A 230,686-nucleotide genomic window follows, 5' to 3' on the forward strand; every position below is an offset into this window, starting at 1 on the left:
ACAGGTTTTGAAGGGGTCTGGCGGAGATCCACGCCGTGCGTCACCTTCGGATCATGACTCAGCACACCGCATCTCCGCGTCCCTCGGACGACCCGAAGGTCACCCTGCGCAGCCCGGCCGAACTCGCCGCGGCACTTCCCTACCTCTGCGGCTTCCATCCGGACGACAGTATTTTGATGATGGCCCTGCACGGCGAACGCGGCCGCTTCGGAGGCCGTGCCCGGCTGGGCATCCCCCGCAACCCCGGCGAATGGCCGGACGCGGCGGCGCAGTTGGCCGAGTGCCTCATCACCGGCAGCGCCCAGCGCGGCGCCCGCCCGGACGCGATCGTGCTCTTCCTCGTCCAGGACCCTGCCCCGGGGGAGACCCCCGGGCAGGTCATGGAGCGGCTCCGGCCGCTGGCACAGGGCCTGCGGGTGGCCTGCGGCAGCCTCGACGTGCCCGTGGTGGAGGCGCTGTGCGTCTCCGCCGGCCGCTGGTGGTCCTACTCCTGCCCGGCCACCGAGTGCGGGCCTCCCGAGGGCGTACCGGTCCCACCCACCGGTGACTCGGTGATCGCGGCCGCGGCGGCCTACGCGGGCGTCCGGGCACGCGGCTCCCGCAAGGAGCTGGAGGACCGACTCGCCCCGCCCCCGACGGGATCGACGGCGAGCATCGCGCGGGAGGAGGCGCTGGACACTGCGGCCGCCGGGCTCGTACCGCGCATGCTCGAGCGCGACGACTCCGAGGAAGTACGGCGCACCACGCTGCGGCTGCTCAAGCAGGCCCTCGACCGGTTCAGGGCCGCCACTCCCGAGGACGACGGCCCGATCGGCGACCGCCGTGACGACGCCCTGCTCGGTGACGACGAGGCCGCCGCGATGATCCTCGGGCTGCAGGACCGCGACACCCGTGACCGGGCCGCGGAGTGGATGGACCCGCCGCACACCGATTCCGCCCTGCGCCTGTGGCGGGCGCTCGCCCGCCGCTGCGTCGAGCCCTACCACGAGCACGCCGCGGCACCTCTGACACTGGCCGGCTGGGTCGCCTGGTCGGCGGGGGACGAGACCACCGCGCGGGTGGCCTTCGGCCGCGCGCTGCACCTCGCCCCCGACTACACCTTCGCCCGGCTGCTGTACGCCGCGGTCAACAACGGGATCTCCCCCGAGCCGCTGCGCCGCTACCTGCGCCGGCGGCGCGGCGGGCAGGCCCGCCGCGCCGCCATCCTCACAGCTCGCCGCGGGCCAGCCGGATCAGCCGGTCGAGGACCCGGCCGCCGCTCACTCGGAGCCCGTCGTGCTCGTACTCGTCGGTGACCCACGTCCGCAGGCCGCGCACCGACCGGGCGGTGGCCAAGGAGTCGGCCGTGTCGACGTACATGTCGTCGTGGTACACCGCCGCGGCCACCGGCACCTCGTTCACCGCCAGTTGGCGCGGGTCGTACAGGTCGGGCCAGTCCTCGCGCCGGGCCAGCAGCTCCGCGGTCTCGCGGAGCGGGGCGAGTGCCGGGTCGGTGGAGAACATCCAGGGGTAGATCATCTCCCCGGTCAGCAGCACCGGCGCGTCGTCCGCCAGCCGCTTGTCCACGTCGAACTGCGGGAATTCGGCGCGTACCGAATCGGCCGCCCAGCCGGTGCCCCGCGGCGACACGGACCGCTGCCCGTAGATCGACTCGTGCAGCACCGCGTAGAGCGGATTGCCGGCGAACGACAGGTGACCCTGCGCCTCGGCCAGGAAGGAGTCGGACAGCTGCGGACGTGCGGCCCCCGGCAGGAACGCGTCCTCCAGCAGGTAGTGCAGTGTGTGCGAGCCGGTGCCCGTGCCCAGCATCAGGCCGAGGGACTGGAGCGCCTCGGCGGTCAGCAGCCCGCCGTCCGGCAGCGTCACCTCGTGCTCCCGAAGGTGCCGCGCCACGGCGCGGACCGTCTCCGCGTCCTCCGGATAGCGCGCGTAGTGGGCCTCGACCTTGCGCTCCACCCGCGGATAGGCGGCCCGGTAGACGTCGTCCGCGCTGCTGCGGAGCCCCGCGAGACCGCCGGTCACGAGGGCCTCACGAATCCCCTCGGGGGCGAGGGACAGATACGTCAGGATGCAGAAACCGCCGTAGCTCTGCCCCAGCAGGCTCCACTGGACACCCTGGCCCAGCAGCTCACGGCGGATCAGCTCGCAGTCGCGGACGATCGAGTCGGCCCGGAAGTGCTCCAGATACCGGGCCTGGGTGGCGGCGTCGCCGCGCAGCGGCAGGGTCTGCCGGTTCGCGGGGGTGGAACGGCCGGTGCCGCGCTGGTCGAGGAGCAGCACCCGGTAGTCGTCCAGCGCCCGGGTGAGCCAGCCGTCACGGCCCAGCGGTCGCGGTGACCTGCCCCCCGGGCCGCCCTGGAGGAACAACAACCAGGGCAATGGCTCCCGTTCCTTGCCGACCGCCACGACCTCGCGGGCGTACACCTCGATCTGCTCACCACGTGGATCCGCGTGGTCGAGCGGTACCTGGAAGGTGCGGTCGGTGATGACGGTCCCTGGCTGGCGGTAGACGGCCATGGCTCTCTTTCCGCTGATACGAACGGTTTCCCGATCAGGAACGGTAGACGGCGCGTGACCCGAGTGCCCACACGGGCGTTCACCGGGGTAGTGGCGGCACCGCCCGCCCGAGCCGACGAGGAGATGGCATGGGCCCGCATCAGGCCAATCGGTCGTCCTCCCGCGCCGACCGGGGGCCGCAGGCGGTGCACGACGCGGTGATCTGCGTCGCGGCCCCGTCGCTCGCGGTCTCGGGGCGGGACGGGCAGCTGCGCGGTGACGGCTTGGACGGCTTCTACCAAGCCGGGCGGCGTGTGCTGACCCGCTGCGAGCTCCGGCTCGCGGGGGCGGCGCCGGTGCCCGTGCAGGGCCTGCCCGTGTCGGCCGGGGAGGCGCGGTTCACCGCGGTCGCGCGGGTGCCCGGTGACACGGCCCCGGACCCGGCCCTCACCGTGGAGCGGCTGCGCTCCGCGGGCGGCACCGAACGCATCACCGTGCACAACACCGGGCCCCGCGAGGTGCACATCCCGTGCGAGATCTCCCTCGCCTGCGATCTCGCCGAGCTGCCGGCGATCGCCGCCGGAACGTCCGGCCCGGAGCTGCCGGCCAGTGTCTGCGACGCGGGACTGCTGTGGACGGGCGAGGGCGGACGGGTCCGGGTCCTCGCGGCGCCGGGGCCCGACAACGCGATGGCCTCGGCCGGCCTGCTGAGCTGGGACCTCGTGCTGGCGCCGGGGGCGTCCCGCACGATCGAGCTGCGCGTGGTCCTGGAGCCCGCCGGGGCGCAGCCGCCCGGCCCGGGGTCCGGACCGCCCACGGCGCCGTGGTCCGCGGCGCGGATCGACTGCGAGGACGGCGGGGCGGCGGCGCTGCTCCGCACCGCTCTCGACGACCTCGGTGGGCTGCTGCTGCGGGACCCCGGGCATCCGCTGGACGCCCACGTGGCGGCGGGGGCTCCCTGGCGGCTCGGTCTGGCCCCGGCCGACGCGGCCTGGGCGGCGCGCATGCTGCTGCCGCTGGGCACCCGGCTGGCGGCCGGCACGCTGCGCACCCTGGCCCGCCGGCAGGACCCGGAGACCGGCCGGGTGCCCGGACCGCTGCGGCACGCCGGGCCGCACCTGCCGCCCACGTGCTCGGGCGTGGAGGCCGGGCTGCTCTTCGTCACCGTGCTCGCCGAGGCACGCCGCTGGGGGATGTACGAGCGGGACGCCGAGCAGTTGCTGCCCCCGGCGGAGCGCTCACTGCGGTGGCTGAGGTCGTCCCTGACCCCCGCCGGGTACATGCCCGACCCCGCGCCAGGCGGGCCGGTGCGCTGCGACGTGCAGGCGCACGCCCACCGCGCCATGCTGCACGGCGCGGATCTGCTGGACGCATACGGACGCCCCGGGGCCGAGGAGTGGCGCGAGCGGGCGGAGGCGCTGCGCCGCCGCTTCCGTGAGGACTTCTGGCTGGACGACCGTGCGGGGGGCCGCCCGGCCGCCGCCCTGACCCCGGACGGAAGACCGGTACCGCACCTCGGCTCGGCGGCGGCGCACCTGCTGGACACCGGGCTGGCCGCTGGCGGCGAGGTCGCCCCCGGACTGCTGGACAAGGTGCAGACCGAGCAGCTCGCCCGCCTGCTGGCCGCGCCGGAGCTGGACTCGGGGTGGGGGCTGCGCACCCTGTCGGCCGCGGCGCCCGGCCACAACCCCTTCGGGCACCGTGGGGGAGCCGTGCGCGTCCACGACACCGCCGTCTCGGTCGCCGGGCTCGCCGCCCACGGCTACGCGAGGGAGGCCGCCGCACTGCTGCGCGGTGTGCTCGACGCGGCCGCCGTCTTCGGCCACCGGCTCCCCGAGATGTACGCGGGCGAGCAGCGTGCCCCCGACCGGGTACCCGCGCCGCATCCCACCGCGTCCCGCCCCGCCGCCGTGGCGGCCGCCGGAGCGGTGCAGCTGCTGACCACCCTGGCCGGGATCCGCCCGGACGTCCCCGAGCGCGTCGTCGTCGTCCGCCCCTTGGGCTGCGCGCCCCTCGGCGAGCTGCGGCTGACGGGGCTGACGGTCGCGGGCGAGCCGTTCGCGGTGCGCGTCGGCCGACTCGGGACGGCCGTCGTCGAGGAGGCGGCGGCGGGACTCCAGCTCGGTTCCTGAGCCGGAGGGCACCCCTGCTTCACGATCCCGCCCCGCCCCGGCAACCCGCGCTCCCTCCCGGCTTCGCCGCGGCTACGCCCCGCCTCACCAGCACGTCGAACGACCGGCCGAGAGCAGGCCCCGTCATCCCTCCAACCTGCTGCTTATCGTCAGGCAGACGACTATGATCGCGGACATGTCGCCCTACGACCCGTCAGCTTTCCCGCCGTTCGCCGTCACCGTCGACCTCGTCGTGCTCACGGTGCGCAGCAATGCCCTGAGCGCCCTCGCGGTCCGTCGTGGCGAGCCCCCGTACCAGGGCCGGTGGGCGCTGCCCGGCGGCTTCGTGCGCGGCGACGAGGACCTGGCCGAGGCCGCCGCCCGTGAACTGGAGGAGGAGACCGGACTCCGGGCCGGCAAGGGGGTGCATCTGGAACAGCTGGCCACGTACGGCGATCCCCAGCGCGACCCGCGCATGCGCGTGGTGAGCGTCGCCCACCTGGTGCTCGCCCCCGACCTGCCCGCCCCCCGCGCCGGGGGCGACGCGCGCAGCGCCCGCTGGGCCCCGGTCGGGGAGTTGCTGCGCAACGGCGAGGACGGCGCCCTCGCCTTCGACCACGCGCGGATCCTCGGCGACGGCGTCGAACGCGCCCGCTCCAAGCTCGAGTACTCCGCCCTGGCCACCGCCTTCTGCCCGCCGGAGTTCACCGTCGGCGAACTGCGCCGGGTCTACGAGGTCGTGTGGGGCGTCGTCCTCGATCCGCGCAACTTCCACCGCAAGGTGACGGGCACGGTGGGATTCCTCGTTCCGACCGGCGGTACGACGACCCGTCAGGGCGGCCGTCCCGCACAGTTGTTCCGCGCGGGTGGCGCAACCATCCTCAATCCGCCCATGTTGCGGCCAGAGATGTAAATTTCGGACCTTTCGCACGTTATCGTGCAAGGGTGATCCAGGCCATCGGACTGACCAGCGCGTCCCGCGGCGACGAAGCACCCGCCGTGGACGACCTCACCTTTGACGCCCGCCCCGGGGAGATCACCGCGCTGCTCGGCGACAGCGGCGCGGGCAAGTCGACCGCCCTGCGGCTGATGCTCGAACTCGAACCCGGCCGCGGCATCACGCTCTTCGGCGGCCGGCCCCTGCACCGTCACGCCCACCCGGCGAACATCGTCGGCGTGCTCCTCGGCGACGTTCCCGGACATCCCTCCCGCACCGCCCGCGGCCACCTGCGGATGCTTGCCGCCGCTGCCGGCGCACCGGCCGAACGCGCCGATCAGGTCCTGGAGATCGTGGGCCTGCGTGACGCGGCCGACCGCCGTCTCGGCGAGTTCTCGCTCGGCATGGACCGCCGCCTCGGCGTGGCCGCCGCCCTCCTCGGCGACCCTCCCGCCCTCCTGCTCGACGACCCCGCGCAGGACTTGTCGCCCCGCGACACCGCCTGGCTGTACGGACTGCTCAAGACTTATGCGGCGCGCGGCGGCACGGTCGTCGTGACCGTGAGCGATCCTCGAACGGCCGGACGCCTCGCGGACCGCATCGTCACGCTCGACGCGGGACGGCTCGTCGCCGACCAGTCCGCCCAGGAGTTCGGCCGCGGACGGCTGCGGCCCTACGTCGCCGTGCAGTCGCCGCAGGCCGAACGCCTGGCGCTGCTGCTCGCCGGCGACGAGACCGAGATCACCCACGAGAGCGGCAGCCGCATCTGCGTCTACGGCACGACCACCGCCCGCATTGGGGAGACCGCCTTCCGGCACGGCATCCTGCTGCACCGCCTCGCGGACGAGGTGGGCGACACCGGCGTCCCGGAGTCGCCGCACGGCGACCGCGCCCCCGGCGCCGTCTCCCTGGCGCCCGTGCGCGAGGCCCGCCCGCCCGCCGGGCCCGCCCGTCCGGTCCGCTACGAACTGCGCCGTCTCGCGGGCATCCGCGGCCCGTGGCTGATCGCCCTCGCGGGCGTGCTCGCCTCCGCCCTGTCCACCCTCGTGCTGCTGCGCACCGGCCACCACGCGGTCTCTCTGCGCCTGCTGACCGGCTGGGCGCACTCCCTGCCGCTTCCCCCGGCCGCTCTCGGGGGCGGACTCCTCGGGGCCCTCTCGTACGGCCAGGAGTTCCGGTACCCGGCGCTGGCGCCCGCCAACGCGCCCGTGCCGCGCCAACTGCGCCTGCTGCTGGCCAAGCTCGTCGTGAACGGCGGCGCGGCGCTGGCGATCGCCGGCGGTGCGGCCGCGGCGGGAGTGGTGGAGGCGCACTTCCTCGGCGGTCACGGACTGCCGCGGCTCCTGGTCCTGGCCCGTATCGCGGTGACGTGGGGGGTGCTGGCGCTGGTGTGCTGCTGGGCCGGTGTGCTGGCGGCCGGGGTGTTCCGCACCACCGCGCTGGGTCTGGCCGGGGTGTTGGCGGTGCCCCTGCTGGTGGCGCCGGTGGTGCGCCGGGCGGCGACGGCGCCGGCGATCGACGCGGTACGGCTGGCGACCCAACCCGTCCGGTATTCCTTCGTCTTGTCGCTCTTCGCTCTGTTGTGTGCCTATGTGGCAACGGTCTTGCGCCGGAGAAACCCCATTTCCTTCCGATAAAGCGTCAATTATCAGGTGATGAGTGCTCACCCTTTCGTGTGCTTTTCAGCAAAGCCCTCAAGGCGCCGGTCGTCATCGCCGACAAATGATGCGTGAGTACCCTTGCGCACACCATGATGACCGCCGCCCGCTCCGTCGACCCCAGCCTCGTCGGCGGTGGCGAGCTCGACCGCTATCCGTACGCCGACGTCTCCGCCGGTTCCTCGCTGGACCGGCCGGGCGGTGCACCCTCCTCCTGGGAGGGCGGTGACACCGACATGGGCCGGGTGGGCCGCCGGGCGGGCGGCAGCCGTGGCCGCGGGCTCCACGGCCAACTCGTCCAGCAGCTCGGCCAGATGATCGTCTCCGGCGATCTGGGTGCCGACCGCCCGCTCGTCCCCGAGGAGATCGGCCAGCGTTTCGAGGTCTCCCGCACCGTCGTCCGCGAATCGCTGCGTGTACTGGAGGCCAAGGGTCTGGTCAGCGCCCGGCCCAACGTCGGCACCCGGGTCCGCCCCGTCAGCGACTGGAACCTGCTCGACCCCGACATCATCGAGTGGCGGGCCTTCGGTCCCCAGCGGGACGACCAGCGCCGCGAGCTGTTCGAGCTGCGCTGGACGATCGAGCCGCTCGCGGCCCGCCTGGCCGCCGGCCACGGGCGGGAGGACATCCAGCAGCGGCTGGTGGACATGACCGAGATCATGGCCCACGCCGTCGGTCAGGGCGACGGGCTGACCTTCTCCCGCGCCGACGCCGAGTTCCACGGCCTGCTCCTGCAGATCGCGGGCAACCGCATGCTGGAGCACCTGTCGGGCATCGTCTCCGCCGCTCTCCAGGTCTCCGGCGGCCCCGTCACCGGCTGCGAGCGCCCCGGCGATCACTCCGTCGCCCTCCACGCGCGGGTGGTCGAGGCGCTGGCCGCCTCCGACGGTGCCGAGGCGGAGGCCGTCATGCGCCAGCTGCTGGCCGTGCACACCGAACCGGCTCCCGCCGCCGGGACCCCCGACCATGTCGTCCCCGCGCCGCGCGAGCACTGATCGCCCAAAGCGAGCCGGAGACGGCACCGACTTCCGCCGCCGGCCCACACCCTCCGGGTCCGGCGGCGGAGCCGTCCGCCGCACCCGGCGGGCGGACGCATGTGGCGGTCCGGTTCACGGTGAGTGTCCGGCTATCGACTGGTTGGTGCCGTTCCGGGGTGTGACTCGGACCACGTGGGGCCGGGCGTAACGCTCTGGCGAGCAGCGCGATGAGGTAAGAGGTGGCGGCCGCGCGAGGAATATCCGCGACGAACATGACGCTGAGTTGCTGAGCGGTTCCACCCTAGTCGTTTTCCATCGTTCCGAGAGGTTGTTCGTGTCGGCCAGCACATCCCGTACGCTCCCGCCGGAGATCGCCGAGTCCGAGTCTCTGATGGCGCTCATCGAGCGGGGTAAGGCTCAGGGTCAGATCGCCGGCGACGACGTGCGCCGAGCCTTCGAAGCGGACCAGATCCCGGCAACCCAGTGGAAGAACGTTCTGCGCAGCCTCAACCAGGTCCTCGACGAGGAGGGTGTGACGCTGATGGTGAGTGCCGCTGAGGCGCCCAAGCGCACCCGTAAGAGCGTCGCAGCCAAGAGCCCGGCGAAGCGTACTGCCACCAAGACCGTCGAGACCAAGGCCGCGCCGGTGAAGAAGACCGTGGCGGCCAAGGCCGCCGCGGCACCCGCGTCCGCCGTCGAGGCGGAAGCGGTGGCGGACGTGACCGACGAGGGCGTGGCGCCCGCCAAGAAGGCCGTGGCGAAGAAGGCCGCGGCCAAGAAGACCACCGCCGCCAAGAAGACGACGGCCAAGAAGACCGCCGCCGAGACCAAGACCAAGAAGGACGACGAGCTCGCCGAGGGCGAGGAGCTCCTCGAGGAGGTCACGCCCGGCAAGGACGAGGACGTGCCGGCCGCCGAGACCGAGGCGGAGAGCTTTGTGCTCTCCGACGACGACGAGGACGACGCGCCCGCGCAGCAGGTCGCCGCGGCCGGCGCCACCGCCGACCCGGTCAAGGACTACCTGAAGCAGATCGGCAAGGTCCCCCTCCTCAACGCCGAGCAGGAGGTGGAGCTCGCCAAGCGCATCGAGGCCGGTCTGTTCGCCGAGGACAAGCTGGCCCAGGCGGACAAGCTCGCCCCCAAGCTCAAGCGCGAGCTGGAGATCATCGCCGAGGACGGCCGCTGGGCCAAGAACCACCTGCTGGAGGCCAACCTCCGTCTGGTGGTCTCGCTCGCCAAGCGCTACACCGGTCGCGGCATGCTCTTCCTGGACCTGATCCAGGAGGGCAACCTGGGCCTGATCCGTGCGGTCGAGAAGTTCGACTACACCAAGGGCTTCAAGTTCTCGACGTACGCGACGTGGTGGATCCGCCAGGCGATCACCCGCGCGATGGCCGACCAGGCCCGCACCATCCGTATCCCGGTGCACATGGTCGAGGTCATCAACAAGCTGGCCCGCGTCCAGCGTCAGATGCTCCAGGACCTGGGCCGCGAGCCCACCCCGGAGGAACTGGCCAAGGAACTCGACATGACCCCCGAGAAGGTCATCGAGGTCCAGAAGTACGGCCGCGAGCCGATCTCCCTGCACACCCCGCTGGGCGAGGACGGCGACAGCGAGTTCGGTGACCTGATCGAGGACTCCGAGGCTGTCGTCCCGGCCGACGCGGTCAGCTTCACCCTCCTCCAGGAGCAGCTGCACTCCGTCCTCGACACGCTCAGTGAGCGTGAGGCCGGCGTGGTCTCGATGCGCTTCGGCCTGACCGACGGCCAGCCGAAGACGCTCGACGAGATCGGCAAGGTGTACGGGGTCACCCGTGAGCGCATCCGCCAGATCGAGTCGAAGACGATGTCCAAGCTGCGTCACCCGTCCCGTTCCCAGGTGCTGCGCGACTACCTGGACTGATCGGACCGGCTCCTCGACGGGCCCGCGACCGCCATTGGCGGCGCGGGCCCGCCGGCGTTTTCCGGAGCCCTCTCCGGATGCGGGGGTGAGTCACTCAGGTAACGCTGAGTGCACTTATTGTTCCGGAGGGTGAGGAGAGTGCATGCGTTCCTCGATCCGCTCGATGATCGGCGGACTGACGCTGGCATCAGCGCTCGCGATGCCGCTGGTGGCCCCCGCGTACACCGCGTACGCCGCCAGTTTTGAGCCTGCCGCGCCGGGCGTGGAACCCGTGGCCCAGGAGGCGGGGAGCGCCGCCGTGCCCGAGGCCGTGTCGGAGGAGGGGGAGGGGGCCTCGTACGCGGCGCAGACTCAGGGGGCCTCGGCCGCCGAGCCGGGGCAGGAGTCCATAGCCCGGGGCGCGGAGTCCTCCGCGCAGTTCAGCCGGGTGACGGCGCCCGCGGCGCCTGAAGTGCCACGCGACGTGGCGCGTCCGCAGTCGCCGGCGCAGGGTGCCACCGGCGCTGTCATAGGCGGTGCGCCCGTGTCGACCCAGCAGTACCCCTGGGCCGTGGCGATCTCCAGTCGCTCCCGGTACGGGGCGACCCGCTCCGGGCAGTTCTGCGCCGGTGCCCTCGTGGGGCCGGCCACCGTGGTGAGCGCGGCACACTGCTTCACCCCCGCCGCACTCGGCGGGGACTGGAGGCAGGTGCCCGACCTGCGGGTGATCGGCGGGCGCACGGATCTGAGCGGCGCGGGGGGCAGGGAGGTGCCGGTCCGCAAGGTCTGGGTGAACCCGGCCTACGATCCGGCGACCAACAACGGGGACGTCGCCGTGGTCACCCTCGCCGAGCGGCTTCCGGCGGCGGCCGCTATTCCGATGGCGAAGCCCGGTGACAGCACCGTCTACCGCTCCGGCACCCCGGCGAAGGTCCTGGGCTGGGGCGACACGACGGGGCTCGGCACCTACTCGAACACCCTGCGGGCGGCCCCGGTGGAGGTGCTCCCCGACTCGGTGTGCCGGAAGGCCTATCCGGGGAGCATCGACGGCAAGTACCTGTCCGGCTCCATGGTGTGCGCGGGTGAGCTCACCGGTGGGCGGGATTCCTGCCAGGGGGACAGCGGTGGCCCGCTCGTGGCGGGGCACCGGCTGATCGGTCTGGTGTCGTGGGGCTCGGGCTGCGCCGAGGCGGGCCGTCCCGGGGTCTACACCAGGGTCTCGTCGGTCTCCGGGCTGGTCGGGCAGCACTCGTGACCGGATGATGGATCATCGTGCACCGTGACGCGTCCAGGCGTCACGGATGCGCGGTGCGGACGGGACGAGCAAGCGGACAAGCCGACGGGCGGCCCTCCACGCGGGGGGCCGCCCGTCGCTGAAAGCTCGTCGCAGTACTACGCGTCAGCGTTCGTCATCGACCGCGACGGTCGTCGTGGCCGTGAGGCGGCCGGTCTCGTCCTGTATTTCCACAGCGATCTTCTTCAGTTCGGGCTCGAACTTACGCCCATGGTGCGCGCAGAAGAGCAGCTCACCGCCGCTGATCAGTACGACGCGCAGGTAGGCCTGGGCGCCGCAACGGTCGCAGCGATCCGCCGCCGTCAGCGGGCTCGCGGGGGTCAGAACTGTAGTCACGTCGCCTCTTCTCTAGCTCGACGAGCTGTCGTACCAGGGTCAACATCCAACCAGGCCGAAACTGTTCCCGCTCGTGCCTTTTTCCTGGAAACCGTTGTTGTAGCGGCTGGATGCTACCGATTGGCGGCGAATGATCCTCTGGTGTGGTTATTTGTCGTATTCAGGGCAATCAGGCGGAACTGGTCAGATTCTTCAGTTATGTCCCGCCGGCTGGCTTGCCGGTTGTTGATGAGGACGTGCCCGCAGCCTAAATGGTTCATGCCTCCAGGGGAACGTGACATGTGTATCACTCAAACGAGGGATCGAACACGTCTTCGATAGCGGGCTAGCATGGACCGCATACCGGGTCGCGGCGAAACGGCCGCGCGCGGCCTCGGTACCCTCTGACCGATACGGCTGTAGAACTTCATCGAGGAGACGTCCCGCGTGACCGCCGAAACATCCGTGCCGTCCACCGCGTTGCTGACCGGTGCAGATCGTGACGGCTCCAACTACACCGCGCGGCATCTGCTGGTACTCGAGGGCCTTGAGGCGGTGCGCAAACGCCCGGGCATGTACATCGGTTCCACCGACAGTCGCGGCCTCATGCACTGTCTCTGGGAGATCATCGACAACTCCGTCGACGAGGCCCTCGGCGGCCACTGCGACCACATCGACGTCATCCTCCACAAGGACAACTCGGTGGAAGTGCGCGACAACGGCCGTGGCATCCCCGTCGACATCGAGCCCAAGACCGGCCTGTCCGGCGTCGAGGTCGTCATGACCAAGCTGCACGCGGGCGGCAAGTTCGGCGGCGGGTCGTACGCGGCCTCCGGCGGTCTGCACGGTGTGGGCGCCTCGGTCGTCAACGCCCTGTCCGCCCGGCTCGACGTCGAGGTCGACCGCGGTGGGCACACCCACGCCATCAGCTTCCGGCGCGGCGTCCCCGGCCGGTTCGCCAAGCCCGGCCCGGAGGCGAACTTCGAGCCGGAGAGCGGGCTCGACAAGTCCAAGAAGGTGCCGCGGACCCGGACGGGCACCCGCGTGCGCTACTGGGCTGACCGCCAGATCTTCCTGAAGGACGCCAAGCTCTCCCTGGACAACCTCCACCAGCGTGCCCGCCAGACCGCTTTCCTGGTGCCCGGCCTGACGATCGTCGTCCGCGACGAGCGCACGGACAACGGCAACGAGGACGGCAAGCCGGTCGAGGACACCTTCCACTTCGACGGCGGCATCAGCGAGTTCGCCGAGTACCTCACCCCGGACAAGCCGATCTGCGACGTGCTGCGGCTGTCCGGCAGCGGCACCTTCAAGGAGACCGTCCCGGTCCTGGACGACCGCGGCCACATGAGCCCCACCGAGGTCACCCGCGAGCTCGGTGTCGACGTGGCGCTGCGCTGGGGCACGGGGTACGACACCACGCTGCGCTCCTTCGTGAACATCATCGCGACGCCCAAGGGCGGCACCCACGTCCGCGGTTTCGAGGGGGCGATCACCCGGACGGTCAACGAGGTGCTGCGAGCCAACAAGCTGCTGCGCGTCGCCGAGGACGACATCGTCAAGGACGACGCCCTGGAGGGCATGACCGCGGTCGTGACGGTCCGGCTCGCCGAGCCGCAGTTCGAGGGCCAGACCAAGGAGGTGCTGGGCACCTCGGCGGCCAACCGCATCGTCTCCAACGTCATCTCCCGCGAGCTGAAGGCCTTCCTGACCTCCACCAAGCGGGACGACAAGCAGCAGGCCCGCGCCGTGCTGGAGAAGGCCGTCGCGGCGGCCCGGACCCGGATCGCCGCCCGGCAGCACAAGGAGGCGCAGCGCCGCAAGACCGCGCTGGAGTCCTCGTCGCTGCCGGCGAAGCTCGCCGACTGCCGCAGCGACGACGTGGACCGCAGCGAACTGTTCATCGTCGAGGGCGACTCGGCGCTCGGCACCGCGAAGCTCGCGCGCAACTCCGAGTTCCAGGCGCTGCTGCCGATTCGCGGCAAGATCCTCAACGTCCAGAAGTCCTCGGTCTCGGACATGCTCAAGAACACCGAGTGCGGCGCGATCATCCAGGTCATAGGAGCCGGCTCCGGCCGCACCTTCGACATCGACCAGGCGCGCTACGGCAAGATCATCATGATGACCGACGCCGATGTCGACGGCAGCCACATCCGGTGCCTGCTGCTGACGCTCTTCCAGCGCTACATGCGGCCCATGGTCGAGGCCGGCCGGGTCTTCGCCGCTGTCCCGCCGCTGCACCGCGTGGAGCTCACCAACCCCCGCAAGGGGCAGGAGAAGTACGTGTACACGTACTCCGACCGCGAGCTGCGCGACACGCTGCTGGAGTTCGAGCGCAAGGGCATCCGCTTCAAGGACAGCATCCAGCGGTACAAGGGTCTGGGCGAGATGGACGCCGACCAGCTGGCCGAGACGACGATGGACCCGCGGCACCGGACGCTGCGCCGGATCAACATCAGCGACCTGGACGGCGCCGAGCTGGCGTTCGACCTGCTGATGGGCAACGACGTGGCGCCGCGCCGCGAGTTCATCACCAACTCGGCGTCGACCTTGGACCGATCCAAGATCGACGTCTGACCCGCGGCGAACGGATCGGACCGCCCCGGCGGTCCGATCCGGCCACGCTGAGCCGCGCCGGTCCCCTTCGTGTCCGCCGCTTCCCCATCGCGATGACCGCTGCCGTGACGGCACCCACCGCGCACCCGTGCAGCGGGAGCCGGCGCGACGCGTCCGGACCGCCCCCGCCAGGCCCTTTAGGCGACCTCGCCGTCGCCCACCCCCCGGGGCGGGGGATCGTCACCTGATGGGGTGAAGGTTTCTGCTTGGGGCCTCCCGGATCTTCCCGCAATGTCCATGCTTGGGCGCACGGCCGAACGGTCCGTGAAGCGAGGAGAGTCCGTGAAAGAGCACGACGGGGCGGAGCCCAGCGGGCTGCGGGTGGACGACCCCTGGTACGACGCCCTGGCCGCCGGGGACTGGGAAGGACCGGAACCGCCGCCGGCGCCCGCATCCCCACCGGCCGCGCCGTCCGGTCCCGCCGCCGTGTACCGGGAGGTGCAGCGCAGCGGCCCGTTCCAGGAAGTCCGCGGCCGCTACCGGCGGTTCGTCTTCCCGGCGACGGTGGCCTTCCTCGCCTGGTACCTGCTCTACGTCGTGCTCGCGACCACGGCCCCCCGCCTGATGGCCCGGCCGGTCGCCGGCGAGCTCAATGTCGCCATGGCCCTGGGGCTCGCCCAGTTCGCCTCGACCTTTCTGCTGACCTGGGCCTACGCCCGGCACGCCCGGCTGCGCCGGGACCGGGCCGCCCTGGAACTGCGCTGGGACACCCAGGAGCGGATGCGGTGACCGGCAACCACCAGGGACTCGCACTGGTCCTCTTCACCGTCTTCGTCTCCGTCACCCTCGCCATCACCGCCTGGGCCGGGCGGCGGCGCAGCTCCTCGGTCGAGTTCTTCGCGGGCGGCCGGCTCTTCTCCCCCCTGGAGAACGGATTCGCCATCGCGGGCGACTACCTGTCCGCCGCGACCTTCCTCGGCATCTCGGGCCTCATCGCCCTGTTCGGGTACGACGGAATGCTCTACTCGGTGGGCTTCCTGGTCGCCTGGCTGGTGGTCCTCTTCCTCGTCGCCGAACTCGTCCGCAACTGCGGCCGCTACACCCTCGCCGACGTGCTCAGCGCCCGGATGAAGCAGCGGCCGGTGCGGATCGCCGCGGGGACCGCCTCGGTGGTGGTCTCCGTGCTCTACCTGGTCGCGCAGATGGTGGGCGCCGGGAGTTTGGTCGCGCTGCTGCTCGGCGGTCAGGGCTCGGCCGCCCGCACCTGGACCGTGGTCGGGGTGGGCGCGCTCATGGTCTTCTACGTCACCTTCGGCGGCATGCGGGCCACCACATGGATCCAGATCGTCAAGGCGGTGCTGCTGATGGGCGGCACGCTCGCCCTCACGGTGCTGGTCCTGATCCGCTTCCACGGCGACCTCGGCGGTCTGCTGCGCGCGGCGGCCGACGGCAGCGGCCACGGACGCGCCTACCTCGCCCCGGGCCTGAAGTACGGCGGGAACTGGACCTCGCGGCTGGACTTCATGAGCCTCGGCCTCGCCCTGGTGCTGGGCACGGCCGGGCTGCCGCACATCCTGTCCCGCTTCTACACCGTGCCGACCGCCCGTTCGGCCCGGCGCTCGGTGGTCTGGGCGATCGGGCTCATCGGCAGCTGCTACCTGATGATCATCGTGCTCGGGGTGGCCGCGGCCGCCGTCGTCGGCTCGGACGCCGTCCGGACGTCCAACGCGGCCGGGAACACCGCGGTCCCGCTGCTCGCCCTCGACCTGGGCGGGGGAGCGGGCTCCGCGGGCGGGACCGTGCTCTTCGCCGTCGTCGGCGCCATCGCCTTCGCCACGATCCTCGCGGTCGTCGCGGGCATCACGCTGGCGTCCTCCGCCTCCGTGGCGCACGACCTGTACGCGACGCTGCGCCGCCCGCGCCCGGGCGCCCCCCGCCGCGAGCACGAGGACGTGCGCGTGGCCCGGCTGGCGGCCGTCGGGATCGGCGGCGTGGCGATCGGGCTGAGCCTCTTCGCACAGGGGCAGAACGTGGCGTTCCTGGTGGGACTGGCGTTCGCGGTGGCGGCCTCGGCGAACCTGCCGGTGCTGCTCTTCACGCTGTTCTGGCGCAGGTTCACCACCCGCGGCGCGGTGTGGTCGGTGTACGGCGGCCTGGTCCCGGCGGTGGCGCTGGTGGTGCTGTCGCCGGTGGTGTCCGGCAGCCCGGACTCCCTCTTCCCGGGCATGGACTTCGCCTACTTCCCGCTCCAGAACCCGGGGCTGGTGTCGATCCCCCTGGGCTTCCTGGCCGGCTGGGTCGGGACGCTGCTCACCCGTGAGCCCGCCGACGCCGACGCGTACGCGGAAGTGGAGGTCCGGGCCCTCACGGGCGCCGGAGCGGCGTAGGAGGCCCTGCACGGCCTCTGTAGGCCTGTCGCCGCCCCTCCCGGGCCCCGCCGGGCCCGGGAGGGCGCACGGGCCCTCAACGGCCCTCCCAGGCAGGGCCGTTACGGGTGGTGGAACGCTCTGCCCAGGCGTAACGGTGCTCCGGACGTCCGGTGTCGCCGTACTTAAGGGTCAGGCTGATCCGGCCCTCGCGTTCCAGGAATTTCAGGTAGCGCTGGGCGGTGGAGCGGCTGATCCCCGCACGAGCGGCGACCTCGTGCGCCGACAGCGGTTGCGCCGCCTCGGTGAGGACCTTGCGGACGAGGTCGGCGGTAGGAGCCGAGTGCCCCTTGGGGAGCCCCGCCGGGGCCGCGACCGCCGTGCGCAGCGCGCCGAAGATCCGGTCGACCTGCTCCTGGCCCGCCTCCCCGCCCCCGCCGCCGACGCCGTCGAGGGTCCGGCGCAGCGCCGCGTACCCCTCGAGCTTCACCCGCAGTCCGGCGAAGCTGAACGGCTTGACCAGGTACTGCAGGGCGCCGAAACGCATCGCGGCCTGCACCGTCGCCACGTCACGCGCGGCGGTGACCATGATGACGTCCGCGTGGTGACCGAGCTGGCGCATGCGTCGCACCAGGGTGAGGCCGGTCTCGTCCGGCAGGTAGTGGTCCAGCAGCACCAGGTCGACGTGCGTGCGCTCCAGCGTGGCCAGCGCCTGCGCGGCGGTGTGGGCCCGCGCGGTGACCCGGAAGCCGGGGACCTTGCCGACGTAGGCGGAATTGATCTCGGCGACGCGGAAGTCGTCGTCCACGACCAGGACGTCGATCATCGTGCTCTCCCTGCGGATACGGGTGCCGTCGCGGTCGGTTCCGCCGCGGCCAGTGCCTCCGGCAGTACGACGGTGAAGACCGCGCCGCCCCCGGCGCGGGCGGTGACCCGGGCCATGCCGCCGTACCGCCCGGCGAGCCGGCGCACGAGCGCCAGCCCGAGCCCGCGGCCGCGGTGCGCGGGGGAGGCCTTGGTCGTCCACCCCTCGGCGAAGATCCGCTCGCGGGCCTCGGGCGGCACGCCCGGCCCGTCGTCGGACACCCGCAGCACCGCGGTCGTGCCCTCGACGCGCAGTTCGACCTCGACGGTGGAGGCCGCCGCGTCCAGCGCGTTGTCGATGAGGTTGCCCAGCACGGTGACCAGGTCCCGCGGGTCGACGACGCGGTCGGGCAGCAGCGTCGCGGGCGAGACCGACAGGGCCACGCCCCGTTCGGCGGCGATCGCCGACTTGCCGACCAGCAGTGCCGACAGCAGCGGGTCGTGGACGCGTTCCGCGACCTGCTCGGCGGAGGCCCGCCGGCCGTCGGCCACTTCGGCGACGAACTCCACCGCCGCGTCGTACAGGCCGAGTTCGAGCAGCCCGAGCAGGGTGTGCAGGCGGTTGGCATGCTCGTGGTCCTGGGCGCGCAGCGCGTCCAGCAGCCCGTGGGTGCTGTCGAGTTCGCGGCCCAGGCGCTCCAGTTCGGTGCGGTCGCGCAGGGTGGCGACGGCGCCGCCGTCCCCGGTCGGCATCCGGTTGGCGACCAGCACCCGGGCACCGCTGACGGTCAGCAGGTCGGTGCCCGCGACCCGGCCGGCCAGCACGTCGGTCGTGCGGCCCGCGGGCAGCACGTCGTCCAGGGCGCGGCCGGTGGCGTCCGGGCCGAGGCCGAGAAGCCGTTGCGCCTCGTCGTTGAGCAGCCGGATCCTGCCCGTGCCGTCGAGGGCGACGACTCCCTCGCGGATGCCGTGCAGCATCGCCTCGCGCTCGTCGAGCAGCGCGGAGATGTCGGCGAACGCCAGCCCGTGCGTCCGCCGTTGCAGCCGCCGGGACACCAGCAGCGCCGCGAGCACTCCGACGCCCAGGGCGGCGCCCGCGTACAGCAGCAGCACCGGGACGGTCGCCAGGAGCCGTTCGCGCACACTGTCGTACGCGATGCCCACCGACACCGCGCCCACGATGCGGCCGCCGTCGTCGCGCAGCGGCACCTTGGCGCGGGCGGAGCGGCCGAGGGTTCCCCGGTCGATCTGCATGATCTCCTGGCCGCCGAGCGCCACGCTGGGGTCGGTGGACACGTGCCGTCCGATCTGCGCCACGTCGGTGTGCGACCAGCGCACGCCGTGGGTGTCCATCACGACGATGTAGAGCGCCCCGGTGGCGCGGCGGATGCGTTCGGCCTCCTGCTGCACCGGGCCGGTGACGACGGGGCGGGTGCCGAGCAGGTCGCGGGCGAGGCCGGGGGTGGCGGCGGTGGTCTGGGCGATCGACAGGGCCTGGCGCATCGCCTGCTGGTCGAGCTGCGAGCTGAGCGGGGCGAGGAACAGGCCGGTGGCCAGGGTGATCACGCCGGTGGTGAGGACCAGCTGGACGAGTAGGACCTGCGCGAAGACGCGGCGGGGCCAGCGGATGCGCATGACGTCACCGTGTCCTCTCCGGCGGTCCGCGCCCATGCGGAAGTCGCTCGTCCGTTTGCCTGGCTGTGAACGCAACGTAAACGGCACCGGGGCCCGCTGCCCAGCCCCTGTGGCCCTTTCGTTGTTGTAGCGCGAGCAGAACGAGCAGAACAGGGGGTTGTGGGCACAAGGCGGAGTTGTGACCGCAAGGCTGCCGCTGTGGCCCGGGCCACATCTAGCGTCCCGGCGCATGAGCACACACACCAGCCCCGCCATCGAACTGCGGGGTGCGAGCAAGGCGTTCCGGACCCCGTCCGGGGCCCTCCACACCGCTGTGCGCGATCTGGACCTGACCGTCGGGCGCGGCGAGTTCGTGGCCGTCGTCGGCCCGACCGGCTGCGGCAAGTCCACGACGCTGACCCTCGTCAGCGGGCTGGAGGAGCCCACCGAGGGCGAGGTGCTGGTCGCCGGCGAGCCGGTGCGCGGCATCGGCGGCAAGGTCGGCTTCGTCTTCCAGCAGGACGCCGTCTTCCCCTGGCGCACCGTGCTGTCCAACGTGATGGCCGGTCCCCGTTTCCGCGGCGTGCCCAGGGCGGAGGCCAGGGAGCGGGCCCGCGAATGGCTCGCCAGGGTCGGCCTCACCGCCTTCGAGGACCGCTACCCGCACCAGCTGTCCGGCGGTCAGCGCAAGCGCGTCGCGCTCGCGGCCACCTTCGTCAACGACCCCGAGATCCTGCTCATGGACGAGCCGTTCTCGGCCCTGGACGTGCAGACGCGCGCGCTGATGTCGGACGAGCTGCTGGAGCTGTGGTCCGGCACGGGCGCCTCGGTCGTCTTCGTCACCCACGATCTGGAGGAGTCCATCGCGCTCGCGGACAAGGTCGTCGTCATGACCGCCGGGCCGGCCACGGTCAAGGAGGTCTTCGAGATCGACCTGCCGCGTCCGCGCAAGGTCGAGACGGTGCGGCTGGAGCCGCGGTTCATCGAGATCTACCGGGAGATCTGGGCCTCGCTCGGCGAAGAGGTCCGCATCACCCGCGAGAGGGGTGCGGCGCATGTCGCCTGAGACCGTGGCGGCCCCGGCGGCCGCCGCCACCAAGGACACCGGCGGGGACTCCGACCGGGCGCGGTCCCGGGCCCGCGCCGCCCGCAACCGCCTGTACCTCGTGCACGGCAGCCGGGTCCTGCTGCTGATCGCCGTGCTCGGACTGTGGGAGTGGCTGGCCCGCGCCGAGGTCATCGACCCGTTCCACTTCTCGATGCCGTCGCGGATCTGGGAGCAGATGCGCACCTGGGCGGTGGACGGCACCGCGCAGGGCTCGTTGTGGGAGCAGGTCTGGTACACGCTCTACGAGGCCCTGCTCGGCTGGATGATCGGCGTCGTCGCCGGTGTGGTGCTCGGGATCGTGCTCGGGCGGATCCGCTTCCTGGCCGATGTGCTGGGGCCGTACATCAAGGTGCTCAACGCGCTGCCGCGCATCGTGCTGGCGCCGATCTTCCTCATCTGGTTCGGCCTCGGCCCGGCGTCGAAGATCGCCTCCGCGGTGGTGCTGGTCTTCTTCCCGGTCTTCTTCAACGCCTTCCAGGGCGCCCGCGAGGTGGACCGCAACCTGGTCGCCAACTCCCGCATCCTGGGCGCCGGCAACCGACAGGTCACCTTGCAGGTCGTCATCCCCTCCGCGACCTCCTGGATCTTCACCAGCCTCCACGTGAGCTTCGGCTTCGCCCTCATCGGTGCGATCGTCGGCGAGTACATCGGCGCCACCAAGGGCCTGGGCCTGCTCGTCGCCGCCTCGCAGGGCACCTTCAACTCCGCCGGTGTGTACGCCGCCATGGCGATCCTCGCGGTCGTCGCGCTGCTCGCCGAGGGCCTGCTGACCTTCCTGGAGAAGCGGCTCTTCCGCTGGAAGCCGGCCGAGGCCGGCTCCGACCGCTGACCTTCCCACCCCCCCTTCGCAAGGACGTGAACCAGATGCGCGCATCCCTCAGGGTCCCCGCCGCCGTCGCCGCCTCGGCCGTCGCCCTCACCCTGCTCACCGCCTGCGGCGGCGACTCCTCGGCCGCCGGGTCCGGCGGCAAGGGCGACAAGGTCAAGATCATGGTCGGCGGCCTGGACAAGGTCATCTACCTCCCCGCGATGCTCACCGAGCGGCTCGGCTACTTCAAGGCCGAGGGCGTGGACGTCGAACTGCTCACCGAACCGGCCGGTGTGCAGGCCGAGACCGCGCTGGTCTCCGGCGACGTCCAGGGCACGGTGGGCTTCTACGACCACACGCTCGACCTGCAGGTCAAGGGCAAGGAGGTGGAGTCGGTGGTGCAGTTCTCGCAGGCCCCCGGCGAGGTGGAGATCGTCTCCAGCAAGGCCGCCTCCGACATCACCGGTCCCGCGGACTTCAAGGGCAGGCAGCTCGGTGTGACCGGCATCGGCTCGTCCACGGACTTCCTGACGAAGTACCTCGCCGTCAGCAACGGTGTGAAGACCAGCGAGTTCACCCCGGTCGCGGTCGGCGCGGGCCAGACCTTCGTCTCCGCGCTGGAACAGGGCTCGATCCAGGGCGGCATGACCACCGATCCGACGGTGGCGACGGTCCTGGACAAGAAGCTCGGCAAGGTGCTGATCGACATGCGCACCCCCGAGGGCTCCCGGCAGGCGCTCGGCGGGCTCTACCCCTCCTCCAGCCTGTACATGCAGACGGAGTGGGTGAACGGCCACAAGGAGACCGTCCAGAAGCTCGCCAACGCCTTCGTGAAGACGCTCGCGTGGATGTCCACGCACAGTGCCGCCGAGATCGCGGCGAAGATGCCGGCCGACTACGCGCAGGGCGGCGGCCAGGAGCTCTACACGCAGTCCATCGAGAGCACGCTGCCGATGTTCACCAAGGACGGCGTGATGCCCGAGGGCGGTCCCGAGACCGTGGAGCGCGTCCTCAAGGCGTTCAACCCGAACCTGCAGAACGCGAAGGTGGACCTGAGCAGGACCTACACCACGGAGTTCGTCAAGAGCGCCGGCTGAATGCCGCTGATCTCCATGCGCAGCGGTGCCCCCAGGGCCGCCCCGCAGCTCTCGGGCCGGGGCGGCTCCGCCGCGACCGCGGTCACCCCGACGTCCCAGACCCGGCCGTCGACGTGCCGCACGCGCGTGCCGTCCACGCTCAGCGCCCCGGCGCCGACCTCGCCGGTCAGCCGGCGCACGGCGAGCTCGGCCGCCTGGCCCGGGCGCTCCCACGCGGAGCGCCCCCGGCAGCCCTCCAGTACGACGCGGCCCTCGCGGGCGGCCTCCAGCACCTGCCGCGCCAGCGCGAGGTTCACACGGCCGTAGGCGTAGCCGTACGGCAGCACCAGCATGGTCGGCGAGAAGCGGTGGCCGCCCAGGTGGGTCACCTCCCACACGTGACCGAGCCGGGAGGCGGCGAGCTCGGCCGCCAGCGGGCGGCCGTTGAGCGCGCAGCAGCGGTCGCGCCTGCCGTTGGTGCACACCAGGGCGAGCGGGTCGCCCTCGTACGGCACTCCGAAGCCGCGGTGGTCTCCGTGCCCGAGCGCCCCGAAGTCCAGCCCCAGCAGGGTCTCCGGGTCCTCCAGCACCGCCTCCCGCACCCAGGAGCGTCCCGGCATCGTGTGCGCCACGTAGGCCGTGCGCCGGGGGATGTCGCGGCGCCGGTCCGCGTGCGGCCCGGGCCGCCGGATCAGCCCCACGCGCACGCCGGTCCCCGCGGCGGCCCGTTCCAGCGCCCGCCCCACCCGCGGGTCCAGATGGCTCCCGGTCAGCGCCTTGGGCCCCCACGGCCCCGGCTGCTCCAGCAGCAGCCACGTGCGCGCGGTGGCCGCGGTCGCGGCGACGGGCTCCGCCAGCGAGCTGGACGCGGTCGTGCAGGTGCTCATGAAGGTAAGCCTAACCTTCTGAATTACCCGCGGCGCGCCGGCCCCTCCTGTCCGGGCGCGGGGTGTCGGCGCCTCAGGGTGACGGATGCGGTCCCACCCGTCGGGGCCTGAACGCCCGGACGCGGTGGCTAGGCTCGGGAGCATGCTCGTGGCCGCGGTCGTCTGTCCCTGCCTGCCGTCCCTCACGTTCGCCACGGACATGGGCGTACCGGCCGCGCCGGAGCGGCTGCGCGAGGCGTGCGCGGAAGCGGTGGCGGCCCTACTGGCCGAAGATCCTGAGATCGTGGGCGTGGTCGGCCCCGGTCCGCGCTCCTTTCTCCACGAGAAGGGAACACCGGCGAGCAGGCTGCCGGTGGCGCTCGGCGTCGGCGCGTGGCTGCTCCAACAGGCGGGCTGGACCGGTCCGGTGCGCGCCTACGAGTTGGACGACAACCGGACGTGGCCCATGAACGGCGAGGACGGCGTCCACCTGGCGCGATGGGCGGACCGCGTAGGGCTGCTGGTGCTGGGGAACGGTCCGACCCACGCGGGAGCGGACGGAGCCCCCCGTCCCGACCCACGGGTCGAGGAGATCGACGCGGGCATTGCTGTCGCGCTGGCCAACGGTGACGTGGACGGATTCTTCCCCACCATGGACGCGGGCCTCGCCCGCGAGCTGGAAGTGTCGGGTCGATCGCCCTGGCAGCTACTGGACGGGGCCGACGCCGACGAAGACCTGACCACTCACCGTCTCCTGTACGCCGAGACCGTGGACAGCGTCAGCTGTTTCGTGGCGACCTGGTCACCCTGACGCGTCGACCTCAGTATTGGCGGGGCGGCTGAGGCGGGAGTCACTTCACTCACGGCCTGGGGCAATACACGGGTCACGTGTCCTGAATAGCGCGCTTCACTGTTCGACGCAGCGGGTACCACCCCTTCGACGGCGGATGCCGGGCCCGCGCGTCGCTGCGTGCTACTCACCTCTCCGAGCAGTCGGCCAGAGCCGTTCGTATCTGCCCGGAGCATCGTTTCTTCGGGCTGCGGCCGTCGTGGCGGGCGGTTGTGCGCGGATCGGGGGGTCACATGGCGCGTACCAGAGACGTGGGCGGAATCGCTGCCCTGCTGGTGGCCGGGGTCACGGGCATCCTGGTGATCACAGCGACTGTCGCCGTGGCCCTCGGCAAACTCATGGTCGCGCTGGCATCGCCCTCGGGCTCGGACTCCGCTGCCTCGACCTTCATGGCCGCGAACGCCGCGTTCTCCGGCCTGGCGCTGGCCGCGGTGCTCGTGACGTTCGGCGTGCAGCAGCGGAAGGCTCAGCTGCAACGCAAGGAACTCGTCGCGCAGCGCAAGGAGTTGAGTGGAACCCACAGTCAGCTCTATCGCAGTGCGGAGACGGAGCTGCGCACGCTGCACGTCGAACTCCTCAAGATCGGCATCGAGAATCCGGAACTGGCGTCCGTCTGGCCGGAGCTCGAGGCAGTGCCGGCCGAGCAGGCCCGCGAGCTCCTTTACGCCAACATGATCTTCACTCACCACCTCTTCGTGATGCGTTTGGGCAGCCTGTCCACCGTCGAGTTCCACGGAGTGCTGCGAGACCTGGCCCGGGGCCGCAAGTTCCGCGAGTACTGGGCGTGGTCCCGTCCGTACCGCCAGGCACGTCTCGACCCGGCCGGAGACGAGGCGCGCCTCGGTGCCCTGGTGGATTCGTTCATTCAAGAAATCGAACGCAATGGCGGATGATCCCGCCAATGGATGAAGTTTCATCACGGCTGAGCGAAACCCGCCCGCAACACCCGCCTCGTGAGCTACATGTGACACGTCATCTTCTATGTGTCACGGGAGGAGAGGGGCACCAACAAACGGCGCATGGCCTCCCGTCATTGGAAAGGTTCAGTGCGTGGAGATCGTGCGCAGGATCGGTGCTTCCCCTCGTGAGCGCGGCAGCACCGCCGCAGCGACCTGCCCGGACATCTTCGAGTTGTCCAATGGCGACTTCGCGGTGATCGGCACCGAAGCCACGGCTGATCTGGACGGAAAGCTTCCCCCCGACGCCGCCCGAGCGGACTATGAACGCATCGTTGTGATCAGTCGCGAGACGCTGGTGCGTGCGAAGCGGGACATCCCCGACCTCTGACCCCAGAAGCATGTCGCTGACGGCCTCCCCGAACCGTTGGGCAGGGGAGGCCGCGGCATGTGGGCCGAGCCGTCGACAGGCCCGCCCCGATCGCCCCGGTGGGATGCCCCCGTACCCTCGGCCCCAGCGGTCTTGCGCAAGAGCGCAAACCACTTGCATGCCGTGTCGTATGCTTGCAGGCATGACGCGACGGCTTGCCGAAGTAGCGAAGAAGGTCGGGGTCAGCGAGGCCACCGTCAGCCGGGTGCTGAACGGGAAGCCGGGGGTGTCGGAGGGGACCCGGCAGGCGGTGCTGACGGCTCTGGACGTGCTGGGGTACGAGCGGCCCACGCAGTTGCGGGGGAACCGGGCGCGGTTGGTGGGGCTCGTGCTGCCCGAGCTGCAGAACCCGATCTTCCCGGCGTTCGCCGACATCGTCGGCGCGGCGCTGGCGCAGCAGGGGCTCACGCCCGTGCTGTGCACGCAGACCGCGGGCGGGGTGTCGGAGGCGGACTATGTGTCGCTGCTGCTGCAACAGCACGTCTCGGGCGTGGTGTTCGCCGGTGGTCTGTACGCCCAGGCGGACGCGCCGCACGATCACTACCGGTTGCTGGCGGAACGCAATCTGCCGGTTGTGCTGATCAACGCGGCGATAGAGCACCTGGGCTTCCCGCGGGTCTCGTGCGACGACTCGGTGGCGGTGGAGCAGGCGTGGCGGCATCTGTCCTCGCTCGGCCACGAGCGGATCGGCCTGCTGCTGGGGCCCTCCGACCACGTGCCCTCGCGGCGCAAGCTGGTGGCGGCCCGCGGTGTGGCCGCGGCGACCGGGACGTCGCTGCCCGACGAGCACGTGGGGCGGGCGATGTTCACCCTTGAGGGCGGCCAGGCGGCGGCCGCGAAGCTGTGGGAGCGCGGGGTCACCGGGATCATCTGCGCCAACGACCCGATGGCGCTGGGCGCGGTGCGCGCGGCACGCCGGATGGGGCTGTCGGTGCCGGGGGACGTCTCGGTGATCGGCTACGACGATTCGGCGTTCATGACCTGCACGGACCCGCCGCTGACCACCGTGCGCCAGCCGATCGAGGCGATGGGCCGCACCGCGGTCGAACTGCTCGCGCTGAAGATCGCGGGCAAGCAGGTCGCCTCCGACGAGCTGCTGTACGAGCCCGAGTTGGTCGTCCGCGGCACGACGGGACCGGTGCGCGGCTGAGCCTCCGCGCCGCGCGACGGCGTACCCCCCCAGAGCCCGCGGTGCCCGGCACCGCGGGCTCCTGTGCGTCCTGGCCGCCGTGATGCCGCCCCGACGTCGCCCCAGCCCGTCAGGCCGCAGCCGGCGACGCCGGTCAGCCCGGTCGATGGCTGTTGAAACGGTTCGCAGCCCACCTGCGCAAGCTCGTCAGTCTTTTGCGAAAACTGCGCGACATCTTGCGGACATCTGTGGGGAGTGCTTGAGTGTGCGACGCCCCCGCTGTGCGTAGCCGGGGGCTTCCACGCTCATGCCCGAAGGGGACCCGATGAGAAGCTCCTGGTTCCGCCCCGCCCGCCGTGCCTCCGCGGCCACGCTCGTGTCCGCGCTGGCCCTGGTCGCCCTCACCGCCTGCGGCACCAGCAGCAGCGCGGACAACGACGACAACGCCGGCGGCGGATCATCGTCCGACCCGACCGCCCCGCTGGACCCGAAGGCCAAGGTCACGCTCACCATCGACTGCATGCCGCCGGCCGCCAAGAAGGCGGAGCTCAAGGAGTGGAAGGAGGACGTCGCCACCTTCAACAAGCAGTACCCGAACGTGACCATCGACGGTAAGTCGACGCCCGGTCAGTGCGAGGAGCCGGCCCGCTTCACCGCGGCGCTGAAGGCGAAGTCCCAGCCGGACGTGTTCTACACGTACTTCACCGACCTGCAGCAGGTGCTGGACAACGACGGGGCCGCGGACATCTCCGCGTACGTCACGGACAAGACCGTCCCCGCCCTTCAGGACATCGACCCCAACGTGCTGGGCGTCCTGAAGAAGGACGGCAAGCTCTACGGCGTGCCCACCAGCAACTACACCATGGGCCTGCTCATCAACCGCAAGCTCTTCACGCAGGCCGGCCTCGACCCGAACAAGCCGCCGACCACGTGGGAGGAGGTCCGCACCGCGGCCAAGGCCATCGCGGGCCTCGGCAAGGGCATCGCCGGGTACGGCGACTACAGCGCCCAGAACACGGGCGGCTGGCACTTCACCGCCGCGATGTACGGCCTGGGCGGCGACGTCGTCTCCGAGGACGGCAGCAAGGCGGCGTTCAACTCCGACCTCGGCAAGCAGATCGTGCAGAACCTGCACGACATGCGCTGGACCGACAACAGCATGGGCCAGACCCAGCTGCTCAAGTGGGGCGACCTGCAGAAGCAGATGGCGACGGACAAGCTCGGCATGTTCCTGGCCGCGCCCGACGACATCACGTACATGGTCCAGCAGCTCGGCGCCGACTACGCCAACTTCGGCATGGGCCCGATCCCCGGCGGCAAGGCCACCCTCTTCGGCGGCAACGACTACATGATCAAGAAGGGCAGCTCGCCCGACAAGATCAAGGCCGCCATCGCCTGGCTCAACTTCAAGACCCTCAGCCCGGGCAAGGGCCAGTTCGAGTACGCCCGCTCCAAGACGGACGGCCTGCCCGTCGGCCTGCCCCAGCCGGCCTTCTTCACCGGCGCCAGCAAGACCAAGGACGACCAGCTGAAGGCGGCCAGTGCCACCATGCCGGTGGAGAACTTCCGTGCCTTCATGGACAACCCGATCCCCGGCAAGGCCGAGCCCGCGAAGGCCCAGGAGATCTACAAGGTCCTGGACAACGTGATGTCCGGCGTCCTGACCAACAAGAACGCCGACGCCGCCAAGCTGCTGTCCACCGCGGAGACCCAGGTCAACCAGGTCCTCGCCAACCAGTAGCAGCTCCGGTCCCCCGGCACCCCGGCACTCAGGAGTAACGATGTCGGCCCCCAGCGCCCCCACCCTGCCCGCCAGCACTCCCGCGAAGAGCCGGTCGCGCCGCTCGGCACGCCGCCCTGCCCCGGATCCCCACCGTCCGGGGCGGGCCGGCCGCTCCCTGCGCCGCAACCTCACCGCGTACGGCTTCCTCATCGGCGCCGTGCTGTGCTTCGCGTTCTTCTCCTGGTACCCGATGGTCCGGGAGTTCGTACTGGCCTTCCAGAAGACCAAGGACGGGCACACCACCTGGGCCGGCTGGTCCAACCTGAACTACGTCTTCCACGATCCCGCGTTCTGGCAGGCCTGGCGCAACACCCTGCTCTTCACCGGCCTCGCGCTGGTGCTCGGCTTCGCGGTGCCGTTCCTCGTCGCGCTGCTGCTGAACGAACTGCGGCACGCACAGGGCTACCTGCGGCTGCTGGTGTACCTGCCGGTGATGCTGCCGCCGGTCGCCTCGGTGCTGCTCTTCAAGAACTTCTACAACCCCGAGTACGGCCTGTTCAACCGCATCCTCGAGGTGCTGCACCTACCGGCCCAGCAATGGCTGCAGTCCACGGACACCGCGATGCTGTCGGTGGTCATCGCGTCCACCTGGATGAACATGGGCGGCGCCACCCTGATCTACCTGGCCGCCCTGCAGGGCATCCCGGGCGAGCTGTACGAGGCGGCCGAGCTCGACGGGGCCGGACTCCTGCGCAAGATCTGGCACGTGACGATCCCGCAGACCCGGCTCATCCTCTCGCTGATGCTGCTGATGCAGATCATCGCCACGATGCAGGTCTTCACCGAGCCCTTCCTGCTGACCGGCGGCTCGGGCCCGGAGGGATCCACCACCACCGTCGTCTACCTGATCTACCAGTACGCGTTCAACTTCAACAACTACGGCGGCGCCGCGGCGCTCGGCCTGGTCCTGCTCGTGCTGCTGGCGGTCTTCTCCGCCGGGTACGTGCGGCTGAGCCGTGCCGCGGACGAGTAGGGCGGGGACCCACCGATGAGCAGCACGAGAACGCTGATATCGCCGACGCAGCTGGCGAGCCGGCGCGGCAAGATCCTCTACCGGACGGTCTTCCTCCTGGTGGTCGTGGTCTTCACGCTGGTCTTCCTCGGACCCCTGTACTGGATGGCCGCCAACGGCCTCAAATCCACTCAGGAGTTCGCGCAGATCCCGCCGACCGCCTTCCCGCACGCCCTCCACCCAGGGAACTACAAGAGCGCCTGGGACGTGATGGACCTGTCCCACCTGCTGCTCAACACCCTCTGGTACGCCTTCGGGGCGCTCGCCTTCCAGCTGGTCCTCGACGTGGCCGCGGCCTACTCGCTGTCCAAGCTGCGCCCGGTGCTCGGCAACGTGATCCTCGGCATGATGCTGGCGACGCTGATGATCCCGGCGACCGTGCTGGTGGTGCCGCAGTACCTGACCGTGCTGGACGTTCCGATCTTCCAGCGCAACCTGCTCGACTCGCCCTGGGTGATCTGGCTGCCGTCGGTCACCAACGCCTTCAACATCTTCCTGCTGAAGCGGTTCTTCGACTCGGTGCCCCAGGAACTGCTGGACGCCTCCGCGATCGACGGGGCCTCCCAGGTGCGCACCCTGTGGTCGGTGGTCCTGCCGATCTCCCGCCCGATCCTCGGAGTGGTCTCCATCTTCGCGATCGTCGGGGTCTGGAAGGACTTCCTCTGGCCGATGCTCACCCTGCCGGATCCGACGAAGCAGACGCTCAACGTCGGCATCTACTCGCTCGCCAGCGGAGTCCCGGAGAACTGGCTCCTGGCGGCGATCGCCATGGCCTCCGTGCCGACCCTGCTGATCTTCCTCGTCTTCCAGCGCAACATCATGAGCGGCCTGACCGCCGGCGGTCTGAAGGGCTGAGGCCCGCACCCGTCCACCGCCACGCCGCATCCCACCAGCACCACGCCGCCCGCCGTAAGGGCCGGCGGCGTGGTCCCAGCTGCCCGAAAGGACCAGTCACGTGGCAGACACCCAGCCGACCGAGGCCACCGACGAGTGGTGGCGCGGCGCCGCCATCTACCAGGTGTACGTACGCAGCTTCGCCGACGGCGACGCGGACGGCACCGGCGACCTCGCCGGGGTGCGGTCCAGACTGCCGTACCTGGCGGCGCTGGGCGTCGACGCCCTCTGGTTCAGCCCCTGGTACCCCTCGCCCCTGGCCGACGGCGGCTACGACGTCGCCGACTACCGGGCCATCGACCCGGCCTTCGGGACCCTGGCCGAGGCGGAGAAGCTCATCGCGGAGGCCCGCGGTGTCGGTATCCGCACCATCATCGACATCGTCCCCAACCACGTCTCGGACCGGCACGTCTGGTTCCGGGCCGCGCTGGCCGCCGGGCCGGGCAGCGTGGAGCGCGAACTGTTCCACTTCCGCTCCGGCCGCGGTGAGAACGGCGAACTGCCGCCGAACGGCTGGCGGTCCCAGTTCGGCGGCCCCGCCTGGACCCGGCTGCCCGACGGCGACTGGTACCTGCACCTGTTCGCGCCCGAGCAGCCCGACCTCAACTGGCAGCACCCCGCGGTCCGCCAGGAGCACGAGGACGTCCTGCGCTTCTGGTTCGACCGCGGTGTGGCCGGGGTGCGCATCGACTCGGCGGCCATGGTCGCCAAGGACCCGGCGCTGCCCGACTTCGAGGAGGGGCGCGACCCGCACCCCTACATCGACCGCGACGAACTGCACGAGATCTACCGCTCCTGGCGCACCCTCGCGGACTCCTACGGCGGGGTCCTGATCGGCGAGGTGTGGCTGCCGGACGCCGAGCGCTTCGTGAGGTACCTGCGGCCCGACGAACTGCACACCGCCTTCAACTTCGACTTCCTGTCCTGCCCCTGGGACGCGGAGCGGCTGCGCGCCTCGATCGACCTGACGCTGGCCGTGCACGCGCCCGTCGGTGCCCCGGCGACCTGGGTGCTCGCCAACCACGACGTGACCCGCACGGCCACCCGCTACGGCCGGGCCGACACCGCCTTCGACTTCAAGACCAAGGCCCACGGGATCCCCACCGACCTGGCGCTCGGCACGCGCCGCGCCCGCGCCGCCGCCCTGCTCACGCTCGCCCTGCCCGGCTCGGTCTACCTGTACCAGGGCGAGGAGCTGGGCCTGCCCGAGGTCGAGGACATCCCGGCCGACCGGCTGCAGGACCCGATGTACTTCCGCTCCGGCGGCACCGACCCGGGCCGTGACGGTTGCCGGGTGCCGCTGCCCTGGTCCGGGGACGCGCCGCCGTACGGCTTCGGCGGCGAGCAGCTCTGGCTGCCCCAGCCGGCGGGCTGGGCGCCCTACACGGCCGAGTCCGAGGAGGCCGACCCCGGTTCCATGCTCACCCTGTACCGCACGGCGCTGGACCTCCGCCGTGCCGAACCCGGCCTCGGCGAAGGGCCGATGAGCTGGCTCGACAGCGCCGGCGAGGTGCTCGCCTTCCGCCGCGACGGCGGCTTCGCCTGCGTGGTCAACCTGTCCGGGACCCCGGTGGACCTTCCCCGCCACCGGCAGCTCCTGCTCGCCAGCGGACCGCTCGGCGAGGACGGCCGGCTGCCCCGGGACACGGCGGTGTGGCTGCGCCTGGACGAGTAGTCGCCGGCGCCGCACCGCATCCCCCGTCCCTCCGTACCCGTCCCCCACGCAGGAGTGCTGCCGCCGGACAGCGTTGTCCACGGCAGCACCGACGGCTCCGCGGCAACGGCCCCGCGTCCGCCACCCGTGCGTCACCGGCGCTCCCTTCGCCGGGACGCGCCCGGCCTCCCCGGGCCACACCGGCCGGCCCGCCGCCCCCGACTCGGCGGGCCGAAGCCGTACGCGTCCTGACCGCGTACGCCGAGGGGCGCGGCACCGCACCGGTGCCGCGCCCCTCGCTGTTTGTCACGCGGCCCCTCAGACCGGGCCGGCCACCACCGCGACCCGCTTGGTCAGCGCCACACCCGAGCCGTCCCGGCGCGGGTCCTTGGGCGGAAGGTCGGCGGGGGCACCGGCGGAGGTGGCGGCGCGGGCGGGCGCGACGCCGGCCCAGGCCAGCAGCAGCACGTCCTCGCCCTTGAGGAACCGCTGGCAGCGCACGCCGCCGGTCGCCCGGCCCTTGCGCGGGTACTGGTCGAACGGGGTGAGCTTGGCCGTGCTCTCCTCGGCCCCGTCCAGCACTTCGCGGGCGCCGGCCAGGGTGAAGACCACGGCGTCGGCCGACGGGTCCACCACCGTGAAGGAGATCACCTTGGCGCCCTCGGTGAGCTTGATGCCGGCCATGCCGCCCGCCGGGCGGCCCTGCGGACGCACCTGGCCCGCCGGGTAGCGCAGCAGCTGGGCGTCGTCGGTGATGAAGACCAGGTCCTCCTCGCCGGTGCGCAGCTCGACGGCGCCGACGATCCGGTCCCCCTCCTTGAGGGTGATGACCTCCAAGTCGTCCTTGTTCGCCGGGTAGTCCGGCACGACGCGTTTGACGACGCCCTGCTCCGTGCCGAGCGCCAGTCCCGGCGAGGACTCGTCGAGCGTGGTCAGGCAGACCACCTGCTCGTCCGGCTCCAGCGACAGGAACTCCGCGAGCGGCGCGCCGCCCGACAGGTTCGGCGGGCCCGACATCTCCGGGAGGATCGGCAGGTCGATCACCGCCAGCCGCAGCAGCCGCCCGGTCGAGGTGACCGCCCCGATGTCCGCCCGCGCGGTCGTCGGCACGGCGGAGACGATCACGTCGTGCTTGACCCGCTTGCCGTCGCCCGGCGCCAGGGCCTCGCCGTTCGCCGTGCGCGCCAGCAGGCCGGTGGAGGACAGCAGCACGCGGCAGGGGTCGTCGGCGACCTCCAGCGGCACGGCGGCGATCGGCGCCGCCGCCGTCGAGTCCAGCAGGACCGTACGGCGCTCGGTGGCGTACTTCTTGGCCACCGCCGCCAGCTCGGTGCCGACCAGCTTGCGCAGTTCGGCGTCGGACTCCAGGATCCGGGTCAGTTCCTCGATCTCCGCGGTGAGCCGGTCCCGCTCGGACTCCAGTTCAATACGGTCGAAACGGGTCAGACGGCGCAGCGGGGTGTCGAGGATGTACTGGGTCTGGATCTCCGACAGCGAGAAGTGCTCGATGAGCCGCTCCTTGGCCTGGGCGGCGTTGTCGCTGGAGCGGATGATCGAGATGACCTCGTCGATGTCGACGAGCGCGACCAGCAGGCCCTCGACGAGGTGGAGGCGGTCGCGGCGCTTGCCGCGGCGGAACTCGCTGCGCCTGCGGACCACCTCGAAGCGGTGGTCGAGGTAGACCTCCAGCAGTTCCTTCAGGCCCAGCGTGAGCGGCTGGCCGTCGACCAGGGCCACGTTGTTGATGCCGAAGGACTCCTCCATCGGCGTCAGCTTGTACAGCTGCTCCAGGACGGCCTCCGGGTGGAAGCCGTTCTTGACCTCGATGACCAGCCGCAGTCCGTGCTCGCGGTCCGTGAGGTCCTTGACGTCGGCGACGCCCTGCAGCCGCTTGGCGCCGACCAGATCCTTGATCTTGGAGATGACCTTCTCCGGGCCGACCGTGAACGGCAGCTCGGTCACGACCAGGCCCTTGCGGCGGGCGGTGACGTCCTCCACCGAGACCGTCGCGCGGATCTTGAAGGTGCCGCGCCCGCTCTCGTACGCGTCCCGGATGCCGTCCATGCCGACGATGCGGCCGCCGGTCGGCAGGTCGGGGCCCGGCACGTGGCGCATCAGCGTCTCGAGGTCCGCGTTCGGGTACCGGATCAGGTGGCGGGCGGCCGAGATCACCTCGCCCAGGTTGTGCGGGGGCATGTTGGTCGCCATACCGACCGCGATCCCGGAGGCGCCGTTGACCAGCAGGTTCGGATACGCGGCGGGCAGGGCGACCGGCTCCTGCTCCTGGCCGTCGTAGTTCGGCGCGAAGTCGACGGTGTCCTCGTCGATCGACTCGACCATCAGCATCGCGGCCGGGGCCGTGCGGCACTCGGTGTACCGCATGGCGGCCGGCGGGTCGTCGTTGCCGAGCGAGCCGAAGTTGCCGTGGCCGTCGACCAGCGGCACCCGCATCGAGAACGGCTGCGCCATGCGCACCAGGGCGTCGTAGATCGAGGCGTCGCCGTGCGGATGGAGCTTGCCCATCACCTCGCCGACGACGCGGGCGCACTTCACGAAGCCGCGTTCGGGACGCAGCCCCATCTCGTTCATCTGGTACACGATGCGGCGGTGCACCGGCTTGAGCCCGTCGCGGGCGTCGGGGAGCGCGCGCGAGTAGATGACCGAGTAGGCGTACTCGAGGAAGGACCCCTGCATCTCGTCGACGACGTCGATGTCGAGGATCCGCTCCTCGAAATCGTCCGGCGGCGGGGTCTTCGTGGTGCGGCGGGCCATCAGGGCGCTGCTCCTTCGGCTGGACCTCATCGGGTGTGGACACGTGACTGACGCGGACCATTGTGGACCGCCCCGCCGACAGCCCGGACCACCCCCCGGCTCCTGCGCGCCGGTGACGGGAACTTCGCAGGCTGTTTGTCCGCTGCCTAGAGTGGCAGGTCTAGGCACGAAACAACGAGTACGCGACGGGAAGGACAGCTTGCCCATGGGTCACACGGCCACGCCGGAGGCAGAATCCGGCGGCCTCACCGCGACCGAGCACCGCCTGGCCAACGGCCTGCGAGTGGTGCTCTCCGAGGACCACCTCACCCCGGTCGCCGCGGTCTGCCTCTGGTACGACGTCGGTTCCCGTCACGAGGTGAAGGGCCGTACCGGACTCGCCCACCTCTTCGAGCACTTGATGTTCCAGGGATCGGCGAACGTCAAGGGCAACGGCCACTTCGAACTGGTCCAGGCCGCAGGCGGCTCGCTCAACGGCACCACGAGCTTCGAGCGGACCAACTACTTCGAGACCATGCCGGCCCACCAGTTGGAGCTGGCGCTGTGGCTCGAGGCCGACCGCATGGGCAGCCTGCTGTCCGCGCTGGACCTGGAGAGCCTGGACAACCAGCGCGACGTGGTGAAGAACGAGCGCCGTCAGCGGTACGACAATGTGCCCTACGGCACGGCGTTCGAGCGGCTGACCGCCATGGCGTACCCGGACGGGCACCCGTACCACCACACGCCCATCGGCTCGATGGCCGACCTGGACGCCGCCTCCCTGGAGGACGCGCGCGCCTTCTTCCGGACGTACTACGCCCCGAACAACGCCGTCCTCGCGGTGGTCGGCGACATCGACACGGAGCAGACGCTAGCCTGGGTCGAGAAGTACTTCGGCACCATCGAGTCCCACGACGGCAAGCCGGCGCCGCGCGACGGTTCACTCCCTGGAGTGATCGGCGGGCAACTCCGCGAGGTCGTCGAGGAGGACGTACCCTCCCGTGCCCTCATGGCCGCCTACCGGCTGCCGAAGGACGGCAGCCGCGAGGCCGACGCCGCCGACCTGGCGCTGACGATCCTCGGCGGCGGGGAGTCCTCCCGGCTCCACAACCGGCTGGTCCGCCGGGACCGCAGCGCGGTCGCGGCCGGCTTCGGCCTGCTGCGGCTGGCCGGGGCGCCGTCGCTCGGCTGGCTGGACGTCAAGACCTCCAGCGGGGTCGAGGTGCCCGACATCGAGGCCGCCGTCGACGAGGAGCTGGCCCGCTTCGCCGAAGAGGGCCCGACGCCTGAGGAGATGGAGCGGGCCCAGGCCCAGCTGGAGCGCGAGTGGCTGGACCGGCTGGCCACGGTCGGCGGCCGGGCCGACGAACTGTGCCGCTACAGCGTGCTGTTCGGCAGCCCGCAGCTGGCGCTGACCGCGGTCAAGCGGGTGCTGGAGGTCACCGCCGACGAGGTGCGCGAGATCGCCGCGGCCACGCTGCGGCCGGACAACCGCGCCGTGCTCGTCTACGAGCCCACGGGCTCCGCGGCGGCCTCCGGCGAGGACTTCGACGAGGACGAGGAGGGCGAGGACCAGTGACCGACGTCCACAGCACCATGACGTTCCACCCGCAGCCCCGGCCCGGGGAGCCCAAGCCCTGGGACTTCCCGGCCCCCGAGCGGTCCCAGCTGCCCAACGGGCTGACCGTGCTGCGCCGCCACCGCCCCGGCCAGAAGGTCGTCGCCGTCGAGGTGCTGCTCGCGGCGCCGCTCGACGCCGAGCCCGAGGGCCTGGACGGTGTGGCCACGATCATGGCCCGCGCACTGTCCGAGGGGACCGACAAGCTCACCGCCGAGGAGTTCGCCGCCGAGATGGAGCGCTGCGGCGCCACCCTCGACGCGCACGCCGACCACCCCGGCGTCCGGGTCTCGCTGGAGGTCCCCGCCTCGCGCCTCGACAAGGCCCTCGGCCTGATCGCCGACGCGCTGCGCGCCCCGGCGTTCCCGGAGAGCGAGATCGAGCGCCTGGTCGGCAACCGCCTCGACGAGATCCCCCACGAGCTCGCCAACCCGGCGCGGCGCGCCGCCATGGCGCTGTCCAAGGAGCTCTTCCCCGCCGAAATGCGGTGCTCCCGGCCGCGCCAGGGCTCGGAGGAGACCGTCGCCCGCATCGACGCCCCGTCCGTCCGCGCCTTCTACGACGCGCACGTACGGCCGTCCACCGCGACCGCGGTCGTGGTCGGCGACCTCACCGGGATCGACCTCGACGCGCTGCTCGGCAGCACCCTGGGGGAGTGGAGCGGCAAGCCCGCCGAGCGCCGCCCGCTGCCGGCGATCACCGCGGACGACACGGCCCGCGTGATCATCGTCGACCGGCCCGGCTCGGTCCAGACGCAGGTGCTCATCGGCCGCACGGGCTCGGACCGCCACGACCCGGTCTGGCCGGCCCAGGTGCTCGGCACGTACTGCCTCGGCGGCACGCTGACCTCGCGCCTGGACCGCGTGCTGCGGGAGGAGAAGGGCTACACCTACGGCGTCCGCGCCTTCGGTCAGGTCCTGCTCTCCACACCGGAGGGCACCGGCATCTCGCTGCTCGGCATCAGCGGCTCGGTGGCGACCGACGTCACCGCGCCCGCCCTGGCCGACACCTGGCAGGTGCTGCGCACCCTGGCGGCCGAGGGGCTCACCGACGAGGAGCGGGACGTCGCCGTCCAGAACCTCGTGGGCGTCGCGCCGCTGCGCTACGAGACGGCCTCGGCCGTCGCGGGCACCTTCGCCGACCAGGTCGAGCAGTCCCTGCCCGACGACTTCCAGGCGCGGCTGTACGAGCGCCTGGCGGCCACCGGCACCGTCGAGGCCACGGCCGCGGCCGTCGCCGCGTTCCCGCTCGACCGGCTCGTGGTCGTGCTGGTCGGTGACGCCACCGCGATCGCCGACCCGGTCCGCGAGCTCGGCATCGGCCCCGTGACGGTCGTCACGGGCGCCTGACGCCACCCGCCCGCAGCGCGGCCCCGGACGCACCAGCGGCGCCCGGGGCCGCGTGCTGTCGCCCGGCGGGCGCGGGCTCAGGGCTGGAGCCGTGTGGCGCCCATGGTGACCCTCATGCCGCTCGGGAGCCGCCCGTCGGGGCCCGCCAGGGCGGCCGCGCGACCGAGGAACTCGGCGCGCAGATCCGCGGTCCGCTCCTCGTCGAGGACTTCCATGTCGTAGTAGGTCGAGGAGAGGGCGGACCAGACCTCCGAGGGTGTGCCGTCCATGCCGATGACCACGGTCCGCCAGGACAGCGGTGCGAACCCGAGGGGTCCCAGCAGAGCGTCCAGCCCCTCCCGCCCGCGTGTCCTGCGGTCGCCGAGCCGCGGCAGGCGGCGCTCGGGCGCGGCGGCCTCGAAGTGCGGTACGGCCAGCGTGAGGAAGAGGTCCACTCCCTCGCCGGGGACGGGCCCGCCGCCGACGGCGACGGCCAGTGCGCCGCCCGGGACGAGCACCCTCGCGGCCTCGGCGCAGACCTGGTCGGGGTCGGACATGAGCATGAGCGCCATGTGCGACACCACGGCGTCGAAGGAGCCGTCGGCGAACGGCAGCTCCTGAGCGCGCCCCCGCCGCAGATCGGCGCCGGCCAGCGCGGGCCGCCGACGGGCGAGGGCCAGCTCGCCCTCCGACAGGTCGATGCCGGCCAGGACCCCGGCCCCCCGCCCGGCGAGCAGTTCCAGCAGGGCGCCGTCCGCGCAGCCCAGGTCCAGGACGCGGCGGGCGCCGGGGACGTGCTCGGCCAGCACCTCGTAGGTCGTGCGCCCGTCACGGGTGAGGGCCTCCTCGACCCCCGCCGACTGGAGGCCGGGACTCCGGTCGTGAAAGGTGCGCAGGAAATCCTCGGCGGCACGGGCCGCGGGCGTCGTCGCCCCTGATGTCGTGGTCACGCGGGGACCCTACGCACGGTGCCGAGCGCCCCGGCGTCCCTACGGCGGACCCGGAAGGTGACTCCGGTCACGTGTCCCGGGGCGCGGACCGGGCCGGTGGCCAGGGGCCGTCAGGGGGCGTGCGGGGCATGCGGGGAACTGCGGTTTTGTCGCTCGGGGGGCGGTTGGGACCGGTTGGGGGCCGGTGTGGCATCCCGCACAAAAGGCCGGATTTTTTTGGAACGGCCGCGGGGGCGCGGTTAGCGTCCTCGGGTTGTCCGGCGGAATCAGCCGCCTCCCGCGGCACCGGAGCAACGATCGCCGAGTCCCCGTCGGGCGTGAGCCTGGGGAGCCGGGGACCCATGTGAGTCGTCCCCTGGGGTGAATCGGGCCCGCCCTCACCGGGGCGCCCGTAGGAGACCTTCCTGCTCCGAACCCGTCAGCTAACCCGGTAGGCGAGAAGGAAGGAAAGGATCTCCGCCTGCCCATGGCGTTCACCATACGTACCACCGTCGCCTGCGCCGCCGCGCTCACCGCCGTCACCACCGGCACGCTCACCGCCTCCGCGCAGGCCGCGGAAGCCGAGCGTTCCGCGTTCGCCAAGTGCGCCGCCGTCAGCGGCGACATGGCGGCCCACCTCGCCGAGCAGGCGGAAGCCCAGCACAGGGCGGCGGTCTCCGCGGCGAAGAAGCAGCACGCGGCACACGTCGCGCACGTGACGAAGGTGCGGGCCGCCAAGAAGGCCGCGGCCGCCAGGGCCGCGAAGGAGGCCGAGGCGGCCGCCAAGTCGCGCGTCCAGGCCGGGGCCGCGGCCCGCGGCGGCGCCGCACATGCCTCGCGCTCCCAGGCCCGTACGTCCCTGACCTCCTGGATGCTGCCCGTGCACGGCGGCATCGGCACCCCGTACCACGCGACCAGCAGCCTGTGGTCGTCCGGCTACCACACGGGCGTGGACTTCCAGGCGGCCATCGGCACCCCGGTGCACGCCGCCGGCGCCGGCACGGTCGTCGAGGCCGGCTGGGGCGGCAGCTACGGCAACAACGTCGTGATCCGGCACGCGGACGGCATGTACACCCAGTACGGCCACCTGTCCTCGATCGGCGTCGCGGTCGGCCAGACGGTCTCCGCGGGCACGCGGATCGGCCTGTCGGGCGCCACGGGCAACGTGACCGGCCCGCACCTGCACTTCGAGGCCAGGACCACCCCGGCGTACGGCTCCGACGTCGACCCGGTGGCGTACCTGCGCTCCCACGGCGTTCTGTTCTGACCTTTCCGGCCCTCCGGCCTTTCCGGCCTCCCGGTCCATCTCCCTCCCCCCACCCGAAGGCCCCGGCTCCCCCCCGCCGGGGCCTTCGGCACACCGGGAGCCGTGTCCAAAAACGTTCCATGAATTCACGACCGCCGCCGGAATCGGCCGCGTGCTGGAATAGAGTCGCCACGGAAACGCCGGCATCTGCGTTACGCGGTGATTAAACGGCAGCCGCCGGCAGGCAAGGGAAGGAAACCGGCGATGTGGGACCGGACGTGAACGGGACGGGCGGCGCGGGGCGCCGTATTTCCGCCCAGGCGGTGTGCACGGCGATCCGTGACGACATCATCAGCGGGCACTTCGCGCCGGGCACCCGGCTGACCGAGGAGCAGCTCGCCAAGCGCTACGGGGTGTCACGGGTCCCGGTCCGCGAGGCGCTGCGGACCCTGGAGTCCGAGGGCTTCGTCCGCACCCGCAGGCACGCCGGCGCGTCCGTGGCCGAGCCCACCGACCAGGAGGCCGCGGACCTGCTGGAGATCCGCGGCCTGCTGGAGCCGCTCGGTGCCGCCCGCGCCGCCCAGCGGCGCACGGAGGCACACGTCAAGGTGTTGCGCGGGCTGGTGCGGCTCGGGCAGGAGCGTTCCGCGCGCGGGCAGTTGTCCGATCTGCCGGCGCTGGACGGCTGGTTCCACGAGACGCTGGCGCAGGCCTCCGGGAGTCCCACGCTGGTGGCGCTGCTGACGCAACTGCGGCACAAGATCGCCTGGGTGTACGCGGTGGACTCGCCGGGCCGCGCCGCGGAGTCCTGGGAGGAGCACGGATCGGTCGTGGACGCCGTCGCCCGCGGTGACGCGGAGCGTGCCCGCGCGGCGATGGCCGGCCACGTGGAGCGCGCCGGCTCGGTGCACCGGCTGCGCCGTCCGGAGCGCGCGGGCCGCGGCGCGCCCCCTCGGTGAGGAATCGGAAACATGCCGTACACGAACCGAGCGATCACGTTTAACAATGGTGCCGTATACAGCTGAGAGAATAGGGGCGCACTGTATTTTGCGTCCCTTATTCCGTCGCGTGCGGCGTCGAATTCAGCAGGTGCCGAAAAGGCCGGGGACGCGAAATCCGGACGGATTTCGCGTCCCCGGCCCACAGGTCCGGCGACCGGGTCAGACGGTCTCGGGAAGCTCTTCCAGTCCCTCGGACACGAGCTTGGCCAGGCTGTCGAGCGCGGCGTCGGCGCCCTCGGTGTCGGAAGCCAGCACGACCTCCTCGCCGCCCGCGGCGCCCAGGCTCAGCACGGCGAGCATCGAGGCGGCGTTGACGGGGGCACCGTCGGCCTTGGCGATGGTGACGGGGACGCCGACGGCGGTCGCGGCGCGGACGAAGATCGCTGCGGGGCGTGCGTGGAGGCCCTCGGCCCAGCCGACGGTGACGCGGCGCTCAGCCATGGTGTTGTCCTTCGGGTCGTTCCAGGGTGGTCTAGACCACCAGTCTGCCACGTCGGGCGCACCGGTCGGTCCCTTCCGTCCCTGACATCGTCGCACCGATCCCGTGCCCCCCGATGGCCGTACCCTGGCCCCATGACGACCCCGCCGCCCACGGAAGAGCGTGAGTACCCGGTCCACTGGGAGGCGGACGTCGTCCTGCGCGACGGCGGGATCGCCCATGTCCGGCCGATCAGGCCCGACGACGCGGGCCGGCTGGTCAGCTTCTACGAGCAGGTCTCGGACGAGTCGAAGTACTACCGCTTCTTCGCGCCCTACCCGCGGCTGTCCGACCGGGACGTGCACCGCTTCACCCACCACGACTACCGCGACCGGGTGGGGCTGGCGGCCCTCGTCGGCGGCGAGTTCATCGCGACCGTCCGCTACGACCGTACGGAGACCGACGAGGCCGAGGTCGCCTTCCTCGTCCAGGACGCCCACCAGGGCCGCGGCGTCGCCTCCGCGCTGCTGGAGCACATCGCGGCCGTGGCCCGTGAGCGCGACATCCGGCGCTTCATCGCCGAGGTGCTGCCCGCCAACCGCAAGATGATCAAGGTCTTCACGGACGCCGGCTACACCCAGCAGCGCAGCTTCACCGACGGCGTGGTCCGGCTCGAGTTCGACCTCGAACCCACCGAGCAGTCCGTCGCCGTCATGCGCGCCCGCGAGCAGCGCGCCGAGGCGCGGTCCGTACGGCGGCTGCTCAGCCCGTCCTCGATCGCCGTGATCGGCACCGGGCGGCGGCCCGGAGGCGTCGGCCGCAGCGTGCTGCGGCACATCACCGAGGGCGGCTTCGCCGGCCGGGTGCACGCGGTGAACCGTTCCTTCGACGCCGGCCTGCCGGTCCTGGAGCCCGAGGGCGTCCCGGCCCACCGCTCCGTCGCGGAGATCCCCGGACAGGTCGACCTCGCCGTGATCGCGGTCCCCGCGGAGAATGTCGCCGAGGTGGTCGACGAGTGCGGCTCGCACGGCGTCCTCGGCCTGCTCGTCCTGTCCTCCGGCTACGCCGAGTCCGGCCCGGAGGGCAACCGCAGGCAGCGCGCCCTGGTCCGCCAGGCCCGTTCGTACGGCATGCGCGTCATCGGGCCCAACGCCTTCGGCGTCCTCAACTCCGCCGCCGACGTCCGGCTCAACGCCTCACTGGCCCCCGAGATGCCGCAGGCCGGGCGGCTCGGACTGTTCACCCAGTCCGGGGCCATCGGCATCGCCATGCTGTCCGGACTGCACCGGCGCGGCGCCGGGCTGTCGTCCTTCGTCTCCGCGGGCAACCGCGCGGACGTCTCCGGCAACGACATCCTCCAGTACTGGCACGACGACCCGGCCACCGACGTCGCGCTGCTCTACCTCGAAACCCTCGGCAACCCGCGGAAGTTCTACCGCCTCGCCCGCCGCACCGCCGCCGTCAAACCGGTCGTGGTGGTCAAGGGGGCCCGCCACTACGCGGCCACCCCGCCCGGTCACACCGTGCCGGTCACCCGCATCCCCGACAGCACCGTCTCCGCGCTGCTGCGCCAGGCGGGCGTCATCCGCACCGACACCGTCACCGAGCTCCTGGACACCGGGCTGCTGCTGTCCTGCCAGCCGCTGCCGTCCGGACCCCGCGTCGCCGTCCTCGGCAACTCGGAGTCGCTCGGCCTGCTCACCTACGACGCGTGCCTCACCGCCGGGCTGGAACCGGGGCGCCCCACGGACCTCACGACCTCCGCGGCGCCGGAGGACTTCCACGCCGCGCTCGGCGCCGCGCTGCGCGATCCCGCCCACGACGCCGTCGTCGTCACGGCCATCCCGCGCGTCGGCGACGAACTGCAGGGGCACCCCGAGGCCGGTGACGACCCCGACCTCGCCGCCGCCCTGGAGCGCGCCGTCGCCGAGACAGGCGGCGGCAAACCCGTGGCGGTCGTCCACACCGCGCTGGAGGCCATGGGCACCCGCCTCGCCGCCGCCGGCATCCCCGCCTACGCCGCCGCCGAGCGCGCCGTGAAGGCCCTCGCCCAGGCGGCCGGCTACGCCCAGTGGCGCCGGGACGCCGGGACCCCCGGCAGGGTGCCCGAGCTCGACGACGTGGACGAGGCCCAGGCCCGCCTGGACGTGGCACGACTGCTGAAGGACACCGGGGAACGGGCTGCGGACGGCGCCCCCGGCGTCACCCTGGACGAGGCCTCCGCCGCGGCGCTGCTGGCCCGCTACGGGATCGCCGTGCGCGCCGCGCTGCCCGCGCCCGATGTCGCCGCCGCCCTGGACGCCGCCCGCCGCCTGGGCTATCCCGTGGCGCTGAAGACCACCGCCCCGCACCTGCGCCACCGCGCCGACCTCGGCGCCGTCCGTCTCGACCTCGCCGACCCCGACGACCTGCGCCGGGCGTACGAGGAGCTGACCGCGCGCCTGGGCAAGCCCGAGGAGCTGCACCTGGTCGTGCAGGCCATGGCGCCGCGCGGGGTGGACACCGTCGTCCGCGCCACCGTCGACCCGGGCGCCGGCGCAGTGCTGTCCTTCGGCCTGGCAGGTGCGGCCTCGGAACTGCTCGGCGACACCGCGCACCGCCTCGTCCCCGCGACCGACCGGGACGCCGCCCAGCTGGTGCGCTCCATCAAGGCCGCGCCGCTGCTCTTCGGCTGGCACGGCGCCGAGCCGGTCGACACCGCCGCCCTGGAGGAGCTGCTGCTGCGGGTCTCGCTCCTGGTCGACGACCTGCCCGAAGTCGTCTCCGTCGACCTCGAACCGGTCGTCGTCGCCGCCGAGGGTCTGACGGTGCTCGGCGCGTCCGTGCGGCTCGCGCGCCCCCCCGCTCGAACGGACCTCGGACCACGCGCACTGTCGTCCTTCTGAACACATGCGCCGCACTAGGATGGTGCGCATGGCGAAGACCGGTACGACCACTCAGGGGCTGCGCGCGGCGATCGAGCGCAGCGGCTACTACCCGACCCTCGTGGCCGAGGCCGTGGAGGCCTCCGTCGGCGGGGAGCCGGTCCACTCGTACCTGGTCCACCAGGAGACCACCTTCGACGCCAACGAGGTCCGCCGGCACGTCACCGTGCTCGTGCTGACCAGCACGCGCTTCATCGTCAGCCACACCGACGAGCAGGGCGCCGACGACACGTCCCCGACGCCGTACGCCACCACCTCCACCGAATCGGTGAAGCTGGAGCGGATCTCCTCGGTCGTGCTCAGCCGGGTGGTCGCCAACCCCGAGTCCTACACCGCGGGCACCCTGCCCCGCGAGGTCGTGCTCACCATCGGCTGGGGCGCGGTCAGCCGCATCGACCTGGAGCCCGCCGCCTGCGGCGACCCCAACTGCGAGGCCGACCACGGCTACACCGGCTCCTCCACCGCCGACGACCTGAGCCTGCGGGTCAGCGAGGCGGGCGACGGCCCCGAGACCGTGCGCCAGACCCTGGCCTTCGCGCAGGCCCTCTCCGAGGCGACCGCGAGCACGGCCGCCTGATGGTCCATCCCGTCCCCCCGTACGAGTCCGCACCGCTGGACCCCGCGAGCGCGCCCGCCCCGCGCTACGGCACCGCCGCGCTCAGCGACCTGCTGCCCGCGGTGGCCGGGGGCCTCGGTGTGGCCGGCCTCCCGCCGACCGCGCTGCGCCTCGCACCGGCCGACCGGGTCTGCGTCTTCCTCGTGGACGGCATGGGGTGGGAACTGATCCAGCGGCACCCGGACGAGGCGCCCTTCCTCACCTCGCTGCTGGGCACGTCGACCGGCGGCACCGGGCAGCCGCTCACCGCGGGCTTCCCCTCGACCACCGCGACCTCGCTCGCCTCGGTCGGTACGGGTCTGCCGCCCGGCGCGCACGGGCTGGCCGGCTACACCGTCCTCAACCCGGACTCCGGCCAGCTGATGAACCAGCTGCGCTGGCAGCCGTGGACGTCCCCGCAGGACTGGCAGCCGCACCCCACCGTCTTCCAGCTCGTGCAGGACGCCGGTGTCGAGACCTGCCAGGTCACCTCGCCCACCTTCCAGCACACCCCGCTGACGAAGATCGCCCTGAGCGGCGGCACGTTCCACGGGCGGCTCACCGGCGACGAGCGCATGGACTTCACCGCCGAGCGGCTCGCCGCGTCCGACCGGGCGCTGGTCTACACGTACTACAGCGAGCTGGACTCCATGGGCCACCGGCACGGCGTCGACTCCGACGCCTGGCGCGGCCAGCTCATGATGGCCGACCGCCTGGTGCAGCGGCTCGCGGAGCAGTTGCCGCCGCGCACCGCGCTCTACATCACCGCGGACCACGGCATGATCGACATCCCCTTCGACCCGGAGTCGCGGATCGACTTCGACGAGGACTGGGAACTGGGCGCCGGTGTCGCCGTCCTCGGCGGCGAGGCCCGGGCCCGGCACGTGTACGCCGTCCCCGGCGCGGCCGCCGACGTCCACACCGTGTGGAGCGAGGTACTCGGCGAGCAGATGTGGGTCGCCACCCGTGACGAGGCCATCGGGATGGGGTGGTTCGGCCCGCACGTGGAGGACAGGGTGCGCGGCCGCATCGGCGACGTCGTGGCCGTCGCCCGGGACGACGTCGCCGTCGTCGCCACCCGCGCCGAGCCGGGGGAGTCCTCGATGGTGGGTCTGCACGGTTCGATGACCCCCGTCGAGCAGTTGGTGCCCCTGCTCGAAGTACGCTCCTGAGTCCCGCACCCACCCACCGCCCACCACCACCCGCCGCCCCGAAAGGCCGTCGCCCCCTCATGCCTGAGCTTGTGTTCTTCTCCGGAACGATGGACTGCGGAAAGAGCACACTGGCGCTGCAGATCGGGCACAACCGCTCCGCCCGCGGGCTCCAGGGCGTGATCTTCACGCGGGACGACCGGGCGGGGGAGGGGAAGCTGTCGTCGCGGCTGGGCCTGGTCACGGAGGCGGTGGAGGCCGCCGAGGGGATGGACCTGTACGGGTACGTCGTGGACCTGCTGTCCAGGGGCGGCAGGGTGGACTACGTGATCGTGGACGAGGCGCAGTTCCTCGCGCCGGAGCAGATCGACCAGCTGGCCCGGGTGGTGGACGACCTGGGCAAGGACGTCTTCGCCTTCGGCATCACCACCGACTTCCGCACGAGGCTGTTCCCGGGCTCGCAGCGCCTGGTCGAGCTGGCCGACCGCCTGGAGCAGCTGCAGGTCGAGGCGCTGTGCTGGTGCGGGGCGCGGGCCACGCACAACGCCCGCACCGTGGGCGGCGAGATGGTCGTCGCGGGCGCCCAGGTCGTGGTCGGCGATGTGAACGGTCCGGGCGACGAGGTCGGATACGAGGTCCTGTGCCGCCGGCACCACCGCCGCCGGGTGACAGCCGCCACGGCCGGCGCCTCCGCCCTCTCGCCGGACGTCCTGCCGGTGGCCTCCGACTGAGAAACGCCGGCCGGAGCGCACAGCGGTCCCGCGCCTAACGTCCGCCGTGCGCACAGAGGTTGACAACGGTTCAGGTGGGGTTCAATCGTGCCGGGACGCGAACTCACCCGTGCGCGCTAGGTTCTTGACCGCGACGCAGTTCATGACCGCCGGTCGGGAGAGGGGCCCTCATGGCAGAGATCCAGATTCCGGGTGACGAGTTGGAGGATCTGAGCGGGCTGCTGGGCCGGGTGATGGAACTCATCGACACCAAGCCGACCGGCTTCGACGAGACGGCGGTCGGCGCGCCGCTGGCCTCCTCCGGGGGCCACTTCGAGAGCGCGTGGAGCGACGGCCGTACGCAGCTCAAGCGCCAGGGGAACCAGTTGAAGGACGCCTGCGACCAGATCGTCAAGGCGTTCACCGACTACGACAACCAGAGCGCGGACTCCCTGACCGCGAAGTAGCCAACCCACCCGACCGGTTCACCCGGCGATGACTGAGGAGCGCGCGGCGATGGCCCTTGACGGAACCCTGGCGTTCGGCCTGCGGATACCGGACGGCTGGGTGGAGTACGACCTGTCCGGCGAGGCACTGGCCGGCATCCGGGCCGCGCTGATGAGGGAGACGCCCGACAAGGCGGAGCGGGACCGGATCAACGAGACGTTCCGCAGTGTGCGGCGGATCGCGCAGGGCGCGCAGCGGCGCGGCGCGGTGTACGCGGCGGGCACGTTCACGATGTACGAGGACGGCCTGCTGATGGCGAACGTGATGATCTTCAAGGTCACGCCACCGCCGGGACGGAGCTTCTCGCTGCACGATCTGAGCAAGGAGTTCTCGGCGGCCGGAGGCCGTCAGGGCGAGGGCACGGCCCGGACGTTCAGCACCGTGGAACTGCCGGGGATCGGCCCGGTGGGACGGGTGAAGGGCGTCGAGGAGGCCGAGGTCTCCCACGGGATCAGGACCCAACTGCTGATCATGCACACGGTGGTTCCGTTCCCGGACGAGAGCGGTCAGGTGCTGGTCATCACCTGCTCCAGCCCCAACCTCCCGCTGGCGGAGCCGCTGTACGACGTGTTCGACGCGATCACCTCGACGTTCAGTTTCGGCGTGATCACCCCGTCCTGACCGTGGACGGCACCGCGACGGGCCCGGTCCTCCCGCGGGAGGACCGGGCCCGTCGCGGTGCCGCGGGGTTCAGCGCGTGCCGCCCGGCTCGGGGACGCGGACGGTCACGTACTTGCCGTCCCCGAGGTGCAGGTACGCCTTGCCGGGTTCGGGATCGGCCCCCAGCAGGCCGTGCGGGAGGCGGGCGCCGACGGGTTCGCCGTCGCTGAGGTTGCGCGGGGCGAGGATCGCACCGCAGCGGTTGCGGCGGAGCGCGACCTGCCAGCCGCTCATGCTGCTCAGGAACGCCTCGTTGTTGCCGGCCGCGATCAGGCCCCAGCCGTCCCCGGCGGCGCCGCGGGCGAAGGTGGTGAGGTCGGAGTCGATCTCGGAGTGGGCCAGCATGTCGGCGTCGTCCAGCAGGATGGCGCCGGTCGGGCTGTCGACGCCGTGCAGGGCCTTGCGGAAGTCGGCGAGGGCCACATCGGGATCGGTGAGGACGTCGACGACACCCGGCCGGCCGGCCAGGGACCGCAGCGGGGACGGCCGGGGGGCGACGACGACCAGCTTGTTGCCGCGGGCGAGCAGCGACCGGGCCATGGTGAGCAGGACCGTGCTGCGCCCGGAGCGGGGCGGGCCGGCGATGACGAAGGTCGGGACGGCGGCCAGGTCGGTGCCCACGGCGGAGAGTTCGTCGCCGCCCACACCGACCATCGCCCACAGCGGGGAGGCGCCCTCGGGGACCCGGGCCAGGGCGTCCTCGAAGGAGAACCGGTCCGGGAGCACGTCCACCCGGAAGGGGCGGAGCTGGGCCGGCACCGCGCGGTCGCGTTCGGCGGTCAGTTTGGCGATCCGGTCCAGGGCGGCCGCCTGCGCGGCGCCACTGGGGTCGGGGTCGATGAGCGCGATCTGGACGCTGCAGGTGTCCTTGAGCCGGATGGCGCGGCCGGCGGGCAGCTCGGCGGGTATCTCCCGGTAGGGCACGCCGACGGCGGAGTAGTCGTTGCGGTCGTTGAGCCGCAGCACGAGCTTGTCCTCGGTGGTGGAGACGAACCGGGACGAGGTCAGGATCCGGTCGCCGGTGAGCACGAGGTGGATGCCGACGGCGGCGCCCTCGCGGAGCAGCAGCAGCATCTTCTCCATGACGCTGCCCTGGTCGTAGGTACCGAAGTCGCGCTCGAACGCCTCGAAGCGGTCCACCAGGAGCAGCAGGTGGGGCGGGCGCCGGATCGGGCTGCGGCGACGGCGCAGCTCGGTGAGGTCGGCGAGCCCGCCGCGGCCGAGCTGGGCGCGGCGGCTGTTGAGTTCGGCGACCAACCGGTTGAGCAGCCGGACCACCCGCTCGATCTGACCGCGGTCCACGACGGCGCCGCAGTGCGGCAGTTCGGCCAGCGCCTGCAGAGCGCCGTTGCCGCAGTCCAGCCCGTAGATGTGGACGTCGGCGGTGCTGTGGTCGCGGGCGACGGCGGCGGCCAGGGTGCGCAGTGCCTGGGAACGGCCGCTGCGCGGGGCGCCGATGAGGTGGAGGTGGCCCATCTCGTCGAAGTCGAAGACGAGGTCGGTGCGGGCCTGTTCCGCGGGTACGTCGACCTGCCCGAACGTGACCGGGGTGAGACGCCCCTCGGCGTCGTAGGACGGGCCGCTGCCCTCGGGGAGGGCGTACGAGTCCGGCAGGGGCGGCAGCCAGGGGCGGCGGGGCTCGGGGATGGCGAGCAGTTCGGCGGCGGCGCCGATGCCCTGCACCAGGACGGCCAGGTCGGTGACGGTCTGCACGGCGCGCTGCTCGCCGTCCTTGCGGCGGGCGGGCGGCGGGTCGCCGAGTTCCTCCCAGTGGAGTTCGGTGAGGAGGGGGGCCGGGTGGTCGTCCTCGGCGGTGGTGGTGAGGTCGGGGCGGCGGCCGCCGATCCGGCCGGTCTGGAAGGGCAGCAGGACGGCGTGGCCCAGGCGGGCGTAGGCGCGGCCGGGGGTGCGGGGGGAGAGCTGGCCGGCGTCGGGGGCGTCGATGATGTCGCGGCTCTCGGACGGGTCGGTGGTGCGCAGGGCGATCCGCAGGTTGGTGTTGGCGCGGATGTCGGCGGTGACGGCGCCGGAGGGGCGCTGGGTGGCGAGGATCAGATGGATGCCGAGCGACCGGCCGCGCTGGGCGATGTTGACCAGTCCTGAGACGAAGTCGGGCAGTTCGCGGACCATGGAGGCGAACTCGTCGATGACCAGGACGAGTCGTGGCATCGGGCCGAGTTCGGGGCGGCGGGCGCGCTTGTCCGTGTAGTCGTCGATGTCCTTGGCCCCGGCGTCGGCGAGGATGTGCTCGCGGCGGCGGAGTTCCGCGCCGAGGGAGGTCAGGGCGCGCTCGACGAGGTGGGTGTCGAGGTCGGTGACCATGCCGACGGTGTGCGGCAGGTCCTCGCACTCGGCGAAGGCGCTGCCGCCCTTGTAGTCGACGAGGACGAAGTTCAGCTCGTCCGGCCGGTTGGCGACGGCCAGCGAGGCCACGAGCGACTGCAGCAGCTCGGACTTGCCGGAGCCGGTGGTGCCGGCGATCAGGCCGTGCGGCCCGTCGGCCTTGAGGTCGACGGCGAACGGCCCGTCGACGCCCTCCCCGAGGACGGCCCTGGTGCTGCGCGCGGACACCGCCCACGCGGCGGCGACGGCCTCGGCGGTGGGCGGTTCCAGACCGAGCACGTCCAGCAGCCGCGCCGACGTGGGCAGCAGGCCCTCCTCGGCGTCGTCGCCGACGTCCCGTACGGGGGCCAGCGCGCGGGCCACCCCGGTGAACCAGGCCGGCTCGGGGGCGTCCATGAGGACGCCGGTCACCGGCTCCACGCCGGCCTGACGGATCCACAGACCGCCGACCCCGGCGACGGCGACGGCCTGGCACTCCTCGGGCAGCAGCCGTTCCTCGTCGTCCAGGCAGAGCGCGTACACCCCGACCTCGGGGCCGTCGCGGAGGATCTGGATGACGCCGGGCAGCGCGCGCAGCCGGCGGGCGCCGTCCAGGACCACCAGCACGTCGGGCTCACCGGCCGCGCCGCCGCGCGGGGCGCCGCGGCCCGCGGTCTTGCGGGCGGCGATCAGGGCGCTGAGCTCGGCGACGCGGCGGCCCAGCGACTCGGCGCCGGAACCGACGAGGCTCACCGTGTCCTCGCCCTGCGGGGCGCAGTGCGGCAGCCAGTGGACCCAGGACCAGCGGTCCGCGCCGGCCGAGCCGGACAGGACGTAGATGCGCAGGTCGGAGGGGCTGTGCAGGACGGCGGCCTGGGCCACGAGCCAGCGTGCCAGGGACGCCATGACGTCGGCGCCACTGCCCTCGGCGGGCGCGCCCCCGACCCGGAGCGCCGCGTCGGAGGCGCGTACGTCGGCGGCCAGGCCCACGACGCCCGCCTCGCGGAGCGAGACCGCGACGGGTACGGCGTGCGTGGTGCGGGTGACCCGGCGGCGGTGCTCGGCCTCGGCGGGGTCCTCCAGTTCGACCCAGGCGGGGCGGTCGGCCACCCCGAGCCGCAGCAGCAGGAAGTCGTCGTCCCGCCAGCGGCGTTCCCACAGGCGGCGGCGCGGGCCGGCGGCGATGAGCAAAGCGGTGGCCGGGTCGGGGCAGGCGGCCCGGCGGGCGGCCTGCTCGGCGAGGACCGCTTCCTCGACCTCCTGGTCGAGCTCGGCCTTGGTCTCCTTGTACACGGCGAGTTGCTCCGCGTACGTCTCCTTGCCGCGCCGCTTGGCGGTGAGCTGGTTGACCAGGGCCATGACCGGGGAGAGCAGTCCGAACAGGAGCATGCGGGAGTTGCCGGTGAGGGCCGTCATGGCGCCGGACATGACGAGAGGCGCGAAGATCATCGGCAGCTGGAGCCTGTTGCGGGCCTGCTTGCTGGGCGGTCGCGGCAGCCGGAAACGATTCTTCGGGGTCGGCGGGAGCAGCCGGGGCGGCCGGTTGTAGTCGAGCCCGGTCCCGTCGGCCGAGGGGACCACGGCGGCGTCGGGGGCGGTGGGCGCGGTCCGTTCCAGCAGGACGGGCCCGCAGGTCAGCACGCCGGCGACGGGCCAGTCCCGCCACTCGCCGTCGCCGGTCAGCTCGGTGTCGTCCAGGCGCAGGCTCTCGCCGTGCGCGGCGCGCACCAGGACGCTGCCGTTCACGGCGATGACGAGGTGGGCGGCGGACTCCGGGAGGTCGCCGGCGGGCAGCCGGACGCGGGCTGTCGCGGCGGAACCGATGTCGAAGTTGCCCGGCGGCAGCCGGAACACCGATCCGGCACCGGTGCCGCCGATGGCGCGCAACTCCACCACGCCTTCGGGCTCCTGGCCGGCGCGCGGCACGTCGAGCGGCGTCCCGAGGGCGAGCAGGCCGCCCGAGCGCAGTCCGGCGGCGGCCACGGCCTGCTCCGCGGGGAGCGGGTCGGCGCCCGCGTACAGCACGGGCGGGTCGTCGGCGGGTGCGGCGCCGCGCACGGCCCGGCTGAGTTCTCCGGCGAGTTCGCCGACCGGGACACCGGGGTCGGTGTCGATCACGATGTCGGCCGCCCGGCCCGTCCGGGGATCGGGGTCGACGACGGTGACGGTCAGGCGCATGGGGCTGCTCCTCGGTTCCTTCCGAAGCGAACGGAGGCGGTACGGGCCGGACAGGTCCGCGGTCGTCCGGCCCGTCCGCCGTCGGGTACTAGTGGGGGAGGCTGTTGCCGAGCTGGGTGTCGGTCTCGGTGAAGCCCTCGCCGACGCTCTTGACGTACTGGGAGATGCCCGGCAGGCCCTCGATGACATCGTTGTAGCCCTTGTGGAAGGACTCGAAGAACGGCCGGAACTTGGTCTCCGCCGCGGGGGTGCGGTAGCCGTCCGCGAGCAGGTTGTCGATGTCGGTCTTGATCTTGCGGAGCTGGGCGATGGCCTGGTCGTACTCGTTGGTCACGGTCGCCGACGTGGAGTCGGTGATCTCGGTCTTGACGTCGAACTGGGGCATGAGGGCGGTTCCTCTCCTGTGGAGCGGGCTGGTCGGACGGTGGGTCGGTCGGGCGGACGGGCTGTCGTGGGCCGGAGGCCGGTCAGTGGCCCGGGGTCTGCTCGTTCTGCTCGGCCTGGATCCAGGCCAGCTCCTCCGGGGTGAGCGACACCGGGCCCTCCGGCTGCGGGGGGTTGAGCAGTTCCCGGTTCTGGTTGTCGTTGGCCGTGTTGATGAACTTCACCGGGATGTCGGTGTAGAGGACCTCGGGGCCCTTGGTGTTGAAGATGTGGCTGTTCTCCAACTGCTTGTTGGTGACGCCGTTGGCGACCGAGGTGCCCACCCCGAGGGCGGCGTTCTCCAGGGCGGTCGTGGGGTCCGCGCCCAGACCGATCTGGACACCGGCGACCGAGAAGTTCTGGATGACGCCCTTGAGCGCGCCGCGGGCGGCCTCCCAGGCGAACTCCCGGTAGTCGTCCGGTTTGAGGGTGCTGCCCACGTTGAACGCGTAGTCGTCCACCGGCGAGTGCTGTTCGGTGAAGCCACCGGCGCCGTCGATGCCGGCGACCTTGGTGCCGTCCGCGTCCCGGACCGTGACGGCGCTGCTGTCGCCCGCGGTGAAGGTGTGCGTGGTGCCGTTGCTGTCCACCGACCCGGTCACTCCGCTGTGACCGACGTGCAGCGTGGTGGTCTCGCCGTTGCCGTTGTACTGGAAGTCGGCCGAGCCGTGCGGGTTCTGCGTGATGGTCACGCCGTTGCCGGGATCGGTGGTCGTGGCGGTGCCGTGGTCGACGGTGGTGCCCGGGGCGCCGCCGGGCGGGGTGAACGTGGCGGGGCCGCCCAGGTTGGTGACCGTGGTGCCGTCGCTGAGTGTGGCCGTCTGGTGGGCGGGGACCGAGGGCCCCTGCCCGCCCGGCGGCGGTGTGACGGCGGGGTGGTCGGTGACGTGGACGCCGGGGCCCCCGGTGAGGCTGTTGTCCGGCCGCACGGTGACGGAGTCGCCCGCGCCGCCCGGGCCGCCGACCTGGAAGGTACCGCTGCCGCTGTGGCCGATGTGCAGGCCGCCGCTGGTGACGCTGGAGCCGCCGCCCCAGACCGGCACCTGGACGCTGGGGCCGCCCGGGTGGTTCGCGCCGACGGTGAAGGTCGCGGGCGGGCCCTGCGGGGCGAAGGGGCTGTCCTTGCCGGGCAGCACCCCGGACTTCTCGGCCGGGGTGGTCGCGTTGGCGTAGCCGCTGTCGGACTTGGTGACCGTGACGTTGCCGGTGTCCACCGTGGACCGGCCGCCGAAGCCGCCGGTGTGGTGGATGGTGGGTCCGTTGCCCGGCGTCCGCACGGTGATGCCGCCCTGGCCGTCGCCGGTCACGGTGGACACGTGGGTCTCGCCCGGCCCGTAGCCGATCGGATTGCCGCCCGTGTCGACGGGTCGGCCCTGGGCGTCGACCGGGCCGTTCGGGTTGGGGCCCAGGTGCGTGACGCCGCCGGGGCCGAAGCTCCCGGTCCCCGCGCCGTGTTCGACGGTCACGTGGCCGTCGCCGTTGTGGCTGACGGTACTGCCGGGTGCGGCGAAGGGATGGTCGCCGTGGGTGGTGACCGTGGTGCCGCCCGTTCCGTTGGTCAGGGTGTTGTCGCCGCCGACGAGCGGGGGGCTGCCGACGTAGGCGGGGCCCTTGCCGGGCGGGGTCCGGACCGTCCCGCCGTCCCGCGTCGCCGTGATGTTCGCCCCGCTGGGCGAGTTCTCCACGTTCAGATGCCCGTTGGGGCCGACGGTGTGGCCGACGCCGGACCGGTCGTCGACCGTCCGCGTGCCGAATCCGCCGTGGCCGTCCGGGGTGAGCGTGGTGGTGTGGCCGTTGCCCGCCGCCGTGATCGTGCCGTGCGTGGTGCTGACGCTCTGCCCCGCGGTGTTGGTGACGGTGACCGACTGCCCGCCGACCTGGACGCTGCCGTCGGGGCCGGTGACGTTCACGGTGCCGTCGGCGCCGGAGGTGGTGGTCGTGGTCGCGTGGGTGCCCTGCTGGCTGAAGCTGACGCCGTTGCGGCCCGGGGTGCTCTGGACGGTGACGCCCTGTGAGCTGATCCCGTTCGCGCCCACCTGGGCCCGGACCGGATGGCCCTGGGCGTCCGGGTGGGTGATGTCGGCGGTCGGTCGGTGGGCGCCGTCGGTACCGGGGCGCACGGTGAACGCTCCGCCCTGCCCGTCGTTCACGGTGGCGGTGGCGCCGCCCGCGCCGCTGTCCACGGTGGTGCCCTGCCCGACCGGCGCGCTGGAGACCGTGCCGTTCCCGGTGGCCACCACGCCACCGCCCACGTGCGTCGTGGCCCCGCCCGGGCCGAGCGTCGTCGTGCTGCCGCCGACGGCGACCGTGGCCCCGCCGTTCTGGCCGAGCGTGACCGACACGGCGGGCGGGCCGCCCGGCGCGCCCGCGGTGATGCCGCCGGGGCCGCTGTGGGCGGTGAAACCCGCGCCGGTCGCGGTCGTGCCGTTCGGGCCGGTGGTCACATGGAAACCGCCGGAGTCCAGGGTCGTGGCGCCGCCCGACACCGAGGCCGTCGTGGTCACCACGTGCCCGCCGCCGTCCACCGTGCTCGTCCCCTGCACGCCGACCGCCGGCGTTCCGTGGCCGTCCACGGAGACCGTGAGGTTGCCGTGGGACACCGGGTGGCCGGGGGCCGCCTGCGCCAGCGGCGGAGGCTGGGTCGGGACGCCGTCGGGCCCCGGGGGGCCGTGCTGGCCGGGGGCGGGTGTGATGACGCCGTCCGCGCCGACGTGGTACTGGAATCCGTTGTGCGTGAAGTCCGCGGTGCCGTCGGCGTGGACGGTGCTGCCGCCGGCGGTGAGGTCGCCGTTCCCGCTGTGGCTGATGCCGCCCACGGTGAAGGCGCCGTTCTGGCCGACCGTGAACTGCGCGCCGTTGTCGCCGGTCAGCGTGACGCCGCCCGGAGTGAAGTACGCCGTGCCCCCGTGGGCGCCCGGGCCGGCCTGCACGGTCACGATGCCGTCGCTGTCGGCGCTGACGGACGGGCCGCCCTGCGTCGTCACGTTGACCGCGGAATCGAGTCCGTAGTGCCCGGCGTTGCTGTCGAACTGCACGGTGGTGCCGGGGTGGTGGGGGTCGGGGACGACCGTGAACCCCTCGCTGCCCAGGTGCGTGGTCGGGCCGCCGATCGAGCTCACCGTCGCGGTGCCGTCCGCATGCAGGGTGCCCGTCACCCCGTTGTCCTGGACGGGGACACCGCCGGCCTGGGGCGGGGCGACGTGCTGGTGGCCGGGCAGGTCCACACCGCCGCCGATGCCGTCCGCGGGCGTCGTGACGTGGTGCCCGGCGAGATTGACGTCGACGGTCCCGCCCGCCCCGGCCCCGGTGTCGTGCGTGACCACCGGCGGGTTGCCGGGAGCACCGTGGAACACCGAGGTGACGGTGCCCTGGTGCTGGACGGAGACACCGTCCCCGGACACCGTGGTGGTGCCGCCCGCGTCGTGGACCGTGAGCCCCCCGGTGTGGATGTCGCCACCGGCCGCGACCGTGAAGGCGGGCGGGTTCGGGCCGTGGGCCCCCGCCTCGCCGGTGCCGTTGAAGGCGACCGTGCCGTCGGCGCCCTGGGTGACGCCCCCGCCGAACGGGCCGTTCGACGTCGTGAACCCGTTGTCGGACAGCGTGGTGGTGAGGTGGGAGCCATGGCCGGCCGGGGTGTCCACGCTGGTCTGGGCCCCGTTGTACGTCACCTTGTCGCCCTGCGGGCTCTCGATCGTGTTCGTGCCGCCCGAGGTCTTGGAGGTGAAGCCGTCCGGGGTGGTCGTCTTCGTCGTGGTCTTCGGCTCCGGCGGCGGGTTGCCGTCCGCCGTCGCGGCGGGCTTCGGCGTGGGCGGCTCGGTCTTGGTCTCGGTCGTCGTACCGTCCGGCGTGGTGACCTTGGTCTTCAGCGCGCCGGTGGTCTGGTCGCCCTCGGTCTTGCTCGTGATGCCGTGGAAGCCGTTCTTCTGCGGCATTTCCCGGCCGTTGACGTGCAGCAGGCTGCCCGGGGTGAAGCTCGACGCGGAGAACGCCTTGCCGATGTTGCTCTTGAACCTGCCCTGCGTGGTGAAGGCGTCCTTGAGGTTGTTGGCGAACTTCGTGCCCCCGAGCACGGCGAAGCCGCCGCCGACGGCCGCGCCCACCGCGGCGCCGGCGAGGATCCTGCCCGCGTCGAGCTGCTTGCCCGCGGCGACATCCGAGATGACGGTCGCGGTCGCGCCGAGCGCGAACTCGGTGCTCCCCTCGGCGACCGCCTTCTGGGTCACCACGAACGCCGGTCTGACCTTCAGCCCGTCGTAGTTGACGCCGCGGCCCAGCGGGGTGAGGACCTTGCGGGTGAAGGTGGACGTCTTCATCCAGCCCTTGACCGCGTTCGACATGGTGCCCGCGCCGCGGCCCGCGGTCGCCAGCGCCTTGCCCAGCGGCGCGAACTTCGAGAGGACGTTGCCGAGCCTGCCCAGCTGTCCCAGCAGCACCCCGCCCGGCACGATGGTGAGCAGGCCGACGATCAACTCACCTATCTCCAAATGGCCTTGGGAGACCATCCGGACCACCGACAGGCCGAAGGCGAGCGCCCCTATCAGGATGCCGACCACCGGGAAGAAGATCGCGACGAGACCGGCGAAGATACCGATGATGATCTCGAAGATCGGGTGGTCCGCGAGCCAGTCGCCGATCTTCTGGAAGATGTTCCGCGCCGGGATGGCCTGGTCCGCGGCCGCGTCCAGGGCCCTGGAGGCGGTGGCGGAGCCGTCCGCGCGCATCTGCTGGGCCTGCTGCGCCAGCACCGTCGCCGCCGACAGTTCGGACTTGGCGTTGCCGACCTCCGTCACCCGCGCGTCGTGGCTCGACGTCTGCTCCGGCGTGGCGTTCTGGGGCAGGTCGGGGACCACCACCGAGGCGGTCGTCGCGACCGGGCCGCCCTGGTCGATCGCCCGGTCCAGCAGACTCTGCGCCTCGGCGAGCACCCCCGCGTACACGGAGTACGCGTCGGCCGCGGTGTGGAAGGACGTCCGCGTCTGGTCCAGGAAGCGCGGCATGTCCCTGATCTTGTCCTGCAGGGCGGCCATCGCCTGGCCCTTGCCGTGCCGGATCGCCGCGTCCGTGCCGAGCAACCGGTACGCCTGGTCCGCCTGGTCACCCAGGTCGCGGTACGTCCGGGCGAGGGTACGGATGGCCTCCGGGTCGCCCGGGGTGGGGTCGCTGTCGAAACCGAGCGCTTCCCATCCGCTGGTGTGCCGTCTCGCCATAGCGCTGTTGCCCTTCCCCGATCGTTCACCGCTCGGCCGTGCCAGTAGTAACTCCGGTATGGCTAGGCTCAGTTCACAACATGACTTTCTCGCGCCCGGGTGAACCGTTCATGACAGCAGCGTGTCGGGCGAGCACTGCTCAGGAGGATGGAGATTGCGCTCCGCAAACGTTTCGGCCACGCGTGCCGCGGCCCTGGTCAGGCGCCCGGCCGCGCTCGTACTGGCCCTCGGGATCGCCGTCGCCGCGACAGCCCTGGCGCCGGCCCGGACGGCGTCGGCGGTCCCGGCCCGAGCGGCCACCGCGATCGCGCTCACAGCGGATGACGTCAAGTACTACGTCGTCAAGTCCCCCGAGCAGAACGGCGGACATCCGGAGACGCTCCTCGCCATCGCCGAGCGCACCCTCGGCGACGGCAACCGGTTCTCCGAGATCCTCGGCCTCAACACCGGCCGCACGCTTCCGGGCGGCGCCACGTTCACCAGGCCCGAGCAGTTGGTCCCCGGCTTCGCGCTGCGGCTGCCCGACGACGCGAAGGGGGAGGGCGTGCAGGTGGGGACGCTGCCCGAGGCCACGGCGGCGGCTCCCACCGCAGCGGCGTCCCCGAGCCGGGCCCCCAGTGCAACGGCCACGTCGGGCAAGCGGGTCCCGATCGGCCCCCTCGTCGTCGGCGGTATCGGCCTCGCCCTGCTGACCGTCCTCGTCATCGCCCGCCGCACCCTGGGCCGGCTCGCCCGCCGCACCGGCACCGCTTTGCGCGGTGCCGCCCGCGTCCTGCGCCCGCGCCTGCCACGCGCCGCCCAGCGCGCGCTGCGCCGCCGACGCCGGGCCGCCCTCGGTCGTTCGCTGGTCGCCGACACCCGCACGCTCCCGGTGGTACGGCACACCCTGCGCGAGCTGCTGGCCGCGCCCGGCCCGCTCACCGGCCCGGCCGGCGCGCCCACCCGGGTCTACAGCGTGCTCGTCCTCCCCACCAAGATGCTCGCCGCCGTTTCCGCCGGTACGCCCGTCCCGGAGCGGTGGACCGCCCTCGACGCCACCCGCTGGGAGCGCACCGGTGTCCCCACGTCCCTCGAGGACGGTGCCCCGGCCGACGGCCTGCCCCTGCCGCTGCTGGCCCGGGCCGGTGTGACCGGGCGCGGCCATGCCCAGTTCCTGGTCGACCTCGGTCAGCTCAACGGGACCCTCGGCATCCTCGGTGACCTGCGGGTCGCCCGGGACACCCTGGCGGCGCTGGTGCGCAGCCTGCTGGAGACCGCGCGCCAGGACAGTGCGGCGGTGACGGTGGTGGCCGTCGACCCGGCCCGCACCGTGCTGCCCGACCTGCACGCCCAGCACGGACTGCTCAGGGTCCCCGGCCTCCAGGACGTCAGCGGCGGATCCCGGTCCCCGCTGGCCGTCCCTGCGCCGGAAGTCGGCGCCGGCCTCATCCGCAGCGCCACCCGCACCGGCCCCGTCACCGGCGTCCTCGTGCTGGCCCAGCCGCCCACCGAGAACGATCTCCCCGCGCTCGCCCGGCTCTCCTCGCCGGACGGCGGCTGGATCGTGCTCGCCGCCGGGGACGTCCCGGGGGCCCACTGGCGCTGGTACGCCGAGGAGGACGGCACCGTCGACACCGGGATCCTCGGCCACAAGGTCTTCGTCCCGGTCCAGACCGCGCCGGCGCACGCAGGCACGGGGTGAGACCGGGCGTCACTGCCGGGAGTGCGCTGCTCGCCCGCCAAGGCGCCCCGGCGGTGGACCGGCTCAGGCCGGCAGCGGCTCGGTGCGGATCACGGTGAACACCGCGCCCTCGGGGTCGGTGACGGTCGCCACCCGCCCGTACGCGGAGTCGCGCGGCGCGCGCAGCACGTTGCCGCCGAGCTGGACGACCTGGCGGGCGGCGGCGTCGGTGTCGGTCACCTCGAAGTACGCCATCCAGTGCGCGCCGCGATCACGCGGCAGACCCCGTCCGACGCCGTGGATGCCGCCCACCGGGCGGCCGTCGAGCTGCAGGGTGAGGTAGTCGAAGTCGGTCGAGACGACGTGCTGGGTCTCGAAGCCGAAGACCAGCGAGTAGAACGCGGCGACCATCGACGTCTCGCGGGTGACCAGTTCGTTCCAGACGGGCGAGCCCGGTTCGCCGGAGGTCTCGATGCCCTGGTGGTGCACGGCCTGCCAGATCCCGAACACCGCCCCCAGCGGGTCCAGGGCGATCGCCAGCCGCCCTGCGTCGTCCGCGTCCAGCGGGCCCACGCCGACCGTGCCGCCGCAACCGCGGACCAGCTCGGCGGTCTTGTCCGCGTCGTCGGCGGCGAAGTACGTGGTCCACGCGATCGGCAGGTGCCGGTCCCGTGGCAGTTCGCCGATGCCGGCCACACTCTTCCCGTTCAGCGTGGCGCGCACATAGGTGCCCAGCGAGGACGGACCCGGGTGGAACTCCCAGCCGAACAGACGGCCGTAGAAGTCCTGCGTGGCCTCGACGCCGCGTGCCAGCAGGCTGACCCAGCACGGAGTCCCGTGCGGGTGGCGGTTCCCTACCTCGGTCATCAATTCTCTCCTGGGGAGCGGCGCTCGGGCTTGCGGAGGAGGTACCACAGCAATGCTCGCACCACAGGGCGTGCCGCGTCCGGGGGCCGCGCCGCAGGGTCCCCGTGCCGGGTGACCACAATGGGCTTATGCATCCTGTCATTACCGTAACCGAATTGGCCGCGCAGCCGAAGGGCGCGTCAGACCGCGGGCCCGTCCTGCTCGACGTCCGCTACCGGATGGGCGGACCGCCCGGACGCCCCGAGTACGAGGCCGGGCACCTGCCCGGCGCGCACTACGTGGACCTGGAGTCGGAGCTCGCCGGGCCGCCCGGTGACGCCGGCCGCCATCCCCTGCCCGATGTGGAGGTGTTCACCGCCGCCATGCGGCGCGCGGGCGTCGGCCCGGACCGCGACGTCGTCGTCTACGACAACTGGCTGGGCTGGGGCGCCGCCCGCGCCTGGTGGCTGCTGCGCTGGGCCGGGCACGAGCGGGTACGGGTGCTGGACGGCGGCTTCGCGGCCTGGACGGCGGCCGGCTTCCCTCTGGAGACGGACGTCCCGGCCGACGAGGACGGCGACTTCACGGCGGTCCTGGGCGGGCTCCCCCTGCTCGACGCCGACGGCGCGGCGGCACTGGCGCGCGGCGGTGTGCTCCTCGACGCCCGGGCGTCCGAGCGCTATCGCGGCGAGGTCGAACCCATCGATCCCGTCGCCGGCCACATCCCCGGTGCGGTCAGCGCCCCCACGACGGAGAACGTCGACCCCGCCACCGGGCTCTTCCTTCCTTCCGGCGACCTGGCCGCCCGCTTCGCCGGCGTCGGCGCCACCGCCGGCACGGCGGTCGGTGTCTACTGCGGCTCGGGCGTCTCGGGTGCCCACGAGGTGCTCGCCCTCGCGACGGCCGGCGTTCCCGCCGCCCTCTACGTCGGCTCATGGAGCGAGTGGTCGCACACCGGCCGCCCCGTCGCGACGGGCCCCCAGCCGGGCTGAGGCCCGGCACTCCCACCCGTCCGCCCACGGCGCGCCACCCTCGCGTGGCCCCGCGACGGTGCCGGCCGGCGGCCGGGTGGGAGAACCGGGCAGCTCGCGAAGGACCGCGCCCTGCGGGCGTGCCCGCACCATCGCCCGCGAGGCGGTGGTGCGGCCCGGTCAGTCCTGCTTCTTGCGGCGGCTCCCGAAGACGATCTCGTCCCAGCTCGGCACCGTCGCCCGCCGTCCCGGCCGGACCCCGTCCGCCTCGGCCTGCCGGTCGGTGGAGCCGACCAGCCGGTCCCGGTGGGCGCCCACGGACCGCGGCATGAGCACGTCCGCGTACGCGGATCCCGCACTCGCGGCCGGTGCCGACGGCACGGCCTCCTCGGCCTCGGGGTCGTCGACCGCACCGTCGGTGCCCGCGGCCGCGGGAGGAACCTCCGGCGCCGCGGGCGAGGCGGTCTGCGAGGGGACGACCATGTCGCCGCGGAAACTCGGCACGGCCTCCAGGAGGCTGGTCAGGGAGTCGCGTTCCTCCTCGGCCCGCTCCTCCGCGCCGCTCGCGCGCTCCGGCCGCTCCATGACCCGGTCGCGAGGCAGCCGCGCGATCCGCGGCACGAACGGGTAGCTCGGCTCCGCGGGCTCCTGGGTGGCCTCGCCGATCAGCGCGCGCGCCTCGTCGTCGACGGCCTGGACCAGCCGCCGCGGCGGGTCGTAGGTCCAGCTCGCCGAGTGCGGCTCACCGGCGACGCGGTAGACGAGCAGCACCTCCCAGGTGCCGTCGTCGCGCCGCCAGGAGTCCCAGACGACGGAGTCCTTCTCGGCGCCCCGCAGCAGCAGCCGTTCGGCGACGGCCTCGCCGAGCTGCGGTCCGGTGCTCTCGCCCTGACGCCGTACCGGGGTCTTGCGTGCCCGCTCCGCCATGAAGGCGCGCTCCGCGAGCACGGGGCCCTCGAAGCGCCGCACCCGCTCGACGGGGATGCCGGCGAGCTGTGCGACCTCCTCGGCGGTGGCGCCCGCTCTTATCCGCGCCTGGATGTCGCGGGGGCGCAGATGGCTCTCGACCTCGATCTCGATCTGGCCCAGCCGCGCCCGGTCGTTGCGAATGGCGGCACGCAGGCGCTCGTCGATCGGGAGTGTGTACTCCGTGCTGTCGGCAGCCTTGAGCACCAGTCGTGTGCCGTCGTTGCTGACGGCCACGACACGCAATTCGGGCACGGTTACCTCCCGGGTGGTGCCTGCCGACGTCACGTGCGTCGCTGCTCCCGATGGACGAGTGTGACCTGCCCGGGTGCAGCCTGCCACAACCTTGCTGAGTTTCCCGGCGTGTCGGGCATGTGCCGTGACGCGCCGTTATGGCACGGTTACCTATTTGCAACGCTGAGTGACCAAACGCGTCACTCGGTGTCACGTGTCTCCGGGTCGCTCGACAGCACCCCGGGATGAAGTGCGCCGTCTCCCCCCGGAGCCAGGATTTGTCACAGTACTCCATTTGGGCCACGCCGGTGGGGCGCCGCGCCGTCGAACTTTGTGCGGGTCAAGGGAGTTGGCCGGGGGCCGTTACGTAATCTCCACAATCGGAGCCCTGGGATCTACTCGCCCAGCACCCGCCGCAGGTAGTCGTTGCGGAACAGCCGGTCCGGGTCGAGCCGGTCCCGCAGCGCGGTGAACTCCCCGAAGCGCGGGTACGCCTTGGCGAACCAGTCCGCGTCCCGGGTGTGGACCTTGCCCCAGTGCGGCCGGCCCTGATGCGCCGTCATGATCTGCTCGACGGCCGTGAAGTACTCCTGGTACCGGCTGCCCCGGTACATGTGGACCGCCACGTAGGCGCTGTCGCGGCCCGAGGCCGTCGAGAGCGCGATGTCGTCCGCCGGGGCGACCCGCACCTCCACCGGGAAGCTGATCCGCAGGGCCGAGGAGTCGACCATCGACTTCAGTTCCCGCAGGACCTCCACCGCCGCGGCCCGCGGAACGGCGTACTCCATCTCCACGAAGCGCACCCGGCGCGGGTGGGTGAAGACCTTGTACGGGATGTCGGTGTAGGTACGCGCCGACAGGGCGCGGCTGGAGACCTGCGCGATCCCGGGGATCAGCGACGGCGCGGCCTGACCGAGCGCACAGGCGGCCCGGAAGACGCCGTTGGAGAGGAACTCGTCGTCGAGCCAGCCGCGCACCGGGGGCACCGGAGCCGCGGGGCCCTGGCTGCGGTTGTTGCGCTTGGTGTTGCAGCCGTCGGTGTGCGGGAACCAGTAGAACTCGAAGTGCTCGTTCTCCTCGACGAGTTGGTCGAACTCCCGGAGCACCCGGTCGAAGCGCATCGGTTCCTCGCGGGCGGTGAGCAGGAAGACCGGTTCCACCGCGAAGGTGAGGGAGCTGACCACGCCCAGGGCGCCGAGTCCGATCCGGGCGGCGGCGAAGACGTCGGCGTTCTCCTCGGCGGAGCACGTGAGTACCGAGCCGTCGGCCGCCACCAGTTCCAGCGCGGTGATCTGGGCGGCGATGGAGGCCGAGTCGCGGCCGGTGCCGTGGGTGCCGGTGCTGGTCGCCCCGGCCGCGGTCTGCTCCATGATGTCGCCCATATTGGTGAGCGACAGACCCTCGGCGGCGAGGAACGCGTTCAGGTGCTTCAGCTGGACGCCGGCCTCGACGGTCACGGTCCCGGCCGCGCGGTCCAGGGAGCGTATGGAGCTCATGCGCTCCGGGCGGATCAGGACGCCGGCGGTGGCCGCGGCGGAGGTGAATGAGTGGCCGGTGCCGACGGCCTTGGCCGGCAGGCCGTCCTCGGCCGCCTTCCGCACGGCGGCGACCAGTTCCTCCAGCGAGGCGGGTGACACCTCCCGTGCCGGGACGGCCCCCACGTTGCCCGCCCAGTTATGCCATGTGGCCTTCCCGGCGGTTCTGTTCGTCGTAGCCATGCGTACGCGATCCCTCCAGCTCCGGCGCCGGCTCCAGCCGGCGGTACCCCAGGAAGGCCGCCACCACGGCGAGCGCCGCGGCGGAGGCGGGCACCGCGAACGCCACCCGGGCCCCCGCCGCGTCGATCACCCACCCGGCGAGCGAGGCCCCGAGCGCCACACCGACCGCGAGCCCCGTGCTCGTCCACGTCATGCCCTCGGTCAGCTTCGCGCGCGGTACCAACTGCTCGACGAGCGCCATGGTCGTGACCATCGTCGGCGCGATGGACAGGCCCGCGACGAACAGCGCCACGGCCAGGAACGGCAAGTTCCCGACGAGTAGTGGCGGGATCATACTCACGCCCATGGCCCCCACGCCCAGCAAAAAGCGACGGGAAGCCGTTCCACGCGGTCTCATCAGGCCGAAAAGGACGCCCGCGAGGCAGGATCCTGACGCGTACACGGCGAGGACGAGGCTGGCGGCGGCCTTGTGGCCCTGCTCCTGGGCGAAGGCGACGGTGTTGACGTCCACCGCGCCGAAGATCGCCCCGGTCGCCACGAAGGTGACCACCAGGACCTGCAGCCCGCGCGAACCCAGCGCCGAGCCCCGCGTGTGCTGCTCGCGCGGGTGCGGCGGCGGCTCGGTGGAGCGCTGCGCGGTGAGCAGGAAGGTGCCGACGGCGAGGAAGACCGCGGCCAGCAGGGGACCGGCCTCGGGGAACCAGACGGTGCACAGCCCGATGGACAGGATCGGGCCCACGATGAAGCAGATCTCGTCGACCACGGACTCGAAGGAGTACGCGGTGTGGAGCAGGGCCGACGAGCCCCCGTGGATGGCCGCCCAGCGCGCCCGCACCATCGCGCCCAGGCTCGGCGTCAGCCCGGCGACCGCGACGCAGGCGAACAGCGTCCAGTCCGGTGCCCCGGTCCGCACGCACACCAGCAGCGCGGCGACGGCCAGCACCGTGGTGCCCGCCGCCGGGCGCAGCACCCTGCGCTGCCCGTACCGGTCCACCAGCCGGGAGACCTGCGGCCCGAGCGCCGCCCCCGACAGCGCCAGCACGGCCGCGAGCGCGCCCGCGATCCGGTAGCGGCCGGTGACCTGGGACATCATCGTCACGATGCCGATGCCGAGCATGGACAGCGGCATCCGGCCGATGAGGCCGGCAGCGGCGAAGCCCCTGGTCCCGGGGGCGGAGAAGATCGCGCGATAGGGACTGGGCAAGGGGCGCTCCTCGGCTTCGTCGCCGATCCACGAGGGGGTGCGGGTAAGGGATGTCGCTGTTCATCACAGCTTACAAACGGAGCGCAAGCGATTTTTCCCCGCCGCCCGCCGGGACCCCCGCGACCGCTCCCGCCCCGGGCCCGTGCCGTTCCGCGGCCGCCACCGGGCGGTGGGAGGATCGGAGACATGTCCGATCACACCGAGGCCGCCACTGCCGCTCCGTACGACGCACTGCTCCTGCTGTCCTTCGGGGGGCCCGAGGGGACGGACGACGTCGTCCCCTTCCTGGAGAACGTCACGCGGGGGCGCGGCATCCCGCGCGAACGCCTGAAGGAGGTGGGGCAGCACTACTTCCTGTTCGGCGGGGTCAGTCCCATCAACGCGCAGAACCGCGAACTGCTGCAGACGCTGCGCAAGGACTTCACCGAGCACGGCCTCGACCTTCCCGTGTACTGGGGCAACCGCAACTGGGCGCCCTACCTCACCGACACCCTGCGCGAGATGGCCGACGACGGCCGCCGCCGCATCCTGGTGCTGGCCACCAGTGCGTACGCCTCCTACTCCGGCTGCCGCCAGTACCGCGAGAACCTGGCCGACTCCCTCGCCGCGCTGGAGGCCGAGGGCCGCCCGGTGCCGCGAGTGGACAAGCTGCGCCACTACTTCAACCACCCCGGCTTCGTGCAGCCGATGGTCGACGGTGTCCTGGCCGCGCTCGCCGAACTGCCCGAGGAGGCGCGCGCGGGTGCGCACCTGGCCTTCACCACGCACTCCATCCCCCTCGCCGCCGCCGACACCTCCGGCCCGGCCGACGCGCACACCAAGGACGGGGCCGGCGGCGCCTACGTCGCCCAGCACCTGGACGTCGCCCAGGTGATCGCCGACGCCGTCCGGGAGGCCACCGGCACCGACCGGCCCTGGAAGCTCGTCTACCAGTCCCGCAGCGGCGCCCCCCACATCCCGTGGCTGGAGCCCGACATCTGCGACCACCTGGAGGAGCTGCAGGCCTCCGGAGCGCCGGCCGCCGTCATGGTGCCGATCGGCTTCGTCTCGGACCACATGGAGGTCCGCTACGACCTCGACACCGAGGCCACCGCCAAGGCCGCCGAGCTCGGGCTGCCCGTGGCCCGCTCGGCCACGGTCGGCGCCGACCCGAGGTTCGCCGCCGCCGTCCGCGAGCTGGTCCGGGAGCGGGCCGCGGCCGAGCGCGGCCTCACCCCCGACCGCTGCGCACTGGGCCGGCTCGGCGCGAGCCACGACGTCTGCCCGGTGGGCTGCTGCCCGGCCCGCAGCCCGCGTCCCGCCGCGGCGGGCGCCGAGTGACCTACACATCCCGACGCACAAGGAGCGCCGTGACCGACCAACTGAAGGACGAACTCCTGGCCGTGGCCCTGGAGGCCGCCCGCAGGGCCGGGGAACTGCTGCGCGACGGCCGCCCGGCCGACCTCGGGGTGGCCGCGACCAAGACCAGCCCGATCGACGTCGTCACCGAGATGGACATCGCCGCGGAGAAGCTCATCGCCTCCTTCATCGGCGAACGCCGGCCGGACGACGGACTGCTCGGCGAGGAGGGCGCCAGCGCGCCGGGCACCAGCGGTGTCCGCTGGGTGATCGACCCGCTGGACGGCACCGTGAACTACCTCTACGGCCTGCCCGGCTGGGCGGTGAGCATCGCCGCCCAGGTCGACGGCGAGACCGTCGTCGGCGTCGTCGAGGCGCCCATGAGGCGCGAGAGCTACCGCGCAGTCCTCGGCCGCGGCGCGTGGGTGGGCGACGTACGGGCCCGGCCGCGCCCCGCGCCGCCGTTCGAGCAGGCGCTGGTCGGCACGGGCTTCGGGTACTCCACCGAGGTGCGCACCGGACAGGCCGAGGTGGCCCGCCGGCTGATCCCGCGAGTGCGGGACATCCGCCGCGCGGGTTCGGCCGCCATCGACCTGTGCGACGTCGGCTGCGGCCGGCTCGACGCCTACTACGAGCGCGGGCTGAACATCTGGGACTACGCCGCGGGCGACCTCTTCGTCCGCGAGGCGGGCGCGCTCACCGGCGGCCGCCCGGGGGAGCCGCCGTCCCCGCAGCTGACGGTGGCGGCGCCGGCGGGGGTCTTCGAGCCGTTGCAGGCGCTCCTGGAGGAACTGGGCGCCTGGCACGACTGACCGGCGGACCCGGACCCGGACCCGGGCACGCGAACGCCCCGGCACCTGTGCGGTGACCGGGGCGCGGCGTTCGGGTCCGGTTGCCCTCAGGCGATCTTGGGCAGCACCTGTACGCCGTGGTCGGCGGCGAGGCGGCGCAGATCGGCCAGTTCGGCCTCCTCGACCTCGGCCAGGAACTCGTCCCCCGCCTCCCGGGCGGCGAGCAGGTCCGACTCAGTGCTGTGTATGCGCTGCAGGATGCCAGTGGTGAATGCGTCCATCAGGTGGCGCCCCCTCGTCGTCGATAGGTGACACAGGGTGTGGGTGGGTACGGGTCGATGCGGCTGCGGGCAGGTTGTTCCGAGGTCCCCGCGGATCGCGCGACGGCTGCCGCCACACATCGGCTGCGAACGCCCAAGGGGCGCGATCGGGGGTGTGCAGTCGTCCTCCCCAGGCCCGCCGGAGCGGAAACCTCCGCAACCCGAAGAATTCCGCGCCGAGTTCCCGTCCGCGCCACGCGCGGCCCACGACCGGTACGGACACCGCTCTTCACGACGCACGGTGTGGCACGGGTCACGTGCGGTGGCGGGCCGCCCGAGCCGGAGAGCGGCCGGGGCACGGCCGCCGGGGCCGTCGCGCGCGCGGCCCGGTAACACGCTCTTACCGCCGGTTTACGGCCTTCAGGTGCAGGATGGAGACGCATTCGGCCTGCGCACAGGCCGTTGAGAAGTGATCACGGAAGGAAGGGCGCCTTGCGCGTACTGGTCGTCGAGGACGAACAGCTGCTCGCCGATGCGGTGGCCACGGGACTGCGCCGCGAGGCCATGGCCGTGGACGTCGTCTATGACGGCGGTGCCGCTCTGGAGCGGATCGGGGTGAACGACTACGACGTCGTCGTCCTCGACCGGGACCTGCCCGTGGTCCACGGGGACGACGTCTGCCGCAAGGTCGTCGAGCTCGGCCTGCCCACCCGGGTCCTGATGCTCACCGCCGCCGGCGACGTGAGCGACCGCGTCGAGGGCCTGGAGCTCGGCGCCGACGACTACCTGCCCAAGCCCTTCGCCTTCACCGAGCTGATCGCCCGCGTGCGCGCGCTCGGCCGGCGGACGACGGCCCCCCTGCCGCCGGTGCTGGAGCGCGCGGGCATCCGTCTCGACCCCAACCGCCGCGAGGTCGTCCGCGAAGGGCGGCAGGTGCATCTGGCGCCCAAGGAGTTCGCGGTGCTGGAGGTACTGCTGCGCAGCGAGGGGTCCGTGGTGTCCGCGGAGCAGCTGCTGGAGAAGGCCTGGGACGAGAACACCGACCCCTTCACCAATGTGGTCCGGGTCACGGTCATGACGCTGCGCCGCAAGCTCGGCGAGCCCGCCGTGATCGTCACCGTGCCCGGCTCCGGCTACCGGATCTGATGCGCCGTGGCAACCTCCTCCTCCTCCTCCTCGGCGTCGTCATCGTCCTCCTCCCCGACGACCCCGCCGCGCGTCCCGCCGAAGCCCACCTGGGAGCCGGCGTCGCCGGCCGGCCGCGGCCCGCTGTTCCGTCCCACGATCCGGATACGGCTCACCCTGCTCTACGGCGGCATGTTCCTGATCGCGGGCGTCGTCCTGCTGTGGATCATCTACCTGCTGGCCGCACAGGCCCTGCACGACGGCAACGAGCTGCCCTTCCGGCTGCTGAGCGGCCACGTGGCCACCACGACGCCCAGCTGCCAGCTGCCGAGCTCGGGGACGACCGACGAGTTCACCGACGCCATCAACGCCTGTATGCAGGACCGGCGAGAGGTCGCGCTCGACACCCTGCTGCGGCGGTCGCTGTTCGCGCTGGTGGGTCTCGCCGTGCTGGCCTTCGCCTTCGGCTACCTGCTGGCGGGCCGCGTGCTGTACCCGCTGGGCAGGATCACCCGTACCGCGCAGGCCGTGGTCTCCTCCGACCTCAAGCGCCGCATCCACTTGGACGGGCCTGACGACGAGCTCAAGGAGCTCGCGGACACCTTCGACGAGATGCTGGAGCGGCTGGAGCGGTCCTTCGACGCGCAGCGCCGTTTCGTCTCCAACGCCTCCCATGAGCTGCGGACCCCGCTGGCGATCAACCGGACCCTGCTGGAGGTCCAGCTGTCCGACACCGCGGCCGGCCCGGAGGTGCAGCAGCTCGGGAAGACCCTGCTGGCCACCAACACCCGCAGCGAGCAGCTCGTGGAGGGCCTTCTGCTGCTCGCGCGCAGCGACAACGAGATCGTGGACCGCAAGCCCGTGGACGTCGCCGAGGCGGCCTCGCAGGCCCTGGAGCAGACCCGCAGCGAGGCCGACGCCAAGGGCGTGGCGCTCCGCAGCGATCTGCACGAGGCGGTGGTCCAGGGCAACGGCGTCCTGCTGGAGCGGATCGCGCTCAACCTCGTTCAGAACGCCGTCCGCTACAACGTCCCCGAGAACGGCTGGGTCGAGGCCACCACGGGCCTGGAACCGGGTCTCGCGGTCCTGACGGTCACCAACACCGGCCCGGTGGTTCCGGCCTACGAGATCGACAACCTCTTCGAGCCGTTCCGGCGGCTGCGCACCGAGCGGACCGGGAGCGACAAGGGCGTGGGACTCGGCCTGTCGATCGCGCGATCGGTGGCGCGGGCCCATGGGGGCACCATCTCCGCGGTGCCCCGTGAGGGAGGTGGCCTGGTCATGCGGGTCGCGATCCCCGTCTGAGGCGCCCGCTAACCGTTCCGCGACACCCCCGGGCCCGTGTTCGCTTTGCGCTGAATTTTGCGGTCTGATCCCCGCGGCGGCATCCTGTGAGCGATTACACATACGATTCCGGCCGCAGGTACGCTCCGTGGTCGTCGGTCCGGGAAAAGAGCGGAAAAATCCATGTTTCCGCAGGTCATGATCACGGGAAGTACACGTGGAGGCGTGAGCAAGGTGCGACAACCCGGCCCTTTCCGGTCATGACCGGCAGTGGATCCGATCACCTCTTCGGGGGTGCGGTTGGGTGTCGATTGAGTAACGGCACTTGATGTAAGGCAAAATCTCCGCTTCGGGCCGGGCACAAGACCGGCCTCCCATGCGTTACGTGCGCTGGAGACACCGCAGACACCCAGAGGGGGAGAGCGATACATGGCTACTGATTACGACACACCACGCAAGACCGACGACGATGTCAACGAAGACAGCATCGAGGAACTGAAGGCTCGCCGGAACGACAAGTCCACGTCCACCGTGGACGTCGACGAGTTCGACCAGGCCGAGGGCCTCGAACTGCCGGGCGCCGACCTTTCCAACGAGGAACTCTCGGTCCGGGTCCTGCCCCGGCAGGCCGACGAGTTCACCTGCATGAGCTGCTTCCTTGTGCACCACCGCAGCCAGCTGGCCTCGGAGAAGAACGGCAACCCGATCTGCCGCGACTGCGCGGCCTGACGGGACACCGGGATCGTGGACAGCGACGACGAGCGAGGCCGCGGGGCCTCGCTCGCGGGCGCATCGGAGGAACCGGCGGTCGACGACGCCCTGCCCGGACCTCCGAGCCGTGCCGCCCGCGGGCGTGCCCGCGCCAGGGCGGCACTGTCGACCCTCGCCGAGGGTTTCATCGAGACGGCCCCTCGGATACCCGTACGGGACCTGGAGACGCTCCGCCGGCAGTTCCCCGGGCTGGGGCCCGAGGAGCTGGCGGACAAGCTCGTGAGCGCCGCCACGAAGGGCACCGCGACGGTGGGCGCCGGCATCGGCGCCGCCGCGATGCTGCCCACCCCGCCCGCCATGCCCGCCGAGCTGGCGAGCGAGACGATCGGGGTCGCCCTGATCGAGTACAAGCTCATCGCCGAGCTGCACGAGGTCTACGGGCTCCGTGCCCCGGGCACGCTGCGGCAGCGCGCGATGATGTACATCGCCGAGTGGACCGAGCGACGCGGCATCGACTTCTCCAAGCCGTCCACGCTGAACGTGGCGCTCGGCGGCCGGATGAAGCGCGAGCTGCGCCAGCAGCTCATGAAGCGCACCATGCGCAATCTGCCGACGCTGACGCCGTTCATGGTCGGCGCGGCCGTCGGCGCCGTGATGAACCGGCGCGACACCAGGAAACTCGCGGAGCAGATCCGCAAGGACCTGCGCGAGCGGCAGGTGCCCTGGGGGCTGCTCTCCGCCGAGGAGCCGCCGCCCGCCCTGGGACCCGGCGGGCCCCGGGAACTGCCGGGGAAGTCCGCGGACGCCGACGACTGAGGCCGCCGGTGCGGACGCCTCAGGCGGTCCGCACGTCCCGCAACGCGGCGGCCAGCCGCTCGGGGGCCCGCGTGGAGAGGTACAGGTAGGGCGTCGGATCCGCGGGGTCGGTGACCTCGACCTTCAGCGCGGTCGGCACGTACGACCGCAGCAGCATGAACGCGCGCGGATCGGCCTTGTACGAGCGCCAGGCCAGCGCCTCCTCGTGGTCCAGCACGATCGCCTCGCCGAGCGCCCCCACCGGGATCCGCGCGTCGCCGGCGACCAGCGACCCGGCCACCACCCGCAGCCGCGCCGAGCCGTACGAGCTCACCGCGACCGCTCCGGCGGCCGTGCCCCCGACGAGGCCGCCCAGCAGCGGCAGCGCCCCGAAGGGCAGCAGGATCAGCGCCAGTGACACACCCGCGCCGAAGGCGAGCAGCCACCACGAACGCGGCGCGGTCAGCCGCTCCTCATAGGTCATGCCGGTCATGAGACCCAGCTTGTCATGCCGCCCTGTCAGCGCCCGCCGCGGGACCGCAGGCGCGACAGGGCCTGCGCGGCGCGCGGCGCGGTGCGCAGGCCGATGGCGACCTGCTTGGCCCAGTCGGTGGCCGCGGTGGGCAGCGCGGCGTCCAGGACGGCCGAGGAGCGGGCGTCGTTGCCCACCAGGTACCGGGGGAGCGGCCGGGGCGCCGACAGCGCCCTGAGGACCGTTCGGGCCACCGGGCGCGGGCCGGGCAGTTCGCGCTTGAGGAGGTCGTCCGCGGCCTCGTACCGGTCGCGGTACGGCGACGTGGTGCCCTGCGGCAGCCGGGAGGCACCGCGCTCCCAGATGTCGGTGCCGAAGGACCCGGGCTCGACCAGCACCACCTTCACCCCGAACGGCGCCGCCTCCATGCGCAGCGCGTCCGTGATCGCCTCCAGGCCCTGCTTGCTCGCGCAGTACCAGCCGAGCAGCGGCATCGAGACCCGGCCGGAGATCGAGGAGATGTTGACGATGCGCCCCGCGCGCCGGGCGCGCATGGTCGGCAGCACGAGCCGGGCGATGCGCGCCGGTGCCACCAGATTGATCTCCAGCTGCTGGCGCACCTGTTCATCGTCGACGTCCTCGATCGCGCCGGGCTGCGCGATGCCGGCGTTGTTGACCACCGCCCAGGGACCCCCGTCGGTCACCGTGGCGATCTCCGTGAACGCCCGTACGGACGACGTGGCGTCCGCGACGTCCAGCAGCACCGTGCGCACCGACGCACCGGTCCTGGTCACCGCCTCGCGCAGGGCCTCGGCCTTCTCCTCGGTGCGCACCGTGCCGATGACGTCGTAGCCGGCGTGGGCCAGTTCGAGGGTGATCGCCAGGCCGATCCCGCATCCGGCTCCGGTGACGACGACGGACCTGGGGGTCATGGGGTGCTCCAAGGGATGGGGGACACGTGCCGCGTGGCCGGAAGGAGAACGGGCGGGCGGCGGGAAAGGATCCCGCAGGAGGGTAGGGTCTCCCGCGTGAACGGAGCCACACCCGACGTCCCGGCCCGCCCGGGCCTGACACCGCCGAAGGACGCGTCGCCGCCGGTGCGGCACCCCGACGCGCCCGCGCCCGGCGAACCGCTGGGCGCGCACTACGAGCACTGCTTCGGCTGCGGCGGGGCCCAGCCCCACGGCCTGCACCTGGAGGCACGGGCCGCAGAGGGCGTCGGCGTCACCGCCGAGTTCACCGTACAACCGGCCCACCAGGGCGCTCCCGGCCTCGCGCACGGCGGAGTGCTGGCGACCGCGCTGGACGAGACGCTCGGCTCCCTCAACTGGCTCCTGCGCACCATCGCGGTCACCGGGCGCCTGGAGACCGAGTACGTCCGGCCGGTCCCGGTCGGCTCCACCCTCCACCTGGACGCGCGCTGCACGGCGGTCGCCGGGCGCAAGATCTACTGCACCGCCACCGGCCGGATCGGCGGCCCCGACGGCCCGGTCGCGGTGCGCGCGGACGCGCTGTTCGTCGAGGTCAAGCTGGAGCACTTCACCGACCACGGTCGCGCGCAGGAGATCCGGGCCGTCATGGAGGACCCCGACCAGGTCAAGGCCGCCCGCGCCCTCGAGGTGGGCCCGTGAGCCGGCCGCCGGTGGACGTGCTGATCCGGCGGCTCGACGCGGACGTCCCGATTCCCTCGTACGGGCACCCCGGCGACGCCGGCGCGGACCTCGTCACCACCCGGGCGGCGGAGCTGGCCCCCGGCGAGCGGGCGGTGCTGCCGACAGGCGTTTCCATCGCGCTGCCGGAGGGGTACGCGGCCTTCGTGCATCCGCGCTCCGGGCTCGCCGCGAGGTGCGGAGTGGCGCTCGTGAATGCCCCAGGAACGGTTGATGCCGGGTACCGTGGGGAGATCAAGGTGATCGTGGTCAACCTGGACCCGCGCGAGAGCGTGCGGTTCGCCCCGGGGGACCGGATCGCGCAATTGGTCGTCCAGCAGGTCGAGCGGGTCCGCTTCCACGAGGTGGCGGAACTGCCCGATTCGGCGCGGGCGACGGGGGGCTTCGGCTCCACGGGGGGTCATGCCGCGGTGGACGGCCCTCCGGTCGGTCCGTCCGGCCATGGATACGCATCGGTCATCGCTGACCGGGAAGGACAGTGACGTGTTCCGTCGTCGTCGCAAGGAGCGCGAAGACGCCCTCGACGAGCTCGAGGCCGAGAGCCCTGACGAGCTGGCCGAAGACGCCGAGGAGTCGGACGACTCCATGGAGTCCCGTCGGTACAACCTTCCGCCCGCCCCGAGGCCGGACGGTCCGTGGGACGTGAGCGAGGTCGGCACGCCCGGCGAGGGCCGGGTGGACCTCGGTGGCCTGTACGTGCCCGGCGTCCAGGGCATGGAGCTGCGGGTCGAGGTGGCCGGAGAGTCCATCGTCGCCGCGACCGTGGTGCTGCGGGACAGCGCCATCCAGCTGCAGGGCTTCGCGGCGCCGAAGTCCGAGGGCATCTGGGGCGAGGTCCGTGACGAGATCGCGTCCGGGATCACCAAGCAGGGCGGCATCGTCGACGAGGTCGAGGGTCCGCTCGGCTGGGAGCTGCGTGCCCAGGTGCCGGTCCAGCTGCCCAACGGGAACAACGGCGTGCAGGTGGTGCGCTTCGTCGGCTGCGACGGACCGCGCTGGTTCCTGCGCGGCGTCATCTCCGGCCAGGGCGCCGTGCAGCCGGAGACCGCGGGCCTGCTGGAGCAGATCTTCCGCGACACCGTCGTCCTGCGCGGCGACACCCCGATGGCACCGCGCGACCCGATCGTGCTGAAGCTGCCGAACGACGCCCAGATGGTCCCCGAGGGCATCGCCCAGGACCAGGACGGCGGTCGCTTCTCCGACGGCATCGACCCGATGCGCCGCGGACCGGAGATCACCGAGGTGCACTAGCGCCGCCGTACGGCCGAACCGATGGGCCGACCCGCTTCCGCGGGTCGGCCCATCGACGTTTCCGCAGGTCAAACGGGCTGTCATCAAGAGCCCGTCAATGCGGTGTCAAGGCCCGTCAGGAAGGCGTCAACGCTCCGGGACAGCCGGGGGATCGGATGTTTGCTGTCCTGGTCAATGTCCGATCCCCTGATCCAGGAGCGCACGATGGCCGATCTCGTCTTCGTGGCCGTCACGGTCGCGGTCTTCGCACTGGTGGCCTTCGTCGCCAAGGCGGTGTCGAAGCTGTGAGTGCCGAGAACATCGTCGGCCTCGTCGTGGCCGTCGCTCTGCTGGGCTACCTCGTCCTCGCCCTGGTCCTCCCCGAGAGGTTCTGAGGCCCGGACATGAGCCCCGCACTCGCGCAACTGCTCCAGGTCGCGGCCCTCGTGGCGGCGCTGGCCCTGGTGTACCGCCCCTTCGGCGACTACATGGCCGCCGTCTACAGCTCCGACAAGCACCTGCGGGTCGAGCGCGTCATATACCGCTGCTTCGGCGCCGATCCCGACTCCGAGATGCGCTGGCCGTCCTATCTGCGGGCGGTCCTGGCCTTCTCCTTCGTCGGCGTGCTGTTCCTCTACCTGTTCCTGCGGGTCCAAAGCCATCTGCCGCTGTCCCTCGGGTTCGCCGCGATCACCCCTGACCAGGCGTTCAACACCGCGACCTCGTTCGTGACCAACACGAACTGGCAGTCGTACATGGGTGAGAACACCATGGGGCACGCCGTCCAGGCCGGCGGCCTGGCGGTGCAGAACTTCGTCTCGGCGGCGGTCGGCATGGCCGTGGCCATGGCGCTGGTCCGCGGCTTCGCCCGGTCCCGCACCGGCGACCTCGGCAACTTCTGGACCGACATGGTCCGCGGCACCGTGCGCATCCTGCTGCCGATCGCCTTCGTCGCCGCGATCGTGCTGATCGCCTGCGGCGCGGTGCAGAACTTCGCCGGCTGGCACGAGGTCACCACGCTGGCAGGCGGCCACCAGACCCTGACCGGCGGCCCGGTCGCGTCCCAGGAGGCCATCAAGGAGCTGGGCACGAACGGCGGCGGCTTCTACAACGTCAACTCGGCCCACCCCTTCGAGAACCCGGGCGCGTTCACCAACCTCTTCGAGATCTTCCTGATCCTGCTGATCCCGTTCTCGCTCACCCGGACCTTCGGCAGGATGGTCGGCAGCGTGAAGCAGGGCTACGCGATCCTCGCCGCCATGGGCGTCATCTGGGTCGGCTTCGTCGCCCTGATGAGCTGGGTGGAGTTCGCCCACCCCGGCTCGGCGAACCAGGTCGCGGGCGCCGCGATGGAGGGCAAGGAGCAGCGCTTCGGCGTCGGCGCCTCGTCGCTCTTCGCGGTGAGCACGACACTGACCTCGACCGGCGCGGTGGACTCCGCCCACTCCTCCTTCACCGGGCTCGGCGGCGGCATCACCCTGCTGTCGATGATGCTCGGCGAGATCGCCCCCGGCGGTACCGGCTCCGGCCTCTACGGCATCCTGATCATGGCGGTCATCGCGGTGTTCATCGCGGGCCTGATGGTCGGCCGCACGCCGGAGTACCTGGGCAAGAAGATCGGCACGCGGGAGGTCAAGCTCGCCGCGCTCTACATCCTCGTCACCCCGGCGGTCGTGCTGTGCTTCACGGCCCTGGCCATGGCGCTGCCGACCCCGCCGCACTCCATGCTGAACAGCGGCCCGCACGGCTTCTCCGAGGTGCTCTACGCCTACACCTCGGCCGGCAACAACAACGGCTCGGCCTTCGCGGGCCTGAGCGCCGACACGCAGTGGTACAACACCACGCTCGGCCTCGCGATGGTCCTCGGCCGGTTCGTGCCGATGGTCTTCGTGCTGGCCCTGGCGGGCTCGCTCGCCCGGCAGAAACCGGTCCCGGCCACCGCCGGCACCCTGCGCACCGAGAAGCCGCTCTTCGCGGGCCTGCTCGTCGGCGCGATCCTGATCATCACGGGTCTGACCTACTTCCCGGCGCTGGCCCTCGGCCCGCTGGCGGAGGGACTGTCATGAGCCGCGCGGACCACCCCACTCCCGCAGAGGAACCCATGCCGACCGAATCGTCCGCGCGCGCGTCCAAGGGAGGGACGGCGCCGCACGCCCCCGACACGGGCCAGGGCGGCCGCGTCTCGGGCGGCCTGTTCGACCCGGCGCAGTTGCTGAGGTCGCTGCCGGACGCGCTGCGCAAGCTCGACCCCCGGGTGATGATCAAGTCGCCCGTGATGTTCGTCGTCCTGGTCGGCTCGGTGCTCACCACCGTGCTGGCGGCGCTGTCCCCGGCCGACGGATTCGGCTGGGCGATCACTGTCTGGCTGTGGCTGACCGTGATCTTCGCCAACCTGGCGGAGGCCGTAGCCGAGGGCCGTGGCAAGGCCCAGGCCGACACCCTGCGCAAGGCCAAGACCGACACGGTCGCCCGCCGGCTGACCGAAGGCAAGGAGGAGCGCGTCCCGGGTGCGTCCTTGAGGATCGGCGACCTGGTGGTCTGCGAGGCCGGTGACGTCATCCCGGGCGACGGTGACGTCGTGGCGGGTGTGGCCTCGGTGGACGAGTCGGCGATCACCGGTGAGTCGGCCCCGGTCATCCGGGAGTCCGGCGGTGACCGCTCGGCGGTCACCGGCGGCACCAAGGTGCTGTCGGACCGCATCGAGGTACGGATCACCACCAAGCCGGGGGAGACCTTCATCGACCGGATGATCGCCCTGGTCGAGGGCGCCGCCCGGCAGAAGACGCCCAACGAGATCGCGCTCAACATCCTGCTGGCGTCGCTGACGATCGTCTTCCTGCTGGCGGTCGTCACCCTGCAGCCGTTCGCGATCTACGCAGGCGCCGAACAGTCGATGATCGTCCTGGTCGCGCTGCTGGTCTGCCTCATCCCGACGACGATCGGCGCGCTGCTGTCGGCGATCGGCATCGCGGGCATGGACCGCCTGGTGCAGCGCAATGTGCTGGCCATGTCCGGTCGTGCCGTCGAGGCCGCGGGTGACGTCTCCACCCTGCTGCTGGACAAGACCGGCACCATCACCCTCGGCAACCGCCAGGCCTCGGAGTTCGTCCCCGTGGCGGGGGCGGACGAGGCCGAACTGGCGGACGCGGCGCAGCTGTCGTCGCTGGCCGACGAGACGCCCGAGGGCCGGTCCGTCGTCGTGCTGGCGAAGGAGAAGTACGGCCTGCGGGCCCGGAGCGAGGGCGAGCTCGGTCACGCCGGGTTCGTGCCCTTCACCGCCCAGACCCGCATGTCCGGCGTCGACCTGGAGGACCGGCAGGTCCGCAAGGGCGCCGCGTCCGCGGTCACCGCGTGGGTCGCCGAGAACGGCGGCAATGTCGCGGCCGACGCCCAGCGGGTCGTGGACTCCATCTCCGCCGCCGGAGGCACACCGCTGCTGGTCGCGGTCAAGGACCGCGACCAGGCCCGGGTCCTGGGTGTGATCCACCTGAAGGACGTGGTGAAGGAGGGCATGCGGGAGCGGTTCGGCGAGTTGCGGCGGATGGGTATCCGCACGGTGATGATCACGGGTGACAACCCGTTGACCGCGAAGGCGATCGCCGATGAGGCGGGTGTCGACGACTTCCTGGCGGAGGCGACGCCCGAGGACAAGATGGCGCTGATCAAGCGGGAGCAGGCGGGCGGCAAGCTCGTCGCGATGACCGGTGACGGCACCAACGACGCCCCGGCGCTGGCGCAGGCCGATGTCGGCGTGGCCATGAACACCGGTACCTCGGCCGCCAAGGAAGCCGGGAACATGGTGGACCTGGACTCCAACCCGACCAAGCTGATCGAGATCGTGGAGATCGGCAAGCAGTTGCTGATCACCCGGGGCGCGCTGACGACCTTCTCCATCGCCAACGACGTGGCGAAGTACTTCGCGATCATCCCCGCGATGTTCGCGATCGCCTACCCGGGCCTGGACAAGCTCAACGTCATGCAGCTGTCCTCGCCGCAGTCCGCGATCCTGTCCGCGGTCGTCTTCAACGCGCTGATCATCATCGCCCTCGTGCCGCTCGCCCTGCGCGGTGTGCAGTACCGGCCGACCGGCGCGGACCGGATGCTCCGCCGCAACCTCGGGATCTACGGCCTGGGCGGCCTGGTCGCCCCGTTCATCGGCATCAAGATCCTCGACCTGCTCATCTCCCTGATCCCCGGGATCGGCTGACGACCATGAACACTCCCGTACGCAACTCCGCCCGGCTGCTGTGGAGCGCCCTGCGCGCGCTGCTGGTGCTGACCGTCGTGACCGGCGTCGTCTACCCCGTAGCGGTGTGGGGCGTGGGCCAAGCGGCCTTCCAACGGCAGGCCAACGGCTCGGAGGTGAAGGCCGACGGCAGGGTCGTCGGTTCGAGGCTCATCGGCCAGAACTTCACCGTCGGCAAGGATTTCGCGCCCGACCCGCGGTGGTTCCAGCCGCGTCCCTCGGCCGCCGACGCGGGCACGGGCGCGGGCCCCTACGACCCGACCTACACCAGCGCCTCCAACCTGGCGGTCACCAGCAAGACGCTGACCGACCTGGTGAAGGAGCGCAAGCAGGAGGTCGCCGCCTTCAACCACGTGCCGCAGTCCGAGGTCCCCGCCGACGCGGTCCAGGCCTCCGGATCCGGCCTCGACCCGGACATCTCCCCGGCCTACGCGGCCCTCCAGACCGCGCGGGTCGCCAAGGCCAACGGCCTGCCCACCGCCGAGGTCGCCCGGCTCGTCAAGGAGCACACCGACGGCCGTGAGTGGGGCTTCCTCGGCGGGCCGACCGTCAACGTCCTGGAGCTCAACATCGCCCTCCAGCGGCTGGCCCGCTGACCTCCGGCCCGCTGTCCGCTGCGGCCCGTGCGTCAGGGACGCGTCAAGGGCGTCGCGGGCGGCGTACGGAAACCGACAAGGCGCGAGGACGGGGCCCCGATCGCGGGAAGAGTGGTGCTCGCGAGGGGGGCCTGCGGAGGCCGCTCCGCGGTGTGCGGAGGGGGGCGCAGCCCGATGGCGGTCGCCGTCATTGCTGCGGAAGGCCGGGAGGCGCCTGCGGGGGCGCCGGAACCGGACCCGGAAGGACGCCACCGCGTCCCGCCGGGGGCCCCCGCGCACCGGCCACGGAGGCCGCGACGCCGTCGCCCGGTCACCGAACCGGCGCGGTTGCGCGGCCTCCGCGCGGTCGTGCTGACCGCGTGCGCCGCGCTCGCGGCCGTCCTGGTGACGGGCGGGGTCGCCGCCGACGCCTCCTGGGACGCCGTCCGGGACCACTCCGCACCGCGTGTGACCAGCGCGACCGGGCTGTACTTCGCCCTCAACGACATGGACGCCCAGATCGCCAACCAGTTACTGGCCGGCGACGCCCCGTCCCTCGCCCGGACCCGCGCCGACGCGGCCCGCGTCTACGAGCAGCGCCGCGTCGAGGCCGCCGGTTACCTCCGCGACCTCGCCGCGGCGGCCGCCGGTGATCCGGCCGGCGAGCGCGAAGTCGCCGGTGTCATCGCCGACTTCGGGGCGTACGAGGAACTGGCCGCCCGTGCCCTCGCGCTCGGCCGCACCGCGGAGTACCGCAACGCCTCGCACCTGATGCGCACGCGCCTGCTGCCCGAGGCCGACGCCCTGGTGACCGCGAACGACCGCGCCTTCGAGCACACCTACCGGGACGCCCTCGGGCGGGCGGCGTGGGCGCGCGCCGCCCTCATCGGCACGGGCCTTGCGCTGCTGGCCGTTCTCGTCGCGCTGCAGGTCCACCTCGCGGGACGTTTCCGCCGCGTGGTGAACCCCGGTGCCGCCGGGGCCACGCTCCTCGTGCTCGCGGTGACCGTCGTGGGCGCGGCGGGGACCGGCACCCAGCGGCACGACCTGGATGTCGCCCGGCGGGACGCGTTCGACTCCGTCCTGGCCCTCACCCGCGCCCGCGCCGTCGCGTACGACGCCAACGCCGACGAGTCCCGCTACCTGCTCGACCGGGCCCACGCGGGCGCTCAGGAGGCCGCCTTCCTCGGCAAGAGCCAGCGGCTGCTGCGGGTGCCGGGCGCCACGATCGGCACGTACGCCACCGGGCTCGACGACGTCCGCGTCGCCGACGGGGCGACGGGCTTTTTCGGCGACGAGTTCCGCAACATCACCTTCCCCGGCGAACGCGCCGCCGCCGGCCGGGTGCTCGACCGCTACCGGGCCTACCAGCGCGACGACCGCACCATTCGCACCCTCGCCCGGTCCGGCCGGCACACCGAGGCCGTCGCCTACTGCACCGGGTACGCCCCCGGTGAGTCCAACCACGACTTCGCCGAACTCGACACGGCACTGCGCGACGTCATCGCCATCAACATGTCCGCCTACGAACGCGCCTCCGCCGACGGCGCCCGCGGCGCGCTCCCGCTGCCGCTGGGGCTCGCGGGCGGCGTGGCCGCGGCGGCGGGCCTGGTCCTGCTCGGACTGCGCCCCCGCCTCGCCGAGTTCCGCTGACCGGTGCCGGCGGGCGGCGGCTCAGCCGACGTCAAGGGGATGTCAAGGGCGCTCCGCGCAGCGTCATGGCTTCGCCAACGGCCTGGGCGGCGAAGACGGCGAAGCGCTTCGCTACCAGTGAGGCGGTGCTCCGTACCGCACACTCCGCGCAAGGAGGCGCATCAGGTGGCGCACAGCGTCGTCGCGGGCGATCCGCCGGGCCGGGTGCCCGGCCGGCTCAAGGTGTACCTCGGCGCGGCTCCGGGGGTCGGCAAGACGTACCGGATGCTCGACGAGGGCCGCCGGCGGGCCGCGCGCGGCACGGACGTGGTCGTCGCCCTCGCGGAGTGCCACGGCCGCCCGCGCACCCTGGAGATGCTGCACGGCCTGGAGGCCGTGCCCACGACGCGGAGCACGCACGAGGGCGTGGAGCGCGCCGAACTCGACGTCGCCGCCGTGCTCGCCCGCCGTCCCGCGGTCGCGCTGGTCGACGAACTCGCCCGCGGCAATGCGCCCGGCGGCCGGAACACCAAGCGGTGGCAGGACGTCGCCGAGCTGCTGGCCGCCGGGATCGACGTGGTGACCGCGGTCAACATCCAGCACCTGGAGTCGCTGAACGACGTGGTGATGGAGATCACCGGCGTGCCGGAGCCGGAGACCGTGCCCGACGCGATCGTCCGCCGGGCCGACCAGATCGAGCTCGTGGACATCCCGCCCGAGGGCCTGCGCCGCCGCCTGGCGCACGGCAACGTCTGCGAACCCGGCCGCATCGACGCCGCGCTCGCCCACCACTTCCGGATCGGCAATCTCACCGCGCTGCGGGAACTTGCCCTGCTGTGGGTGGCCGGGCGGGTCGACGAGGCCCTGCAGCGGTACCGCACCGAGCACGGCATAGGCCGGGTCTGGGAGACCCGCGAGCGCGTCGTGGTGGCGCTCACGGGCGGCCCGGAGGGCGGGACGCTCATCCGCCGGGCGGTACGGATCGCCGACCGCGCGGCGGGCGGACGCACCCCCGGCGAGGGCCGGGCGCGTGACGTCCTGGCGGTGCACGTCGTCCGCAGCAGTGGGCTCACCGACGTCCCGCCCGGCACCCTCGCCCAGCAGCGGCAGCTCGTGGAGAGCCTGGGCGGCAGCTACCACACCGTCGTCGGCGACCACGTGCCCACCGCGCTGCTGGACTTCGCCCGCGCCGAGAACGCCACCCAGCTGGTCGTCGGGGTGAGCCGGCGCGGCCGGCTGGCCCGGATGGTGACCGGACCGGGCGTCGGCGAGACCACCGTCGAGCACTCCGGGGACATCGACGTCCACATGGTCACGCACGAGCGGGCCGGCCTGGGGCGTCTGCTGCCGTCCGCGCCCGGCGGTGGACTGCCGCCGGCGCGCAGGCTCGCCGGGCCGGTGGCCGGCCTCGTGCTGCCCGCGCTGCTGACCGTCTTGCTGGCGAACACCCGCGGGCACCTCAACCTGACCAGCGAGGCCCTGCTCTTCCTGCTCACGGTGGTCGGCGTCGCCTGCTTCGGCGGGGTGGTGTCCGCGCTGCTCGCGTCGGTCACGGCCTCGGTGCTGCTCAACTACTGGTTCATCCCGCCCGTCGGCCGGTTCACGATCAACGACACCGACAACGCGCTGGCCACCGTCGTGTTCGCCGCGGTCGCCGTGACCGTGGCGGCCGTCGTCGACCGCTCGCTGCGGCTGTCGCGCCGGGCGGCCCGCGCGACGGCAGAGGCGGAGACGCTGTCCTCGCTCGCGGGCGACGTCCTGCGCGGCGACCAGGCCGTGCCACTGCTGCTGGAGCGCACCCGCGAGGTCTTCGGGATGGACAGCGCCGAGCTGACCGGGGCCGACGGGGCGGTCGGGGGCGAGGGGCCGGCGGCGGTCACCGTGCCGATCGGCGCGGACGCCCGCCTGGTGCTGCGCGGCCGCGGTCTGGCCGCCTCGGAACGCCGGGTGCTCACCGCGTTCGCCGCCCATCTGACCGCCGCGGTCGAGCACGCCCGGCTGGCCGAGGCCGCGGCCGAGATCGAGCCGGTCAGGGCGGCCGACCGCATGCGCACCGCCCTGCTCGCCGCCGTCAGCCACGACCTGCGCACCCCCCTGGCCAGCGGCTGGGCGGCGGTGAGCTCGTTGCGCAGCAGCGACGTCGACTTCTCCGCCGAGGACCGCGACGAACTGCTCGCGACGGCCGACGAGTCCATGGCCCGGCTCAGCCGCCTGGTGGACAACCTCCTCGACATGAGCCGCCTGCAGGCCGGCGCCCTCACGCTCCGGCCGGTGCCCACGGCGCTGTGCGAGGTGCTGCCGCTCGCCCTCGACAGCCTTCCGGAGGACGGGGCGCCGGTTCTCGCGCCGGAGCTGGAGCGGGCCCCCGACGTCCTGGCGGACGCGCCGCTGCTGGAGCGTGTGCTGGCCAATCTGGTCGCGAACGCGGTCCGGTACGCGCCCGCCGGGAAGCCCGTACTGGTCACCGCCAGCTCGCTCGCCGACCGGGTCGAGCTGCGCGTCGCCGACCGGGGGCCGGGGCTGCCGCCGGACGCGCGCGAGCGGGTCTTCGAGGCGTTCCAGCGCCTGGGCGACACCGACAACACCACCGGGCTGGGCCTGGGGCTCGCCCTGTCCCGCGGCCTCACCGAGGCCATGGGCGGCACCCTCGTGCCCGAGGACACACCCGGCGGTGGGCTCACCATGGTGCTGTCGCTGCCCGCCGCCCGGGCACCGCAGCAGGCGGCCGCTTGACAACGACCGGGTGCCGCGGGGCGTCAAGGCCACGTCAACATGACCGGGTGCCGAGCATCATGTCCTGTTTGTCCTTTGCTGGGACCATAGGATTTGCAACGTCGGCGCGTCGGACGGTCGGCGCAACGAAGCGGAACGTGGAGTCATGGCACGCGGCATTTTGCGGATTTACCTGGGGGCCGCCCCTGGAGTGGGCAAGACCTACGCCATGCTCTCCGAGGCCCACCGGCGGCTGGAGCGCGGCACCGACCTCGCCGTGGCCTTCGTCGAGCACCACAAGCGCCCCCGCACCGAGGTCATGCTGCACGGCCTGGAGGTCGTACGGCGCAAGGAGATCGAGTACCGGGACACCACGTTCACCGAGATGGACGTCGACGCGGTGCTCGCCCGCCGCCCCGACGTGGCCCTGGTCGACGAGCTCGCCCACACCAACGTCCCCGGCAGCCGCAACGAGAAGCGCTGGCAGGACGTCGAGGAACTGCTCCAGGCCGGGATCAACGTCATATCCACGGTGAACATCCAGCACCTGGAGTCGCTCGGCGACGCCGTCGAGTCGATCACCGGGGTGCGCCAGCGCGAGACCGTACCCGACGAGGTGGTCCGCAGGGCCGACCAGATCGAACTGGTCGACATGTCGCCGCAGGCCCTGCGCCGCCGCATGGCGCACGGCAACATCTACGCCCCCGAGAAGGTCGACGCGGCCCTCTCCAACTACTTCCGGCCGGGCAACCTGACCGCGCTGCGCGAACTCGCGCTGCTGTGGGTCGCCGACCGGGTCGACGAGTACCTGCGGCAGTACCGCGCCGACCACCACATCTCGTCCACGTGGCAGGCCCGCGAGCGCATCGTCGTCGGCCTCACCGGCGGCCCCGAGGGGCGCACCCTGATCCGGCGCGCGGCCCGGATGGCCGCCAAGGGCGCGGGCGGCGAGATCCTCGCCGTGCACATCGCCCGCAGTGACGGCCTGGCCGCCGGGTCGCCCAAGGAGATCGCGGTGCAGCGCACCCTGGTGGAGGACCTCGGAGGCTCCTTCCACCACGTCGTCGGCGACGACGTGCCCCGCTCGCTGCTGGAGTTCGCACGCGGTGTGAACGCCACCCAGATCGTGCTGGGCACCAGCCGCCGCCCCGCCTGGCAGTACGTGCTCGGCCCCGGCGTCGGCGCCACGGTGGCCCGGGAATCCGGCCCCGACCTCGACGTTCACATCGTCACGCACGAGCGGGCCGCCAAGGGCCGCGGGCTGCCCATCGCCCGCGGCGCCCGGCTCGGCCGCTCGCGGGTGATCGCCGGCTGGCTGACCGGCGTGCTCGGCCCGGCCCTGCTCTGCGTCGTGCTGACCAATCTGCACAGCGGCCTCGGGCTGGCCACCGACATGCTGCTCTTCATGGCCCTGACGGTGGCGGCGGCGCTCACCGGCGGCCTCTACCCGGCGCTCGTCTCCGCCGTCGGCGGCTCCTTGCTGCTGAACTACTTCTTCGCGCCACCCCTGCACACCTTCACGATCTCCAAGCCCGAGAACGTGATCGCCATCGTCATCTTCGTGGTGGTCGCCCTGGCCGTCGCGTCGGTCGTGGACCTGGCGGCCCGCCGCACGCACCTGGCGGCCAGACTCCAGTCCGAGGCGGAGATCCTGTCCTACCTGGCGGGCAGCGTGCTGCGCGGCGAGCACTCGCTGGACGCGCTGCTGGAGCGGGTCCGGGAGACCTTCGGCATGGACTCCGTGGTCCTGCTGGAACGCGCCGGCGAGCACGAGGCGTGGACCTGCGCCGCCGGTGTCGGCGGCAGCCCGTGCCTGCGTCCCGAGGACGCCGACGTGGAGGTGCCGGTCAGCGACAACCTCTCGCTCGCCCTCACCGGCCGGGTACTGCCCGCCTCGGACCGCCGTGTGCTCTCCGCCTTCGCGGCCCAGGCGGCCGGCGTCCTGGACTGGCAGCGGCTGGAGGACGAGGCCGCCCTGGCCCGCGGGCTCGCCGAGGGCAACCGCATCCGCACCGCCCTGCTCGCCGCCGTCTCCCACGATTTGCGCACGCCCCTCGCGGGCATCAAGGCGGCGGTCAGCTCCCTGCGCTCGGACGACGTCGCCTGGTCCGAGGAGGACGAGGCCGAGCTGCTGGCGGGCATCGAGGACGGCGCCGACCGGCTGGACAACCTGGTGGGCAACCTGCTCGACATGTCCCGGCTGCAGACCGGCACCGTCAACCCGCTGATCCGCGAGATCGACCTGGACGAGGTCGTGCCCAAGGCCCTGCGCGGCGTCCCGGACGGCAGCGTCAGCCTGGACGTCCCCGAAACCCTGCCGATGGTCTCCGTCGACCCGGGACTCCTGGAGCGCAGCGTTGCCAACATCGTCGAGAACGCCGTGAAGTACAGCCCCGAGGGCACCAAGGTCCTGGTGGCCGCCAGCGCCCTCGGCGACCGCGTCGACCTGCGCGTGGTCGACCGCGGACCGGGCGTTCCCGACAGCGCCAAGGACCGCATCTTCGAGCCCTTCCAGCGCTACGGCGACGCGCCCCGCGGCAACGGCGTCGGCCTGGGTCTGGCCGTCGCCCGCGGCTTCGCCGACGCCATGGGCGCGACGCTGCACCCGGAGGACACCCCCGGCGGCGGACTGACCATGGTGCTCACTCTGAAGGCCGCGCCCGGCAGTCCTCCCACGGCGCCGGACCTTCCCGCCGAGGCGACGACATGAGCGCGTCGCCCCGCCGTATGACCGCCGCCCCCACGAATGTTGCAGTGAACGAAAGGCAGGCCCCATGAACCGGGTGCTCGTGGTCGACGACGAGCCGCAGATCGTGCGGGCTCTCGTGATCAACCTGCGTGCCCGCAAATACGAGGTCGACGCCGCCCATGACGGTGCGACCGCGCTCGCGCTCGCGGCCGCCCGCCACCCCGACGTCATCGTGCTCGACCTCGGTCTGCCCGACATGGACGGCGTCGAGGTGATCCGGGGCCTGCGCGGCTGGACCCGGGTGCCGATCATCGTGCTCTCCGCCCGCCAGGCGTCCGACGAGAAGGTCGAGGCACTGGACGCGGGCGCGGACGACTACGTCACCAAGCCCTTCGGCATGGACGAACTGCTGGCCCGGCTGCGCGCCGCCGTCCGGCGGGCCACCCCCGGCGGTCCCGAGGACGGCGCCGCCGCCGTGGAGACCGAGTCCTTCACCGTCGACCTGGCCGCCAAGAAGGTCAACCGCGACGGCGCCGACGTGCGCCTGACCCCGACCGAGTGGCACCTGCTGGAGGTCCTGGTCCGCAACACCGGCCGCCTGGTCAGCCAGAAGCAGCTGCTCCAGGAGGTCTGGGGGCCCTCGTACGGCACGGAGAGCAACTACCTGCGGGTCTACATGGCGCAGCTGCGGCGCAAGCTGGAGGCGGATCCCGCGCATCCCCGGCACTTCATCACCGAGCCGGGGATGGGCTACCGCTTCGAGAAGTGATCCAGCCCCGGGGCCCGGTACCCTTCGGAGTATGAGTGGTACCACCCGTTCGGACCGACCTGCCGGCCGTTTTCGCCGGATGCTCGACCGCCTGTCCACCTCCCAGGAGGAGCTGCACTCCGACGAACTGCGGAAGGACACCGCGGACGTCGGGTGCACGCGGATCTGCGACTGCCACGACCGTGACATCGTCACGGTGACGGGTACACTGCGCGCAGTCACGCTGCGTCCCCGTGCGGGCGTCCCCGCGCTGGAGGCGGAGCTGTTCGACGGCTCGGCGCCGCTCGACGTGGTGTGGCTCGGCCGGCGGAGCATCGTCGGCATCGAGCCGGGCCGCAGGATCATCGCGTCGGGGCGGATCTCCATGAACCGAGGTCGTCCGGTGCTGTTCAACCCCAAGTACGAGTTGCGTCCGGTCGGACAGGAGTAGCCGGTGGCGTCGATCGACAAGCGGACCGGGACAGAGCCCGGCACCGATGCCGGGCCGCAGGGCCCGGAGCACGACGCGGCCGCCTCCAGGGCGGCCGCCGACCACGCGCTCCTGGAGGCCTTCGGCGGCGTCTGGGGCATGGTGGACACCACGGTGCCCGGGCTGGTCTTCGTGCTGATCTACACGATCAACCGCGACATCAAGACCGCGGCCGTGGCCGCGCTCGGCCTCTCGCTGGTGCTGGCCCTCGCCCGGGTGGTGCGCAAGCAGACCCTCAAGCACGCGTTCAGCGGTGTCTTCGGCGTCGCCTTCGGCGCGGTCTTCGCGATGCTCTCCGGGGACGCGAAGAACTTCTACCTGCCGGGCATGCTGTACACGCTCGGGCTCGCGGTCGCCTACGTGGTCTCGGCGCTGGTGGGTTACCCCCTGATCGGGCTGCTGCTGGGCCCGATCCTGAAGGAGAATCTGTCCTGGAAGACCAGGAACCCCGGGCGGCTGGTGGCGTACACCAAGTCCACCTGGGCCTGGGGTGTCATCCTGCTGGCCAAGTCGGCGATCCTCTTCCCCCTGTACTTCTGGGGCAACGCCACCCAGCTCGGCTGGGTCAAGGTCGCGCTCGGCATCCCGCCGTTCCTGCTCGCCGTCTACCTGACGTGGATCTTCCTCGCCAAGGCCCCGCCGCCGATCGACGTGATCGCGGAGATGGAGGCGGAGGAGGCCAAGGAGGCGGAGGCCAAGGAACGGGCCGCCAAGGAGGCCGCGGAGCGCTGACAGCGCCCGCCGGCGGCCCACCCCGCGACGAACGAAGGGGTGCCCGGAACCGTACGGTTCCGGGCACCCCTTCGCTGTGCGCGGCGCTCGTCGCGCTACGCGCCGCTGCGGACCGAGAGCAGGTCCTCCAGTTGCTCCTCGCGGTGCGGGGCCGCGACGAACAGCAGCTCGTCGCCCGCCTCCAGCGCGTCGTCCTTGGACGGCGTGAGCACCCGGTGACCGCGGATGATGGTCACCAGCGCGGTGTCCTCGGGCCAGTTCACGTCGCCGACGCGGGTGCCGACCAGCGCGGCCTCCTCGGGCAGCGTCAACTCGACCAGGTTCGCGTCACCCTGGCTGAAGCGCATCAGCCGGACAAGGTCGCCGACACTCACCGCCTCCTCGACCAGGGCCGACATCAGACGCGGTGTGGAGACCGCCACGTCCACGCCCCAGGCCTCGTTGAACAGCCACTCGTTCTTGGGGTTGTTCACCCGGGCGACCACGCGCGGCACGCCGTACTCCGTCTTGGCGAGCAGCGACACCACGAGGTTGACCTTGTCGTCACCCGTGGCGGCGATCACCACATTGCAGCGCTGCAGCGCCGCCTCGTCCAGCGAGGTGATCTCGCAGGCGTCGGCCAGCAGCCACTCCGCCTGCGGCACCCGCTCGACCGAGATCGAGGTGGGGTTCTTGTCGATCAGAAGGACCTCGTGGCCGTTCTCCAGCAACTCACCCGCGATCGAGCGGCCCACGGCGCCCGCCCCGGCGATGGCGACCCTCATCGGCTCGTCTCCTCGGGACCCTTGGCGAACGCGGCCTCGACCTGCTCGACCTCGTTCGTGCGCATCATCACGTGCACGAGGTCGCCCTCCTGAAGAACGGTCTCGGACGTGGGCAGCATCGCCTCGCCGAGCCGCGTGAGGAACGCCACGCGCACTCCGGTCTCCTCCTGCAGCCGGCTGACCTTGTGGCCCACCCACGCGGTGTCGGTGTGCACCTCGGCGAGCTGTACCCCACCGCTCGGATCGCGCCACAACGGCTCGGCCCCCGACGGCAGCAGGCGGCGCAGCATCTGGTCGGCCGTCCAGCGCACCGTGGCCACGGTCGGGATGCCCAGGCGCTGGTACACCTCGGCACGGCGGGGGTCGTAGATGCGGGCGGCCACGTTCTCGATGCCGAACATCTCACGGGCCACCCGGGCCGCGATGATGTTGGAGTTGTCCCCGCTGCTGACGGCGGCGAACGCGCCGGCTTCCTCGATGCCCGCCTCGCGCAGCGTGTCCTGGTCGAATCCGACCCCGGTCACGCGGCGTCCGCTGAAACCCGAGCCCAGGCGGCGGAACGCCGTCGGGTCCTGGTCCACCACGGCCACTGTATGACCTTGCTGCTCAAGGGAGTGCGCGAGAGTGGAACCCACTCGCCCGCAACCCATAATCACGACGTGCACGACCGTCCTTCCGGCTGTCAACAATGTGGCCGATTCCCTCTCAGGGTCTCAGACCGCGGCCAAAGCTACACACGCACGTAACCGCTCGATAGGTGGGCGGGGGATCGAAAACCTTGACGATCCTCTAACATCCTCGGGTGTCCAAACTGACCGACCTTCCGAAACGGATCCTGATCGGGCGGGCGCTGCGGAGCGACAAGCTCGGGGAGACCCTCCTGCCCAAGCGGCTGGCCCTCCCGGTCTTCGCCTCCGACCCGCTGTCCTCCGTTGCCTACGCGCCGGGCGAGGTGCTCCTCGTCCTGTCGATCACGGGAGTGTCGGCCTACCACTTCAGCCCCTGGATCGCGGTCGCGGTCGTGGTGCTGATGTTCACGGTCGTCGCCTCGTACCGGCAGAACGTGCACGCCTACCCCTCCGGCGGCGGCGACTACGAGGTCGCGACCACCAACCTGGGACCGCGCGCCGGGCTCACGGTGGCCAGCGCGCTGCTCGTCGACTACGTGCTCACCGTGGCCGTGTCGGTCGCCTCGGGGGTGGAGAACCTCGGGTCGGCGGTGCCGTTCTTCGTCGAGCACAAGGTGATCGGCGCGATCGGCATGATCGTGGTGCTCATGCTGATGAACCTGCGCGGCGTCCGCGAGTCCGGGACGATCTTCGCGATCCCCACGTACGCGTTCGTCTTCGGCGTCTTCTGCATGCTGCTCTGGGGCATCTTCAAGATCGCCACCGGTAGTGAGATGCACGCCCCGACCGCGGGCTACACGATCAAGGCCGAGCACACCGGACTGGCCGGCTTCGCCCTGGTCTTCCTGCTGCTGCGCGCCTTCTCGTCCGGCTGCGCGGCGCTCACCGGCGTCGAGGCGATCAGCAACGGCGTGCCGGCCTTCCGCAAGCCGAAGTCGAAGAACGCCGCCACGACGCTGGCCATGATGGGCCTGCTCGCGGTGACGATGTTCTGCGGCATCATCGCGCTCGCGCTGTACACCAAGGTGCGGATGGCCGAGAATCCGGCCACCGACCTGCTGGTCAACGGCAAGCCGGTCGGCGCGGGTTACACCCAGGACCCGGTGATCGCGCAGGTCGCCTCGGCCGTCTTCGGAGACGGCTCGATCCCCTTCATCTTCCTGGCGGGGGCCACCGCCCTGGTCCTCTTCCTGGCCGCCAACACCGCGTACAACGGCTTCCCGGTGCTCGGCTCGATCCTCGCCCAGGACCGCTACCTGCCGCGGCAGCTGCACACCCGCGGCGACCGGCTCGCCTTCAGCAACGGCATCGTGCTGCTGGCCGCGTTCGCCGCGGTGCTGGTCTACCTCTACGGGGCCGACTCGACCCGGCTGATCCAGCTCTACATCGTCGGCGTCTTCGTCTCGTTCACCCTGAGCCAGATCGGCATGGTCCGGCACTGGAACCGGCACCTGGCCGACGAGACCGACCCGGCGGTGCGCGGCCACATGATCCGCTCGCGCGCGATCAACACCTTCGGCGCCTTCTTCACCGGCCTCGTGCTGGTCGTCGTCCTGCTGACCAAGTTCACCCACGGCGCCTGGGTCGCGGTGCTGGGCATGGGCCTGTTCTACGCGACGATGACCGCCATCCGCCGCCACTACGACCGTGTCTCCAGCGAGCTCGCCGCCGCGGAGGAACCCGGCGAGGAGGAGGCCAAGCCCTCCCGGGTGCACTCGATCGTGCTGGTCTCCAAGGTCCACAAGCCCACGCTGCGCGCCCTGACGTACGCCAAGCTGTTCCGCTCGGACACGCTGGAGGCGCTCAGCATCAACGTCGACCCCGCCGACACCAAGTCGCTGCAGGCCGAGTGGCAGCGGCGCGGCATCGACGTCCCGCTGAAGGTGCTGGACTCGCCCTACCGCGAGATCACCCGGCCGATCGTCGACTACGTCAAGAGCCTGCGCCGCAGCAGCCCCCGCGACGTCGTCTCGATCTTCATCCCGGAGTACGTGGTCGGCCGCTGGTACGAGCATCTGCTCCACAACCAGAGCGCCCTGCGGCTCAAGGGCCGGCTGCTGTTCACCCCCGGTGTGATGGTCACCTCGGTGCCCTGGCAGCTGGAGTCCTCCGAGCGCGCCAAGGTCAGGGCCCGCAAGGGCGCCGAGTGGAACGCGCCCGGTTCCGTGCGCCGCGGCGAGGTCGGCCGCCCGCGCAGGCGCCGGGAGCCCAGCGGACGGGCGTGAGGCGAGGGCGGCGGCGCACCGTAGACTGGTGAGCTGCCGTCCTCATCCCGCCCCCGTTGTCAGGAGCCCGTTCCGAGATGCAGCACCGTACGAAGGCCCCTGAGGCCGACGCCCTCGTCGGCGAGCGCTACGAGGTCGAGGTCGGCCCCGTCGCGCACGGCGGTCACTGCGTCGCCCGCCACGAGGGCCAGGTGCTGTTCGTCCGGCACGCCCTCCCGGGCGAGCGCGTGATCGCCGAGGTCACCGAGGGCGGCCCGGACTCCCGCTTCCTGCGCGCCGACGCGGTGGAGATCCTCCAGCCCTCCCCGGACCGGGTCGAGGCGCCCTGCCCCTTCTCCGGACCGGGCAAGTGCGGGGGCTGCGACTGGCAGCACGCGGCGCCCGGCGCGCAGCGGCGGCTGAAGGTCCAGGTCATCACCGAGCAGCTGGAGCGGCTCGGCGGCCTCACCCCGCAGGAGGCCGGCTGGGACGGCACCGTGGAGCCCGCGCCCGGCGACAAGGTCGCCAAGGGCGAGGTCCCGGCCTGGCGCACCCGCGTCCAGTACGCCGTCGACGCCGAAGGGCACGCGGGCCTGCGCCGCCACCGCTCCCACGAGGTCGAGCGGATCGACCGCTGCCTGATCGCCGCTCCGGGCGTCTCCGAGCTGGGCGTGGAGTCCCGCGACTGGCCCGGCATCGCCACCGTCGAGGCGATCTCCGCCACCGGCTCCTCCGACCGGCAGGTCATCATCACGCCGCGCCCCGGCGGGCGGCTGCCCATCGTGGAGCTCGACCGGCCGGTGTCGGTCATGCGGGTCGACGAGCAGGGCGGCGTGCACCGCGTCCACGGCCGCGGCTTCGTGCGCGAACGGGCGGACGACCGCACCTGGCGCGTCGGCTCCGGCGGCTTCTGGCAGGTCCACCCGATGGCCGCCGAGCTCCTGGTCGAGGCCGTCATGCAGGGCCTCACCCCCCGCAAGGGCGAGACCGCCCTCGACCTCTACTGCGGCGTGGGCCTCTTCGCCGGGGCCCTGGCCGAGCGGGTCGGCGAGACCGGTGCCGTGCTCGGCATCGAGTCCGGCAAGCGCGCGGTGGAGGACGCCCGGCACAACCTCGGCGACCTCGACCGGGTCCGCATCGAACAGGGCAAGGTCGAGACCGTCCTGCCCCGCACCGGCATCACCGAGGCCGACCTCGTCGTGCTCGACCCGCCCCGCACCGGCGCCGGCCACGCCACGGTCACCCACGTCGCGTCCCTCAATCCCCGCCGCATCGCCTACGTCGCCTGCGACCCCGCCGCCCTCGCCCGCGACCTGCGCTGGTTCGGCGAGGCCGGCTATGTCCCGCGGCGCATGCGGGCGTTCGACCTCTTCCCGATGACACACCACGTGGAGTGCGTCGCGATCCTGGAGCCCGCGCCCAAGACCAGCTGACCGGGGCTCCCGGCAGGGGCGCTCCGGGACCGCGGGGCAGGGCGTGCAGACTGGTGGCATGCAGACTTCCGAGGCCAGGCCGGGGGAACCGGCGGCGGCCGCGCCGCTGAGGCGGGCGGACGCGCGCCGGAATCACGAGCGGGTCGTCGCCGCCGCGACCGAGGTGTTCGCCGAGCTCGGCCCGCAGGCCACCGTGCCGCAGATCGCGGCCCGGGCGGGGGTCGGCAAGGCCACGGTGTACCGGAGCTTCCCGGCCAAGGAGGACCTGGTCGAGGCGATCGCGCAACTGCGCCTGGAGGAGCTCAAGCGGGACACGGAGGCCGCGCTGGGCGAGACCGACCCCGAGCGCGCGTTCCACGCCTATGTGCTGCGGCTCTTCGAGAACCTGGCCCGCGACCGGCTGCTGGCCGGGCGGCTGGCGGAGGCGACCTCGCCCGCGGCCGGCTCCGTCCTGACCATGCTGACGGAGTTGATGCAGGCGGCCAAGGCGTCCGGGACGGTCCGCGGGGACGCGACGTTGCTGGATCTGCGCGTCATCCTGTGCGGTGCGGCCCTGCAGCTCATGACCGTCGCGGAACGGGATCCGGCGGTCTGGCGGCGCTACGGGGAACTCGTGCTCCAGGCGTTGCGGCCCTGAGCGCGGCCCCGGTCGACCCGGGTCAGCGGTCGGGGGCGTCGGTGAGGAGGGGTTCCCCCGCGCCGTACACCTGGGTGATCTCGACGTCGAGCACGGTGCACACCCGGCTGAACGACCAGTAGTAGCCCGCCACTTGCAGCACCTCGACGAGCTCGCGCTCGCTGAGCAACCGTCGCGCCCCGCCGAAGATCTCGTCGGACACCCGCGGGCGCTGCACCACCTCGGCGGTGAGGCGGACGACCGCCCGGTCGTACGGGGACAGGTCGGGGCTCTCCACCTCCCGGCCCGCGATGAGCCGGCGGGTCGCTTCGTCGACACCGGCGGCCTGCGCCATCGGCTCGTGCTGGGCCGCGACGAAGGCGCAGTCCGCGTACGCGGCGACCGTGAGGATCACCAGTTCCCGTGAGCGGGCGGGCAGTTCGAGCGAGGTGAACTGCGCCGTGGCGAGCTCGATGAAGGGCCGCACCGTGCCCGCGGCGTGGGACAGCATCTTGACCAGCGGGTCCGGCGGGAGGAAGGAAAGGAATTCGCGTACGTCGGCGGGGAGAGCGTCCGGGTCGGGGTTTGCCAGGCGGGGCATGCGGTTCTCCGTTCGTAGGGGGAGGCGGGCGGATCAGGCGGCAGGGTGCGGGGCGAGGTCGAAGCCCGTCTCGCTCAGGTGCCGGAACCGGCCGTCCTCGGCGAGCGTGCCGAAGACGGCGATCTCCCGGTGCTGGGTGGAGCCGTCCGCCAGGGTGATCTCGAAGGCGTGCCGTTCGGCGTAGGCGGAGCCGTCCCGCAGTTCGTCGAGCACTGTCACCGTGCCGCGGGTGATCCGGGCGCGGGTGCGGGCGACCATGGCGGCGAACTCCGCGCGGTCCAGGGTCGTTCCGTCGCCGCGGTGGGTGTAGTCGGGGGCGTAGTAGGTGTCCAGCGCCTCGTCCAGGGGGAGCCGGGGCTCGAACACCAGGGCCATGAGGGCTTCGCTGATGCGTGCGTGGGTCATCGCTCGTGCGTCCTTCTGAGAGGCGGTCCACAAAGATGTGGACCCTTGGGTCCGGATAACCGAAAAGGTACCGGACTCGTGGGTCCGGTACCAATGTGAGGGAGGTCATACGGGCGCGCGGCAGCGCGCGACCTGGCCCTGGAGTGCTCTTGTGGTCGCCGTGGCGGCGTATCCGCCCCGTGTCAGACGGCGGGGGTGTGCGGTCCGGTGCGGACGCCGCGAATCCCGGCGACGAGAAGCTCGACGCCGTGCGCGTAGTAGACGTCGTCGCTGGAGCAGGAGGCGAGTGCGCCCGCCGCGGCGACGAGGTGCGGGTAGCGCTCGGGGGAGAGCGCTTCCAGTGACGCCCGCTTCGCCTGGACCGCGTCGTCCCGGACCTGCGGGTCCTCGGTCTCGATGCGCCCCGGCTCGGTCACGACGAGCGTGACCATCGAGCACAGTGACTGGCTCGCGATCTCCGCGCCCTGCTCGACCCCGAAGCCCGCGCCGGCCAGCAGCGCCAGGGTCCGTTCCGCGATGGCGAGCCCGGGCGGCGAGCCCAGGATCCGGGTGGTGACGAGCCCGGCCGCCGCGGCGTGCGGGCGCAGGACGGTGAGCAGCGCGGTGAGCACGTCGCGCAGTTGGAGGTCCCAGGCGCGGTCGTCCGGTTCGGGGAGGTGGACCTCGGACAGCAGGCGCTCGGCGATGGCGTCGAGGATCTGGTCCTTGTCGCGGAAGTGCCGGTAGAGGGCCATCGGTGAGACCCCGTGCTCCTGGCCCACGCGGCGCGTGGTGACGGCGGTCAGTCCTTCCGCGTCGGCGAGGGCGAGGGCCGTGGTCACGAGGACGCCGCGGTCCAGGCGCTTGCGCGGTGACTCCATGTGCGACCTCCCTGACCGACCGGGTTTACAGCGTACATGTGAGGGGGCTTGTGCGAGGACACACTTGTTTACGCTGTAATCTCATGCCTATGCTTACGCTGTAAACAACGCCTGCCCGGAACGGTTCCGACCTTTTCCCGGTCCGGTGCGCGGCATTCGAAGACGTGTCGACTCCCCTGACCCACCCTCCCGTTCTGATGAGGAATTCCATGCGGCGCAGCCCTTGGGCGACCCTGACGGTGTTGGCCCTCGCACAATTCATCGTGGTGCTCGACGTGACGATCGTGAACGTCGCCCTGCCCCATATCCAGAGCGATCTGGACTTCACCGCCGACGGCCTCCAATGGGTCATCAGCGCGTACACCCTGCTCTTCGGCGGGTTCCTGCTGCTCGGCGGCCGCGCCGCCGACCTGCTGGGCTCCCGGCGGGTCTTCCTCGCAGGCCTCGCCCTCTTCGGTGTCACCTCGCTCGTCGCAGGCCTGGCCCAGACCCCCGGTGAGCTGATCGCCGCCCGGGCGGTGCAGGGCCTGGGCGGAGCGCTGATGTCCCCGGCGGCGCTGTCGATCCTGACCGTCACCTTCGCGCACGGCAGGCAGCGGAACATCGCCATGGGGGTGTGGGGTGGCCTGGCCGGCCTCGGCGGCACCCTGGGCGTGGTGGCCGGCGGTCTGCTCGTCGACTCCCTCAGCTGGCGCTGGGTCTTCTTCGTCAACGTCCCCATCGTGGCGGCCCTGATCGCGGTCACTCCGCTGGTCATCCGCGCCACGACGCGGCAGGCCGGCCGCGGATTCGACGTCCTGGGCGCGGGCTTGAGCACCGCGGGACTGCTGGCCGTGGTCTACGGCGTGGTGCGCGCCGAGCCGGTGGGCTGGGGCTCGGCCGAGGCGGTCGTCTGCCTCGTGGCGGGAGTGGCCCTGCTGGCCGCCTTCGTCGCGGTCGAGGCCCGTTCCGCGGCGCCCCTGGTGCCGCTGCGGCTCTTCCGCTCCCGCGCCCTCAGTGCGTCCAGCGGCTCCCTGGCCCTCAACGGGGCGGCCTTCCTGACGATGTTCTTCCTCACCGCGATCTATCTGCAGCAGGTCCGGGGTGCCTCGGCGCTGAGGACCGGCATGGAGATCCTGCCGATGGGTGCCGCCGCCATCCTCGTCGCCGTGGTGACCCCTGCGTTGGTGCACCGATTCGGCACGCGCACCGTCCAGTTGTCCGGCGCCGCATTGAGCGCGCTGAGCCTGCTGCTCCTCGCCCGTACGGGCGCGGACAGCGGATACGCCTCGCACCTGCTGCCGGGGCTGATCCTGTTCGGGGCCGGCATCATCGCCGTCGGTGTCCCCGCCCAGATCGCGGCCGTTGTGGACGTTGAGCACCACGAGGCCGGTGCGGCCTCGGGTGTCGTCACGGCCTTCTACCAGGTGGGCGGCGCGCTGGGACTGGCCCTCGCGACGACCCTGTCCGTCTCGCGTGCCAACGCCGCGGTCGCCGACGGCATGGCCCCGCAGCAGGCCCTGGTCGAGGGCTTCCACCGCGGACTGCTCGTCGCGGCCGCCTTCGCTGTGGTCAATGTGCTGGTGACCGTCGCCTCGCCCAGGATCGCGCCGAGCGCGGAGCAGATCGCCGAGGCCGCGGCTGCCGCCTGACGTGACGTCATGTCGACTCAGGGGTCGTCTTGTCGGTCACCCGATCCTGCCGGACATCGGCGGCGGTCGGGGCGTCCCCTCGGGTCGAGGGTGTCGTGTGCGGTGAGACGCGTGCCACTTCTGGGGCCGGAACTGGCGGAATGCCACAGGGTCGTTTAATGTTCAACCATGCGGAGGGCGGTGCCCTGCCCGCAAGATCCGGTACAGCAAGGAGCGATACACGTGACACGCGTCTCGATCATTTTCTATTCGGCCACCGGCTCGGTGCGGAGCCTGGCGCAGGCGATCGCCGAGGGCGCGCAGAAGGAGGGGGCGGAGGTCCGGCTGCGTCGCGTGGCGGAGCTCGCACCCGAGGCCGCGATCAACAGCAACCCCGTGTGGGCCGAGAACCACCGCGTCTCGCAGGAGATCCCCGAGGCCACGAACGACGACCTCGAGTGGGCGGACGCCGTGCTGTTCGGTTCGCCGACCCGCTTCGGCCTGCCGGCCGCGCAGCTCAAGCAGTTCCTCGACCAGACCGGCCCGCTGTGGGCCCAGGGCAAGCTGGCGAACAAGGTCTACGCCTCCTTCACCTCCGCGGCCAACGCCCACGGCGGTCAGGAGAGCACCATCCTGGCGATCAACAACACCTTCTACCACTGGGGTGGACTCATCGCGTCCCCCGGCTACACGGACCCGCTGCTCTTCGCGGCCGGTGGCAACCCCTACGGCCCCTCGCACCCCTCCAACAACGGTGCCGACCTCCCCGACGCCAACCGCGTCGAGGCTGCCCGCTACCTCGGCGGCCGCGTGACCCGCATCGCCGCCGCGCTCAAGCCCGGTGGCTCCCTCTGACCTTCCCGGTCGGCCGAAGGCCGCCGTCCCTCCGGGGGCGGCGGCCTTCGCGTTTCCCCGGCGGGCCGGGTTAACCAGGAGGGAACTCTTGGTCATCGATTCCTCTGGGAAGCGTTTTGGCCTGATTCCGCTGCCTAGCATGAGGTGATCAACGCACCGTACGACACCGGGGGAGGCCCGGAATGCCCTTGCCCGGCCCCGGATCGCGCTCGCCCCGTCTGTGGGGCGCCACGGGTCTCGTGGTGGTGCTCGCCGTATTCGCCGCCGTCGTCCTGTGGCAGGACCCGTCCGCGACGACCGCGACCGCGGCCGGACCGCCGCACACCACCGTCGAGGTGTCGCGCGGTGCCTGCGGCCACGGCTGGGACGACGCCCGGTCCGGCCTCCAGGTCTTCGACCTGCGCAACACCTCCGACGTCGCCTCCGAGGTCTACCTGGAGGACCCCGCGAGCAAGGCCGTGTACGGCGAGGTCGAGGACATCGGCCCCGGCACGACCCGTTCGCTGACCGTCGACCTCGGCAAGGGCGCGTACGCCTTCCAGTGCGTACCCGACGACGGCGACGCGATCACCGGGCCGACGGTCCGCGTCACGTCGGGACAGGGCGGACCCGCCGCCGCCCCCGTCAGCCGGCAGGACCTGACGACGCCGTCCATCGCCTATCAGAAGTGGGTCGCCGCAGGTCTGGACGGCGTGGTGCGGCTGACCGGGGACCTGCGCGACGCCGTCGACCGCGGTGATCTGGCCGCCGCGCGGAAGGCCTGGCTGCCCGCGCACCTGGAGTACGAGCGGCTCGGCGCCGCCTACGACGCCTTCGGCGACGCGGACGGGCAGATCAACGGGACGGACGCGGGCCTGCCCGGCGGCGTCGGCGACCCGTCCTTCACCGGCTTCCACCGCATCGAGTACGGGTTGTGGCACGGCCGGTCCGCGGGCAGCCTGCGCGCCCCGGCCGGTGCCCTGGTGGCGGCCGTCACCGCGCTGCGCGACAACTGGTCGCAGGCCCGCATGGACCCGGCCCAACTCGGCCTGCGGGCACACGAGATCCTGGAGAACACCGTGCAGTTCGAGCTGACCGGACGGACCGACTACGGCAGCGGCAGCAATCTGGCCACCGCCCGCGCCAACCTCGACGGCACCCGCGAGGTCCTGTCCCGGCTGCGCCCCCTGCTGTCGACGCGGTACCCGGAACTGCCGGAGCTGGACCGCGAACTGGACGAGACGCAGGACACCCTGGACGGGCTCGCCCCGGACGGGCAGTGGACCCCGCTGTCCCGCCTGACCCGTGCCCAGCGGGAGAAGGTCGACGCCGCCCTGGACGAACTGGTGGAACGGCTGGCGTCGGTGGCCACCTTGTGCGAGCCGCGGAGGACGGTGTGAGCTCCGCGGAGCGGCCGGGCACCGGGGGAGTCGGACGGCGCGGCTTCCTGCGCGGTGCGGCCCTGGCCGGTGCCGGGCTCGCGGCCGGCGGCGCGGCGCCTCCCCTCGCCGGTGAGGGCGGTGACGGCGAAGCGGCCGGCACACCCGTCGCCCCGTTCCACGGCCGCCGCCAGCAGTCGGTGATCGCCCCCGCGCGCCGGGTCACCGCTTTCACCGCCCTCGACGTGACGGCGGGCACCCGCGCCGAACTGACCGACCTGCTGCGCACGCTCACCGACCGCGCCCGCGCGCTGACCTCCGGCGGCATGCCACGACCGGTCGGCATCACCGGACCGCCCGCCGACTCCGGGCTGCTCGGGGAGCGGCCGCCCGGCGGCGCGCTCGCGGTGACCGTGGGCGTCGGCGGCTCCCTCTTCGACGGCCGCTTCGGCCTCGGCGACCGCAGGCCCCGACGGCTGACGGCGATGCCCGCCTTCCCCGACGACGACCTGCTGCCCGAGTGGTGCCACGGCGACCTGAGCCTGCAACTGCACGCGGACGACACGGACACCGTGCTGCACGCGCTGCGCGACATCGCCCGGCACACCCGCGGCGGCATGCAGGTCCGCTGGCGTCTGGACGGATTCAGCAGCCCGCCGCGCCCGGCCGGCACCCCGCGCAACCTTTTGGGCTTCAGGGACGGCACCGCCAACCCTGACTCCTCCGACGCCCGCGAGATGGACCGCCTGGTGTGGGTGGGTCAGGACGCAGGTGAGCCGGACTGGGCCGTCGGCGGAAGCTACCAGGTGGTCCGGCTGATCCGGATGCTCGTGGAGTTCTGGGACCGGGTCTCGCTCCCGGAGCAGGAGCGGATGTTCGGCCGGGCCCGGGAGTCCGGTGCGCCGCTCGACGGCAACCACGAGCGGGACACGCCCCGTTACGCCGACGACCCCAAGGGCGACGTCATACCCCTGGACAGCCACATCCGGCTCGCCAACCCGCGCACCGCGGGCACCTCCGACCAACGCATCCTGCGGCGCCCGTACAACTACGACCGGGGCGCGGACTCCAACGGCAACCTCGACATGGGCCTGCTCTTCTGCAGCTACCAGCAGGACCTGGCCCGCCAGTTCGAGGCCGTGCAGCACCGTCTGGCCGGCGAACCGCTCGTCGACTACATCAAGCCCTTCGGCGGGGGCTACTTCTTCGCCCTGCCCGGTGTGCGGGACGCGGACGACTGGTACGGGCGCGCCCTGCTCGGCTGAACCGCCCGCGCCCACACTGCTGAGGCGCGGCACGTGTGCCGGGTCAACTGGTGGTCAAGTTTTGGCCCGGCTTCCCTGACCTTGTGTTCATCCCCCCGCCACCAATGCTCCGGTAGAAGGCCGTTCTTCGGGCGGAGCATCCGAGAACGTACGCCAAGGCAACGATCCTCCGCGGAGCGTGAAAGAACATGATCAGCAGGAAGAGACGAGCGGCGATGCGGAGCCTGGGGGCGCTTGCGGGCGCCGCCGCGCTCACTGTTCTCGGCGGGAGCGCGGCCACTTGGGCCGCGACACCCACCTGGCATCACCCCGCCCCCTCGACGGCCACGCCCATCAAGCACGTGGTCGTCCTCTTCGACGAGAACGTCTCGTTCGACCACTACTTCGGCACCTACCCCAAGGCCGCCAACACCGACGGCACCAAGTTCACGGCGGCCAAGAACACCCCCCGGGACATCGACACCCTGGCGCACGCCGGGCTGCTGACGAAGAACCCCAACCAGTACACGCCCCAACGGCTGGCTTCCTCGCAGGCGCTGACCTGCGACCAGAACCACAACTACGGGCCGGAGCAGTACGCCTACAACGGCGGCAAGGCCGACCAGTTCGTGCAGAACACCAACGTCGACACCTGCAGCGGCGGCCTCTTCGGCGAGCCGGGCCTGGTGATGGACTACTACGACGGCAACACCGTCACCGCGCTGTGGAACTACGCCCAGCACTACACCCTGGGCGACCGCTCCTTCGGCTCGGTCTACGGCCCGTCCACCCCCGGCGCCCTCAACCTGATCGCGGGTCAGACGCACGGCGTCACTTCCGTCGACCCGGCCACGGGCACCGAGCACCCGAAGCAGACGTCCACGCCGGACGCCTACACCGTCGTCTCCCCGAACTCCAAGGGCGTCGGCACGGTCATCAACGACCCGGACCCGGCCTACGACGACTGCTCGGACAAGGACCACACCAGCACCAACGCGCTCGGCGCGATGCAGGGCCGCAACATCGGCGACCTGCTCAACGCCAAGGACGTCAGCTGGGGCTGGTTCCAGGGCGGCTTCCGGCCCTCCACCGCGTGGGACGGCAAGCAGGGCGACTACGCCAAGTGCGACACCACGCACGCCAACATCGGCGGCGCGGCGGTCGTGGACTACAGCCCGCACCACTCGCCGTTCGAGTACTTCAAGTCGACGTCCAACCCGCACCACCTGCCGCCCAAGAACGTCGACGAGATCGGGCACAACGGCCAGGCCAACCACAACTACGACCTGACCGACTTCGACGCGGCCCTCAAGGCGGGCAAGCTGCCCTCCGTCAGCTTCGTCAAGGCGCCCGAGTACCAGGACGGCCACGGCGCCTACTCCGACCCGATCGACGAGCAGCACTTCCTCGTCCAGCAGATCAACGCCGTGCAGCAGTCGCCGCAGTGGAGCTCCACCGCTGTCGTCGTCGCGTACGACGACTCCGACGGCTGGTACGACCACACCTTCGTCAAGCCGCACAACGGCTCGAAGGACACCACGGTGGGTTCCAACGGCAAGACCACCGACAGCCCCGCGTGCCAGGCGGGCCCCAAGGCCGCGGGCGGCTACGCGGACCGCTGCGGGCCGGGCACCCGTCAGCCGCTCCTGGTGGTCTCCCCGTTCAGCAAGGTCAACAAGGTGGACCACACGCTGACGGACCAGTCCTCGATCATCCGCTTCGTCGAGGACAACTGGCGCACCGGCCGGGTCGGGGACCACTCCTTCGACGCCACGGCCGGCTCGCTCACGGGCATGTTCGACTTCCGGCACCCGAACAACAAGCAGCTGGTGCTGAACACGGACGGCTCGGTCAAGTCCTACGGCCCGATACGGCACGTGGACCCGGTCCGCACGAGCATCACGCCGGGTCCGGCCATGAGGACCGCCGCCGCGATCAGCGACGCCTCGGCGTTCCCGGCGCTGCCGGTGGGCCTGGCCGTCGGCGCGCTGTTGGCCGCCGGTGCCACCGGCACATGGTTCACGGTCCGGCGCAACCGGCGCACCGCCGCCTGACGCGGCTGCACCGGCCGATGCGACGGCTTCCGTGACGGAGGGCCCGCTGTGGAGGCGGGCCCTCCGTTCATGTCCGCCGTCAGTCCGCCGCGACGGCGCAGTCGGGGCACCGCCCCCAGAAGGTGACGGCGGCCTCGTCGACGGAGTACGTGTCGGGGAGGTCGGGGTCCAGGCACGGCGCACGGCCCACGGCGCACTTCACATTGCGGATGCTGCCGCAGGACCGGCAGACGAAGTGATGGTGGTTGTCGCCGCACTCGGTCTCGTACCGGCCGGCGTGGCCCGGGATCAGGGTGCACCGGACGAGCCCCGCGTCCACGAGGGCGCGCAGCACGTTGTACGTGGCCTGCAGGGAAAGGCCCCCCGTGACACGGCCGGCCACCTGGCGCAGCGTCTCGGCGTCGGCATGGCCCGGTGACTCGTCGACCGCCATGAGCAGCGCGATGCGCTGTGCCGTCACCCGCAACCCTGCCGCGCGCAGCCGGGCGGTGGCGGCGGCCATGGGCTCGACGGCGGTCACCGGCGGTTCTCCGGGTCGGCCGATGACCCGCCGGGCCGGCAGTGCAGTTCGAACCACACGGCCTTGCCCCTGGGGGTGCTGTCGGAGCCCCAGCGTGCGGACAGCAGTTCCACCAGCGCCAGCCCGCGGCCGCTCTCGTCCTCGGAATCGGCCCCCATGACCCGGGGCAGGTCCGGACTCCCGTCGATGACGGCGCAGCACACGGTGTCGCCGAGGAGCACGCAGTTGAGCGCCAGCGGCGCGCGAGCGTGCCGGAGAGCGTTGCCGACCAGCTCGCTGACCAGGAGTTCCGCGGTGTCCGCGACATCGTCCCGGCCCCACTGGTGCAGCGCCCCGCGGACCGCTTCCCGCGCGTGGCGGCAGGCTTGGCTCGACCAGGGAAGCGCCCACGAGCCCACGGCCGCGGACGGGGTGGACTGCGGTCCGTCGTGGCCGGAACAAGGGGTCTCGGAGAGCAGTACTGCGGCGCCCATGATCAACACCTGCCCGAGGGATGGATGGGCAATAAAGCCTCACATGGGACATTACTCCTTTTCTGGAGTGGGTCAAGTGAAGTGACTACCTCCTTGAAAGGTGTCACTCCAGTTGCTGGAGAGCATCGGATGATTACTCCACGTCATGGTTCGCGGAGCCGGCCGGAGCCCGGGCCCGGCCGGCGGCCGGCATTGCCCTGGGCGGGTGCGGGTGCGCCGACGGCATGCTCTTGGATGTGGGCATGACCGTTCACGACATCGCCCGGCGCCTGCCAGGCATCCCCGTACTTCGTGACCACTGCCGTGCGTTGGCCATGCTGGACGCGATCCTCAGCCCTGAGTGGGCCGACCGCTACTACTCCTACGACTCCCGGTGGTCCGGGACCGAGGAGATGGCCTCGATGCGTGACGGCTCGGGCAACGAATACGCGATCGTCTTCTCGCCGGCGGGTGCCTATGTCTGCGGCTTCGCCCATGAGTCGCACATGAGCCCTTACGCGGCCGACGGCCCCTGGCCGGGTGTGCTCGACGAGGTCCCCGAGGTCTTCCGTCCGTATGTCGAGGAGCCGGCGTTCTCGGACGAGGACGGCACTCCGGTGGTGACCGTCTGTATGTGGCGGCAGCCGCAGGACGACGCCTGGCGGGCGGGGACGATCGAGTTCCCCGAGGACGGGACGGAGGACCCGGACGGTGCGGGTTATCTCTTCGCTTTGCCGGCCGACCGCTCGGCGGAGGCCTATCGGGAGTTCGCCGAGGGCTGCTACGAGGTCGCGGTCGACCTGGAGGCCGTCCGGCACGTCCATGAGCTGCGCCCGCTGACCGCGGAGGTGATAGCCGCCCTCAACCCGGACGTGGACCCGGCCGATCTCGTCAAGGACATCGAGCAGATCGGCTATCCCCTCGGCTGAGCACCCGCTCCGACGCGGGCTCGGTCCTCCGCGGCGGCCTTGACGGCGGCCAGCCATATCCCGTGCTGGGCGCGGAGCTTGCCCGGGCTGAACAGGAGGCGGACGAGCGGGGCCGCCATCGACTCCTCGATGCGCAGGACGGTCCCGCCGTCCGGCGTCGCCGTGAGCACCTGGCGGTCCACCGCCTTGACACCCATGGCGACGCCGGTCCAGGTGAGCTCTCGCCCCGCGTCGACCACGGCGAAGCGGGACCTGATGGTGGTCCGGCCCATGGCCCAGATGAACTCGGCGTCCTCGGTCACGCCGTCGTCGAGCCGTACGATCCGGCGGCCGGGCAGTACGGACGACCAGCCGGAGGGGTCGGCGATGATGCGCCAGACCCGCTCCGGCGGCGCCTCGATCCGGGTCTCCGACGCGCTCACGACCGGCGCGTCGGCGTCGATGCGCCGGCGCTTGGCGAACTGGTCGTGCAGGGTCTGGCGGCTCGGGCCGCGATAGAGCAGTTTCATGGCGAACCCCGTTCATGAACGGTGAGGCATGCTTCGAACTGTGAGCAATGCTCTCGTGGTGCATTGCTCAAAGTCAAGAGCAGTGCTCTCGAACGAGTGAAGTGAGGTTCGCCCGGCAACCGTCCGGCGGCGCGGAGGCGGTCAGGTGTCGGGTCAGCCCGTGCCGCTGATGCTCTCCGGAGCGATGACGAAGAGGACGCGCACCTGGTCACGCCCGCCGAACCACGGGTAGGGCCCGCCCATGTACTTGTGGGACAGCTTCTCGATGTGCTCCGCGGCGCCGTCGGTCGTCACCTCGACCACGCGCCCCCGGACCTGGAAGTAGCGGGACGGGTGCTCGGGGTCCGAGATCGTCACCGCCACGCGCGGATCCCGCTGGATGTTCCGGGTCTTCACGTGGCTCTGGACGCTGTTGACGAGCACGTGCTCGCCGTCGGTGTCGACCCAGGTCTGGGTCAGCTGCGGCGAGCCGTCGGGCATCGTCGTCGCGAGGTAGCACGTACTGGGGCGGTTCAGCAGGTCGAGCAGTTCGGCGGAAAGCTTCACGGTGATCCCTCGGTGCGGCGGTTCCTGGCGGGCGCAGCCTACGGGGCGCCCGGTCCGCCCTCGGACGGCTCCCCCTGTCACTTCGCGGGTGCCGCTCGCCCCCCCCGCGCCGCCCCCTCGCAGGGGGCGACGGTTCCCGGGGCGGCGCTCAGATCGTCTTGTTCTGGCCGCCGTCGATGAGGAACTCGGCGCCGGTGATGTTGGCCGCCACCGGCGAGGCCAGGAAGAGCGCGAGGTCGGCGACCTCGTGCGGCTCGGTGATCCGGCCCGTGCTGATGCCCATGCTCTGCGGTACGACCACGTCGAGGGCTTCTTGCGCCGTGGTGCCGGCGGCGCTGGCGGTGGCGTCGGCGAAGGCGCCCGGGGCGGTCCAGAAGGGGGTGCGGACCGGGCCGGGGGAGACCGCGTTCACGCGCACGCCGCGCGGCGCGAACTCCTCCGAGAGCGCCTTGGTCAGGCTGGTCAGCGCGGCCTTCGCCGCGGAATAGTCCACGACCATCGGGAAGGGCAGCCGGGCGTTGATCGAGCTGATGTTGACGATCGAGGCGCCCTCGGCCGCGAGCAGGTGCGGGAGCGCCGCGCGGCTCGTGCGCACCGCGCTGAAGAAGGTCAGGTCGAAGATCCGCCGCCACTCGGCGTCGTTGACCTCCAGGAAGCCGGAACGGGCGTCCGCGCCGCCGAGGTTGTTGACGAGGATGTCGATCCGGTCGTGCTGCTCCACGGCGCGCCGCACCAGCGTCTCGGCCCCCTCGGTGGTGGACAGGTCGACCGGGACGACCGTGACGTCGTAGGTGTCGCGCAGCGCGTCGAGTTCGGGGGTGGAGCCGCGGCTGCCCGCGACGACGTGGACCCCTTCCCGGCCCATCGCCTCGACGATGGCCAGGCCGATGCCCTTGCTGGCCCCGGTGACGACGGCGACCTTGTCCTTGAGGCGCAGTTCCATGACACGTCCTTTTCTGGATTGATTGATAAACAATGATGGTGCGGGGAGCTGTGGGCCGGTGCCATTGCGGCGCCGCCACTGTGGTGAGGGTGTGCGGGGGAGCGGTGAGGTGCGTCAGTCCAGGCTGTGCAACGCGGTCGCGACCGCGTCCTGTGTGAATGTCCGGCCGAGGCGTGCCTGGCCGACGACCCGGAGGCCCTGGACGAAGGTGGTCAGGAAACGGGCCAGTTCCACCGGATTCTTGTCCTCGGACAGCTCACCGCGGGACTTCGCCCGTTCCAGGGCGCCCGCGAGGGCGGACTCGACCGTGCGCATGGCGGTCGCGACGCGGTCCACCGTGTCGGGGTCGTCGCCGCGCTCGGTGGCGGCGTTGACGACGAGGCATCCCCGGCTGGGGTCGGCCAGGTCGGCCTCGACCATCTCCGAGAGCACCTGGTGCACCGCGGGCCGGATCTCGGTCGCGTTCTCCAGGATCTCCGTCAGGCCGCCGGCCTGCTGTGCGCAGTAGCGTTCCAGGGCCCGGGCGTAGAGCTGCTCCTTCGACCCGAAGGCGGAGTACAGGCTGCCGCTCCCGATCGACAGCTCCTTGAGCAGGTCCTGCAGGGACGTCTCGGCGTAGCCGCGGCGCCAGAACAGGTCCATCGCGCGATCGATGGCCTGGTCGGTGTCGAACTCCCGGGTGCGTCCCATGTGCTACACCCTAGCATGGTTCTGGATTGATCGATAAAAAATCTTCGCGACCCGCCTTCCATCCCCCCTCCATCGGCCCTAATTCGGTTGCCCGCAGCGCGCGCCCTCTGTTGCACTGCCGGGAAAGACCGTTTCGACCCAGGAGAAGTGATCATGCGGGGACTGTCGATGTCCATTCAGCCGGGAATCATTACCTACGCGAAGGACACGACGTTCCATGCACGTGCTGAACCTGGGAATCCTGGCGCATGTTGACGCCGGAAAGACCAGCCTCACCGAGCGGCTCCTGCATACCGCCGGCGTCATCGACGAGATCGGCAGCGTCGACGACGGCAGTACCCGGACCGACTCCATGGCGCTGGAACGACAGCGCGGCATCACCATCAAGTCCGCCGTCGCCTCCTTCGGGATCGGCGACATCACGGTCAATCTGATCGACACGCCCGGTCACCCCGACTTCATCGCCGAGGTCGAGCGGGTGCTCGGCGTCCTCGACGGCGCCGTTCTGGTCGTCTCGGCGGTCGAGGGTGTCCAGGCCCAGACCCGGGTCCTGATGCGAACCCTCCGGCGGCTGCGGATCCCCACCCTGGTGTTCGTCAACAAAACGGACCGCGCCGGGGCCCGCTGCGACGAGGTCCTGCGGGCCGTCACCGGCAAGCTCGCCGCCACCAGTGTCGCGATGTGCCGCGTCGAGCACCCGGGTACGCGCGCCGCGCGCACCCTCGCGTGCACAGCGGACGACGCGGACTTCACGGCCCGGCTGGCCGAGGTCCTCGCCGACGGCGACGACACCCTGCTCGCCGCCTATGTGAGGGACGAGGCGGCCCTTCCGTACGGCCGGCTGCGCGCCGCACTCGCCGAGCAGACCCGCGGCGCGCGGGTCCACCCGGTGTACTTCGGCTCCGCTATCACAGGCGCCGGCGTGGACGCCCTGGTCGACGGCATCACCGAACTGCTGCCCGCCGCGGGGGGCGATGCCGGGGGCCCTGTTTCGGGCACCGTCTTCAAGGTGGGCCGCGGGGCCGCCGGGGAGAAGATCGCCTACGTCCGCATGTTCTCGGGCACCGTCGGCGTCCGGGACCGGCTGCGCTACGGGGCGCGGGGGGAGGAGGGCAAGGTCACCGCGGTCAGCGTCTTCGACCAGGGGACCGACGTCCCGTCCCCGTCCGTGTCCGCGGGGCGGATCGGCAGGCTGTGGGGGCTCGGCGGCGTCCGCATCGGCGACACCATTGGCGAGCCGGACGGCACGCCACCAGGAGGCGGCCGCCACTTCTCCCCGCCGACCTTGGAGACGGTCGTGGTCCCGTGCCGGGGCGCCGACCGGGCCGCCCTGCACCTGGCGCTGAGCCGCCTCGCGGAACAGGACCCGCTCATCAACCTGCGGCAGGACGACGCCCGCCGGGAACTGTCCGTGTCGCTCTACGGCGAGGTGCAGAAGGAGGTCATCCAGGCGACCCTGGCGGACGACTTCGGCGTGGACGTCACCTTCCGCGAGACGACGACGATCCACATCGAACGCCCCATGGGCACCGGCTGCGCCGCCGAGATCCTGCACGCGGACTCCAATCCGTTCCTGGCCACCGTGGGACTGCGCGTCGATCCCGCACCCGTCGGCAGTGGCGTGGACTTCCGTCTGGAGGTCGAACTCGGCTCCATGCCCTACGCGTTCATCCGCGCCGTCGAGGAGACCGTCCATGCGGTGCTGCGGAGTGGCGGGATCCACGGCTGGCAGGTCACCGACTGCACGGTCACGATGACGCACTCCGGGTACGCCGCCCGCCAGAGCCATGCTCATGCCGTCTTCGACAAGAGCATGTCGAGCACGGCCGGGGACTTCCGCGGTCTCACGGCAGTGGTGCTGGCGCGCGCCCTGCGGCAGGCCGGCACCAGGGTGTACGAGCCGGTGCACCGCTTCGGCCTCGAGATCCCGGCGGACGTCTACGGCACGGTCCTGCCGGTGCTCGGACGGCTGCGCGCGGTGCCGCGCACCTCGTCCCCGCACGGGGCCTCGTACGTCGTCGAGGGCGACATCCCCGCCGCGTCCGTCCACGCCCTGGAGCAGCGGCTGCCGTCGCTGACCCGAGGCGAGGGCGTGCTGGAGTACGACTTCGACCACTACCAGGAGGTGGCGACTCCCCGGTCCTCCGGCGGCGAACGCCGCTCCTGAGCCGCGGCCCGGACACCACGCCCGGGCCGCGCGATGTGGTGCCCCGTCCCATGTCGGGCAGGGGACGGGGCACTTACCGTCCGACACCATGACCACACACGCAGCCGCACATCGCACGGGCCGCCTGCGCGCGGTCCTGCTCGTCCTGATCGCGGCGCTCGCCGCCGCCTTCCTGCCGCCCACCACCGCCCGGGCCGCGGGCACGATCGAGGAGGTGACCGGCTTCGGCAGCAATCCCGGAGCCCTGAAGATGTACCGGTACGTCCCCGCCGGGCTCCCCCAGGGGCGGCCCGTCGTCGTCGCCCTGCACGGCTGTACGCAGAACGCCCGCGACTACGGGACGCAGAGCGGGTGGACGACGCTCGCCGACCGGTGGGGCTTCTCGGTGGTCCTGCCCGGCCAGACCACCGCCAACAACATCAGCCAGTGCTTCGACTGGTTCCAGCCCGGCGACATCGCCCGCGGCCAGGGCGAGGCCGCGTCCGTCCGGCAGATGACCGCGCGCCAGATCACCGACACGGCCGCCGATCCGGGGCGCGTCTACGTGACCGGGCTGTCCGCGGGCGGCGGCATGACCGCGGTCATGATGGCCGCGTACCCGGACGTGTACGCGGGCGGAGGAGTCGTCGCCGGACTGCCCTACGGGTGCGCGCAGGCCGCGGGTTCGCCGTACGTGTGCATGTACGTCGGCGCGACGCAGACGCCCCACCAGTGGGGCGACCGAGTACGCGCCGCCTACCCCGGGTACACGGGTCCGTGGCCGAAGCTGACCGTCTTCCAGGGAACGGCCGACTACACCGTCAAGCCCGTCAACATGGACGACCTGGTGCGGCAGTGGACGGACGTCCACGGCGCGGACCAGACCGCCGACGCGAGCGACACCGTCGCCGGCTTCCCGCACCGTACGTACAACGACCCCTCCGGCGCCCCGGTCGCGGAGACGTACAGCATCACCGGCATGGGGCACGGACAGCCCGTCGCCCCCGGAACCGGCGCGACCCGGTGCGGGACGGCCGCGGCCTACGTCCTCGACGTCAACCTCTGTGCCGCCTGGAGGCTCGGCCAGAGCTGGGGGCTGGGTTGATCCCGGCCGCCGGGGTCACTCCCCGGCCATCGCCGCCAGCTTGGTGACGGTGTTCCAGTTGCGGGCCGTGGCCGTCAGGCCCAGTCGCTTCTCCCAGAAGGCGTGCGAGAGACGGGTCTTCTGCACGCCTTCCGGGCAGTGCACGTAGATCTCCCGCTCGCCCGGGCGGAACTCGTCCGGGGCGAAGCCGGCCGGGTCGAGGCCGGCGATCCGGTCCGGTTCGACCGGGCCGGACAGGAAGGTGACGAGGAAGCGCGCCGGGTTGACGCCGGTCATGTCGAACGGATTGCGTTCGATCACCGTGCGCAACTCGGCCGCCTCGCGCACCACGCACGGCACGTCGCGGCCGAACTCGCCACGGATCGCCTTCTCCAGCTCCGCCGCGAGTGCCACCGGATCGCCGCGGTCGTGGTCGAACAGCGCGTTGCCGCTCTGGAGATGGGTGCGTACCTGCGTGCCGCCGATGCCCTCCAGCAGCATCCGCAGATCCTGCATGGGGAGCCTGGTCGTCGGCCCGACATTGATCCCGCGCAGGAGCGCCACGTATCCGGTCACGGGGCCACAGTAACCACGGGCTCGCGGGAGGTACCCACTTTCGGAGGACCGATGGCCCGGCGGAACGGTTCCGCACCCCGCGGCACCGATACGTTCGCGTGCATGAGCACGAACAGTCACCGGCCTTCCGTGACCGAGCTGCGGCTCTCCGCCTTCAAGTCGCACCGCGGCGCGAGCTTCCCGCTCGGCCCGCTCACCCTGCTCGCCGGGCCGAGCGGATCGGGCAAGTCCAGCGTGCTGGAGGCGCTGGGCGTGCTCGGGCAGCTTGCCGCCGGGGAGGAGCTGGAAGCGGTCTTCGACGGGGTGCGCGGGGGAGTGGCGGCCTGTGTGCCGGACGGCGCCCAGCCTGACGCCGAGGGCCGGCGCGGATTCCGTATCGGCTGCACGGTGAGCGGTCCCGTCGGCCCGGTGCAGCTCGATGTCGCTGTGCAGACCGAGCCCGAACTGCGCATCGTGGGCGAGCGGTTGGTCGGCGTCGGCGAGACGCTGCTGTCCACAGCGCTGCGTGATCCCGGCCGGCGCCAGGTCCAGGCGGCCTGGTACACGGCGGGGCTGGTCCCGGTCACCCGGGCACCCTTGCCGGACGACCGGCTCGCCACCTCACTGCTGCCGCTGCGCGTCGCGGGGACCACGGACGGGCAGCGCATGGTGCTGGCGGCGGCCGAACAGGTCGTCCTCGCGCTGCGCGGGGTCTTCCCCGTCGACCCGCGCCCGCAGGGCATGAGGTCGCCTGCCGCGGTGTCGGACGGGATGCTGCGCGGCGGCTGCGACAACCTCTCGGCGGTGCTGCGCCGCACCCAGGGCGAGTGCCGCACCCGGCACGCCGCGCTGGTGGGCGCCCTGCGAGAGGTGTGCAGGCCGCCCGTGGAAGGACTGACCGTGGTCCCCGGGGCGCGGCTCGATCCGGGTCCGGACAGCGTGCTCGCGGCGATCGACCGGGGGCCCTTCGGGCTGGTGCCGGTGGACCGGCTCGGTGACGGGGAACTGCGCTTCCTGGCCCTGGCCCTCGTCCTGCTCACCGGACCGGGTGTGCTGGAGGTCGACACCAGCGGCGAGGTACCGGACGCGGTCCAGGTGCTGACCGTCCTCGCCGACGGCCTGGACGCGGGCCTGGACCGGGCGCAGTCACGGAAACTGCTGGACCTCGCCTGGCAGGTGGCCGAGCGCGGTCACATCCGGCTGGTGGGGACGGTCCACGACGAGACGGTGGCGGAGGGCGCCGAGGGCGTGACGCTGCTGCGCCTCGGGGTCCCGGCGGAGGACCGGGAACGCGTCCCCGTCCAGGGAACAGGGCCGGACGCGGAGCGCACCGACGCGGCGATGCGGTAGACCTCTCCGGTGTGACCGATGATCTGCAGGCCCTGCAGCGCCGGCTGACCGCCTTCGCGGCGGCCCGGCACTGGGAGGGCTACCACACGCCGAAGAACCTGGCCGTGGCGCTGAGCGTCGAGGCGTCCGAGCTGCTGGAGATCTTCCAGTGGCTCACGCCCGAGGAGGCGGCCCGGGTGATGGAGGACCCGGAGAGCGCGCACCGGGTCAGGGACGAGGCCGCGGACGTCCTCGCGTACCTCCTGCAGTTCTGCGCGGTGCTGGGCGTCGATCTGCCGGCCGCGCTCTCGGCCAAGATCGACCGGAACGAGCTGCGCTTCCCGCTGCCGGCCGCGCCGCGGGAGCCGGAACGGCCCGAGGGCGCCGAGGCGGCCGAGAGTGCGCCGGACGAGGAGGGACTCGGCGGCTGAGGCCGTCGGGTCGCCCCGCTGCTCCGCTGCCCCGCCGTCCGAGGCGAGCGGGAGGTTCGGGCCCGCTGGACCCTCTCGCTCACTCGGTCGGGTGAGCGAGTTTTCCACAGGCCCGATGTTGTCCACAGTTCCGCACCAGGCCCTTTCGCCGAGGGTCGCCATCCGTCACGCTGAGTGACCACGGGAGTTTCCCGTGGGTCTCTGGCGGAGGTGCGAGATGGACGCGGTACGACTGATCCGGGCGACGCGGCACGCGCTGCAGGGTGGCGGGGCGGAGCGTGACCTGATGGCCGAGGCCTGGCAGGCCCAGGCGCTGACGCAGGCGATCGGCAGCCATCTCGCCCTGCACGGGGCCCCGGAACTGCGGACGCTGGGCTTCTGGGTCTGCGAGGCGAGCGGCCGGGCGTGCGGTTCGACGGGGCCGCCCGGCGCGAGTGCCGGTCCGCTGCGTGCCGCGATACTCACCGAGGTCCGCGAGCCGGCGGGTGCGCTGCGCGAACTGCGCGAATTGCTGGCGGAGCTCTGCATGGCCCTGGTGTCGGTCGCGTGCACGGCCGAGTCCGATACCGAGTACTGGCAGTGCATCGAGGCGGTCGACGCCGCCGACGAGTCCAAGGACCGGGTCGGCGCCCTGCTGCGCGCGGTCGAGTCGTCGCAACGGCACAGCGTGTGATCCGCACCGGCGCGGCACTGGATCTGCGGTCGCGGGGCGTAGAGCATCGACAACTCGGCTTTATATAACGGGAGTTGGACGACATTTGCCACACCGTGGACCGTGCCGCGGCCGCGGAGCCATCGGTCGGCGATCACTTTCGCGGCACGAGGTGCAGGATGGAAGCATGGATCTTCGAATTTTCACGGAGCCCCAGCAGGGGGCCACCTACGACACCCTTCTCACCGTCGCCAAAGCCACCGAGGAGCTCGGCTTCGACGCCTTCTTCCGCTCCGACCACTACCTGAAGATGGGCGGTGCGGACGGTCTGCCCGGGCCCACCGACGCGTGGATAACCCTGGCCGGCCTCGCCCGTGAGACCTCCCGCATCCGGCTCGGCACGCTGATGACGGCGGCGACCTTCCGGCTGCCGGGCGTGCTCGCCATCGAGGTCGCGCAGGTGGACCAGATGTCCGGAGGACGCGTCGAGCTGGGCATCGGGGCCGGGTGGTACGCGGAGGAGCACGCCGCGTACGGCATCCCGTTCCCGAAGGCGAAGTTCGCGCGGCTGGAGGAGCAGCTCGCCGTCATCACCGGCCTGTGGTCCACGCCCGTCGGGGAGACCTTCGACTTCGACGGCAAGCACTACACGCTCAAGGATTCGCCCGCGCTGCCCAAGCCGGCCCAGGCCAAGGTGCCCGTCCTCATCGGCGGACACGGCGCCGAGCGCACCCCGCAGCTCGCCGCCCGCTACGCCGACGAGTTCAATCTGCCCTTCGGCTCGCTGGAGGACACGGCCAGGCAGTTCACCCGGGTGCGGAAGGCGGCCGAGGAGCACGGCCGTGGCAAGGACGACATCGTCTACTCCAACGCCCTGGTGGTGTGCGTCGGCAAGGACGACGCCGAGGTCGCCCGCCGTGCCGCCGTCATCGGCCGCGAGGTCGACGAGCTCAAGGCCAACGGCCTGGCCGGTTCTCCCTCCGAGGTCGTCGACAAGATCCACCGCTACGCGGAACTCGGCGCGAGCCGCTTCTACCTGCAGATCCTCGACCTGTCCGACCTCGACCACCTGGAACTGATCGCCTCGGGCGTCCAGCCGCAGCTGGACTGACGGGCACCGTCCCGCCCACCGCACAGCAAGGAGCACCCGCGATGTCCGTACCGACCAGGGCTTTGGCGCAGGCCCTCGCCGAGGGCGCTGTGGCCCTCGACGGCGGCCTGTCCAATCAGCTCGCCGGGCAGGGCTGCGACCTGTCCGGCGAGCTGTGGTCCGCCCGGCTGCTCGCCGACGACCCGGAGCAGATCGAGGCGGCCCACGCGGCCTACGTCCGGGCGGGCGCGCGGGTGCTCATCACCGCCGGTTACCAGGCGACCTACGAGGGCTTCGCCCGGCGCGGAATCGGCACAGACGCCGCGACCGGGCTGTTGCGGCGCAGTGTCGAACTCGCCAGGGCCGCGGCGGACCGTGTGGACGAGGAGGTGTGGGTGGCGGCGTCGGTCGGTCCGTACGGCGCGATGCTCGCGGACGGCAGCGAGTACCGCGGGCGCTACGGACTGACCATCGCGGAACTGGAGCGTTTCCACCGGCCCCGGATCGAGACCCTGGCCGAGGCGGGGCCCGACGTCCTGGCGCTGGAGACCGTGCCGGACACCGACGAGGCCGAGGCGCTGCTGCGCGCGGTCGACGGACTCGGTGTGCCCGTGTGGCTCACGTACACCGTCGAGGGCGACGCGACCCGCGCCGGCCAGCCGTTGGAGGAGGCGTTCCGGATCGCCGCCGACAGCGACGCCGTGATCGGCGTCGGGGTCAACTGCTGCTCCCCGGCGGACGTGGACCGGGCGGTGGAGACGGCGGCCGGGACGCAGCTCCCCGTCGTGGTGTATCCCAACAGCGGCGAGACGTGGGACGCCACGGCCCGGGCCTGGCGCGGCGGTTCCTCCTTCGACCCGGATCGGGTCCGCGCATGGGAGAAGGCCGGGGCCCGTCTCATCGGCGGGTGCTGCCGGGTCGGTCCCGGCGAGATATCCGGCCTGGCCGCTGCCCTCACCCGCTGACGGCCGGGAAAACCGCTGGTCGCGTCAGGCGGGGCAGGGTGATACTCGGGCGGTGTTCCTGACGATATCGACCACTGGCAGCGGCGGCGCTCCCGCCACGGACCTCGGCTTCCTGCTGCACAAGCACCCGGAGAAGACGCAGATCTTCTCGACGTCCTACGGCGACGCCCATGTGTTCTACCCCGAGGCGTCCGAGCAACGGTGCACCGCCGCGTTGCTCCTGGAGGTCGATCCCGTGGCGCTGGTGCGGCGCGGCAAGGGCCGTGGCGGCGCACCCGACTCCGCGCTCGCGCAGTACGTCAACGACCGCCCGTACGCGGCGTCGTCACTGCTCGCGGTCGCCCTGCGCACGGTCTTCGCCAGCGCGCTCAAGGGTGTGTGCAACGCGCGTCCGGAACGCGCGGCGAACCCGTTGCCGCTGCGGATCGCGATCCCCGTCGTTCCCGCGCGCGGCGGCGCCGCCCTGGTGCGCCGGCTGTTCGAGCCGCTGGGCTGGACGGTCGAGGCCGAACCGGTCGTGCTGGACGCGCAGTTCCCCGCCTGGGGCGACTCGCGGTACGTACGGCTGGTGCTGGAGGGCGAGCTGCGCCTCGCCGAGGCACTGCGTCATCTGTATGTGCTGCTGCCGGTGATGGACGACGCCAAGCACTACTGGGTGTCGCCCGATGAGGTCGACAAGCTGCTGCGGATGGGGGAGGGCTGGCTCGCGGACCACCCCGAGCAGCGGCTGATCACCAGCCGATACCTCGCCCGGCGCTGGTCGCTGACCCGGCAGGCCATGGAGCGGCTGGAGCTGGCCCGGCTGGCCGAGGCAGACGACAGCGAGCCCGAGGCACTGGACAACGCGGTGGACGAGGAGGTGGACACCGAGGAGAAGCCGGTACCCCTGGCCGTGCAGAGGCGGCAGGCGATCCTGACGGCGCTGCGCGCCGGCGGTGCCGCCCGTGTCCTCGACCTCGGCTGCGGGCAGGGCCAGCTGGTCGGCGAACTGCTGAAGGACGCCCGCTTCACCGAGATCGTCGGTGTCGACGTCTCGATGCGGGCGCTCGGCGAGGCCACACGCCGGCTGCGCCTGGACCGCATGGGCGACCACCGGGCGGCACGGGTGCGGCTGATGCAGGGCTCGCTCGCGTACACCGACACCCGGCTGAAGGGGTACGACGCGGCCGTGCTCAGCGAGGTCGTCGAGCACCTCGACCTGCCGAGGCTGCCGGCGCTGGAGTACGCCGTGTTCGGCACGGCCCGGCCCGCGACCGTCGTCGTGACCACGCCGAACGTCGAGTACAACGTGCGCTGGGAGACGCTGCCGGCCGGACACGTCCGGCACGCCGACCACCGCTTCGAGTGGACCCGCGAGGAGTTCCGCTCCTGGACCGGGCAGGTGGCGCAGCGACACGGCTACGACGTCCGCTACGTCCCCGTCGGGCCGGACGACCCCGAGGTCGGCCCGCCCACTCAGATGGCAGTCTTCACCACGACCGCGAAGGAGGCGGTGGCATGACCGGCAAGCGCACCCTGCCCGTGACCGACCTGTCCCTCGTGGTCCTGATCGGCACCACCGGCTCGGGCAAGTCCACCTTCGCCCGGCGCCACTTCAAGCCCACCGAGGTGATCTCCTCCGACTTCTGCCGCGGCCTGGTCAGCGACGACGAGAACGACCAGAGCGCCAGTGGCGACGCCTTCGACGTCCTGCACTACATCGCGGGCAAGCGCCTGGCCGCCGGCCGGCTCACCGTCGTCGACGCCACCAGCGTCCAGCAGGAGAGCCGTCGCCAGCTGGTCCGGCTCGCCCGTGAGTACGACGTGCTGCCCATCGCGATCGTCCTGGACGTCCCCGAGCAGGTCTGCATCGAGCGCAACGCGGCCCGTCCCGACCGCGCCCACCTGCCGCGGCACGTCGTGCAGCGCCAGCACCGCGAACTGCGCCGTTCCCTGCGGCAGCTGGAGCGCGAGGGCTTCCGCAAGGTGCACGTGCTGCGTGGCGCGGAGGAGGTCGAGGCGGCGGAGGTCGTCCTGGAGCGCCGCTTCAACGACAAGCGCGAGCTCACCGGCCCGTTCGACATCATCGGCGACGTCCACGGCTGCAGCTCCGAGCTGGAGACCCTGCTCGGCAAGCTCGGCTACACCGACGGCGCGCACCCCGAGGGCCGCACCGCCGTCTTCGTCGGCGACCTCGTCGACCGCGGACCCGACAGCCCCGGTGTGCTGCGCCGCGTCATGGGCATGGTCGAGTCCGGCAACGCCCTGTGCGTGCCCGGCAACCACGAGAACAAGCTCGGCCGGTACCTCAAGGGCAAGAAGGTCCAGCACACCCACGGACTCGCCGAGACGATCGAGCAGTTGGAGAAGGAGGACGCGAAGGACCCCGCCTTCCGCCAGCAGGTCCAGGAGTTCATCGAGGGACTGGTCAGCCACTACGTGCTGGACGGCGGCAAGCTGGTGGTCTGCCACGCGGGCCTGCCCGAGAAGTACCACGGCCGCACCTCCGGCCGGGTCCGCTCGCACGCGCTGTACGGCGACACCACCGGCGAGACCGACGAGTTCGGCCTGCCCGTGCGCTACCCCTGGGCCGAGGACTACCGCGGCCGCGCCACCGTCGTCTACGGCCACACACCCGTGCCGGACACCTCGTGGATCAACAACACGATCTGCCTGGACACCGGCGCCGTTTTCGGCGGCCGGATGACCGCGCTGCGCTGGCCCGAGCGCGAGATCGTCGACGTGCCCGCCGAGCGGGTCTGGTACGAGCCGGCCAAGCCGCTCGTCGCCGAGGCCCCCGGCGGCCACGAGGGGCGGCCGCTGGCCCTCGCCGACGTCACCGGCCGGCGGATCGTGGAGACCGCGCACCACGGCCGGGTCGCCGTCCGCGAGGAGAACGCGGCGGCCGCACTGGAGGTCATGAGCCGCTTCGCGGTCGACCCGCGCCTGCTGGCCTACCTGCCGCCGACGATGTCGCCGTGCGCGACCTCGCACGCCGAGGGGTACCTGGAGCACCCGCACGAGGCGTTCGCCGCCTACCGCGAGGACGGTGTGCGCGAGGTGCTGTGCGAGGAGAAGCACATGGGCTCCCGCGCGGTGGCCCTGGTCTGCCGCGACGCCGAGGCCGCACGCGTCCGCTTCGGCGTGACCGACGGCACCACCGGCACCCTGCACACCCGCACCGGCAGGCCGTTCTTCGACGACCCCGCCGTCACGGAGGCGGTGCTCGACCGGCTCCGGGCCGCCGTCACCGCCGCCGGGCTGTGGGACGAGCTCGGCACGGACTGGCTGCTGCTCGACGCCGAGCTGCTGCCCTGGTCGCTGAAGGCCTCCGGTCTGCTGCGCAAGCAGTACGCGGCCGTGGGCGCGGCCTCCGGCGCCGTCTTCCCGGAGGCTCTGGCCGCCCTGGAGGCCGCGGCGGCGCGCGGCACCGATGTGGCCGGGCTGATGGGACGCCAGCGCGAGCGCGCCGCGGACGCCGCCGCCTTCACCGAGGCGTACCGGCGCTACTGCTGGACGACCGAGGGGCTGGACGGGGTGCGCCTCGCGCCGTTCCAGATCCTGGCCGTCCAGGGCCGCAGCCTGGCCGCGCTGCCGCACGACGAGCAGCTCGCGCTCATCGACCGGCTGGTCGCGGGCGACCCGACCGGGCTGCTGCAGGAGACCCGGCGGCTGCTGGTCGACACCGGCGACGAGGAGTCGGTGGCCGCCGGCACCCGCTGGTGGCTGGAGATGACGGAGGCCGGCGGCGAGGGCATGGTCGTCAAGCCGCTGCGGGCGCTGCTGCGCACCGAGGACGGCAACCGGCTGGTGCAGCCCGGCATCAAGTGCCGCGGCAGGGAGTATCTGCGGATCATCTACGGTCCGGAGTACACCCGGCCCGACCAGCTGGCCCGCCTGCGCTCCCGGGCGCTCGGCCACAAGCGCTCGCTCGCGCTGCGCGAGTACGCCCTCGGTCTGGAGGCGCTGGACCGGATGGCCGCGGGCGAGCCCCTGTGGCGGGTGCACGAGGCGGTCTTCGCCGTCCTGGCGCTGGAGTCGGAGCCGGTGGACCCCCGTCTGTGACGGGTGAGGGGCGGGCACGCGGGTGCCCGCCCCTTCCAGGCGGTAAACCCCCGCCAAGTGGGAATGTCTAGCCCCATGGCATTCCATGTGGACTCCGAGGCCGGGCGGCTGCGCAGCGTCATCCTCCACCGCCCCGGCCTGGAGCTGAAGAGGCTCACGCCGTCGAACAAGGACGCCCTGCTCTTCGACGACGTCCTGTGGGTGCGCCGGGCGCGCGCCGAGCACGACGGCTTCGCCGACGTGCTGCGCGACCGGGGGGTGACGGTCCACCTCTTCGGCGATCTGCTGAGCGAGTCGCTGGCCCTGCCCGAGGCCCGGCGCCTCGTCCTGGACCGGGTCTTCGACGAGAAGGAGTACGGGCCGGTCGTCACCGACCACCTGCGCGCCGCGTTCGAGGAGCTGACCGCCGCCGAGCTGACCGAGGCGCTGGTCGGCGGCATGACCAAGCGGGAGTTCCTGGCCCGGTTCGCGGAGCCGACCTCGGTGCGCTTCCACGTCATGGAGCTGGACGACTTCCTGCTCAATCCGCTGCCGAACCACATCTTCACCCGGGACACCTCCGCCTGGGTGTACGACGGCGTGAGCATCAACGCGATGCGCTGGCCCGCCCGGTGGCACGAGACCGTCCACTACGAGGCGGTCTACCGGCACCACCCGCTCTTCGCCGGCGCGGGCTTCAACGTGTGGTCCGAGGGCCAGGCCGCCTACCCCTCCACCATCGAGGGCGGCGACGTGCTGGTGATCGGCAACGGCGCCGCGCTGATCGGGATGAGCGAGCGCACGACTCCGCAGGCCGTGGAGATGCTGGCGCAGCGCCTGTTCAACGCGGGTTCGGCGACCACCATCGTGGCGCTGGACATGCCCAAGCGGCGGGCCTTCATGCACCTGGACACCGTGATGACCATGGTGGACGGCGACACCTTCACCAAGTACGCGGGCCTGGGCATGCTGCGCTCGTACACCATCGAGCCCGGCGCGGGGGAGCGGGACCTCAAGGTCACCGACCACCCGCCGGAGCACATGCACCGTGCCATCGCCGCCGCCCTCGGCCTCGACGACATCCGGGTGTTGACCGCCACCCAGGACGTGCACTCCGCGGAGCGCGAGCAGTGGGACGACGGGTGCAACGTGCTGGCGGTGGAGCCGGGTGTGGTCCTGGCGTACGAGCGCAACAGCACCACCAACACCTTTCTGCGCAAGCGCGGCATCGAGGTGATCGAGATCCCCGGGAGCGAACTGGGCCGGGGCCGTGGCGGTCCGCGCTGCATGAGCTGCCCGGTGGTGCGCGACGCCGTGTGACGCCCTGCTGACGACATGGCGGTGACCGGGCACTCCGGCCGGCGGGTCCGGCCGGTGTGTCGGGGCGGTGCGTCCCGGCGGTAAATCGTGTGCCCCGCGAACACCGGAGGGGCTACGCTCGGCCCTGTGAACGTCATGGGCCGAAGCACCACCGCGACCGCGCGAGCGACCAGCTCGCCGGTTGCCGCCGCCTGACGTACGTCCTGCTTCCACCGGCGACCGGAAACGGTCCGCCGATGGCTCCATGGCTTCCCCGCCCCGGTTCCGACGATCGTGCGGACTGTTGTCCGGTGCCTCCCCGCTGCACACGCGAAGGAGTCATCCCATGTACACCGACCGGGTCATGAGCACCGATCAGATCGTCCGCACGTTCGTCGAGTACTACGAGGAGCGCGGCCATCGCCGGATCACCGGCTCGACCCTGCTGCCGCCGCCGGGGGACCCGGTGCTCTTCACCACCTCGGGCATGCACCCGCTCACTCCGTACCTCAAGGGGCGCCCGCACCCGCTCGGCCGGCGGCTGGTCAACCTGCAGCGCTGTCTGCGCACCACGGACCTCGACGAGGTCGGCGACAGCACCCATCTGACCGTCTTCGAGATGCTCGGCACCTGGTCGCTCGGCGACTACGAGGGCCCGTCGAGCCTCGAGTGGGGCTACGGACTGCTCACCGAGGGGTTCGGCATCGATCCGGGCCTGCTGCATGCCACGGTCTTCGGCGGCGACGACCGGAGCGGCCCGGACACCGCTTCCCTGGAGTTGTGGCAGGGGCTGGGGGTGGCGGTGGAGCTCACCGTCGAGGACAACTGGTGGTCCAACGGACCGACCGGCCCGTGCGGCCCCGACTCGGAGATCTTCCTGTGGACCGGGGACACCCCGCCCCGGTCCACGCCGACCGGGGACGACCGCTGGGTGGAGGTGTGGAACCACGTGATGATGCGCCATCGACGGCTCGCCGACGGTTCACTCGTGCCGCTCCCTCAGCGCAATGTCGACACCGGCCTCGGTCTGGAACGGCTGGCCTCGCTGCTGCAGGGGCGGACGTCGGTGTTCGAGTGCGACGTCTTCGCCCCCTGGCGCCGCCTCGTGCCGGCCCTGTGGCCGTTGGACGAACCGTCGCTGCGGCTGGTCCTCGACCACCTGCGCTCGGCTGTCGTGGTGATCGGCGACGGGACGCTGCCGAGCAACACCGGCCGCGGCTATGTGCTGCGCCGGCTGATCCGGCGGGTGCTCACCGTGCTGCGGCGGGACGATCCGTCGCGCGGCCTGGGAGACCTGCCGGACGAGCTGGTCCGGCACACCCTGGAGCACTTCCGGCAGGATAGGGACCCGGACACCGTACGCCGGGTGCTGATCGAGGAGGAGCACCGCTTCGCCCGGCTCCTGGAGCGCGGCCGCCAGGTGCTGGCCCGTCCCCGGTTCCGCGGCCCGCTGGGTGAGGAGGACTTCCGCTATCTCCACGACACCCACGGCCTGCCGCGCGACCTTGTCCTGAGCCTCCGGCCGGAGTGACGGCTGGGGTCGCGGCGACGCGTCCAGGCGGTCCGCAGGTGTGACGCATCCGCGTGGTGGATCCCCGGTCGGGTCGGCGGGGATCCACCGTGCAGCAGGGTGACCCGGCACTCCGTTCGGTGCGACCGACGCCGTGCCGACACGAGACTCGGTACGCCGGGTCACAGTGGCGTCACCCACTCTTCATCCCGAGGCTCTGTATAAACATGCGAATTGGCGTATATACTTCCACGTCATTGGTGCACGCGTGTTCGGCGCCCGGCCGACGACGACCTAGGAGCCCCTCATGGCCATCGACCTCGCCGGTCGTCCCTTCCTCAAGGAGCTGGACTTCGCCCCCGAGGAGTTCCGCGGCCTGGTCGAGCTGGCGGGCGAGCTGAAGGCGGCCAAGAAGGCGGGCGCCGAGGTGCGGCGGCTGGCGGGCCGGAACATCGCGCTGATCTTCGAGAAGACCTCGACCCGCACCCGTTGCGCCTTCGAGGTCGCCGCCGCGGACCAGGGTGCCGCCACGACGTACCTGGACCCCTCCGGTTCCCAGCTCGGCCACAAGGAGTCGGTCAAGGACACGGCGCGGGTGCTGGGCCGGATGTTCGACGGCATCGAGTACCGCGGCACCGGCCAGGAGATCGTCGAGGAACTCGCCGCACACGCCGGTGTCCCGGTGTGGAACGGGCTCACCGACCAGTGGCACCCCACGCAGATGCTCGCCGACGTCCTCACCATGACCGAGCACGCCGGCCGCACGGCCGGTGACGCCGCCGGCATCGCGTACGCCTATCTCGGCGACGCCCGCTCCAACATGGGCAACTCCCTGCTGGTGACCGGGGCCCTGCTGGGCATGGACGTGCGCATCGTGGCCCCGAAGCGGCTGTGGCCGGACGAGTCGGTCGTCGCCGAGGCGCACCGGCTGGCCGCCGCGACCGGCGCCCGCGTCACGCTCACCGAGGACGTCGCCGAGGGCGTGGCGGGCGCGGAGTTCGTCCACACCGACGTCTGGGTCTCGATGGGCGAGCCCAAGGAGGTCTGGGACGAGCGCATCGGGCTGCTCGCCCCCTACGCCGTGACCGCGGACGTCCTGCGGGCGACCGGCCGGGCCGACGTGAAGTTCATGCACTGCCTGCCCGCCTTCCACGACCTCGGCACGAAGCTGGGCCGGGAGATCCACGAACGGCACGGCCTGACCTCGCTGGAGGTCACCGACGAGGTCTTCGAGTCGCCGCACTCGGTCGTCTTCGACCAGGCGGAGAACCGGATGCACACCATCAAGGCGGTCCTCGTCGCCACCCTCGCGGGCGGCACGCCTATCGCGTAGTCGTGACGGCGGTCACGAAGGAGTGATAAGTTCGCGGTGAAGGCAGTCTGCCTCCCCCGCGAAGGAGGACGTGCCCATGAGCCCCTACCGAGGCTCCGCAGGCCGCACCGAGGAGTGGCGGCACCTGCGGGTGGACCGGGCCGACGGCATCGTCAACGTCACCCTCGACCGTCCCGACCGGCTCAACGCGCTCACCTTCGGCGCCTACGCCGATCTGCGCGACCTGCTCACCGAGCTGCCGCACGACGGCGACACCCGCGTCCTCGTGCTCGCCGGCGCCGGCCGCGGCTTCTGCTCCGGCGGTGACGTCGACGAGATCATCGGCGCGACCCTCGCCATGGGCGCGGGCCAGTTGCTGGACTTCACCCGGATGACCGGGCAGGTCGTGCGGGCCATCCGCGAGGCGCCCTTCCCGGTGATCGCGGCGGTGCACGGCGTGGCGGCCGGCGCCGGCTCCGTCATCGCCCTCGCCTCGGACTTCCGGGTGGTCGAACGCTCCGCCCGCTTCGCCTTCCTCTTCACCAAGGTGGGCCTGGCCGGCGCGGACATGGGCGCGGCCTACCTGCTGCCTCGCATGGTGGGCCTCGGCCACGCCACCCGGCTGCTGATGCTCGGCGACACCGTTGGCGCGCCCGAGGCCGACCGCATCGGCCTGGTCAGCGAACTCGTCGACGACGGGCAGGCCGACGCGAGCGCCGCCGCCCTCGCCAAGCGCCTGGCGGCCGGGCCCGCGCTGGCGTACCAGCAGACCAAGGCGCTGCTCACCGCCGAGCTCGACATGCCGCTGGCCGCCGCCGTGGAGATGGACGCCGCCACCCAGGCGCTGCTGATGACCAGCGCCGACTACGCGGAGTTCCACGCGGCGTTCACCGAGAAGCGCAGCCCCAACTGGAAGGGCCGCTGACCGTGCGAGTGGCCATCATCGGCGGCGGCCCCGGCGGGCTGTACGCGGCAGCGCTGCTCAAGCGCCTCGACCCCGAGCGGGACATCACCGTCTGGGAACGCGGCGCGCCGCAGGACACCTTCGGCTTCGGTGTCGTGCTGTCCGACGAGACGCTCGGCGGCATCGAGCACGCCGACCCGGTCGTCTTCCGCGCCCTGGAGGGCGAGTTCACCCGCTGGGACAACATCGACGTCCACCACCGCGGACGGGTCGTGACCTCCGGCGGCCACGGCTTCGCGGCCGTGGACCGGCGCCGGCTGCTCACGATCCTGCACGACCGCTGCCGCGCCCTCGGTGTGACCGTCCGCAACCGCGAACTCGCCCCCGCCGCCGCGGAACTGGCCGGCACCCACGATCTCGTCGTCGCCGCGGACGGCGCCAACAGCGCCACCCGTGGCGCCCACGCCACGTCCTTCCGCCCCACCCTGACCGGCCACGGCTGCCGCTACATCTGGCTCGCCACCGACCTCGCGCTGGACGCCTTCCGCTTCGAGATCGTGGAGACCGAGCACGGGATCATGCAGGCCCACGGCTACCCGTACCGGCCGGGCGCCGCGACCTTCATCGTCGAGATGCACGAGGATGTCTGGCGGCGCTCGGGCCTGGACCGCGCGGACGGGACGGAGTCCATCGCCCGCTGCGAGAAGATCTTCGCGGACGCGCTCGGCGGCCATTCCCTGCGCGGCAACCGTTCCCGCTGGGGCGCCTTCACCACGGTCGTCAACGAGCGCTGGCGGCACGAGAACATCGTGCTGCTCGGCGACGCCGCGCACACCGCGCACTTCTCCATCGGCTCCGGCACCAAGCTGGCCATGGAGGACGCCCTGGCGCTCGCCGCGTCCCTGCGCGAGCAGCCGGACCTCCCGGGGGCACTGACCGCCTACGAGGCCGAGCGCAAGCCCGTCGTCGCCAGCACCCAGCGGGCGGCGCGGGCGAGCCTGGAGTGGTTCGAGCACCTGGAGCAGTACGCGGCGCAGCCGCCGCGGCAGTTCGCGTTCAACCTGCTCACCCGCAGCCGCCGCGTCACCCACGACAACCTGCGGCTGCGCGACGCGGACTTCGCCGCCGCCGTGGAGCGGGACTTCGGCACCGACCCGGACACCCCGCCGATGTTCACGCCGTTCACCCTGCGCGGGCTGACCCTGCGCAACCGCGTCGTCGTCTCCCCGATGGACATGTACTCGGCCACCGACGGCGTCCCCGGTGACTTCCACCTCGTCCACCTGGGCGCCCGGGCGCTGGGCGGCGCGGGTCTGGTCATGACCGAGATGGTCTGCGTCAGCCCCGAGGGCCGCATCACGCCCGGCTGCGCGGGCCTGTGGAACGACGAGCAGGAGGCGGCCTGGCGCCGCGTCGCCGACTTCGCGCACACCCAGCCCGGCGCCGCGATCGGCCTCCAGCTCGGCCACAGCGGCCGCAAGGGATCCACCCGCCTGATGTGGGAGGGCATCGACCAGCCGCTCCCTTACGGCAACTGGTCGCTGGCCGCGCCGTCTCCGCTGCCGTACCGGCCCGGCACCAGCCAGATCCCGCACGCCCTGGACGCCGACGGACTCGCGGGCGTCCGCGAGCAGTTCACCGAGTCCGCCCGGCGCGCCGCCCGGGCCGGCTTCGACCTGCTGGAACTGCACTGCGCCCACGGCTATCTGCTCTCCGGCTTCCTCTCCCCGCTCACCAACCGCCGCACCGACGCCTACGGCCGCGGCCTGGCCGGGCGGCTGCGCTTCCCGCTGGAGGTCTTCGACGCCGTCCGCGAGGTCTGGCCGGCGGACCGGCCGATGACGGTGCGCATCTCCGCCACCGACTGGGCCGAGGGCGGCACCACCGCCGAGGACGCCGTCGAGATCGCCCGCGCCTTCGCCGACCACGGCGCCGACGCCATCGACGTCTCCACCGGCCAGGTCGTCCCCGACGAGCGGCCCGACTTCGGACGCTCCTACCAGACCCCGTACGCCGACCGCATCCGCAACGAGCTCGGGATCCCCGTCATCGCCGTCGGTGCCGTCTCCTCCTGGGACGACGTCAACTCCCTGCTCCTCGCGGGCCGCGCCGACCTGTGCGCGCTGGCCCGCCCGCATCTGTACGACCCGCACTGGACGCTGCACGCCGCCGCCGAGCAGCGCTACACCGGGTCCGGCGCGCCGTGGCCGCTCCCGTACCAGGCGGGCAGCCGCCGGCCGCCCACCGGACGCACGGACGCGCCGAGGCCACGCCTGACGCTGGACGGGTGAGGGATGCCGTGCGTCAGGCGAAGACGGACGTGTCCAGGGAGAACGCGAACGGCTCGGGGAGGTCGAGTTCCTTGCCGAACAGGACGCGGACGTCCTCGCGGTAGTCCCCGTCGACCGGCTCGCCGTAGAGGGTGACGGTTCCCTCGGTGCGGTCCACCAGCAGGTGGAACGGGATACCGGCGGCCGCGTAGCCGCGCCGTTTGGGGCCACGGTCCTTGTCCGGACGGGTCGACGTGACATCGACGGTCATGACGACGCCCTCGGGGACGAACCACGAGTCCTTGCCGGCGAACAGGCCCTCGGGCCCCACGGTCAGGTCCGGGATGAAGCGGCCCACAGGGGTGATGAACCCCTTGGCGCCGGAGGCGTAGAACTCGGCGGGGGACTCGCGGATCATCTGTCGGACGAAACGTCCAAGGATGTCCTCGTGGTCTCCGTCGGGCGGCGGGGTCTCGACGATCTCCCCCTCGATGAGCTCGGCGCGGTATCCCTCGGGCACCGTGAGGTCGAGGAAGGCGGCCAGCACGGTGTCGCCGCCGGAGTCCCGGCGTTCGGTCGCGGGCAGTGCCATGTCGCGTACCTCCTCGATCGTCATGGTTCCGCTCCGATGTGGTCAGGTTGTGCCCCGCCTGCCGGCGGGGGCATGCGTCCTGTCGACGATCACCCGCGGCGCCGGTCACGTCATGCGATCAGCGGACCGGCAGGAATGCCTCGCCCGCGTCGCGGAGCCGGTCGTGCAGGGCGTGGAAGACCTCGGCGCTCCTGCCGCCCGGCCAGTCGCCCGGCAGCAGGGCGGGGGCCAGACCGGGGTCGGCGTAGGGCAGCCGGCGCCAGGAGTCGAGGGCCCGGAGGTAGTCGGCGAAGGCGTCCTGGGACGGGGTGGTACGGCGGGCGGCCCAGCGGCGCAGGACGGGCTCGTGGGCGTCGAGGAAGGCGAGGTGGAGCTTGGCGATGCCGTCCAGGTCCCACCAGCGGCGCACCGCGGAGGCCGTCGGCTCGAAGCCCAGGTGGCTGCCCGTGAAGAGGTCCACGTAGGTGTCCAGGCCGAGGCGGCGCAGGGTGTGCCCGGCCTCGTCGTACAGGCGGGCGGGGGCGATCCACACGCCGGGGGCGGCGGTGCCGAAGCCGAGGCGGGCCAGCCGGGAGCGCAGCAGATGCCGTTTGTGGCGCTCGCTCTCGGGGACGGAGAAGAGCGCGAGCACCCACTCCTCGCCGTCGGTCCCGCCCTCCGGGCGGCCGTAGATGCGCCGGTCGCCGTCCGCGAGCAGCTGCCGCGCGTCGTCGGACAGGGCGTACCCGGCTGCGCCGTCGACGCGGTCCGGGGCGAGCAGGCCGCGCCGCTTGAGCCGGGAGACCGCGGAGCGGACCGACTGCGGGTCGACGTCCAGTGCGCCCATGAGCCGGATCAGTTCGGCGACGGGGATGCGGCCGGCCCACTCGCCGGTCCGCCCGTAGGCGCCGAAGTAGGTCACGATCAGCGAACTGGGAGTGTGCTCGGTCACGCGATCACTGTAGGTCGCGCAGCCGGAAGCGTTGCAGCTTCCCCGTGGGCGTGCGCGGGAGCGCCTCCAGGAAGCGGATCTCGCGCGGGCACTTGTAGCCGGCGATCTCCTCCTTGACGAAGGCGCGCAGCGCCTCGGCCGTTCCCGTGCGCCCGTCGTGCGGCAGGCCGTCACGCAGGACGACGAAGGCCCGTACGACCTGCCCGCGGGCCTCGTCGGGCACGCCGATCACCGCCGCCTCGCGGACGTCGGGGTGGCGCAGCAGGGCCTCCTCGACCTCGGGGCCCGCGATGTTGTACCCGGCCGAGATGATCATGTCGTCGGCGCGGGCCACGTAGCGGAACCAGCCGTCCGGCTCGCGCACATAGGTGTCGCCGGTCAGGTTCCAGCCCTCGCGCACGTAGTCGCGCTGCCGCTCGTCCGCCAGGTAGCGGCAGCCGGTCGGGCCGCGCACGGCGAGCAGCCCCGGTTCGCCGTCCGGCAGCGGAGTGATCGTCAGCGGGTCGACCACGCGTGCCTCGTAGCCCGGTACGGCGACCCCGGTGGTGCCGGGCCGGATCGCCTCGTCGGCGGCGGAGATGAAGATGTGCAGCATCTCGGTGGCGCCGATGCCGTTGATGATGCGCAGGCCGGTCGCGTCGTACCAGGCCTGCCAGGTCGCGGCGGGCAGGTTCTCGCCCGCGGACACGCAGCGCCGCAGCGAGGACAGGTCGTGCTCGCCCGGGAGTTGCAGCATCGACCGGTACGCGGTGGGCGCCGTGAAGAGCACGCTGACCCGGTGGGTGCCGACGGCCCGGGCGAGTTGCTCCGGTCCGGCCTGCTCCAGCAGCAGCGTCGACGCCCCCGCCCGCAGCGGGAAGACGACGAGCCCGCCGAGCCCGAAGGTGAAGCCGAGCGGCGGGCTGCCCGCGAACACGTCGTCGGCGCGCGGTCGCAGGACGTGGGCGGAGAAGGTGTCGGCGATGGCGAGCACGTCGCGGTGGAAGTGCATGCAGCCCTTGGGGCGGCCCGTCGTCCCCGAGGTGAACGCGATGAGCGCGACGTCGTCCGCGGAGGTGGGCACGGCCTCGAAGCGGTCCGGCTTGGCCGAGGCCAGGCGCAGCAGGTCGTCGGACGCCTCCCCGCCGTACGTCGCGATCCGCAGTCCCGGCGCCTCGGCCTTGGCCAGGTCGTCCACCGACCGGATGTCGCACAGCGCGTGCCCCACGGCGGCGAGGCGGCATATCGTCGCCAGCTCCTGGGCGCGGTGCGCCGCCAGCACCGTGACCGCGACGGCCCCCGCCTTCATCACCGCGAACCAGCACGCCACCAGCCACGGCGTGGTCGGCCCGCGCAGCAGCACGCGGTTGCCGGGCACCACGCCGAGGTCGTCGACGAGCACGTGCGCGATGCGGTCGGCGGCGGCGCGCAGGTCGTCGTACGACCAGACCTCGCCGTCCGGCATGCGCAGGCAGGGCGCGTCGGGGGAGCCCCCGGCGAGCAGTTCGGCGCCGCAGTTGAGCCGGTCGGGACAGGCCAACTCGGGCAGGTCGCAGGACAGGACGGGCCACTGGTCACGCGGCGGGAGGTGCTCCCGCGGGAAAGTGTCCACGTGTGCGGATGGCAGCAGGTCCATGGCGGGTTCGCCCCTCGTTGGCACCTGGTTGCGGACGGATTCAGCGTAACGTGTTTGTGACGGCAGTCAACGGTACGCGATACGGGAGGTGCCCGATGGCATCGTTCGCGCTCGACCCGGAACAACTCAAGTGGTGTGCGCAGGTGCGCGAATGGGCCGCGGAACGGCTGCGTCCGCTCGCGGAGGCGGGTGAACCGGGCCGCGTCAACCGGCCGCTGCTCGCCGCGCTCGGCGAACTCGGCCTGCTCGACCGCCTCTTCTCCGGTACCGCACTGGACCTGTGCCTGCTGCGGGAGTCACTGGCCCGCGAGTGCACAGAGGCCGAGACCGCCCTCGCGTTGCAGGGCCTGGGCGCGCACGCCCTGCTGGGGTCCCCGGAACTGGCCGCCCGCTGGATCCCGCGCGTCGTCTCCGGCGAGGCGGTCGCCGCGTTCGCCCTCACCGAACCCGGCGCCGGATCGGACGCCGCCGCCCTGGAACTCGCCGCCGAACGCGACCCGTCGGGCGGCTGGCGGCTCACCGGGGAGAAGTGCTGGATCTCCAACGCTCCCGACGCAGACCTCTGCACCGTCTTCGCCCGGACGACCCCCGGGGCCGGCGCCCGCGGCGTCACCGCCTTCGCCGTCCCCGCCGACCGGCCCGGACTCGGCGGGCAGCGGCTCGACATGCTCTCCCCGCACCCCATCGGCCGGCTGACCTTCGACGCCGTCCCGGTCGGCGAGGGGGACGTGATCGGCGAGGTGGACCGCGGCTTCCGCGTCGCCATGACCACCCTCAACCGCTTCCGGCCGAGCGTCGGGGCCTTCGCCGTGGGCATGGCCCAGGCCGCGCTGGACGCGGCCACCGCGCACGCCGCCTCCCGCACCGCCTTCGGCGCCCGCCTGAAGGACCTCCAGTCCGTCGGCCACAGCCTCGCCGAGATGGCCACCCGCACCGAGGCCGCCCGCCTGCTGGTCTACGCGGCCGCCGAGGCGTACGACGCGGGCTCGCCCGGCACGGCGCGCAGCTCCGCCATGGCCAAGCTCTTCGCCACCGAGACCGCCCAGTTCGCCGTGGACACCGCCGTCCAGATCCACGGCGCCCGCGCGCTGGAGCGCGGCCATCTGCTCGAACACCTCTACCGCGAGGTCCGCGCACCGCGTATCTACGAAGGCGCCACCGAAGTCCAGCGGTCGATCATCGCCAAGGAGCTCTTCGCATGACCCTGCACCGCGTCAACCCGCCGGAACTCTCCCCGCCCACCGGCTTCAGCCACGCCGTCACCGCCACCGGCCGCACCCTGGTGCTCCTCGCGGGCCAGACCGCGCTCGACACCTCCGGGAAGATCGTCGGGGACACCCTCCCTGACCAGTTCGAGCTGGCCCTGACCAATCTGCTCACCGCCCTGCGCGCCGCCGGCGGCACCCCCGCCGACCTCGCCCGCCTCACCGTCCACACCACCGACGTCGCCGCCTACCGCGCGCACGCCCCCGAACTGGGCCGCCTCTGGCGGTCCCTGGCCGGCCGCGACTACCCCGCCATGGCCGTCATCGGCATCACCCGGTTGTGGGACGAGGAGGCCATGGTCGAGCTCGACGGCCTCGCGGTGCTTCCGTAGGGGCCCTGGAGCCGGCCCGGGCCGCTGAGGGGACTCTGGCGCGCCCGGTCGACGCGGGCCACCGCGGCCTGTGGCGGTGGCGGGGTGCCGAGCCACGTCCGCCGCCCGCCGCCGCCATCAGGGCCGGCCGCACCGTCAGAGCTGCCGCGACCAGCGGGAGCCAGGGCACTCAGGCTGGGCACCAGGTCGCCCCGTGCCCTCCGGCAGCCGTCCGCCCCGAGTCCGTCGGGGAACGCGCCGTCCAGCGCCGGCAACGTCATCGCGGTGGCGAGGGAGGCCGTGCGAGAACGCGGGGAGCCGTGCGGCCGCTCCCCGGTCCTCGCCCCGCGCGGGTTGAGGGCCGTCCACGGCCCCTACTGCGCGTCGAGCTCAGCGAGCCTGCGCCGCAGGAAGTCCTGCTCGGCGGCGTTGCCGGTGCGCGCGATCGCCGCCTCGTACGCCCGCGCGGCCTCGGCGTGGCGGCCGAGGCGGCGGAGCAGGTCCGCGCGGACGGCGTGCAGGACGGAGTAGCCGTCGAGCGCCAGGCCGTCGACGAGGGCGAGCGCCGCCGCGGGGCCGTCCAGTTCGGCGACGGCGACGGCGCGGTTGAGGGCGACGACCGGGCCGGGGGCGATGGCCACGAGCTGGTCGTACAGGGCCAGGACCTGTACCCAGTCGGTCGCCGCGGCCGTCGGCGCGTCACTGTGCACGGCGTTGATCGCGGCCTGGATCTGGTACGGGCCCGGCCGGTCGCGGCGCAGGCAGCGGCGGACGAGGGCCTGCCCCTCGGCGACCAGCTCGCGGTCCCAGCGGCCGCGGTCCTGCTCGTCGAGCGGGACCAGGCCCCCGTCCGCGGCGGTACGGGCGGGCCGGCGCGCCTCGGTGAGCAGCATCAACGCGAGCAGCCCCAGCACTTCGGGCTCGTCGGGCATGAGCGCGGCGAGCAGCCGCCCCAGCCGGACCGCCTCGGCGCACAGGTCCCCGCGGGTCAGGTCGTCGCCGGAGCTCGCCCGGTAGCCCTCGTTGAAGATCAGGTAGACCACCGCGAGCACCGGCCGGAGCCGGTCGGGGAGGTCCGCCTCGGCCGGGACGCGGTACGGGATGCGCGCGTCGCGGATCTTGGCCTTGGCCCGGACCAGGCGCTGCGCCATGGTGGGCTCGGGGACCAGGAAGGCGCGGGCGATCTCGGCGGTGGTGAGTCCGCCGAGCAGCCGCAGTGTCAGGGCGACCTGCGCGGCGGGGGCGAGGGCGGGGTGGCAGCAGGTGAAGATCAGGCGGAGCCGGTCGTCGCGCACGGGGCCCTCCTCGGCCGGTTCGTCGCGGTCGTGCAGCAGCGCGGCCTCGGCATGCCGGTCCCCACGGGTGGCCTCGCGGCGCAGCCGGTCGATGGCCCGGTTGCGCGCGGTGGTGATGATCCACCCCGCCGGACTCGGCGGCACGCCCGTGGAGGGCCAGCGCAGCAGGGCCGTCGCGAAGGCGTCCTGGACCGCCTCTTCGGCGATGTCGATGTCGCCGAAGCGGCGGACCAGGACGGCCACCGCACGCCCGTACTCCGCGCGGAAGACGCGCTCGATCTCGGCGGCGGGGGCCGGCGTGCCGCTCGTCAGTCCCCCGCCCCGTCCGGTCCGCCGGCGAACGGCCGCACCTCGATGGGCAGCGTGGTCGCGCGCGCGAGTTCGCGGCCCCAGGCCAGCGCGGCGTCCAGATCGGGCGCGTTGACGATGGTGAACCCGCCGAGGTACTCCTTGCCCTCCAGGAAGGGCCCGTCGGTGGTCAGCATCTCGCCCTCCGCCAGCCGCACGACGGTCGCCGTGCCGGGCGCGTTCAGTCCTCCGGAGAAGACCCAGGCGCCGGCGGCCCGCATCCGCGCGTCCACGGCGTCGACGTCCCGCATGATCCCTTCCAGGACCTCCGGCGGGGGAGGGGTGCCCTCCGGCTGGTACACGCTGAGCAGGTACTGCTTCATGGCGGTCTTTCCTGTCGTCGGCCGCCGGCCTCGGTACCGGCGTCTCACCTTCTGTACGAACGTGCCCGGCCCGGATCGACACCCGCCGCCGACCGGATTCCGCGCGGGCGTCTCTTCGGCCCGCCCTCCCCTCCTCCCCGGTCCCGGACGCGCCGATGCCCCGCCGGTCGGCCGAACGGGGGACCGGCGGGGCATCGAGGGGAGTGCGGCGTCAGCGCCTCGGCGCGGCCAGTTCCTCGCGGAGCCTGGTCAGGATCTGCGCCGCGTGGTCGAGACCGGCGGCCTGGCAGCGGGCGATGGCGGCGCCGAGCCGGGCACGGGCCGCGGCGGGCGACTCCAGGCCGTTGGCCTCGATGAGGGCCGCGACCCGGACCGCCTCGGCGCGCGGCAACTCGCCGGCCGGCCCGCCCGCCTCGTGGGCGGAGATGGCCCGCTCCATCTCGGCGAGGGCCTCCGGGAAGCGCTCGGCCGAGGCGAGGGCGCGGCCCCGCTGGTAACGGGTGGCGCCGTTCTCGTACCACAGCGCGATGTCCTCGGTGCCCTCGTCCACGGCCGCGAGCAGTTCCTCGGCCTCGCGGAGATGGCCGAGCGCCGTGTCGATGCCCTCGGGGCCCTCGGACGCCATGGTGTGCGCCGCGAACTGCCGCATCATCTCCGCGACCATGGGCAGGTTGGGGGCCTTGCCGTGCGAGGCGACGGCCCGGTCGTACGCGGACCGGGCCGCGTCGGGACGGCCCGCCTCCAGCAGCGCGACCGCGGCCTCCGAGGCGGCGAGGGTGTGCGTGAACTGCTCCTCCCACGGGGCGACCATGTCGGCCAGGAGCAGGAACTGCTCGGCGGCGGACCGGTGTTCCTCCAGTTCCCGCAGCCCCCGGGCCAGGCTCAGCCGGGCCTGGGCGAGCACCCGCTCGTCCGTGCCGGCCGGGACGTCGTCGGTGACCAGGGACTCCAGTACGGCCACCGCGTCCGCCTGCCGGTCGGCACGGGCGAGGACGTCGGCCAGTTCCAGACGCACCTCGACGGCACCGGCGGCGTCGTCCTCCCGGTCCAGCCGGGAGGCGCCCTCGGACAGATGGCGTACGGCGCCCGCCAGGTCACCGGCGTGCGAGAGGGCGTGACCGAGCATCGCGTGGGTGCGCGCCACCGGGAACGAGGTGTCGCCGTGCGCGGCCGCCGCCGCGAGCGCCATGCGCAGGTGCTCCACGGCCTCGTCGGGGCGGTGCTGCTGCATCAGGATCTGGCCCAGCCGCCCGTGCGGGCGCTGCGCGCGCCAGGGCGCACCGGCGCTGTCGATGGCCTCCAGCGCGGCGCGCAACTCCCGCTCCGCGCCCTCGAAGTCGCCGGACCGCGCCGCGAGATCGCCCCGGTACAGCCGGACGTTGATGGCGCGCTGCGCCACCCCGAGCCGTTCCGCCTCCTCGATGGCCTCCTGTGCGGCGGCCCGGAAGCGCGACTCGACCTCCGCCGGCACGTCCGGCAGTGCCTCGGCGGCCTCGGTGTACGCCAGGAAGGCCCGGCACTGGAGCACGACGCAGTAGGACCGCCGGTCGTCCTCCGACCCGTCCTGCGGCAGTTCGCGAGCCCGCGCGAGGACGGCGTCCAGTTCCACCCAGCCCTCGGCGCTCTCCTCGCCGGGCGTGACCCCGACCGAGGCGCGTCGCGCGCGGGCCGCCAGGGCCCGCCACTCGGCGCCCGCGCGGCCGAACAGCTCGATCGCCTCGGTCAGCGCCTCCCGGATGGCCGGCCGGTCCGGCCCGTCGGCCAGGTCCGAGGCCGTGAACGCGCGCTGCTCCGCCAGCTCGGCGCGCAGCACTTCCTCCGGGCCGAGCCGCGGGTCGTGCGCGTGACCCTCGTCCTCGACCCGCTCGGCGATCCGCCGCCAGAGCCGCTCGTCGCCGGGGCGCGCCTGCGCGGCGTACGCGCGGGCCCGCTCGACCAGTTCCGCGAAGTCCTCCGGGATCTCCTCCGCGGGCGCGGCCGCCGGCCGGAGCGGGGTGGCGGATCCGCCCGACGCGGAGGGCACCGCGGCCGTGCGCAGGCCCAGTTCCAGCGGCTCGGCGAGCAGCGGCCGCGCGGCGAGCCGGGCCCGCCGCCCGTCGCCCACCGTCGTGGTGCCGTTGCGTTCGTCGAAGGCCGCGGTCAGCTCGTCCGCCTCGCGCTCGACATGGGCGAGCAGCGTCCGCGCCGTCCAACTGCGGCCGAGCGGGCCGGACACGGGGACGTCGACGTGGCCGTCCTCGGTCAGCCGCCGCAGCAGGACCTGCACCCCGGTCAGGAAGCCGAGCAGCGACAGGGGCGCCCCGGTGGTCTCGAAGAGCGGACGGTTCTCCGCCAGGATCTCCAGGGCACGTCCCTCGTTGCCGGACAGGGCGCAGAACTCCAGGTGCAGTCCGACCTCCTCCGCCATGCCGATCCGGCCCCGGGCCCGCCGGTAGCCCGACAGGTGGTACGAGCGGGCCTCGTCGGTGCGCCCGAGGCGCAGCAGGGGCAGCAGGGCGTGGGCCTGGCTGACCCAGGGCTCCTCCTGGCAGCTCTGGCCGCCATCGAGCACCGGCTGCCAGACCTCCAGGGCCCGGCCGTCGTCGCCCGAGACGAGGTGGTGCACGGCCCGGTGCCGGGTCTCGCACGCCTCGCAGTCGCTCAGTGCCTCGCGCGGCCGGGTGGCCCACAGGTCGAAGACGTGCTCGCGGTCCACGCCGGTGTGGGCGGCGACCCGGTGGCGCATGGCGGCGACGGGCTGCTGCCCGTGCTCCGCGTCGCGGTACCGCTCGCGCATCTGGTCGATCCAGCCGTGGATCGCGGACAGCGGTACCTCGGGCACCTGGAGCAGGGAGGTCGCCACCCACTTGTGGCGCCACAGGACCTGGCGGGCCTCCCACTCGCTGAAGGAGCCGGGCACCTCGTCCCACAGCTTCAGCACGCGGGCGAAGACGACCGGCGACTTGCGGTGCTCGGCGGCGTACTCGTACGCCGACATCAGCTCCAGCAGCGCCGTGACGAGGGCGTCCTTCTCGTCGAACTGCTCGGCGGCCTCGACCAGTTCCTCGGCCGTCACGGTGCGGGGCAGTCCGTAGGGCCGCTCGTTGTTCTCGCGCAGGGCCTCGAAAACGGCCTCGGGGGTTTCCAGCATCACTGCTCCTTGGCGTCCGGCCCGGGCGCGGGGGTGTCCTGGTCGTGCATGGCGTGGGTGAGCAGGCCGATGAAGGCCCGGTTGAGCAGGGCGCTCTCGGAGGCCTTCAGCGGGCGGCGGGTGAGCAGCAGCGCCTGCCCGTACAGCGCTTCGGCGGTGGTGACGGCCAGCCCGCGCTCGATGACGGTGGCGGCCCGGCGCACCAGCGGGTTCAGGTGGTTGAGCACGAGCTGGGCCCGCGGCGCCTCGGTCCTGAGCGAGCCCAGGATGTCCGCCCACAGGCCGTCGGTGCCCTCGGCGAGACCGGCCCGGGTGCGTTCGTGGCGGGCCTCGCGGTTGTCCAGCAGCAGGGCGGGCGCGGTGACGGGCTGGAAGGCCCGCAGCACCACGTCGCAGTCGTACGTCCCGACGACCTCGCGGGCGACCGCGAGGAAGGCGGCGGCGGCGAGTTCGGCCGCGGAGTCGACGGGGTCGAGATGGGCGGTCACCGTCGCGGGGTCCAGGTCGGTGACGGTGGTGCCGGGACGGATCTCCGGCAGCCGGTGCACCAGGTCCCGGTCGTAGGTGTAGCCGCCGTTGACCACGCCGAGACCGGCCGCCGCCGCGATGGGCGCGACCTGCCGGAACTCGTCGACGCTGCGGGTGACCAGCACCGTCGGGTGGGTGCGCGCGAACTCCTCGAGGGTGACGTTGCCGTCCGTCGTCTCGAACGGCAGCCAGGGCAGGAGCATCCGCAGCAGGTCGTCGTCGTAGCGGGCGAGCGCCTTGACCGCGAGGTGGTGGCTGTCGATGAAGCGCTGCAGCAGCGCCGGGTCGCTGGCGGCGAGTTCGGTCAGCCAGTCGCGGATGCGCGCGCCCAGGGCGTCGCGGACGGCGGCCAGCGTCTCGTCCTCGTACAGCGCTTCGCGCGAGGCCGTCGGACGCAGGCTGCTGACGTCCACGACGCAGCGGACGAAGAAGGCCCACTCCGGGAGGAGTTCGGACGCCTGGTCCGACAGGAGCATGCCCTTCAGGTGCACCCGGTGCCCGGCGCGCTCCGACGGGTTGACGGCCGTGGGCAGGACGTACGCCACGCCGCGCAGCCCGGCGACGGGCAGGTCGAGGTCGATGGTGTCCAGCGGCGTGAACCCGAAGGTGGTGCGGCAGTGCTCGGCCAGTGCCTCACGGCGGGCCAGCGGCGAGCCGTGGCGGCGCTCCCAGGGCGGGGTGTCGTTGATCCGGGTGGTCCCGCCGCGCGGGTCGACCACGACGACCTCGTGCCGGAGCAGGCTGCCGTAGTGCCGGGCGAGCGAGGTCACCCGGTCCGGCTGCGTCCACTCGCCGCCGTCCGCGCGCGGTGTCAGCGTCACGCGGGTGCCCGGCTCGGGCATCGCGTCGGCCGGCAGCGTGCGGATGGTGTAGCTGCCGTCGGAGCGGCCGCGCCACTCCACGGCGGGTGCGCCGGGGACGGCGGCGTGACGGCTGAGGACGGTGATCTCGTCGGCGACGACGAAGCAGGCGAGCAGGCCGATGCCGAACTGCCCGATGAAGTCGCCACGGGCGGCTTCGAGTTCCCCGGCGGCGGCGCGCTTGGAGCTGCGCCCGATGGTGGCGAGGAAGGTGTGGACGTCGGCCTCGCTCAGGCCGACACCGGTGTCGGTGACGGTCAGCGAGTCGCCGGTCGTCACGGTGATCCGGGCCGGGGCGCCCGGCTGGAGCGCCTGCCGCGCGGTGATCGCGTCGACGGCGTTCTGCAGCAGCTCGCGGAGGTAGACACGCGGGCTGGAGTAGAGGTGGTGGGACAGCAGGTCGACCAGGCCGCGCAGGTCGACCTGGAACGTGTGGGCTGTCGGGGACGGGGAGTGGGACACGTGGATGGCCTTCTCGATCGGCGTGCCGGCGAGCATGTGCCGCCCGGCACGGCGCGGTGTGCGGAGTGCGGCGGCGGGGACTAGTGGCGGCCGGCGCCGGAGCGCAGGGCGCGGTAGGGCACCCGCGGGTCGTCCCCGTTGATGTACTGCCACGGGGAGCGGGTGACGAGGCCGCGGGTCGCGGCGAAGGCCGCGGCGGACGCTCGCTTCTCCCCGGCGAGGGCGAAGGCCATGGCGAAGACGTTGTAGCACTCGACGGCCTCGATCCGGCCGGCGAAGCCGGGATGGCGGATCGACCGGTCGGCCGCCTCGTGGAGCTCGCGGCCCACGCGGGCCTGCATGATGTAGGCGCTGTCGGCGCCCTGGTCCAGGTGCAGCCAGTGCTCCAGGTGCGCGACGGCCACGAGCACGCCCAGGGGCCCGCCCTCCGGCCCGTTCTCCATGGACTCGCGGGCGAAGGCGTGCATCTCCTCGTGCGAGCCGCTCCACTTGGCGCACACCTGCTGCAACTGCTGCTGGTGCGCCCCCAGATGGCCGGGCACGCGGCGCACGGAGGCCTCGAAGCGCAGTCGCGCGAGGTCCGGGCCGATCTGCAGGCCGCGCCCGCACATCTGCAGGAAGTACCAGGGCGAGGCCCACCCGGGCTCGAGCTCGGCCGCCCGGTACAGCAGCTCCTCCGCGGCCTCCAGGCGCTCGTGGAAGATCTGGAACTGCTCGCGGGAGACATGCGAGGCACGCGCCCCCGTGCGGGCCTCCCACGCCCAGCTCACGCCGCGGGCGCCCGCCACCAGCAGGGCGAGTCCCGAGTCCGCCTCGGCCTCGACGACCCCGGGCATCCACTGCTCGTACCCGGCGACGTCGGTTGCCGCGGCGATGAGCCAGCTGCGCTCCCAGTCGTCCGTGACCGCGGACAGCTGCGCCCGCATCGCGGGCCAGTCGCCCGCGGTGGCGGACGCGAGCAGTCGCGCGCGGTCCGGGTTCCCGCACGCCGGGTCCAGCCGTGCCGGCGGGCGCGGCGCCCACCGTCTCGGTGAGAACGCCGATGCGCGCTCCCGCATCCCCGCCGTCGGCGTGCTGCCGCTCGGTTGACCGACCTGTCGTACCTGTCGAATCGCCGTCATGAAGACCCCCTCCTGGCCTGGCCCTTTCCCCCCGGGCCATGATCCGGTGACCGCAGCATGATTATCACGGCGGGTTCGGTGAGGGCCAAGGGGTTCCGGGTCGTCCAGGAGGGGGCCGCGTCTCCGCGGGATCAGATGTCGCGGAACGTCTCGATCTGCGCGCCGATCGAGTTCAGTCGCTCCGCCAGTTCCTCGTAGCCGCGGTTGATGACGTACACGTTCCGCAGGACCGAGGTGCCCTCGGCGGCGAGCATGGCCAGCAGGGTGACCACGGCGGGCCGGAGCGCGGGCGGGCACATCATCTCGGCGGTGCGCCAGCGGGTGGGGCCCTCGACCAGGACGCGGTGCGGGTCCAGGAGCTTGACGTTGGCACCGAGGCGGGTCAGCTCGGTGAGGTAGATGGCGCGGTTGTCGTAGACCCAGTCGTGGATGAGGGTCGAGCCCTGCGCGGTCGCGGCGATCGCCGCGAAGAAGGGCACGTTGTCGATGTTGAGGCCCGGGAAGGGCATCGGGTGGATCTTGTCGATGGGGGAGCGCAGCTTGGACGGGCGCACCGTGAGGTCGATCAGCCGGGTGCGGCCGTTGTCGGCCTTGTACTCGGCCGTGCGCTCGTGGTCCAGGCCCATCTCCTCCAGGACGGCGAGCTCGATCTCCAGGAACTCCACCGGCACGCGGCGGATCGTGAGCTCGGACTCGGTGACCACGGCCGCGGCGAGCAGGCTCATCGCCTCCACCGGGTCCTCCGACGGCGCGTAGTCCACGTCCCGGTCGATCTGGGCGACGCCGTGCACGGTCAGCGTGGTGGTGCCGATGCCGTCGACCCGGACCCCCAGCTCCTCCAGGTAGAAGCACAGGTCCTGGACCATGTAGTTGGAGCTGGCGTTGCGGATGACGGTGACGCCGTCGTGCCGGGCGGCGGCCAGCAGCGCGTTCTCGGTCACGGTGTCGCCGCGCTCGGTCAGCACGATGGGCCGTCCGGGGGTCACCGCGGGGGTGACCCGGGCGTGGTACATGCCGCTGGTGGCGGTGACCTCCAGGCCGAAGTGGCGCAGGGCCGTCATGTGCGGCTGCACCGTGCGGGTGCCCAGGTCGCAGCCGCCCGCGTACGGGATGCGGAAGCGGTCGGTGCGGTGCATCAGGGGGCCGAGGAACATGATGACGCTGCGGGTGCGCCGGGCGGCCTCCATGTCCATGGAGTCCAGCTCCAGCGCGGCCGGCGGCACGATCTCCAGGTCGTTGCCGTCGTTGATCCAGCGGGTGCGCACCCCGATGCTGTTCAGCACCTCCAGGATGCGGTAGACCTCCTCGATCCGCGCGACGCGGCGCAGGGTGGTCCGCCCGGAGTTCAGCAGTGTGGCGCAGAGCAGCGCCACGCACGCGTTCTTGCTCGTCTTGACGTCGATGGCGCCGGACAGCCGGCGCCCGCCGACGACCCGCAGGTGCATCGGGCCCGCATACCCGAGGGAGACGATCTCGCTGTCGAGCGCTTCACCGATTCGGGCGATCATCTCAAGGCTGATGTTCTGGTTTCCGCGTTCAATACGGTTCACCGCGCTCTGACTGGTGCCGAGCGCCTCCGCCAGCTGTGACTGTGTCCAGCCCCGGTGCTGACGGGCGTCACGGATGAGTTTGCCGATACGTGCGAGGTAGTCGTCTCCCATGGGGCGAGGGTATCTCACATATGAGATGGCAGCCCGCGTTCCAGGTCGAGCAGGTACCTCTTCCGGCCGAGGCCGCCCCCGTAACCGGTCAGGCTTCCCGAGGCGCCGATCACCCGGTGGCAGGGCACGACGATGCTGATCGGGTTCCGTCCGTTGGCGAGTCCGACGGCACGTGAGGAGCCGGGGTTGCCCAGCTCGCCGGCCAGCCGGCCGTACGTCATGACGGTGCCGTACGGGATCTCCCGCAGGGCCGCCCAGACGCGCTGCTGGAACGGTGTGCCCGCCATCGCCAGCGGCAGGTCGAAGTCGGTCAACTCACCCGCGAAATAAGCCCGGAGCTGCTCTGCGACCTCGGCGAAGGGGGAGTCCGCGGGGTCGCGGCGCTCGCCGAAGGTCTCGACCGGGGGCTGGTGTCGGTGCTCGGCCATGTAGAGACCGGACAGGACGCCGTCGGTCGCCACCAGGGTCAGCGGTCCGACCGGGCTGTCCGTCGAGGTGTGTGTACGAAGTGACATGACGAAGGCTCAGTTCTTGCCGGAGGGGAGGAAGTTGATCGGGTGGTCGCCGGTGGCCCACAGGTACTGCACGGCGTAGGCCCGCCAGGGCCGCCACGCGGCGGAGCGCCGGACGAGGGCCGCTGGGGTCCTCGGAAGGCCCAGCGAATCCGCCGCGAGGCGTACGCCCAAATCGGTGGGGAGGAACGCGTCGGGGTCGCCGAGGGCACGCATCGCGACCGCCTCGACCGACCATGGGCCAAAGCCCGGCAGGGCGGCCAGCTGCTCGCGCGCCTTGTCCCAGTCGCTGCCGACGTCCAGGTCGAGCCCGCCCTCGGTGAGGGCCTCCACGAGCCCGGTCAGCGAGGTCCGTCGCGTGCGCGGCATGGCCAGCCGCTCGGGGTCCAGCGAGGTCAGCGCCCAGGGTGACGGGAAGAGGTGGGTGAGGCCGCCGCCGGGGTCGGCGACCGGATCGCCGTGCGCCGTGACCAGGCGCCCGGCCAGGGTGCGCGCCGCCGCCGTGGAGACCTGCTGCCCCAGCACCACCCGCACCGCGAACTCCGCGCCCTCCACCGTGCGCGGCACCCGGCGCCCCGGGCTCTTGTCGACGTACGGGGCGAGCAGCGGGTCCTCGCGGAGCAGCCCGTCGACGGCGACCGGGTCGGCGTCCAGGTCCAGCAGCCAGCGGCAGCGGCTGATGGCGTGCGACAGGTCGCGCCAGTCCGTGAGCGACAGCCGGCACCCGATGTGCCCGTCCTCCGGCCGCAGGGCCACGATCCCGTGCCCGAACGGCAGGCGCAGCGTGCGGCGGTAGGCGCCGTCGCGCCACTCCTCCACGCCGGGCACGGCGGTCGCGGCCAGGTGCCCGAAGAGGTTGCCGGGGCAGAGCGGCGTCCGGTACGGCAGGCGCAGCGACAGCGTTCCGGAGACGTAGGGGACCCCGGCGGACGCCCGGTCCCGGCCCCGCCGGGCCGCCCGCCCGCGCAGCTCGCTCGGCGTGAGCGCGAAGACCTCGCGCACGGTGTCGTTGAAGGTGCGGATGCTGGAGAAGCCGGCGGCGAAGGCGACGTCGCCCATCGGCAGCGCCGAGGTCTCGATGAGCAGCCGGGCGGTCTGCGCCCGCTGCGCACGGGCGAGCGCCAGCGGCCCCGCCCCGAGCTCGGCGAGCAGCTGCCGCTCCACCTGCCGGGTGCTGTAACCGAGCCGCCCCGCCAGGCCCGGGACACCCTCGCGGTCCACGACCCCGTCGGCGATCAGCCGCATCGCGCGGGCCACCAGGTCGGCCCGCTCGTTCCACTGCGGCGAGCCGGGGCTGGCGTCCGGGCGGCACCGCTTGCAGGCCCGGAAACCGGCCTGCTGGGCGGCGGCCGCGCTGGGGTAGAACGTCATGTTCTCCGGCTTCGGCGGGTGCACGGGGCAGCCGGGCCGGCAGTAGATGCCGGTGGTCAGCACCGCGGTGAAGAACCACCCGTCGAAACGGGAGTCCTTCGCCTGTACGGCGCGTACGCAGCGTTCGAAGTCCTCATGCACATCACCCAGCATCCGTGGGCAGGGCCCCGGAGGCTAGCGAGAATCCGACATCGACGTGAGCGGACGGTCGTGTCGGGAAACCGCCGGACGGTCACCCGGTCGTGCTGATGGACTGCCCGGTGTGAATCCTGAACTCAAGGCCAAGGCCGAACTGTTCCGCTCCCTCCATGTTCCCGGCCGCCCCCTGCTGCTGGCCAACGCGTGGGACGCCGCGAGCGCCCGCGTCGCCGAGCGCGCGGGGGTCGCCGCCGTAGCCACCACCAGCTCCGGGGTCTCCTGGACCCTCGGCACCGCGGACGGCGGCCACGTCGAGCCGTCCCTCGCGCTGGCGCTCACCGCCCGGGTCGCGGCGGCCGTCGCGGTCCCCGTGAGCGCGGACATCGAGGGCGGCTACGCGACCGGTCCCGAGGGCGTCGCCGACACCGTGCGGGCGGTCCTGGCGGCCGGCGCCGTGGGGGTCAACATCGAGGACTCGTACGCCGGCGGCCCGCAGCCGCTGCGCGCCCCGGCCGACCAGGCCTCCCGGATCGCCGCCGCGCGCCGGGCCGCCGACGGGGCCGGGGTGCCGCTCTTCGTCCACGCCCGTACCGACACCTTCCTGCGCGGTCCCGGCGACGTCGACGAGACCCTTGAGCGGGCCGCCGTCTATCTGGACGCCGGGGCCGACGGCATCTTCGTGCCCGGCGTCACCGACCCGGCGCTCGTGGCCGAACTCGCCGCCCGCATCGACGCCCCCCTCGGTGTCCTCGCCGGTCCCGGGGCGCCCGCCGTGGCCGAACTCGCCGCCGCCGGAGCCGCGCGGGTGAGCCTGGGCAGCGCCGTCGCGGAGGCGGCCTACGCCCTCGTCGAGCGCGCGGCCCGCGAGTTGCTGGGGACCGGAAGCTACGCCGCGCTGGCGGGCGGCATCCCCTGGGGCGAACTCAACGCCCTGATGCTCCCGGAGGCGTGAGCCGCCCGGTCCTCCTGCGCCGCTCACCGCGCGGCGTCGCCGAAGTACCTGATCAGGGGTGGCGGTTGGGTGGGGGCCGGTCGCGGGCCCCGGTTCGCCCGTCCGGTCGCGGCCGGGCGAACCGGGAAGGAGAACGGGCTATTTCACGGGGGTTACGCGCTCCACTCTTGACAACGTTGTCTGGTAAGGAACAGGCTAACCGCGATCTACGGCAGGGTGTGCCCTTTTACGAGTCCCCCATCCCCTTACGGAGCTTCCGCATGATCCAGGACCTTCGCCCCAACTCGTGCCCGGGGCCGGGGCGGTTGTCGCCGCCTCGCGTCGGCGATCGCGGCACCGCTCCCCACTGACCTGTTCCCCGGGCCGAACCGCCTCCTGGCGCCGTCCAGGACCGAGCCGCGGCACGTCCCGACGTGATGCTCCCGACCTCCAATGACGAAAGGTCCCTCCGTGTCACCTTCCCCCTCCGCCCGCCATATGTCCTTGCGAAGATGGGCCGGCGCGGCGATAGCCCTGTCGCTCCCCGTGGGGCTGCTGGTCGTCGCACCCTCGGCGGGTGCCGCGGCGCCGCCGCCCGGCAACTTCAGCTCGTCCTTCGAGTCGGCCGACCCGCGGGCCGCCGAGAGCACCGTCGAGGTCGACGGCAGCGGCAAGCCGGTCCAGGCGAACCTGAGCGGATCGAGCTCCACCGGACTGCCCGGCAGCCTGCTCGACCAGGTCGACGCGGTGACCGCCAGCGCCGACAACCCTCCGGGGGAGGTCGCCGCCAACGTCAAGGACGCCAATCCGTCGACCAAGTGGCTGGCGTTCGCCAAGACCGGCTGGGTGACCTACCGGCTGGCCAAGCCCGCGGCGGTGGTGAAGTACTCGCTGACCTCCGCGAACGACGCGGCGGGCCGCGACCCCAAGGACTTCGCCGTACAGGGGTCGAACGACGGCAGCGCGTGGACCGACCTGGACACGCGGACGGGTGTGAGCTTCAGCGGCCGGTTCGCCACCAACACCTACAGCTTCAGCAACACGACGGCCTACGCCTACTACCGGCTGAACGTCACGGCGAACTCCGGTGACTCCATCCTCCAGCTCGCGGACTGGAACATCAGCGACGGCTCGAACGTCCTTCCGCCGGCCACCCCGATGGTCAGTGTCGCCGGCGCCGGACCGGTCAGCGGTTACAACATGAAGCCGGGCGCCGGGTTCTCCGGAGTGGCCTCGCTGCGGTACTCGGGCGGCGCGCGGGCCGACGGCCGCTCGTACGCGACCAACAAGCTCTTCGACGTCGACATCCCGGTCGGGCCGAAGACCCGGCTGTCGTACAAGATCTTCCCCGAGTTCACGGCCAAGGACACCCAGTACCCGTCCACCTACGCGGCCGTCGACCTGCACTTCACCGACGGCAGCTACCTGAGCGGCCTCTCGCCCGTCGACCAGCACGGCTACGCGCTCACGGCGGCCGGGCAGGGTGCGTCGAAGGTGCTCTACGCCGATCAGTGGAACGCGGTGCAGTCCGAGATCGGGGCGGTCGCCGACGGCAAGACGATCGACCGCGTCCTGCTCTCCTACGACGACCCCAAGGCCACCGCGTCGACGCGTTTCCAGGGCTGGCTCGACGCCGTCACCGTGTCGGGCACCCCGACGCCGGTCGACGGCTCCAGCCTGACCAACTTCGTCGACACCCGGCGCGGCACCAACGCGTCCGGCGGGTTCTCGCGCGGCAACAACCTGCCGATCTCGGCGATGCCGAACGGCTTCAACTTCTTCACGCCGGTCACCAACGCCGCGTCCAACTCCTGGGAGTACGACTACCAGGCGGGCAACAACGCGGCCAACCTGCCGACGCTGCAGGGACTGGCGATCTCGCACGAGCCCAGCCCGTGGATGGGTGACCGCAACCAGATGTCGGTCATGCCGGTGCCGGCCGGGGGCTCGCTCACCGGAGCGCCCAGCGGACGCGCACTCGCCTTCAGCCACGACGACGAGATCGCGCGACCGGACTTCTACCAGGTCACCACGCAGAACGGCCTGAAGGCGCAGATGTCGCCCACCGACCACGGTGGGATCATGCAGTTCACCTTCCCGTCCGGGCAGGCCACCGGAAGCCTGGTCTTCTACAACGGCACGTTCACCATCGGCACGGACGGCACCTTCACCGGCTGGGTGGACAACGGAAGCGGTCTGTCGGCCGGTCGCAGCCGGATGTTCGTGTCCGGCACCTTCGACCGGGCGCCGACGGCGACCTCCGCGACCTCCGCGACCTTCGACACCTCCGCGAGCCGGCAGGTGACGCTGCGGATCGCGACCTCGTTCATCTCGGTGGACCAGGCGCGCAAGAACCTCGGCCTGGAGGTCACCGGCCAGAGCTTCGACCAGATCCACGACGCGGCCACCGCGGCGTGGAACGACCGGCTCGGCCGGATCGAGGTGCAGGGCGCGAACGAGACGCAGAAGGTCACGCTGTACTCGAACCTCTACCGGCTGAACCTGTACCCGAACTCGCAGTCGGAGAACACCGGCACCGCCGCCGCGCCGCGCTGGCAGTACGCGAGCCCGGTGTCGGCACCGACCGGCACCTCGACCGCCACGCAGACCGGCGCCAAGGTCGTGGACGGCCAGATCTACGTCAACAACGGGTTCTGGGACACCTACCGCACCGTGTGGCCCGCGTACTCGCTGCTGTACCCGGACGTCGCGGCCAAGATCGCCGACGGCTTCGTCCAGCAGTACCGCGACGGCGGGTGGATCGCCCGCTGGTCCTCGCCCGGCTACGCCGACCTGATGACCGGCACCAGCGCCAACGTCGCACTGGCCGAGGCCTACCTCAACGGTGTCGACGTGCCCGACCCGCTCGCCGCGTACGAGGCGGCGGTCAAGGACGCCACCGTCGCGTCCGGCCGCAGCGAGGTCGGCCGCAAGGGCATCGAGAACGGTCTGTTCCTCGGCTACACGCCCACCTCCACCGGCGAGTCCGTGTCGTGGGCGCTGGAAGGCTTCATCAACGACTACGGCATCGGCAACATGGGCGCGGCCCTGGCCGACGACAAGTCCGTGCCGAAGGACGACCGCAAGCGGATCAAGGAGGAGTCGCAGTACTTCCTCCAGCGTGCCCGCAACTACGTCAACCTCTTCGACAAGGACAGCAAGTTCTTCGAGGGACGCCAGGCCAACGGCACGTTCCTCACCGGCGACCCGCTCGACTGGGGCGGCGCCTACACCGAGACGAACGGCTGGAACTTCGCGTTCACCGCGCAGCAGGACGGCCAGGGCCTGGCCAACCTCTACGGCGGTCAGAAGCAGCTGGAGCAGAAGCTCGACCAGTTCTTCTCCACCCCGGAGAACGCCGACCACCCCGGTGGGTACAACGGCACGATCCACGAGATGCTCGAAGCACAGGCGGTGCGCCTGGGTCAGCTCGGCATGAGCAACCAGCCCTCGCACCACATCCCGTACATGTACGACTACGCCGGTGCGCCGTCCAAGACGCAGGCGATCGTGCGGGAGCTCCTGCAGCGCGTCTACGTCGGCGACGAGATCGGCCAGGGCTACCCGGGTGACGAGGACAACGGCGAGATGTCGTCGTGGTACATCCTCAGCTCGCTGGGCATCTACCCGCTGCAGGCCGGCTCCTCCAACTGGGCCATCGGTTCACCGCAGTTCACCAAGATGACCGTCCACCGCACGAGCGGCGACATCGTCGTCAACGCGCCGGACAACAGCACCAAGAACGTCTACGTGCAGGGTGTGAAGGTCAACGGCAAGACGCAGCGCGCCGTGTCCGTCGACTCGGCCGAGCTCGTCCACGGTGGCACGATCGACTTCGCCATGGGCTCGCAGCCGTCGTCCTGGGGCACCGGCAAGAACGACGCGCCGCCGTCCCTGACCGAGGGCACGGACGTGCCCAAGCCGTTGCAGGACACCACGGGTCCGGGCCTCGGCACCGCGACCACCAGCGACGGGCAGGACGCGTCGAAGCTGTTCGACGACTCGTCGACCACGCAGATGACCTTCGCCGGCGATGAGCCCCAGATCGACTGGGTCTACCGCGGCGGCAAGCAGACGCCGTCGTACTACACCCTCACCTCCGGTGCGGGCGCGGGCGACCCGACGGACTGGAAGCTGCTGGCCTCCAACGACGGGATCACCTGGACCACGCTCGACTCCCGTCACCGCGAGGTGTTCACGTCCCGCAACCAGACCCGGCCGTTCAAGATCGGCAACCCGGGGACGTTCGCGCGGTTCCGCCTGGTCGTCAAGGAGACCGCCGGCGCCGCGCAGACCAGCCTCGCCGAGGTCGAACTGCTCGCGGGCGGCGACGTCCAGCTCGGTGGCGGCGACCTGACGGTCGCCGGCGTGAGCAGCGGGCTGCACGCGACGTCCGGCGTCGCGGTGTCGGCGCCCCTGGCCACCGTCACCGGGGGCACCGCGAGCGGCTACCAGGCCACGGTCGACTGGGGTGACGGCTCGCCGGTCACCACGGGCACCACGGCCCTGAGCTCGCGGGGCGTGTACAGCGTCAGCGGTACGCACACCTACGCCAAGCCCGGTTACTACCAGGCGAACGTCACGGTGACCGACGGCACCGTCCAGGGCTCGGGAACGGTCGGGGCCGACGTGGCGTACGCGCCGGGCTCCAGCCTCACCGCCGCCTTCGACACCGTCTGCATCGGGGACGAGGGCGCGCTCGCCGCGAACTGCGACAGCAAGTCCTGGGCGTACTCGCGTGCCGCTCTCAAGGCGGCCGGCGTGACCCAGGGCCAGCAGCACGACGTGCCCGGTACGGCGCTGCACTTCACGCTGCCGGAGACCCCGGCGGGTCAGCCGGACAACGCCACGGGCAACGGCAGCACGCTCGTGCTCAACCTGCCGGCCGACGCGAAGAGCATCTCGTTCATCGGTTCCGGCACGCAGGGCAACCAGAACACCACCGGCACGGCGACGTTCAGCGACGGCAGCACCACCGCCGTCCCGATCCAGATGAGCGACTGGACGCTGGGCGGCAACGCCAACGGCACGCCGTCCTTCGGCAACATCGTCGTCGCCAAGTCCGCCTACCGACTGCTCGGCACGAGCCGGGACGGCGCCCAGCCGTTCCTGTTCGCCACCACGCCGTTCCAGATCCCGGCGGGCAAGACGCTCGTGTCGGTGACCCTGCCCAAGCAGACCGGCGACGCCGGTTCCGCCGGCCGGATCCATGTGTTCGCCGTCGCCCACGACGGCACGCCGACTCCCGCGCTGGTGACCACCACGCCCAAGGACCGGACGGCCACCCCGGGGAAGGCCCTCGCGGCGGACCTCGGTTCGGTGACCGGCGGCGTTCCCGGCCCGACGGGCTACCAGGCGCGCGTCCAGTGGGGTGACGGCACGGTTCCGTCCGACGCCACGGTCGACGCGTCCGGTGCGATCGGCGGAGAGCACACGTACGTGCAGCAGGGCACGTACACCGTGCACGTCACCACGTGGGACACGCTCTCCAGCAGGACCGAGACGTTCACCGTGACCGTGGGGGAGGCGGCACTGCAGCCGACGATCTCGGCGTCGGCGTCCGCCGGCGTCGAGGCAGGTGACGCGATCACCGTCAACGGCAGCGGGTTCGCCGCCGGCGAGCGGGTGACCGTCAAGCTGGGCACCAGCCCGGCGCGCAGCGTGACGGTCGAGGCCTCCGCGACGGGCGCGGTCCACGCGTCCGTGGCGGCGTCCGACGACGCGGAGCCCGGCCGGTACGCCATCACCGCGGCCGGCACGTCCTCGCGTACTCCGGCGACGGCCACCGTCCGGGTGACCGATGAACCGGTGGCGCGGACGTACCGTCCCGACGTGCTGTTGTCGACGACGTCGGGGCCGCGCGCCACGGCGATCACCGTCAACGCCAGCGGGTTCGCCCCGAACGAGGCCGTGCGGATCGGCTTCGGTGACGGCCTCGCCTTCATCACCGTGCACGCGAACGCCGACGGTGTGATCTACGGCGCGACCATCAGCGTTCCGGGGACGGCCAAGCCGGGTCCGACCGGTGTGACGCTGGCCGGCGCCGATTCGGCTGCACATGTCCGGCTGCACTTCGAGGTCACCGACCAGAGCTGAGCCGAACTGGGCTGAACCAGCCAAAGCCGCCGGTGGGCGGGGCCGTGATCACGGTCCCGCCCACCGGCGCTTTTCCGTGCCGTCCCACGGGCGCGGACACGGCACGGCGGGCACCCGGCGCATGCCCGGCGGCCGGGGCCGCCTACGAGGGGCCACGGGGGCCCGGAGCCCCCTCTCAGGGCCGTCCTCGGCGTCGCCGCGCGCAGCGCCGAAGAGGCCGCCCGGCGGGGCGGCCGCGGCCTCCGACGGCTCGGGGGCGGCCCAGCGCATGACCCGGCAGCGGTGATGTATTAGAGTTATCTCGACATCGAGATATCTGCCGAGGCGCACCGCTGCCGCCACAGGTAAGGCTCACCTTACTTAGTCATACCTTAGCGGATCGGCCTCAGGCCGTAGCGGCAGCATTGCGGTGGTACGCGCAAAGTTACGAAGGAGACTGTCGTGTCGGCGAACAGCTTCGACGCCCGCAGCACCCTGCAGGTGGGCGACGAGTCGTACGAAATCTTCCGGCTGGACAAGGTCGAGGGCTCCGAGCGCCTCCCTTACAGCCTGAAGGTGCTGCTGGAGAACCTGCTCCGCACCGAGGACGGCGCGAACATCACGGCCGACCACATCCGCGCGCTCGGCGGCTGGGACTCCCAGGCGCAGCCGAGCCAGGAGATCCAGTTCACGCCGGCCCGTGTGATCATGCAGGACTTCACGGGTGTGCCCTGCGTGGTCGACCTCGCCACCATGCGCGAGGCCGTGAAGGAACTGGGCGGCGACCCGTCCCGCATCAACCCGCTGGCGCCCGCCGAGCTGGTCATCGACCACTCCGTGATCGCCGACAAGTTCGGTACGCCGGAGTCGTTCTCGCAGAACGTGGAACTGGAGTACGGCCGCAACAAGGAGCGCTACCAGTTCCTGCGCTGGGGCCAGACCGCGTTCGACGAGTTCAAGGTCGTCCCGCCGGGCACCGGCATCGTCCACCAGGTCAACATCGAGCACCTGGCCCGCACGATCATGGTCCGGGGCGGCCAGGCCTACCCCGACACGCTGGTCGGCACCGACTCGCACACCACCATGGTCAACGGCCTCGGCGTCCTCGGCTGGGGCGTCGGCGGCATCGAGGCCGAGGCCGCGATGCTCGGCCAGCCGGTCTCCATGCTGATCCCGCGCGTCGTCGGCTTCAAGCTGACCGGTGAGCTGCCCACCGGCACCACCGCGACCGACCTCGTGCTGACCATCACCGAGATGCTGCGCAAGCACGGTGTCGTCGGCAAGTTCGTCGAGTTCTACGGCGAGGGCGTCTCCGCCACCTCGCTGGCCAACCGCGCCACGATCGGCAACATGTCGCCGGAGTTCGGCTCCACCGCGGCGATCTTCCCGATCGATGCAGAAACCATTAACTACCTGAAGCTGACCGGTCGTTCGGAGCAGCAGCTGGCCCTCGTCGAGGCGTACGCCAAGGAGCAGGGTCTGTGGCTGGACCCGGCCGCCGAGCCGGACTTCTCCGAGAAGCTGGAGCTCGACCTCGCCACGGTCGTCCCCTCCATCGCCGGCCCGAAGCGCCCGCAGGACCGCATCGTCCTGGCGAGCGCCGCCGAGCAGTTCAAGAGCGACGTCCGCAACTACGTGGACACCGCGGACGAGGCGGGCAAGGAGTCCTTCCCGGCCTCCGACGCCCCGGCCGCGGTCAACGGCGTGCCGTCCCGCCCGACCCTCGTCACGGCCCCCGACGGGTCCACGTACGAGATCGACCACGGCGCCGTCACCGTCGCCGCGATCACCTCCTGCACCAACACCTCGAACCCGTACGTCATGGTCGCCGCCGCCCTGGTGGCCAAGAAGGCGGTCGAGAAGGGCCTGAGCCGCAAGCCGTGGGTCAAGACCACGCTCGCCCCGGGTTCCAAGGTCGTCATGGACTACTACGACCGCGCCGGCCTCACCCCGTACCTCGACAAGATGGGCTTCAACCTCGTCGGGTACGGCTGCACCACCTGCATCGGCAACTCCGGCCCACTGCCGGACGAGGTCTCCAAGGCCGTCAACGAGCACGACCTGGCGGTCACTTCGGTGCTCTCCGGCAACCGCAACTTCGAGGGCCGGATCAACCCGGACGTCAAGATGAACTACCTGGCGTCCCCGCCGCTGGTGGTCGCGTACGCCATCGCCGGTTCGATGAAGGTGGACATCACCAAGGACGCCATCGGCACGGACACCGAGGGCAAGCCGGTCTACCTGCAGGACATCTGGCCGTCCGAGCAGGAGGTCAACGAGGTCGTCGCCGCCGCGATCGGCCAGGACATGTTCGCCTCGTCCTACCAGGACGTGTTCGCCGGTGACGCGCAGTGGCAGTCGCTGCCGATCCCGACCGGCAACACCTTCGAGTGGGACCCGCAGTCGACCTACGTCCGCAAGCCCCCGTACTTCGAGGGCATGAAGCACGAGCCGGACCCGGTCACCGACATCACCGGTGCCCGCGTGCTGGCCAAGCTGGGCGACTCGGTCACCACCGACCACATCTCCCCGGCCGGCGCCATCAAGGCCGACACCCCGGCCGGCACGTACCTCACCGAACACGGTGTGGAGCGCCGCGACTTCAACTCCTACGGCTCCCGCCGCGGCAACCACGAGGTCATGATCCGCGGCACCTTCGCCAACATCCGCCTGCGCAACCAGATCGCGCCGGGCACCGAGGGCGGCTACACCCGCGACTTCACGCAGGAGGGCGCCCCGGTCGCCTTCATCTACGACGCGTCGCAGAACTACCAGGCCGCCGGCACCCCGCTGGTCGTCCTGGCGGGCAAGGAGTACGGCTCCGGCTCCTCCCGGGACTGGGCCGCCAAGGGCACCGCGCTGCTCGGCGTCAAGGCCGTCATCGCCGAGTCCTACGAGCGCATCCACCGCTCGAACCTGATCGGCATGGGCGTTCTGCCGCTGCAGTTCCCCGAGGGCGCCACGGCGGCCTCGCTGGGCCTGACCGGTGAGGAGGCCTTCTCCTTCACCGGTGTCACCGAGCTCAACGAGGGCACCACGCCGCGCACCGTCAAGGTCAGCACGGACACCGGCGTCGAGTTCGACGCCGTGGTCCGGATCGACACCCCCGGCGAGGCGGACTACTACCGCAACGGCGGCATCATGCAGTACGTCCTGCGTTCGCTGATCCGCAAGTAAGGATCAAGGCGCTCGCAAGGCCGCAGCGGGCCCGCACCCCGGCAGGGGGTGCGGGCCCGTTCGCGTTACCGCGAGGTCTCAACTAGGGAAAGCTGTCTGCCAAAAGCGCGTATGACCTTGCCCACTTCGCGGGAAGTGGACTATACCTGTGCGCGTCCAGGGGGCCCGCCAACACGGGCTCGCGCGGGGGGAACGGCGGGTGTGTGGCCCGTGCATGGAAACAACTCCGCACTGCCTGGGTCCTGGAGAAGGTGAGGACTTGAGCATGGGATCCGACGTCAATCGGCGCGATCTGATCAAGCGGGCAGCGGCCGTGAGCCTGCTGGCCGCCCCGTCCGCGGGACTGCTGAGCGCGTGCGCGTCCAGCGGTGGCGGCAGCAATGCCCCCGAGAAGGGGGAGAAGTCCAAGGACAATCCGTTCGGCGTGGCCAACGACGCCGCACTCGATGTCGTGATCTTCAAGGGCGGCTACGGCGACGACTACGCCAAGCAGTTCGAGAAGCTCTACCAGAAGAAGTTCTCCGGGGCGAAGGTCAGCCACCTGGGCACCCAGGAGATCACCGGCAAGCTCCAGCCCCGCTTCAACGCCGGCAACCCGCCGGACGTCGTGGACGACTCCGGCGCCGCGCAGATCAAGCTGGACGTCCTCTACAAGAGCGGCCAGCTCACCGACCTCACCCCCCTCCTCGACGCCGCGTACATCGACGACCCGAGCAAGAAGATCCGCGACGTCCTGCAGCCGGGCACCATCGAGACCGGCACCTTTGACGACGGCAAGATGTACCAGCTCTCCTACATCTACACCGTGTGGGGCCTGTGGTACTCCGGCAAGCTCTTCAAGGAGAAGGGCTGGACCGCGCCGAAGACCTGGGCCGACTTCATGTCGCTGTGCGCGGAGATCAAGAAGTCCGGGATGGCCCCCTTCTGCCACCAGGGCAAGTACCCGTACTACATCAACATCGTGGTCATGGACCTGATCGCCAAGCAGGGCGGTCCCGACCTGGTCAAGCGGATCGACAGCCTCGACCCGACCGTCTGGGACGAGCCGGCCGCGAAGGCGGCCGTCGAGGCCGTCTACGAGATCCCGGACAAGGGCTACCTGCTGCCGGGCACCAACGGCATGACCCACATCGAGTCGCAGACCGCCTGGAACGAGGGCAAGGCCGCCTTCATCCCCTGCGGTTCGTGGCTGGAGAACGAGCAGCTGAAGGCCACCCCCTCGGACTTCGAGATGACCTTCATGCCGATCCCCTCGCTCGACGGCGACAAGCTGCCCTTCGAGGCGATCCGCGCCGGCGCCGGTGAGCCCTTCATCGTCCCGAAGAAGGCCAAGAACCAGGCCGGCGGCCTGGAGTTCCTGCGCCTGATGCTCACCAAGGAGGGCTCCAGCAAGTTCGCGCAGACCGCGAACTCGCTGACCGTCCTCAAGGACGGCGTCGGCTCCGACGTCGAGCTCCGCCCGGGCACCAAGTCCACCGTGACGGCGCTCAGCGCGGCCGGCAGCAACGTCTTCAACTACAACTACCCCAACACGCAGAGCGCCTTCGACACGGACGTGCAGAACGCCAGTGCCGAGCTGATGGCCAAGCGCATCAAGCCCGCCGAGTGGCTCAAGCGGGTCAAGGCGGCGGCCGAGAAGGCCAAGAAGGGCTAACCGTCCACCAGCCCTTGCGCACCGGGGGCCCGATCCCCCCTCATGGAAGAGGGGGCGGTCGGGGCCCCGGTGCGATGGTCTATCCGATGGCAGGAGCAGTGCCATGCGATACCGCAAGTACCCCTTCATCGTGGGGTTTCTCTTCTTTCCGGTCGTCCTGTACTTCGTCTTCGTGATCTGGCCGTACGCCCAGACCTTCGGCTATTCGCTGACGGACTGGTCGGGTCAGTCGCAGACGATGAACTTCGTCGGTCTGAAGAACTACACGACGCTTTTCCACGACCACGTGTTCCTGCAGGCACTGCAGCACAATGCGCTGCTGCTGGTGTGCCTGCCCGTGATCACGATCCTGCTGGCGCTGTTCTTCGCCTTCATGCTCAATGTCGGCGGCCGCGGCGGCACCACCGGCGTCCAGGGAGTCCGCGGCTCCGCCTTCTACAAGGTGGTGTTCTTCTTCCCCCAGGTGCTCTCGGTCGCCATTCTCATCGTGCTTTTCCAGGCGATCTACCGCAGTGACGGATCGGGCCTGCTCAACGGCGTGCTCCTCAAGCTGCACCTGGAGGACGCGCAGAATCCGATCGAGTGGCTGAACAGCCCGAACCTGGTGATGTGGTGCCTGCTGGGCGTGCAGATCTGGGCCGGTGTGGGCTTCTACCTGGTGCTCTTCTCGGCGGCCATGCAGTCCATTCCGAAGGACATCTACGAGGCCGCCCTGCTGGACGGCGCGGGCCGTCTGCAGACGTTCTTCAAGGTGACGCTGCCGCTTCTGTGGGACAGCGTGCAGACCGCCTGGGTCTATCTCGCGATCGCCGCGATGGACTTTTTCGCCCTGGCCTCGACCCTCACCCCGGGATCGAATTTCGGCGGCGGTCCCGACTATCACGGTGAGGTCATGGCGACCTATCTGATGCGGAACTTCCTCACCTTCGGAAAGAGCGGCTACGCCTGCGCCATGGGCGTTGTCATCCTCTTCCTCACCTTGATCCTTTCCGCCATCGCGCTGCGGGCCACCCGCCGCGAGCGCGTCGAATTCTGAGCGGGGCGCATCCCATGGCCACTCCCATCAAGCAGCCCACGCCCGTCCCCCTCGTCTTCCGGCCGCCCGTGGACGGCGAGGGCAAGCCGGACCGTAGGCGCTCCGCCGAGGGCGGCACGACCATCAACGTCTTCTCGCACGGCTTCCTCGTGCTGTGGGGCGTGATGATCCTGCTGCCGCTGGGCTGGATCGTCCTCGGTTCGTTCAAGAACAACTCGGAGATCGGCGCGAGTGCCTGGTCGTGGCCCTCGCACTGGTCCTTCGACGCCTTCTCCCGGGCCTGGGAGAAGGGCATCGGCGAGTTCTTCGTCAACACCGTGATCGTGCTGGTCTTCTCGGTGCCGCTGACGATGCTGCTCGGTGCGATGACGGCGTACGTGCTGGCGCGCTACGAGTTCCCGGGCAACCGCGCGATCTTCTACCTGTTCGTCGGGGGCGCGATGTTCCCGGTGTACCTCGCCCTGGTGCCGCTGTTCTTCATGGTCAGCAACCTGGGCATGCTCAACACCTACCAGGGCCTGATCCTGGTCTACGTCGCGTACTCGCTGCCGTTCACGGTCTTCTTCATGCACTCGTTCTTCCGGACGCTGCCGACGGCGGTGCACGAGGCGGCGATGATCGACGGCTGCTCGCACTCCCGGGCGTTCTTCCAGGTCATGCTGCCGATGGCCAAGCCGGGCCTGATCAGCGTCGGGATCTTCAACGTCCTCGGCCAGTGGAACCAGTACATCCTGCCGATGACCCTCATGCAGCAGCAGAGCAGCAGCGACCCGGACCGCTCGATGCTCGCCCAGGGCCTGGTGAACCTGGCGCAGCAGCAGGGCTACTCCGGTGACTACCCGGCGCTCTTCGCCGGCATGACGATCGCCATGCTGCCGGTGCTGGTGGTGTACCTCAGCTTCCAGCGCCAGGTCCAGGCCGGTCTGACCGCCGGCACCCTGAAGTAATCCGCGACGACCCAGGGTGACCGACCCGGCGCGCTGCGCGGTCGATCCGCCCGAACCGGAAGCGGCCCCGTCACATGACGGGGCCGCTTCCGGAGTTTTCGGGCATTCCGGCAGCTGTGTTGTTCTCCCCCTTGACGGGAAGTAGGCCCAAAGGCTCAAGTTAGAGTTCACATGTTGTAGACGACGGGGTCTCATCGGTGCGGTCCCGTCCGGTCGTCGGGAGTGGGATGGTCGTGGAGACTCCGGGATCGCAGTCGTCGCTGCACCGGGCCAACCTGGAGCGAGTGGTCCGGGCCGTGCGCCTGGCGGGCTCGCTGACGCAGGCGGAGATCGCCCGGTCGACGGGACTGTCCGCGGCAACGGTCTCCAACATCGTTCGTGAACTGAGGGACAGCGGGACGGTTCAGGTCACGCCCACCTCCTCGGGCGGCAGGCGGGCGCGCGCGGTCACCCTGTCCGGGGACGCGGGCATCGTCGTCGGCGTCGACTTCGGGCACTCGCACCTGCGCGTGGCCGTCGGCAACCTCGCCCACCAGGTGCTGGCCGAGCAGTCCGAGCCGTTCGACGTGGACACCTCGGCCTCCGAGGGCTTCGACCGGGCGGAACAACTGGTGACCCGGCTGATCGCGTCGACCGGCGTGGGCGCGGACAAGGTCATCGGGGTCGGCCTCGGCGTCCCGGGCCCGATCGACGTGGAGACCGGAACGCTGGGCTCCACCGCGATCCTGCCGGGCTGGGGGGGCCTCAACCCCCGCCAGGAGCTCGCCGAGCGGCTGGGCATGCCGGTCCAGGTGGACAACGACGCCAACCTCGGCGCCCTGGGCGAACTGGTCTGGGGCAGCGGGCGCGGCGTCAAGGACCTCGCCTACATCAAGGTGGCCAGCGGTGTCGGCGCCGGCCTGGTGATGGACGGCCGGATCTACCGGGGCCCGGGGGGCACCGCGGGCGAGATAGGCCACATCACGCTGGACGAGTCGGGCCCGGTCTGCCGCTGCGGCAACCGCGGTTGCCTGGAGACCTTCACCGCCGCCCGGTACGTCCTGGAGCTGCTGCGCGGCAGCCACGGACCGGACCTCACCCTGGCGCGCATGGTGCAACTGGCCCGCGAGGGCGACCCGGGCTGCCGCAGGGTGATCGGTGACGTGGGCCGGCACGTGGGCATGGGTGTCGCGAGTCTGGCCAACCTCCTGAACCCCAGCCGTGTCGTGCTGGGCGGCGACCTGGCGGAGGCCGGTGAGCTGGTCCTGGGGCCCATCAGGGAGTCCGTGGCCAGGTACGCGATCCCCAGTGCCGCACGCCGGCTGTCCGTCGTCTCAGGCGCACTTGGGGGCCGTGCGGAGGTGCTCGGAGCGCTGGCCCTGGCGCTCAGCGAGGTCGGAGATTCGTCCCTTTTGGATGCTTCTGTACCCCTCGTTGCGGGCGTGTCCTAGGGATCACGCTGCGTTCATCTACATAACGAAACGCACCGTTGCCATCTCGTTAAGTATTAACTTCTTGACGTCAAGTCTGTTGCCGAGTTGACTCACGACCACCTCGGCCGCAGTGTTGCGGCCCAGTCAGGGAGGCAACCCCACATGAACGCAATGATGCGGCGCGTCGTGATCGGCACCGCGGCTGTTTCCATGGCCCTTTCCGTGGCCGCCTGCGGCAAGGCCGGCGACGACAAGAAGGACGACGCGAGCGGCAGCAGCAGCTCCGGTGGCTCGAAGACCATTGGTCTGCTGCTCCCCGACAGCGTCACCGCGCGGTACGACAAGTTCGACCACCCGCTCTTCGAGGCGAAGGTCAAGGAGCTTTGCGCGGACTGCGACGTGCAGTACGCGAACGCCGCGGGCGACGCCGCCAAGCAGGCGCAGCAGGTGAGCACCATGATCACCAAGGGCGTCAAGGTCATCGTGATCAGCTCGCAGGACGCTGCGGCCATCAAGTCCTCCGTGCAGGCGGCCGTGGACAAGGGCATCAAGGTCGTGGCCTACGACCGTCTCGCCCAGGGTCCGGTCTCCGCCTACGTCTCGTTCGACAACGAGAAGGTCGGCGAGCAGCAGGGCCAGGCGCTTCTCGACGCGCTGGGCTCCAAGGCCACGCCGTCTGCGAACGTTGTCATGATCAACGGTGACGACGCCGACCCGAACGCCGCGCTGTTCAAGCAGGGCGCCCACAAGATCCTCGACGGCAAGGTCAAGATTGCCTACGAGCAGAGCGGTCTGTGGAAGGACACCGTCGCCAACCAGAAGGTGACGGCGGCCATCACGCAGCTCGGTGCCAAGAAGATCGCCGGCGTCTACGCCGCGAACGACGGCATGGCCGGTGGTATCGCCACCGCCCTCAAGGGCGCCGGCATCAGCGGCATCCCGCTGACCGGTCAGGACGCCGAACTCGCGGGCATCCAGCGCATCATCGCGGGCACGCAGTCCAGCACGGTCTACAAGCCGTTCAAGCCGGAGGCCGACGCCGCCGCCCAGCTCGCGGTCAACCTGCTCGAGGGCAAGGCCATCGACTCGCTCGCCACGACCACGCTGACCAGCGGCTCCGGCGACAAGGTCCCCTCGCAGCTGGTGCCTTCGATCTCCGTGACCAAGGCGAACGTGAAGGACACGGTCATCAAGGACGGCCTCTACAGCGCCTCCGAGATCTGCACCGCCGAGTTCGCCAAGGCCTGCAAGGCCGCCGGCATCCAGTAACACGGCAGGCCCTCCCACCGGAGGCCGCCGCACAGACCTGTCCGGTGCCCGCCCGTCCACAGACCCCGCTGACGGGCGGGCGCCGGACAGACACTCTGTTGTCATCATGTAAGGCAGTGCAACTCGCACAAAACTCCGCGCCTGTCCAAGCGCGGCATCCCCGCCGGTCAGGCGGCGAAGGAGATGGTTCACGTGTCCGCTACGCCCGTGCTGGCGTTGCGCGGAGCCTCCAAGCGATTCGGTGCGGTTCAGGCACTCACCGATGTCGACCTGGAAGTTCACGCCGGAGAGGTCGTCGCGCTTGTCGGCGACAACGGCGCAGGTAAGTCAACCCTGGTGAAGACGATCGCCGGTGTGCACCCCATCGATGAGGGCGTCATCGAGTGGGAGGGCAACCCGGTCAGCATCAACCGGCCGCACGACGCCCAGGGTCTGGGCATCGCGACGGTCTACCAGGACCTCGCGCTCTGCGACAACCTCGATGTCGTCGCCAACCTTTACCTCGGCCGGGAGCTGCGGCGCGCGGGTGTGATCGACGAAGTCACGATGGAGAAGCGTTCGCGGGAGCTGCTCAGCACCCTGTCGATCCGCATCCCCAGCGTCCGTATCCCGATCGCGGCCCTGTCGGGTGGTCAGCGGCAGGTCGTCGCCATCGCCCGCGCGCTGATCGGCGACCCCAAGCTGGTGATTCTCGACGAGCCCACCGCCGCCCTCGGTGTGGAGCAGACGGCCCAGGTCCTCGACCTGGTCGAGCGGCTGCGCCAGCGCGGCCTCGCCGTCATCCTCATCAGCCACAACATGGTCGACGTCAAGGCCGTCGCCGACCGCGTCGCCGTGCTGCGTCTCGGCCGCAACAACGGCGTCTTCGACGTCAAGAGCACGTCCCAGGAAGAAATCATCTCCGCCATCACGGGTGCCACGGACAACGCCGTGACCCGCCGTCAGGCGCGGCGCACGGAGGTTGCGAAGTGAGCGACACGTCGAAGACCGTCAAGCCGGAGAACGAGACGGTGTCGTCGGTCGAGGACCCGTCCTCGGCGGCCGTGCCCGTCGTCGACCCGCGACTGCTGGTCCGCGAGGAAGGCTTCAAGGGCTACCTCACGGAGTTCAAGCGCAAGGTGCGCGGCGGTGAACTGGGCTCGCTCCCGGTCATCATCGGCCTCATCATCATCTGGACCATCTTCCAGACCCAGTCCAGCCAGTTCCTCACCGCGGGCAACCTCGCCAACATCGGCTTCTTCCTGGCCGCGACCGGCATGCTCGCCATCGGCCTGGTCTTCGTGCTGCTGCTCGGCGAGATCGACCTGTCGGTGGGCTCCGTCAGCGGTCTGGCATCGGCGGTCTTCGCCATCTTCGTGACCAAGCACGGGATGAACCCCTGGCTCGCCCTGGTCCTCACCATCGTGACCGGCATCCTCATCGGTTCGCTGCACGGCTGGTTCTTCGCGAAGATCGGCGTCCCCGCCTTCGTCGTCACCCTCGCCGGCTTCCTCGGCTGGAACGGCCTGATGCTGCAGCTGCTCGGCGACAGCGGAAGCCTCTCCATCCCGGACAACGGCCCGCTGCACATCCTGGGCCAGCGTTCCTTCTTCCTGGACCAGGACGTCGCCGGCGCCTACCTGCTCGCGGGCCTCGGTACCGTGGCCATGCTCGCGGGTTCGCTGATCGACCAGCGCCGCCGTCGCGCGGCCGAGGTCCCGTACCGGCCCACCAGTGAGATCGCGCTGCGCGTCGGCGCCCTCGCCGTGGTGACCTTCGTCGCCGCGTACGTGCTGAACCAGGCGAGCGGTGTGCCCAACGCCCTGGTGGTCTTCGTGGCGGCCCTGGTCATCACGGACTTCGTACTGCGCCGCACCTCCTACGGCCGCAAGGTCTTCGCGGTCGGCGGCGGCATCGAGGCGGCCCGTCGTGCGGGTATCAACGTCGCCATGGTCCGTATCTCGGTCTTCGCGATCGCCGGCGGTTTCGCGGCGCTCGGCGGCATGTTCTTCGCCGCCCAGACCTTCACGGCGACGCTCGGTGCCGGTGGCGGCAACGTCCTGATGCTGGCCATCGCGGCCGCGGTCATCGGTGGCACCAGCCTCTTCGGCGGTCGCGGCAACGTGTGGTCCGCGCTGCTCGGCATGCTGGTCATCCAGTCCATCCAGACCGGCCTGGACCTGCTCAACATGAACACCGCACTGCAGTACATGATCACCGCAGCGGTCCTGCTCGCCGCCGTGGTCATCGACTCGGTGTCCCGCCGGAGCCAGAAGGCGGCCGGCCGCGGCTAGTCCGCACCGCGCACCAGTGGCGTGACGTGCCCGGCGCAGGGAAGATCATCCCAGCGCCGGGCACAGGTGTGTGCGGGGCCCGGAACACGACCACATACACTCGGGAAACCCGGCAAGCGACAGCAAGGAGGCACGGGTGGCGCTGCTGACTCGTATCAAGGGACCGCGCGACCTCGACCGGCTCGCGCCAGAACAGCTGGTGGAGCTGGCGGGCGAGATCCGTACCTTCCTGGTCGACGAGGTCTCCAAGACCGGTGGGCACCTGGGCCCGAACCTGGGTGTGGTCGAGCTGACCCTCGCCCTGCACCGGGTCTTCGACTCGCCCAAGGACAAGGTGCTCTGGGACACCGGGCACCAGAGCTACGTCCACAAGCTGCTCACGGGGCGTCAGGACTTCACGAAGCTCAAGAGCAAGGGCGGCCTGTCCGGCTACCCGTCGCGCGCCGAGTCCGAGCACGACGTCATCGAGAACAGCCACGCCTCCACGGTGCTCGGCTGGGCCGACGGCATCGCCAAGGCGAACGAGCTCCTCGGCAAGCGCGACCACACCGTCGCCGTGATCGGTGACGGCGCGCTCACCGGTGGCATGGCCTGGGAGGCGCTGAACAACATCGCCGCCGCGAAGGACCGCCCGCTGGTCATCGTCGTCAACGACAACGAGCGCTCCTACGCGCCGACCATCGGCGGCCTGGCCAACCACCTGGCCACGCTGCGCACCACCGACGGCTACGAGCGCTTCCTCAGCCGCACCAAGGAACTGCTCGAGCGCACCCCGGTCATCGGCCAGCCCCTCTACGAGACGCTGCACGGCGCCAAGAAGGGCTTCAAGGACTTCATCGCGCCCCAGGGCATGTTCGAGGACCTGGGCCTGAAGTACGTCGGTCCCATCGACGGCCACGACATCGCCGCCCTGGAGTCCGCTCTCCAGCGGGCCAAGCGCTTCGGCGGGCCGGTCATCGTGCACTGCCTCACCGAGAAGGGCCGCGGCTACACCCCGGCGCTGGAGGACGAGGCCGACCGCTTCCACGCCGTCGGCAAGATCCACCCCGACACCGGCCTTCCGATCGCCGCCTCGGGCGCCGACTGGACCTCGGTGTTCGGCGAGGAGATGGTCAAGCTCGGCAAGGAGCGCAAGGACATCGTCGCCATCACGGCCGCGATGCTGCAGCCGGTGGGTCTGGAGAAGTTCGCCAAGGCCTTTCCTGACCGCGTGTACGACGTGGGCATCGCCGAGCAGCACGCCGCGGTGTCGGCCGCGGGCCTGGCCACCGGTGGCCTGCACCCGGTCGTCGCGGTCTACGCGACGTTCCTCAACCGGGCCTTCGACCAGGTGCTGATGGACGTCGCGCTGCACAAGTGCGGGGTCACCTTCGTCCTGGACCGCGCGGGCATCACCGGCACCGACGGCGCCTCGCACAACGGCATGTGGGACATGTCGATCCTCCAGGTCGTGCCCGGCCTGCGGATCGCCGCCCCGCGCGACGCCGACCAGGTCCGCGCCCAGCTGCGCGAGGCCGTCGAGGTCGACGACGCCCCGACCGTGGTGCGCTACTCCAAGGGCGCGGTCGGCCCGGCGGTCAAGGCCGTGGGCCGCGTCGGCGGCATGGACGTGCTGCGCGAGGCCACGCCCAGGACCGACGAAGCGTCGGGGGAGCCGGAGGCGCCGGCGCACGACGTCCTGCTGGTCTCGGTGGGCGCACTCGCCCCGATGTGCCTGGAGATCGCCGACCTGCTCGACGCCCAGGGCATCACCACTACCGTCGTCGACCCCCGCTGGGTCAAGCCGGTCGACGAGGCGCTGCCGGGCCTGGCCGCCCGCCACCGCGTCGTCGTCACCGTCGAGGACAACGGCCGCGCCGGCGGCGTCGGCTCCGCGGTCTCCCAGGCGCTGCGCGACGCCAACGTGGACGTCCCGCTGCGGGACTTCGGCATCCCGCAGCAGTTCCTGGACCACGCGAGCCGCAAGGAGGTCATGGCCGAGATCGGCCTGACCGCCCCGGACATCGCCCGCCAGGTGACCGGTCTGGTCTCGCGGCTCCAGGGCCGTTACGCCGACGAGCCCACCCCGCAGGTCGCCGGCGACTGACGCGGTACGGGCCGATGGGCCGGGCGGCCACCCTTACGGGTGATCGCCCGGCCCATCTGCGCAGGTGTAGGCGCGCCTGTTCCGGTCACAAGCACCCCCAGGTGTTGTGATGCAGGAACAACTGTGGAGGTGCGCCGGTGGATCTGGGTGATAACGGCGGTTTCGGCGGACACGACAAGAAACCGGCCGGAAAGCGTCAGAACAGTTTCTTCCGGACCAAATCGGTCGAACGGTCCCTCAAGGACACGGAGGAACCGGAGCACACCCTCAAGAAGTCGCTCTCCGCCCTCGACCTCACGGTCTTCGGCGTCGGCGTCGTCATCGGCACCGGCATCTTCGTGCTCACCGGCAAGGTGGCCAAGGACAACGCGGGCCCCTCGGTGGCGTTCGCCTTCGTCGTCTCAGGCATCGTGTGCGCCCTCGCGGCCCTGTGCTACGCGGAGTTCGCCTCCACCGTGCCGGTCGCCGGGTCCGCGTACACCTTCTCCTTCGCCACCCTCGGCGAACTGCCCGCCTGGATCATCGGGTGGGACCTCGTGCTCGAACTCGCGCTGGGATGCGCGGTGGTGTCGGTCGGCTGGTCCGGCTACATCCGCTCGCTGATGGACAACTGGGGCTGGCAACTGCCGACCGCCCTGTCCGGCAGCACGGACACCACGTTCCACTTCGACCTGCTGGCCTTCCTGCTGGTCCTCGTGCTGACCGGCATCCTGGTGGCCGGCATGAAGCTGTCGGCCCGCGTGACCTCCGTGATCGTGGCCATCAAGGTCGCCGTGGTGCTCGTCGTCATCGTCGCCGGGGCGTTCTTCATCAACGCCGACAACTACAAGCCGTTCATCCCGCCCTCCAAGGAGGTCACCGGCACGGGGGCCGGCCTCGGGGCGCCCCTCATCCAGTTGATGACCGGTTTCCAGCCCGCCCAGTTCGGCGTCATGGGCATCTTCACCGCGGCCGCCGTGGTCTTCTTCGCGTACATCGGCTTCGACATCGTCGCCACGGCCGCCGAGGAGACCCGCAACCCCCAGCGGGACGTGCCGCGCGGCATCCTCGGGTCGCTGCTCATCTGCACGATCCTGTACGTCGCGGTCTCCGTCGTCGTCACCGGCATGCAGAAGTACACCGAACTGTCCGTCGACGCCCCGCTCGCCGACGCGTTCAAGGCGGTCGGGCATCCCTTCTGGGCCGGACTGATCAGCTTCGGCGCCGCCGTCGGCCTGACGACCGTGTGCATGATCCTGCTGCTCGGGCAGAGCCGGGTGTTCTTCGCGATGAGCCGCGACGGCCTGCTGCCGCGCTTCTTCTCCCGCGTCCACCCCACGGCGGGCACGCCGTACCGCTCGATCCTGCTGCTCGGTGTCGTCGTCTCGGTCGTCGCGGGGTGCACCAGCATCGCGGAACTGGCCGAGCTGGTGAACATCGGCACCCTCTTCGCGTTCATCGTCGTCGCGATCGGCGTGGTCGTGCTCCGCCGCACCCGCCCCGACCTGCCGCGGTCCTTCCGCACCCCGTGGGTGCCGTGGGTGCCGCTGGTGTCGGTGCTGGCCACCTTCTGGCTGATGCTCAACCTGCCCGCCGAGACCTGGCTGCGGTTCGCGATCTGGATGGCGCTGGGCTTCGTCGTGTACTTCGCCTACGGACACCGGCACAGCCGGCTGCGCGTGCCGGAGCCGGACCGCCGGGGGGCGAGCTGACCGCGGCCAGGGGGCCCGCGGGGGTGGGGTAGCTTGGGGCGCGTGCCCAGCCGTCCCGAGAACGCCCGTCCCGCCGCGCCGGCACGGGCCCTCCCGGGCGACAGGTTCTGGCTGCCGCTGATCCCGCTGCTGACGGTCCTGGCCGCCCTGGTGCACCTGCCGTCCTTCCTGCGCCCGGTCTGGAACCCCGACGAGGGCTTCCTCGCCACGCAGGCCCGGATGCTGGCCGCCGGCGGGGTCCTGTACGACACCGTCGTCGACCGCAAGCCCCCGTTGCTGCCGTGGCTCTACCAGGGCGCCTTCGCGCTCTTCGGCGACGACTCGCTGCAGCCGCTGCGCTGCGCCGCCGTCGCCGCCCACGTCGTGACGGCCGCGCTGCTCGCCGCCCTCGCCCGTCGCCGCTGGGGCGACCGGTGGGCGGCGGCGGCCGGCGTCGCCTACGTACTGCTGTCCGTCGGACTCGCGCCCGAGGACACCCAGGCGGCCAGCTTCGAGGTCTTCACGCTGCCGTGGACCGCTGCCGCCGTGCTGCTGGCCGACCGGCGGCGCTGGGGCCTGGCGGGGCTCGCGGTGGCCGGGGCGGCCCTCACCAAGCAGACGGGGGCCGTGGTGCTGCTGCCCGTCGTGTGGTCGCTCTGGCGGGCCGGGCGGCAGGCCCCGTCCTCCTCCGGGCTGTCGCCGCGGGCGCTGACCCCGTCCTGGGCCGCAGGGCGCGGCGACGGCATGCTGCTGCGGACGGCGGCCGGCTCCGGTGTCCTGCCGGGTCCGGGCCGCGGCGCCGCCTCGGGCGGCGCCTCCGGCACGTACGCCGCCGGTACGGGCGGCGGCTGGGGACGCCTGCTGGCGGGATGCGTCGTGCCCGTCGCGGTGGTCGCGGCGGCGACCGGCACACGGGACTTCGTCTTCTGGACGGTCACCGGCTCGAGCACCTACATGTCACCGCAGGGCGCCTGGCTCCTCGGCGCGGGCCGCGGGCTCGGCAACGCCGCGATCCTGCTGGCCGCCGGGGCCGGACTCCTGGTGCCCGCGCTGTGGTGGGCGGCACGACGACGGCCCTTCGCCGACGCGGACCTGTGGGTGTGGCTGGCGGCGTCGGTCTGCGCGGTCGTGGCGGGCTTCCAGTTCTACGGCCACTACTACCTGCAACTGCTGCCCCCGCTGGTGCTCATCGGCATCGCCGCGGTGCGCCGGCTGCCCTCCCGGGGCCCGGCCCGCCGACTCGCGGCGGCCTGGACGCTGCTGGCGGCGGCGGTCTTCACCGCCTGGGGACTTGTCGCGCCCCGCGCCGAACACGACCACGCCCGAGCGGTCGCGGCCGCGGTCCGCGCCCGCAGCGGCCCGCAGGACACCGTCCTGCTGTGGGGCATGCACCCGGAGCAGTACTGGCTCGCCGACCGCGCCCCCGCCGGCCGCTACCTCACCGCGGGCTTCCTCACCAACTTCAGCGGCGGCCGCGGCGGTGCCCGGGTCGGTGCCCGCTACGCCGTCCCCGGCGCGTGGCACGTCCTGCGCGAGGAATTCGCCTCGGCGCCCCCCGCCCTGGTCGTCGACGACTCACGCGGTGCCCCGTACGGGGCCGCCGCCGTCCCCGAGTTCCGCGACCTCCTCGCGCGGGGCGGCTACGCCCGGGTGGGTACGGTCGACGGAGCGGTGCTGTACGCGCCCCGCGGCCACGGCTAGAGCCGCTTCCCAAGACCGCGGGCCGGAATCGGGTCGCGTCGCGCGGGGCCGAGCGGCCGGACCGCACCGGTGGACGCCCGCCGTCCCTGTCCTTGCTGCGGTCACCTCGTCCTCGACGCCGGGGACGGGTGGCCCGGCACGTATGCCATCTGCCCCGTGTGCCACTGGGAGGACGACCCCGAGCAACTGCGGTGGCCGTACCAGTGGGGCCGTCCGAACCGCGTCCCGCCGGCCGAGGCCCAGCGGAACTTCCGGGCCTGCGGTGCCCGCGACCAGTACGGGAGGGCGCTTCGCGCGGCCGGCGACGGACGACGAGCCGCTCGACCACGCCTGGCGCCCGATCGATCCGGCCGTGGACGTGTTCGAGGAACGGACGGACGCCGCGCCGCGTCCCGTGCCCGACGACCCTACGGTGCTGTGCTGGTGGCTGCCGTCCTTCTGGGGGTGCCCCGAGGAACCGGAGCCCGAGGCGCCCGCACGCGTGGTGATCGACGTCGGACCGGTCCGCGACGAACGTGACCTGCACGCCGTTCTGAAGCGCGAACTCGGCTTCACCTCGTTCGACGGCATGAACTGGGCAGCCTTCTGGGACGCGATCACCGCACTGGTCCCGATGGCGCCCGAACTGTGCTTCACCGGCCGGGCCGACCCCGAGCGCCGGCTTCCGGAAGCGGCGGCCGTGCTCGACGCACAACTCGCCGCGTACGGGCTGACGTCGCCGGGCTTCCGCGTGATCCACCACCCGTAGCGCGGCGGCTACCGGCGCACCGACCGCGGTCCCGCCACCGCGGCGCCGTGCGCGCTCACGCGTTCGCGCAGTTCGCGGTCGGCGGTGACGACGAGGCAGGGCCGGTCCGGCGGCCGGCGGTCCGCGACGAGCTCCACGATCAGGTCGTCGCCGGGGCCGGGGGCGGCCTCGACCCGGACCCCGGGCACCGGGGCCACGTCACGGGCCGCGCCCTCCACCACGAGCAGCAGATCCAGCGGCGGCTCGTGGGCCCAGTCCGGCACGTCCGGCCGCTCCGGGAGTCCTGTCTCCGCGAGCGGGGCGAGTGCGTCCCGCAGGCGCTCGGTCGCCCCCCGCCGGTCGCGCCACCAGCCGTCGGGTACCGAGCCCACGACGTTGGCGGCGTCGACGACGACCAGGGGGACGGGAATGCCGTTCACACCCACCAGCCTGGCACAGCGCCGCGGGGGGCGGCCCCTCCTTCCGCCGGGACGCCCCCCGCCCGCATCCGGGCACCGGGGCCGGTGGTAGAAAGACCCGGTGAAGCAGACGAAGTCCAAGCTCTTGCGGTCGTACGCCGGGACCGCGGTCGTCCTGGTCGTGGTGTTCGGCGGGTCGGCCGTCATCGGCGCGCACGTGCGCGGGGAGAAGGAGCACACGGCCAAGGCGCCGACCGGTGCCGCCGGTGAGGACGCCCTGGACGTGCCGGTGCGGCCGAGCGTGCTGCCGGTGACGCTGACCGTGTACGAGGACCTGCGCGCCCCGGAGTCCAAGGCGTTCGCCGCGGAGTTCGCGGACACCTTCACGCAGCTGCTGGCCGCGGGACAGGTCCAGATCAACTACCGCCTGGTGCGGCCCTCCGACACCGTGAACGGCGGCCAGGGCGCCCTCGCCGCGGCCAACGCGGCCGCCTGCGCGCAGGACCAGGGCCGTTTCACGCAGTTCGTGGACGCGCTGTGGGCCGTGCAGCCCGCCGACGTCCAGGTCGACGCCCTCAACGACGAGAAGCTGCTCAAGGCCGTCTCGAGGACGGCCGGCGCGATCGACGAGGGCAAGTTCGTGCCGTGCCTGGAGGAGCGCGACCACTACGCCTGGGTGAAGAAGTCCCAGCGGCAGTTCAAGGAGGCCGGGTTCACCACGGCGCCGGTCGTGCAGGTCAACGGTGAGACCGTCACCGCCCCGACGGGCGGCGCGGACGGGCTGACGCCGTCTCGGCTGCGCGTCCTGGTGAAGAAGGCCGTGGACCTGGCGGTCCGTCAGGCCGTGAGTCCCGGCCCGAGTTCGTCGGCGAGCCCGACGGCCGGTGCCACCGCGGGCAGCACGGCGACCAGCAGCCCCTCGGCCACCGCCACGGACACCGCCGGTATCGGGGCCGATCCGTCCGCGACGACGGGCGAGAGCGTCACTCCGGTCGGCTGATCGCGCGCACTCTTGCCCCATTTCGCAGCTTTTCCTATGAAATGGGGTAAGGGGGGCATGTGGCATCCGATTCAGAGGAGTGGTGCGCATGTCCACGCCGGTGTTCGTCGACGTCGAGCCGCGGCCCGGCTGCGGGTGCGAGGACTGTGCCCGCGCACGGTTGATCGAGGTGACGGCGCGCAGGTCACGGGGGTCCCTGGGCTCGCGTGCGGCACCCGCCGCGATGGCGGTGATCGCGGGCGCGGGCGCGGTCGCCGCGGTTCCCGGCGTCACCGTCGCGGCCCCCGCGCCGGGGAACCGCGTCGAGGCGGGCCACGAACTCGCCGCCGCGCCGCAGCGTCTGTCGGGCAATGAGATCCTGGACCGGGCCCAGACCTGGGTGGACGCCGAGGTCCCGTACCGGATGGACGAGTACTGGAGCGACGGCTACCGGCAGGACTGCTCCGGCTTCGTCTCGATGGCCTGGGGCCTGAACCGCAGTGAGTGGACCGGCAGTCTGCCGCGCTTCGCCCGCCGCATCGACGTCGACGATCTCGAGCCCGGCGACATCCTGCTCTACCAGAGCCGCAGGAGCCCCCACGGCGGCTCGCACGTGCGGATCTTCGCCGGCTGGGCGGACGACGAGCACACCGCCTACAACGCCTACGAGCAGGCCCCGCCGCACACCCAGATGTCCGAGATCCCGCTGCCGCCGGACTCCGGCTACCGGCCCTACCGCTACAAGTACCTGAGCGACGACGGAGACTCCGGCGGCGACCTGTTCGACGACTTCCCCGGAAGCTGGTCGTTCGGCGCCGGAAGCTCCAACCGCAACGTCACCCGGCTCGGCCGGATGCTGCGGACGCGCGGCGGCGGTCCGTACTACCGCTCCGGGCCCGGCCCCCGCTGGGGCGCGGCGGACCAGCATGCCACCCGCGCCTTCCAGCGGGCACAGGGCTGGAAGGGGACGGCGGCCAACGGCATCCCAGGACCGACGACATGGCGCTACCTCGTCGACGGCAAGGGGGCGAACATCGGGCGGGGAGCGGCGGCCCCCGGCACCCCGGCCCCCGGCACCACGGCCCCGGCCCCCGCCGGCACGGCGCCAGGCGCCGCCCCCACCGCCTACCCAGGACCCGGGACCTTCCGCCCCGGACAGTCCGACCCCCACGTCCTGCTGCTGGGCCGGCAGCTGGTCGCCAAGGGCTTCGGCACGTACTACCGGTCCGGCCCGGGCCCCCGCTGGGGCGAGTCCGACCGGCGCGCCGTCGAGGCGTTCCAGCGCGCACAGGGGTGGTCGGGCCGCGAGGCCGACGGCCATCCCGGACCTGAGACCTGGAGGCGACTGTTCTCGTGACCACCACCGACACGACGCCGTTCCCCGCGGTGAACCCGCCGGTGCCGCTGATCCCGGCGCCGTCCCCCACGCCGCAGCTCTCCCCGGCGGGGTTCCCCCAGCCGAGCGCGGACACCGACGTCGCGGAGCGCCCGGGACGCTGCCTGCCGGGTGTTCCGGCGCTGGCCGTCGTCTTCGCCGCGACGCTCGCGGCGGTGGTCGTGCCGCTGCGCTTCGGCGGCGACCCGCACCACTCGCTGGGCTACCTGACGACCGTTCTCCTCGCGGCGCTCGCCGCCTTCGCCGCGCTGGGCCTGGCCCGGGGCCGCTCCGGCTCCGTGTGGGTGCTCACCCGGCACGGCGCCTACCGCGGCACCGTACGGCGCACCGGGCTGCTGTGGATCAACCCGCTGCTGCCGCGGCGCCGGGTGGACATCACCGTCCGGCACTGGCGCGGCAGCCCCGTGGAGGCGACCGACGCGGCCGGTACGCCGGTCCTCGTCACCGTCCTGCTGGTGTGGCGGGTCCGTGACACCGCCCGCGCCTGCTTCGCCGTCGAGGACCATGTGCGCTTCCTGCGCGAGCAGACCGAGGCGGCCGTCACCCGCTGCGCGTCCCGGCTGCCGGCCGACGACTTCCGCGGCTCCGGTCCCACCCTGCGCGATGTGGACATCCTCGCCGAGGAGCTCACCCGCGTGCTCGCGCGCGACCTGCGCCCCGCGGGCGTCGAGGTCTTCTCCGCGCAGCCCGTGCGCGTCGCCTACGCGCCCTCCGTCGAGCCCGCGATGCAGCGGGCCCGGCTGGCGGCCCTGGACGCCCGGCACCGCCGCGCCGTCCTGGAGGACGTGCTGACGGCCGTGGACGACACCGTGCGCGGTCTCACCGAGCGCGGCCTGGTCGAGCTCGACGACTACGAACGCCGGGCCCTGGTGCGGGATCTGACGGTCGCCTACGCGAAGTAACGGGCCGCCGCCACAACGAAGGGCCGCCCGGGCAGGAAGCCCGGGCGGCCCTTTCGCCGTACCGCGACGTTACGCCGGGACGCTCGCGACGCCCGGGGCGAGGAACGGCTTGCCGTTCACCCGCTCGGAGACGCCCTCACGGTCCAGGTACGGCGTGATGCCGCCCAGGTGGAAGGGCCAGCCGGCACCGGTGATCAGGCACAGGTCGATGTCCTGCGCCTCGGCGACGACGCCCTCCTCCAGCATGATGCCGATCTCCTGCGCGACGGCGTCCAGGACGCGGGCGCGCACCTGATCCTCCGTCAGCACGGTGTCGCCCTGCACCAGGAGCGCGGCGACCTCGGGGTCCAGCTCCGGCTTGAAGCCGTTCTCGGCGGAGTAGACGTAGAAGCCGCGCTTGCCCGCCTTGACGACGGCCGCCAGGTTCGGGGAGACCGTGAAGCGGTCGGGGAAGGCGCGGTGCAGCGTCTCGGAGACGTGCAGACCGATGGCCGGGCCGACCAGCTCCAGCAGCACCAGCGGGGACATCGGCAGACCGAGCGGCTCGATGGCCTTCTCCGCGGTCCCGACCGGGGTGCCCTCGTCGATGACGTTCTGGATCTCGCCCATGAAGCGGGTCAGGATCCGGTTGACGACGAAGGCCGGGGCGTCCTTGGTCAGGACCGCGGTCTTCTTCAGCTTCTTCGCCACGGCGAACGCGGTGGCCAGCGACGCGTCGTCGGTCTGCTCGCCGCGCACGATCTCCAGCAGCGGCAGCACCGCGACCGGGTTGAAGAAGTGGAAGCCGACGACCCGCTCGGGGTGCTCCAGCTTGGAGGCCATCTCGCTCACCGACAGGGAGGAGGTGTTGGTGGCCAGGATCGTCTCCGGCTTCACCACCGCCTCGACCTCGGCGAACACCTGCTGCTTGACGCCGATCTCCTCGAAGACCGCCTCGATGACGAAGTCCGCGTCGCCGAAGGCGGCGGCCTTGTCGAGCGAGCCGGAGACCAGGCCCTTGAGGCGGTTCGCCTTGTCCTGGTGGACGCGGCCCTTGAGCAGCAGCTTGTCGATCTCGCCGTGGACGTAGCCGACGCCCTTGTCCACGCGCTCCTGGTCGATGTCGGTGAGGACCACCGGCACCTCCAGGCGGCGCGCGAAGAGCAGCGCCAGCTGGGAGGCCATCAGGCCGGCGCCGACGACGCCCACCTTGGTGACCGGGCGGGCCAGGTTCTTGTCCGGGGCACCGGCCGGGCGCTTGGCGCGCTTCTGTACCAGGTTGAAGGCGTAGATGCCGGAGCGCAGCTCGCCGCCCATGATGAGGTCCGCCAGGGCCTCGTCCTCGGCGTCGAAGCCGGCCGCCAGGTCGCCGTTCTTGGCGGCGGCGATGATGTCCAGCGCGCGGTACGCGGCCGGGGCGGCGCCGTGCACCTTGGAGTCGGCGAAGGCGCGGCCCTTGGCGACGGCCTCGTCCCACGCCGCGCCGCGGTCCACCTCGGGGCGGATGATCTGGATCTCGCCCTTGAGGACGGCGGAGGTCCAGATGAGCGACTGCTCCAGGAAGTCCGCGCCCTCGAACAGCGCGTCGGCGATGCCGAGGTCGTAGACCTGGCCGCCCTTCAGCTGCTTGTTCTGGTTGAGCGAGTTCTCGATGATGACGCTCACCGCGCGTTCGGCGCCGATGAGGTTCGGCAGCAGCGCGCAGCCGCCCCAGCCCGGGACCAGGCCCAGGAAGACCTCGGGGAGGGAGAACGCCGGGACGGAGGAGGAGACGGTGCGGTAGGAGCAGTGCAGGCCGACCTCGACACCGCCGCCCATGGCCGCGCCGTTGTAGTACGCGAACGTCGGCACCGCGAGGCCCTGCAGGCGGCGGAAGACGTCGTGGCCGCCCTTGCCGATCGCCAGGGCGTCCTCGTGACGCCCCAGCAGCTCGACGCCCTTGAGGTCGGCGCCCACCGCGAAGATGAACGGCTTGCCGGTGATGCCGACGCCGACGATCCCGCCGTCCGCGGCCTCCTTCTCGACCTGGTCGAGGGCGGCGCTCAGGTTCGCCAGCGACTGCGGGCCGAAGGTGGTCGGCTTGGTGTGGTCCAGGCCGTTGTCCAGGGTGATGAGCGCGAAGCGCCCGGCGTCCTGGGGGAGGTCGAGGTGGCGCACGTGCGCCTGCGTCACGACCTCGTCGGGGAACAGCTCGGCCGCTCCCTTGAGAAGCTCGGCGGTGGTGGTCACTTGCTGCCTCCGTCGAAGTGCGGGTTCTCCCAGATCACGGTGCCGCCCATGCCGAACCCGACGCACATGGTGGTCAGGCCGTAGCGGACGTGCGGCTGCTCCTCGAACTGGCGGGCCAGCTGCGTCATCAGACGGACGCCGGAGGAGGCCAGCGGGTGGCCGAACGCGATGGCGCCACCGTACTGGTTGACGCGCGCGTCGTCGTCGGCGATGCCGTAGTGGTCGAGGAACGACAGCACCTGGACGGCGAACGCCTCGTTGACCTCGAACAGGCCGATGTCGGAGATCGACAGGCCCGCCTTGGCGAGTGCCTTCTCCGTCGCCGGGATCGGGCCGACGCCCATCACCTCGGGCTCGACGCCCACGAAGGCGTAGGAGACCAGGCGCATCTTCACCGGGAGGCCCAGCTCCCGGGCGACGTCCTCGGCGGCGATCAGGGACGCCGTGGCACCGTCGTTCAGCCCCGCCGAGTTGCCCGCGGTCACGTTGCCGTGGGCGCGGAACGGGGTCTTGAGGCCGGCCAGGTTCTCCAGCGTGGTGCCCGGGCGCATCGGCTCGTCCGTCGTCGCCAGGCCCCAGCCGGTCTCGCCGCCCTCGGGGGAGGTGCGGCGCACCGAGATCGGCACCAGGTCCTGCTGGATCCAGCCGTTCGCGTACGCCTTCGCGGCCTTCTCCTGGCTGCGGACCGCGTACTCGTCGGCGCGCTGCCGGGTCAGGTGCGGGAAGCGGTCGTGCAGGTTCTCCGCCGTCATGCCCATGAACAGGGCGGAGTCGTCGACCAGCTTCTCGGACACGAAGCGCGGGTTGGGGTCCACGCCCTCGCCCATCGGGTGCCGGCCCATGTGCTCCACGCCGCCCGCGACCGCCACGTCGTACGCACCGAAGGCGACACCGCCGGCGACGCTGGTGACCGCGGTCATCGCGCCCGCGCACATGCGGTCGATCGAGAAGCCGGGCACCGACTTGGGCAGCCCGGCGAGGATCGCGGCCGTACGGCCCAGGGTCAGACCCTGGTCGCCGATCTGGGTGGTCGCGGCGATCGCGACCTCGTCGATCCGCTCCGGGGACAGGGCGGGGTTGCGCCGCAGCAGCTCCCGGATGGACTTGATCACCAGGTCGTCGGCACGGGTCTCGTGGTAGATGCCCTTCGGGCCCGCCTTGCCGAACGGGGTGCGGACGCCGTCGACGAAGACGACGTCCCTAGCGGTACGAGGCACGTTGGCTCTCCTCAGGATGCGGGTTCGCTTGCCGCGGGCAGAAGACGGCGGCTCCGGGCTCCATGCTACTCATCGGTAACCGATGTGCCCAGTGCGGGTGTGGGGGGTCACACGTCGTGTCTTCTCCCGCCCGCCCTCCCGGGTGCCCGGCGCGGTCAGGTGCCCCGGCGCGCGTGTGGCGTGGGCCGGGTGCGGGGCCTCCGGGGCTGCACGTCCTGGACTGGCATATTTACGCGCCTTTCCAGCACCTGCTCATCCCGTCCCGGCCCGCACAGTGCGCACAAATATGCCGCACCGTCCAGAACATCCACCCTCCCCCAGCCTCCGGCCGGGGGTACCCCCAACTCCCCGCCCCCTCCGTCTCGTCATGCGCCTGATCCCCGGAGGAGGGTAGAGACGGCACCGTGCTCGGGCCATCCGTTGGCGCAGCGCCGTCCCGAGGCCCAGCCGTCCGCCGACAGCACCCCCACCGGCCGTCAGTCGCCCGAACCGACCCGGAGGGGGTGTGGCGAGGTACCCCCGCTGGGGGCACCCCCGGCCGAAGGCTGGGAGAGGGCGAGAGGGTGGGGGAAGAACCTCACGCGGGATGGGCGGCGAGCGCGGAGGTGAGGATCGGGGTGGTGAGCTCGACCTGCCACGGGCGCGCCCCCGCCTCCGCGAGGAACGCGGACACCGCCTCCGGCGTACGGTCCCGCGGAGGCGCCCAGCACAGGCGCCGCACGGTGTCCGGGGTGATGAGGTTCTCCTGCGGCAGATTGAGCTGCTCCGCGAGTTCGGAGACCGCCGCCCGGGCCGCCGAGAGCCGGGCCGCGGCGACCGGGTCCTTGTCGGCCCAGGCGCGCGGCGGCGGGGGGCCGGTGAAGGCGGGGCCCGGCTGGGGGAGCTCGCGTTCGGGGATGAGGCGGGCGTGGTCGATCGCGGCCTGCCACTGCTCCAGTTGGCGCCGCCCCATGCGGTGCCCGAAGCCGGGCAGCGCGGCCAGCGCGTGCGCGTTCGGGGTGGCCTCGAGGGCCGCGGCGACGATCGCCGCGTCGGTGAGGACGCGGCCCGGGGAGACGTCGCGCTCGCGGGCGAGCCGGTCGCGCAGGTTCCACAGCTCGCGGACGACGGCCATCTGGCGGCGGCGGCGCACCTTGTGCATGCCGGAGGTCCGGCGCCAGGGGTCGACCCGGGGCGGGGCCGGCGGGGCGGCGGCGATGGCCTCGAACTCCTGCATCGCCCAGTCCAGCTTGCCCTGTTCGCGCAGTTCCTCCTCCAGCGCGTCGCGGAGGTCGACCAGCAGCTCGACGTCGAGCGCGGCGTAGCGCAGCCACGGCTCGGGCAGCGGCCGGGTGGACCAGTCGACGGCGGAGTGCCCCTTCTCCAGGGCGAAGCCGAGGACGTTCTCCACCATCGCGCCGAGTCCGACCCGTGCGAATCCGGCGAGCCGTCCGGCGAGCTCGGTGTCGAAGAGCCGCGTGGGCCGCATCCCCGCCTCGTCGAGGCAGGGCAGGTCCTGCGTCGCGGCGTGGAGCACCCATTCCGCATCGCCCAGTGCCTCGCTCAGCGGCGACAGGTCGGGGCAGGCGACGGGGTCGATCAGCGCGGTCCCTGCTCCGGTGCGGCGCAGCTGGACCAGGTAGGCCCGCTGTCCGTAGCGGTAACCGGATGCGCGCTCGGCGTCGACGGCGACAGGTCCGGAGCCCGCGGCGAAGGCCGATACGACGTCGGCGAAGGCCTCCGGGCTGGCGGTCACCGGCGGGATTCCCTCGCGCGGGTCCAGCAGCGGGACCGGCGCCGGTGGTGCTTCTGTTGCGGTCTCTCGGGCGTCGGTCACCAGTCAAGAGTATCCGTGTACGGCAGGCGCCCGCCGACGGAACGTTCCGTCGGCGGGCGCCCCGGGGCGGTGACTGCGATCAGTGGATGATGCCGGTACGCAGCGCTACCGCGACCATGCCCGCGCGGTCGCCCGTGCCGAGTTTGCGGGCGATGCGCGCCAGGTGACTCTTGACGGTGAGCGCGGACAGGCCCATCGAGACGCCGATCGCCTTGTTCGACTGGCCCTCCGCGACCAGCCGGAGGACTTCGACCTCGCGGCCCGACAGTTCCCGGTAGCCGCCCCCGTGGCCGGGGGCGCCGGGGGGCCGGCGCTGGACGCGCTGTCCTGCCGCGCCGATGGGGGCGCCGCCGGGGCGCCCGGGAATGCCGAGGTTGGTGCGCGTACCGGTGACGACGTAGCCCTTGACGCCGCCGGCGAGGGCGTTGCGCACGGCGCCGATGTCGTCGGCGGCGGAGAGGGCCAGGCCGTTGGGCCAGCCTGCGGCGCGGGTCTCTGCGAGCAGGGTCAGCCCGGAGCCGTCGGGGAGGTGAACGTCGGCGACGCAGATGTCTCGGGGGGTGCCGACCCGCGGCCTGGCCTCAGCGACGGAGGACGCCTCGATCACGTCGCGCACCCCGAGCGCCCACAGATGGCGGGTCACGGTGGAGCGAACGCGGGGGTCGGCGACAACCACCATTGCGGTCGGCTTGTTCGGGCGGTAGGCGACCAGGCTTGTGGGGTGCTCGAGAAGAACCGACACCGGGCCTCCTGGGACTGTGGCTGGAAGGGTCACAGGTTCCTTCGGCAGCAACTTCGCCCGGCTTTAGAGAAAGATCACGGTTTGTTTAGTAACAATTCCGGCAATTCGGACGCCCTGTCGATCGTTGTCGATCGAAGGTGTGAAGATCGCGTTCATCACGTGTGAGCCCGTGTTGACGGCGGTAAAGCGCGAGGTCGGGCGCAGGGGTGAGGGTGATCGCGTCAGCGGGTCTGCTGCGGACCGCGGCGCTTGGGCAGCGGCACGACGGACTGCGCCCCGCCCAGCGGCGGGCGCGGGTCGGCCGGCACCGGAGGCAGCCCGGCGCTCGTGCACATCAGGTCGCACCAGCCCGCCAGGTGCGCGGCCACGTCCGGCACGCCGCCGGAGAGCGCGACGGGGGTCCACGAGGCGCGGATCTCGATACGGGTGGAGTCCTCGCGCTCGGCGAGCGCGCCGAAGTGGTGCGAGGAACTGCGCGACACCGTGCCGCCGGCCGCCTCGAAGGCCGCGCCGTGCGTCTCCAGGGCGCCGGTCAGCCATGACCAGCTGACCTCGGGCAGCAGCGGATCGCCCGCCATCTCCGGTTCCAGCTCGGCCCGGACGAGCGTCACCAGACGGAAGGCGCCCTGCCATCCCTCCTGGCCGTCCGCGTCGTACAGCAGCACCAGCCGCCCGTCCGCCAGTTCCTCGCCCTCGACCACGACGGCCGCCTCCAGGGCGTAGGCGTGCGGGGCGAGGCGTTTGGGCGGCGGCACGGGTTCGAGCTCGACCTCGTTCCGGACGCGAGCGCGCCGCAGCGCGTCGACCGCGTGCTGGAACGGGAGAGGGGCGTCGTTCCCGTCCGAGAGGTGCCCATGAGCCGCTGCCATGCCCGGAAGCGTAGGCCGAAGGGCGGCTTCAGTGAGGGACGACACCCGGTTGGGCGGGTCGCCCACTTGGCGCATGCGAAGATTTGGAGGTGAGTGCGCACCAGCAGACCGCTGCTTCCCCCTTCATCCTGGCGTGCCGGCGTCGTCACGTGCCGCACACCCCCGTGTGGTTCATGCGTCAGGCAGGCCGCTCCCTGCCGGAGTACCTCAAGCTGCGCGAGGGCATTCCGATGCTCGAGTCGTGCATGCGGCCCGACCTCGTCACCGAGATCACGCTGCAGCCGGTGCGCCGCCACAAGGTCGACGCGGCCATCTACTACAGCGACATCGTGGTGCCGCTCAAGGCGATCGGGCTCGACCTCGACATCAAGCCCGGAGTCGGCCCCGTCTTCGCCGATCCCATCCGCTCCGCCGCCGACCTCGACCGGCTGCGTCCGCTGGAGCCCGACGACGTCAAGTACGTCACCGAGGCGATCGGCATGCTCACCGGCGAGCTCGGCGCCACGCCGCTGATCGGTTTCGCCGGCGCGCCCTTCACACTGGCCAGCTACCTGGTCGAGGGCGGCCCCTCGCGCAACCACGAGCGCACCAAGGCGCTGATGTACGGCGAGCCCGAGCTGTGGGCCCGGCTCCTGGACCGGCTCGCGGACATCACCGCGGCCTTCCTCAAGGTGCAGATCGAGGCCGGGGCGAGCGCCGTGCAGCTCTTCGACTCCTGGGTCGGCGCGCTGGCGCCCGAGGACTACCGGCGCTACGTCATGCCGGCCTCGGTGAAGGTCTTCGACGCCGTCGCCGGGTACGGCGTGCCCCGCATCCACTTCGGCGTCGGCACCGGCGAGCTGCTCGGGCTCATGGGCGAGGCCGGCGCGGACGTCGTCGGCGTCGACTGGCGGGTGCCCCTGGAGGAGGCGGCGCGCCGCGTCGGCCCCGACAAGGCGCTGCAGGGGAACCTGGACCCGGCGGTGCTCTTCGCCCCGACCGCGGCCGTGGAGAAGAAGGCGCGCGAGGTGCTGTACTCCGCCCAGTCCGCGCCCGGACACATCTTCAACCTCGGGCACGGCGTCCTGCCGTCGACGGACCCGGACGCGCTCACCCGGCTCGTGGAGTTCGTCCACCAGCAGACGGCGCGCTGAGGCCACGGCCGCACACGCGTCCTCCGTTCTTCCGCGCACGGTCCGAGCGGCACGGCTCCCGCCTGCCGCTCGGAGCGTGCGCGCGTTGCTTCAGGGACGCGGCTCCTCGGGCGCGGGGCGAGGCGCGGTGACCGGCGCGGGCGCGACGGGGCCGCCACGGCGGCGGCGCAGCAGGCGGAAGACCAGCAGGCCCAGCAGGGCGAGGACGGCGAACGGCAGCACGGCGGCGAGGGCGATCAGCAGGGCGCGCAGGGTGACGTACAGCGCGTGCCAGCCCGCGCCGAGCGCGTCGCCCACGGAGGCCCAGAACCCGTCGGCCTTCTTCGGTGCCGCGGACGGGGCCGGTTCGGTCAGGACGAGCGTCACCGTCGCCATGCCGGTCCGTTCCTTGAGCGAGGCCTGCTGCGCCTCCAGCGCCTCCAGATCGGCCTGGCGGCTGCTGAGTTCGCCCTCCAGCGTGACGACGTCGCTCAGCCTGGTCGCCCGGTCCATCAGTTCCCGCACCCGCGCGACGCTCGCGCGCTGCGACTTGAGGCGGCTCTCCACGTCGACGACCTGGCTCGTCACGTCCTCCGCGGTGACCTTGCGCCCCAGCAGCTTGCCGAGGCCGGCGAGGTCCCCGAGCAGCCGCTCGTAGCCCGCCGGGGGCACCCGCAGGGTGATGCGGGAGTGCTCGCGGCCCTCGCCGTCCAGGGACGTGCTCTCGTCGCCGATGTAGCCGCCCGCGGCCTCGACGAGGGTGCGGGACTCGGCGAGCGCGTCGGGGACGTTCCCGGCCTCGACGGTCAGCGTCGCGGTGCGGACGACGAGGGAACGGTCGAGGACGGGCGTCCGGGTACCGCCCTTCCCGCCCGACGAACCGGCGGCGCCGGAGGGCGCCTCGGCCATGCCGTCCGCCGGTGCCTGCGCCGGCTCCGCCGCGGCCTTGTCGTCCGCGCTGCTCTGGAGGCCGCCGTCGCCCGACGCGCCGCATCCGGTGAGGGCGAGCACGCCCGCCAGCGCGAGCGCGGCAAGTGCTCTGCGGACAGTGGTCGTTGGTGCGTCCATGGGGTCCCCCCGGGGTCCGGTGCCGATGTCGCAGGTTCGACGCCACCGACGCGAGGGGGGTTTCGGATCCGTGATCCCGATGAGGTCACGGTTAGGGCTCGTTCCGGCGTCTGAGACAGTGGAGGCATGAGCGAAACGCAGCCCCGGGCCGGACACGTGGTGGTCGTCGGCGGCGGGGTCTCCGGACTCTCCGCGGCGCACTTCCTGCTGGAGGGCGGTGCGGTACGCGTGACGGTGCTGGAGTCCTCCGGCCGGCTCGGCGGCAAGCTGTACGCGGACGAGATCGCCGGCGTCCCCGTCGACCTCGGCGCGGAGTCGCTGCTGGCCCGCCGCCCCGAGGCGGTGGACCTGGCCCGCGCCGTCGGCCTCGGCGACGACCTGGAGCCGCCCGCGACGACCACCGCCGGGCTCTGGACGCGGGGCAGGATGCGGCCCATGCCCAAGGGCGGGGTGATGGGCGTCCCCGGCGACATCGGCTCGCTCGCCGCCTCCGGCGTGCTCTCCGCGGCCGGGCTGGCCCGGCTGCCGCTGGACCATGTGCTGCCCCGCACGAAGGTGGGCGACGACGTCGCCGTCGGCACCTACGTCGCGGCCCGGCTCGGCCACGAGGTCGTCGACCGGCTCGTCGACCCGCTGCTGGGCGGGGTGTACGCGGGCAACGCGTACGAGATCTCGCTGCGCGCCGCCATCCCGCAGCTGTACGAGAGCGCCCGGTCCGGCCGCTCCCTGATCGAGGCGGTCCGCGAGACCCAGCGCCGTGCGGCCACGGCGGCCTCCGCGTCCGCCTCCGCGAAGAAGGAGCCGGCGCCGGTCTTCGCCGGCATCCGCGGCGGTGTCGGACGGCTGCCCGTCGCGGTCGCCGAGGCGTGCCGCGCCGCCGGCGCCCGCATCGTGACCGACGCGCCCGTACGGCAGTTGCGGCGCACCCCGGAGGGCTGGCAGGTCACCTGGGACCACGAAGGCGTCCGTGAGGTGCTGGAGGCCGACGCGGTCGTGCTGGCCGTGCCGGCCCCCGCCGCCGCCAAGCTGCTCGGCTCGGAGTCCCCGGGCGCCGCGGCCGATCTCGCGGCGGTGGAGTACGCGAGCGTCGCCCTGGTGACGATGGCCTTCCGGCGCCGCGAGATCACGCACGCCCTGCCCGGCAGCGGTTTCCTCGTCCCGCCGGTCGACGGGCGCACCATCAAGGCGTCCACCTTCTCCAGCCAGAAGTGGCACTGGAGCGGGACCGCCGACTCCGACGTCTACGTGCTGCGCACCTCGATCGGGCGGTACGGCCAGGAGGCCGATCTCGCCTGGGACGACACCGACCTCGTGCGGCTGTCCCGGGAGGACCTCGGCGAGGCCGTCGGGCTCACCGCCGCGCCGGTCGCGGCCCGCGTCACCCGGTGGGACGGCGGTCTCCCGCAGTACCCGGTCGGCCACCTCGCCCGAGTCGCCCGGGTGCGCGAGCAGGTCGCCAAGCTGCCCGGCCTCGCGGTCTGCGGGGCGGTGTACGAGGGCGTGGGCGTCCCCGCCTGTGTGGCGAGCGCGCGCGGCGCCGCGGAGCAGGTGCTGGGCACCCTGCGGCCGTCCGCGGAACCCGGCGCGGGACAATAGCCCCATGAGCGACTCGACTGCTTCCGACGCACCGGCCAAGGCCCCCAACGCGGGCAAGAAGGCCAAGGACCTCAACGAGGTCATCCGCTACACCCTCTGGTCGGTGTTCCGGCTCCGCGACGTCCTGCCCGAGGACCGCGCGGGCTGGGCGGAGGAGGTCGAGGAGCTCTTCGAACAGCTCGCCGCCAAGGATGTGACGATCCGGGGCACCTATGACGTCTCCGGTCTGCGCGCCGACGCCGACGTCATGATCTGGTGGCACGCGGAGACCGCGGACGCCCTCCAGGACGCCTACAACCGCTTCCGCCGCACCCGCCTCGGCCGCCGTCTGGACCCGGTCTGGTCCAACATGGCCCTGCACCGCCCCGCGGAGTTCAACAAGAGCCACATCCCGGCCTTCCTGGCCGACGAGACGGCCCGGGCCTACGTCTCCGTCTACCCCTTCGTCCGCTCCTACGACTGGTACCTGCTGCCCGACGAGGACCGGCGCCGCATGCTCGCCGACCACGGCAAGATGGCGCGGGGCTACCCGGACGTGCGGGCGAACACGGTGGCGTCGTTCTCGCTGGGCGACTACGAGTGGATCCTGGCCTTCGAGGCGGACGAACTGCACCGGATCGTGGACCTGATGCGCCATCTGCGGGCCTCCGAGGCGCGGATGCACGTCCGCGAGGAGGTTCCGTTCTACACCGGCCGTCGCCGGTCGGTGGCGGAGCTGGTGGCGGGTCTGGCCTGACGGCACCGCACGACGCGCGAAGGGGCGGCCGGGGAACCGGCCGCCCCTTCGCGCGTTCTCAGGCCAGGGCGGCGCGGAGCTCGGGGTCGGGGAGCGCGGACGGGCCGCGGACCGCGAGGGCGGTGAGCAGGTGGGGGTCGTCGGGGGCGGGGGCGCGTGGGACGGGGACGGCGCGCAGCAGGTCCTGGCCGGTGGGGGAGGCCCAGCGGCTGTAGGGGTGGATCTCGACGTGCGCGATGCCGAGGCAGCCGGCGGTCAGCAGCAGCGGAAGCGCGAACCAGGGCGCGATCGGGCCGGCGCCGCCCGGGTTGCCCGCGGTCGCGGCGGCCAGCGCGACGACGATGACCACGAGGGCGGCGCGCACCTCGCGCATGCCCGAGGCGACGGATTCACGGGCCGCGGCGGGAACCGCCAGACCGGCCGCGGTGAGGCGGTCCGCCAGGGCTCCGACGACGTCCGAGTCGGCGTGCGCGACGCGGGCCGCGGGGATCTGCCGCTGGCCCTCGGGACCGATCGCGGCGATCAGGGCGCGCTCGATGGCGTTCTGGCCCTCGGGGTCGACGACGGTCGCCCAGCCGGTGCCCGCCAGGTGCAGACGCCGCTGGCGGCCCATCGTGACCATCGCCAGGTCCGTCACCCTGCGCGGTCCGCCGGACAGGTAGGCCATCTCGTACAGCCCGAGCCTGCGCTCGCGCTCGGTGGGCGCCCGCGACGGCAGTTGGGCCGCGGCGACCGCCGCCCTGCACAGGTGTGCGCAGGAGACGATCGCCGCGGCCCAGGCCACGCAGAGGAACAGCATCCACATGGGGGAGTTCTAGCCCAACCCCCGTGGGGTCCGCCCGGTATTTCCCGGATCGGGCGGGCGGACCGGGGGCGTCAGCCGCAGGTGCGGTTGCGGTTGACGCAGCTGACGACCTGGTTCATCAGGTTCGCCGGCATGAAGTTGGCGAAGTCCGCGTGGTCGGTCACCGGCTTGTGCTGCTGCTCGGGGAAGCTGTCGACCGCGTAGTTCGGACCCTGCGGCACCTGGTAGGTCAGGCGCATCTGCAGCTGGGGGACCGGCTTGGTGCCGGCCGGGCACTGGCCCGCGCCGTCGGGGAAGACGACGTGGGTGCGGTGGTTGGCGCTGTCGGTGTTCACGCCGTCCCAGCAGCTGGGGAAGTTGAGGGTGCGGACCACCTGGCTGCCCCGCGGGCACAGCGGGTACTTGTCGGTGAGCTGACGGTTCTCGAAGCCGGTGCAGCTCCACGACGCCTTGGCGTTGGCGACGCCGTTGGTGAAGGACTTGGCGTCACCGGTGATGATCTTCAGGGTGGACGGCATGCCGACCACCTTGGCGGTCGGGTTGCCCTTGAAGGTCAGGCTGACCGACCGGGCCTGCAGGATCGTGCCGGTGTTGCCGTCGGCGTCGGGCGCGTCGTTGGCGCTGCGGGTGCGCAGTACCGGCCAGAAGTAGGCCGACTTGTCGCCGCGGGCGCAGGTGGTGCCGGCCGCCGCCAGCGTCTCGTTGGTCGAGAAGCCGTCGGTGCTCAGGTTGCCCACGTAGTCGTGGACGTGGTGCGCGCCGTTGGAGACACCCGGGGCCACGATGAAGTTGTCGGGGTTGTTGTGCTTGTTCTCGTTGCGCCCGCAGCGCGCCGTGAAGGCGCCGCGCGAGGCGCCCCGCTGGTTGGCCGCCCGCTGCACGTTGGGCTGGACCGAGCGGATGTCCGCGAAGTCCGCCGCGACCGGCCCGTTGGTCTGCGTACCGCCGGCCGGGGCCGACGCGGACGCCGAGGCGGAGGCGGAGGCCGACGGCGCGGCGGTCCCGCCGTTCTGGCCGCCGTTGTTCGGGTTCCCTCCGTTGTTGTTCCCGGTGTCGGCCTTGGTGCTGTTCCACGGGTTGGGCTTCTGCCACCCGTTGGAGTGGCCCGAGGAGGGCCGCCAGTGGGCCGAAGCCGTGCCGGTGACCAGGGCGAAGGTGCCGCCGGAGCCGAGCAGTGCCAGCACGGCTATCAGCACGAGTTGCTTGGTGCTCAACCTGCGCCGGTGGTTCATCTGTTGTCGTGTGGGCATGGATAGCTCATTTCTACTGCGACGGCTGGGGTGAGGACGCCGCGGGGGGGAGGGAGTACGTGGGGGACGGGGTGACGATGAAGGTCGGTTCTCCGGGGGCCGGGGAGACCGGTATCGCGGCCGCGGGGTTGGTCGGGCTCGCGGTCGTGTCGACGGAGATCTGGTCGAAGTTCACCAGCCCGGTCTTCTCCAGGACGGTGATGTGGTCCAGCACCGTCGAGTTCGCCTGGTCCGCGAGCTGGCGGACCAGTGAGTTGCGGGTGGTGGCACGAACCTGCGCCACGACCGAGAACACCTGGCCGTGGGCGAGCCTCAGGATGTTCGCGAACTTCTGGTCGAAATCCTTGCCGTTGGCCGCGGACAAAGTGGCCAGAAAGCCCATTTGCTGCGGAGTCGGCTGATTGGGCAGGGTAATGCCCAATTGGGGAGCGATCGTTCGGCACGTCGAGTCCAGCCCCGTGTGTCCGTCGATCAGGTGCTGCCCCGCGCGTTTGACGGCGGAGGTGGTCCCCTTCTGCAGGGCCATTTGTCCGGCCGGGAACTCCCACAGGCCGGCCAGTCGCACCTTGGTGACGAAGGTGCGGTCCAGCTGGGTGAGCGGACCGTACTGCGTGGAGACCGTCTGGGCCGCGGCCGCGGTGACGGCGGGGCTGTTCAGCCCCGACATGACCGGGTAGGCCAGCGCGGCCAGGGTGACCACGAAAGCCCCGACCACGAGGCTCAGTCCGGTGGCGTAACGGGTGGATCGCATGGGACCGCACGTTAGTGCGTTTGACGCGGTCCGGGCGAGTAAACATCACGTATTCGCGAATCCAGGGAATCGCCGCACCGTTCTTGGTACGTTGTTGCGTTTCCCGGCGAACGGCCTTCTTGGCATTTGCTTCGCAGGTCGGAGGCCTGTTGAAAAAGATTATGGCAGCTTTGAACGGAGCGTGTCCCGCATACGTATGAATACGTGTGAGGGCTGTCGCGTGATCGCGGATCGGTGTCGCAGCAGCCGCCGTTGCCATCCGTTCAGGGGGGCGGGACCCGAGCGTTCCCGCCACCACACGTGGAGTTGGCGCAGGGCCGCGGCGTCGGGCAGCGTGGCGGCGCCGGCCGGGCCGGATGCGGCGGCCGCCCCGTGGAGCAGGTGGGCGGCGAAGTCGAGGGCGTCGCGCCGGTAGCCCCCGCCGAGCGGGCGGGCGGCGGCGTACCGCAGGAACGCGGGCCGGTAGACCGGGCCCAGGATCTCCGGGAGTTCGGGCGCGACCTTCGCCACGATGCCGGCGCGCTTGGCCGCCAGGGCGCGGCTCTGCACGCCGACCCGGACCCGGTCGAAGCCCTCGGGCACCGGGGTGCCGGCCACGAGCGCGGACAGCAGTGCGGTCTGCCGCAGGGCGAGCCGCTGCCGCGCGGCCCGCGCCGCGGGCGCGACCGCATCGGGCAGGGCGGCGGGCGCACCGGCCGTCGCGGGCCGTGCCCCGGCCTCCACCACGGCGCGGACGGCGGCCAGTTCGGCCGCCAGCTCGTCCCCCGCGGGGAAGTCGTCGTCGCGCTCCAGCAGGACGCCGGGCGGGCAGGCCCGCTCGTACAGCGCCGCCAGCACGTCCAGTACGGCCGCGGGCACGGGGTGGGCGTGGCTGTCGTGCCACACGCCGTCCTTCTCGTAGCCGCCCGCGACATGGACATAGGCGATGGCCCCGGCCGGCAGCGCGTCCAGGGCGGCGACCGGGTCCTCGCCCCGGTTGACGTGGTTCGTGTGCAGGTTGGCCACATCGATCAGCAGGCGTACCCCGGTGCGCTCCACGAGTTCGGCGAGGAAGGCGCCCTCGCTCATCTCCTCGTCCGGCCAGGCGACCAGCGCGGCGATGTTCTCCAGCGCGAGCGGCATGGGCAGCGCGTCCTGCGCGATGCGCACGTTCTCGCAGAGCACGTCCAGCGCGTCGCGGGTGCGCGGCACCGGCAGCAGGTGCCCGGCCTCCAGCGGGGCGGAGCCGGTCGTCTCGCCGCCGCCGCGGACGAAGGCGATGTGCTCGGTCACCAGCGGGGCGCCCAGCGCCTCCGCGCGCTGCGCGAGCGCGGCCAGCCGTTCCGGGTCCGGCCGCTCGGCGCCCCCGAGGCCGAGCGACACCCCGTGCGGGACGACGGTGACGCCGCGCTCGCGCAGCCGTACCAGGGAGTCCGGGACACGGCCCGGACACACGTTCTCGGCGACCGCCTCGACCCAGTCGACGCGGCCGGCCTCCGCCAGCGCCTCGACGGTGTCCGCGATCTCCGGACGCCAGCCGATCCCCGTGCCCAACATCGAGTGCTCCACCGGTCCCCCTTCCTCCTGCCGGGGTTGTGGCCCCGCAGAAGTCGCACGAACCGTGTCCCCCGCCGGTTCAGAGCTCGATTTGAGCTTCGGCCGTCGAGGCGGCCGCGGTCAGCGCAGCGCCGGGTGGTCGGCGACGACCGTGCACGAGCCCGGCGCGATCTCGGTGAAGCCGGCGTCCCGGACGACGGGCAGACCGCCGGAGACGAGCGCCCCCCACTGCTCGGGCCGCGCGGTGCGCACGGACAGTGCGAAGCCGGCCTCGCGCCACAGCTCCCGGTCGGCCGTCGACAGGGCGAGCCAGGCGAGCTGCGCGCCGTGCCCGGCCTGCGCCATGGCCTTTCCCGCGGACATCTCCACCCCGGGGTTGAGCCAGAGCACGGGGGTGCCCGGCTCGGCCTCCGCGGGTGCCTCGGGGTCCTCGAGCTCGGTGCCGGAGACCTGCAGCCGGGCCAGGTCCTTCGGCCAGCCGTCCAGCGGCACGGGCGGGAAGACCCGCACCTCGGCCGACTTGCCCGTCACCGTGATCCCCGGCAGTGCCTCGGCGCGCCGCCACTCGGCGCCGCGGGCCCGCCGCACCACCTTGCGGATGCGGGCGTCCTCCCAGCCGTGCACGGCCTCGGCCCACTCGCCGTCCTCCGTCGTGGCGCGCTCGTCGGAACGCAGTGCCAGGACCGCGCGGGCGGCGGTCTCCAGGGCGTCGGTGCGCGCGGGCGGCGCGTCCCGCTCGATGCGGACGACCAGCGGAAGAACGAACTGGGGACGGCTGTCACGAGGATCGGTGCTCACCGCAACAGTCTGCCACCCGGCCCGGACGGGCTTGGCGGAGGCGATCCTTCCGGGCCAGGATGTGCGCGTGCGCAGCGACATCTTTGCGACCGAGAACACGGCGCAGCCGGCCACCGAGCCCGGCATGACCCTGCAGAACGCCAAGTCGATCAAGTACGCCGTCAACGGCGAGTGCCTGGCGCGACAGGGCTCGATGATCGCCTTCCGCGGCAACCTCCAGTTCGAGGTGAAGGGCCAGGGAGTCGGCAAGTTCCTCAAGCGCGCCCTGACCGGCGAGGGCCTCCCGCTGATGACGGTGCGCGGCCAGGGCGAGGCCTGGTTCGCGCACGAGGCCGAAAACTGCTTCGTCATCGACATCGACCCGGGCGACAGCCTCACCATCAACGGCCGCAACGTGCTGGTCTTCGACGCGACGCTCGCCTACGAGATAAAGGTGGTCAAGGGCGCCGGCATGGTGGGCGGCGGCCTCTTCAACAGCGTGTTCACCGGCCACGGCCGCCTCGGCGTGATGTGCGAGGGCAACCCGATCGTGATCCCGGTCACCCCGCAGGCGCCGGTCTACGTCGACACCGACGCTGTCGTCGGCTGGAGCGCGCAGCTGCAGACCTCGCTGCACCGCTCGCAGAGCTTCGGCTCGATGCTGCGCGGCGGTTCGGGCGAGGCGGTCCAGCTGATGCTGCAGGGCGAGGGCTTTGTGATCGTGCGTCCCAGCGAGTCGACGCCGCACCAGCCCAGCGCCCACTGACGTGCGGCTGGAGGCGGTCGGCCGGCGCTACGGGGCGCGCGGGCCGTGGGTGCTGCGGGAGGTGGAGCTGGAGCTGCCCGGGCGGCAGCTGCTGCGCATCGAGGGCGCCAACGGCAGCGGGAAGTCGACCTTCCTGCGCGTTCTCGCCGGCATCGACCGCCCCACCTCCGGGCGCGTCACCGGGCGCCCGCGCACGGCGTACGTGCCCGAGCGCTTCCCGCCCGCGCTGCCCTTCGACGCGCTGGGCTATCTCGTCCACATCGGGCGGGTGCACGGCCTCGGCAGCCGGACCGCCGCCGACCGTGCCGCGCGGTGGCTGGAGCGCTTCGGCATCGCCCAGTACGCCCGCACGCCGCTGCGGGAGCTGTCGAAGGGCACGTGCCAGAAGGTCGCCGTCGTCCAGGCGCTGCTCGCCGAGCCGGAACTGCTCGTCCTGGACGAGGCGTGGACCGGCCTGGACCTGCCGGCACGCGCCGTGCTGGACGACGCCGTGCGCGCCACCGTCGCGGCGGGCGGCACGGCGGTCTTCGTCGACCACGACCTGCGGCGGCTGGCCGGCGACACCACGGCAGCGCACCGCGTCGAGGACGCCCGGCTGGTGGCCGTGCCCCACGACGGGGGCGCCGGTCCTCTGGTGGTCGTCGAAGCCGTCGGGCGCGGGGAACCGCCGGAAGGCCTCGGTCATGGCACGACCGTGCCCGGCACGCTCCGGCTGACCGTCCCCGCGAGGGAATCCGACGCCGTCCTGCGGCGGCTGCTCGACGCGGACCCGCCCTGGCACATCCGGGCGGTGCGCCCGGCGGCCGCGCCGGTGGAGGACGCATGACCGCGCTGCTGCGCTACCAGACCGCCCTGCTGCTGCGTTCGTACCGCTGGCTGGCGCCGCTCCTGCTGTACGCGGCCTTCCTGGCGATCGGTCTCACCGCGGGGCCACAGCCGCTGCTGGACTCCCTCGGCTGGAACGCGGCCGCGCTGCTCCCGGCCGCCGCGTGGCTGGTCCGGGTCTGCGTCACCGGTGAGCCGCCCGCCGCCCGCGCGGTGGTGGCGGCGGCCGCGGGACCGGCGCGGGCGCACACGGCGGCGCTGCTGGCCGCGCTGGGGTGCTCGGCGCTGACGGGCGTCGTGGGCACCGGTCTCGTCCTGTGGGTCGCCGATCCGCACACCACCGACCACCTCAAGGCCGTCCCGGTGGGGCCGGCCGCGGTGTCGGGTGTGCTGACCGTCCTGGTGTCGGCGCTCCTGGGCACGGCGGTGGGGGCGCTCACCAATCCGCCCGTGCTGCTCCGCCCCGGCTGGGCGGTGCCGGTCACCACGGGCGCCGCGGTCGCGGTGCTCGTCGCCGGCGGTTCGCCCGCCAATGCCGCCGTGCGCGACCTGGTCACGGCCTTGCACACCGGCCGTGTCCCCTACCCACTGCTGTCACTCCTGGCCGCCGCGGTCCTGGCGGCGGGCGCCGTGGCGGTCGCGGGGCTGCTGAGCTCCCGCGGCAGGTAGCCGTCGCCCGCCCGGTCGGCGCCGGATCCGGGCCGCAACTGACGTATCGTCAGTTCTCCAGGGCCATGCGCACGCCCAGCGCCACCAGCACACCGCCCGAGACCAGTTCGAGCCGGCGCCGCACGACGGCGCGGCCGAACACGGACCTCAGTCGGTCGACGAACCAGACGTACGAGCCGTACCAGCCGACCTCGAAGACCGCCCACAGCGCCGCGAGCCCCACCATCGTGGGCAGTTGGGGCGCCCCCGTGGGCACGAACTGGGGGAGGAAGGACATCGCGAAGACGGCCGCCTTGGGGTTGGCCAGGTTCATGCCGAGCCCGGCCCGGTAGGCCGCCCCGGGCGTCACGAGGACGGCCCGCGGCTCCGGCTCCTCCGGGTCGCCCCCGCGGTCACGGCGGGCCGACCGCAGGGCCTGGACGCCGAACCAGAGCAGGACCGCGGCGCCCACGATCCGCACGACGTCGTACGCGGCCTGCGAGGCCGCGAGCAGCGCGGTCAGACCGAAGGCCGCCGACAGACCCCACAGGAAGACGCCCGTCTCGTTGCCGAGCACGGTCATGAGACCCGCGCGGCGGCTCCGCAGTGAGTGGCGGATGATCAGTACGGTGCTCGGCCCCGGGGCGGCCGCGATCAGCAGGCACGCCCCGAGGAAGGGCAGCAGAAAGGCCGGCATCCGGCCATGGTGGGGCTGCCGCCCGCGACCGCACCAGCCGTTTTCCCGCCCCCGGCGGCGGTCCGTGGGGACGCGCCGCCCGGGGAGCGGTCAGGGCGCCGGTTCGGTTCAGCCCTGTGAGGGCTCCAGCCGCAGCGAGATCGAGTTGATGCAGTACCGCTGGTCGGTGGGGGTCTGGTAGCCCTCGCCCTCGAAGACGTGGCCCAGGTGGGAGCCACAGCGGGCGCAGCGCACCTCGGTGCGGACCATGCCCATCGAGCGGTCCTCGATCAGCTCCACGGCCTTGCTGTCCCGCGGGTCGTAGAAGGACGGCCAGCCGCAGTGCGACTCGAACTTGGTGTCGGAGGTGAACAGCTCCGCGTCGCAGGCGCGACAGGAGTAGACGCCCTTGGTCTTGGTGTCGGTGTACTCACCGGCGAACGCGGGCTCCGTCCCGGCCTTGCGGAGGACGGCGTACTCCTGCGGCGTCAGCTCCTCGCGCCACTGCTCCTCGGACTTGTCGACTTCGTACGCCATGATGTCCTCTCCCTCGTGTCCCTCGTGCTCAGCTCTCCAGTCGGGCCAGGATCCGCGGACCGAGGTCCGTGACGTCTCCGGCGCCCATGGTGAGAACAAGGTCACCGGGTCCCGCCATTCCGGCGATCAGCGCGGGTACGGCGTCCTTGTCGTGCTCGGCGGTGACGTCGGCGCCGTGGGCGGCCGCCGCGTCGATGATCAGGGCGCTGGTGACGCCGGGGATCGGGTCCTCGCGGGCCGGGTAGATGTCCAGCACCACGGAGGCGTCGGCCAGCCCCAGGGCCTCGCCCATCTCGCGGCCGAGCTCCTGGGTGCGGCTGAACAGGTGCGGCTGGAACACCACCAGGATGCGCCGGTCGCCCGCCGCCTCGCGCAGCGCCTCCAGGTCGGCGGTCATCTCGGTGGGGTGGTGCGCGTAGGAGTCGATCACCTGGACGCCGCCGGCGGTGCCCTTCAGCTGCAGGCGGCGCTTGACGCCGGTGTACGTGCCGAGCGCCTTGGCCAGGTCCTCCGCGGGGACGTCCAACGCCATGCCCGCGGCCAGCGCGGCGACCGCGTTGTGGGCGTAGTGGCGGCCCGGGACGGAGACCGTGAACGTGTGCTCGCGGCCGCCCAGGCACACGGTGACCTCGCCGGCCATGCCCTGCGGGGTGATCCGGGCGATCCTCAGGTCGGCCCCGGCGTCCTCGCCGACCTTGACCACGGTCAGGCCCTCGCGGCCGGCGACGCGGGCGGCGAGCTCGCGCGCCCCGGCGTGCTCGCCGACGACCAGGGTGCCGCCGGGGACGATCTTGCCCACGAAGGTCTCGAAGGACTCGTAGATCTCGTCCATCGAGGCGTAGTTCGCGTGGTGGTCCAGCTCCACGTTGAGCACGATCGCGACCTCGGGGTCGTACTTCTGGAAGCTGCGGTCGCTCTCGTCCGCCTCGGCCACGAAGATCTCGCCCGTGCCGTGGTGCGCGTTGGAGCCCGGGGCGTCCAGGTCGCCGCCGATCGCGTACGAGGGGTCCAGCCCCAGCGCCGACAGGCTCACCGCGAGCATGGAGGTGGTGGTGGTCTTGCCGTGCGTACCGGCCACCGCGATCGGGCGCAGGCCCACCATGAGCGCGGCGAGCGCGTCGGAGCGGTGCACCACCGGGACGCCGCGCCCGCGGGCGGCGGCCAGCTCGGGGTTGTCGTCCCGGATCGCGCTGGAGACGACCACACAGGTCGCGTCCGGCGCCAGGTGATCCTCGGCGTGCCCGATGTGCACGGTCGCGCCGAGCGCCCGCAGCGCCTGCGCGGTCTCCGAGTCCCTGGAGTCGCTGCCCGCGACGCTCGCGCCGCGCTGGGCCAGGATCTTCGCGATGCCCGACATCCCGGCGCCGCCGATCCCGATGAAGTGCGGTCGGTCCATGGCGGGGGGAAGAGTGGGGCTCATGCGCGCTGCTCCCTGCGTGCTCGGGCGTGTGCCGTGGTGGTCGGGCACCTCCGATTCTTCCATCCGCGCGGGGCGGGGGACGCCCGTCCCCCGCCCCCGCCGCTCAGTCCTCGGCGTTGTGGGCGAACAGCTTCAGGACCGGGACGCCGACCTTGTGGCGGGCGCGCGAGGTCCAGTCGCGGTGGAAGAACTCCTCGACCAGGTGCGGTGCGGTCAGGACGATCACTTCGTCGGCGTGGGTCTGCTCGACGACGGACTTCAGCAGCTCGATCGGGTGACGCTCGACGACCTCCCCGACCGCCTCCTTGCCGTGGTCCCGCAGCGCTTTGAGGCTGTGGCTCAGCGCGCGTTCGGCGGGCAGCAGGGCGTTCTCCCCCTCGGGCCGGTCGTGCTCGTGGACGGCCTTGTCGAGTTCGCCCAGGGCGACGTCGTCGATGGACCGCAGCAGCCGGTCCTGGTCCCCGCGGGGCTGCATCAGCACGACGAAGGAGACGGGCTCGTCGCCGTGGAGCGTGGTGACCAGCTCCACGTCGGCGGGGACGAGCGGCTGCTCGATCATGAGTACGGTCGTGAACACGGACGTGTCCTTCTTTCTCGCGGCCCCACGGGCCGGTGACGGGAACCATCCTGCCCCGTCCGGCTGTGGAGCACGCGGTGGAGATCTTCCCGCATGGCAACAAGCGGATTGTGCATGGCGGCGGATCGGCGGGCGGCGTCCGCCGGGTGCCCGGCCCGCCGCCGATCCGTCATCCGCGCGTGTAGCGCGTGAACAGGAACCCGTCCTCCTCCAGAATCGACACGGGGGAGAGGCGGACGGGCTCCGCGACACCGGGGCCGTTCATGATCCGCATGGCGTCCCCGGCGGTCAGCAGGGGGGCGATGGTCAGGCAGAGCTCGTCGATCACCCCGGCCGCCGCGAACTGCGCCAGCAGCCGCGGGCCGCCCTCGGTGAGCATCCGCCGCAGTCCGAGCGCGGCGAGTTCCCGCTTGGCGCGGGCCGGTTCCACACCGGCGCCGTCGCCCGCGACGACGACTCGCGCACCGGCCCGCTCCGCCTCCGCCACCCGGTCGGCGGGGGCGCCGGCGCCGGTCAGCACCAGGGTCGGCACCAGCGGCGAGGTGAACAGCGGCGACGAGAAGTCCAGGTCCAGCCGGGCGCTCACCACGGCGATCACCGCGGCAGGCGGCTGCCCGGCCGCCGCGCGGCGGTCCGCGAACGCCTCGCGGGCCCGGGCCGGACGGTAGCCCTCCTGGCGAACCGTTTCCGCCCCGACGACCACCACATCGGCCAGCGCCCTCAGCACCCCGAAGACCCGCATGTCGGCCTCCGACGACAGCGGCTGCGAGCGCCCGTCGTGCCGCGCCGCGCCGTCCAGCGACGCCACCATGTTCGCCCTCAGCCACGGAGGCCCGTCTGCCCCGGCCGGGTACGCGTACGCGTCGGCCAGCGACTCGGCTGTGTCCAGGGCCCCGTCCGGCGACGCGGCAGGGGTGGGGGTCGAGGTCGGGGTCGGGGTCCGGAGGCCCTCGGGCGGGGGGAACAGGCGGCGCATGGCAGCAGTCTTCCACGTGCCCCTGACGGCGTGGGGTGGGCCACTCGCGGCCGGGGGACCCGTGGCGAGGCACTACTCTGGAGAGCTGTGTCCTCGTCCTACGCCGCAGCGCCCGAATCCGCCCCGATACCCGGTGGTGAAGCCCCCGTGTCGCTGAGCGGCCGCGAGCCGCAGGTGCCGGCCGACCGGCTGGTGGCGGAGATGGTCCCGCCCCCCAGGTTCGACTCCGTGCGGTTCGAGAACTACATCCCGGACCCGGGGCAGCCCAGCCAGGCGGAGGCCGTGCGCACACTCGCCGCCTTCGCCGCGGCGAGCGGCGCGGCCGCCGCCCCCGGGCCCAAGCGCTGGTTCCGCCGCCCGGCGGCCCCCGCGGCACCCCCCGGACCCGGCGGGGTCTACCTCGACGGCGGCTACGGCGTCGGCAAGACCCACCTGCTGGCCTCGCTCTGGCACGCCACCGACGCGCCGCGCGAGCAGAAGGCCTTCGGCACCTTCGTGGAGCTGACCAACCTCGTCGGCGCCCTCGGTTTCCAGCAGGCCGTCCAGGCGCTGAGCGGGCACCGGCTGGTCTGCATCGACGAGTTCGAGCTCGACGACCCCGGTGACACCGTGCTCGTCTCGACGCTGCTCGGCAAGCTCGCCGACGCCGGCGTGCGGCTCGCCGCAACCTCCAACACCCTGCCCGGCAAGCTCGGCGAGGGCCGCTTCGCCGCCGCGGACTTCCTGCGCGAGATCCAGGGACTGTCCGCCCGCTTCCTCTCCCTGCGCATCGACGGCCAGGACTACCGCCACCGCGGTCTGCCCGAGGCGCCGGCACCGTTCTCCGACGACGAGGTCACCGCGGCCGCCGGCCGCACCGCCGGTGCCTCCCTCGACGACTTCGCCACCCTGCTGGCGCATCTCGCCCGCGTCCACCCCAGCCGCTACGGCGCCCTCTGCGACGGCGTCGAGGCGGTCTTCCTGCGCGGCGTGGAACCCGTCCAGGACCAGGCCACCGCGCTGCGCCTGGTCGTCCTGGCCGACCGGCTCTACGACCGCGAGGTCCCCGTCATGGCCTCCGGCCAGCCCTTCGACCGCATCTTCAGCGAGGAGATGCTCGCGGGCGGCTACCGCAAGAAGTACTTCCGGGCGATCTCCCGCCTCACCGCCCTCGCCCGCGACGCGGCACGCCTGGCGGGCTGACCGTCCCGGACGGACCCCGGTACGCGGGAACGGCGCAGCTGTTCGGGCGGGGAGGTCTCTTGGGGCCCGAAGGCCCTGGCTCGGCGGGCGCGTGCCGGCTCCCGTGGGCCGGGCAGTGCTCGCGCCCGCGGCACGGCACGCCGGTGTGCAGTCGCGGGCGTCCTTCCGGGCTGCGAGTGGGGCGCGGGGCGACCGGTTCGGGTGAACTCCGGTGCGGGGGAGCGGTGCGGCCGTTCGGGCAGGCCCGGTGGCCCCGGCGGGGCTGCGGCTCGCGTCTGCGGCACGGTCCTCGCGTGCCGTGATCCGGCGGGTCGGTGTGCGGCCGTGGAGAGCCCCTCCGGGTGCGGTGCGCCCGGACGCTCGGGTCAGGGAGGCGAGGACGGACCCGAGGCCGGGGCGGCCCGCGTCGCGGCTCCCGCGAGGGGCGCTGGGCCTTCCGGCGGAGCGCACTTGGGATGCGGGACGCGTCCGTTGGCGGGCGTCGCGGATCCGGCGGACCATCGGAGAAATCGTCCGATGCCAGGGAGGGTGCCGTGCCGAATCGACGGGCCGCAGCGAACGGACTGCGCTCGCTGCTCCGGGTCCCCCCGGGCGGCGGGAACGTCCGGCTCCGCGCGTACGACCCCCGCGCCACCCCCGGGGGCCCGCCCGGTAAGCGCGAGGCGCGGGAGGCCGTGCCCTGTGCCCGGGACCGCCTGACGGTGCTGCAGGAACGCCTCTTCGCCCAGGCGACCGCGGGCGATCCGCGGTCCGTGCTCGTCGTCCTCCAGGGCACCGACACCTCGGGCAAGGGCGGTGCCGTCCGCCACCTCGCGGGTCTGCTCAACCCGGCCGGGTGCCGCATCACCGCCTTCAAGGCGCCCACCGCCGAGGAGAAGTCGCACCCCTTCCTCTGGCGCATCAAGCGCGCCCTCCCGCACGCCGGGCAGATCGGCATCTTCGACCGTTCCCACTACGAGGACGTGCTCGCCGCCCGGGTCCGCGGGCTGGTCCCCCGGGAGGTCTGGGAGGAGCGCTTCGAGACGATCAACTCCTTCGAGGCCTCCCTCGCCGACGACGGCGTCAGCGTCGTCAAGATCTTCCTCCACGTCGGCTACGACGAGCAGCGCGCCCGTCTGCTCGCGCGCCTCGACAACCCGTGCAAGCACTGGAAGTTCACCCCCGACGACCTCGACGACCGCGCGCTGTGGCCCGCCTACCAGAAGGCGTACGAGGCCGTGCTGAACCGCTGCTCCACCGAGACGGCCCCCTGGTACGTCGTGCCGGCGGACCGCAAGTGGTACCGCGACTGGGCGGTGGGCCGGCTGCTCATGGAGCACCTGGAACTCATCGACCCGCAGTGCCCGCCCGCGTCCTTCGACGTGGAGCACGCTCGCAAGCGGCTGCTCGGGGACTGAACGGGCCCCGGCCCCGGCCCGGTTCAGGCCCCGGGCGGCCGTTCGCGCAGGACCGCGACGCAGTGGCCCGGCAGCGGGAGGAAGCGGGAGTCCGCGGGGACGGCGCAGGGCTGCCAGGAGGCGAGCACCTCGTAGCCCCCGTGGCCGGGAGCCCCGGCCCGGGCGGCGTCGTGCAGGGGGATCTCGGCGTCCTCGGGGGAGAGGTTCACGGCGACGCGGAACGGGCCGCGTTCCAGGCACAGGGTGTGCTCGCCGGTGGTGACCCGCACCGCGTCCAGGGCCGGGTCGGTCAGCGCCGGTTCGGCGTGCCGCAGGGCGATGAGACGCCGGTACCACGCCAGCAGGCCGGCGTGCGGGGGCCCGTCCTGCTCGGACCAGTCCAGGCACGAACGCAGCCGGGTCGCGGGGTCCTGCGGGTCCGGGATGTCCTCGGCGTTCCAGCCGTGCGAGGCGAACTCCCGGCGCCGGCCCCGGGTGATGGCGGCCGCGAGTTCGGGGTCGCCGTGGTCGGTGAAGAACTGCCAGGGCGTACGGGCGCCCCACTCCTCGCCCATGAAGAGCATCGGGGTGAACGGCGAGGTGAGCACGAGCGCCGCGGCCGCCGCCAGCAGCCCCGGGGGCACCGTGGCCGCGAGCCGGTCGCCGGTGGCCCGGTTGCCGATCTGGTCGTGGGTCTGGGTGTACGCCAGGAAGCGGTGCCCGGGCACCGTCGCGCGGTCGACCGGGCGGCCGTGCCGGCGGCCGCGGAAGCCGGAGTAGGTGCCGTCGTGGAAGAAGACGCGCTCCAGCACCTTGGCGAGGGCGGCGGCCGGTGCGACGGCGAAGTCCGCGTAGTAACCGGCGGATTCGCCGGTGACGGCCGTGTGCAGGCAGTGGTGGAAGTCGTCGTTCCACTGGGCGTGCACACCGAGGCCGCCCGCGTCGCGGGGCGTGGTGGTGAGCGGGTCGTTGCGGTCGGACTCGGCGATCAGGAACAGTGGCCGGCCCAGCGACGCCGACAGCGCGTCGACGGCCGTGGACAGCTCCTCCAGCAGGTGCACCGCGCGGGTGTCGACCAGGGCGTGCACGGCGTCGAGCCGCAGCCCGTCGAGGCGGTAGTCGCGCAGCCATGCCAGGGCGCTGCCGACGAGGAAGTCGCGGACCTCGTCCGAGCCGGGCGCGTCCAGGTTGACGGCGTCGCCCCAGGGGGTGTGGTGCCGGTCGGTGAAGTACGGCCCGAACCGGGGGAGGTAGTTGCCGGACGGGCCCAGGTGGTTGTGGACGACGTCCAGCACCACCCCGAGCCCGTGGCCGTGCGCGGCGTCCACGAACCGCTTGAGGCCGTCGGGGCCGCCGTAGGGCTCGTGGACCGCCCACAGGGACACGCCCTCGTAGCCCCAGCCGTGCGTGCCGGGGAACGGGCACACCGGCATCAGCTCGATGTGCGTGATCCCCAACCCGGCCAGGTGCGGCAGGCGTTCGACGGCCGCGTCGAAGGTGCCGGCGGTGGTGAAGGTGCCCACGTGCAGCTCGTACAGGACCGCGCCCGGCAGCGGGCGGCCCGCCCAGTCGTGGGTCCAGTCGAAGACGTCGTGGTCGACGACCGCGCTCGCCCCGTCCGGTCCGTCCGGCTGGCGACGGGAGCGGGGGTCGGGCAACGGCGGGCCCTCGTCGAGCGCGAACGCGTACCGCGAACCGTGCCCGGCGGGCGCCTCGGCGCACCACCAGCCCTCGCGTCCGGGGTCGCGCTCCATGTCGTGAGCCCGTCCGTCGACCCGTACCTCCACCTCACCGGCGTCCGGTGCCCACACGTCGAAGCGCATGGGCACCATGCTGCCCGCAGGCCGGGGGGTCACACCAGGTTGACGCGCTCCTGGGTGACCGGATAACCCGCCTTGGCGAAGTGCGCCGCCATCGGCAGATTGGTCTGGTCGGTGGCGGCTGCGATCTGCCGCGCGCCGTGTCCGACCAGATCGTGGGTGCACTCCACCAGCAGGTCGTAGGCGTAGCCGTGGCCGCGCTGCTCCGGCAGGACGCCGATGAAGCCGACGCAGAACGTGGTCGGATTGCGCGCGGGCACCTGGATGCCCGCGAGCTCGCCCTCGGGCGTGTACGCGAGCCGCCACCATTCGCGCGGCGACTGGAGCCAGTTGAGGACGTCCAGTTCTTCCCGGGCGGCGGCGTCGGCCCCGTGCAGTGCCACGGCCCGGCGGGTGTGGGCGTCGAGGCTGCCGGCCCCGATGCGCTTCAGCACGTCCAGGACGACGGCGTCGTCCGGCTCCGGCCGGTACTCCAGCCTCCCGGTGCGTTCCGGCAGCCCGCATTCGGGCGTCCAGGTGTAGCGGTAGCGCTCGACGACCAGCTCCATGCCGGAGACGATCGCCGCGTCGACGCGGGTCTGGGCGGCCTCGCGGACCTCCCGCCGCTCCCGCCAGCCGGGCGGCAGCAGCAGCTCGAACTCGGCCTTCAGCGGCGCCGTCCGCAGCAGCCGTACGGCCGCGTCGGCGTCGGTGAAGTCGAACCAGTCGAGGGCGATCGGCTTGTCGTCGGTGGGAGCGCCCCACCAGGCCGCGCGGGCGACGACCGTGCCCTCGCGCAGGGCTATCCAGGTCCAGTCGGGGCGGTACTCGCCGCCCTCGTCGGTCATCGCGTAGGTGTGGCCCAGCAGGGACCGGCCGACCAGACCGGTGTCCTCGGGAACCAGGGAGTGGAACAGATGCGTCTCACCCGCGACGAGCGGGCGGATGACCAGGTCGGTCATGACAGGAGAAGTCCTCACGGGAAAATGGGGCGCTCCCGGTCAGACGGAGATCGCCCTGCGGACATCGGGGCGGGAGCGCGGAGTGGTGAACACATACATGGCTTCCGCCTCCTTCCTCGGTCATGGGCGTGCGAGCACCGTAGCCAGGCCGACTCCCCGGCGTCCATTGCTTTTTGCGCCCGGGCCCGCGGGGCCGGCCGGCCGGCATCGCCGACAACGGCGCGTCGGCGGTGGGCTTCTGGACACTCCGGGGCGTTCGGCCCGACAATCACGCACGTGAGCCACGAGTTCCCGACCTCTTCCGCGCCGCCGTCCGCGCCCGCGCCACGGCCCACCGAGGCGGAGCGCGAGCACGCCATCGAGGTGCTGCGCGGGGGTGCCGTGGACGGACGGCTCTCGCACGACACCTTCCTGCAGCGGGTGGAACTGGCCCTCACGGCCGGCCGCTCCGACGAGCTGGACGCCCTCATCGCCGACCTCCCGGCCGCCGAGGGCCGGATGGCGCGGCTGGGCCGGTGGCTGGAGCGCGGCGTCGCCAGGATCTCCGCCCTGCAGGTCCGGTTCCGCGACGCCTGGCAGGCCGAGAAGCTGCCCCCGCTGCTCTTCCCCGCCCCCGGGCCGGTCCCGCTGCGCATAGGCCGCGACCTGTCCTGCGGCTTCCGCCTCAGCCACGCCTCCGCCTCCCGCATCCACGCCGAACTGCGCCACGAGCACGGAGTCTGGGTGCTGCGCGACCTCGGCTCGATGAACGGGACCTGGGTCAACGGGCGCCGGGTCATGGGCGCGGCCGTCGTCCGCCCCGGCGACCGGGTCACCTTCGGCGCCATGCACTTCCGCCTCGCGGCGGTCTGACGGGCGCGGCGCGGGTCCGCGGACCCGGCCCGGGGCGGTCCTGCCCCCAGCGGCCCTACCCCTCGATCAGGAGCTCGTAGGGCCCGTGGTCGTCGTCGTCCACGTACGGCAGGAAGTCCGGCACCGTGCGCGCGGCGGTCGCCAGCAGCCGGGCCACCGCCTCGTCCGCCGGTGGCGGCGTCAGCCCGAGGGCGGCGGCCACCGCCTCCCGCGCGCGGTCGAAGTCCGGCATGTCGGCACGGACCTGCGCCTCCAGTTCGGGCAGCGGGAAACCGGCGGCCGCGTCGCGCCACAGCGGGCACACGACCACCAGCTCGACCGCTTCCCGCAGGCTCGCCCCGATCAACGCCGCCTGGCCCTCGGAGTCCGCGTACAGGACCGGCCGGACGGGGTCGCCCTCCTTCCCCACCAGGAAGTACGTGCCTCCCGCGCCGTCCCCCGCTATCGGGTGCAGCGGATCGCCCGAGGGAAGGCTCAGTTCCTCCACCGGCGACCGCCGGTCGAGGTCGAAGTCGCCCGGCCACGCGAGGTAGGCGACCACGGCCGGGTCGTTCGCGATGCGGGCGAGCAGGTCGTGCGGTGCGGCGGAACTGTGCGCCGGGTTCGATGCGTCCATGGGAAAACGCTAGCCGCGGGGTCCGACAGTCGGCCCGCCGCGGACGCCCCGGTCCGCGGCGGGCTCCCGTCCTCAGTGGTCGATGTCGCGCACCAGGAGACCCACGGGCAGCCGGTCCAGCAGCGACTCCAGGGGCAGCACGCCCTCGAACCTGCGGTCCGTCAGCACCTCGGTCCAGATCCCCTCGGGCAGGACCAGTTCGGTGCCGCGCCAGCCGCCGGCCTCCGCGAGCCGCCGGGAGAGCCGGGTGACCACGGTCAGCGCCCGGCCGCCCCGGACGAAGGAGACGCAGTGCGCGCCGGCCGCGCCGCGGGCGTACAGCGGCTCGTAGCCGGCCTCGGGGCCGGTGAACCACTGCGGACGGGCCCGGCGCAGCCGCAGCGCGGCGACCGTGACCAGGCGCTTCTCGCTCGGCGGGCCGTCGGCCGCGCCCGGGTCGTAGGGCGCGCGGTTGGCGGGGTCGACGAGCAGCAACTGCCGTTCCTCGTCGCCCTGGTAGACGTCCGGCACGCCCGGCATGGTCAGGTGCGCCAGGTGCGCGCCGAGGGCGTTGACACGCTCCGGCGCGGCCAGCTCCTCCGCGATGCGCCCGGTGGCGAAGGCCGACGGGCCGCCGACCAGTTCCCGTACGAAGTCCGTCAGTTCCTGCTCGTACTCCGGGCGCTGGTCGGTCCACGCGGTGCGCAGCCCCGCCTCCCGCTCGGACTTGAGCATGGTGGCGGCGACCAGGTCCGCGGCGGCCGGGTCGCAGAAGACCACGGCGTACTGCCACGCCTGGTACTCCACGTGCCGCTCGGGCAGCGGCACCCCGCGGCCGGTGAGATACGCGCGCAGTTGCTCCGAGGTCTCCGTCAGCCACCGCGCCCAGGGGCCGGGCAGCTCCGTGAGGGCGGCCAGGCGCGCGCGGACGTCGGCGCTGCGCTTGGTGTCGTGGGTGGAGCGCACGGTCCCGGTCAGCGGCCAGTCGGAGCGCAGCCGCTCGCAGAAGGCGTGGAACTCCTCGGGCGAGGTGGCGGGGCGGTCCGGTTCGCGCCCCACCTCGTTGAGGCACAGCAGCGGGTAGTAGCGGTAGAAGGCGGTGTCCTCCGCGGACTTGGCGCGCAGCGCGGACGAGACCTGGGCGAAGCGCACGGCGAAGTCCGCCGCGTCCGCGCCGCCGTCCCCTCCGGCGTGCGCGTCACCGCCCTCGGCGCCGGCCTCGGCGCTGTCCTCGTCACCGGCTCCGCCGCCGCCCCCGAACCGTCCGAGCGCCAGGTCGCGGATCGTCTCCGCGGCGGGCAGCCCGGTGGCCTCCGCCGCGGCCGCCAGCAGCGCGACGTCCTCCTCGGGAGCGGGCTCGCCGGGTACGACGTACGGCCGGTAGCGCGGCAGCCGGACCAGGATCTGCCGGAGCGCCTCGCGCAGCACCCGCTCGTCCCCGCCGGTGGCCCGGACGGCGGCGCGGGTCAGCCGGTCCACCTCGGCGGCGAGGTCGTGGACGACGATCCGGTGCGCGGCGGCCCGCACGGTCGGCTCCCAGAGGCCGCCCTGCTCGGCGGCGGCGCCGGTGAACTCCCGGTAGAAGCCGGTGATCTCCTCGGCCCCCGCGGGGTCGGTGAACAGGCCGTCCAGGCGGTCGAGGGCGTCGTAGCCGGTGGTGCCGGCGCAGGCCCAGCCGGCCGGGAGGCGTTCGTCGCCGGTGAGGATCTTCTCCACGACCGTCCAGCGGCCGGCGGAGGCCTCGGCGAGCCGCCGCAGGTAGCCGGCCGGGTCCGCGAGGCCGTCCGGGTGGTCGATGCGCAGACCGTCGGCCACGCCCTCGTCCAGCAGCCGCAGCAGCGTGGCGTGGGTGGCGGCGAAGACCTCGGGGTCCTCGACGCGGACGGCGATCAGCTCGGAGATGGTGAAGAAGCGCCGGTAGTTCAGCTCGGAGCGGGCCTGCCGCCACCACGCGAGCCGGTACCACTGGGCGTCCAGCAGGCGCCGCAGCGGCAGTTCCTCGGTGCCGGGCCGCAGCGGGAAGGCGTGGTCGTGGTAGCGCAGGACCCGCTCGCCTGCGTCCCGGTCCCGCTCCACGCGCAGGTCGTCGAGCACGTCCTCCAGGGGCGCGCCGAGCACCGGCAGCAGCAGCCGGTCGCCCTGGGCGGCCCAGTCGATGTCGAACCAGCACGCGTACGCGGACTCCGGACCCTCCCGGAGCACCTCCCACAGCGGCCGGGCCAGGTACTCCGGCGCGGGCACGGCCATGTGGTTGGGCACGACGTCCAGCACCAGGCCGAGGCCGTGCGACCGGGCCGTGCGGGCCAGCGACCGCAGACCCTTCTCGCCGCCCAGTTCCTCGCGCACCAGGGTGTGGTCCACGACGTCGTAGCCGTGGGTGGAGCCGGGGACGGCCTGCAGCACGGGGGACAGGTGGAGGTGGGAGACGCCGAGTGCGGCCAGATGGGGGACGACGGCCTCGGCGGCGGCGAAGGGGAAGTCCGGCTGGAGCTGCAGCCGGTAGGTGGCCGTCGGCACGGCGGGGGCGACAGCGGTCGGCGGGGTCGCGGCGCTTTCTGTCATAGCCTTCTGCCTACCCCGCCGGCCGGTGTGCCCATCACACCGGGACGCCGGTTACGCCGGGCGTTGCAGCACCACCATGCTCCGGTCGGCCAGCCGCAGCCGGTCGCCCTGGGTCACCTTCCGCCCGGTGCCCGCCGGCACGCCCTCCGGCCGCTGTGTGTCCACGACGACCTGCCACTCCTTGCCGTGGTTGACCGGCACCACGAAGTCCAGCGGCTCGTGCCAGGCGTTGCACATCAGCAGGAAGGAGTCGTCGGCGATGCGCTCGCCGCGGTCGCCCGGCTCGGAGATCGCGCTGCCGTTGAGGAAGACCACCAGGGCGTTGGCCTGGGCATCCCAGTCGTCCTGGGTCATCTCGTCACCCTCAGGGGTGAACCAGGCGATGTCCGAGAGCTCGTCGTGCGTGCCCTCCATCGGCCGCCCGTGGAAGAACCGGCGGCGGCGGAAGACCGGGTGGTCGCGGCGGAGCCACACCATCTGCCGGGTGAACTCGTGCAGCTGCTCGGCCCCGGTGTCGCCCTCCTTGGGCCAGGGCACCCAGGCCAGCTCGTTGTCCTGGCAGTAGGCGTTGTTGTTGCCCTGCTGGCTGCGGCCGAACTCGTCGCCGTGGGCGATCATCGGTACGCCCTGGGAGAGCATCAGGGTGGCGATGAAGTTGCGCATCTGGCGCTCGCGCAGGGCGAGCACGTCCTCGTCCTCGGTGTCGCCCTCGGCGCCGCAGTTCCAGGAGCGGTTGTGGCTCTCGCCGTCGCGGTTGCTCTCGCCGTTGGCCTCGTTGTGCTTCTCGTTGTACGACACCAGGTCGCGCAGGGTGAAGCCGTCGTGGCAGGTCACGAAGTTGATGGAGGCGAGCGGGCGGCGGCCGTCGTCCTGGTAGAGGTCGGACGACCCGGTCAGCCGGGAGCCGAACTCGGCGAGCGTGGCGGGCTCCCCGCGCCACAGGTCGCGCACCGTGTCACGGAACTTGCCGTTCCACTCGGTCCACAGCGGGGGGAAGTTGCCCACCTGGTAGCCGCCCTCGCCGACGTCCCACGGCTCGGCGATCAGCTTCACCTGGCTGACCACCGGGTCCTGCTGCACCAGGTCGAAGAACGACGACAGCCGGTCGACCTCGTGGAACTGCCGGGCGAGCGTCGCGGCGAGGTCGAAGCGGAAGCCGTCGACGTGCATCTCGGTGACCCAGTAGCGCAGCGAGTCCATGATCAACTGGAGCACGTGGGGGCTGCGCATCAGCAGCGAGTTCCCGGTGCCGGTGGTGTCCATGTAGTAGCGCGGGTCGTCGGCGAGCCGGTAGTACGAGGCGTTGTCGATGCCCCGGAAGCACAGTGTCGGCCCCAGGTGGCTGCCCTCGGCTGTGTGGTTGTAGACCACGTCGAGGATCACCTCGATGCCCGCCTTGTGCAGCGCCCGCACCGCGGTCTTGAACTCCAGCACCTGCTGCCCGCGGTCGCCCATCGAGGAGTACGCGTTGTGCGGGGCGAAGAAGCCGAGCGTGTTGTAGCCCCAGTAATTGTGCAGGCCCTCGTCCACCAGACGGTGGTCGTGGACGAACTGGTGCACCGGCATCAGTTCCAGCGTGGTGACGCCGAGCTCCACCAGGTGGGAGATGACCGCCGGATGGGCGAGCGCCGCATAGGTGCCGCGGATCTCCTCCGGCAGCTCCGGGTGCTGCATCGTCAAGCCGCGCACATGGGCCTCGTAGATGACGGTGCGGTGGTAGTCGATGCGCGGGCTGCGGTCGTCGGTCCAGTCGAAGTAGGGGTTCACCACCACGGAGGACATCGTGTGCGGCGCCGAGTCCAGGTCGTTGCGGGACTCCGGCTGCCCGAACCGGTAGCCGTACACCGCCTCGTCCCAGTCGATCGAGCCGCTTATCGCCTTCGCGTACGGGTCCAGGAGCAGCTTCGCCGAGTTGCAGCGGTGCCCCTGGGTGGGCTCGTGGGGTCCGTGGACCCGGAAGCCGTACCGCTGACCGGGCATGATGCCCGGCACATAGGCGTGGCGGACGAAGGCGTCGGCTTCACGCAGCTCGACGGCGGTCTCCGACCCGTCGTCGTGCAGCAGACACAGCTCGATCCGCTCCGCCGCCTCCGAGAAGACCGCGAAATTGGTGCCGGCGCCGTCGTACGTGGCGCCGAGGGGGTATGCCTGACCCGGCCAGACCTGCATGTCGTCGACTCTTCCACTTCACTGCCGGGCGCCGGTAGGCCGCACCCCCGGTCACAACGTGCCGAAAGGGCATCGTCACGCACCCGCACCCGCGATGGCACGCTATTGCCGAGATCTTCCCCGGTACGAGTGTTCCAATTCCCCTGCCTGCCGCAAGAATCCGCTCGCCGCGGGCAACCTGGGTCGCCGCGCCGTCATCTGAACAGGTGACAGTACGACACAGGAGGGACTTCCGTGACAGATCAGGGGGAAAGCCGTCCCACGGGGAAACCGGGGACGGCCGGACGTGGCGTCAGGCGCGTCTTATGGGGAGCCGGCACAGCCGTCGCCGCCACCGCGGTGATGGTCGGCATCACCCTTCCGCGCGCCGCTTCCGCGGGCGACGACCACTCCACGACGGCCGGCTCCGCCGCACCGTCGGGAGCGCCCGGGCAGCAGGGAGCCGGTACCGACAGCGGGAGCGGCACGGGCAGTGATGCCGTGACGGAGGATCAGGCGCCCCAGGGCGGACAGCAGACCGGACGAGGGCCCCTGACCGAGGCCGAGGTCGACCGGGCGAAGTCCATAGCCCTGCAGCGCGACGGCCTGCGCAGCGCGCAGGACGTGAACGGCGGGCGCGGGCCGGAGTACCTCGACACCGACCTCGCGGACCCGGCGGACACCGCGGACGCCGTGGGGACCGAGGAGGACCGCCGGGTCGAGGTGCTGTTCTACGACTACGGGCACGACCGGCTCGTGAAGAAGACCGTCGACCTCACCCGTGGCACCGTCGAGCGCACCGACACCGCCTCCGGCCTGCAGCCGCCTCCCTCGTCCGACGAGACCGCCGAGGCGGCCGAACTGCTCATCAAGGACCCGCTCGGCCAGGGACTGCGGACCGACTTCGCGGCGGCCACCAAGGGAACCGGGCTCACCTCGCCCGATCAGCTGCGGCTGCGCGGCATCTCCTTCAACACCGCGGAGCAGTCCGCACCGGCCGCCTTGCGCAAGTGCGGCGAGCACCGGTGCGTACGCCTGTTCACGCAGGTGAAGGACGGGCCGTGGATCGACACGACCCGGTTCGTCGTCGACCTCAGCGACCGCACCGTCGGCCGGATCCACTAAGAGCGGAGACCCAGCAACCATGCGCACCGCACTCGTGCGCCGGGCCGTCGGTACGGCCTCGGCGCTCCTGCTCCTGCCCGCGCTCGTCGCGGGGACCACATCCACCACGGCCGCCGCGGCGCCACGGGCCGCCCAGGCGGCCGCCGGCTGCGGCACCGCCGCCGCCCTCACCAAGAAGCTGCCGGGCGGGACCACCTGGACCATGTGCTGGCGCATCAGCGGCACCAGGGGCCTGGTCCTGGAGAAGATCGCCTACCAGCCGCGCAAGGAACCGCATCCGATCAAGGTGCTGGACTCCGCGGCGCTCGCCCAGGTCAACGTGCCCTACGACTCCGGCCTGACCGAGTACAACGACCTGTCCGACATCGGCTTCGGCAACACGGCCGTCGACATCGGCCGCGAGGAGTGCCCCGGCGGCACCATCGGCTCCGCCTACGTCCCGCAGCAGGAACGCACCGTCAAGGCGCTGTGCGCCACCACCGCGCCGCACGGCTACGCCTACCGCAGCGATGTCTACGACGAGCGGGGCAACGCCAAGAAGTACACCGAGCAGGGCAGCGACCTGGTGGTCTTCTCCGTCTCGCAGCTCGGCTGGTACGAGTACGTCACCCAGTGGAACTTCTCCGACGACGGCACCGTCACCGCCAAGGTCGGCGCCACCGGCGACCTGTCGCCCTCCGACTACAGCGGCGAGGGCACCGGCTGGCCCATCGGCAAGGGCGGTCACGACCACGCCACCAGCCACTACCACTCCGTTTTCTGGCGGCTGGACTTCGCGGCCGACGGCTCCGCCCGCTCCAAGGTCGAGCAGTACGACACCAAGAAGGCCGGGCGGGGCAGCGGCTCCGCCGTCCTCAGGACCACCCGGACCCCGGTCACCAAGGAACTGGCCGCCGGCTCCGCACTGCGCCGCTGGTGGCGCGTGGTCTCCCCGACGGCCAGGAACGCCGACCAGCACCCGCGCTCCTGGGAGCTGGTCCAGCAGCACTCCGACCACTACGACGCCCACGCCTACACCTCCAAGGACGTGTACGTCACCCAGTACCGCTCCTGCGAGCAGCTGGCCAGCGGCAACAGCGACCCGGCCTGCAACGGCCGGGGCACCTCGGTGGACAAGTGGGCGAACGCCGAGACCCTCACCCACCCCGTGGTGTGGGTGAACGTCGGCTTCCACCACATCCCCCGCGACGAGGACCAGACGCCCATGCCGATCCACTGGCAGGGTTTCCAGCTCGTCCCCCGGGACGTCACGGCGATGAGCCCGCTCACCCCGGACGACCTCGCGGGCCACAACGGCCAGGCTCATTGAGGGTGTTGGCCGGTGAAGCGAGTAAGCATGTGGTGAAGTAGCGTCGTTACGGCTGCACCGCCCCCCGCCCCGCAGTACCCTTCCTTGATCGTGTACGGGGGCGGGAAGGCGGGTGCAGTCGTGATGTCGGGAGGTCTGGTGCTCCCTGGTGGTGGTGATCAGGGGGACCAGGGCGGCATCGGCGAGGGGAACGGCACCGGAACCGCCTCCCTGGCACTGCCGCTGGAGATCGGAGCGGAACTGGACTGGGGCGCCGACGAGTGGGCCGAGGTGCGCACCCGCGCCCGCCGCGCCGGGCGGGCCTACGTGTGGCTCAATCTCGTCGAGCAGCGGCTCCGCGCCGTGGTGAACGCCGTCCTGCGCCCCATCTACGAGCCCGTGCACGGCGAGGAGTGGGTGGTCGCCGCGGCGGGCCCGGCCGGGCACGAATGGGTCCAGCGCGCCGCCGCCGTGCGCGAGGTCAGCCGCCGCAAGGGTTTCCTGCTCGACCCGGCGGACGACAACATCCTCAGCTTCCTGACGCTGCCGCAACTGCGCGAGCTGGTGGTCCAGCACTGGCCGTGCTTCGAGCCCTACCTCGACGACCGCCGCGAACTCGAGCTCGCCCTGGACGAGCTGGAGGTGGCCCGGCACGTCGTCTCCCGCAACCGCGCGCTGTCCCGGACCGTGCTGGACCAGGCCGAGCGGGCTGCCGCCCGGCTGCTCGACATGCTCGGCTCCGGGCCCGGCTACCCCTCCGCCGACCGGCTGCCCGTCGACGCCGTCGAGGAACTGGTGGCCGACCGCTACGCCGACGTCGTCGGGGTCTACCCGGACCGGGTGCGGCTCCAGCGGCAGCTGCCGGCCGAGGACCTGTTCGGCGGCGCCCGGCGGCTGGACGCCGTCGGCATCGGGCTCAACCTGCTCGTGCAGAACTACTCCGGCAAGCGGCTGGTGCGGCTGGCGGAGTCCGGCTGCCGGATGCGGCTGCTCTTCCTGAACCCGGCCAGCAGCGCGGTCCGCCGCCGCGAACGCGAACTCGGCCTCGGACGGGGAGAGCTGAGCCGCGCCGTCGAGATGAACATCATGCACATGCGCCGGGTCAGGGCACGGCTGCGCGACCCCGCCGCCTTCGAGATCCGGGTCTTCGACGAGACCCCCCGCTTCACCGCGTACTTGGTGGACGGCGACACCGCGAACGGTGTCGCCGTCGTTCAGTCCTACCTGCGCAAGGCCCGGGGCATGGAGTCCCCGGTGATCATCCTGCGCGGCGGGCCCCGCGACCTCGTGCAGACCAAGGACGGCGAGGCGGCCGAGGCGGAGCAGGGACTCTTCGGTATCTACCGCGAGGAGTTCGAGGGCGTGTGGGCGGACTCCCGGCCGGTGTCCTGACGCGGGCGGCCGCCCGGCGGCGGGACTGTCAGTGGCGCACGGGATGATGGCAGAGCACACGGGGGAACCGCGGGAAGGACGTACGCCAATGGCCATGGGATGGCACCGGGAACTGCTGGTCGGCTTCGACCTGGAGACGACGGGCACGGATCCGCTCCGAGCGAGGATCGTCACGGCGGCCGTCACCGAGGTCAGGGACGGGGAGCCGATACGCCACCTGGGATGGCTCGTCGACCCGGGCGTCCCCATCCCCGCGGAGGCCACCGCCGTGCACGGCATCAGCAGCGAGCACGCGGCCGAGCAGGGCCGGCCGGCGGCCGAGGCGGTGGACGAGATCGCCGACGCGCTCGTCGCCCACTGGGCGGCCGGCGTCCCCGTCGTCGTCTACAACGCGCCCTTCGACCTCAGCCTGCTCGCGGCCGAGCTGCGCAGGCATCAGCTGCCGTCCCTGGAGGACCGGCTGGGCGGCGAGGTCGGCCCCGTCGTCGATCCGCTCGTCATGGACCGCACGCTCGACCGCTACCGCAAGGGCAAGCGGAACCTGGAGGCCGCCTGCCGCGAGTACGGCGTCACCCTGGAGGACGCGCACGAGGCGAGCGCGGACGCGCTGGCGGCGGTCCGGGTCGCCTGCGCCATCGCCGAGCGCCACCCGCGCGCCGCCGGCGGTCTGCGCGAACTGCACCGGTCCCAGATCGGCTGGTACGCCGACTGGGCCGAGGGCTACCAGCGCTGGCTGGTCCGCCAGGGCAGCGCCCCCGAGGTCGAGATCGACACCCGCTGGCCGCTGCGCGAACCGGTCTGACGGTCCGGCACGCGATCGGCCCCGGATGCCGGACTAGAACGCGTGCCAGCGCACCGTCGGGTCGTCGTCGCGCAGGGACGCCACCCGGCGCCGGAACTCGGCGAGAGCCGCCGGGTTGCCGGGCGCGTGCTGGGCGACCCAGGCGCAGCTGGCGGTCTCCCGGGCCCCGCGCAGGACGGCGCAGCCCTCCCAGTCGCGGACGTCCCAGCCGTAGGCGGCGGTGAAGGAGGCGTAGGCCGCCGGGTCGAGGCCGTAGCGGTCCCGGCTGAGCGCCATCACGACGAGGTCGTGTTCGCGCAGATCGCTGGAGACGGTCTCCAGATCGACCAGCACGGGCCCCTGCGGACCGACGTGGACGTTGCGCGGCAGCGCGTCGCCGTGGATCGGACCCGGCGTGATGTGCGGCGTGAGGGCGGCGGCCGCGGCGGCGAACCCGTCGCGCCGCTCGCGCAGATACGCGGCGTCGGCCGGGTCGACCGCCGTGCCCGCGAGCCGCAGCCAGCGCTCGACCCCGTCCAGCAGATCCCGGCGGGGCAGCGCGAAGTCCGGCTCCGGCAGGGCGTGCACGAGCCGCAGCAGCGCGGCCAGGTCGGCCGGCTCCGCGGGGCGCACGGTGTCCGGCAGGCGCTCCCAGTACGTCACCGGGTGGCCGTCCACGAGCCGGGCCTCCGGCTCCGCCGCCCGCACCGCGGGCACCCCGTGCGCGGCGAGCCAGGTCGCCGTGCGCAGCTCGCGGGCCGCCCGCTCCAGCAGCTCGGGACCGCGGCCGACCTTCGCGACGGCCGCGCCGTCGGAGAGTTCGAAGACCGCGTTCTCGCCGAGTGCGATCAGCTTCGCCTGGTGGTGCCCGTCCGCCGCGAGCACGGCCCGCGCGAGCTCTTCGGTGAACGCCATACGGCAATGATCGCAGATCAGTACGCTGGGCCGGTGGACGAGGCCGCGGTGATGACGTTCTGTGAGGCGCTGCCGGAGCTGCGGCGCACCGCGCGCGCCGACCCGGACGAGGCGGCCGAGGTCGAGGCGGTCGCGGAGGCCGTCCGTGAGGGCCGCGGCGACCTGATCGTGGTGGGCGACCTGGCCACGCGGCTCGGCGTCCGGCTGGACGGCCGGCGCGGCGACGGCGGGACGTACGTCACGGTGCCCGGCCTGGCAGGGGGAGGCGGCGGCATCCTCCGCTACCGCTGCCCGCGCGGGATGTGCGCGCGCAGCGAGGACCCCACGGCGTCCGTCAGCGCGCCGCGCTGCGCGGTGTGGGGCGCCGAACTGCGACGCGTGCGGTACTGAGGTGACCGGCCTGCTGGACGCGATAGGCGGCAAGCTCGCCGAGCGCTGGGTCGCCCTGCTCGCCCTGCCCGGCACCCTCTTCCTCGGCACCGCGTGGGCCGCCCATGTGCTCGGCGCACGGCGGCCGTTCGACGCCGCACGGCTGCTGCGGGAGGTCGGACGCCCGGCCCGCTGGGCCGACGCCCACGGGGCGGCCGGGCTCGTCCTCGTACTGGTCGGCCTGCTCCTCCTCGCCGTCGTCCCCGGGCTCGTCGTGCAGCTGCTCGCGCGCGGCGTCCAGCTCCTGTGGCTCGGGCCGTGGCCGGCCGGCGCCGGTGAACCGCTCGTCCGCCGGCGGCGTGAGCGGCGCGTCCGCGCCGACGCGCGGGTGGCGGAGCACATCCGGCGCCACGAGACCGACGGCGACCCTGCCGAACTCGCCGCCGCCCACGCGGCGGAGGCGCGCCGGGACCGCATCTCCCCGGTGCCGCCCGCCCGTCCCACCCGCATGGGGGACCGCGTCCACGCCCTGGAGCACCGCGTCGGGGAGTACTACGCCGTGCCCTTCGCGGTGCTCTGGCCGAGGCTGTGGCTGGCCGCGTCCGAGGCGGACCGCGCGGAGATCCGCGCCGCCGCCGCCTCCTTCGACGCGGCGGCCCGGCTGTCCGCCTGGGGCCTGCTCTACGTGCTGCTCGCGGCGGGCACCTTCTGGTGGCCCGCCCTGGTCGCCGGGGCCGTCGTCATGGCCGCGGCGTGGTGGACCGGGCGCGAACGCCTCTTCGTCCTCGCGGACCTGGCCGACGCCCTGGTCGACCTGCGCATGCGGTCCCTCGCCCGCGCGGCGGGCCTCCCGGTGCCTCCGGGGCCGGTGGCACCGGCCACCTGGCGGGAACTCGATCTGCTGCTGCGCCGGATGCGGTGACGCGCGGCGGCCGCGGAACTGCCGGGTCTCAGCGGCCGATGTGGACGAAGGGGGCCCAGGCCTCGGGGGAGCGGGCGTAGCGGGTGCGCAGGGCGTGGGTGATGTGGTTGAGGGCGCGGCCGGCGTCCAGGGAGGCGACGGCGCCCGGGGCGGGTGCCCGCAGCGCGGCGTAGAGGTGGCCGGCGAGGACGGCGGAGGCGGTGTCGCCGGCTTCCCAGAGGGCGCCGACGACCTGCGGGTATCCCGCGACCTGGAAGGCGGAGGCCAGATGGACCGCCTCGTCGGGCAGCGGGCCGGTGTGGGCGGTGTGGCAGGCCAGGAGCACCGCGAGTTCGGCGTAGCGCAGCTCCTGCCGGGAGACCTCGCCGACGCTGAGCGCCCCACCGTGCAGCGCGAGATGGCTGTCGGAGGGGTCGGCCGCGTCGCTGACGCCGTGGCAGGCGAAGTGCACCCAGCGCGCGGTGCGCAGTGCCTCCCGTACCCGCCCGGGCGTCGCGGCGTCGCCCTCCAGGGCCCGTACACCGCCCAGGGCGTCGGATATCGCGGCGATCTCGCGGGCGGAGGCACCGGCGGAACCGCCGGGCCCGGTCGGCCGGCCGACCGCGAGCAGCCGGCCCCCGGTGCGGCCCGAGGGGGCCCGGCGGGCGTGCCGCAGGGCGCGCAGGGTGGGAGTGTAGGACGAGGCGACGCGGTCCAGGACGGTGCGGCGCTCCGGGAGCTCGTGCTTGCGCTGCAACCCGGCCGCGTGCAGCGGCAGGTACGCGAGCGGGCCGGAGGCGGACCACCACAGCCGCGGCATGTCCGCCGCGGGCGCGTCCGGCGGCAGCGGCCGCGTGAGACCGAGCGCGCGCAGCACCGGTTCCGTGGTCGTGTGCCAGAGCCAGGCGAGGGTGTCCAGCACCGTCTCGCGGGCGCGTTCGTGCTCCTCGCGGGAGGCGTCCCGGCGCAGGTTCACCGCCGCCAGGAACGCCTGGGCACGCAGGGCGAGCTGACCTTCCGTCATCTCCAGCAGCGGGACGGCGGTGATCCGCTCCTCGGTGACCACAAGCGCGTCGCAGCGCAACCGGTCCACGTTGACCACGACGACGGGGCCCTCGGCGGCGACGGCCCGCATCTCCTCCTCGGTCGGCGGCAGCAGGAAGCGCTCGAAGCCCGGGCGGGCGCGCACCCGCATCAGCAGCGCCTCCCACTCGGCCGCCGCGACGTGCCGTTCCAGGTGGCGCTCGCTGCCTGCGTCCGCCGTGCCCGCCTCGTCCGGCGTCTCGGCCCGCCGCAGGCGTGCCGCGAGGGTCCGGAACTCCGAGGCCAGCGCCGGGTGCGCGGCGGCGAGGCCGCCGAGGTCGGTGCGGCCCTCCAGGTCCTGGTTCATCAGGACCGCGCGGCCCTGTTCCAGCAGGGCGAGCCCCTGTGCGGGGCGTCCGGCGGCGATCGCCGCCGCGCACCCCGTGCGGCTGAGGCTGGTGCCGGTCAGCGGATCCGGGCGTCCGGCGGCGTCCGTGCCGGGGCCGGCGATCGGGTAGCGGCGTCCGAGCAGCGCGTGGTCGAGCAGGGTCCGCCGGTCGACGCGGCCCACGGCACGTGAGGCGATCAGCGGCAGGATCTCCAGGGCGCGTTCGGCGGCGTCGGCGGCCTCGCCCCAGGCGTGGCGTTCCAGGGCGTCACCCATCGCGTTCCGGGCGGACTCGAAGCGCACCAGCGGTACTTCGGCGCCGAACCCCCCGGCGAGGGCGGCCTCCGCCGCCCGGATCTCGGCGGGGTCGCCGCGTACGACCGCGTCGGTGTAATCCGCCCAGATGCCGTACGAGGCGGCCACGTCGCCCAGCACGTCCGCCAGGACCGGGGTCTCCCGTACGCGCCGGGTGGCCTGCTCGCTCAGCCGGCGGGCCTCGGCGGCCTGTGCGGCGTTCTGGGTGAGGCCCGCGAGGTTGGTGAGGCCGTTGGCGTACTCGACCTCGCCGGCGACGCGCCCCGGGCTGTCCTCGGGCAGCCGGTCGAGGGCGGCGCGCAGGTCCTCGCAGCAGACGCGCAGGGCGGTGACGTCCATGGCGAGCAGGGCCCTCATGTGATGCCACGGCGCGGCCAGGAGAACGAGGTCGGTGTGGGCGGGGGACCCGAAGGGCAGCTCGGCGAGGACACGGTCGCCGATGGCGGTGGCCTCGTCGACGGCCGCGGCGTCCTGGTCCTTCATGTACCCCATGCCGACGGCGGACATCAGCGCGCCCGCCACCTGGGCGCGTTCGGGACTGCCGGGCGCGGTCTCGTCCAGAGCCGCCCGCAACCTCCTTTCGGCGTCGGCGACGAAGGCCGGGTCGAAGCCCGTTCCGGCGCCGGGGCCCTTCGTCAGCGCCTCGGCCAAGGACGCCAGTTCGGGCGGTACGGGGATCGCGAACGGCGGGGGCGCGACCGGTGGGGACTCCGGTTCCGGCGTGGGCGCGGGCTCCGGTGGGGCATCGACGGGCGCGCCGGGCGACGGAGCCGCCGTCCGCACCTGCAGCGGCGGCAGCGGCGGCACCGCGGGCGCGACGCGCATCATCATCGGCAGGAACTTCGCGGCCATCGATCCCAGCGCGCGCGGGAACAGCGGCATCGCGGACCGCAGTTGGCCCACCCGGGCCGCCTTGTCCGCGACGTGCGGCAGCAGCGGGTGCCCCGGCGGCAGCCGCCGCAGGACCTCCCCGAGCATCCGCGCGGCCTCGTCGGCGTCCGCCACGTCCCAGGCCACGACGGCGCGGGCGGTCAGCAGCGAGGCCATGTTGATCTCGTACGCGGCATGGTCGTCCGGCAGGCCCTCGGCGCGGTAGGCCTCCAGGTGCTCCATCGCCTCGTCGACGGTCTCGCGCCTCGGTGCCCACGGCAGCGTGCACATCAAGGCGACCGCCAGCGCAAAGTGCACGGTGCGGACTTCGTGCCGGTCGCGGACCCCGCCCGAGGCCGTCTGCTCCCGTGTCGCGGCCAGGGCCAGCCGGCCGCCCCGCACGGCGACGTCCACGGCGTCCCGGTCGTGGGGATGGGCCCGCATCCAGGTGACGCCCGCGAGCGCCGCGACCCGGCCCGCGTCGGGGGCGTCGACATGCCGCGGGGACAGTCCCTCGAACGCGGCGCGGGCCCGCGGCCAGAGCGCGGGCAACTCGTCGGTGGCCCCGTACTCGTACCGGATCAGCGCCGCGTGCGCGAGCCCCGCCAGCAGCCCCGGGCGGCTGAGGTCGTCCGGCGGCAGCGTGGCCAGCAGCGCGTCCACCCGCGCCTCGATCGGGTCGGCCGGCGCGCCGGGCTGCTGCGCGGGCCGGCCCGGACAGCGGGCGGCGACGGACACCAGGTCGTCAGGGGAGCGGTGCTGGGTCTGCGCGGCAAGGTGGTGGCGCACCTCGGCGGACACCCGGACGTCCCCGTACATCGCCAAGGTGCGCTGGGCCAGTTGCAGATGCAGGACGAGCCGGGCGCGCAGCGGGTGGTCCCGGGGCGCGGTGTCCAGCGCCAGCACGAGCAGCGCGAGCGCGGCGGCGGCCGCGGGCTTGCGCTCGCCGCCCCATGCGGCGCGCAGCAACGCGATGGCCGCCCGCAGCAGGCTCCCTGGGGTCGTACCGGCATCCGCGACGATCCGGTCGGTCCGGGGCGGCGCGGACAGCCCGAACCGCGTCAGCATCCGGTCCACCGCCGCGCGCGCGTCGCTCATGCACCGTCCCCCGGTCCGTGCGAGTGCCGCGTGCGCCGTATGTGCCTGCGCCCCGCACGCGTCCCCGGGACGATACCGCGCCCCGCGTGCTCGCCGTGACGGTACGATCACGCCCGGCTGCGGGCACACCTGCCGCGGAGCGCGAGCCGGTCGACCTCGGCGTGCCCGGCGTGCGGCGCCCCTGCACCCGCCAATGGCCTCCCGGACGACCCGCGCTCCCGGTGCCCACGGTGTGCACAGATCACCCGAGGGCGGCTGCCGGTCACGCCCCGGTGCGGATGACCGCTGCGCGGACGACCGGGCCGCGTCGCCGGGCTCTGTCGCCGCAGGGCGTCGATGGCCTCCGGGACGACCGTCGTCGTACAGGCCACGGGGACGGCGTCTTCGTCACGGCCGGGTGTGAGTGGCGGTTCCCGGACGAGCGACTTGGTTGTGTCGCGCCGCGTTGCCGGCCGGTGCCGTCGCACGCCGCCGGGTGGGCGGCGCCCGTGCACCGGCACCCGGTTCGCGGCGCGCCGGGCGCGCCGGCGATGGGCTCCCGGACCACCGTCGTCCTACGGATCACCGGAGGCCCGCCTCCCGGTCACGCCCGGGTACGGGGCGGCCCCGGTCCGCCGCCGGGTGCGTGGCGGACGTTCGGGCCGAACGGTCACGCCCGCGTGCGGGCGACCGCTTCGCGGACGACCGCGACCGGGCCGCCGCGTGCGTACGTCTCGCGCTGCCGGTGGGCGCCGGTGCCCTGGGACGTGAGGCGGTCGAGGCCGGCGCGGACGGTGTACAGGTCGCCGGAGTCCTTCAGTGCGCCCTCGACGTGGGAGACCAGCGCCTCGACCACGTCGTGCGCACCCGCCGGGCGGTGCGTGTCCGGGTGGAGGAGGGCGCCGTCGAGTCCGGAGCGGCTGGCCCGCCAGCACGCGAGGCGGAGCACGTCGAGGCCGGGGCCGGGGGCCGGGCGGCCGTCCGCCCAGTCGCGGGCCGCGGTCTCGACCAGACCCCGCACGAGTGCGGCCAGCATCACGGATTCCTGGTAGTCCGCGCAGACGTCGCAGATCCGCACCTCCACCGTCGGGAACTTCGCCGACAGCCGGACGTCGAAGTAGACCATGCCCTGGTCCTGCAGGATGCCGGTGGAGAGCAGTCGCGAGACCGACCGGTGGTACTCCGCGGCGGACCCGAAGCCCGCGGTCGGCCCGGCGGTCGGCCAGCGGCCGAAGACCTGGTAGCGGTAGCTGGCATAGCCGGTATCGGTGCCCTGCCACAGCGGGGAGTTCGAGCTCAGGGCCAGCAGCGGCGGCAGCCAGGGCCGGATGCGGTCGATGACCGCGACGCCCTCCTCGTCGGAGGCGACGCCCACATGGACATGGCAGCCGCAGGTCAGCGTCTCCTGCACGGTGAGGCCGAAGTTCTGCACCATCCTGCGGTAGCGGCCCTGCGGCGTCAGGCTCGGGGAGAAGGGCAGCGGCGAGGTGCCGAGGGCCGCGATGTCGACGCCCTCGGATGCGGCGACCCGCGCCGCCCGTCGGCGCCAGGTGCGCAGTTCCCCGCGCAGCTGGTCCAGCGTGACGCACGGTGACGTGTTGAGTTCGAGCTGCTCCTGCTGGAGCTCCACCACGAGTTCGCGGGCCCACTGGCCCCCGTCCAGCACGGCGTCGGCGACGGCCCGCGGCTCTGCGGTCCGCGCGTCCACCAGGAGGAGTTCTTCCTCGACCCCGACGGTGCGTGCCACGAGTGTTCAGTACCCGCTGAGGGCGCCGGTACCCGTCGGGGACCGCTCAGTCCCCGGTCCCGCCGTCCGTCAGGTGCTCCATGGCGCGCCGGCACAGGTCCGCGGAGGCTTCCCCGTCGGTGGAGGTCACGCTGCAGAACAGCCGGCCGCCGAAGCCGATGACGATGACCAGCGGGGCACCGGACAGGCTGGTGTGCGCCGCGCCGTGCACCGCGTACAGCCGCAGCGGCCCGTACTCCTCCGGGATGGGCATCCGGGCGTTGCTGACGGAGACGTCGAAGCGGGGCCCGCGCTCCTCGCCGCGGCGCAGCAGCGCGCCGATCGCGCGGTGCGGGACGGCGGAGGCCAGCCGGAAGACGCGGACCAGGGGCCGCAGCGCGTCCGGGGTCAGCCGGGCGTGGATGTCGGTCCGCGCGTCCCTGGCCGCGGTCCACAGGTCGTCCCCGCCGTCCGCGGAGATCACGAAGCTGGCAGCGTACAGGCCGACCGCCTCGCCCGGCGGCGGGTCCAGCACCCGGCGCAGGTCCGCCGCGACCGCGATGCGCGCGGGGCGGCCCGGTGTGGCCGCCCGGGCGAAGGCCGCGCACAGCGCGGACTGCAGCGTCGTCCCCTCGGCCCGGCACCGCTTGAGCAGCAGCGCGGTCTCCTCCCGGTCCAGCGCCCATGGGTGGAACGCCAGCGGCCCGCCGCGCGGGCGCGGCACGGGCACCGGCCCGCCCAGCGCGCGGGCGGTCCTCAGCAGGTCGGCGGGGTTGGCCCGCGGGCCGGGGACGAGGTGGTCGGCCGGCGGGGCCAGGACGGGGGCGGTGCCGGCCGGCGGGGCGGCGGCCAGGTGCGTGAGGAGGTCCCGTACGACCACGCCCGCCGAGACCGCGTCCGCGACGAGGTGGTGGAAGACGGCGACCAGGTCGAAGGCCTCGCCCGCGTCGACCAGCACGAAGCGCGCCAGGGGTCCGGTGGCCGTGTCGAACGGACGCTGGAGTTCCTGCTCCACCACCCGGGGCCAGTCGTCGGCCGTTCCGGTCCCGGTGGCCCGCACCACGCGCACCGGCGGGTCCTCGGCGCCCGCCGTCGTCAGCCGGGCCTGCCACCAGCCGGGGTCCGCCACCCGCACCCCGAGCAGCGGATGCCGTTCCCGCGCGAAGGCGACGGCCTTCCGTACCTGCCCGGCGGTCGTCCGGCCCGTCACCCGGGCCACGGCGGCGATGTTGACCGGGAGGCGTTCGCCCGCCGCCCAGATCACGCGTTCGTACGGCGACAGTCGACGGCGCATGACGGTCTCACCTTCCTCGGGGTGTGTGCATGCCGGGTCCGGGTCAGCCCGTGAGGGAGGCGCGGAGGCCTTCGGCGAGCGGGGTGGCGGGGCCGAAGGGCAGGGTGTCGCTGGGTGCGCAGGTCCAGGCGGGGTGGCGGGCCTCGGCCACCTTGTCGGGGTTGAGCATGGAGGAGCGGCCGGCGAGGCGCGCGGCCGCCGCGGCCAGCGGCGCGGGGATGTGGACGACGCGGGGGGCGCGGCGGCGCAGGACGGTGGCGACGGCGGCCCCGATGTCGTCCCAGCGGTGCTCGGTGCCGTCGCAGACGTGGTGCGTACCGGGGGCCGTCGCCGGGTCGGCCGCGGCGATGAGCGCGCGGCACAGGTCGTCGACGTGGATGAGGCAGTAGTGCCGGGGTCCGGGCCGTCCGACGGCCGGGAGCAGTCCGGTGCGCACCGCGCCCACCAGCCGGGGCAGGAACTCCCGGTCGCCCGGGCCGTAGACGATGGGCGGCCGGACGGTGACGGCGGGCACCTGGCCGGCCGCCTCGCGGAGCGCCAGTTCGCCGCCGAGCTTGCTGCGCCCGTACAGGGAGACGGGCACGGGGGGTTCCTCGGCGCGGCGCCGGCGTCCCGGACCGGAGGCGGCCAGGGAGGAGCAGTAGACCAGCCGCGGCGGCACGGGGAGTCCCGCGACAGCGTCGCGCAGCCGTCGCGTGCCGTCGGTGTTGACGTCGGTGTACGCGCGCGGGTCGGCCGACTTGGTGATCCCCGCGAGGTGAATGACCCGGTCGACGTCGCGCAGCGCGTCGTCGAGTCCCTCGCCGGTGCGCAGGTCGCCGGGGGCGAGCCGGGCCCCGGGCACCCGGCGGCCGTCGCGCACCAGGGCGGTGATCCGGTCGCCGCGTTCCGCGAGATGGCGGACGAGGTGACCGCCGACGAAACCGGTCGCGCCGGTGACCAGGTACCTCATCGGGGGCCGCCGTCGCGCACGTACAGCCGGTGGGTGCGGAAGTGGACGCCGCCCATGGCCTGGGCGTGCCGGTTGGAGCCCCGGTTGTCCTCCAGGATCCAGGACAGGTCGGTCTCGGTGTAGCCGAGCCGGTGCGCGGCGCGCTGCGCGTCCGCGAGCAGCACCGCCACCAGTCCGCGGCTGCGGTGTTCCTTGCGTACGCCCGAAGTGCCACCCCGCACCCGGGTGATGCGGCCCATGCCGAGGGTGACGCGCAGCAGCCCCACCGGCAGCCCCCAGGTGGTGAGCCGGCCGCGTGCGGGGCGCAGCGCCTGGTTGACGTCGGGCAGCCACATGGTGAAGGCGGCGGGTTCGCCGTCGACCTCGGCGATCCGCACGAGTTCTGGCTTGAGCACGGCCTTCAGCTGGGCCGCCATGTGCCGGAACTCCTGGTCCGTCAACGGGACGGAGGCGTAGTTCTCGGCCCAGGCGTCGTTGTAGATGTCCTTGATGACGGCCATCTCGTCGTCCCAGCGGCCCGGGTCCAGCGGCCGCACCGTGACCGCCGGGTCGGACAGGGTGCGTTCTGCGACCCGGCGGATGCCGGCCGGCGGCTCGCCGTCGGGCGGCATCGGCACCAGCCAGGACAGCAGGTCCTTGGCCTTGCCGAAGCCGCACTCGGTCAGCAGCCGCGCGTAGTACGGCGGGTTGTACGGGATGCCGACGCTGGGCGGTCCGTCGAAGCCGTCCACGAGCAGCCCGCACTCGTCGTTGACGGAGAAGCTGAGCGGGCCGAGCATCCGGGTCAGGCCCCGCTCGGCCAGCCAGGCGGCGGCCGCGTCGAAGAGCGCGGCGGCGGCCCCAGTGTCGTCGGCGCACTCGAAGAGGCCGAAGTGGCCGCAGGTGAAGTCGTGCCGCTCCTGGTAGCGCGGTTCGGAGACGACCGCGATCCTGCCGACGACGGTCTTGCCCCGCCGGGCCAGCAGCAGCCGGATCTCGGCGGTGTCGAAGGTGGGATTGCGGCGCGGGTCGAGGAAGGCGCGCATCTCCCGCTCCAGGGGCGCGACCCAGTGCTGGTCGTCGCGGTAGAGCGCGTACGGCAGGCGGATGAAGGCGTTGGTGTCGGCCCGGCCCTCGACGGGGGAGACCGTGACGGGGGCGTCGGTTCCCACGTGTGCGGCGGTCGCGGAGTCGGTGGCGCTCATCGGGTGGCCGCCTGACGGGGGAGCGCGGGCAGCAGGCCGACGCGGCGGCCGGCCGCCTCGAAGGCGTCGAGGATCCGGCCGAGGTGACCGTCGGAGTGCGTGGCCTGCACGGTCACCCGGATGACGCAGCGCCCCTCGGGCACGGCCGGGGCGCCCACGGCGTTGGTGAACACGCCCTCGTCGAGCAGGGCCTGCCACATCCGGGCGCAGTCGGCGGCGTCGCCGATCAGGACGGGCACGACGGGCGTGACGGAGTTCCCGGTGTCGTAGCCGAGTTCGCGGAGTCCCGCGCGGAGCCGGTCGGCGAGCGACAGGACCCGCATGCGGCGCCAGGGTTCGGCCTCGGCGATGTCGAACGCGGCCAGTCCCGCGGCCAGTGCGGCCGGCGGCATGGAGGCGGAGAACAGCACGGAACGGGCGGTGTAGCGCAGGTAGTCGATCACCCGGGCGGGTCCGGCGAGGAAGCCGCCGGTGGAGCCGAAGCACTTCGACAGCGTCCCGGTGAACAGGTCCACCCGGTCCAGCAGCCCGAAGTGCTCGGCGACACCGCGGCCGCCCGCGCCGAGCAGCCCGATGTCGTGCGCGCCGTCGACGATCAGGCGTGCGCGGTGCCGGGAGGCGAGTGCGGTGAGGTCGGGCAGCCGGCACAGGTCGCCGTCCATGGAGAACATGCCGTCCGTGACGATGACCTTGCCCGCGGCCGGCTCGGCGGCCGTCGCCTGCTCCAGCAGGGTGTCCAGGTGGCCGGTGTCGGAGTGCGGGTACAGGGCGCGGCGGGCGGCGCCCAGCCGGATGCCGTCGACGAGCGAGGCGTGGTTGGCCATGTCGCTGAAGACGATGTCGCCCTTGCCGAAGAGGGCGGCGATGGCGAGGTTGGCCTGGAAGCCGGTGGTGACGACGGCGGCCGCCTCGGTGCCGAGGAAGTCGGCGACGCGGCGTTCGAGTTCGCCGTGCAGCGGCAGGGTGCCGTTGAGGGTGCGGGCCCCGGAGCAGGAGGCGCCGTAGCGGGTCAGCGCCTGCGCGGCGGCCGTGGTGACCCGCGGGTCGGTGGACAGGCCGAGGTAGTCGTTGCAGCCGGCCATCACCACCGGGCGGCCCTCGACCAGGGCCTCGCCGTCGGCCGAGGCGTGCATCGGCCGGTAGAAGGGCCGGATGCCGGTCGTCTCCATGGCCCGGACGAACGTCGACGAGGACAGGTCCTTGTCGAACACGTCCGTGGCGTCCTGGATGTCGGTCACTGGCTCGGTCTCCCTTGACTGAGGGGCGAGTGGATGGGAAGACGGGCGATGTCGGCCATGCTGGGGCCGGCGTGGCGCTCCGGCGGAGCCGCGGCGCGGGCCCCGGGCAGCGCGCGGGCGAAGCCCCGCGCGAAGGCGACCGCCTGAGTACGGGCCAGGTGGGACCCGAGGCAGTAGTGCAGGCCGGCACCGAAGGCGAGCAGCCGCCGCGGGGGCCGGTCGGGGTCGAAGGCGTGCGGGTCGGGGAAGAACAGCGGGTCGCGGTGGGCGGCACCGATGAGGGCGTGGACGACCTGCCCGGCGGGCAGGGTGCGGCCCGCGAGCTCGGTGTCCGCCGCGGCCACCCGGGTCACGACGCGTCCGGGCGGGTCCCAGCGCAGCACTTCGTCGGTGAGCCGCTCGGCGAATCCGGGGTCCTGGCGGATCCTTTCGGCAAGCAGCGGCCGGGTGGTCAGCGCCAGGGCCACGGCGGCCAGCAGGGCCGCGGTGGTCGGCACCCCCGCGGAGAACAGCGTGAGCAGCAGATAGCGGGCCCCGTGCGGGTCCTCGGCCGCCCACTGCGACAGCAGGTCGCCCGCGGGGCGCCGGACGCGTTCGGCCAGGACGCGGTCGTAGCAGTCCAGCAGCGCCACGGCGGCGGCGTCCGCGCGCCGCACCACGCTGGGGGGTGCGGCCAGTTCCTCCACGCGCACCATCGCGGCGCTCTCGGCGGCCAGCCAGGCCCGGTCGACCTCGGGCGGCAGCCCGGTCAGTCCCGCCAGCACGGCGGTCGGCAGCGGGCGGCACACCTCGGCGACCACGTCGGCGCTGCCGCCGCGCCGCACGGCCGCGGCGAACCGGTCGACGTACGTGGCGACGAGGGGCTCCACGAGGTTCTCCGCGGCCTCGCGCATCGCGCGCGGGGCCAGCGCGGAGTTCAACGGGCGGCGGCGCGCGGTGTGTTCCGGCGGGTCCTGCTGCAGCGGGGTCTCGCACAGGCCCACCGTGCTCGGGCTGCTCCGCCATCCCGGGCGGTGGGCGTCGCGCCAGCGGGCGCCGAGAGTGCGCCAGACCCGGTCGGCGAGCACCTGCCGGCAGTCCTCGTGGCCGGTGACCAGAAGAGCGCCCCAGGGGGTCGGCACGAGCGGGCCGGCTTCGACCAACGCGTCGTAGGCACGGGCGAGTTCGTCCGGCTCCACCGCCTTGCGCCACCGCCGTACGAGGCCCGCCGCGGAGCGCGCGTCGAGGGCGGGGGAGAGCGGGGGCGAGGTCAGATGGATCACGAGGGGATACGGACTCCGGCATCGGGGGCGGGGCGGGGCGCGCCGGGGAGGGGCACTCCGGAAGGCGGGGCGATTGGCACGTGCCCAGCAGAGTGCTCCGGCGAATGCGTCCGGAGCCAGCCTGGACGGCACATTTCACCCACCCGTGAACGTAATTGGCGCTTGTGCAGGTCGGTCCGCTACCGTCGCCCGTTCACCTCCATCGGTCTCTGCGGTACTTCCACGCCCCCCACGTCTGTAGAACACGCACTGTTCACATTTTCATCACTTGTGAACGCCTCTCGCGACATGCGCCCCCCATTGAATCTGCCGGGAACTACGCCCGTAGATGGCGTAATCGAGGGAGGGGCGCAGCAATGTCAACCGCATCGGCGGGAGTGGAGCCGGTCAGACCGGAGCCGGAGAGCGCGCCACCGCGCCCGAAGGACTCGGCCCGCGGGACCGGCGACCGCGTCTTCCGCTGGCAGCTGACGGCAGCCGGCACGACCGTCCTCGCGATCATGGCCGCGGTCGGCATCTTCCTGCTCCTGAGGGCAGGGTCGGCGCTCAAGGCCACCGGCCTGTCGTTCCTCACCACGTCCGCCTGGCAGCCCGACGTCCACCACTTCGGCATCGCGGCGGTCCTCACCGGAACGCTGCTGATCGCCGCCGTGGCCGTGGTCTTCTCGCTCCCGCTGGCCCTCGGCACCGCGCTGTTCATCTCCGACGTCGCGCCCCGCCGGCTGCGCCGCACGCTGATCGCGATGGTCGACCTGATGGCCGCCGTCCCGTCCGTGGTCTACGGCCTGTGGGGCCTGTTCTTCCTGCAGGGCCACGTCATCGGCGTGTCCCGCTGGGTGTCCGACTGGTTCGGCTGGATCCCCTTCCTGCACGTGGACGGCACGCAGCCGGGCGAGCCGCTGGCCTCCAGCAGCGTCTACACCGCCTCGTCCTTCGTGGCCGGACTCGTGGTCGCCCTGATGGTGGCGCCGATCCAGTGCTCCGTGATGCGCGAGGTCTTCGCCCAGGCCCCGGCCGGTGAACGCGAGGGCGCCTACGCGCTCGGTGCCACGCGCTGGGGCGTGATCCGCACCGTCGTGCTGCCGTACGGGCGCGGCGGCATCATCGGCGGCACCATGCTCGGCCTCGGCCGGGCGCTCGGCGAGACCATCGCGGTCTACCTGATCATCTCGCCGGTCTTCGTCATTCAGCCGCACATCCTCCAGACCGGTGCCAACTCCGTCTCGTCGCTGATCGCGCTCCACTACGGAGACGCCTCCGACTTCGGCATGTCGGCGCTGATGGCGGCCGGTCTCGCGCTGTTCCTGCTCACGCTGGTGGTCAACTTCACCGCCTCCTCCGTCGTGGCCCGTTCCCGTTCCGGCTCGCAGAGCGAGGCATGACATGACCGTCGTCGAAGAGACCCCCGCGGCCGCCGTGCAGGACGCCGCCCCCGCGACGCCCGCGCCCGCCCCGGCCGCGCCCGACGCACCCGAACTCCCCGACCGCCCCCGCCGGATCGGCGGCGCGGACCGCAACGCGGTGCTGGCCCTCACCGGTGCCGCCGCGTCCGGCCTGTGCCTGGCGGTGCTGCTGTTCGGCGAACTCGCGCCGCTGTCCGGCGCGCTGGGCTTCACCGTGACCGCGTACCTGGCCTTCCTGGCCGCCTACGCCATCCTGACCGGCCTGGAGGACGACGGTCCCGCCGTCCGCGACCGGGTGATGACGGTCGTGCTGTGGTCGGCCGCCACCGTGCTGTTCTCCGCGCTCGTCCTCGTCGTCGGCTTCACGCTGTGGCGCGGCCGCTCGGCCCTGCCGCACGGCAACTTCTTCACCCAGGACATGCAGGCCGCCGGCCCCCTGGACCCGCTGAGCGCGGGCGGCATCGCGCACGCCATGCTCGGCACCCTGATCATGATCAGCATCGCGCTGGCCATCACCGTGCCGCTCGGCCTGGCCTGCGCGGTCTACCTCAACCAGATCCCCGGCCGCTTCTCCCGCTTCGTGCGCACCATCGTCGAGGCCATGACGGCGCTCCCGTCGATCGTGGCCGGCCTGATGGTCTACGCGACCTGGATCCTCGGCCTGGGCATGCAGAAGTCGGGCCTGGCGGCGGCCTTCGCGATCAGCGTGATGATGCTGCCGATCGTGATCCGCGCCTCCGACGTCGTGCTGCGGCTGGTCCCCGGCACGCTGACCGAGGCCTCCGAGGCGCTGGGCGCGCCGCGCTGGCGGACCGTGTGGCACGTCGTGCTGCCCACCGCGCGCTCGGGCCTGGCCACCGCCGTCATCCTCGGCACCGCCCGCGGTGTCGGCGAGACCTCGCCGGTGCTGCTCACCGCCGGTTTCACCGCGGCGCTGAACGCCGACCCGCTGCAGGGCCCGATGATCTCCCTGCCGCTGGCCGTCTTCAACTTCGTCAAGTCCCCGGAACCCACCATGATCTCCCGAGGCTTCGGCGCCGCTGCCGTGCTGATGGCCCTGGTCCTGGTGCTCTTCGCGATCGCCCGTGTGCTCGGCGGTCGCGGACCGGGTCAGCAGACCAAGCGCCAGGCGCGCCGCGCGGAGCGGGCCTCCCGCCGCGACGCCGAGCGCTTCGCCCAGCTCCACGCCCCCGCCCTTTCCGTGCTCGGCGCCGCCACCGCCACCGCTCCTGGAGACAACGACTGATGCGCAATCCCCTCACCGGACGGCACACGGCCGTCCGGGCCAGATGGCGTGCCCTGAGCGCGCTCGCCGCGTTCTTCGGCGTGCTGGCCGCCGTGGTCGTGCCGGCCGCGCAGCCCGCGGTCGCCGACGCCGGCTACACCCCGATCTCGGGCGCCGGTTCCACCTGGGCCGAGAACGCGGTCGACGAGTGGCGCCGCGGCGTCAACCAGTACGGCATGCGAGTCAGTTACTCCGGTACGGGCAGCTCCGACGGCCGGCGTCAGTTCCTGAACGGCCAGGTGGACTTCGCGGTCTCCGACATCCCGTTCCAGACCAAGCCCACCGACGGCTCCGCCGCCGAGAACCCGGCCAAGGGCACGTACGCGTACATGCCGATCGTGGCCGGCGGCACCGTGTTCATGTACCACCTCACGATCAACGGCAAGCGGGTCACCAACCTGCGGCTCTCCGGCGACGTGGTCACCAAGATCTTCACGCGTGCCGTCAGCTACTGGGACGACACGTCGATCGCGGCGGACAACCCCGGCGTCAAGCTGCCGCACCGCTCGATCATCCCGGTCGTGCGCTCCGACGGCTCCGGCTCCACCGCGCAGTTCACGATGTGGATGGCCAACCAGCACAAGGCGCTGTGGCAGACCTACTGCGGCAAGGTCGGACGCTCCGGCGCCTGCGGCCAGACCTCGTACTACCCGACCCTCCCCGGCATGATCGCCCAGTCCGGCGACCTCGGGGTGGCGGGCTACGTCGCCCAGGGCTACGGCGAGGGCGCGATCGGGTACGTCAACTACTCGTACGCGCTGAACGCGCACTTCCCGGTCGCCAAGGTCCTCAACCACGCGGGCTACTACACCGAGCCCACGGCGCAGAACGTCGCGGTGTCGCTGCTGAAGGCGCGGATCAACACCGACAAGAGCTCCCCGGACTACCTCACCCAGAAGCTCGAGGGCGTCTACAACGACACCGACCGGCGCAACTACCCGCTGTCCAGCTACTCGTACATGATCCTGCCGCTGAAGGAGCAGGGCACCTTCACCCAGGCCAAGGGCAAGACGCTGGGCGCCTTCTCGTACTACTTCATGTGCCAGGGCCAGCAGCAGGCGCCCGAACTGGGCTACTCGCCACTGCCGATCAACCTGGTGCAGGCCGGCTTCGACCAGATCCGCCGCATCCCCGGGGTGAAGACGCAGTCCATCAACATCAAGGGCTGCAACAACCCGACCTTCAGCGCGGACGGCCACAACCGGCTCGCCGAGTCCGCCCCGTTCCCGAAGGCCTGTGACAGGAAGGGCGCACAGCCCTGCACCTCCGGCAGCGGCGGCGCCAAGGGCGGCACCAGCACCACCTCCGGCGGATCGGGTTCCACCGGCGGCACCACCACCGGCGGTACCACCGGCGGCACCGGCACCGACGGCTCCACGGGCGGTGCGGGCACCGCCGGCGGCACCGGCGGCACCCCCTCCGTGGACCCCGACACCGGCCAGAACGTCTCCGCCGACGGCGGTGCCACGGGCGGCACCGGCACCTCCGGGGGCGCCGGCGGCACCGTCGCGCTGGCGCAGCCGGTCACCGTCGCGGCCCAGAGCGGCTGGGGCGGCGCGCAGACGCTGATGCTGCTGGCCGTGATCACCCTGCTCGGCCTGGTCCTGCTGCCCGCCGCCGTCTCCCAGCTGCTGCGGAGGAGATCCCGATGAAGCGCCCCGTCACCCGTGGGAGCCGCGTGCGCCGGCTCCTCGCGCGCCTCGCCGCGGGCGCGGCCGTCGGCGCCCTGCTGGGCGGCCTGGTCGCGCAGACCGCGCAGCCCGCCGTCGCGGCGGATCCGCAGAACTCCTCCGTCAGCGTCAAGGGGCGCGGCGAGTTCAAGGACATGACGTTCACGGTCAGCCAGACCAAGGCACTCACCAGCCAGGCCGTCACGGTCTCCTGGAAGGGCGGCACGCCGACCGCGTTCGCCGGCACGCAGTTCAACACCGACTTCGTGCAGATCATGCAGTGCTGGGGCGACGACGACGGCACCGTCCCCGGCAACCCCGGGCCCTCCCGTACCCAGTGCCAGTACGGCGCCTCGCCGACCACCGGCCGGGGCACCTGGCCGGGCAACGACATCGACGACAGCCGCAAGGTCTTCTACAGCGCCGACCCCACCAACTACGGGCAGGACAGCCAGTACGGGGCGGCCAATCCCAATGCCCCGGGCGAGGTGCCGTTCAAGTCGGTCGACGGCACGCTGATCACCAGCAACCTGCAGAACAACCGGCTGTACAACTACAACACCACCAACGAGATCGACTTCGCCCGCACCAGCGCCGGCGGCACGGGCAAGGAGTTCTTCGAGGTCCAGACCGCCTACGAGGCCCCGCACCTGGGCTGCGGCATGCTGGTGACGAGGAACGGGCACACCGCCCCGCGCTCCTGCTGGCTGGTCATCGTCCCGCAGGGCCACCTCGACCTGGACGGCAAGCCCTACGCCGACCACACCCAGGTCAACGCCGGCTCGCCGGTCTCCTCCACCAACTGGAAGAACCGCATCGCCGTCAAGCTCGACTTCAACAAGGTCGGCGCGACCTGCGCGCTGGGCTCCAAGGAGCGCCCGACCAGCGGCAGCGAACTCGCCGCGGACGCCATCACCAGCTGGCAGACCGCGCTCTGCGCGAGCGGCTCGGTCTACGGCTACACCGAGCTCGGCGAGCCCGACGCCCGCGCCCGCCTGGAGAACAAGGGCGACAGCGGCCTGGTCTTCACCACCCGCGGGCTGAACGCCACCGACGACGCCTCGTACGCACCCGTGGCGCTCTCCGGTGTGGTCATCGGCTTCACCATCGAACGCCGCGCCAGGGCGGGCGCCCCCGAATCAGTGCGCAAGCTCACCGGAACGAAGGTGGAGTCGATCGACCTCACCCCGCGCCTGGTGGCGAAACTGCTCACCGAGTCGTATCGCAACTCACCCTGGGGAGCGGTCATTTCGTCGACCCCCGCGAAGGGGTACGAGTGGGCCGCGAAGAACCCGGCCGGCCTGGTGAGCGACCCGGAGTTCCTCAAGTACAACCCGGAGTTCGCGCAGCTG

General features: G+C 72.5%; 184 protein-coding genes, 1 pseudogene and 1 riboswitch (1 of these 186 cut by a window edge). Of the genes and pseudogenes, 114 read left to right on the forward strand and 71 right to left on the reverse strand.

Going from position 1 to position 230,686, the window contains the following annotated elements:
• The first annotated feature begins 53 nt into the window (after window positions 1-53).
• A complete protein-coding gene (locus ACFYXS_RS10395; protein WP_389246027.1) occupies window positions 54-1,295 on the forward strand; it encodes a DUF4192 domain-containing protein in 1,242 nt (413 codons plus the stop codon).
• On the opposite strand, the gene ACFYXS_RS10400 is transcribed toward ACFYXS_RS10395, so the two are convergent.
• Window positions 1,207-2,517, reverse strand: a complete 1,311-nt coding sequence (locus tag ACFYXS_RS10400; protein WP_389246029.1) for an alpha/beta fold hydrolase — start codon at window positions 2,515-2,517, stop codon at window positions 1,207-1,209. The genes ACFYXS_RS10395 and ACFYXS_RS10400 overlap by 89 nt on opposite strands.
• A gap of 128 nt (window positions 2,518-2,645) precedes the next feature.
• On the opposite strand from ACFYXS_RS10400, the gene ACFYXS_RS10405 reads away from it, so the two are divergent.
• From ACFYXS_RS10405 to ACFYXS_RS10430, 6 genes are all read left to right on the forward strand, one after another.
• A complete protein-coding gene (locus ACFYXS_RS10405) occupies window positions 2,646-4,628 on the forward strand; it encodes a glycogen debranching N-terminal domain-containing protein (protein ID WP_389246031.1) in 1,983 nt (660 codons plus the stop codon).
• Between the two features lie 175 nt (window positions 4,629-4,803).
• Window positions 4,804-5,520 (forward strand): NUDIX domain-containing protein, encoded by a 717-nt coding sequence (locus ACFYXS_RS10410; RefSeq protein WP_389246033.1) that lies wholly within the window; start codon window positions 4,804-4,806, stop codon window positions 5,518-5,520.
• Window positions 5,521-5,552: 32 nt separating this feature from the next.
• Entirely contained in the window at window positions 5,553-7,181 is a 1,629-nt protein-coding gene (locus ACFYXS_RS10415) for an ATP-binding cassette domain-containing protein (protein ID WP_389246035.1), read from the forward strand.
• A 92-nt stretch (window positions 7,182-7,273) separates the two neighbouring features.
• Complete coding sequence (locus tag ACFYXS_RS10420; RefSeq protein WP_389246037.1) at window positions 7,274-8,197, forward strand: FadR/GntR family transcriptional regulator; 924 nt, start codon at window positions 7,274-7,276, stop codon at window positions 8,195-8,197.
• 316 nt (window positions 8,198-8,513) lie between these two features.
• On the forward strand, window positions 8,514-10,082 hold the full coding sequence (locus ACFYXS_RS10425; RefSeq protein ID WP_389246039.1) for an RNA polymerase sigma factor: 1,569 nt from the start codon (window positions 8,514-8,516) through the stop codon (window positions 10,080-10,082).
• A 451-nt stretch (window positions 10,083-10,533) separates the two neighbouring features.
• Window positions 10,534-11,316: a S1 family peptidase gene (locus ACFYXS_RS10430; RefSeq protein WP_389246872.1), complete on the forward strand. Its 783-nt coding sequence runs from the start codon at window positions 10,534-10,536 to the stop codon at window positions 11,314-11,316.
• Window positions 11,317-11,460: 144 nt separating this feature from the next.
• On the opposite strand, the gene ACFYXS_RS10435 is transcribed toward ACFYXS_RS10430, so the two are convergent.
• Window positions 11,461-11,691 (reverse strand): hypothetical protein, encoded by a 231-nt coding sequence (locus ACFYXS_RS10435; RefSeq protein ID WP_389246041.1) that lies wholly within the window; start codon window positions 11,689-11,691, stop codon window positions 11,461-11,463.
• A 426-nt stretch (window positions 11,692-12,117) separates the two neighbouring features.
• Here ACFYXS_RS10435 and ACFYXS_RS10440 point away from each other — a divergent pair, with 426 nt between their 5' ends.
• The 3 genes from ACFYXS_RS10440 (at window position 12,118) to ACFYXS_RS10450 (ending at window position 16,613) form a co-directional block, all read left to right on the forward strand.
• Window positions 12,118-14,247: a type IIA DNA topoisomerase subunit B gene (locus ACFYXS_RS10440; protein WP_389246044.1), complete on the forward strand. Its 2,130-nt coding sequence runs from the start codon at window positions 12,118-12,120 to the stop codon at window positions 14,245-14,247.
• Between the two features lie 321 nt (window positions 14,248-14,568).
• Window positions 14,569-15,015 (forward strand): DUF485 domain-containing protein, encoded by a 447-nt coding sequence (locus ACFYXS_RS10445; RefSeq protein ID WP_389246046.1) that lies wholly within the window; start codon window positions 14,569-14,571, stop codon window positions 15,013-15,015.
• Window positions 15,012-16,613 carry a cation acetate symporter gene (locus ACFYXS_RS10450; protein WP_389246048.1) on the forward strand — a complete coding sequence of 534 codons (1,602 nt, stop codon included), beginning with the start codon at window positions 15,012-15,014 and terminating at the stop codon, window positions 16,611-16,613. Before ACFYXS_RS10445 ends, ACFYXS_RS10450 begins: the two co-directional genes overlap by 4 nt.
• A gap of 76 nt (window positions 16,614-16,689) precedes the next feature.
• Here ACFYXS_RS10450 and ACFYXS_RS10455 read toward each other — a convergent pair whose 3' ends face one another.
• Together ACFYXS_RS10455 and ACFYXS_RS10460 are read right to left on the reverse strand one after the other, a co-directional pair.
• Window positions 16,690-17,418, reverse strand: coding sequence for a response regulator (locus ACFYXS_RS10455; RefSeq protein WP_389246050.1), 729 nt, complete (start codon window positions 17,416-17,418; stop codon window positions 16,690-16,692).
• On the reverse strand, window positions 17,415-19,031 hold the full coding sequence (locus tag ACFYXS_RS10460) for an ATP-binding protein (RefSeq protein ID WP_389246052.1): 1,617 nt from the start codon (window positions 19,029-19,031) through the stop codon (window positions 17,415-17,417). Before ACFYXS_RS10460 ends, ACFYXS_RS10455 begins: the two co-directional genes overlap by 4 nt.
• A gap of 229 nt (window positions 19,032-19,260) precedes the next feature.
• Between ACFYXS_RS10460 and ACFYXS_RS10465 the strand changes: the two genes are divergently transcribed.
• Genes ACFYXS_RS10465 through ACFYXS_RS10475 form a run of 3 tightly spaced genes read left to right on the forward strand, consistent with a single transcriptional unit; the run spans window position 19,261 to window position 22,023 of the window.
• Complete coding sequence (locus ACFYXS_RS10465) at window positions 19,261-20,076, forward strand: ABC transporter ATP-binding protein (protein ID WP_389246054.1); 816 nt, start codon at window positions 19,261-19,263, stop codon at window positions 20,074-20,076.
• Entirely contained in the window at window positions 20,066-20,947 is an 882-nt protein-coding gene (locus tag ACFYXS_RS10470) for an ABC transporter permease (protein WP_389246056.1), read from the forward strand. The genes ACFYXS_RS10465 and ACFYXS_RS10470 overlap by 11 nt, the downstream gene beginning before the upstream one ends.
• Before the next feature lie 35 nt (window positions 20,948-20,982).
• On the forward strand, window positions 20,983-22,023 hold the full coding sequence (locus ACFYXS_RS10475) for an ABC transporter substrate-binding protein (RefSeq protein ID WP_389246058.1): 1,041 nt from the start codon (window positions 20,983-20,985) through the stop codon (window positions 22,021-22,023).
• Here the strand turns inward: ACFYXS_RS10475 and ACFYXS_RS10480 are convergent.
• Entirely contained in the window at window positions 21,990-22,889 is a 900-nt protein-coding gene (locus tag ACFYXS_RS10480; RefSeq protein ID WP_389246060.1) for a sucrase ferredoxin, read from the reverse strand. The genes ACFYXS_RS10475 and ACFYXS_RS10480 overlap by 34 nt on opposite strands.
• Window positions 22,890-23,031: 142 nt before the next feature.
• Here ACFYXS_RS10480 and ACFYXS_RS10485 point away from each other — a divergent pair, with 142 nt between their 5' ends.
• From ACFYXS_RS10485 to ACFYXS_RS10520, 8 genes are all read left to right on the forward strand, one after another.
• Complete coding sequence (locus ACFYXS_RS10485; RefSeq protein ID WP_389246062.1) at window positions 23,032-23,679, forward strand: hypothetical protein; 648 nt, start codon at window positions 23,032-23,034, stop codon at window positions 23,677-23,679.
• Window positions 23,680-23,951: 272 nt separating this feature from the next.
• Window positions 23,952-24,611 (forward strand): DUF6082 family protein, encoded by a 660-nt coding sequence (locus ACFYXS_RS10490; protein WP_389246064.1) that lies wholly within the window; start codon window positions 23,952-23,954, stop codon window positions 24,609-24,611.
• A gap of 157 nt (window positions 24,612-24,768) precedes the next feature.
• Complete coding sequence (locus tag ACFYXS_RS10495) at window positions 24,769-25,005, forward strand: hypothetical protein (protein ID WP_389246066.1); 237 nt, start codon at window positions 24,769-24,771, stop codon at window positions 25,003-25,005.
• Between the two features lie 169 nt (window positions 25,006-25,174).
• Complete coding sequence (locus ACFYXS_RS10500) at window positions 25,175-26,194, forward strand: LacI family DNA-binding transcriptional regulator (RefSeq protein WP_389246068.1); 1,020 nt, start codon at window positions 25,175-25,177, stop codon at window positions 26,192-26,194.
• A 304-nt stretch (window positions 26,195-26,498) separates the two neighbouring features.
• On the forward strand, window positions 26,499-27,914 hold the full coding sequence (locus tag ACFYXS_RS10505; RefSeq protein WP_389246070.1) for an ABC transporter substrate-binding protein: 1,416 nt from the start codon (window positions 26,499-26,501) through the stop codon (window positions 27,912-27,914).
• A gap of 40 nt (window positions 27,915-27,954) precedes the next feature.
• Window positions 27,955-28,929 carry a carbohydrate ABC transporter permease gene (locus tag ACFYXS_RS10510; RefSeq protein ID WP_389246072.1) on the forward strand — a complete coding sequence of 325 codons (975 nt, stop codon included), beginning with the start codon at window positions 27,955-27,957 and terminating at the stop codon, window positions 28,927-28,929.
• Between the two features lie 15 nt (window positions 28,930-28,944).
• Entirely contained in the window at window positions 28,945-29,823 is an 879-nt protein-coding gene (locus ACFYXS_RS10515) for a carbohydrate ABC transporter permease (protein ID WP_389246074.1), read from the forward strand.
• Between the two features lie 100 nt (window positions 29,824-29,923).
• Window positions 29,924-31,537, forward strand: a complete 1,614-nt coding sequence (locus tag ACFYXS_RS10520; protein ID WP_389246076.1) for a glycoside hydrolase family 13 protein — start codon at window positions 29,924-29,926, stop codon at window positions 31,535-31,537.
• A gap of 297 nt (window positions 31,538-31,834) precedes the next feature.
• Here ACFYXS_RS10520 and ACFYXS_RS10525 read toward each other — a convergent pair whose 3' ends face one another.
• Entirely contained in the window at window positions 31,835-34,288 is a 2,454-nt protein-coding gene (locus tag ACFYXS_RS10525) for a DNA topoisomerase (ATP-hydrolyzing) subunit A (RefSeq protein WP_389246078.1), read from the reverse strand.
• Between the two features lie 205 nt (window positions 34,289-34,493).
• Here ACFYXS_RS10525 and ACFYXS_RS10530 point away from each other — a divergent pair, with 205 nt between their 5' ends.
• Both ACFYXS_RS10530 and ACFYXS_RS10535 read left to right on the forward strand, forming a co-directional pair.
• Window positions 34,494-35,846, forward strand: a complete 1,353-nt coding sequence (locus ACFYXS_RS10530; protein ID WP_389246080.1) for a M16 family metallopeptidase — start codon at window positions 34,494-34,496, stop codon at window positions 35,844-35,846.
• A gap of 17 nt (window positions 35,847-35,863) precedes the next feature.
• On the forward strand, window positions 35,864-37,234 hold the full coding sequence (locus ACFYXS_RS10535; RefSeq protein ID WP_389246874.1) for a M16 family metallopeptidase: 1,371 nt from the start codon (window positions 35,864-35,866) through the stop codon (window positions 37,232-37,234).
• Between the two features lie 77 nt (window positions 37,235-37,311).
• On the opposite strand, the gene ACFYXS_RS10540 is transcribed toward ACFYXS_RS10535, so the two are convergent.
• Window positions 37,312-38,163, reverse strand: a complete 852-nt coding sequence (locus ACFYXS_RS10540) for a class I SAM-dependent methyltransferase (RefSeq protein ID WP_389246082.1) — start codon at window positions 38,161-38,163, stop codon at window positions 37,312-37,314.
• A 288-nt stretch (window positions 38,164-38,451) separates the two neighbouring features.
• Window positions 38,452-38,614: riboswitch (cyclic di-AMP (ydaO/yuaA leader) on the forward strand.
• 15 nt (window positions 38,615-38,629) lie between these two features.
• Between ACFYXS_RS10540 and ACFYXS_RS10545 the strand changes: the two genes are divergently transcribed.
• Window positions 38,630-39,409: a M23 family metallopeptidase gene (locus ACFYXS_RS10545; RefSeq protein ID WP_389246084.1), complete on the forward strand. Its 780-nt coding sequence runs from the start codon at window positions 38,630-38,632 to the stop codon at window positions 39,407-39,409.
• Window positions 39,410-39,654: 245 nt separating this feature from the next.
• A complete protein-coding gene (locus ACFYXS_RS10550; RefSeq protein WP_389246086.1) occupies window positions 39,655-40,347 on the forward strand; it encodes a GntR family transcriptional regulator in 693 nt (230 codons plus the stop codon).
• 201 nt (window positions 40,348-40,548) lie between these two features.
• Here the strand turns inward: ACFYXS_RS10550 and ACFYXS_RS10555 are convergent, their stop codons facing one another.
• Entirely contained in the window at window positions 40,549-40,830 is a 282-nt protein-coding gene (locus tag ACFYXS_RS10555) for an HPr family phosphocarrier protein (protein ID WP_389246088.1), read from the reverse strand.
• 132 nt (window positions 40,831-40,962) lie between these two features.
• On the opposite strand from ACFYXS_RS10555, the gene ACFYXS_RS10560 reads away from it, so the two are divergent.
• From ACFYXS_RS10560 to ACFYXS_RS10585, 6 genes are all read left to right on the forward strand, one after another.
• Window positions 40,963-43,692: a GNAT family N-acetyltransferase gene (locus ACFYXS_RS10560; protein ID WP_389246090.1), complete on the forward strand. Its 2,730-nt coding sequence runs from the start codon at window positions 40,963-40,965 to the stop codon at window positions 43,690-43,692.
• Between the two features lie 28 nt (window positions 43,693-43,720).
• Window positions 43,721-44,308 (forward strand): DUF5998 family protein, encoded by a 588-nt coding sequence (locus ACFYXS_RS10565; RefSeq protein ID WP_389246092.1) that lies wholly within the window; start codon window positions 43,721-43,723, stop codon window positions 44,306-44,308.
• Window positions 44,308-45,498, forward strand: coding sequence for an alkaline phosphatase family protein (locus ACFYXS_RS10570; protein ID WP_389246094.1), 1,191 nt, complete (start codon window positions 44,308-44,310; stop codon window positions 45,496-45,498). The genes ACFYXS_RS10565 and ACFYXS_RS10570 overlap by 1 nt, the downstream gene beginning before the upstream one ends.
• A 59-nt stretch (window positions 45,499-45,557) precedes the next feature.
• Entirely contained in the window at window positions 45,558-46,208 is a 651-nt protein-coding gene (locus tag ACFYXS_RS10575) for a thymidine kinase (protein WP_389246096.1), read from the forward strand.
• Between the two features lie 170 nt (window positions 46,209-46,378).
• A complete protein-coding gene (locus tag ACFYXS_RS10580; RefSeq protein ID WP_389246098.1) occupies window positions 46,379-46,654 on the forward strand; it encodes a hypothetical protein in 276 nt (91 codons plus the stop codon).
• 49 nt (window positions 46,655-46,703) lie between these two features.
• Window positions 46,704-47,315 carry a hypothetical protein gene (locus ACFYXS_RS10585; protein ID WP_389246100.1) on the forward strand — a complete coding sequence of 204 codons (612 nt, stop codon included), beginning with the start codon at window positions 46,704-46,706 and terminating at the stop codon, window positions 47,313-47,315.
• Between the two features lie 69 nt (window positions 47,316-47,384).
• On the opposite strand, the gene ACFYXS_RS10590 is transcribed toward ACFYXS_RS10585, so the two are convergent.
• From ACFYXS_RS10590 to ACFYXS_RS10600, 3 genes are all read right to left on the reverse strand, one after another.
• Window positions 47,385-51,854: an FtsK/SpoIIIE domain-containing protein gene (locus tag ACFYXS_RS10590; RefSeq protein ID WP_389246102.1), complete on the reverse strand. Its 4,470-nt coding sequence runs from the start codon at window positions 51,852-51,854 to the stop codon at window positions 47,385-47,387.
• Between the two features lie 88 nt (window positions 51,855-51,942).
• Window positions 51,943-52,239, reverse strand: coding sequence for a WXG100 family type VII secretion target (locus ACFYXS_RS10595; RefSeq protein WP_319659114.1), 297 nt, complete (start codon window positions 52,237-52,239; stop codon window positions 51,943-51,945).
• A gap of 82 nt (window positions 52,240-52,321) precedes the next feature.
• Complete coding sequence (locus ACFYXS_RS10600; RefSeq protein WP_389246105.1) at window positions 52,322-57,484, reverse strand: hypothetical protein; 5,163 nt, start codon at window positions 57,482-57,484, stop codon at window positions 52,322-52,324.
• A gap of 154 nt (window positions 57,485-57,638) precedes the next feature.
• Here ACFYXS_RS10600 and ACFYXS_RS10605 point away from each other — a divergent pair, with 154 nt between their 5' ends.
• Window positions 57,639-59,165, forward strand: a complete 1,527-nt coding sequence (locus ACFYXS_RS10605) for a hypothetical protein (RefSeq protein ID WP_389246107.1) — start codon at window positions 57,639-57,641, stop codon at window positions 59,163-59,165.
• 63 nt (window positions 59,166-59,228) lie between these two features.
• On the opposite strand, the gene ACFYXS_RS10610 is transcribed toward ACFYXS_RS10605, so the two are convergent.
• Window positions 59,229-60,011: a VOC family protein gene (locus ACFYXS_RS10610; RefSeq protein ID WP_389246109.1), complete on the reverse strand. Its 783-nt coding sequence runs from the start codon at window positions 60,009-60,011 to the stop codon at window positions 59,229-59,231.
• Window positions 60,012-60,139: 128 nt separating this feature from the next.
• Here ACFYXS_RS10610 and ACFYXS_RS10615 point away from each other — a divergent pair, with 128 nt between their 5' ends.
• The gene (locus tag ACFYXS_RS10615) at window positions 60,140-60,982 is read left to right on the forward strand and encodes a sulfurtransferase (protein WP_389246111.1); all 843 of its coding nucleotides are present in this window, start codon (window positions 60,140-60,142) and stop codon (window positions 60,980-60,982) included.
• A 159-nt stretch (window positions 60,983-61,141) separates the two neighbouring features.
• Here ACFYXS_RS10615 and sepH read toward each other — a convergent pair whose 3' ends face one another.
• From sepH to ACFYXS_RS10630, 3 genes are all read right to left on the reverse strand, one after another.
• A complete protein-coding gene (gene sepH / locus ACFYXS_RS10620; protein WP_389246113.1) occupies window positions 61,142-62,215 on the reverse strand; it encodes a septation protein SepH in 1,074 nt (357 codons plus the stop codon).
• 341 nt (window positions 62,216-62,556) lie between these two features.
• Window positions 62,557-63,879, reverse strand: a complete 1,323-nt coding sequence (locus ACFYXS_RS10625) for a D-arabinono-1,4-lactone oxidase (protein ID WP_389246115.1) — start codon at window positions 63,877-63,879, stop codon at window positions 62,557-62,559.
• Entirely contained in the window at window positions 63,836-65,083 is a 1,248-nt protein-coding gene (locus tag ACFYXS_RS10630) for an MFS transporter (protein WP_389246117.1), read from the reverse strand. Before ACFYXS_RS10630 ends, ACFYXS_RS10625 begins: the two co-directional genes overlap by 44 nt.
• Before the next feature lie 186 nt (window positions 65,084-65,269).
• Between ACFYXS_RS10630 and ACFYXS_RS10635 the strand changes: the two genes are divergently transcribed.
• Both ACFYXS_RS10635 and ACFYXS_RS10640 read left to right on the forward strand, forming a co-directional pair.
• Window positions 65,270-66,403, forward strand: coding sequence for a ferrochelatase (locus ACFYXS_RS10635; RefSeq protein WP_389246120.1), 1,134 nt, complete (start codon window positions 65,270-65,272; stop codon window positions 66,401-66,403).
• 29 nt (window positions 66,404-66,432) lie between these two features.
• The gene (locus ACFYXS_RS10640) at window positions 66,433-67,233 is read left to right on the forward strand and encodes an inositol monophosphatase family protein (protein WP_389246122.1); all 801 of its coding nucleotides are present in this window, start codon (window positions 66,433-66,435) and stop codon (window positions 67,231-67,233) included.
• Window positions 67,234-67,319: 86 nt separating this feature from the next.
• On the opposite strand, the gene ACFYXS_RS10645 is transcribed toward ACFYXS_RS10640, so the two are convergent.
• Window positions 67,320-67,493, reverse strand: a complete 174-nt coding sequence (locus tag ACFYXS_RS10645; RefSeq protein WP_319659104.1) for a hypothetical protein — start codon at window positions 67,491-67,493, stop codon at window positions 67,320-67,322.
• A 471-nt stretch (window positions 67,494-67,964) separates the two neighbouring features.
• Here ACFYXS_RS10645 and ACFYXS_RS10650 point away from each other — a divergent pair, with 471 nt between their 5' ends.
• From ACFYXS_RS10650 to ACFYXS_RS10665, 4 genes are all read left to right on the forward strand, one after another.
• A complete protein-coding gene (locus tag ACFYXS_RS10650) occupies window positions 67,965-68,618 on the forward strand; it encodes a response regulator transcription factor (RefSeq protein ID WP_319659103.1) in 654 nt (217 codons plus the stop codon).
• Window positions 68,619-68,624: 6 nt separating this feature from the next.
• Window positions 68,625-69,902 (forward strand): sensor histidine kinase, encoded by a 1,278-nt coding sequence (locus ACFYXS_RS10655; RefSeq protein WP_389246125.1) that lies wholly within the window; start codon window positions 68,625-68,627, stop codon window positions 69,900-69,902.
• Between the two features lie 408 nt (window positions 69,903-70,310).
• Window positions 70,311-70,610: a DUF4193 domain-containing protein gene (locus ACFYXS_RS10660; protein ID WP_384287228.1), complete on the forward strand. Its 300-nt coding sequence runs from the start codon at window positions 70,311-70,313 to the stop codon at window positions 70,608-70,610.
• A 15-nt stretch (window positions 70,611-70,625) separates the two neighbouring features.
• A complete protein-coding gene (locus tag ACFYXS_RS10665; protein WP_389246127.1) occupies window positions 70,626-71,408 on the forward strand; it encodes a hypothetical protein in 783 nt (260 codons plus the stop codon).
• 19 nt (window positions 71,409-71,427) lie between these two features.
• Here the strand turns inward: ACFYXS_RS10665 and ACFYXS_RS10670 are convergent, their stop codons facing one another.
• Both ACFYXS_RS10670 and ACFYXS_RS10675 read right to left on the reverse strand, forming a co-directional pair.
• On the reverse strand, window positions 71,428-71,880 hold the full coding sequence (locus ACFYXS_RS10670; RefSeq protein ID WP_389246129.1) for a DUF3093 domain-containing protein: 453 nt from the start codon (window positions 71,878-71,880) through the stop codon (window positions 71,428-71,430).
• 26 nt (window positions 71,881-71,906) lie between these two features.
• Window positions 71,907-72,791, reverse strand: a complete 885-nt coding sequence (locus ACFYXS_RS10675; protein WP_389246131.1) for an SDR family oxidoreductase — start codon at window positions 72,789-72,791, stop codon at window positions 71,907-71,909.
• A 96-nt stretch (window positions 72,792-72,887) separates the two neighbouring features.
• Between ACFYXS_RS10675 and ACFYXS_RS10680 the strand changes: the two genes are divergently transcribed.
• The 13 genes from ACFYXS_RS10680 (at window position 72,888) to ACFYXS_RS10740 (ending at window position 88,583) form a co-directional block, all read left to right on the forward strand.
• Entirely contained in the window at window positions 72,888-73,490 is a 603-nt protein-coding gene (locus ACFYXS_RS10680) for a PaaI family thioesterase (protein ID WP_389246134.1), read from the forward strand.
• Window positions 73,487-74,011, forward strand: a complete 525-nt coding sequence (dut, locus tag ACFYXS_RS10685; protein ID WP_389246136.1) for a dUTP diphosphatase — start codon at window positions 73,487-73,489, stop codon at window positions 74,009-74,011. Before ACFYXS_RS10680 ends, dut begins: the two co-directional genes overlap by 4 nt.
• 1 nt (window position 74,012) lies before the next feature.
• Window positions 74,013-74,780 (forward strand): DUF3710 domain-containing protein, encoded by a 768-nt coding sequence (locus tag ACFYXS_RS10690; RefSeq protein WP_389246138.1) that lies wholly within the window; start codon window positions 74,013-74,015, stop codon window positions 74,778-74,780.
• A gap of 284 nt (window positions 74,781-75,064) precedes the next feature.
• The gene (kdpF, locus tag ACFYXS_RS10695) at window positions 75,065-75,154 is read left to right on the forward strand and encodes a K(+)-transporting ATPase subunit F (protein WP_384287259.1); all 90 of its coding nucleotides are present in this window, start codon (window positions 75,065-75,067) and stop codon (window positions 75,152-75,154) included.
• A gap of 9 nt (window positions 75,155-75,163) precedes the next feature.
• Window positions 75,164-76,825: a potassium-transporting ATPase subunit KdpA gene (gene kdpA, locus ACFYXS_RS10700; protein WP_389246141.1), complete on the forward strand. Its 1,662-nt coding sequence runs from the start codon at window positions 75,164-75,166 to the stop codon at window positions 76,823-76,825.
• Window positions 76,826-76,860: 35 nt separating this feature from the next.
• The gene (kdpB, locus tag ACFYXS_RS10705; protein WP_389246143.1) at window positions 76,861-78,966 is read left to right on the forward strand and encodes a potassium-transporting ATPase subunit KdpB; all 2,106 of its coding nucleotides are present in this window, start codon (window positions 76,861-76,863) and stop codon (window positions 78,964-78,966) included.
• 5 nt (window positions 78,967-78,971) lie between these two features.
• A complete protein-coding gene (kdpC, locus tag ACFYXS_RS10710) occupies window positions 78,972-79,601 on the forward strand; it encodes a potassium-transporting ATPase subunit KdpC (RefSeq protein ID WP_389246145.1) in 630 nt (209 codons plus the stop codon).
• A gap of 327 nt (window positions 79,602-79,928) precedes the next feature.
• Window positions 79,929-81,233 carry a hypothetical protein gene (locus tag ACFYXS_RS10715; RefSeq protein ID WP_389246147.1) on the forward strand — a complete coding sequence of 435 codons (1,305 nt, stop codon included), beginning with the start codon at window positions 79,929-79,931 and terminating at the stop codon, window positions 81,231-81,233.
• 165 nt (window positions 81,234-81,398) lie between these two features.
• Window positions 81,399-83,945, forward strand: coding sequence for an ATP-binding protein (locus ACFYXS_RS10720; RefSeq protein ID WP_389246149.1), 2,547 nt, complete (start codon window positions 81,399-81,401; stop codon window positions 83,943-83,945).
• 145 nt (window positions 83,946-84,090) lie between these two features.
• Window positions 84,091-86,634 (forward strand): DUF4118 domain-containing protein, encoded by a 2,544-nt coding sequence (locus tag ACFYXS_RS10725; protein ID WP_389246151.1) that lies wholly within the window; start codon window positions 84,091-84,093, stop codon window positions 86,632-86,634.
• Window positions 86,635-86,698: 64 nt separating this feature from the next.
• Entirely contained in the window at window positions 86,699-87,382 is a 684-nt protein-coding gene (locus ACFYXS_RS10730) for a response regulator (protein ID WP_389246153.1), read from the forward strand.
• Between the two features lie 31 nt (window positions 87,383-87,413).
• On the forward strand, window positions 87,414-87,812 hold the full coding sequence (locus tag ACFYXS_RS10735) for an OB-fold nucleic acid binding domain-containing protein (RefSeq protein ID WP_389246155.1): 399 nt from the start codon (window positions 87,414-87,416) through the stop codon (window positions 87,810-87,812).
• 3 nt (window positions 87,813-87,815) lie between these two features.
• Window positions 87,816-88,583: a DUF3159 domain-containing protein gene (locus ACFYXS_RS10740; RefSeq protein WP_389246157.1), complete on the forward strand. Its 768-nt coding sequence runs from the start codon at window positions 87,816-87,818 to the stop codon at window positions 88,581-88,583.
• Between the two features lie 95 nt (window positions 88,584-88,678).
• Here ACFYXS_RS10740 and ACFYXS_RS10745 read toward each other — a convergent pair whose 3' ends face one another.
• Both ACFYXS_RS10745 and ACFYXS_RS10750 read right to left on the reverse strand, forming a co-directional pair.
• On the reverse strand, window positions 88,679-89,347 hold the full coding sequence (locus ACFYXS_RS10745; protein ID WP_389246159.1) for a potassium channel family protein: 669 nt from the start codon (window positions 89,345-89,347) through the stop codon (window positions 88,679-88,681).
• On the reverse strand, window positions 89,344-90,012 hold the full coding sequence (locus tag ACFYXS_RS10750) for a TrkA family potassium uptake protein (RefSeq protein WP_360905811.1): 669 nt from the start codon (window positions 90,010-90,012) through the stop codon (window positions 89,344-89,346). Before ACFYXS_RS10750 ends, ACFYXS_RS10745 begins: the two co-directional genes overlap by 4 nt.
• Window positions 90,013-90,149: 137 nt before the next feature.
• On the opposite strand from ACFYXS_RS10750, the gene ACFYXS_RS10755 reads away from it, so the two are divergent.
• The 3 genes from ACFYXS_RS10755 to ACFYXS_RS10765 all read left to right on the forward strand — a co-directional run bounded on the left by ACFYXS_RS10755 (window position 90,150) and on the right by ACFYXS_RS10765 (window position 94,250).
• A complete protein-coding gene (locus ACFYXS_RS10755) occupies window positions 90,150-92,201 on the forward strand; it encodes an APC family permease (protein WP_389246162.1) in 2,052 nt (683 codons plus the stop codon).
• A gap of 77 nt (window positions 92,202-92,278) precedes the next feature.
• On the forward strand, window positions 92,279-93,613 hold the full coding sequence (locus ACFYXS_RS10760) for a class I SAM-dependent RNA methyltransferase (RefSeq protein ID WP_389246164.1): 1,335 nt from the start codon (window positions 92,279-92,281) through the stop codon (window positions 93,611-93,613).
• Window positions 93,614-93,671: 58 nt separating this feature from the next.
• Window positions 93,672-94,250: a TetR/AcrR family transcriptional regulator gene (locus ACFYXS_RS10765; RefSeq protein WP_389246166.1), complete on the forward strand. Its 579-nt coding sequence runs from the start codon at window positions 93,672-93,674 to the stop codon at window positions 94,248-94,250.
• A 22-nt stretch (window positions 94,251-94,272) separates the two neighbouring features.
• Here ACFYXS_RS10765 and ACFYXS_RS10770 read toward each other — a convergent pair whose 3' ends face one another.
• The 3 genes from ACFYXS_RS10770 to ACFYXS_RS10780 form a co-directional block, all read right to left on the reverse strand.
• Window positions 94,273-94,830: a carboxymuconolactone decarboxylase family protein gene (locus ACFYXS_RS10770; RefSeq protein WP_389246168.1), complete on the reverse strand. Its 558-nt coding sequence runs from the start codon at window positions 94,828-94,830 to the stop codon at window positions 94,273-94,275.
• Between the two features lie 33 nt (window positions 94,831-94,863).
• Complete coding sequence (locus ACFYXS_RS10775) at window positions 94,864-95,235, reverse strand: nuclear transport factor 2 family protein (RefSeq protein ID WP_389246170.1); 372 nt, start codon at window positions 95,233-95,235, stop codon at window positions 94,864-94,866.
• Between the two features lie 182 nt (window positions 95,236-95,417).
• Window positions 95,418-96,095, reverse strand: coding sequence for a TetR/AcrR family transcriptional regulator (locus ACFYXS_RS10780; protein ID WP_389246172.1), 678 nt, complete (start codon window positions 96,093-96,095; stop codon window positions 95,418-95,420).
• Window positions 96,096-96,337: 242 nt separating this feature from the next.
• Between ACFYXS_RS10780 and ACFYXS_RS10785 the strand changes: the two genes are divergently transcribed.
• The 5 genes from ACFYXS_RS10785 to ACFYXS_RS10805 all read left to right on the forward strand — a co-directional run bounded on the left by ACFYXS_RS10785 (window position 96,338) and on the right by ACFYXS_RS10805 (window position 103,216).
• Window positions 96,338-97,726 (forward strand): DHA2 family efflux MFS transporter permease subunit, encoded by a 1,389-nt coding sequence (locus ACFYXS_RS10785; RefSeq protein ID WP_389246174.1) that lies wholly within the window; start codon window positions 96,338-96,340, stop codon window positions 97,724-97,726.
• Window positions 97,727-97,894: 168 nt separating this feature from the next.
• Window positions 97,895-98,560 (forward strand): NAD(P)H:quinone oxidoreductase, encoded by a 666-nt coding sequence (gene wrbA / locus ACFYXS_RS10790; RefSeq protein WP_389246176.1) that lies wholly within the window; start codon window positions 97,895-97,897, stop codon window positions 98,558-98,560.
• A gap of 182 nt (window positions 98,561-98,742) precedes the next feature.
• Window positions 98,743-99,939 (forward strand): EfeM/EfeO family lipoprotein, encoded by a 1,197-nt coding sequence (locus ACFYXS_RS10795; protein WP_389246178.1) that lies wholly within the window; start codon window positions 98,743-98,745, stop codon window positions 99,937-99,939.
• Window positions 99,936-101,183, forward strand: a complete 1,248-nt coding sequence (gene efeB, locus ACFYXS_RS10800; protein ID WP_389246180.1) for an iron uptake transporter deferrochelatase/peroxidase subunit — start codon at window positions 99,936-99,938, stop codon at window positions 101,181-101,183. The genes ACFYXS_RS10795 and efeB overlap by 4 nt, the downstream gene beginning before the upstream one ends.
• Before the next feature lie 215 nt (window positions 101,184-101,398).
• Window positions 101,399-103,216 carry a phospholipase C gene (locus ACFYXS_RS10805; protein ID WP_389246876.1) on the forward strand — a complete coding sequence of 606 codons (1,818 nt, stop codon included), beginning with the start codon at window positions 101,399-101,401 and terminating at the stop codon, window positions 103,214-103,216.
• A 79-nt stretch (window positions 103,217-103,295) separates the two neighbouring features.
• Here the strand turns inward: ACFYXS_RS10805 and ACFYXS_RS10810 are convergent, their stop codons facing one another.
• Together ACFYXS_RS10810 and ACFYXS_RS10815 are read right to left on the reverse strand one after the other, a co-directional pair.
• Window positions 103,296-103,736, reverse strand: coding sequence for a Fur family transcriptional regulator (locus ACFYXS_RS10810; RefSeq protein ID WP_389246182.1), 441 nt, complete (start codon window positions 103,734-103,736; stop codon window positions 103,296-103,298).
• Window positions 103,733-104,209 carry an ATP-binding protein gene (locus ACFYXS_RS10815; RefSeq protein ID WP_389246184.1) on the reverse strand — a complete coding sequence of 159 codons (477 nt, stop codon included), beginning with the start codon at window positions 104,207-104,209 and terminating at the stop codon, window positions 103,733-103,735. The genes ACFYXS_RS10810 and ACFYXS_RS10815 overlap by 4 nt, the downstream gene beginning before the upstream one ends.
• Before the next feature lie 242 nt (window positions 104,210-104,451).
• On the opposite strand from ACFYXS_RS10815, the gene ACFYXS_RS10820 reads away from it, so the two are divergent.
• Window positions 104,452-105,117 (forward strand): hypothetical protein, encoded by a 666-nt coding sequence (locus ACFYXS_RS10820; protein WP_389246186.1) that lies wholly within the window; start codon window positions 104,452-104,454, stop codon window positions 105,115-105,117.
• Here ACFYXS_RS10820 and ACFYXS_RS10825 read toward each other — a convergent pair.
• The 4 genes from ACFYXS_RS10825 to ACFYXS_RS10840 all read right to left on the reverse strand — a co-directional run bounded on the left by ACFYXS_RS10825 (window position 105,102) and on the right by ACFYXS_RS10840 (window position 107,805).
• Window positions 105,102-105,626: an SRPBCC family protein gene (locus ACFYXS_RS10825; RefSeq protein WP_389246188.1), complete on the reverse strand. Its 525-nt coding sequence runs from the start codon at window positions 105,624-105,626 to the stop codon at window positions 105,102-105,104. The two genes, ACFYXS_RS10820 and ACFYXS_RS10825, sit on opposite strands and share 16 nt — an antisense overlap.
• Window positions 105,627-105,779: 153 nt before the next feature.
• Window positions 105,780-106,172 carry a PPOX class F420-dependent oxidoreductase gene (locus ACFYXS_RS10830; RefSeq protein WP_389246190.1) on the reverse strand — a complete coding sequence of 131 codons (393 nt, stop codon included), beginning with the start codon at window positions 106,170-106,172 and terminating at the stop codon, window positions 105,780-105,782.
• A gap of 148 nt (window positions 106,173-106,320) precedes the next feature.
• The gene (locus ACFYXS_RS10835) at window positions 106,321-107,115 is read right to left on the reverse strand and encodes an SDR family NAD(P)-dependent oxidoreductase (RefSeq protein ID WP_389246192.1); all 795 of its coding nucleotides are present in this window, start codon (window positions 107,113-107,115) and stop codon (window positions 106,321-106,323) included.
• 114 nt (window positions 107,116-107,229) lie between these two features.
• Complete coding sequence (locus tag ACFYXS_RS10840) at window positions 107,230-107,805, reverse strand: TetR/AcrR family transcriptional regulator (RefSeq protein WP_389246194.1); 576 nt, start codon at window positions 107,803-107,805, stop codon at window positions 107,230-107,232.
• Window positions 107,806-108,022: 217 nt separating this feature from the next.
• Between ACFYXS_RS10840 and ACFYXS_RS10845 the strand changes: the two genes are divergently transcribed.
• Together ACFYXS_RS10845 and ACFYXS_RS10850 are read left to right on the forward strand one after the other, a co-directional pair.
• The gene (locus tag ACFYXS_RS10845; protein WP_389246196.1) at window positions 108,023-109,972 is read left to right on the forward strand and encodes a GTP-binding protein; all 1,950 of its coding nucleotides are present in this window, start codon (window positions 108,023-108,025) and stop codon (window positions 109,970-109,972) included.
• Between the two features lie 88 nt (window positions 109,973-110,060).
• Window positions 110,061-111,056 (forward strand): PHB depolymerase family esterase, encoded by a 996-nt coding sequence (locus ACFYXS_RS10850; RefSeq protein ID WP_389246198.1) that lies wholly within the window; start codon window positions 110,061-110,063, stop codon window positions 111,054-111,056.
• Window positions 111,057-111,071: 15 nt separating this feature from the next.
• On the opposite strand, the gene ACFYXS_RS10855 is transcribed toward ACFYXS_RS10850, so the two are convergent.
• A complete protein-coding gene (locus tag ACFYXS_RS10855) occupies window positions 111,072-111,611 on the reverse strand; it encodes a DUF1697 domain-containing protein (protein WP_389246200.1) in 540 nt (179 codons plus the stop codon).
• Between the two features lie 102 nt (window positions 111,612-111,713).
• Between ACFYXS_RS10855 and ACFYXS_RS10860 the strand changes: the two genes are divergently transcribed.
• From ACFYXS_RS10860 to ACFYXS_RS10915, 12 genes are all read left to right on the forward strand, one after another.
• Window positions 111,714-112,940, forward strand: coding sequence for an AAA family ATPase (locus ACFYXS_RS10860; RefSeq protein ID WP_389246202.1), 1,227 nt, complete (start codon window positions 111,714-111,716; stop codon window positions 112,938-112,940).
• Window positions 112,941-112,951: 11 nt separating this feature from the next.
• Window positions 112,952-113,350 carry a nucleotide pyrophosphohydrolase gene (locus ACFYXS_RS10865; protein ID WP_389246205.1) on the forward strand — a complete coding sequence of 133 codons (399 nt, stop codon included), beginning with the start codon at window positions 112,952-112,954 and terminating at the stop codon, window positions 113,348-113,350.
• A gap of 217 nt (window positions 113,351-113,567) precedes the next feature.
• Window positions 113,568-114,023: a DUF6099 family protein gene (locus ACFYXS_RS10870; protein WP_389246207.1), complete on the forward strand. Its 456-nt coding sequence runs from the start codon at window positions 113,568-113,570 to the stop codon at window positions 114,021-114,023.
• A gap of 166 nt (window positions 114,024-114,189) precedes the next feature.
• A complete protein-coding gene (locus ACFYXS_RS10875; RefSeq protein ID WP_389246209.1) occupies window positions 114,190-115,113 on the forward strand; it encodes an LLM class F420-dependent oxidoreductase in 924 nt (307 codons plus the stop codon).
• Window positions 115,114-115,154: 41 nt separating this feature from the next.
• The gene (gene mmuM / locus ACFYXS_RS10880) at window positions 115,155-116,057 is read left to right on the forward strand and encodes a homocysteine S-methyltransferase (protein WP_389246211.1); all 903 of its coding nucleotides are present in this window, start codon (window positions 115,155-115,157) and stop codon (window positions 116,055-116,057) included.
• A 52-nt stretch (window positions 116,058-116,109) separates the two neighbouring features.
• Entirely contained in the window at window positions 116,110-117,558 is a 1,449-nt protein-coding gene (locus ACFYXS_RS10885; protein ID WP_389246213.1) for a 3' terminal RNA ribose 2'-O-methyltransferase Hen1, read from the forward strand.
• Window positions 117,555-120,101, forward strand: coding sequence for a polynucleotide kinase-phosphatase (locus tag ACFYXS_RS10890; protein ID WP_389246215.1), 2,547 nt, complete (start codon window positions 117,555-117,557; stop codon window positions 120,099-120,101). The genes ACFYXS_RS10885 and ACFYXS_RS10890 overlap by 4 nt, the downstream gene beginning before the upstream one ends.
• 75 nt (window positions 120,102-120,176) lie before the next feature.
• A complete protein-coding gene (locus ACFYXS_RS10895) occupies window positions 120,177-121,400 on the forward strand; it encodes an arginine deiminase (RefSeq protein ID WP_389246217.1) in 1,224 nt (407 codons plus the stop codon).
• A 343-nt stretch (window positions 121,401-121,743) separates the two neighbouring features.
• Window positions 121,744-122,910 (forward strand): alanine--tRNA ligase-related protein, encoded by a 1,167-nt coding sequence (locus tag ACFYXS_RS10900; protein WP_389246878.1) that lies wholly within the window; start codon window positions 121,744-121,746, stop codon window positions 122,908-122,910.
• A gap of 286 nt (window positions 122,911-123,196) precedes the next feature.
• Window positions 123,197-124,222: an ornithine carbamoyltransferase gene (argF, locus tag ACFYXS_RS10905; protein ID WP_389246219.1), complete on the forward strand. Its 1,026-nt coding sequence runs from the start codon at window positions 123,197-123,199 to the stop codon at window positions 124,220-124,222.
• A 76-nt stretch (window positions 124,223-124,298) separates the two neighbouring features.
• Window positions 124,299-125,126, forward strand: a complete 828-nt coding sequence (locus ACFYXS_RS10910; protein WP_389246221.1) for an enoyl-CoA hydratase family protein — start codon at window positions 124,299-124,301, stop codon at window positions 125,124-125,126.
• A gap of 2 nt (window positions 125,127-125,128) precedes the next feature.
• The gene (locus ACFYXS_RS10915) at window positions 125,129-127,396 is read left to right on the forward strand and encodes a bifunctional salicylyl-CoA 5-hydroxylase/oxidoreductase (protein WP_389246223.1); all 2,268 of its coding nucleotides are present in this window, start codon (window positions 125,129-125,131) and stop codon (window positions 127,394-127,396) included.
• 13 nt (window positions 127,397-127,409) lie between these two features.
• Here ACFYXS_RS10915 and ACFYXS_RS10920 read toward each other — a convergent pair whose 3' ends face one another.
• The 3 genes from ACFYXS_RS10920 to ACFYXS_RS10930 all read right to left on the reverse strand — a co-directional run bounded on the left by ACFYXS_RS10920 (window position 127,410) and on the right by ACFYXS_RS10930 (window position 130,513).
• Complete coding sequence (locus tag ACFYXS_RS10920; protein ID WP_389246226.1) at window positions 127,410-127,991, reverse strand: Uma2 family endonuclease; 582 nt, start codon at window positions 127,989-127,991, stop codon at window positions 127,410-127,412.
• A 94-nt stretch (window positions 127,992-128,085) separates the two neighbouring features.
• Window positions 128,086-128,898: a PaaX family transcriptional regulator C-terminal domain-containing protein gene (locus ACFYXS_RS10925; protein ID WP_389246228.1), complete on the reverse strand. Its 813-nt coding sequence runs from the start codon at window positions 128,896-128,898 to the stop codon at window positions 128,086-128,088.
• Window positions 128,899-128,902: 4 nt separating this feature from the next.
• Entirely contained in the window at window positions 128,903-130,513 is a 1,611-nt protein-coding gene (locus tag ACFYXS_RS10930) for an AMP-binding protein (protein WP_389246231.1), read from the reverse strand.
• Window positions 130,514-130,608: 95 nt separating this feature from the next.
• Between ACFYXS_RS10930 and ACFYXS_RS10935 the strand changes: the two genes are divergently transcribed.
• Both ACFYXS_RS10935 and ACFYXS_RS10940 read left to right on the forward strand, forming a co-directional pair.
• Window positions 130,609-131,715, forward strand: a complete 1,107-nt coding sequence (locus ACFYXS_RS10935) for an acyl-CoA dehydrogenase family protein (RefSeq protein ID WP_389246233.1) — start codon at window positions 130,609-130,611, stop codon at window positions 131,713-131,715.
• Window positions 131,712-132,110 (forward strand): RidA family protein, encoded by a 399-nt coding sequence (locus ACFYXS_RS10940; RefSeq protein WP_389246235.1) that lies wholly within the window; start codon window positions 131,712-131,714, stop codon window positions 132,108-132,110. The genes ACFYXS_RS10935 and ACFYXS_RS10940 overlap by 4 nt, the downstream gene beginning before the upstream one ends.
• Window positions 132,111-132,463: 353 nt before the next feature.
• On the opposite strand, the gene ACFYXS_RS10945 is transcribed toward ACFYXS_RS10940, so the two are convergent.
• The 8 genes from ACFYXS_RS10945 to ACFYXS_RS10980 form a co-directional block, all read right to left on the reverse strand.
• The gene (locus ACFYXS_RS10945) at window positions 132,464-133,627 is read right to left on the reverse strand and encodes an RNA polymerase sigma factor (protein WP_389246238.1); all 1,164 of its coding nucleotides are present in this window, start codon (window positions 133,625-133,627) and stop codon (window positions 132,464-132,466) included.
• Between the two features lie 65 nt (window positions 133,628-133,692).
• A complete protein-coding gene (locus ACFYXS_RS10950; protein WP_389246240.1) occupies window positions 133,693-134,055 on the reverse strand; it encodes a YciI family protein in 363 nt (120 codons plus the stop codon).
• A gap of 211 nt (window positions 134,056-134,266) precedes the next feature.
• Complete coding sequence (locus tag ACFYXS_RS10955; protein WP_389246242.1) at window positions 134,267-137,185, reverse strand: tetratricopeptide repeat protein; 2,919 nt, start codon at window positions 137,183-137,185, stop codon at window positions 134,267-134,269.
• The gene (locus ACFYXS_RS10960; protein ID WP_389246244.1) at window positions 137,185-139,071 is read right to left on the reverse strand and encodes an HSP90 family protein; all 1,887 of its coding nucleotides are present in this window, start codon (window positions 139,069-139,071) and stop codon (window positions 137,185-137,187) included. Before ACFYXS_RS10960 ends, ACFYXS_RS10955 begins: the two co-directional genes overlap by 1 nt.
• 44 nt (window positions 139,072-139,115) lie before the next feature.
• Window positions 139,116-140,156, reverse strand: coding sequence for a hypothetical protein (locus ACFYXS_RS10965; protein WP_389246246.1), 1,041 nt, complete (start codon window positions 140,154-140,156; stop codon window positions 139,116-139,118).
• 131 nt (window positions 140,157-140,287) lie between these two features.
• Entirely contained in the window at window positions 140,288-141,817 is a 1,530-nt protein-coding gene (locus ACFYXS_RS10970) for a helix-turn-helix domain-containing protein (protein WP_389246248.1), read from the reverse strand.
• A 14-nt stretch (window positions 141,818-141,831) separates the two neighbouring features.
• Complete coding sequence (locus ACFYXS_RS10975; RefSeq protein ID WP_389246250.1) at window positions 141,832-142,332, reverse strand: methylated-DNA--[protein]-cysteine S-methyltransferase; 501 nt, start codon at window positions 142,330-142,332, stop codon at window positions 141,832-141,834.
• A gap of 9 nt (window positions 142,333-142,341) precedes the next feature.
• Window positions 142,342-143,841, reverse strand: coding sequence for an AlkA N-terminal domain-containing protein (locus ACFYXS_RS10980; protein WP_389246252.1), 1,500 nt, complete (start codon window positions 143,839-143,841; stop codon window positions 142,342-142,344).
• 121 nt (window positions 143,842-143,962) lie between these two features.
• Here ACFYXS_RS10980 and ACFYXS_RS10985 point away from each other — a divergent pair, with 121 nt between their 5' ends.
• From ACFYXS_RS10985 to ACFYXS_RS11055, 15 genes and pseudogenes are all read left to right on the forward strand, one after another.
• The gene (locus ACFYXS_RS10985; RefSeq protein WP_389246254.1) at window positions 143,963-144,790 is read left to right on the forward strand and encodes an isocitrate lyase/phosphoenolpyruvate mutase family protein; all 828 of its coding nucleotides are present in this window, start codon (window positions 143,963-143,965) and stop codon (window positions 144,788-144,790) included.
• A 483-nt stretch (window positions 144,791-145,273) separates the two neighbouring features.
• Complete coding sequence (locus tag ACFYXS_RS10990) at window positions 145,274-150,865, forward strand: GH92 family glycosyl hydrolase (protein WP_389246256.1); 5,592 nt, start codon at window positions 145,274-145,276, stop codon at window positions 150,863-150,865.
• Window positions 150,866-151,306: 441 nt separating this feature from the next.
• The gene (gene acnA / locus ACFYXS_RS10995; protein ID WP_389246258.1) at window positions 151,307-154,021 is read left to right on the forward strand and encodes an aconitate hydratase AcnA; all 2,715 of its coding nucleotides are present in this window, start codon (window positions 151,307-151,309) and stop codon (window positions 154,019-154,021) included.
• A 265-nt stretch (window positions 154,022-154,286) separates the two neighbouring features.
• Entirely contained in the window at window positions 154,287-155,675 is a 1,389-nt protein-coding gene (gene ngcE, locus ACFYXS_RS11000; RefSeq protein WP_389246880.1) for an N-acetylglucosamine/diacetylchitobiose ABC transporter substrate-binding protein, read from the forward strand.
• Between the two features lie 103 nt (window positions 155,676-155,778).
• The gene (locus ACFYXS_RS11005) at window positions 155,779-156,711 is read left to right on the forward strand and encodes a carbohydrate ABC transporter permease (RefSeq protein WP_389246260.1); all 933 of its coding nucleotides are present in this window, start codon (window positions 155,779-155,781) and stop codon (window positions 156,709-156,711) included.
• A 14-nt stretch (window positions 156,712-156,725) separates the two neighbouring features.
• The gene (locus ACFYXS_RS11010) at window positions 156,726-157,658 is read left to right on the forward strand and encodes a carbohydrate ABC transporter permease (RefSeq protein ID WP_389246262.1); all 933 of its coding nucleotides are present in this window, start codon (window positions 156,726-156,728) and stop codon (window positions 157,656-157,658) included.
• A gap of 233 nt (window positions 157,659-157,891) precedes the next feature.
• Window positions 157,892-159,088, forward strand: a complete 1,197-nt coding sequence (locus ACFYXS_RS11015; RefSeq protein WP_389246264.1) for an ROK family protein — start codon at window positions 157,892-157,894, stop codon at window positions 159,086-159,088.
• A gap of 144 nt (window positions 159,089-159,232) precedes the next feature.
• Window positions 159,233-160,339, forward strand: a complete 1,107-nt coding sequence (locus ACFYXS_RS11020) for a sugar ABC transporter substrate-binding protein (RefSeq protein ID WP_389246266.1) — start codon at window positions 159,233-159,235, stop codon at window positions 160,337-160,339.
• 183 nt (window positions 160,340-160,522) lie between these two features.
• On the forward strand, window positions 160,523-161,311 hold the full coding sequence (locus ACFYXS_RS11025; RefSeq protein ID WP_389246268.1) for an ATP-binding cassette domain-containing protein: 789 nt from the start codon (window positions 160,523-160,525) through the stop codon (window positions 161,309-161,311).
• Entirely contained in the window at window positions 161,308-162,612 is a 1,305-nt protein-coding gene (locus ACFYXS_RS11030) for a sugar ABC transporter permease (RefSeq protein WP_389246270.1), read from the forward strand. Before ACFYXS_RS11025 ends, ACFYXS_RS11030 begins: the two co-directional genes overlap by 4 nt.
• A gap of 136 nt (window positions 162,613-162,748) precedes the next feature.
• On the forward strand, window positions 162,749-164,698 hold the full coding sequence (gene dxs, locus ACFYXS_RS11035) for a 1-deoxy-D-xylulose-5-phosphate synthase (protein WP_389246272.1): 1,950 nt from the start codon (window positions 162,749-162,751) through the stop codon (window positions 164,696-164,698).
• A gap of 143 nt (window positions 164,699-164,841) precedes the next feature.
• A complete protein-coding gene (locus ACFYXS_RS11040) occupies window positions 164,842-166,389 on the forward strand; it encodes an amino acid permease (RefSeq protein WP_389246882.1) in 1,548 nt (515 codons plus the stop codon).
• A 42-nt stretch (window positions 166,390-166,431) separates the two neighbouring features.
• A complete protein-coding gene (locus tag ACFYXS_RS11045) occupies window positions 166,432-168,069 on the forward strand; it encodes a glycosyltransferase family 39 protein (protein WP_389246274.1) in 1,638 nt (545 codons plus the stop codon).
• A gap of 69 nt (window positions 168,070-168,138) precedes the next feature.
• A pseudogene (locus tag ACFYXS_RS11050) lies at window positions 168,139-168,285 on the forward strand (CPCC family cysteine-rich protein); the annotation flags it as partial.
• A 46-nt stretch (window positions 168,286-168,331) separates the two neighbouring features.
• Entirely contained in the window at window positions 168,332-168,817 is a 486-nt protein-coding gene (locus ACFYXS_RS11055) for a barstar family protein (RefSeq protein ID WP_389246276.1), read from the forward strand.
• An 8-nt stretch (window positions 168,818-168,825) separates the two neighbouring features.
• Here ACFYXS_RS11055 and ACFYXS_RS11060 read toward each other — a convergent pair whose 3' ends face one another.
• The gene (locus tag ACFYXS_RS11060; protein ID WP_389246884.1) at window positions 168,826-169,245 is read right to left on the reverse strand and encodes an NTP pyrophosphohydrolase; all 420 of its coding nucleotides are present in this window, start codon (window positions 169,243-169,245) and stop codon (window positions 168,826-168,828) included.
• 91 nt (window positions 169,246-169,336) lie between these two features.
• On the opposite strand from ACFYXS_RS11060, the gene ACFYXS_RS11065 reads away from it, so the two are divergent.
• From ACFYXS_RS11065 to ACFYXS_RS11075, 3 genes are all read left to right on the forward strand, one after another.
• A complete protein-coding gene (locus ACFYXS_RS11065) occupies window positions 169,337-170,215 on the forward strand; it encodes a DsbA family protein (protein WP_389246278.1) in 879 nt (292 codons plus the stop codon).
• An 88-nt stretch (window positions 170,216-170,303) separates the two neighbouring features.
• Window positions 170,304-171,551, forward strand: a complete 1,248-nt coding sequence (locus ACFYXS_RS11070; protein WP_389246280.1) for a peptidoglycan-binding protein — start codon at window positions 170,304-170,306, stop codon at window positions 171,549-171,551.
• Window positions 171,548-172,492, forward strand: coding sequence for an SPFH domain-containing protein (locus ACFYXS_RS11075; RefSeq protein WP_389246282.1), 945 nt, complete (start codon window positions 171,548-171,550; stop codon window positions 172,490-172,492). The genes ACFYXS_RS11070 and ACFYXS_RS11075 overlap by 4 nt, the downstream gene beginning before the upstream one ends.
• A gap of 69 nt (window positions 172,493-172,561) precedes the next feature.
• Here the strand turns inward: ACFYXS_RS11075 and ACFYXS_RS11080 are convergent, their stop codons facing one another.
• The 5 genes from ACFYXS_RS11080 to ACFYXS_RS11100 all read right to left on the reverse strand — a co-directional run bounded on the left by ACFYXS_RS11080 (window position 172,562) and on the right by ACFYXS_RS11100 (window position 179,344).
• Window positions 172,562-174,700 (reverse strand): 3-hydroxyacyl-CoA dehydrogenase NAD-binding domain-containing protein, encoded by a 2,139-nt coding sequence (locus tag ACFYXS_RS11080; protein ID WP_389246284.1) that lies wholly within the window; start codon window positions 174,698-174,700, stop codon window positions 172,562-172,564.
• Window positions 174,697-175,917 (reverse strand): thiolase family protein, encoded by a 1,221-nt coding sequence (locus tag ACFYXS_RS11085; protein ID WP_389246286.1) that lies wholly within the window; start codon window positions 175,915-175,917, stop codon window positions 174,697-174,699. Before ACFYXS_RS11085 ends, ACFYXS_RS11080 begins: the two co-directional genes overlap by 4 nt.
• 577 nt (window positions 175,918-176,494) lie before the next feature.
• A complete protein-coding gene (locus tag ACFYXS_RS11090) occupies window positions 176,495-177,733 on the reverse strand; it encodes an HRDC domain-containing protein (protein WP_389246288.1) in 1,239 nt (412 codons plus the stop codon).
• A gap of 79 nt (window positions 177,734-177,812) precedes the next feature.
• Complete coding sequence (locus tag ACFYXS_RS11095) at window positions 177,813-178,475, reverse strand: response regulator transcription factor (RefSeq protein ID WP_319659018.1); 663 nt, start codon at window positions 178,473-178,475, stop codon at window positions 177,813-177,815.
• 221 nt (window positions 178,476-178,696) lie between these two features.
• A complete protein-coding gene (locus ACFYXS_RS11100; RefSeq protein WP_389246291.1) occupies window positions 178,697-179,344 on the reverse strand; it encodes a DUF3000 domain-containing protein in 648 nt (215 codons plus the stop codon).
• Between the two features lie 83 nt (window positions 179,345-179,427).
• Between ACFYXS_RS11100 and hemE the strand changes: the two genes are divergently transcribed.
• Window positions 179,428-180,477: a uroporphyrinogen decarboxylase gene (hemE, locus tag ACFYXS_RS11105; RefSeq protein ID WP_389246293.1), complete on the forward strand. Its 1,050-nt coding sequence runs from the start codon at window positions 179,428-179,430 to the stop codon at window positions 180,475-180,477.
• Window positions 180,478-180,567: 90 nt separating this feature from the next.
• On the opposite strand, the gene ACFYXS_RS11110 is transcribed toward hemE, so the two are convergent.
• Window positions 180,568-181,524 carry a DUF4349 domain-containing protein gene (locus ACFYXS_RS11110; RefSeq protein ID WP_389246295.1) on the reverse strand — a complete coding sequence of 319 codons (957 nt, stop codon included), beginning with the start codon at window positions 181,522-181,524 and terminating at the stop codon, window positions 180,568-180,570.
• A gap of 126 nt (window positions 181,525-181,650) precedes the next feature.
• Here ACFYXS_RS11110 and hemG point away from each other — a divergent pair, with 126 nt between their 5' ends.
• Entirely contained in the window at window positions 181,651-183,120 is a 1,470-nt protein-coding gene (gene hemG, locus ACFYXS_RS11115; RefSeq protein WP_389246297.1) for a protoporphyrinogen oxidase, read from the forward strand.
• 4 nt (window positions 183,121-183,124) lie between these two features.
• Window positions 183,125-183,856 (forward strand): hydrogen peroxide-dependent heme synthase, encoded by a 732-nt coding sequence (hemQ, locus tag ACFYXS_RS11120; RefSeq protein WP_389246299.1) that lies wholly within the window; start codon window positions 183,125-183,127, stop codon window positions 183,854-183,856.
• Window positions 183,857-183,914: 58 nt separating this feature from the next.
• Here the strand turns inward: hemQ and ACFYXS_RS11125 are convergent, their stop codons facing one another.
• The 5 genes from ACFYXS_RS11125 to ACFYXS_RS11145 all read right to left on the reverse strand — a co-directional run bounded on the left by ACFYXS_RS11125 (window position 183,915) and on the right by ACFYXS_RS11145 (window position 189,122).
• Window positions 183,915-184,661, reverse strand: coding sequence for a TIGR04222 domain-containing membrane protein (locus ACFYXS_RS11125; RefSeq protein ID WP_389246301.1), 747 nt, complete (start codon window positions 184,659-184,661; stop codon window positions 183,915-183,917).
• Between the two features lie 71 nt (window positions 184,662-184,732).
• Window positions 184,733-185,911 (reverse strand): DUF1996 domain-containing protein, encoded by a 1,179-nt coding sequence (locus ACFYXS_RS11130; protein WP_389246303.1) that lies wholly within the window; start codon window positions 185,909-185,911, stop codon window positions 184,733-184,735.
• Window positions 185,912-185,924: 13 nt separating this feature from the next.
• Window positions 185,925-186,662 carry a DUF4142 domain-containing protein gene (locus tag ACFYXS_RS11135; protein ID WP_389246305.1) on the reverse strand — a complete coding sequence of 246 codons (738 nt, stop codon included), beginning with the start codon at window positions 186,660-186,662 and terminating at the stop codon, window positions 185,925-185,927.
• Between the two features lie 159 nt (window positions 186,663-186,821).
• Entirely contained in the window at window positions 186,822-188,198 is a 1,377-nt protein-coding gene (locus tag ACFYXS_RS11140) for a DUF692 domain-containing protein (protein WP_389246307.1), read from the reverse strand.
• A gap of 120 nt (window positions 188,199-188,318) precedes the next feature.
• Window positions 188,319-189,122: a peptidyl-tRNA hydrolase gene (locus tag ACFYXS_RS11145; RefSeq protein ID WP_389246309.1), complete on the reverse strand. Its 804-nt coding sequence runs from the start codon at window positions 189,120-189,122 to the stop codon at window positions 188,319-188,321.
• On the opposite strand from ACFYXS_RS11145, the gene ACFYXS_RS11150 reads away from it, so the two are divergent.
• Genes ACFYXS_RS11150 through ACFYXS_RS11160 form a run of 3 tightly spaced genes read left to right on the forward strand, consistent with a single transcriptional unit; the run spans window position 189,064 to window position 191,235 of the window.
• Complete coding sequence (locus ACFYXS_RS11150) at window positions 189,064-189,741, forward strand: AIM24 family protein (protein WP_389246311.1); 678 nt, start codon at window positions 189,064-189,066, stop codon at window positions 189,739-189,741. The genes ACFYXS_RS11145 and ACFYXS_RS11150 overlap by 59 nt on opposite strands.
• A 1-nt stretch (window position 189,742) precedes the next feature.
• The gene (locus tag ACFYXS_RS11155) at window positions 189,743-190,567 is read left to right on the forward strand and encodes an ATP-binding cassette domain-containing protein (protein WP_389246313.1); all 825 of its coding nucleotides are present in this window, start codon (window positions 189,743-189,745) and stop codon (window positions 190,565-190,567) included.
• The gene (locus ACFYXS_RS11160; RefSeq protein ID WP_389246315.1) at window positions 190,564-191,235 is read left to right on the forward strand and encodes an ABC transporter; all 672 of its coding nucleotides are present in this window, start codon (window positions 190,564-190,566) and stop codon (window positions 191,233-191,235) included. The genes ACFYXS_RS11155 and ACFYXS_RS11160 overlap by 4 nt, the downstream gene beginning before the upstream one ends.
• A 49-nt stretch (window positions 191,236-191,284) precedes the next feature.
• Here the strand turns inward: ACFYXS_RS11160 and ACFYXS_RS11165 are convergent, their stop codons facing one another.
• The 5 genes from ACFYXS_RS11165 to ACFYXS_RS11185 form a co-directional block, all read right to left on the reverse strand.
• A complete protein-coding gene (locus ACFYXS_RS11165; RefSeq protein ID WP_389246317.1) occupies window positions 191,285-191,911 on the reverse strand; it encodes a LysE family translocator in 627 nt (208 codons plus the stop codon).
• A gap of 108 nt (window positions 191,912-192,019) precedes the next feature.
• Complete coding sequence (gene msrB, locus ACFYXS_RS11170; protein WP_389246319.1) at window positions 192,020-192,427, reverse strand: peptide-methionine (R)-S-oxide reductase MsrB; 408 nt, start codon at window positions 192,425-192,427, stop codon at window positions 192,020-192,022.
• Between the two features lie 28 nt (window positions 192,428-192,455).
• Complete coding sequence (murC, locus tag ACFYXS_RS11175) at window positions 192,456-193,847, reverse strand: UDP-N-acetylmuramate--L-alanine ligase (protein WP_389246321.1); 1,392 nt, start codon at window positions 193,845-193,847, stop codon at window positions 192,456-192,458.
• Between the two features lie 103 nt (window positions 193,848-193,950).
• Window positions 193,951-194,424: an indole-3-glycerol phosphate synthase gene (locus tag ACFYXS_RS11180; protein ID WP_319659002.1), complete on the reverse strand. Its 474-nt coding sequence runs from the start codon at window positions 194,422-194,424 to the stop codon at window positions 193,951-193,953.
• 169 nt (window positions 194,425-194,593) lie between these two features.
• Window positions 194,594-195,400, reverse strand: coding sequence for a pyrimidine reductase family protein (locus tag ACFYXS_RS11185; RefSeq protein WP_389246324.1), 807 nt, complete (start codon window positions 195,398-195,400; stop codon window positions 194,594-194,596).
• Between the two features lie 87 nt (window positions 195,401-195,487).
• Here ACFYXS_RS11185 and zapE point away from each other — a divergent pair, with 87 nt between their 5' ends.
• Together zapE and ACFYXS_RS11195 are read left to right on the forward strand one after the other, a co-directional pair.
• Window positions 195,488-196,582 (forward strand): cell division protein ZapE, encoded by a 1,095-nt coding sequence (zapE, locus tag ACFYXS_RS11190; RefSeq protein ID WP_389246326.1) that lies wholly within the window; start codon window positions 195,488-195,490, stop codon window positions 196,580-196,582.
• Window positions 196,583-197,037: 455 nt separating this feature from the next.
• Window positions 197,038-197,979, forward strand: a complete 942-nt coding sequence (locus tag ACFYXS_RS11195) for a PPK2 family polyphosphate kinase (RefSeq protein ID WP_389246328.1) — start codon at window positions 197,038-197,040, stop codon at window positions 197,977-197,979.
• Between the two features lie 23 nt (window positions 197,980-198,002).
• Here ACFYXS_RS11195 and treZ read toward each other — a convergent pair whose 3' ends face one another.
• Window positions 198,003-199,781, reverse strand: a complete 1,779-nt coding sequence (gene treZ, locus ACFYXS_RS11200) for a malto-oligosyltrehalose trehalohydrolase (RefSeq protein ID WP_389246330.1) — start codon at window positions 199,779-199,781, stop codon at window positions 198,003-198,005.
• A 29-nt stretch (window positions 199,782-199,810) separates the two neighbouring features.
• Window positions 199,811-200,719, reverse strand: a complete 909-nt coding sequence (locus tag ACFYXS_RS11205) for a GNAT family N-acetyltransferase (protein ID WP_389246332.1) — start codon at window positions 200,717-200,719, stop codon at window positions 199,811-199,813.
• Between the two features lie 276 nt (window positions 200,720-200,995).
• On the opposite strand from ACFYXS_RS11205, the gene ACFYXS_RS11210 reads away from it, so the two are divergent.
• Window positions 200,996-201,571: an FHA domain-containing protein gene (locus ACFYXS_RS11210; RefSeq protein WP_389246334.1), complete on the forward strand. Its 576-nt coding sequence runs from the start codon at window positions 200,996-200,998 to the stop codon at window positions 201,569-201,571.
• Between the two features lie 55 nt (window positions 201,572-201,626).
• Here the strand turns inward: ACFYXS_RS11210 and ACFYXS_RS11215 are convergent, their stop codons facing one another.
• The 3 genes from ACFYXS_RS11215 to glgX all read right to left on the reverse strand — a co-directional run bounded on the left by ACFYXS_RS11215 (window position 201,627) and on the right by glgX (window position 206,897).
• A complete protein-coding gene (locus ACFYXS_RS11215) occupies window positions 201,627-202,187 on the reverse strand; it encodes a hypothetical protein (protein WP_389246336.1) in 561 nt (186 codons plus the stop codon).
• Window positions 202,188-202,259: 72 nt separating this feature from the next.
• Window positions 202,260-204,728: a malto-oligosyltrehalose synthase gene (gene treY, locus ACFYXS_RS11220; protein ID WP_389246338.1), complete on the reverse strand. Its 2,469-nt coding sequence runs from the start codon at window positions 204,726-204,728 to the stop codon at window positions 202,260-202,262.
• A gap of 51 nt (window positions 204,729-204,779) precedes the next feature.
• Complete coding sequence (glgX, locus tag ACFYXS_RS11225; RefSeq protein WP_389246341.1) at window positions 204,780-206,897, reverse strand: glycogen debranching protein GlgX; 2,118 nt, start codon at window positions 206,895-206,897, stop codon at window positions 204,780-204,782.
• A 480-nt stretch (window positions 206,898-207,377) separates the two neighbouring features.
• Here glgX and ACFYXS_RS11230 point away from each other — a divergent pair, with 480 nt between their 5' ends.
• The 4 genes from ACFYXS_RS11230 (at window position 207,378) to ACFYXS_RS11245 (ending at window position 211,483) form a co-directional block, all read left to right on the forward strand.
• Window positions 207,378-208,001: a Tat pathway signal sequence domain protein gene (locus ACFYXS_RS11230; protein WP_389246343.1), complete on the forward strand. Its 624-nt coding sequence runs from the start codon at window positions 207,378-207,380 to the stop codon at window positions 207,999-208,001.
• Between the two features lie 19 nt (window positions 208,002-208,020).
• Entirely contained in the window at window positions 208,021-209,310 is a 1,290-nt protein-coding gene (locus ACFYXS_RS11235) for a copper amine oxidase (RefSeq protein WP_389246346.1), read from the forward strand.
• 123 nt (window positions 209,311-209,433) lie between these two features.
• Window positions 209,434-210,681, forward strand: a complete 1,248-nt coding sequence (locus tag ACFYXS_RS11240) for an SAV2148 family HEPN domain-containing protein (protein WP_389246348.1) — start codon at window positions 209,434-209,436, stop codon at window positions 210,679-210,681.
• A 94-nt stretch (window positions 210,682-210,775) separates the two neighbouring features.
• Complete coding sequence (locus tag ACFYXS_RS11245) at window positions 210,776-211,483, forward strand: 3'-5' exonuclease (RefSeq protein WP_389246350.1); 708 nt, start codon at window positions 210,776-210,778, stop codon at window positions 211,481-211,483.
• Between the two features lie 33 nt (window positions 211,484-211,516).
• Here ACFYXS_RS11245 and ACFYXS_RS11250 read toward each other — a convergent pair whose 3' ends face one another.
• Window positions 211,517-212,377, reverse strand: coding sequence for a phosphotransferase enzyme family protein (locus tag ACFYXS_RS11250; protein WP_389246353.1), 861 nt, complete (start codon window positions 212,375-212,377; stop codon window positions 211,517-211,519).
• A 33-nt stretch (window positions 212,378-212,410) separates the two neighbouring features.
• Here ACFYXS_RS11250 and ACFYXS_RS11255 point away from each other — a divergent pair, with 33 nt between their 5' ends.
• The gene (locus ACFYXS_RS11255; protein ID WP_389246355.1) at window positions 212,411-212,767 is read left to right on the forward strand and encodes a hypothetical protein; all 357 of its coding nucleotides are present in this window, start codon (window positions 212,411-212,413) and stop codon (window positions 212,765-212,767) included.
• 1 nt (window position 212,768) lies between these two features.
• A complete protein-coding gene (locus ACFYXS_RS11260) occupies window positions 212,769-213,668 on the forward strand; it encodes a hypothetical protein (protein WP_389246357.1) in 900 nt (299 codons plus the stop codon).
• A 28-nt stretch (window positions 213,669-213,696) separates the two neighbouring features.
• On the opposite strand, the gene ACFYXS_RS11265 is transcribed toward ACFYXS_RS11260, so the two are convergent.
• The 7 genes from ACFYXS_RS11265 to ACFYXS_RS11295 all read right to left on the reverse strand — a co-directional run bounded on the left by ACFYXS_RS11265 (window position 213,697) and on the right by ACFYXS_RS11295 (window position 224,976).
• Window positions 213,697-217,341, reverse strand: a complete 3,645-nt coding sequence (locus ACFYXS_RS11265; RefSeq protein ID WP_389246359.1) for a CHAT domain-containing protein — start codon at window positions 217,339-217,341, stop codon at window positions 213,697-213,699.
• Window positions 217,342-217,990: 649 nt separating this feature from the next.
• A complete protein-coding gene (locus tag ACFYXS_RS11270; RefSeq protein WP_389246361.1) occupies window positions 217,991-219,067 on the reverse strand; it encodes a glutamate--cysteine ligase in 1,077 nt (358 codons plus the stop codon).
• 46 nt (window positions 219,068-219,113) lie between these two features.
• A complete protein-coding gene (locus ACFYXS_RS11275; protein ID WP_389246363.1) occupies window positions 219,114-220,340 on the reverse strand; it encodes a condensation domain-containing protein in 1,227 nt (408 codons plus the stop codon).
• A 43-nt stretch (window positions 220,341-220,383) separates the two neighbouring features.
• Window positions 220,384-221,292, reverse strand: coding sequence for an NAD-dependent epimerase/dehydratase family protein (locus ACFYXS_RS11280; RefSeq protein WP_389246365.1), 909 nt, complete (start codon window positions 221,290-221,292; stop codon window positions 220,384-220,386).
• Window positions 221,289-222,476 (reverse strand): GNAT family N-acetyltransferase, encoded by a 1,188-nt coding sequence (locus tag ACFYXS_RS11285; protein WP_389246367.1) that lies wholly within the window; start codon window positions 222,474-222,476, stop codon window positions 221,289-221,291. The genes ACFYXS_RS11280 and ACFYXS_RS11285 overlap by 4 nt, the downstream gene beginning before the upstream one ends.
• Window positions 222,473-223,714, reverse strand: a complete 1,242-nt coding sequence (locus ACFYXS_RS11290) for an aminotransferase class I/II-fold pyridoxal phosphate-dependent enzyme (RefSeq protein WP_389246370.1) — start codon at window positions 223,712-223,714, stop codon at window positions 222,473-222,475. Before ACFYXS_RS11290 ends, ACFYXS_RS11285 begins: the two co-directional genes overlap by 4 nt.
• The gene (locus ACFYXS_RS11295) at window positions 223,711-224,976 is read right to left on the reverse strand and encodes a cytochrome P450 (RefSeq protein ID WP_389246372.1); all 1,266 of its coding nucleotides are present in this window, start codon (window positions 224,974-224,976) and stop codon (window positions 223,711-223,713) included. The genes ACFYXS_RS11290 and ACFYXS_RS11295 overlap by 4 nt, the downstream gene beginning before the upstream one ends.
• A 356-nt stretch (window positions 224,977-225,332) precedes the next feature.
• On the opposite strand from ACFYXS_RS11295, the gene pstC reads away from it, so the two are divergent.
• The 4 genes in view from pstC to ACFYXS_RS11315 are tightly spaced (at most 1 nt apart) and all read left to right on the forward strand, a layout consistent with a single transcriptional unit that may run on beyond the window.
• On the forward strand, window positions 225,333-226,358 hold the full coding sequence (pstC, locus tag ACFYXS_RS11300; RefSeq protein ID WP_389246375.1) for a phosphate ABC transporter permease subunit PstC: 1,026 nt from the start codon (window positions 225,333-225,335) through the stop codon (window positions 226,356-226,358).
• A 1-nt stretch (window position 226,359) separates the two neighbouring features.
• On the forward strand, window positions 226,360-227,625 hold the full coding sequence (pstA, locus tag ACFYXS_RS11305) for a phosphate ABC transporter permease PstA (protein ID WP_389246377.1): 1,266 nt from the start codon (window positions 226,360-226,362) through the stop codon (window positions 227,623-227,625).
• A complete protein-coding gene (locus ACFYXS_RS11310; RefSeq protein ID WP_389246379.1) occupies window positions 227,625-229,316 on the forward strand; it encodes a phosphate ABC transporter substrate-binding protein PstS in 1,692 nt (563 codons plus the stop codon). Before pstA ends, ACFYXS_RS11310 begins: the two co-directional genes overlap by 1 nt.
• Window positions 229,313-230,686 carry the 5' portion of a hypothetical protein gene (locus tag ACFYXS_RS11315; RefSeq protein WP_389246381.1) on the forward strand. It continues 1,245 nt past the right edge of the window, so the window shows 1,374 of its 2,619 coding nt (coding positions 1-1,374); the start codon lies at window positions 229,313-229,315; its stop codon lies beyond the right edge, outside the window. Before ACFYXS_RS11310 ends, ACFYXS_RS11315 begins: the two co-directional genes overlap by 4 nt.

The sequence above is a fragment of the Streptomyces sp. NPDC002574 genome (assembly GCF_042889545.1).
Classification (GTDB): domain Bacteria; phylum Actinomycetota; class Actinomycetes; order Streptomycetales; family Streptomycetaceae; genus Actinacidiphila.

Bases quoted from the DNA above. Each gene is read 5' to 3' on its own strand.
- ACFYXS_RS10610 (WP_389246109.1), bottom strand. From the start codon at position 60,011: ATGACCGAGGTAGGGAACCGCCACCCGCACGGGACTCCGTGCTGGGTC.
- ACFYXS_RS10535 (WP_389246874.1), top strand. From the start codon at position 35,864: ATGACGTTCCACCCGCAGCCCCGGCCCGGGGAGCCCAAGCCCTGGGAC.
- ACFYXS_RS10975 (WP_389246250.1), bottom strand. From the start codon at position 142,332: ATGTCACTTCGTACACACACCTCGACGGACAGCCCGGTCGGACCGCTG.
- ACFYXS_RS11250 (WP_389246353.1), bottom strand. From the start codon at position 212,377: ATGGCGTTCACCGAAGAGCTCGCGCGGGCCGTGCTCGCGGCGGACGGG.
- ACFYXS_RS10645 (WP_319659104.1), bottom strand. From the start codon at position 67,493: ATGGACGCATTCACCACTGGCATCCTGCAGCGCATACACAGCACTGAG.
- ACFYXS_RS11165 (WP_389246317.1), bottom strand. From the start codon at position 191,911: ATGCCGGCCTTTCTGCTGCCCTTCCTCGGGGCGTGCCTGCTGATCGCG.
- kdpB (WP_389246143.1), top strand. From the start codon at position 76,861: ATGCCGACCGAATCGTCCGCGCGCGCGTCCAAGGGAGGGACGGCGCCG.
- murC (WP_389246321.1), bottom strand. From the start codon at position 193,847: ATGAGCCCCACTCTTCCCCCCGCCATGGACCGACCGCACTTCATCGGG.
- ACFYXS_RS10515 (WP_389246074.1), top strand. From the start codon at position 28,945: ATGAGCAGCACGAGAACGCTGATATCGCCGACGCAGCTGGCGAGCCGG.
- ACFYXS_RS10895 (WP_389246217.1), top strand. From the start codon at position 120,177: ATGGCATTCCATGTGGACTCCGAGGCCGGGCGGCTGCGCAGCGTCATC.
- ACFYXS_RS10555 (WP_389246088.1), bottom strand. From the start codon at position 40,830: ATGGCTGAGCGCCGCGTCACCGTCGGCTGGGCCGAGGGCCTCCACGCA.
- ACFYXS_RS10870 (WP_389246207.1), top strand. From the start codon at position 113,568: ATGGACGCGGTACGACTGATCCGGGCGACGCGGCACGCGCTGCAGGGT.
- ACFYXS_RS10850 (WP_389246198.1), top strand. From the start codon at position 110,061: ATGACCACACACGCAGCCGCACATCGCACGGGCCGCCTGCGCGCGGTC.
- ACFYXS_RS10660 (WP_384287228.1), top strand. From the start codon at position 70,311: ATGGCTACTGATTACGACACACCACGCAAGACCGACGACGATGTCAAC.
- ACFYXS_RS10410 (WP_389246033.1), top strand. From the start codon at position 4,804: ATGTCGCCCTACGACCCGTCAGCTTTCCCGCCGTTCGCCGTCACCGTC.
- ACFYXS_RS10635 (WP_389246120.1), top strand. From the start codon at position 65,270: ATGTCCGATCACACCGAGGCCGCCACTGCCGCTCCGTACGACGCACTG.
- ACFYXS_RS11070 (WP_389246280.1), top strand. From the start codon at position 170,304: ATGTCCACGCCGGTGTTCGTCGACGTCGAGCCGCGGCCCGGCTGCGGG.
- ACFYXS_RS10465 (WP_389246054.1), top strand. From the start codon at position 19,261: ATGAGCACACACACCAGCCCCGCCATCGAACTGCGGGGTGCGAGCAAG.
- ACFYXS_RS10475 (WP_389246058.1), top strand. From the start codon at position 20,983: ATGCGCGCATCCCTCAGGGTCCCCGCCGCCGTCGCCGCCTCGGCCGTC.
- ACFYXS_RS11185 (WP_389246324.1), bottom strand. From the start codon at position 195,400: ATGCGCCGCCTGTTCCCCCCGCCCGAGGGCCTCCGGACCCCGACCCCG.
- ACFYXS_RS10955 (WP_389246242.1), bottom strand. From the start codon at position 137,185: ATGCTGGAAACCCCCGAGGCCGTTTTCGAGGCCCTGCGCGAGAACAAC.
- ACFYXS_RS10565 (WP_389246092.1), top strand. From the start codon at position 43,721: ATGGCGAAGACCGGTACGACCACTCAGGGGCTGCGCGCGGCGATCGAG.
- ACFYXS_RS10930 (WP_389246231.1), bottom strand. From the start codon at position 130,513: ATGGACCTGCTGCCATCCGCACACGTGGACACTTTCCCGCGGGAGCAC.
- ACFYXS_RS10950 (WP_389246240.1), bottom strand. From the start codon at position 134,055: ATGAAGCAGTACCTGCTCAGCGTGTACCAGCCGGAGGGCACCCCTCCC.
- ACFYXS_RS11235 (WP_389246346.1), top strand. From the start codon at position 208,021: ATGCGCACCGCACTCGTGCGCCGGGCCGTCGGTACGGCCTCGGCGCTC.
- treZ (WP_389246330.1), bottom strand. From the start codon at position 199,781: ATGCGCTTCGACGTGTGGGCACCGGACGCCGGTGAGGTGGAGGTACGG.
- ACFYXS_RS10935 (WP_389246233.1), top strand. From the start codon at position 130,609: ATGGCATCGTTCGCGCTCGACCCGGAACAACTCAAGTGGTGTGCGCAG.
- ACFYXS_RS10670 (WP_389246129.1), bottom strand. From the start codon at position 71,880: ATGACCGGCATGACCTATGAGGAGCGGCTGACCGCGCCGCGTTCGTGG.
- ACFYXS_RS11285 (WP_389246367.1), bottom strand. From the start codon at position 222,476: ATGAGCGCCACCGACTCCGCGACCGCCGCACACGTGGGAACCGACGCC.
- msrB (WP_389246319.1), bottom strand. From the start codon at position 192,427: ATGGCGTACGAAGTCGACAAGTCCGAGGAGCAGTGGCGCGAGGAGCTG.
- ACFYXS_RS10560 (WP_389246090.1), top strand. From the start codon at position 40,963: ATGACGACCCCGCCGCCCACGGAAGAGCGTGAGTACCCGGTCCACTGG.
- ACFYXS_RS10815 (WP_389246184.1), bottom strand. From the start codon at position 104,209: ATGGGCGCCGCAGTACTGCTCTCCGAGACCCCTTGTTCCGGCCACGAC.
- ACFYXS_RS10525 (WP_389246078.1), bottom strand. From the start codon at position 34,288: ATGGCCCGCCGCACCACGAAGACCCCGCCGCCGGACGATTTCGAGGAG.
- ACFYXS_RS10745 (WP_389246159.1), bottom strand. From the start codon at position 89,347: ATGAGGGTCGCCATCGCCGGGGCGGGCGCCGTGGGCCGCTCGATCGCG.
- ACFYXS_RS10890 (WP_389246215.1), top strand. From the start codon at position 117,555: ATGACCGGCAAGCGCACCCTGCCCGTGACCGACCTGTCCCTCGTGGTC.
- ACFYXS_RS10845 (WP_389246196.1), top strand. From the start codon at position 108,023: ATGCACGTGCTGAACCTGGGAATCCTGGCGCATGTTGACGCCGGAAAG.
- ACFYXS_RS11205 (WP_389246332.1), bottom strand. From the start codon at position 200,719: ATGACCGACCTGGTCATCCGCCCGCTCGTCGCGGGTGAGACGCATCTG.
- ACFYXS_RS10780 (WP_389246172.1), bottom strand. From the start codon at position 96,095: ATGGAGTCACCGCGCAAGCGCCTGGACCGCGGCGTCCTCGTGACCACG.
- ACFYXS_RS10675 (WP_389246131.1), bottom strand. From the start codon at position 72,791: ATGACCCCCAGGTCCGTCGTCGTCACCGGAGCCGGATGCGGGATCGGC.
- ACFYXS_RS10455 (WP_389246050.1), bottom strand. From the start codon at position 17,418: ATGATCGACGTCCTGGTCGTGGACGACGACTTCCGCGTCGCCGAGATC.
- ACFYXS_RS10730 (WP_389246153.1), top strand. From the start codon at position 86,699: ATGAACCGGGTGCTCGTGGTCGACGACGAGCCGCAGATCGTGCGGGCT.
- ACFYXS_RS10900 (WP_389246878.1), top strand. From the start codon at position 121,744: ATGAGCACCGATCAGATCGTCCGCACGTTCGTCGAGTACTACGAGGAG.
- ACFYXS_RS10920 (WP_389246226.1), bottom strand. From the start codon at position 127,991: ATGACGATCGAGGAGGTACGCGACATGGCACTGCCCGCGACCGAACGC.
- wrbA (WP_389246176.1), top strand. From the start codon at position 97,895: ATGCGGAGGGCGGTGCCCTGCCCGCAAGATCCGGTACAGCAAGGAGCG.
- ACFYXS_RS10770 (WP_389246168.1), bottom strand. From the start codon at position 94,830: ATGCCCCGCCTGGCAAACCCCGACCCGGACGCTCTCCCCGCCGACGTA.
- ACFYXS_RS11275 (WP_389246363.1), bottom strand. From the start codon at position 220,340: ATGCGCCGTCGACTGTCGCCGTACGAACGCGTGATCTGGGCGGCGGGC.
- ACFYXS_RS11005 (WP_389246260.1), top strand. From the start codon at position 155,779: ATGCGATACCGCAAGTACCCCTTCATCGTGGGGTTTCTCTTCTTTCCG.
- pstA (WP_389246377.1), top strand. From the start codon at position 226,360: ATGACCGTCGTCGAAGAGACCCCCGCGGCCGCCGTGCAGGACGCCGCC.
- ngcE (WP_389246880.1), top strand. From the start codon at position 154,287: ATGGGATCCGACGTCAATCGGCGCGATCTGATCAAGCGGGCAGCGGCC.
- ACFYXS_RS10590 (WP_389246102.1), bottom strand. From the start codon at position 51,854: ATGCGCCTGACCGTCACCGTCGTCGACCCCGATCCCCGGACGGGCCGG.
- ACFYXS_RS10545 (WP_389246084.1), top strand. From the start codon at position 38,630: ATGGCGTTCACCATACGTACCACCGTCGCCTGCGCCGCCGCGCTCACC.
- ACFYXS_RS10820 (WP_389246186.1), top strand. From the start codon at position 104,452: ATGACCGTTCACGACATCGCCCGGCGCCTGCCAGGCATCCCCGTACTT.
- ACFYXS_RS10570 (WP_389246094.1), top strand. From the start codon at position 44,308: ATGGTCCATCCCGTCCCCCCGTACGAGTCCGCACCGCTGGACCCCGCG.
- ACFYXS_RS10470 (WP_389246056.1), top strand. From the start codon at position 20,066: ATGTCGCCTGAGACCGTGGCGGCCCCGGCGGCCGCCGCCACCAAGGAC.
- ACFYXS_RS11265 (WP_389246359.1), bottom strand. From the start codon at position 217,341: ATGAGCGACGCGCGCGCGGCGGTGGACCGGATGCTGACGCGGTTCGGG.
- ACFYXS_RS10775 (WP_389246170.1), bottom strand. From the start codon at position 95,235: ATGACCCACGCACGCATCAGCGAAGCCCTCATGGCCCTGGTGTTCGAG.
- ACFYXS_RS10490 (WP_389246064.1), top strand. From the start codon at position 23,952: ATGGCGCGTACCAGAGACGTGGGCGGAATCGCTGCCCTGCTGGTGGCC.
- ACFYXS_RS10480 (WP_389246060.1), bottom strand. From the start codon at position 22,889: ATGAGCACCTGCACGACCGCGTCCAGCTCGCTGGCGGAGCCCGTCGCC.
- ACFYXS_RS10760 (WP_389246164.1), top strand. From the start codon at position 92,279: ATGCAGCACCGTACGAAGGCCCCTGAGGCCGACGCCCTCGTCGGCGAG.
- ACFYXS_RS10600 (WP_389246105.1), bottom strand. From the start codon at position 57,484: ATGGCGAGACGGCACACCAGCGGATGGGAAGCGCTCGGTTTCGACAGC.
- ACFYXS_RS10965 (WP_389246246.1), bottom strand. From the start codon at position 140,156: ATGACGGCGATTCGACAGGTACGACAGGTCGGTCAACCGAGCGGCAGC.
- ACFYXS_RS10940 (WP_389246235.1), top strand. From the start codon at position 131,712: ATGACCCTGCACCGCGTCAACCCGCCGGAACTCTCCCCGCCCACCGGC.
- ACFYXS_RS10530 (WP_389246080.1), top strand. From the start codon at position 34,494: ATGGGTCACACGGCCACGCCGGAGGCAGAATCCGGCGGCCTCACCGCG.
- ACFYXS_RS11245 (WP_389246350.1), top strand. From the start codon at position 210,776: ATGGGATGGCACCGGGAACTGCTGGTCGGCTTCGACCTGGAGACGACG.
- ACFYXS_RS10795 (WP_389246178.1), top strand. From the start codon at position 98,743: ATGCCCTTGCCCGGCCCCGGATCGCGCTCGCCCCGTCTGTGGGGCGCC.
- ACFYXS_RS10580 (WP_389246098.1), top strand. From the start codon at position 46,379: ATGGCAGAGATCCAGATTCCGGGTGACGAGTTGGAGGATCTGAGCGGG.
- ACFYXS_RS10460 (WP_389246052.1), bottom strand. From the start codon at position 19,031: ATGCGCATCCGCTGGCCCCGCCGCGTCTTCGCGCAGGTCCTACTCGTC.
- ACFYXS_RS11110 (WP_389246295.1), bottom strand. From the start codon at position 181,524: ATGGACGCACCAACGACCACTGTCCGCAGAGCACTTGCCGCGCTCGCG.
- mmuM (WP_389246211.1), top strand. From the start codon at position 115,155: ATGTCCGTACCGACCAGGGCTTTGGCGCAGGCCCTCGCCGAGGGCGCT.
- ACFYXS_RS10910 (WP_389246221.1), top strand. From the start codon at position 124,299: ATGAGCCCCTACCGAGGCTCCGCAGGCCGCACCGAGGAGTGGCGGCAC.
- treY (WP_389246338.1), bottom strand. From the start codon at position 204,728: ATGACAGAAAGCGCCGCGACCCCGCCGACCGCTGTCGCCCCCGCCGTG.
- ACFYXS_RS10625 (WP_389246115.1), bottom strand. From the start codon at position 63,879: ATGGCTACGACGAACAGAACCGCCGGGAAGGCCACATGGCATAACTGG.
- ACFYXS_RS10725 (WP_389246151.1), top strand. From the start codon at position 84,091: ATGGCACGCGGCATTTTGCGGATTTACCTGGGGGCCGCCCCTGGAGTG.
- ACFYXS_RS10825 (WP_389246188.1), bottom strand. From the start codon at position 105,626: ATGAAACTGCTCTATCGCGGCCCGAGCCGCCAGACCCTGCACGACCAG.
- ACFYXS_RS11125 (WP_389246301.1), bottom strand. From the start codon at position 184,661: ATGTGGATGCTGTTCCTCTGCGTGGCCTGGGCCGCGGCGATCGTCTCC.
- ACFYXS_RS10805 (WP_389246876.1), top strand. From the start codon at position 101,399: ATGCGGAGCCTGGGGGCGCTTGCGGGCGCCGCCGCGCTCACTGTTCTC.
- ACFYXS_RS10505 (WP_389246070.1), top strand. From the start codon at position 26,499: ATGAGAAGCTCCTGGTTCCGCCCCGCCCGCCGTGCCTCCGCGGCCACG.
- ACFYXS_RS11310 (WP_389246379.1), top strand. From the start codon at position 227,625: ATGCGCAATCCCCTCACCGGACGGCACACGGCCGTCCGGGCCAGATGG.
- ACFYXS_RS11020 (WP_389246266.1), top strand. From the start codon at position 159,233: ATGAACGCAATGATGCGGCGCGTCGTGATCGGCACCGCGGCTGTTTCC.
- ACFYXS_RS11145 (WP_389246309.1), bottom strand. From the start codon at position 189,122: ATGCCGGGCTCGGTGGCCGGCTGCGCCGTGTTCTCGGTCGCAAAGATG.
- kdpC (WP_389246145.1), top strand. From the start codon at position 78,972: ATGAACACTCCCGTACGCAACTCCGCCCGGCTGCTGTGGAGCGCCCTG.
- glgX (WP_389246341.1), bottom strand. From the start codon at position 206,897: ATGCAGGTCTGGCCGGGTCAGGCATACCCCCTCGGCGCCACGTACGAC.
- kdpA (WP_389246141.1), top strand. From the start codon at position 75,164: ATGAGCCCCGCACTCGCGCAACTGCTCCAGGTCGCGGCCCTCGTGGCG.
- ACFYXS_RS10510 (WP_389246072.1), top strand. From the start codon at position 27,955: ATGTCGGCCCCCAGCGCCCCCACCCTGCCCGCCAGCACTCCCGCGAAG.
- ACFYXS_RS11160 (WP_389246315.1), top strand. From the start codon at position 190,564: ATGACCGCGCTGCTGCGCTACCAGACCGCCCTGCTGCTGCGTTCGTAC.
- hemG (WP_389246297.1), top strand. From the start codon at position 181,651: ATGAGCGAAACGCAGCCCCGGGCCGGACACGTGGTGGTCGTCGGCGGC.
- ACFYXS_RS11215 (WP_389246336.1), bottom strand. From the start codon at position 202,187: ATGGACGCATCGAACCCGGCGCACAGTTCCGCCGCACCGCACGACCTG.
- argF (WP_389246219.1), top strand. From the start codon at position 123,197: ATGGCCATCGACCTCGCCGGTCGTCCCTTCCTCAAGGAGCTGGACTTC.
- pstC (WP_389246375.1), top strand. From the start codon at position 225,333: ATGTCAACCGCATCGGCGGGAGTGGAGCCGGTCAGACCGGAGCCGGAG.
- ACFYXS_RS10485 (WP_389246062.1), top strand. From the start codon at position 23,032: ATGCTCGTGGCCGCGGTCGTCTGTCCCTGCCTGCCGTCCCTCACGTTC.
- ACFYXS_RS11140 (WP_389246307.1), bottom strand. From the start codon at position 188,198: ATGTTGGGCACGGGGATCGGCTGGCGTCCGGAGATCGCGGACACCGTC.
- ACFYXS_RS10395 (WP_389246027.1), top strand. From the start codon at position 54: ATGACTCAGCACACCGCATCTCCGCGTCCCTCGGACGACCCGAAGGTC.
- ACFYXS_RS11195 (WP_389246328.1), top strand. From the start codon at position 197,038: ATGCGGGACGCGTCCGTTGGCGGGCGTCGCGGATCCGGCGGACCATCG.
- ACFYXS_RS10765 (WP_389246166.1), top strand. From the start codon at position 93,672: ATGCAGACTTCCGAGGCCAGGCCGGGGGAACCGGCGGCGGCCGCGCCG.
- ACFYXS_RS10970 (WP_389246248.1), bottom strand. From the start codon at position 141,817: ATGGGAGACGACTACCTCGCACGTATCGGCAAACTCATCCGTGACGCC.
- ACFYXS_RS10595 (WP_319659114.1), bottom strand. From the start codon at position 52,239: ATGCCCCAGTTCGACGTCAAGACCGAGATCACCGACTCCACGTCGGCG.
- ACFYXS_RS10575 (WP_389246096.1), top strand. From the start codon at position 45,558: ATGCCTGAGCTTGTGTTCTTCTCCGGAACGATGGACTGCGGAAAGAGC.
- ACFYXS_RS10840 (WP_389246194.1), bottom strand. From the start codon at position 107,805: ATGGGACGCACCCGGGAGTTCGACACCGACCAGGCCATCGATCGCGCG.
- hemQ (WP_389246299.1), top strand. From the start codon at position 183,125: ATGAGCGACTCGACTGCTTCCGACGCACCGGCCAAGGCCCCCAACGCG.
- ACFYXS_RS10615 (WP_389246111.1), top strand. From the start codon at position 60,140: ATGCATCCTGTCATTACCGTAACCGAATTGGCCGCGCAGCCGAAGGGC.
- ACFYXS_RS10735 (WP_389246155.1), top strand. From the start codon at position 87,414: ATGAGTGGTACCACCCGTTCGGACCGACCTGCCGGCCGTTTTCGCCGG.
- ACFYXS_RS11100 (WP_389246291.1), bottom strand. From the start codon at position 179,344: ATGGCAGCGGCTCATGGGCACCTCTCGGACGGGAACGACGCCCCTCTC.
- ACFYXS_RS11240 (WP_389246348.1), top strand. From the start codon at position 209,434: ATGTCGGGAGGTCTGGTGCTCCCTGGTGGTGGTGATCAGGGGGACCAG.
- ACFYXS_RS10835 (WP_389246192.1), bottom strand. From the start codon at position 107,115: ATGGAACTGCGCCTCAAGGACAAGGTCGCCGTCGTCACCGGGGCCAGC.
- ACFYXS_RS11025 (WP_389246268.1), top strand. From the start codon at position 160,523: ATGGTTCACGTGTCCGCTACGCCCGTGCTGGCGTTGCGCGGAGCCTCC.
- ACFYXS_RS11280 (WP_389246365.1), bottom strand. From the start codon at position 221,292: ATGAGGTACCTGGTCACCGGCGCGACCGGTTTCGTCGGCGGTCACCTC.
- ACFYXS_RS11010 (WP_389246262.1), top strand. From the start codon at position 156,726: ATGGCCACTCCCATCAAGCAGCCCACGCCCGTCCCCCTCGTCTTCCGG.
- ACFYXS_RS11130 (WP_389246303.1), bottom strand. From the start codon at position 185,911: ATGCCCACACGACAACAGATGAACCACCGGCGCAGGTTGAGCACCAAG.
- ACFYXS_RS10860 (WP_389246202.1), top strand. From the start codon at position 111,714: ATGAGCACGAACAGTCACCGGCCTTCCGTGACCGAGCTGCGGCTCTCC.
- ACFYXS_RS10585 (WP_389246100.1), top strand. From the start codon at position 46,704: ATGGCCCTTGACGGAACCCTGGCGTTCGGCCTGCGGATACCGGACGGC.
- ACFYXS_RS10500 (WP_389246068.1), top strand. From the start codon at position 25,175: ATGCTTGCAGGCATGACGCGACGGCTTGCCGAAGTAGCGAAGAAGGTC.
- ACFYXS_RS11135 (WP_389246305.1), bottom strand. From the start codon at position 186,662: ATGCGATCCACCCGTTACGCCACCGGACTGAGCCTCGTGGTCGGGGCT.
- ACFYXS_RS10875 (WP_389246209.1), top strand. From the start codon at position 114,190: ATGGATCTTCGAATTTTCACGGAGCCCCAGCAGGGGGCCACCTACGAC.
- ACFYXS_RS10405 (WP_389246031.1), top strand. From the start codon at position 2,646: ATGGGCCCGCATCAGGCCAATCGGTCGTCCTCCCGCGCCGACCGGGGG.
- ACFYXS_RS10400 (WP_389246029.1), bottom strand. From the start codon at position 2,517: ATGGCCGTCTACCGCCAGCCAGGGACCGTCATCACCGACCGCACCTTC.
- ACFYXS_RS10960 (WP_389246244.1), bottom strand. From the start codon at position 139,071: ATGCTCGCCGGCACGCCGATCGAGAAGGCCATCCACGTGTCCCACTCC.